At 69.1% G+C, this 210,661-nt stretch carries 203 protein-coding genes, 1 pseudogene and 1 riboswitch (1 of these 205 cut by a window edge); of the genes and pseudogenes, 84 read left to right on the forward strand and 120 right to left on the reverse strand.

All coding sequences use genetic code 11. From position 1 onward, the window contains the following. The 7 genes from ACODT0_RS09375 to ACODT0_RS09405 form a co-directional block, all read left to right on the forward strand. Positions 1 to 135: the 3' portion of a type IV pilin protein gene (locus ACODT0_RS09375; protein WP_479671116.1), read on the forward strand. It extends 345 nt beyond the left edge of the window; only the last 135 of its 480 coding nucleotides appear in the window; its start codon lies off the left edge, out of view; the stop codon is at positions 133 to 135. After that, the gene (locus ACODT0_RS09380) at positions 105 to 767 is read left to right on the forward strand and encodes a GspH/FimT family pseudopilin (RefSeq protein WP_479671117.1); all 663 of its coding nucleotides are present in this window, start codon (positions 105 to 107) and stop codon (positions 765 to 767) included. Before ACODT0_RS09375 ends, ACODT0_RS09380 begins: the two co-directional genes overlap by 31 nt. A gap of 83 nt (positions 768 to 850) precedes the next feature. Continuing rightward, positions 851 to 1,240, forward strand: a complete 390-nt coding sequence (locus tag ACODT0_RS09385) for a type IV pilus modification PilV family protein (RefSeq protein ID WP_479671118.1) — start codon at positions 851 to 853, stop codon at positions 1,238 to 1,240. 2 nt (positions 1,241 to 1,242) lie between these two features. Then, positions 1,243 to 2,433: a PilW family protein gene (locus ACODT0_RS09390; protein WP_479671119.1), complete on the forward strand. Its 1,191-nt coding sequence runs from the start codon at positions 1,243 to 1,245 to the stop codon at positions 2,431 to 2,433. Further along, entirely contained in the window at positions 2,430 to 3,116 is a 687-nt protein-coding gene (locus ACODT0_RS09395) for a pilus assembly PilX family protein (RefSeq protein ID WP_479671120.1), read from the forward strand. Before ACODT0_RS09390 ends, ACODT0_RS09395 begins: the two co-directional genes overlap by 4 nt. Positions 3,117 to 3,146: 30 nt before the next feature. Further along, positions 3,147 to 7,043 (forward strand): pilus assembly protein, encoded by a 3,897-nt coding sequence (locus tag ACODT0_RS09400; RefSeq protein WP_489041117.1) that lies wholly within the window; start codon positions 3,147 to 3,149, stop codon positions 7,041 to 7,043. Positions 7,044 to 7,439: 396 nt separating this feature from the next. Continuing rightward, positions 7,440 to 7,796 carry a hypothetical protein gene (locus ACODT0_RS09405; RefSeq protein ID WP_479671122.1) on the forward strand — a complete coding sequence of 119 codons (357 nt, stop codon included), beginning with the start codon at positions 7,440 to 7,442 and terminating at the stop codon, positions 7,794 to 7,796. 166 nt (positions 7,797 to 7,962) lie between these two features. On the opposite strand, the gene ACODT0_RS09410 is transcribed toward ACODT0_RS09405, so the two are convergent. The 13 genes from ACODT0_RS09410 to sucC all read right to left on the reverse strand — a co-directional run bounded on the left by ACODT0_RS09410 (position 7,963) and on the right by sucC (position 22,415). Further along, positions 7,963 to 9,489 (reverse strand): hypothetical protein, encoded by a 1,527-nt coding sequence (locus ACODT0_RS09410; protein WP_489041118.1) that lies wholly within the window; start codon positions 9,487 to 9,489, stop codon positions 7,963 to 7,965. Beyond that, complete coding sequence (locus tag ACODT0_RS09415) at positions 9,486 to 9,971, reverse strand: hypothetical protein (RefSeq protein WP_479671124.1); 486 nt, start codon at positions 9,969 to 9,971, stop codon at positions 9,486 to 9,488. The genes ACODT0_RS09410 and ACODT0_RS09415 overlap by 4 nt, the downstream gene beginning before the upstream one ends. Before the next feature lie 114 nt (positions 9,972 to 10,085). Continuing rightward, entirely contained in the window at positions 10,086 to 11,714 is a 1,629-nt protein-coding gene (locus ACODT0_RS09420; protein WP_489041119.1) for an NAD(P)/FAD-dependent oxidoreductase, read from the reverse strand. A 4-nt stretch (positions 11,715 to 11,718) separates the two neighbouring features. After that, positions 11,719 to 12,159 carry a GtrA family protein gene (locus ACODT0_RS09425; protein WP_489041120.1) on the reverse strand — a complete coding sequence of 147 codons (441 nt, stop codon included), beginning with the start codon at positions 12,157 to 12,159 and terminating at the stop codon, positions 11,719 to 11,721. Continuing rightward, entirely contained in the window at positions 12,149 to 13,954 is a 1,806-nt protein-coding gene (locus ACODT0_RS09430) for a hypothetical protein (protein WP_489041121.1), read from the reverse strand. Before ACODT0_RS09430 ends, ACODT0_RS09425 begins: the two co-directional genes overlap by 11 nt. Positions 13,955 to 14,129: 175 nt before the next feature. Continuing rightward, positions 14,130 to 14,588 (reverse strand): pilin, encoded by a 459-nt coding sequence (locus ACODT0_RS09435; RefSeq protein ID WP_489041122.1) that lies wholly within the window; start codon positions 14,586 to 14,588, stop codon positions 14,130 to 14,132. Between the two features lie 221 nt (positions 14,589 to 14,809). Further along, positions 14,810 to 15,613, reverse strand: a complete 804-nt coding sequence (locus ACODT0_RS09440; protein WP_057593694.1) for a 3',5'-cyclic-nucleotide phosphodiesterase — start codon at positions 15,611 to 15,613, stop codon at positions 14,810 to 14,812. A 26-nt stretch (positions 15,614 to 15,639) separates the two neighbouring features. Then, positions 15,640 to 17,901: a CHASE2 domain-containing protein gene (locus ACODT0_RS09445; RefSeq protein WP_489041123.1), complete on the reverse strand. Its 2,262-nt coding sequence runs from the start codon at positions 17,899 to 17,901 to the stop codon at positions 15,640 to 15,642. A 57-nt stretch (positions 17,902 to 17,958) separates the two neighbouring features. Continuing rightward, the gene (locus ACODT0_RS09450; RefSeq protein ID WP_057593696.1) at positions 17,959 to 18,609 is read right to left on the reverse strand and encodes an FHA domain-containing protein; all 651 of its coding nucleotides are present in this window, start codon (positions 18,607 to 18,609) and stop codon (positions 17,959 to 17,961) included. 75 nt (positions 18,610 to 18,684) lie between these two features. After that, entirely contained in the window at positions 18,685 to 19,488 is an 804-nt protein-coding gene (locus tag ACODT0_RS09455) for a Stp1/IreP family PP2C-type Ser/Thr phosphatase (RefSeq protein ID WP_057593697.1), read from the reverse strand. Between the two features lie 46 nt (positions 19,489 to 19,534). Next, positions 19,535 to 20,224, reverse strand: coding sequence for a TerC family protein (locus ACODT0_RS09460; RefSeq protein ID WP_057593698.1), 690 nt, complete (start codon positions 20,222 to 20,224; stop codon positions 19,535 to 19,537). A 119-nt stretch (positions 20,225 to 20,343) separates the two neighbouring features. Further along, positions 20,344 to 21,237 (reverse strand): succinate--CoA ligase subunit alpha, encoded by an 894-nt coding sequence (gene sucD, locus ACODT0_RS09465; protein WP_057593699.1) that lies wholly within the window; start codon positions 21,235 to 21,237, stop codon positions 20,344 to 20,346. Positions 21,238 to 21,248: 11 nt separating this feature from the next. Continuing rightward, the gene (sucC, locus tag ACODT0_RS09470; RefSeq protein WP_057593700.1) at positions 21,249 to 22,415 is read right to left on the reverse strand and encodes an ADP-forming succinate--CoA ligase subunit beta; all 1,167 of its coding nucleotides are present in this window, start codon (positions 22,413 to 22,415) and stop codon (positions 21,249 to 21,251) included. A gap of 208 nt (positions 22,416 to 22,623) precedes the next feature. Between sucC and argC the strand changes: the two genes are divergently transcribed. After that, a complete protein-coding gene (argC, locus tag ACODT0_RS09475; protein WP_057593701.1) occupies positions 22,624 to 23,547 on the forward strand; it encodes an N-acetyl-gamma-glutamyl-phosphate reductase in 924 nt (307 codons plus the stop codon). 52 nt (positions 23,548 to 23,599) lie between these two features. On the opposite strand, the gene ACODT0_RS09480 is transcribed toward argC, so the two are convergent. The 4 genes from ACODT0_RS09480 to recA all read right to left on the reverse strand — a co-directional run bounded on the left by ACODT0_RS09480 (position 23,600) and on the right by recA (position 26,420). Next, complete coding sequence (locus tag ACODT0_RS09480; RefSeq protein WP_489041124.1) at positions 23,600 to 24,352, reverse strand: hypothetical protein; 753 nt, start codon at positions 24,350 to 24,352, stop codon at positions 23,600 to 23,602. A gap of 74 nt (positions 24,353 to 24,426) precedes the next feature. Next, on the reverse strand, positions 24,427 to 24,849 hold the full coding sequence (locus ACODT0_RS09485) for an SRPBCC family protein (protein ID WP_489041125.1): 423 nt from the start codon (positions 24,847 to 24,849) through the stop codon (positions 24,427 to 24,429). Beyond that, a complete protein-coding gene (gene recX / locus ACODT0_RS09490; protein ID WP_057593704.1) occupies positions 24,836 to 25,291 on the reverse strand; it encodes a recombination regulator RecX in 456 nt (151 codons plus the stop codon). The genes ACODT0_RS09485 and recX overlap by 14 nt, the downstream gene beginning before the upstream one ends. 67 nt (positions 25,292 to 25,358) lie before the next feature. Beyond that, a complete protein-coding gene (recA, locus tag ACODT0_RS09495) occupies positions 25,359 to 26,420 on the reverse strand; it encodes a recombinase RecA (protein ID WP_057593705.1) in 1,062 nt (353 codons plus the stop codon). A 146-nt stretch (positions 26,421 to 26,566) separates the two neighbouring features. On the opposite strand from recA, the gene ACODT0_RS09500 reads away from it, so the two are divergent. The 3 genes from ACODT0_RS09500 (at position 26,567) to ACODT0_RS09510 (ending at position 29,274) form a co-directional block, all read left to right on the forward strand. Next, a complete protein-coding gene (locus ACODT0_RS09500; protein ID WP_057593706.1) occupies positions 26,567 to 27,052 on the forward strand; it encodes a MarR family winged helix-turn-helix transcriptional regulator in 486 nt (161 codons plus the stop codon). Positions 27,053 to 27,125: 73 nt separating this feature from the next. After that, the gene (locus ACODT0_RS09505; RefSeq protein ID WP_057593707.1) at positions 27,126 to 27,797 is read left to right on the forward strand and encodes a response regulator; all 672 of its coding nucleotides are present in this window, start codon (positions 27,126 to 27,128) and stop codon (positions 27,795 to 27,797) included. A 37-nt stretch (positions 27,798 to 27,834) separates the two neighbouring features. Further along, on the forward strand, positions 27,835 to 29,274 hold the full coding sequence (locus tag ACODT0_RS09510) for a sensor histidine kinase (RefSeq protein WP_489041126.1): 1,440 nt from the start codon (positions 27,835 to 27,837) through the stop codon (positions 29,272 to 29,274). A 9-nt stretch (positions 29,275 to 29,283) separates the two neighbouring features. On the opposite strand, the gene ACODT0_RS09515 is transcribed toward ACODT0_RS09510, so the two are convergent. From ACODT0_RS09515 to ACODT0_RS09525, 3 genes are read right to left on the reverse strand one after another with little or no spacing between them, the layout of a single operon-like run. After that, the gene (locus ACODT0_RS09515) at positions 29,284 to 29,493 is read right to left on the reverse strand and encodes a sporulation protein (protein WP_479671133.1); all 210 of its coding nucleotides are present in this window, start codon (positions 29,491 to 29,493) and stop codon (positions 29,284 to 29,286) included. Between the two features lie 14 nt (positions 29,494 to 29,507). After that, on the reverse strand, positions 29,508 to 30,335 hold the full coding sequence (locus ACODT0_RS09520; protein WP_489041127.1) for a biotin--[acetyl-CoA-carboxylase] ligase: 828 nt from the start codon (positions 30,333 to 30,335) through the stop codon (positions 29,508 to 29,510). A gap of 2 nt (positions 30,336 to 30,337) precedes the next feature. After that, positions 30,338 to 31,039 carry an SET domain-containing protein gene (locus ACODT0_RS09525; protein ID WP_489041128.1) on the reverse strand — a complete coding sequence of 234 codons (702 nt, stop codon included), beginning with the start codon at positions 31,037 to 31,039 and terminating at the stop codon, positions 30,338 to 30,340. Between the two features lie 140 nt (positions 31,040 to 31,179). Between ACODT0_RS09525 and ACODT0_RS09530 the strand changes: the two genes are divergently transcribed. The 3 genes from ACODT0_RS09530 (at position 31,180) to ACODT0_RS09540 (ending at position 35,396) form a co-directional block, all read left to right on the forward strand. Continuing rightward, positions 31,180 to 34,131, forward strand: a complete 2,952-nt coding sequence (locus ACODT0_RS09530; protein ID WP_057593712.1) for a DNA topoisomerase III — start codon at positions 31,180 to 31,182, stop codon at positions 34,129 to 34,131. Between the two features lie 3 nt (positions 34,132 to 34,134). After that, positions 34,135 to 35,121 carry a tripartite tricarboxylate transporter substrate binding protein gene (locus ACODT0_RS09535; protein WP_489041129.1) on the forward strand — a complete coding sequence of 329 codons (987 nt, stop codon included), beginning with the start codon at positions 34,135 to 34,137 and terminating at the stop codon, positions 35,119 to 35,121. Between the two features lie 95 nt (positions 35,122 to 35,216). Further along, positions 35,217 to 35,396, forward strand: a complete 180-nt coding sequence (locus tag ACODT0_RS09540) for a hypothetical protein (RefSeq protein ID WP_057593714.1) — start codon at positions 35,217 to 35,219, stop codon at positions 35,394 to 35,396. A 13-nt stretch (positions 35,397 to 35,409) separates the two neighbouring features. Here the strand turns inward: ACODT0_RS09540 and ACODT0_RS09545 are convergent, their stop codons facing one another. Further along, the gene (locus tag ACODT0_RS09545; protein ID WP_057593715.1) at positions 35,410 to 36,303 is read right to left on the reverse strand and encodes a gamma-glutamyl-gamma-aminobutyrate hydrolase family protein; all 894 of its coding nucleotides are present in this window, start codon (positions 36,301 to 36,303) and stop codon (positions 35,410 to 35,412) included. A gap of 106 nt (positions 36,304 to 36,409) precedes the next feature. Between ACODT0_RS09545 and ACODT0_RS09550 the strand changes: the two genes are divergently transcribed. Continuing rightward, positions 36,410 to 37,465 carry a sugar phosphate isomerase/epimerase family protein gene (locus ACODT0_RS09550; protein WP_489041130.1) on the forward strand — a complete coding sequence of 352 codons (1,056 nt, stop codon included), beginning with the start codon at positions 36,410 to 36,412 and terminating at the stop codon, positions 37,463 to 37,465. A gap of 9 nt (positions 37,466 to 37,474) precedes the next feature. Here the strand turns inward: ACODT0_RS09550 and ACODT0_RS09555 are convergent, their stop codons facing one another. Together ACODT0_RS09555 and pdxR are read right to left on the reverse strand one after the other, a co-directional pair. Further along, on the reverse strand, positions 37,475 to 38,560 hold the full coding sequence (locus tag ACODT0_RS09555; protein WP_489041131.1) for a catalase family protein: 1,086 nt from the start codon (positions 38,558 to 38,560) through the stop codon (positions 37,475 to 37,477). Positions 38,561 to 38,673: 113 nt separating this feature from the next. Then, a complete protein-coding gene (gene pdxR / locus ACODT0_RS09560; RefSeq protein WP_489041132.1) occupies positions 38,674 to 40,155 on the reverse strand; it encodes a MocR-like pyridoxine biosynthesis transcription factor PdxR in 1,482 nt (493 codons plus the stop codon). An 83-nt stretch (positions 40,156 to 40,238) separates the two neighbouring features. Between pdxR and ACODT0_RS09565 the strand changes: the two genes are divergently transcribed. The 3 genes from ACODT0_RS09565 to dbpA all read left to right on the forward strand — a co-directional run bounded on the left by ACODT0_RS09565 (position 40,239) and on the right by dbpA (position 43,727). After that, entirely contained in the window at positions 40,239 to 41,486 is a 1,248-nt protein-coding gene (locus ACODT0_RS09565) for an MFS transporter (RefSeq protein ID WP_082322004.1), read from the forward strand. 418 nt (positions 41,487 to 41,904) lie between these two features. Next, entirely contained in the window at positions 41,905 to 42,183 is a 279-nt protein-coding gene (gene infA / locus ACODT0_RS09570; RefSeq protein WP_057597684.1) for a translation initiation factor IF-1, read from the forward strand. 137 nt (positions 42,184 to 42,320) lie between these two features. Then, positions 42,321 to 43,727, forward strand: coding sequence for an ATP-dependent RNA helicase DbpA (gene dbpA / locus ACODT0_RS09575; protein ID WP_413761982.1), 1,407 nt, complete (start codon positions 42,321 to 42,323; stop codon positions 43,725 to 43,727). Here the strand turns inward: dbpA and ACODT0_RS09580 are convergent. Beyond that, positions 43,702 to 45,150: an MATE family efflux transporter gene (locus ACODT0_RS09580; protein ID WP_489041133.1), complete on the reverse strand. Its 1,449-nt coding sequence runs from the start codon at positions 45,148 to 45,150 to the stop codon at positions 43,702 to 43,704. The genes dbpA and ACODT0_RS09580 overlap by 26 nt on opposite strands. A gap of 86 nt (positions 45,151 to 45,236) precedes the next feature. On the opposite strand from ACODT0_RS09580, the gene ACODT0_RS09585 reads away from it, so the two are divergent. The 4 genes from ACODT0_RS09585 to ACODT0_RS09600 all read left to right on the forward strand — a co-directional run bounded on the left by ACODT0_RS09585 (position 45,237) and on the right by ACODT0_RS09600 (position 48,137). Then, positions 45,237 to 45,407 (forward strand): hypothetical protein, encoded by a 171-nt coding sequence (locus ACODT0_RS09585; protein ID WP_172705803.1) that lies wholly within the window; start codon positions 45,237 to 45,239, stop codon positions 45,405 to 45,407. A 111-nt stretch (positions 45,408 to 45,518) separates the two neighbouring features. Then, complete coding sequence (locus ACODT0_RS09590; protein ID WP_057597681.1) at positions 45,519 to 45,839, forward strand: hypothetical protein; 321 nt, start codon at positions 45,519 to 45,521, stop codon at positions 45,837 to 45,839. A 16-nt stretch (positions 45,840 to 45,855) separates the two neighbouring features. Next, positions 45,856 to 46,863: a MerR family transcriptional regulator gene (locus ACODT0_RS09595; protein WP_489041134.1), complete on the forward strand. Its 1,008-nt coding sequence runs from the start codon at positions 45,856 to 45,858 to the stop codon at positions 46,861 to 46,863. Positions 46,864 to 46,919: 56 nt separating this feature from the next. After that, entirely contained in the window at positions 46,920 to 48,137 is a 1,218-nt protein-coding gene (locus ACODT0_RS09600) for an acyltransferase family protein (protein WP_489041135.1), read from the forward strand. Here ACODT0_RS09600 and ACODT0_RS09605 read toward each other — a convergent pair. Continuing rightward, positions 48,074 to 48,961: a LysR family transcriptional regulator gene (locus ACODT0_RS09605; protein ID WP_261208871.1), complete on the reverse strand. Its 888-nt coding sequence runs from the start codon at positions 48,959 to 48,961 to the stop codon at positions 48,074 to 48,076. The two genes, ACODT0_RS09600 and ACODT0_RS09605, sit on opposite strands and share 64 nt — an antisense overlap. Positions 48,962 to 49,041: 80 nt before the next feature. Between ACODT0_RS09605 and ACODT0_RS09610 the strand changes: the two genes are divergently transcribed. After that, on the forward strand, positions 49,042 to 49,956 hold the full coding sequence (locus ACODT0_RS09610; protein WP_208513064.1) for an EamA family transporter: 915 nt from the start codon (positions 49,042 to 49,044) through the stop codon (positions 49,954 to 49,956). Between the two features lie 4 nt (positions 49,957 to 49,960). On the opposite strand, the gene ACODT0_RS09615 is transcribed toward ACODT0_RS09610, so the two are convergent. The 15 genes from ACODT0_RS09615 to ACODT0_RS09685 all read right to left on the reverse strand — a co-directional run bounded on the left by ACODT0_RS09615 (position 49,961) and on the right by ACODT0_RS09685 (position 64,069). Continuing rightward, complete coding sequence (locus ACODT0_RS09615) at positions 49,961 to 50,884, reverse strand: fatty acid desaturase family protein (protein WP_489041136.1); 924 nt, start codon at positions 50,882 to 50,884, stop codon at positions 49,961 to 49,963. 55 nt (positions 50,885 to 50,939) lie between these two features. Then, complete coding sequence (locus ACODT0_RS09620; protein ID WP_057598405.1) at positions 50,940 to 51,614, reverse strand: GntR family transcriptional regulator; 675 nt, start codon at positions 51,612 to 51,614, stop codon at positions 50,940 to 50,942. Between the two features lie 34 nt (positions 51,615 to 51,648). After that, positions 51,649 to 52,941, reverse strand: coding sequence for an FAD-dependent oxidoreductase (locus tag ACODT0_RS09625; RefSeq protein ID WP_489041137.1), 1,293 nt, complete (start codon positions 52,939 to 52,941; stop codon positions 51,649 to 51,651). Continuing rightward, positions 52,938 to 53,201: a 2Fe-2S iron-sulfur cluster-binding protein gene (locus ACODT0_RS09630; RefSeq protein ID WP_296799798.1), complete on the reverse strand. Its 264-nt coding sequence runs from the start codon at positions 53,199 to 53,201 to the stop codon at positions 52,938 to 52,940. The genes ACODT0_RS09625 and ACODT0_RS09630 overlap by 4 nt, the downstream gene beginning before the upstream one ends. Beyond that, positions 53,198 to 54,313: an NAD(P)/FAD-dependent oxidoreductase gene (locus ACODT0_RS09635; RefSeq protein WP_489041138.1), complete on the reverse strand. Its 1,116-nt coding sequence runs from the start codon at positions 54,311 to 54,313 to the stop codon at positions 53,198 to 53,200. Before ACODT0_RS09635 ends, ACODT0_RS09630 begins: the two co-directional genes overlap by 4 nt. Before the next feature lie 8 nt (positions 54,314 to 54,321). After that, positions 54,322 to 55,266: a 4-hydroxyproline epimerase gene (locus tag ACODT0_RS09640; RefSeq protein WP_489041139.1), complete on the reverse strand. Its 945-nt coding sequence runs from the start codon at positions 55,264 to 55,266 to the stop codon at positions 54,322 to 54,324. Between the two features lie 91 nt (positions 55,267 to 55,357). After that, on the reverse strand, positions 55,358 to 56,491 hold the full coding sequence (locus ACODT0_RS09645) for a branched-chain amino acid ABC transporter substrate-binding protein (protein ID WP_057593242.1): 1,134 nt from the start codon (positions 56,489 to 56,491) through the stop codon (positions 55,358 to 55,360). An 82-nt stretch (positions 56,492 to 56,573) separates the two neighbouring features. After that, the gene (locus ACODT0_RS09650) at positions 56,574 to 57,488 is read right to left on the reverse strand and encodes a dihydrodipicolinate synthase family protein (RefSeq protein ID WP_489041140.1); all 915 of its coding nucleotides are present in this window, start codon (positions 57,486 to 57,488) and stop codon (positions 56,574 to 56,576) included. A gap of 140 nt (positions 57,489 to 57,628) precedes the next feature. Beyond that, complete coding sequence (locus ACODT0_RS09655) at positions 57,629 to 58,318, reverse strand: outer membrane lipoprotein (protein ID WP_479671150.1); 690 nt, start codon at positions 58,316 to 58,318, stop codon at positions 57,629 to 57,631. A 137-nt stretch (positions 58,319 to 58,455) separates the two neighbouring features. After that, positions 58,456 to 59,769, reverse strand: coding sequence for a HipA domain-containing protein (locus tag ACODT0_RS09660; RefSeq protein ID WP_489041193.1), 1,314 nt, complete (start codon positions 59,767 to 59,769; stop codon positions 58,456 to 58,458). A gap of 20 nt (positions 59,770 to 59,789) precedes the next feature. Further along, a complete protein-coding gene (locus ACODT0_RS09665) occupies positions 59,790 to 60,242 on the reverse strand; it encodes a helix-turn-helix domain-containing protein (protein ID WP_489041141.1) in 453 nt (150 codons plus the stop codon). A gap of 92 nt (positions 60,243 to 60,334) precedes the next feature. Then, a complete protein-coding gene (locus ACODT0_RS09670) occupies positions 60,335 to 61,297 on the reverse strand; it encodes a tripartite tricarboxylate transporter substrate-binding protein (RefSeq protein WP_057593245.1) in 963 nt (320 codons plus the stop codon). A gap of 53 nt (positions 61,298 to 61,350) precedes the next feature. Next, the gene (locus ACODT0_RS09675) at positions 61,351 to 62,553 is read right to left on the reverse strand and encodes a M20 aminoacylase family protein (protein ID WP_479671152.1); all 1,203 of its coding nucleotides are present in this window, start codon (positions 62,551 to 62,553) and stop codon (positions 61,351 to 61,353) included. Positions 62,554 to 62,624: 71 nt separating this feature from the next. Next, positions 62,625 to 63,488, reverse strand: coding sequence for a pirin family protein (locus ACODT0_RS09680; protein ID WP_413761970.1), 864 nt, complete (start codon positions 63,486 to 63,488; stop codon positions 62,625 to 62,627). After that, positions 63,485 to 64,069: an NADPH-dependent FMN reductase gene (locus tag ACODT0_RS09685; RefSeq protein WP_261208844.1), complete on the reverse strand. Its 585-nt coding sequence runs from the start codon at positions 64,067 to 64,069 to the stop codon at positions 63,485 to 63,487. Before ACODT0_RS09685 ends, ACODT0_RS09680 begins: the two co-directional genes overlap by 4 nt. Before the next feature lie 141 nt (positions 64,070 to 64,210). Between ACODT0_RS09685 and ACODT0_RS09690 the strand changes: the two genes are divergently transcribed. Both ACODT0_RS09690 and ACODT0_RS09695 read left to right on the forward strand, forming a co-directional pair. Next, entirely contained in the window at positions 64,211 to 65,137 is a 927-nt protein-coding gene (locus ACODT0_RS09690) for a LysR family transcriptional regulator (protein ID WP_489041142.1), read from the forward strand. Positions 65,138 to 65,174: 37 nt separating this feature from the next. Beyond that, positions 65,175 to 65,651, forward strand: coding sequence for an FKBP-type peptidyl-prolyl cis-trans isomerase (locus ACODT0_RS09695; RefSeq protein WP_057593250.1), 477 nt, complete (start codon positions 65,175 to 65,177; stop codon positions 65,649 to 65,651). Positions 65,652 to 65,681: 30 nt separating this feature from the next. On the opposite strand, the gene ACODT0_RS09700 is transcribed toward ACODT0_RS09695, so the two are convergent. Beyond that, entirely contained in the window at positions 65,682 to 67,280 is a 1,599-nt protein-coding gene (locus ACODT0_RS09700; protein WP_489041143.1) for a CYTH and CHAD domain-containing protein, read from the reverse strand. Positions 67,281 to 67,503: 223 nt separating this feature from the next. On the opposite strand from ACODT0_RS09700, the gene ACODT0_RS09705 reads away from it, so the two are divergent. Next, positions 67,504 to 67,920, forward strand: a complete 417-nt coding sequence (locus tag ACODT0_RS09705) for a VOC family protein (protein ID WP_422099873.1) — start codon at positions 67,504 to 67,506, stop codon at positions 67,918 to 67,920. Between the two features lie 20 nt (positions 67,921 to 67,940). Further along, entirely contained in the window at positions 67,941 to 69,140 is a 1,200-nt protein-coding gene (locus ACODT0_RS09710; RefSeq protein ID WP_489041144.1) for a pirin family protein, read from the forward strand. Positions 69,141 to 69,144: 4 nt separating this feature from the next. On the opposite strand, the gene ACODT0_RS09715 is transcribed toward ACODT0_RS09710, so the two are convergent. Continuing rightward, entirely contained in the window at positions 69,145 to 69,435 is a 291-nt protein-coding gene (locus ACODT0_RS09715) for a YciI family protein (RefSeq protein ID WP_057593253.1), read from the reverse strand. A gap of 108 nt (positions 69,436 to 69,543) precedes the next feature. Beyond that, complete coding sequence (locus tag ACODT0_RS09720) at positions 69,544 to 70,872, reverse strand: Nramp family divalent metal transporter (protein ID WP_489041146.1); 1,329 nt, start codon at positions 70,870 to 70,872, stop codon at positions 69,544 to 69,546. 130 nt (positions 70,873 to 71,002) lie between these two features. On the opposite strand from ACODT0_RS09720, the gene ACODT0_RS09725 reads away from it, so the two are divergent. The 3 genes from ACODT0_RS09725 (at position 71,003) to ACODT0_RS09735 (ending at position 72,658) form a co-directional block, all read left to right on the forward strand. Next, positions 71,003 to 71,311: a putative quinol monooxygenase gene (locus ACODT0_RS09725; protein WP_057593255.1), complete on the forward strand. Its 309-nt coding sequence runs from the start codon at positions 71,003 to 71,005 to the stop codon at positions 71,309 to 71,311. A gap of 121 nt (positions 71,312 to 71,432) precedes the next feature. Then, positions 71,433 to 72,032: a hypothetical protein gene (locus ACODT0_RS09730; protein WP_057593256.1), complete on the forward strand. Its 600-nt coding sequence runs from the start codon at positions 71,433 to 71,435 to the stop codon at positions 72,030 to 72,032. Positions 72,033 to 72,055: 23 nt separating this feature from the next. Next, positions 72,056 to 72,658 carry a hypothetical protein gene (locus ACODT0_RS09735; RefSeq protein WP_082322056.1) on the forward strand — a complete coding sequence of 201 codons (603 nt, stop codon included), beginning with the start codon at positions 72,056 to 72,058 and terminating at the stop codon, positions 72,656 to 72,658. A 67-nt stretch (positions 72,659 to 72,725) separates the two neighbouring features. Here the strand turns inward: ACODT0_RS09735 and gap are convergent, their stop codons facing one another. Then, complete coding sequence (gene gap, locus ACODT0_RS09740; RefSeq protein WP_203203438.1) at positions 72,726 to 73,727, reverse strand: type I glyceraldehyde-3-phosphate dehydrogenase; 1,002 nt, start codon at positions 73,725 to 73,727, stop codon at positions 72,726 to 72,728. A gap of 61 nt (positions 73,728 to 73,788) precedes the next feature. Further along, positions 73,789 to 75,891, reverse strand: a complete 2,103-nt coding sequence (locus tag ACODT0_RS09745) for a transketolase family protein (protein ID WP_489041147.1) — start codon at positions 75,889 to 75,891, stop codon at positions 73,789 to 73,791. A 172-nt stretch (positions 75,892 to 76,063) separates the two neighbouring features. On the opposite strand from ACODT0_RS09745, the gene speD reads away from it, so the two are divergent. The 3 genes from speD to ACODT0_RS09760 are packed head-to-tail and all read left to right on the forward strand — an operon-like array spanning position 76,064 to position 78,621. After that, complete coding sequence (speD, locus tag ACODT0_RS09750; RefSeq protein ID WP_057593259.1) at positions 76,064 to 76,450, forward strand: adenosylmethionine decarboxylase; 387 nt, start codon at positions 76,064 to 76,066, stop codon at positions 76,448 to 76,450. A gap of 29 nt (positions 76,451 to 76,479) precedes the next feature. Then, the gene (locus ACODT0_RS09755) at positions 76,480 to 77,193 is read left to right on the forward strand and encodes a nucleotidyltransferase family protein (protein WP_489041194.1); all 714 of its coding nucleotides are present in this window, start codon (positions 76,480 to 76,482) and stop codon (positions 77,191 to 77,193) included. A gap of 30 nt (positions 77,194 to 77,223) precedes the next feature. Further along, positions 77,224 to 78,621, forward strand: coding sequence for an aminopeptidase P N-terminal domain-containing protein (locus tag ACODT0_RS09760; protein ID WP_057593260.1), 1,398 nt, complete (start codon positions 77,224 to 77,226; stop codon positions 78,619 to 78,621). Here the strand turns inward: ACODT0_RS09760 and ACODT0_RS09765 are convergent. Further along, a complete protein-coding gene (locus ACODT0_RS09765) occupies positions 78,563 to 79,528 on the reverse strand; it encodes a LysR family transcriptional regulator (protein ID WP_489041148.1) in 966 nt (321 codons plus the stop codon). The two genes, ACODT0_RS09760 and ACODT0_RS09765, sit on opposite strands and share 59 nt — an antisense overlap. A 130-nt stretch (positions 79,529 to 79,658) precedes the next feature. On the opposite strand from ACODT0_RS09765, the gene ACODT0_RS09770 reads away from it, so the two are divergent. Further along, positions 79,659 to 80,726: an aldo/keto reductase gene (locus ACODT0_RS09770; protein ID WP_261208823.1), complete on the forward strand. Its 1,068-nt coding sequence runs from the start codon at positions 79,659 to 79,661 to the stop codon at positions 80,724 to 80,726. Between the two features lie 7 nt (positions 80,727 to 80,733). On the opposite strand, the gene ACODT0_RS09775 is transcribed toward ACODT0_RS09770, so the two are convergent. From ACODT0_RS09775 to ACODT0_RS09830, 12 genes are all read right to left on the reverse strand, one after another. Then, the gene (locus ACODT0_RS09775) at positions 80,734 to 81,099 is read right to left on the reverse strand and encodes a DUF3325 domain-containing protein (RefSeq protein WP_057593263.1); all 366 of its coding nucleotides are present in this window, start codon (positions 81,097 to 81,099) and stop codon (positions 80,734 to 80,736) included. Continuing rightward, the gene (locus ACODT0_RS09780) at positions 81,099 to 82,772 is read right to left on the reverse strand and encodes a PepSY-associated TM helix domain-containing protein (protein ID WP_489041149.1); all 1,674 of its coding nucleotides are present in this window, start codon (positions 82,770 to 82,772) and stop codon (positions 81,099 to 81,101) included. Before ACODT0_RS09780 ends, ACODT0_RS09775 begins: the two co-directional genes overlap by 1 nt. Continuing rightward, entirely contained in the window at positions 82,769 to 83,074 is a 306-nt protein-coding gene (locus ACODT0_RS09785; RefSeq protein WP_057593265.1) for a DUF3649 domain-containing protein, read from the reverse strand. The genes ACODT0_RS09780 and ACODT0_RS09785 overlap by 4 nt, the downstream gene beginning before the upstream one ends. 162 nt (positions 83,075 to 83,236) lie before the next feature. Continuing rightward, complete coding sequence (locus ACODT0_RS09790) at positions 83,237 to 84,592, reverse strand: esterase-like activity of phytase family protein (RefSeq protein ID WP_422099473.1); 1,356 nt, start codon at positions 84,590 to 84,592, stop codon at positions 83,237 to 83,239. Positions 84,593 to 84,665: 73 nt separating this feature from the next. Further along, positions 84,666 to 86,999, reverse strand: coding sequence for a penicillin-binding protein 1C (gene pbpC / locus ACODT0_RS09795; protein ID WP_489041150.1), 2,334 nt, complete (start codon positions 86,997 to 86,999; stop codon positions 84,666 to 84,668). 19 nt (positions 87,000 to 87,018) lie between these two features. Further along, positions 87,019 to 93,042: an alpha-2-macroglobulin gene (locus ACODT0_RS09800; protein WP_489041151.1), complete on the reverse strand. Its 6,024-nt coding sequence runs from the start codon at positions 93,040 to 93,042 to the stop codon at positions 87,019 to 87,021. Between the two features lie 115 nt (positions 93,043 to 93,157). Next, the gene (locus ACODT0_RS09805) at positions 93,158 to 93,280 is read right to left on the reverse strand and encodes a hypothetical protein (RefSeq protein WP_296735040.1); all 123 of its coding nucleotides are present in this window, start codon (positions 93,278 to 93,280) and stop codon (positions 93,158 to 93,160) included. Next, entirely contained in the window at positions 93,277 to 94,908 is a 1,632-nt protein-coding gene (locus ACODT0_RS09810) for an FAD-dependent oxidoreductase (RefSeq protein ID WP_489041195.1), read from the reverse strand. Before ACODT0_RS09810 ends, ACODT0_RS09805 begins: the two co-directional genes overlap by 4 nt. A gap of 185 nt (positions 94,909 to 95,093) precedes the next feature. After that, positions 95,094 to 96,659 (reverse strand): polyamine aminopropyltransferase, encoded by a 1,566-nt coding sequence (locus tag ACODT0_RS09815; RefSeq protein ID WP_412179415.1) that lies wholly within the window; start codon positions 96,657 to 96,659, stop codon positions 95,094 to 95,096. Then, positions 96,656 to 96,874 (reverse strand): DUF350 domain-containing protein, encoded by a 219-nt coding sequence (locus ACODT0_RS09820; RefSeq protein ID WP_057593269.1) that lies wholly within the window; start codon positions 96,872 to 96,874, stop codon positions 96,656 to 96,658. The genes ACODT0_RS09815 and ACODT0_RS09820 overlap by 4 nt, the downstream gene beginning before the upstream one ends. A 57-nt stretch (positions 96,875 to 96,931) precedes the next feature. After that, positions 96,932 to 98,419: a DUF4178 domain-containing protein gene (locus tag ACODT0_RS09825; RefSeq protein ID WP_057593284.1), complete on the reverse strand. Its 1,488-nt coding sequence runs from the start codon at positions 98,417 to 98,419 to the stop codon at positions 96,932 to 96,934. A 103-nt stretch (positions 98,420 to 98,522) separates the two neighbouring features. After that, positions 98,523 to 99,572 carry an SPFH domain-containing protein gene (locus tag ACODT0_RS09830; RefSeq protein WP_057593270.1) on the reverse strand — a complete coding sequence of 350 codons (1,050 nt, stop codon included), beginning with the start codon at positions 99,570 to 99,572 and terminating at the stop codon, positions 98,523 to 98,525. Between the two features lie 180 nt (positions 99,573 to 99,752). On the opposite strand from ACODT0_RS09830, the gene ACODT0_RS09835 reads away from it, so the two are divergent. The 4 genes from ACODT0_RS09835 to ACODT0_RS09850 all read left to right on the forward strand — a co-directional run bounded on the left by ACODT0_RS09835 (position 99,753) and on the right by ACODT0_RS09850 (position 103,435). Next, on the forward strand, positions 99,753 to 102,101 hold the full coding sequence (locus ACODT0_RS09835) for an NADP-dependent malic enzyme (RefSeq protein ID WP_057593271.1): 2,349 nt from the start codon (positions 99,753 to 99,755) through the stop codon (positions 102,099 to 102,101). A 202-nt stretch (positions 102,102 to 102,303) separates the two neighbouring features. After that, the gene (locus tag ACODT0_RS09840) at positions 102,304 to 102,720 is read left to right on the forward strand and encodes a guanyl-specific ribonuclease (RefSeq protein ID WP_057593285.1); all 417 of its coding nucleotides are present in this window, start codon (positions 102,304 to 102,306) and stop codon (positions 102,718 to 102,720) included. A gap of 53 nt (positions 102,721 to 102,773) precedes the next feature. Then, complete coding sequence (locus ACODT0_RS09845; RefSeq protein WP_172705479.1) at positions 102,774 to 103,199, forward strand: barstar family protein; 426 nt, start codon at positions 102,774 to 102,776, stop codon at positions 103,197 to 103,199. Beyond that, entirely contained in the window at positions 103,178 to 103,435 is a 258-nt protein-coding gene (locus ACODT0_RS09850) for a hypothetical protein (protein WP_172705478.1), read from the forward strand. The genes ACODT0_RS09845 and ACODT0_RS09850 overlap by 22 nt, the downstream gene beginning before the upstream one ends. An 81-nt stretch (positions 103,436 to 103,516) precedes the next feature. On the opposite strand, the gene rsmA is transcribed toward ACODT0_RS09850, so the two are convergent. From rsmA to ACODT0_RS09865, 3 genes are read right to left on the reverse strand one after another with little or no spacing between them, the layout of a single operon-like run. Beyond that, the gene (gene rsmA, locus ACODT0_RS09855) at positions 103,517 to 104,284 is read right to left on the reverse strand and encodes a 16S rRNA (adenine(1518)-N(6)/adenine(1519)-N(6))-dimethyltransferase RsmA (RefSeq protein WP_057593272.1); all 768 of its coding nucleotides are present in this window, start codon (positions 104,282 to 104,284) and stop codon (positions 103,517 to 103,519) included. 10 nt (positions 104,285 to 104,294) lie between these two features. After that, positions 104,295 to 105,704: a peptidylprolyl isomerase gene (locus tag ACODT0_RS09860; RefSeq protein ID WP_489041152.1), complete on the reverse strand. Its 1,410-nt coding sequence runs from the start codon at positions 105,702 to 105,704 to the stop codon at positions 104,295 to 104,297. A gap of 21 nt (positions 105,705 to 105,725) precedes the next feature. Next, on the reverse strand, positions 105,726 to 108,338 hold the full coding sequence (locus ACODT0_RS09865; RefSeq protein ID WP_057593274.1) for an LPS-assembly protein LptD: 2,613 nt from the start codon (positions 108,336 to 108,338) through the stop codon (positions 105,726 to 105,728). A gap of 235 nt (positions 108,339 to 108,573) precedes the next feature. Between ACODT0_RS09865 and ACODT0_RS09870 the strand changes: the two genes are divergently transcribed. The 6 genes from ACODT0_RS09870 to ACODT0_RS09895 all read left to right on the forward strand — a co-directional run bounded on the left by ACODT0_RS09870 (position 108,574) and on the right by ACODT0_RS09895 (position 116,802). Beyond that, positions 108,574 to 109,692 (forward strand): aminoglycoside phosphotransferase family protein, encoded by a 1,119-nt coding sequence (locus ACODT0_RS09870; protein ID WP_261208800.1) that lies wholly within the window; start codon positions 108,574 to 108,576, stop codon positions 109,690 to 109,692. Between the two features lie 87 nt (positions 109,693 to 109,779). Beyond that, complete coding sequence (locus ACODT0_RS09875; protein ID WP_057593276.1) at positions 109,780 to 110,514, forward strand: 16S rRNA (uracil(1498)-N(3))-methyltransferase; 735 nt, start codon at positions 109,780 to 109,782, stop codon at positions 110,512 to 110,514. A 107-nt stretch (positions 110,515 to 110,621) separates the two neighbouring features. Next, positions 110,622 to 111,989, forward strand: coding sequence for a M20/M25/M40 family metallo-hydrolase (locus tag ACODT0_RS09880; protein WP_489041153.1), 1,368 nt, complete (start codon positions 110,622 to 110,624; stop codon positions 111,987 to 111,989). 99 nt (positions 111,990 to 112,088) lie between these two features. After that, positions 112,089 to 112,547 carry a YidB family protein gene (locus ACODT0_RS09885; protein WP_057597353.1) on the forward strand — a complete coding sequence of 153 codons (459 nt, stop codon included), beginning with the start codon at positions 112,089 to 112,091 and terminating at the stop codon, positions 112,545 to 112,547. Positions 112,548 to 112,676: 129 nt separating this feature from the next. Beyond that, positions 112,677 to 113,846 (forward strand): MFS transporter, encoded by a 1,170-nt coding sequence (locus tag ACODT0_RS09890; protein ID WP_489041154.1) that lies wholly within the window; start codon positions 112,677 to 112,679, stop codon positions 113,844 to 113,846. 19 nt (positions 113,847 to 113,865) lie between these two features. After that, positions 113,866 to 116,802 (forward strand): DUF4132 domain-containing protein, encoded by a 2,937-nt coding sequence (locus ACODT0_RS09895; protein ID WP_489041155.1) that lies wholly within the window; start codon positions 113,866 to 113,868, stop codon positions 116,800 to 116,802. A gap of 10 nt (positions 116,803 to 116,812) precedes the next feature. Here the strand turns inward: ACODT0_RS09895 and ACODT0_RS09900 are convergent, their stop codons facing one another. After that, positions 116,813 to 117,676 carry an alpha/beta hydrolase gene (locus ACODT0_RS09900; RefSeq protein WP_489041156.1) on the reverse strand — a complete coding sequence of 288 codons (864 nt, stop codon included), beginning with the start codon at positions 117,674 to 117,676 and terminating at the stop codon, positions 116,813 to 116,815. After that, on the reverse strand, positions 117,673 to 119,184 hold the full coding sequence (locus ACODT0_RS09905; protein WP_489041157.1) for a M20 family metallopeptidase: 1,512 nt from the start codon (positions 119,182 to 119,184) through the stop codon (positions 117,673 to 117,675). Before ACODT0_RS09905 ends, ACODT0_RS09900 begins: the two co-directional genes overlap by 4 nt. A 95-nt stretch (positions 119,185 to 119,279) precedes the next feature. On the opposite strand from ACODT0_RS09905, the gene ACODT0_RS09910 reads away from it, so the two are divergent. Further along, complete coding sequence (locus ACODT0_RS09910) at positions 119,280 to 120,182, forward strand: DUF72 domain-containing protein (RefSeq protein WP_057597365.1); 903 nt, start codon at positions 119,280 to 119,282, stop codon at positions 120,180 to 120,182. Here ACODT0_RS09910 and ACODT0_RS09915 read toward each other — a convergent pair whose 3' ends face one another. Next, on the reverse strand, positions 120,183 to 120,707 hold the full coding sequence (locus tag ACODT0_RS09915; RefSeq protein WP_261212084.1) for a bactofilin family protein: 525 nt from the start codon (positions 120,705 to 120,707) through the stop codon (positions 120,183 to 120,185). It abuts the gene before it with no gap. 156 nt (positions 120,708 to 120,863) lie between these two features. Here ACODT0_RS09915 and ACODT0_RS09920 point away from each other — a divergent pair, with 156 nt between their 5' ends. Further along, the gene (locus ACODT0_RS09920; protein ID WP_057597359.1) at positions 120,864 to 121,817 is read left to right on the forward strand and encodes an ion transporter; all 954 of its coding nucleotides are present in this window, start codon (positions 120,864 to 120,866) and stop codon (positions 121,815 to 121,817) included. Here ACODT0_RS09920 and ACODT0_RS09925 read toward each other — a convergent pair. From ACODT0_RS09925 to ACODT0_RS09940, 4 genes are all read right to left on the reverse strand, one after another. Beyond that, positions 121,762 to 122,349 (reverse strand): IMPACT family protein, encoded by a 588-nt coding sequence (locus tag ACODT0_RS09925; RefSeq protein WP_413761952.1) that lies wholly within the window; start codon positions 122,347 to 122,349, stop codon positions 121,762 to 121,764. The two genes, ACODT0_RS09920 and ACODT0_RS09925, sit on opposite strands and share 56 nt — an antisense overlap. Before the next feature lie 16 nt (positions 122,350 to 122,365). Continuing rightward, a complete protein-coding gene (gene metW, locus ACODT0_RS09930) occupies positions 122,366 to 122,953 on the reverse strand; it encodes a methionine biosynthesis protein MetW (RefSeq protein WP_057597361.1) in 588 nt (195 codons plus the stop codon). After that, positions 122,950 to 124,110, reverse strand: coding sequence for a homoserine O-succinyltransferase MetX (gene metX, locus ACODT0_RS09935; protein WP_422099484.1), 1,161 nt, complete (start codon positions 124,108 to 124,110; stop codon positions 122,950 to 122,952). The genes metW and metX overlap by 4 nt, the downstream gene beginning before the upstream one ends. Positions 124,111 to 124,266: 156 nt before the next feature. After that, a complete protein-coding gene (locus ACODT0_RS09940) occupies positions 124,267 to 124,830 on the reverse strand; it encodes a TMEM165/GDT1 family protein (protein WP_057597363.1) in 564 nt (187 codons plus the stop codon). A gap of 90 nt (positions 124,831 to 124,920) precedes the next feature. Continuing rightward, positions 124,921 to 125,028: riboswitch (yybP-ykoY riboswitch) on the reverse strand. A gap of 266 nt (positions 125,029 to 125,294) precedes the next feature. On the opposite strand from ACODT0_RS09940, the gene rbp reads away from it, so the two are divergent. Further along, complete coding sequence (gene rbp / locus ACODT0_RS09945) at positions 125,295 to 125,822, forward strand: RNA-binding regulator (RefSeq protein ID WP_489041158.1); 528 nt, start codon at positions 125,295 to 125,297, stop codon at positions 125,820 to 125,822. A gap of 70 nt (positions 125,823 to 125,892) precedes the next feature. Here rbp and ACODT0_RS09950 read toward each other — a convergent pair whose 3' ends face one another. From ACODT0_RS09950 to ACODT0_RS09965, 4 genes are read right to left on the reverse strand one after another with little or no spacing between them, the layout of a single operon-like run. Next, a complete protein-coding gene (locus tag ACODT0_RS09950; RefSeq protein ID WP_489041159.1) occupies positions 125,893 to 126,681 on the reverse strand; it encodes an SDR family oxidoreductase in 789 nt (262 codons plus the stop codon). Positions 126,682 to 126,691: 10 nt separating this feature from the next. Further along, entirely contained in the window at positions 126,692 to 127,339 is a 648-nt protein-coding gene (gene lptC / locus ACODT0_RS09955; RefSeq protein ID WP_057597890.1) for an LPS export ABC transporter periplasmic protein LptC, read from the reverse strand. Then, positions 127,336 to 127,884, reverse strand: coding sequence for a KdsC family phosphatase (locus tag ACODT0_RS09960; protein WP_093343582.1), 549 nt, complete (start codon positions 127,882 to 127,884; stop codon positions 127,336 to 127,338). The genes lptC and ACODT0_RS09960 overlap by 4 nt, the downstream gene beginning before the upstream one ends. Beyond that, positions 127,884 to 128,885 (reverse strand): KpsF/GutQ family sugar-phosphate isomerase, encoded by a 1,002-nt coding sequence (locus tag ACODT0_RS09965; RefSeq protein WP_489041160.1) that lies wholly within the window; start codon positions 128,883 to 128,885, stop codon positions 127,884 to 127,886. The genes ACODT0_RS09960 and ACODT0_RS09965 overlap by 1 nt, the downstream gene beginning before the upstream one ends. Before the next feature lie 123 nt (positions 128,886 to 129,008). Here ACODT0_RS09965 and ACODT0_RS09970 point away from each other — a divergent pair, with 123 nt between their 5' ends. Further along, complete coding sequence (locus ACODT0_RS09970; RefSeq protein ID WP_489041161.1) at positions 129,009 to 130,994, forward strand: monovalent cation:proton antiporter-2 (CPA2) family protein; 1,986 nt, start codon at positions 129,009 to 129,011, stop codon at positions 130,992 to 130,994. Positions 130,995 to 131,006: 12 nt separating this feature from the next. On the opposite strand, the gene ACODT0_RS09975 is transcribed toward ACODT0_RS09970, so the two are convergent. From ACODT0_RS09975 to rpmH, 7 genes are all read right to left on the reverse strand, one after another. Continuing rightward, a complete protein-coding gene (locus ACODT0_RS09975) occupies positions 131,007 to 131,948 on the reverse strand; it encodes a zinc-ribbon domain-containing protein (protein WP_489041162.1) in 942 nt (313 codons plus the stop codon). Positions 131,949 to 132,024: 76 nt separating this feature from the next. Beyond that, positions 132,025 to 132,486: a Crp/Fnr family transcriptional regulator gene (locus ACODT0_RS09980; RefSeq protein WP_296733178.1), complete on the reverse strand. Its 462-nt coding sequence runs from the start codon at positions 132,484 to 132,486 to the stop codon at positions 132,025 to 132,027. Positions 132,487 to 132,592: 106 nt separating this feature from the next. Then, entirely contained in the window at positions 132,593 to 134,002 is a 1,410-nt protein-coding gene (mnmE, locus tag ACODT0_RS09985) for a tRNA uridine-5-carboxymethylaminomethyl(34) synthesis GTPase MnmE (RefSeq protein ID WP_489041163.1), read from the reverse strand. 76 nt (positions 134,003 to 134,078) lie between these two features. Then, positions 134,079 to 135,770, reverse strand: a complete 1,692-nt coding sequence (gene yidC / locus ACODT0_RS09990; RefSeq protein WP_261212099.1) for a membrane protein insertase YidC — start codon at positions 135,768 to 135,770, stop codon at positions 134,079 to 134,081. Next, positions 135,767 to 136,054, reverse strand: coding sequence for a membrane protein insertion efficiency factor YidD (yidD, locus tag ACODT0_RS09995; RefSeq protein WP_057591857.1), 288 nt, complete (start codon positions 136,052 to 136,054; stop codon positions 135,767 to 135,769). The genes yidC and yidD overlap by 4 nt, the downstream gene beginning before the upstream one ends. Then, entirely contained in the window at positions 136,051 to 136,473 is a 423-nt protein-coding gene (locus ACODT0_RS10000; protein ID WP_057591856.1) for a ribonuclease P protein component, read from the reverse strand. The genes yidD and ACODT0_RS10000 overlap by 4 nt, the downstream gene beginning before the upstream one ends. Before the next feature lie 86 nt (positions 136,474 to 136,559). Beyond that, positions 136,560 to 136,694 (reverse strand): 50S ribosomal protein L34, encoded by a 135-nt coding sequence (gene rpmH / locus ACODT0_RS10005; protein WP_007834827.1) that lies wholly within the window; start codon positions 136,692 to 136,694, stop codon positions 136,560 to 136,562. A gap of 370 nt (positions 136,695 to 137,064) precedes the next feature. Here rpmH and dnaA point away from each other — a divergent pair, with 370 nt between their 5' ends. From dnaA to ACODT0_RS10035, 6 genes are all read left to right on the forward strand, one after another. After that, a complete protein-coding gene (gene dnaA, locus ACODT0_RS10010) occupies positions 137,065 to 138,444 on the forward strand; it encodes a chromosomal replication initiator protein DnaA (protein ID WP_057591855.1) in 1,380 nt (459 codons plus the stop codon). Between the two features lie 121 nt (positions 138,445 to 138,565). Then, positions 138,566 to 139,672, forward strand: coding sequence for a DNA polymerase III subunit beta (dnaN, locus tag ACODT0_RS10015; RefSeq protein ID WP_057591854.1), 1,107 nt, complete (start codon positions 138,566 to 138,568; stop codon positions 139,670 to 139,672). A gap of 140 nt (positions 139,673 to 139,812) precedes the next feature. After that, a complete protein-coding gene (gyrB, locus tag ACODT0_RS10020; RefSeq protein WP_057591853.1) occupies positions 139,813 to 142,434 on the forward strand; it encodes a DNA topoisomerase (ATP-hydrolyzing) subunit B in 2,622 nt (873 codons plus the stop codon). A 333-nt stretch (positions 142,435 to 142,767) separates the two neighbouring features. Next, positions 142,768 to 143,289 (forward strand): hypothetical protein, encoded by a 522-nt coding sequence (locus ACODT0_RS10025; protein WP_296733154.1) that lies wholly within the window; start codon positions 142,768 to 142,770, stop codon positions 143,287 to 143,289. Positions 143,290 to 143,420: 131 nt separating this feature from the next. Then, positions 143,421 to 143,909, forward strand: a complete 489-nt coding sequence (locus tag ACODT0_RS10030; RefSeq protein ID WP_057591851.1) for a hypothetical protein — start codon at positions 143,421 to 143,423, stop codon at positions 143,907 to 143,909. 119 nt (positions 143,910 to 144,028) lie between these two features. Further along, the gene (locus ACODT0_RS10035; protein WP_296733152.1) at positions 144,029 to 145,276 is read left to right on the forward strand and encodes a metallophosphoesterase; all 1,248 of its coding nucleotides are present in this window, start codon (positions 144,029 to 144,031) and stop codon (positions 145,274 to 145,276) included. A 9-nt stretch (positions 145,277 to 145,285) separates the two neighbouring features. On the opposite strand, the gene ACODT0_RS10040 is transcribed toward ACODT0_RS10035, so the two are convergent. Continuing rightward, positions 145,286 to 145,807 carry a polyhydroxyalkanoate granule-associated phasin gene (locus ACODT0_RS10040; protein WP_489041164.1) on the reverse strand — a complete coding sequence of 174 codons (522 nt, stop codon included), beginning with the start codon at positions 145,805 to 145,807 and terminating at the stop codon, positions 145,286 to 145,288. Between the two features lie 228 nt (positions 145,808 to 146,035). Between ACODT0_RS10040 and ACODT0_RS10045 the strand changes: the two genes are divergently transcribed. Beyond that, positions 146,036 to 146,611: an acyloxyacyl hydrolase gene (locus ACODT0_RS10045; protein WP_489041165.1), complete on the forward strand. Its 576-nt coding sequence runs from the start codon at positions 146,036 to 146,038 to the stop codon at positions 146,609 to 146,611. Here ACODT0_RS10045 and ACODT0_RS10050 read toward each other — a convergent pair. Genes ACODT0_RS10050 through ACODT0_RS10060 form a run of 3 tightly spaced genes read right to left on the reverse strand, consistent with a single transcriptional unit; the run spans position 146,602 to position 149,725 of the window. Then, positions 146,602 to 147,597, reverse strand: a complete 996-nt coding sequence (locus ACODT0_RS10050) for a lysylphosphatidylglycerol synthase domain-containing protein (protein ID WP_489041166.1) — start codon at positions 147,595 to 147,597, stop codon at positions 146,602 to 146,604. The two genes, ACODT0_RS10045 and ACODT0_RS10050, sit on opposite strands and share 10 nt — an antisense overlap. After that, the gene (gene clsB / locus ACODT0_RS10055) at positions 147,594 to 148,865 is read right to left on the reverse strand and encodes a cardiolipin synthase ClsB (RefSeq protein ID WP_489041167.1); all 1,272 of its coding nucleotides are present in this window, start codon (positions 148,863 to 148,865) and stop codon (positions 147,594 to 147,596) included. Before clsB ends, ACODT0_RS10050 begins: the two co-directional genes overlap by 4 nt. A gap of 14 nt (positions 148,866 to 148,879) precedes the next feature. Further along, the gene (locus ACODT0_RS10060; RefSeq protein WP_057591846.1) at positions 148,880 to 149,725 is read right to left on the reverse strand and encodes an endonuclease/exonuclease/phosphatase family protein; all 846 of its coding nucleotides are present in this window, start codon (positions 149,723 to 149,725) and stop codon (positions 148,880 to 148,882) included. Positions 149,726 to 149,974: 249 nt separating this feature from the next. Here ACODT0_RS10060 and ACODT0_RS10065 point away from each other — a divergent pair, with 249 nt between their 5' ends. Continuing rightward, a complete protein-coding gene (locus ACODT0_RS10065) occupies positions 149,975 to 150,412 on the forward strand; it encodes a hypothetical protein (protein ID WP_057591845.1) in 438 nt (145 codons plus the stop codon). A gap of 92 nt (positions 150,413 to 150,504) precedes the next feature. Here the strand turns inward: ACODT0_RS10065 and ACODT0_RS10070 are convergent, their stop codons facing one another. From ACODT0_RS10070 to ACODT0_RS10090, 5 genes are all read right to left on the reverse strand, one after another. Beyond that, a complete protein-coding gene (locus tag ACODT0_RS10070; RefSeq protein WP_479671190.1) occupies positions 150,505 to 151,071 on the reverse strand; it encodes a Spy/CpxP family protein refolding chaperone in 567 nt (188 codons plus the stop codon). 150 nt (positions 151,072 to 151,221) lie between these two features. Continuing rightward, positions 151,222 to 152,295: a flavodoxin family protein gene (locus ACODT0_RS10075; protein WP_479671191.1), complete on the reverse strand. Its 1,074-nt coding sequence runs from the start codon at positions 152,293 to 152,295 to the stop codon at positions 151,222 to 151,224. Between the two features lie 92 nt (positions 152,296 to 152,387). Beyond that, positions 152,388 to 153,287: a pirin family protein gene (locus ACODT0_RS10080; RefSeq protein WP_057591842.1), complete on the reverse strand. Its 900-nt coding sequence runs from the start codon at positions 153,285 to 153,287 to the stop codon at positions 152,388 to 152,390. A 52-nt stretch (positions 153,288 to 153,339) separates the two neighbouring features. Then, complete coding sequence (locus tag ACODT0_RS10085) at positions 153,340 to 153,903, reverse strand: hypothetical protein (protein ID WP_057591841.1); 564 nt, start codon at positions 153,901 to 153,903, stop codon at positions 153,340 to 153,342. Further along, a complete protein-coding gene (locus tag ACODT0_RS10090) occupies positions 153,900 to 155,369 on the reverse strand; it encodes a carotenoid oxygenase family protein (protein WP_489041168.1) in 1,470 nt (489 codons plus the stop codon). The genes ACODT0_RS10085 and ACODT0_RS10090 overlap by 4 nt, the downstream gene beginning before the upstream one ends. Before the next feature lie 131 nt (positions 155,370 to 155,500). Here ACODT0_RS10090 and ACODT0_RS10095 point away from each other — a divergent pair, with 131 nt between their 5' ends. Beyond that, positions 155,501 to 156,205 (forward strand): TetR/AcrR family transcriptional regulator, encoded by a 705-nt coding sequence (locus ACODT0_RS10095; protein ID WP_489041169.1) that lies wholly within the window; start codon positions 155,501 to 155,503, stop codon positions 156,203 to 156,205. A gap of 10 nt (positions 156,206 to 156,215) precedes the next feature. On the opposite strand, the gene ACODT0_RS10100 is transcribed toward ACODT0_RS10095, so the two are convergent. From ACODT0_RS10100 to ACODT0_RS10120, 5 genes are read right to left on the reverse strand one after another with little or no spacing between them, the layout of a single operon-like run. Further along, a complete protein-coding gene (locus ACODT0_RS10100) occupies positions 156,216 to 156,962 on the reverse strand; it encodes a GNAT family N-acetyltransferase (protein ID WP_489041170.1) in 747 nt (248 codons plus the stop codon). Next, a complete protein-coding gene (locus ACODT0_RS10105) occupies positions 156,959 to 158,239 on the reverse strand; it encodes a biosynthetic peptidoglycan transglycosylase (RefSeq protein ID WP_489041171.1) in 1,281 nt (426 codons plus the stop codon). The genes ACODT0_RS10100 and ACODT0_RS10105 overlap by 4 nt, the downstream gene beginning before the upstream one ends. A gap of 5 nt (positions 158,240 to 158,244) precedes the next feature. Further along, positions 158,245 to 158,811, reverse strand: coding sequence for a hypothetical protein (locus ACODT0_RS10110; protein WP_057591838.1), 567 nt, complete (start codon positions 158,809 to 158,811; stop codon positions 158,245 to 158,247). Between the two features lie 4 nt (positions 158,812 to 158,815). Then, positions 158,816 to 159,751: an exosortase Q gene (gene xrtQ / locus ACODT0_RS10115; protein ID WP_489041172.1), complete on the reverse strand. Its 936-nt coding sequence runs from the start codon at positions 159,749 to 159,751 to the stop codon at positions 158,816 to 158,818. Positions 159,752 to 159,767: 16 nt separating this feature from the next. Further along, positions 159,768 to 161,840 (reverse strand): VIT and vWA domain-containing protein, encoded by a 2,073-nt coding sequence (locus tag ACODT0_RS10120; RefSeq protein WP_489041173.1) that lies wholly within the window; start codon positions 161,838 to 161,840, stop codon positions 159,768 to 159,770. Between the two features lie 187 nt (positions 161,841 to 162,027). On the opposite strand from ACODT0_RS10120, the gene creD reads away from it, so the two are divergent. From creD to ACODT0_RS10140, 4 genes and pseudogenes are all read left to right on the forward strand, one after another. Then, entirely contained in the window at positions 162,028 to 163,476 is a 1,449-nt protein-coding gene (gene creD, locus ACODT0_RS10125; protein ID WP_489041174.1) for a cell envelope integrity protein CreD, read from the forward strand. A 341-nt stretch (positions 163,477 to 163,817) separates the two neighbouring features. After that, positions 163,818 to 164,789, forward strand: a pseudogene (locus tag ACODT0_RS10130) (glycoside hydrolase family 3 N-terminal domain-containing protein). 13 nt (positions 164,790 to 164,802) lie between these two features. Beyond that, complete coding sequence (locus tag ACODT0_RS10135; RefSeq protein WP_479671199.1) at positions 164,803 to 167,187, forward strand: penicillin-binding protein 1A; 2,385 nt, start codon at positions 164,803 to 164,805, stop codon at positions 167,185 to 167,187. Between the two features lie 80 nt (positions 167,188 to 167,267). Beyond that, entirely contained in the window at positions 167,268 to 167,879 is a 612-nt protein-coding gene (locus ACODT0_RS10140) for a hypothetical protein (protein ID WP_057591832.1), read from the forward strand. A 1-nt stretch (position 167,880) separates the two neighbouring features. On the opposite strand, the gene creC is transcribed toward ACODT0_RS10140, so the two are convergent. Both creC and ACODT0_RS10150 read right to left on the reverse strand, forming a co-directional pair. Beyond that, complete coding sequence (creC, locus tag ACODT0_RS10145; RefSeq protein WP_413761931.1) at positions 167,881 to 169,329, reverse strand: two-component system sensor histidine kinase CreC; 1,449 nt, start codon at positions 169,327 to 169,329, stop codon at positions 167,881 to 167,883. Next, on the reverse strand, positions 169,326 to 170,132 hold the full coding sequence (locus tag ACODT0_RS10150; protein ID WP_489041175.1) for a response regulator: 807 nt from the start codon (positions 170,130 to 170,132) through the stop codon (positions 169,326 to 169,328). Before ACODT0_RS10150 ends, creC begins: the two co-directional genes overlap by 4 nt. Before the next feature lie 560 nt (positions 170,133 to 170,692). On the opposite strand from ACODT0_RS10150, the gene ACODT0_RS10155 reads away from it, so the two are divergent. Continuing rightward, the gene (locus tag ACODT0_RS10155) at positions 170,693 to 171,667 is read left to right on the forward strand and encodes a YcjF family protein (protein ID WP_057591829.1); all 975 of its coding nucleotides are present in this window, start codon (positions 170,693 to 170,695) and stop codon (positions 171,665 to 171,667) included. A gap of 4 nt (positions 171,668 to 171,671) precedes the next feature. Here ACODT0_RS10155 and cueR read toward each other — a convergent pair whose 3' ends face one another. Beyond that, on the reverse strand, positions 171,672 to 172,019 hold the full coding sequence (gene cueR, locus ACODT0_RS10160) for a Cu(I)-responsive transcriptional regulator (protein WP_409976546.1): 348 nt from the start codon (positions 172,017 to 172,019) through the stop codon (positions 171,672 to 171,674). 68 nt (positions 172,020 to 172,087) lie between these two features. After that, entirely contained in the window at positions 172,088 to 172,282 is a 195-nt protein-coding gene (locus ACODT0_RS10165) for a heavy-metal-associated domain-containing protein (protein WP_057591827.1), read from the reverse strand. A gap of 147 nt (positions 172,283 to 172,429) precedes the next feature. On the opposite strand from ACODT0_RS10165, the gene ACODT0_RS10170 reads away from it, so the two are divergent. Beyond that, positions 172,430 to 174,688, forward strand: coding sequence for a heavy metal translocating P-type ATPase (locus ACODT0_RS10170; RefSeq protein WP_261212139.1), 2,259 nt, complete (start codon positions 172,430 to 172,432; stop codon positions 174,686 to 174,688). Positions 174,689 to 174,695: 7 nt separating this feature from the next. On the opposite strand, the gene ACODT0_RS10175 is transcribed toward ACODT0_RS10170, so the two are convergent. The 5 genes from ACODT0_RS10175 to ACODT0_RS10195 all read right to left on the reverse strand — a co-directional run bounded on the left by ACODT0_RS10175 (position 174,696) and on the right by ACODT0_RS10195 (position 179,045). Further along, the gene (locus ACODT0_RS10175; RefSeq protein WP_489041176.1) at positions 174,696 to 175,178 is read right to left on the reverse strand and encodes a GNAT family N-acetyltransferase; all 483 of its coding nucleotides are present in this window, start codon (positions 175,176 to 175,178) and stop codon (positions 174,696 to 174,698) included. A gap of 59 nt (positions 175,179 to 175,237) precedes the next feature. Next, positions 175,238 to 176,374: a sterol desaturase family protein gene (locus ACODT0_RS10180; RefSeq protein ID WP_489041177.1), complete on the reverse strand. Its 1,137-nt coding sequence runs from the start codon at positions 176,372 to 176,374 to the stop codon at positions 175,238 to 175,240. Positions 176,375 to 176,420: 46 nt separating this feature from the next. Next, positions 176,421 to 177,722 carry a beta-ketoacyl-[acyl-carrier-protein] synthase family protein gene (locus ACODT0_RS10185; protein ID WP_489041178.1) on the reverse strand — a complete coding sequence of 434 codons (1,302 nt, stop codon included), beginning with the start codon at positions 177,720 to 177,722 and terminating at the stop codon, positions 176,421 to 176,423. Next, positions 177,719 to 178,012, reverse strand: a complete 294-nt coding sequence (locus ACODT0_RS10190) for an acyl carrier protein (protein WP_057591822.1) — start codon at positions 178,010 to 178,012, stop codon at positions 177,719 to 177,721. Before ACODT0_RS10190 ends, ACODT0_RS10185 begins: the two co-directional genes overlap by 4 nt. Before the next feature lie 160 nt (positions 178,013 to 178,172). Beyond that, a complete protein-coding gene (locus ACODT0_RS10195; RefSeq protein ID WP_479671204.1) occupies positions 178,173 to 179,045 on the reverse strand; it encodes an alpha/beta hydrolase in 873 nt (290 codons plus the stop codon). A 137-nt stretch (positions 179,046 to 179,182) separates the two neighbouring features. Here ACODT0_RS10195 and ACODT0_RS10200 point away from each other — a divergent pair, with 137 nt between their 5' ends. Together ACODT0_RS10200 and ACODT0_RS10205 are read left to right on the forward strand one after the other, a co-directional pair. Next, a complete protein-coding gene (locus tag ACODT0_RS10200) occupies positions 179,183 to 179,872 on the forward strand; it encodes a response regulator transcription factor (protein WP_057591820.1) in 690 nt (229 codons plus the stop codon). A gap of 13 nt (positions 179,873 to 179,885) precedes the next feature. Then, positions 179,886 to 181,292, forward strand: a complete 1,407-nt coding sequence (locus tag ACODT0_RS10205; RefSeq protein ID WP_057591819.1) for a sensor histidine kinase — start codon at positions 179,886 to 179,888, stop codon at positions 181,290 to 181,292. On the opposite strand, the gene gloA2 is transcribed toward ACODT0_RS10205, so the two are convergent. The 5 genes from gloA2 to gstA form a co-directional block, all read right to left on the reverse strand. Then, on the reverse strand, positions 181,276 to 181,686 hold the full coding sequence (gloA2, locus tag ACODT0_RS10210; protein WP_489041179.1) for an SMU1112c/YaeR family gloxylase I-like metalloprotein: 411 nt from the start codon (positions 181,684 to 181,686) through the stop codon (positions 181,276 to 181,278). The two genes, ACODT0_RS10205 and gloA2, sit on opposite strands and share 17 nt — an antisense overlap. Beyond that, positions 181,683 to 182,147: a GNAT family N-acetyltransferase gene (locus ACODT0_RS10215; RefSeq protein ID WP_489041180.1), complete on the reverse strand. Its 465-nt coding sequence runs from the start codon at positions 182,145 to 182,147 to the stop codon at positions 181,683 to 181,685. Before ACODT0_RS10215 ends, gloA2 begins: the two co-directional genes overlap by 4 nt. Further along, the gene (locus ACODT0_RS10220) at positions 182,144 to 182,629 is read right to left on the reverse strand and encodes a RidA family protein (RefSeq protein WP_093343645.1); all 486 of its coding nucleotides are present in this window, start codon (positions 182,627 to 182,629) and stop codon (positions 182,144 to 182,146) included. Before ACODT0_RS10220 ends, ACODT0_RS10215 begins: the two co-directional genes overlap by 4 nt. A 45-nt stretch (positions 182,630 to 182,674) precedes the next feature. Next, on the reverse strand, positions 182,675 to 183,778 hold the full coding sequence (locus ACODT0_RS10225) for an alkene reductase (RefSeq protein WP_413761925.1): 1,104 nt from the start codon (positions 183,776 to 183,778) through the stop codon (positions 182,675 to 182,677). A 217-nt stretch (positions 183,779 to 183,995) separates the two neighbouring features. Further along, complete coding sequence (gene gstA / locus ACODT0_RS10230; RefSeq protein ID WP_057591814.1) at positions 183,996 to 184,604, reverse strand: glutathione transferase GstA; 609 nt, start codon at positions 184,602 to 184,604, stop codon at positions 183,996 to 183,998. Between the two features lie 177 nt (positions 184,605 to 184,781). On the opposite strand from gstA, the gene ACODT0_RS10235 reads away from it, so the two are divergent. From ACODT0_RS10235 to ACODT0_RS10280, 10 genes are all read left to right on the forward strand, one after another. Then, complete coding sequence (locus ACODT0_RS10235) at positions 184,782 to 184,967, forward strand: DUF1328 domain-containing protein (protein ID WP_057591813.1); 186 nt, start codon at positions 184,782 to 184,784, stop codon at positions 184,965 to 184,967. Continuing rightward, positions 184,967 to 185,116, forward strand: coding sequence for a hypothetical protein (locus tag ACODT0_RS10240; protein ID WP_172705369.1), 150 nt, complete (start codon positions 184,967 to 184,969; stop codon positions 185,114 to 185,116). Before ACODT0_RS10235 ends, ACODT0_RS10240 begins: the two co-directional genes overlap by 1 nt. Before the next feature lie 28 nt (positions 185,117 to 185,144). Beyond that, entirely contained in the window at positions 185,145 to 186,029 is an 885-nt protein-coding gene (locus tag ACODT0_RS10245; RefSeq protein ID WP_261212150.1) for a transglutaminase-like domain-containing protein, read from the forward strand. 172 nt (positions 186,030 to 186,201) lie between these two features. After that, on the forward strand, positions 186,202 to 188,154 hold the full coding sequence (gene mnmG / locus ACODT0_RS10250; RefSeq protein WP_093343651.1) for a tRNA uridine-5-carboxymethylaminomethyl(34) synthesis enzyme MnmG: 1,953 nt from the start codon (positions 186,202 to 186,204) through the stop codon (positions 188,152 to 188,154). Next, positions 188,151 to 188,789 (forward strand): 16S rRNA (guanine(527)-N(7))-methyltransferase RsmG, encoded by a 639-nt coding sequence (rsmG, locus tag ACODT0_RS10255; protein ID WP_489041181.1) that lies wholly within the window; start codon positions 188,151 to 188,153, stop codon positions 188,787 to 188,789. Before mnmG ends, rsmG begins: the two co-directional genes overlap by 4 nt. 147 nt (positions 188,790 to 188,936) lie before the next feature. Then, entirely contained in the window at positions 188,937 to 189,551 is a 615-nt protein-coding gene (locus tag ACODT0_RS10260; protein ID WP_057591809.1) for a LysE family transporter, read from the forward strand. A gap of 9 nt (positions 189,552 to 189,560) precedes the next feature. Then, entirely contained in the window at positions 189,561 to 190,478 is a 918-nt protein-coding gene (locus ACODT0_RS10265; protein ID WP_057591808.1) for a ParA family protein, read from the forward strand. Positions 190,479 to 190,520: 42 nt separating this feature from the next. Beyond that, the gene (locus tag ACODT0_RS10270; RefSeq protein WP_489041182.1) at positions 190,521 to 191,069 is read left to right on the forward strand and encodes an RBBP9/YdeN family alpha/beta hydrolase; all 549 of its coding nucleotides are present in this window, start codon (positions 190,521 to 190,523) and stop codon (positions 191,067 to 191,069) included. Next, entirely contained in the window at positions 191,069 to 192,031 is a 963-nt protein-coding gene (locus tag ACODT0_RS10275) for a ParB/RepB/Spo0J family partition protein (RefSeq protein ID WP_057591806.1), read from the forward strand. Before ACODT0_RS10270 ends, ACODT0_RS10275 begins: the two co-directional genes overlap by 1 nt. A gap of 109 nt (positions 192,032 to 192,140) precedes the next feature. After that, positions 192,141 to 193,046 carry a CsgG/HfaB family protein gene (locus ACODT0_RS10280; protein WP_057591805.1) on the forward strand — a complete coding sequence of 302 codons (906 nt, stop codon included), beginning with the start codon at positions 192,141 to 192,143 and terminating at the stop codon, positions 193,044 to 193,046. A gap of 91 nt (positions 193,047 to 193,137) precedes the next feature. On the opposite strand, the gene ACODT0_RS10285 is transcribed toward ACODT0_RS10280, so the two are convergent. Beyond that, positions 193,138 to 194,562 (reverse strand): FAD-binding oxidoreductase, encoded by a 1,425-nt coding sequence (locus ACODT0_RS10285; RefSeq protein WP_489041183.1) that lies wholly within the window; start codon positions 194,560 to 194,562, stop codon positions 193,138 to 193,140. Between the two features lie 211 nt (positions 194,563 to 194,773). On the opposite strand from ACODT0_RS10285, the gene ACODT0_RS10290 reads away from it, so the two are divergent. The 3 genes from ACODT0_RS10290 to ACODT0_RS10300 are packed head-to-tail and all read left to right on the forward strand — an operon-like array spanning position 194,774 to position 196,272. Further along, entirely contained in the window at positions 194,774 to 195,283 is a 510-nt protein-coding gene (locus ACODT0_RS10290) for a DinB family protein (RefSeq protein WP_489041196.1), read from the forward strand. A 13-nt stretch (positions 195,284 to 195,296) separates the two neighbouring features. Then, positions 195,297 to 195,878: a cob(I)yrinic acid a,c-diamide adenosyltransferase gene (locus ACODT0_RS10295; RefSeq protein ID WP_057591803.1), complete on the forward strand. Its 582-nt coding sequence runs from the start codon at positions 195,297 to 195,299 to the stop codon at positions 195,876 to 195,878. A 31-nt stretch (positions 195,879 to 195,909) separates the two neighbouring features. After that, positions 195,910 to 196,272, forward strand: a complete 363-nt coding sequence (locus ACODT0_RS10300; protein WP_261212155.1) for a hypothetical protein — start codon at positions 195,910 to 195,912, stop codon at positions 196,270 to 196,272. Between the two features lie 13 nt (positions 196,273 to 196,285). On the opposite strand, the gene ACODT0_RS10305 is transcribed toward ACODT0_RS10300, so the two are convergent. The 4 genes from ACODT0_RS10305 to ACODT0_RS10320 form a co-directional block, all read right to left on the reverse strand. Next, positions 196,286 to 196,924 carry a GDSL-type esterase/lipase family protein gene (locus tag ACODT0_RS10305; RefSeq protein WP_489041184.1) on the reverse strand — a complete coding sequence of 213 codons (639 nt, stop codon included), beginning with the start codon at positions 196,922 to 196,924 and terminating at the stop codon, positions 196,286 to 196,288. Positions 196,925 to 197,036: 112 nt separating this feature from the next. Then, entirely contained in the window at positions 197,037 to 197,384 is a 348-nt protein-coding gene (locus tag ACODT0_RS10310) for a DUF6176 family protein (protein WP_489041185.1), read from the reverse strand. Further along, the gene (locus ACODT0_RS10315) at positions 197,381 to 197,797 is read right to left on the reverse strand and encodes a VOC family protein (protein ID WP_057591800.1); all 417 of its coding nucleotides are present in this window, start codon (positions 197,795 to 197,797) and stop codon (positions 197,381 to 197,383) included. Before ACODT0_RS10315 ends, ACODT0_RS10310 begins: the two co-directional genes overlap by 4 nt. Positions 197,798 to 197,887: 90 nt before the next feature. After that, positions 197,888 to 198,316 carry a winged helix-turn-helix transcriptional regulator gene (locus ACODT0_RS10320; protein ID WP_057591799.1) on the reverse strand — a complete coding sequence of 143 codons (429 nt, stop codon included), beginning with the start codon at positions 198,314 to 198,316 and terminating at the stop codon, positions 197,888 to 197,890. 143 nt (positions 198,317 to 198,459) lie between these two features. On the opposite strand from ACODT0_RS10320, the gene ACODT0_RS10325 reads away from it, so the two are divergent. Together ACODT0_RS10325 and ACODT0_RS10330 are read left to right on the forward strand one after the other, a co-directional pair. Next, positions 198,460 to 199,056, forward strand: a complete 597-nt coding sequence (locus tag ACODT0_RS10325) for a dihydrofolate reductase family protein (protein WP_057591798.1) — start codon at positions 198,460 to 198,462, stop codon at positions 199,054 to 199,056. A gap of 153 nt (positions 199,057 to 199,209) precedes the next feature. Beyond that, positions 199,210 to 199,617, forward strand: a complete 408-nt coding sequence (locus tag ACODT0_RS10330) for an RcnB family protein (protein ID WP_489041186.1) — start codon at positions 199,210 to 199,212, stop codon at positions 199,615 to 199,617. Between the two features lie 85 nt (positions 199,618 to 199,702). Here the strand turns inward: ACODT0_RS10330 and ACODT0_RS10335 are convergent, their stop codons facing one another. Together ACODT0_RS10335 and ACODT0_RS10340 are read right to left on the reverse strand one after the other, a co-directional pair. Next, positions 199,703 to 199,939, reverse strand: coding sequence for a hypothetical protein (locus tag ACODT0_RS10335; protein ID WP_261212161.1), 237 nt, complete (start codon positions 199,937 to 199,939; stop codon positions 199,703 to 199,705). A gap of 206 nt (positions 199,940 to 200,145) precedes the next feature. After that, positions 200,146 to 201,090, reverse strand: a complete 945-nt coding sequence (locus ACODT0_RS10340; protein WP_489041187.1) for a CysB family HTH-type transcriptional regulator — start codon at positions 201,088 to 201,090, stop codon at positions 200,146 to 200,148. 175 nt (positions 201,091 to 201,265) lie between these two features. Here ACODT0_RS10340 and ACODT0_RS10345 point away from each other — a divergent pair, with 175 nt between their 5' ends. Together ACODT0_RS10345 and ACODT0_RS10350 are read left to right on the forward strand one after the other, a co-directional pair. Next, complete coding sequence (locus ACODT0_RS10345; protein ID WP_057591794.1) at positions 201,266 to 201,868, forward strand: TetR/AcrR family transcriptional regulator; 603 nt, start codon at positions 201,266 to 201,268, stop codon at positions 201,866 to 201,868. Positions 201,869 to 202,073: 205 nt separating this feature from the next. Then, positions 202,074 to 202,991, forward strand: a complete 918-nt coding sequence (locus ACODT0_RS10350) for an alpha/beta hydrolase (RefSeq protein WP_489041188.1) — start codon at positions 202,074 to 202,076, stop codon at positions 202,989 to 202,991. Between the two features lie 6 nt (positions 202,992 to 202,997). Here ACODT0_RS10350 and ACODT0_RS10355 read toward each other — a convergent pair whose 3' ends face one another. After that, positions 202,998 to 203,966 (reverse strand): fatty acid desaturase, encoded by a 969-nt coding sequence (locus ACODT0_RS10355; protein WP_489041189.1) that lies wholly within the window; start codon positions 203,964 to 203,966, stop codon positions 202,998 to 203,000. A 136-nt stretch (positions 203,967 to 204,102) separates the two neighbouring features. Here ACODT0_RS10355 and ACODT0_RS10360 point away from each other — a divergent pair, with 136 nt between their 5' ends. Both ACODT0_RS10360 and ACODT0_RS10365 read left to right on the forward strand, forming a co-directional pair. Next, on the forward strand, positions 204,103 to 205,083 hold the full coding sequence (locus ACODT0_RS10360; protein ID WP_489041190.1) for a Bug family tripartite tricarboxylate transporter substrate binding protein: 981 nt from the start codon (positions 204,103 to 204,105) through the stop codon (positions 205,081 to 205,083). A 2-nt stretch (positions 205,084 to 205,085) separates the two neighbouring features. Beyond that, positions 205,086 to 206,690, forward strand: coding sequence for a rhodanese-like domain-containing protein (locus ACODT0_RS10365; RefSeq protein ID WP_489041191.1), 1,605 nt, complete (start codon positions 205,086 to 205,088; stop codon positions 206,688 to 206,690). Between the two features lies 1 nt (position 206,691). Here ACODT0_RS10365 and minE read toward each other — a convergent pair whose 3' ends face one another. From minE to ACODT0_RS10390, 5 genes are all read right to left on the reverse strand, one after another. Next, positions 206,692 to 206,970 carry a cell division topological specificity factor MinE gene (gene minE / locus ACODT0_RS10370; protein ID WP_057591789.1) on the reverse strand — a complete coding sequence of 93 codons (279 nt, stop codon included), beginning with the start codon at positions 206,968 to 206,970 and terminating at the stop codon, positions 206,692 to 206,694. Between the two features lie 3 nt (positions 206,971 to 206,973). After that, positions 206,974 to 207,789, reverse strand: a complete 816-nt coding sequence (gene minD, locus ACODT0_RS10375) for a septum site-determining protein MinD (protein WP_057591862.1) — start codon at positions 207,787 to 207,789, stop codon at positions 206,974 to 206,976. A gap of 64 nt (positions 207,790 to 207,853) precedes the next feature. Continuing rightward, positions 207,854 to 208,612 (reverse strand): septum site-determining protein MinC, encoded by a 759-nt coding sequence (gene minC / locus ACODT0_RS10380; RefSeq protein ID WP_057591788.1) that lies wholly within the window; start codon positions 208,610 to 208,612, stop codon positions 207,854 to 207,856. Positions 208,613 to 208,767: 155 nt separating this feature from the next. Next, positions 208,768 to 210,051 (reverse strand): solute carrier family 23 protein, encoded by a 1,284-nt coding sequence (locus ACODT0_RS10385; RefSeq protein ID WP_489041192.1) that lies wholly within the window; start codon positions 210,049 to 210,051, stop codon positions 208,768 to 208,770. 49 nt (positions 210,052 to 210,100) lie between these two features. Continuing rightward, the gene (locus tag ACODT0_RS10390; RefSeq protein WP_057591786.1) at positions 210,101 to 210,526 is read right to left on the reverse strand and encodes a hotdog fold thioesterase; all 426 of its coding nucleotides are present in this window, start codon (positions 210,524 to 210,526) and stop codon (positions 210,101 to 210,103) included. Positions 210,527 to 210,661 lie beyond the last annotated feature (135 nt).

Raw genomic sequence — 210,661 nt, forward strand, 5'->3', positions numbered from 1 at the left:
ACCGCGAAGGGCAAGGGATCGCTTGACGGTTACTGGTACACGATCAATCAACAAGGCACGCCCGGAACCAGCAAGTTCAAGAATACGACCGTTTCGACGAGCACATGCTGGATGACGAAGAGCGCCTCATGTTGAGCCGCGGTCATCCACGAACCCGACAAGAGGGTTTCACCATCGTCGAATTGGTCGTCACGATCACGGTACTCGCGCTGATCCTCTTGGTGGCCATGCCCAGCATCGGCAACTGGCTGGCCAATACCCGCATCCGTAACATGGCGGAGTCTCTCCAGAACGGACTCCAGACCGCACGCAACGAAGCCGTGCGCCGTAACCAAAACATCGGCTTCTATCTGGTTTCGTTGACGGATCCAGCCAAGATGGACAACAGCTGCGCGCTGTCCGACACAGGTGCTTCATGGGTGATTGCGGCGACCTCGCCTGCGACCAAATGCGCCAGCGCCCCTTCCACCACGACGGCCCCCATGATCGTCTCGAAGCAGGCTGCCGGCAGCGGTGCAGTTGGCGTCAAGGCCAAGCATGACGACGACACGACGGCCCACACAGTGGAGTTCAACGGACTCGGCCGCGTGGTCAACGCAGACACTGCCATCAGGACGATCGAAATCCTCGGTCCTGACGCGGACGCCTCCAGCACGGCCTTCCGTCCTCTGCAACTGCACGTCACCGCAGCAGGCGCGGTCCGGTTGTGCGATCCCAGCACCGCGCTTCCATCCAACGATCCACGCCGATGCCCGGCCACGGAGTAACGGCAATGCCTCGACGCCTCGGAATGCCTTCCTTGAGCCACCCGCATCGACATTCACTCCGGTTCTCTTCGCGGGGATCACGCATGCACGGCATCGCGCTGATCGAGGTATTAGTAGCCATCCTCATTTTCATGCTGGGCGTACTGGGTCTGATCGGCTTGCAAAGCGGTATGACGCGAAGTGCAACCGAATCGAAGATACGCGCTGACGCCGTCTACCTTGCGAGCGAGGTCGTCGGTCGGATGTGGGCCGACGCCGACAACCTCACCGCGTACGCCGGCGACGACACGTGCTCGGCAACCAGTTGCACGGAATGGCGAACCAAGGTGGCTCAGGTACTGCCAAGCGGTGGCGCCGCCATCACCGTCAACTCCCTCAACGGTGACGTATCCGTCACCGTGACTTGGCAACTTGGCGACGGGATACCGCACCAGCACGTGACCACTACCACCATCGTGTCGAAATCGAGCTGAATATGCGACACCGCATCCAATCTTCTGCGCAACGTCCCGGCTTGCACCGTCGCGGTCGCCTGACCGGCTTCACCCTCATCGAATTGCTGGTCGGGCTGGTATTGGGCATGCTGACGGTGCTGGTGATCAGCACGGTGCTCGCGAACGCCGAAGGCAAGCGCCGCACCATCGCGATGGGCAGCGACGCGCAAGCCAACGGGACACTTTCCCTCTATACGCTGCAGCGAGACATGCAGATGGCCGGCTATGGCGCTGCGATCAACCCCGAAGCGCTGGGCTGCGCGATCAAGGGCGAATACAAGGATCCATCGGCGGATGCCTCGCTTCCTGCCATCCCCTTCTCCACCACGCTTGCACCTGTCGTCATCACCGACGGTGCGAGCGGCGCGCCGGACCAGATCACCGTTCTGCAGAGCCGCACCCGGCGCTTTTCCGCACCGATGTTGCTGTCGATCAACCATCCCAAGACGACGGAAGTCTTCACGGTCAAGTCGACCTTCGGCGCCACCGCGGGCGACCTGATGATCGCAGTGCCCGCAGGGGGTGGCGACGCCGACAACTGGTGCACCGTCTTCACGGTGACCGATTCCGGCTCGGGGGGCGCCGCGGGCACGGTACTCGACGGCACTCAGATTCCCCACAAGTCCGGCGGCACCAGCAAGTGGAACCGCAGCAGCGTATTTCCCGACGCCGGGTATGTGACTGGCAGCTATCTGCTGAACATGGGGCAGATGTCGTTCAACAGCTACTCGATCGACGCGAATCAGAATCTTGTCGTGACCGGGATCACCGCCGATGCGGCCACTGGAACGCCCGAGATCCTCTACCCCCAGATCGTCAACCTGCAAGCGATGTACGGGAAGGCGACAGCGGGCACGACCCAAGTCAGCTCCTACGACAACACGACGCCCACGACCGCCGCCGACTGGCAGCGGGTTCTGGCCATTCGCATTGCGCTCGTGGCACGCAGCAATCAATACGAAAAAGACATCGTGACCTCCAGTGCGCCACTGTGGGATGTTGGTGCGAGCAGCACGATCAGTGGAACCGTTGCCTGCGGCACGAGCAAGTGCATCCAACTCAAGATCAATCACGTGCCCGACTGGCAGCACTACCGATTCAAGGTTTACGACACGGTCGTTCCACTGCGCAATGTGCTTTGGAATTCCGCCAAAACCCCCGGCTCGTCATGATGAACCCTCTTTCACCCCGCCGTGGACAACGCGGCATTGCACTCATCTTTGCGCTGCTCGCACTGGTTGCGTTGTCGCTCGCGACCCTGGCCTTGGTCCGCTCCGTCGACACCAGCTCGATGCTCGTGGGCAATGTGGGGTTCAAGCAGGACGCAACGACGTCAGGCGACCAGGCAGCCCGCCAGGCCATTGCCTGGCTGAAAACCAACGTTACGAGCCTGGACACGGATGCCGCCGCGAGCGGCTATTACGCCAGCACTCAGGAGATTGTCAGCGGCGTGAACGCACCCGTTGACGTCACGGGCCAGCAACTTCCAGCCAACAGCAGCAGAAAGCTGATCGACTGGAGTACCGAACAGAACGGCAACTGCCCCTATGCAGCCTCGGGCAGCTATGCAAGCTGCTCGATCAAGTCGGCGACAGCAACGTTGACGAATACGACCAATACGGCCCGCTACGTCATCTTCCGACTCTGTGCGAATGCAGGCAGCGCAGACGACGCCATCGCAAACAGCTGCGCGAAACCGCTGGCAGACACGGGTGCGGCCCCTGGCCGAGGCGCGCTTTCGTACGGCAGCGGTCGTATCAGCACCAAGAGTGGTCCGTACTACAGGGTCGTCGTGCGCATCAGCGGGCCGCGCAACACCACCAGCTTCACAGAAACCATCGTCAATTTCCAATAGTGCGGCGTCGCGGCACGAGGAGCTTTCACCATGCTGATCCATACAGCGCCAAGGACCTGGCGAGCAGGCCTTCGTTTGAACATTGCGATTTCATCTCTTCTCATCCTGCTCGTGGGCCAGTTGGGATTTCCCACCCAGGCATTGGCCGCTCAGACGATCATCCAAGACGAGCCACTGACCACGCGTTCGGAAAACACCGCGCGGCCCAACCTGCTTTTCATTCTCGACGACTCGGGCAGCATGGCATTTGACTACATGCCCGATACGATGAGCAGCAGTAGCAAGTACGGCTTTCGCTCGGCGCAATGCAACGGCGTCGCTTATGACCCCGACACGGTGTATTCACCGCCTGTCACCGCCACCGGCACGAACATGGCGAACTCGTCGTTCGTTTCCGCCTGGTCCGATGGTTTTGCCCAATCGGGGGCGACCAATCTCGACTTCAGCACGTCCACAACCGTTGATTTTTCGACATCGAATATAGCGATGGGAACGGGGAGCAAGACCTTCGCGTTCACGGGTAGCGGCTACTCGAGCACCACATTCACGATCGGCGAGACACTGATTATTACCGCGGGCGGCAGCCGGTCCATGACCGGCACAGTGACTAATTGGAGTGCAACTTCCTGGAATAGCAGCGGCACCAAAACCCTCGTGGTCAACGTGACCTCATCCAATAGCAACGACACTCGAAACAGCTGGACCGCCACGCGCGGAACCGGAAGTTATTACTATAAATCGACGTCCACCCAACCCAAGATGGGTTGGGTTTATACGAGTTCTGGCCCCGTCCAGAACACGTTCTATCTGGAATGCATGAGCGATGTAGGCGGCGCTCCCGGAAGTGGCGTGTTCACGAAAGTGGTCGTTCGAAGCACCTCGGCAGAAGCCGGAAATTACGCCAACTGGTATTCGTATTACCGCACTCGTACGCTGATGATGCGGACATCCGTGGGCAGTGCATTCAAGACTCTTAACGACACGTATCGCGTAGGTTTTTCGACCATCAACAGCAGCACGGACGTCACGACCGGTCCAGGCTTCCACCCCATCGATTTCTTCACGGGAGCGCAGAAGACCAGTATCTATTCCAAACTCTATGGAGCGGCGGCCAGCGGCGGAACGCCATTGCGAGGGGCGCTCTCGAAGGCTGGCAGGTACTTCGCGAAGCGGTTCAGTGGTCAGACAGACCCGGTCCAGTACTCCTGCCAACGCAACTATGCCTTGCTTTCCACAGATGGATATTGGAATTCAGGTGGCGATGGTGTCGAGAACAACACGACCTATGGCGCGCTTGATTTGAATGGCAATATGGTCGGCAATCAGGATGGCCAGGAAAGCAGGCCCATGTTCGACGGTACCGTGACGTCGGAGGTAACGACCAAACAGAAGTACGTCGTTGGCTCTTTAGGGTCGTGTCGCGCCGGGTCCTCCAATCGATATCAGGTCACTTCCCAGACCCAGAAATTTACCAACGGAGATTGGATAGATTCAGGTGGAGCGACTACAAGCTGCCTTCGCGCCAACGACGTGGTTGTAGACGGGAAAACTGCATCCGACCTCAGGAATCAGACCTATTACACACAGCCGACAACCAACACGGTGGTCACCGGTGGATCCTCCAATACGCTGGCTGACGTGGCCGCGTACTACTACAACACCGACCTTCGTACCGAGGCGTTGAATAATTGCAGTTCGGACAGCAGCGGCACTGCGCAGTCCGTGTGCAGCAACGTGCTCAAGCCTGCCGGCCTTGATACCGCGGCGCACCAGCACATGACCACTTACACCATCGGTCTTGGGGTGAGCGGCACGTTGGCCTACGACCCCAATTACCTCAATCAGACGAGTGGCGATTATGTGAACCTCAAGTCCGGTGCTGTCGATTGGCCCGTGCCTACCACCAACATCAGCGGAAATTCGGGCGATGCTCGGAATATCGACGACCTCTGGCATGCAGCCGTGAATGGTCGGGGTCAATATTATTCTGCCTCCAATTCGAAGCAGCTTGGTGAAGCCATCAGTGGAGTGGTCAATGCAATCACACAGCAGACCGGGTCGGCATCTGCCGCGTCGACAAGCGCTCTGGAACTTATTGCGGGTGACAACAATCAGGTCTTCCAGGCAAGCTACACGACCAAGACTTGGACAGGCGACCTGAAAGCGTTCACGCTCAATGGCGACACTGCGGAGATCGGAGCGACCCCACTGTGGTCGGCTCAGACCCAGCTGACGCAGAGCACGGCAGCGTCCGAGCGCAAGATCTACTACAAGCAACCGGCCTCCGCGACTCGACGGGAGTTCAACTGGACGAACCTCAATGCGGACGGGCTGGGCGCCAACTTCAGCGGTCTTTGCGCCAAGAGCCAGAGGGCCACGCAGTGCGACAACCTGTCTGCCGCCGAAAAGACCATCGCGGAAACGGGCAGCAATCTGGTCGGCTATCTGCGCGGCACCCGCACTTACGAGACGGCCAGTTCGGCAAACAGCACGACGCGAGCCCTCTATAGGGCGCGCACGGGCGTACTCGGCGACATCATCAACGGTGCGCCTGTCTACGTGAGCAAGCCCCCCTTCAGCTACACCGACGCCGGGTACGCAGCTTTCGTCACCGCGAAGAGGAGTCGCAAGCCGATGGTGTATGTCGCGGCCAATGACGGGATGCTTCATGCGTTCTCGGCTGCCAGTGCCGACGGCGGTACGGAGATGTGGGCTTACATTCCGAACGCAGTGATGCCAGAGATGTACAGATTGGCTGACGCCGGGTACGAAGCAAGGCATCGTTATTTCGTCGACGGAGCACCAGTTGTCGCCGACATCCAGGTCGGCACGGAGTGGAAGACCATTCTGGTCGGTGGACTCAACAAAGGGGGGCGCAGCTACTACGCGCTGGACGTCACCGATCCCGCGAATCCTCTGCCGCTCTGGGAGTTCACGGATACCAACCTGGGTCTCACGTATGGCAATCCAGTCGTTGCCAAGCGGGGCAACGGCACCTGGGTCGTCGTGTTCGGCTCCGGCTACAACAACGATGTCGACGGAGGTGATGGCAAGGGGCGACTCTTCGTCCTGAATGCCAACACCGGAGAAAAGCTCCTCGGCATTGCCACCACCGTTGGCGCTGTCGATAGTCCCAGTGGATTGGCGAAGATAAACGCATGGGTCGACGACCCCGCCAACAACACATCGAAGCGCTATTACGGCGGAGACCTGCAAGGGAACCTCTGGCGCTTCGATGTGGACGATCTCGTCGAGCCCCGGCACAGCGCACTGCTGCTCGCCACCTTCCAAGTGGATGCCGCCACCCCGCAGGCGATCACGACGCGGCCGGAGACCGTCGAGATCGCGGGCAAACCGGTGATCGTCGTCGGAACGGGCCGGTATCTGAACACCGACGACATCAACAGCACTACGCAAGCGACGCAGACCATCTACGCCGTCAAGGACAATCTCACGTCGACGGGCCTTGGCAACGTGCGCGCGGACAGCAACATGGTTCGCCAGACTTTCACCGTCACTGGAGATTCGGCCAGCATCACGAACAACCCCGTCGACTGGAACTCGAAGAACGGCTGGTGGGTGGATTTTCCGCACTCTGGGGAGCGCGTGGTGACGGACATTGCGCTGCAATTCGGAACGCTGTCCGTTGCGACCGCCATCCCGAGTGGCGACGCTTGTAGTTCGGGCGGCAAATCTTGGCGCTACTACCTCAACGCAGCCAACGGTAACTCGCTCGAAGACCCTGCAGGCCAACTGTGGAGCGATACCGCGCTGATCGTAGGTCAGAGTTGGGTGAAGTTGGAAAACGGCGAAACGAGAATCTTGCGGCAAAGCAGCGACGGCTCGATCAAGATCGAGCGTCCGCCAGGCGGAGGCGGGGCAGCGGGTCTTCCGCACCGCACGTCGTGGCGAGAGTTGGCCGACTGAGGTCGATCGGGAATGAAGGCAAGAGTACGGACGGAGGAACGATATCCCGGCGTTTTCCTCCCTCCTCGTGCGGTTTGGTTCGCCGCAGGGTGCGTCGCGTTCTCGGTTGCGTTGCACGCCCTCTTGCTCTCGATACGCCTGCCTGCCCCCTCTCGATCGTCGGGCCCTGCGAATATGCAGCAGCTACACGCCCGTTTTCAAACGCGGCATGTCGTGCAGAGTAGCGCTCCACCATCCGTAGACAAGGCCGCGCCAGAGCAAGTCAACGCTCAACCCGCATCCGCAGTGTCAGTACGGCCTTTCAAGACACCTGATCGTTCGCTCGGAACGGGTACGCCGGCGGCGAGCGTTTCGTCGCCATCCTCCGAACTGTTGTCCTCCGAAATCGAAACAGACTTGGACAAGAAGGATCTTCCAGTCGGAACTCCCTATCCGCCCGTAGACCCCTTCAGCGAGTACGTGCCTCGCTCCTTGCTGTCGTCGGCGCCAACGCCCAGAGCGCCGATCATCTTGAAAGCACCGGAACAACAACACCCCCCCGATCGACGGGTGGGCGTCTTCTCCCTCTTCATCGACGAATATGGTGAGGTCCGGAGAATGTTGGCCGAGGAGCCACTGTTGCCGCCGGTGTATGAAACGATTGCCCGCGAGGCGTTCATGAATGCCGCCTTCATTCCGGGGGAATTGAGGGGCTCGGCAGTGAAGGCGCGCGTGCGCATCGAAGTGGTTTTCGACAATACCCCGCTGCCGTAGCAGCGGCATTCGGCAAGCGGCTCCCCCGCTACATCGCCATCGCCATCGCCATCGCCATCGCCATCGCCATCGCCATCGCCATCGCCGATTCGATCCTCCGTGGTTCGCAACCGGATGAGTCATCGCAGGCGCCTCCAGCTGCGGTGCGGAAAAGGTGCGATCGGCGCTACTCCTGGGGATCGCGCAGCAGACGGGGTTTTCCCTTCGAGAAGTACTGGGGCAAGAACTCCCAGCCGCATAGTTCGAAGAACTCCTGAGCGCTATAGGTCGTTTTCGTCGCCACCGTACGAATCCATTTTTGCCCCAGTGGGTCATTGGGGCCCAAGGCCAAGTGCGCTCGAGCCCCAGTGCGCACATACAGCGCCTCACTCACCGCCGCAGGTGTGCATAGCACCAGCGCCAGCGCGACGGGAACCACCGTCCGCACGGTAAGCCGCTCCTGCAAAACTGTCTGAATGGAGCGAATGCCCAGAACGAACAAGGGGCCCATCGATGCGCGCATGACCAGATCCGGAGTTTGTCCGTGGAACAGCGGCAGAAGACACAACGTGACGACGGAAATCAGACAACCAAGATCCTGCACGATGCGCTGGCGAAGAATCAACGCGAATACGGAAAGCTCGACCGCCAGGAAAAGAAGCACGTCCGGCACGAGATGAAGCCGGTCCGGGAGGCAGGAGAAACAGGCACCACCGGACGGCAGTTCCGTGGACAAGTAGTCCACCATGCAAAGTGCAATAGCGGCGCCGGCCAGCACCTGGATCGCAGTTTTCCAATGCAGCAACTCATGACGCCGTTCCCAAGCCAGCAACAGCATCAGCGGCAGCAGACCGATCATTCCGTAGGGCGACCACAAGGAAAGTAGGCCATAACCCAACACCGCAGCACCCAAACCACCTTTTCGATCATTGAAAAGTATCAGTCCGGCCACGAGAAAGGTGGCGATGCTTTGATGCGGGACCCAGATCAAGGCCGTCAAGAACGAAGAGAACTCGATCGGCAGCCTGAAAGCATTCGCCGCCCATGCCTCGTAGTGAATGCCGAGCCATGGTGCGACGGGCAGTTTCTGCACCCCCCGGGCGATGTGCTCCGCGAAGGCATCCGCACCGCCAAGAACGAGCAAGAGAATCGCCGCGGCGCCGGATTGCCATTTCGTGGCCCCCACTGCGCACACCGTGCGAAACACGAGCACGAATCCGCCGAAGAGCCACACGCCGAACGCGAACTGCAGATCCACGGTCGGCAGAAGTTTGTGCACGAAAGACGGAACCAGATAGGCACCCAGGTAAAAGCGAAGATGACGTGCAAGACCATCCAGTTCCAGGACAACGGGCCATGAGTCGGTCCCCAGCTCGTTGACAATGGCCCAATGCTTGACCCAGTCCCACACAAAGGGACCGTTGGGAAACCCCGCGAGGAGAATGACGATCGCCGCGGCACACACGGCCGTGGATGCCGCCCATCCGGAACCTGAGCGCTCAGGCCGCTCAGCGAAAACGAGGATGCAGCCTATCCCGAGGAGAATCGCAATGGCAATGCCTACCCACCACGCGAGGAAGCCGAGGGCGAATACGAACGCCGGCAGAGCGAGGTAAGCAATCTCGAGGTGACGCGTGGTCGACCGCTGTTCATAGAGGTGACGAATCTCGATGGCTTCAGAGGTCGACGTCGTCGTTTGCGGATGTGCAGTCACGTTGAAGAGCCACAGGCAAAAACAAGGGCAACCGCGCGAAATGCCGCAGCCATCCACCGTCCTTCGGATGAAGCCACATAGCCTTCGCCGTCTCGTCGCATGGTGCCTGTCGCGAGCTGCTCTTCCAGCCTGCGGTCAACCCCACCACCGTCACTGAAGTAACGCTGAAACATCGAGGAAATCTCGCTCTTCGAGACAACGCCTTGGGCTCCGGCGACGTGTTCGATCATCCTGACGGAATAGGACCGATCCACCGTCGTCGGAATCGTGAAAACGAAAGCGTAAACGAGCAGGAAGGTCACCATCGCGTCTTTCACGTAAGGCGACCGTGGCTTGCGCCTTGACTGGACGACGCACTGGATGCACGCGCCGATGACGGCAACGCACACGCCCTGATAAAAAATGAACCCGCCAGGGATCAGATGACGCCATAGCACCAGCAACACGATGGATGCAAGAAAACCAACGACTATCGATTTCATCCAAGTTTGTACCGGTAGAACGAGACAGACCCGCCTTTGATCTCAAGGCAAGTCCGCCTCTCGACATGACCTGAGCACCCATGCCCTGCGGAACGCGCGGCTGGCTTCGAACGCTCAGGACTGAGCCCCCAAGGCCGGCTCCGCTCCAATCATTCCAGGCTGCGCGGGAGCCGACTGCTCCGACACCGCCTTCTCTTCGTGGTACTCATCGTCCACGTTGATCGCCCACAAGCGACTCTTGTCGACCTCGCCCGTGATGATCTGATGCGCAGCTTCCTTCGCCGTCAGCATCGAGTGATCCTGATTGTTGTACCGATGCATTCCATTGCGACCAACCAGAAACAGGTTGGAAACTGCATCCAGCGCGGACTGGACTTGGTCGAATTGCTCATAGGCTTCTCCGAAATAGCCGGGGTAGGCTTTTGGGACGCGCAGCACCGTCGCGTCGATGGCCGTGGAGGTACTGACCAGCTTGATCTGCTTCATCTCCGACTGCGCGAGCTGCTTGAGCGAATCGTCGCTCAGCGACCATAGGTCGTCGTCTTCCTTGCAGAAGAATTCGAGGCCGAGCCATACCGTCTCGGGATCGCTGACCATGTACGGGCTCCAGTTGTTGAAGACTTGGACTCGCCCCACCTTCACACCCGGCTCTTGGATATAAATCCAGTTGTCACTGAGCGCGACTGGCAGGTCCTCGCGCCGATACAGCAGTCCAACCGTCATAAAGTCGCGGTACTCAAGGCGGCTCGCGATGCTCACGACTTCGGCCGGCCAAGCATCCTGGGATGCCGCAACGAGATCCTTGACCGGCATTGTCGACACGACGTGCGTGCACTCGAGCCGTTGACGTTGCCCATCGTGCGAGATCACGTCGACCGCGCGAACGGTTCCTTCTGAAATCTCGATACGTTGCGCACGGTGCTTCATCAGCAGCACGCCACCGCTGTTCACGAATCGCCTGGCAACCTCTTCCCACATCTGTCCCGGCCCAAGCTTGGGATAGACAAAGGACTCGATGAGCGACGTCTGTTCTGCCTGGCCGTTGTTCATGCCGAGCGCCGACTTGGCCGCGTGCCACAACGCCTTGCTGACGGAGAGGCTCTTGACGCGCTGAGCCCCCCAGGCTGCACTGATTTCGCTGCAAGGCACGCCCCATACCTTTTCGGTGTATTCCTTGAAGAATTGGCGATACAGCTTCTCACCAAATCGATTGATGAAGAAGTCTTGCAATGAGACTTCCTGCTTGATGGGACTCGCCTTGGCCTTGATATAGCTGAGCCCGAAAGTGACGGTCTTCGTCCACCCAAGCTTGCGGAGATTTCCAGCGTTGAGTTTCAAGGGGTAGTCGAAGAAGCGCTCGTTGAAGTAAATGCGCGAAAGACGGTTTCGCACCATCATCGCATTGTCGTGCGCCGAAGGACTTACCTCTGCCATGTTTTCGGGCAGTGCGTCTCTCTGCTGCCCTTGATACCGAAAGCTAAGCAATCCACGTTCCTCTGTTTTTTCCACTGGAAGAATGGATGCCCACCACTGCATGACCCAGTCGGACTTGGAGAAGAAGCGATGGCCTCCAATGTCGATCCTGTTTCCGCGGTATTCGACGGTTTTTGAAATTCCGCCGACCTGGGAGTCAGCCTCAATGACGGACACCCGATGTACTCCCGCACGTTGAAGTTCATAGGCGGCCGTCAATCCAGCGGGACCCGCACCAATCACGACGACATTGATTTCGTTCACGTTCATTCCCTCACCCCCTCGAAAAAAGCACCAGCTTGCGCAGTGCGAAATTGCAGACGAAGCTGCCGCCTGCGGCACCTACTTTCGTCCAGCGATAGTCCAGATGCAGCTGCTGCGTGCCGACGTGCATGATGAGCATCGTCAGGAAAAGTCCGGCGACCCCGAGCATTGCGAATGTGAAGAATTCGACGGCAGGTTGGGCAAGCCGTCGATTGGAAAAAACAAATTTCACGGAGCACAGGTACACCACCCCAAGTCCTGCCATAAACGCCGCCACGGAAGAGTGCAGCACTGGCAATCCGAACCCGGAAACCAAAATCAGAAGCACCATTGCATCCACCGCAAGCCCCACGAGAGACACGGCAAAGTAGCCGATGAACTCGCGCGCGATCGACAGAGCTGATGGTCTTGTCGCGGCTGGAGAAATACCGTAGGTGGAATCAACGTGCATCTAGTACCTTCTGGTCGGTGGTTTTCTTGGTGAGCTGGGCGCAGCTATATAGGTAGTAGCTTTTCATGCTGCTTTCGCCGGCTTGCTCGGATCGCTCACCCGGCGACCACGATGCGAGAACCCAGCCTTCCAACCTGGTGGGCATCACGATGTAGCCGAGCTGAGGATCCGCCTCGCACGTCAATTCGAGTCCCGAGATATCAGGCTCGCACGAGTTCTTGTCGTCTCGCAGCGCGTTCAGGAGGCTGCAGATTTCGCGTTGCACGTCGAAGGCTGAAGTCACGTCACGGCGCCGGTCCAGTTCGATCGCCGTACCGCGATTGAACACGAGACCTGCCGCCTGCACGCCGCTCGCATAGCTGCGCCGATGCATGAGCAGCCACGGTGCCAAGGCATCGCCTTGCCAGTACACTTCGGCGTCAGGCGGCACGATATCCGCGAAAACATGAGGCCCCTGGACGGGCGTGCTTTCAACGATCTTCGTGATTTCCGGACGACGATCCCAGTGCATGGCGGTGCCAGCGGTAAGCGCCACCAGGATCGCGGTCATGGCGATCTGCGAGCGCCGAAAGCACCAGATCAGCCCGATGGCGACCGATCCCAGAAGCAAAGGACCGACTGGTGCCTGCATCAGGTAAGCACTAATCTTGTTGGCAAGACCAATCGTTGACAGACCGCTCAGGTACTCACCCATGCGAATCGACAAGGCGACCGTCTTCCACCAGTTGTAGCCGATCGCCAGCGCCAAGCAGGCCACCGAAAAATGGAGGGTGAACCGAGACACCTGCCAGTTTCTAGCAGCGCCGACGTAGAGAAGGAAAAGGCCGAGGAGCATGGCTAGGCTCCCTGTCGCGATGTCCTGGAACAGGACCGCATAGATCAAGAGTGCTGCCGCCAGGCGCTCGAGTCGAGTGCCGCCCCAAGCGCGCACCAGTTCCGGCGCCAGGAATATCAAGCCAACAAGATGCAGCACCCACTGCACGCGCCAAAGCTGCAGCGAGGTCACAAGCACGTTGGACAGAAGATCGCCTCCCAGCAGGGCCACCGCCAGACACAGGCCTGCCACGACCAGCAGCACCCTGAGCATCAAGGCAAGCCGACCGGCGCGTTGCCTGAGCGAAAGCGCACCCACGAGCACAAGATCTGCGAGCAACGCCATCCAACTGGCGAGCGGCCAACTCGCCATGAAAACGAAGTTGTGCCTGTCAACGAGATCCCGCCATTCGGCGTCGTAGAAGAGGAACGCGCGATTGAAGGGCGAAACATCAAAGTGTCCCATTGCTAGCAACGGAACACCAAGAGCAAGCATCCATAACCAAGTGCGATTTCGCTGGACAGCCAGCGCCCAGCACAAGAAGATCGCTGGCAGCGCCATCAGGGGATGAAGCAGGGCCGCAACGACGCAGGCGACGGCGGCGATGGCCAATTGTCCGCGAGATATGAATGCCAGCCCGAGAATCACCAGGACTTCGGAATAGGTGCGAGCCGTCAGGAAAGGCTCTGCAAAATGAAAAATTGCCGAGCTGCCATAGGTGCCCGCAGTAATTGCCAGGAGGCACCCGGCCAGCACTCTCGAGTTCTCCGGAGCAACACGCCAGATCAGGAAACCGACTGCAGCGATGAAGAGAAATTGCCCGACAAGCACACCCGCAAAAGAAGACCAAGCAACGCCCACAATGGCGACTGCGTGTGCATAGGTTCTGCCAAAAATGCTAAAGGAATCTTGCGAGCCGAACTTGAAGAAAAGATCGCTATTAAATATTGCGGGATCGATGTGCTTCAGGGCTTGGGCCACGTAAAGCATTCCGTCATGGCGAACTCCGCTATAGGGATGCGTCCACGCAAAAAGCAACACCGCCACTGCGGCAATTGCCCATTGAAACCTTCTCCCTGCATGCATGCGCGACTCGCCTACATCGAAGTACAAAAAAGGGCCCGCAAACGGGCCCTGCGTAGAACTTCTACTGCCCTCAACTGTTGCGGCACTCGGTCGGCACGTACTTGAACTTCGCACTGTCCGTGGTGCACTTCCATTGAATCTGAGCGGCCGGCGTCTCTTCTGCCGCCAGTTCATTGCCATTCGAGGTAGGAGTGAGGACCAGCGTGACTTCGCCCGCCGCCTTCGTCGTGGTAACGGAAATTGCGCCCTTCTCACTGATGCTCATCGACGCAACATTCTTCGTGGAGTTCACGGACGTGGAATCGAAGCCGAGCCGAAGGTCCGAAGCCGCATTGGCAGCGTTCTCGCCAACCAGCGTCTTGGCGGCCGATGCGAGCACCATGGCTTCCGACACGCGCGCACGCACGGTGTAGTCCTGATAAGCCGGCAGCGCCACGGCCGCAAGAATGCCAATGATCGCCACAACGATCATCAATTCAATAAGGGTGAAACCCTTCTGCACATTGCGTGCGATGGAACGACGGTTCATTTCACTAACTCCAGGTTGGTTGGGTTGGTTGTCACTCCCGGGAGTCCTCCCCCCGGAGCGGAGAACCTTCCGCAGCATCCGTGCCACCCGGTTTCCCGCCCCGTCAGCGACCTAACGCGTCACCCCAGACCACATTGGTGTTACTGCACGTGACAGAAGATGTATCAAGATGCGACACATGGTGACAAATTTGTCATGCCATCCCCGTCGCGCGACCCGGCTCAGAAAGTCAGGATCCCATCCGCCTTCAGCCAGCGGATGTCCCGCTGCGCCAATCCCCGCACCTTCCGCCCCGCCAAGGTTTCGATCTGGCTCATGATCTCCTCGGTCTCGGCCGGCTTGGTGTGCGTGATGTAGATCGGATAGTCCTTGCCCGGATCGATGTGGGCCAGCTCGTCGGCCAGCATGGTCGGCGACAGATGCAGGCTGCGTTCCGCCAGCGCCTGCTCCCGGTTGCTGAAGGCCGTCTCGATCACGAGCATCGCGACCTCGAGGGCATTGACCCGGTCCCAGAACGGCGCGTTGCGCTCGGTATCGCCGCTGAAGACCCAATGCGCTCCCCCATCGGCGCGGCTCACGGCGAAGCCGCAGGCGGGCACGGTGTGCACGGCCGGCAGCACCTCGATGCGCTTGGGCGTGGCGCTGCCGAGCAGCAGCGTCTGGCCGACGGCGATGTCGTGGAAGGTGACGAAGGGGGTCTCGGGACTCGGGATGCTCTCGAAGTCGGGCCAGATGATGTTGTTGAAGACGTGGGCGCGCAGCGCCTCAATGGTGGCGCGCAGCGCATGCACGCGCAGCGGCCGGGTGCGGCGGCCGCCGACGGCGTCGAGCATCAGGGGCAGGGCGGCGATGTGATCGAGGTGGCAGTGCGTGAGCACCATGTCGTCGACGCCGGCCATTTCGTCGAGGGTGAGGTCGCCGACGCCGGTGCCGGCATCGACGAGCAGGTCGGTGTCGACCAGGAAAGAGGTGGTGCGGCAGTCTTTGGCGATAGCGCCCGAGCAACCCAGCACACGAACCTGCATTGTGAGAGACCCCTTGTCTGTGTCTGTCATTTGGTTTCGAACCGGGTTGCACCGTCCCACGACGGGTCGTGCGGGCGCAAGGCCATCGAGGCTAATCTCTGCGCGTAGAGCTGGTAAAGGACTTTTTTGGCATCGGCCACGAGGAGGGGGTCCAGCAAGTTTCGGCCCAAGGCCCAGTCCTGGCGCCGGTAGGCGGCCAGTACCTCGGCCCAGCGCTCGAGCCGGTGCGCCTCGCGCACGGCGATGACGGCCGCCTCGTCCCAGGCGACGGCCAGCGGCGTGAACACGGCGACGGCCTGGGCCCGGCCCTTGACGAAGACGCTGTCGAGCTCCTGCCAGACATAGGCCGGCGCGAGCTCCCGCGTGGCACCGCTGGCGACGATCTCGACGCCGTAGTGGCCGCTGAGCCCCTCGAGGCGCGAGGCCAGATTGACCGCGTCGCCGACCACGGTGTAGCTGCGCCGCGCGGCCGAACCCATGTCGCCCACGCTCATGACGCCGCTGTTGATGCCGATGCCGATGCTGATCTCGGGCCGGCCGGTGGCGCGGTGGATGCGGTTGATGTCGTGCACCGCCTCGGCCATGTCGAGCGCGGCATTCACGGCGAGGCTGGCGTGCTCGGGCGTCTCGAGCGGGGCGCCCCAGAAGGCCATGACGCAATCGCCCATGTACTTGTCGACGGTGCCGCGGTGCGCGGTGATGACGTCGGTGAGGCGGCTGAACACGGTGTTGAGGAAGGCCTGCAGTTCGGCCGGCGACATCTGCTCCGAGAAGCGCGTGAAGTCGCGCATGTCGCAGAACATGACGGTCATGGTCTTGCTCTCGGCACGCATGCTGTAGCGGCCCGGGCGCTCCAGCATCTCGTCGACGAGCTGCGGCGGCACGTAGGTGCCGAAGAGCTGCACCAGGCCGCGGCGCGCGCGCGATTCGACCAGGTAGCCCCAGCTCATGTTGAGCAGGAAGGCGAGCGCGACCATCGCGAGCGCCGAGGCCAGCGGCAGCACCAGGCCATGCGCGACGTAGAGCCAGGTGTTGAGTCCGACCAGCGCCGCGGCCACGGCCAGCATGAAGGCCACGGCGCGCAGCGCGGGCAGCAGCGACAGGCCAATGGCCAGCACGACGCCGGCGACGAACACGCTCAATACTTCGTAGCCGGGCGCGTAGTCGGGCACGGCGAGCAGGCGGTGATCGAGCAGCGCGGAGACGATGTTGGCATGCACCTCGACGCCGGCGAAGGACGAGGCCGCGGGCGTGGCGCGCAGATCCTGCAGGCCGGGCGCGGTGGCGCCGACGAGCACGATCTTGTCCTTGAGCTCCTCGGGCGCGAGCCGGCCCTCGAGCACGTCGGCGGCCGCCACGTAGCGGAACGACCCGCCGCGGCTGCCGCCCGGGCCGCGGAACGGCACCTGCACGCTGGCGTTGCGGTCGACCGGCACGCGCAGCTCGCCGATGCGCAGCGACTCGAGCTGCGCGACCGGACTGCCGGGCACCAGCGCGGGCAGCACCGGCGGCGAACCGTTGGCGAGCCGGTAGACGGCCAGCGCGAGCGACTCGTAGTAGCCGGGCTGGGCGCGGTCGCCGTCGTAGCGCGCGATCAGCGGCACGCTGCGGATCACGCCGTCGTCGCTCTCGCCGACCAGGGTGTTGAGGAAACCCCCGCGGGGCGCGGCCTGCGCGAGCACCGGCAGGCTGGCGCCGAAGCCGTTCCAGTGCGTGGTATAGCCCTCCTTCGCGGGCAGGGCACCGGCGGGCCACAGCGGCGTGGCGGGCAAGGCGCCGCGGGCGCGCGGCGTCTCGGCCTGCGTGAAGTAGTAGCCGAGCGCCACGGGCTGGCCCGCGAGCGTGCGCGCCAGCACGGCATCGTTGTCGAGCGAAGGCGCGAGCTTCTCGACTTCGGCGGCGAAGCCGGGGATGCCGCGCAGCGGACCGCTCGCCAGCTCGCGCAGGCGGTCCACGCTCGAGCTGCGGTCGGGCTCGACGAACATGACGTCGAAACCGACGACCCTGGCCTGCTGGTGCGACAGCAACTCGCTCGCGAGCCGCGCCACCTTGTCGCGCGGCCACGGCCATTGCCCCTGGCGCGCGAGGCTCGCGTCGTCGACGTCGACGATCACGATGCGCGGATCGAAGGTGCCCGGCATGGTGGCGCGCAGGCGCACGTCGTAGATCAGGTGGTCGAGGCGCTCGAGCATGCCGGCATGCCAGAGCCCGGTGGCGTGCGCCAGCGCCAGCAGCACGGGCAGCAGGGTGACGGCGATGCGCGCCCAATGGCGCCGCAGTGCACTCATGATCGACCGGAACCGGGACGGGAATCGAAGCCGGTTCGCCGACGGAAGCCCCGCGGCTCAGACCCGCTGGAACTGCAGGCGCAGGGTGCCGAGTTCGAGCAGGTCGTTCTCGTGCAGCGCCACGGCCTCGGCGCCCAGCGGCTCGCCGTTGAGCAGGACGGCGCCCATGACGCTCGCGGCCACGTAGCCCTGGCGCCGGCGCGTGACGACCGCCACCGCGACGCCGGGCTTGCCGACGGTGGTGACGACCTTCTGCAGCGGCAGGTCGCGCCCGGCGTTCTCGCCGGCCAGCACGCGCAGCACCGGCACGCCGAGTTCGACCAGCGCCCCCGATTCGGTGGGCGCGGCCGACAGGGGAATGGGTGCGGAAGATTCGCTGGCGACAGCGACGTGGACCGGCACGCCGGCCGCGGGCGCGACGCTGCGCGCGCGGTAGTGGATGCGGCAGCCGCCGACCTCGATGACGTCGTTGTCCTTGAGCGTGCGCTTCTGCACCGCCACTGCGTTGACGTAGGTGCCGTTGGTGCTGTTGAGGTCTTCGATCTGGACATCGCCACCGCGCAAGGTCAGGACGGCATGCTCGCCGCTCACCGCGAGATTGTCGACCACGATGTCGTTATAGGCGCGCCGCCCGAGGGTGGTACGGTCCTTCGCGAGCGTCACTTCCCGGATGACGACACCATCGATCGAGATACTCATTCTCGGCACTGCCGACTCCCTGATTGCAATTGTCGCGAGACCCAAAACGACATGGCGGATGGACTTGCCACCCCGCCGATTTCGTCAGGCTGCCGTGCGAGGCAGGCTGGCCCGGGCCAGGATGACAGAAATGTTATCCCGTCCGCCATTTTCGTTGGCGATGTTTGCCAAAAGTGATACCTTGGACTCAATACCACCGTCTTGTCTCGTCAGAAGCGTGAAAAGCTGGGCGTCCGGGACCATTTCGCTGAGCCCGTCCGAGCACAGCATATAGAGATCGTCGGGCCTGGCCGTGTGTTCATGCATTTCCAGCAAGACTTGGGCCTCGACGCCGACGGCGCGGGTCACGAGGTTGCGGTTGGGCGAGGACAGCGCTTCCTCGGCCGTGATGGCGCCCGCGTCGAGCTGCTGCTGGCGCAGCGAATGGTCGCGCGTGAGCTGCTCGAGCTTGTCGTTGCGCAGCCGGTAGCAGCGCGAGTCGCCGATGTGGCCCACCATCACGCGATGCGGCCCGAAGGCCGCCAGGACCAGCGTGGTCCCCATGCCCTGCAGGTGGGGATTGGTCAGGCTGCCGTCGAGGATGGCGGCATTGGCCTCGTCGGTCGCGGCCTGCAGCGCGCGCCGCACGACGCGGGCCGGTGCCTGCGGCCCGGCCTGCACGTACCAGCGCCGGAAGTTCGCGTGCACCAGCGACACCGCCATCGCGCTGGCGACCTCGCCGCCCTTGTAGCCGCCCATGCCGTCGGCCAGCACCGCCAGCCCGAGCGCGGGATCGACATGGACCGCGTCCTCGTTGTGGGCCCGCACGCGGCCGACGTCCGTCAGCGCCGCGAACTCCCACGAGAGCGGCGGACGGGTCGAGAAAAGAGAGGTGCCGACACCTACCATGGTCGCAAGTGTCGGCGAAGCGGCAGCCCGGTGGTGGCTTCCGGTTTCAGTGCTGCGCGGCGGCCGCGTGGGCGCGCCGCTGGAGCAGCTTGCCCACCGCCACCACGAACAGCGCGCCGGCCGCGGCGGCGGCGTAGTGCAGCCACGGGTTGGCCGCCAGCATCTCGCGCAGCGACACGTCGCTCACGATGGTCTCTCCGCCGACCCAGCCGATCAGCGCGGCACCCAGCATCACGATGATGGGGAAGCGCTCCATCAGCTTGATCATCAGCGTGCTGCCGAAGATCACCAGCGGAATGCTGATCGCCAAGCCCAGCACCAGCAGCACCATGCTGCCCTGCGCGGCGGCCGCCACGGCGATCACGTTGTCCAGGCTCATCACGAGATCGGCCAGCAGGATGGTGCGCACGGCCGCCATCATGCTGCCGTACTCCTTGGAGTCGCCCTCGCCCTCATCGTCCTCGCCGAGCAGCTGCAGGCCGATCCACAGCAGCAGCAGGCCGCCGATGATCTGCAAGTAAGGCAGCGCCAGCAGCTTGGCCGCCACCACCGTCAGCACGATGCGCAGCACGACGGCCGCGCCGGAGCCGAACAGCACCGCCTTTTTCTGCTGCTCGGGCGGCAGCGAACGCGCCGCCATGGCGATCACCACGGCGTTGTCGCCCGACAGGATGATGTTGATCCAGACGATCTTGATCAGGCCGATCCAGAAGTCCGTGCTTTGAAGAAGTTCCATGTCTCTGATCCCGCTTTGTTTTTGTGAAAAAAACGCCCGCAATCGGATTGCGGGCGTCTTGTTCTTTCTTGCGCGTGTGAGGTCTCTTTACGGACCTTGCTGGGCGCGAACGCCGTGGCTTACAGCTTGCCCTTGAGCAGCTTGGCCAGTTCCGAGAAGTTGCGCGTCACGGTGAAGCCGCACTCTTCCATGATGGAGAGCTTGGCCTCGGCCGTGTCGGCACCGCCCGAGATCAGCGCGCCGGCATGGCCCATGCGCTTGCCGGGAGGCGCCGTCACGCCGGCGATGAAGCCGACGACCGGCTTCTTCATGTTGTCCTTGCACCAGCGGGCGGCGTCGGCTTCGTCGGGACCGCCGATTTCGCCGATCATGATCACGGCGTCGGTGTCGGGGTCTTCGTTGAAGGCCTTCATCACGTCGATGTGCTTGAGGCCGTTGATCGGGTCGCCGCCGATGCCGACCGCCGACGATTGGCCCAGGCCGATCTCGGTCAGTTGCGCCACGGCTTCATAGGTCAGCGTGCCCGAGCGGCTCACGACGCCAATGCGGCCCTTGCGATGGATGTGGCCGGGCATGATGCCGATCTTGATCTCGTCGGGCGTGATCAGGCCGGGGCAGTTCGGGCCGAGCAGCAGCGTCTTCTTGCCGCCGGCGGCTTCCTTGGCCTTCATCTTGTTGCGCACTTCGAGCATGTCGCGAACCGGAATGCCTTCGGTGATGCAGATGGCCATGTCCAGGTCGGCCTCGACGGCCTCCCAGATCGCGGCCGCCGCGCCTGCCGGCGGCACGTAGATCACCGACACGGTGGCGCCGGTCTGCGTGGCGGCTTCCTTCACCGAACCGAAGATCGGGATGTTGAAGATCGACTCGCCGGCCTTCTTGGGGTTCACACCGGCCACGAAGGCGTTCTTGCCGTTCGCGTATTCCTGGCACTTCTCGGTGTGGAACTGGCCCGTCTTGCCGGTGATGCCTTGGGTGATGACTTTGGTGTCTTTGTTGATGTAGATCGACATGACTCTGTTCCTTAGGCCTTCTTGACTGCTGCCACGACCTTCTGGGCCGCTTCCGCCATGGTGTCGGCGCTGATGATCGGCAGACCCGAATCGGCCAGCAGCTTCTTGCCTTCGGCTTCGTTGGTGCCCTTCATGCGCACGACCAGCGGCACTTGCAGGTTCACGGCCTTGCAGGCCGCGATCACGCCGGTGGCGATGGTGTCGCACTTCATGATGCCGCCGAAGATGTTGACGAGGATGGCTTCCACGTTCTTGTTCTTCAGCATGATCTTGAAGGCCTCGGTGACCTTCTCGGGGGTGGCGCCGCCGCCCACGTCGAGGAAGTTGGCCGGCTCGCCGCCGAACAGCTTGATGGTGTCCATCGTGGCCATCGCGAGGCCGGCGCCGTTCACCAGGCAGCCGATGTTGCCGTCGAGCGAGATGTAGGCGAGATCGAACTTCGAGGCTTCGACTTCGGCCGGATCTTCCTCGTCGAGGTCGCGCAGCGCGACGATCTCGGGATGACGGAACAGCGCGTTGCTGTCGAAGTTGAACTTGGCGTCCAGCGCCATGACGTTGCCCTTGCTGTCACGGTTGAGCGGGTTGATCTCGACCAGCGAGGCGTCCGTCTCCATGTAGCAGGTGTAGAGCTTCTTGAGGATGTCGACCGTTTGCGCGGTCGAATCGGCCGGCATGCCGATGCCGTCGGCGATCTGCTTGGCCTGTTCGTCGGTCAGGCCCTTTTGCGGGTCTGCGAACACGGTGATGATCTTCTCGGGCGAGGAGTGGGCCACTTCCTCGATGTCCATGCCGCCTTCGCTCGAGGCGATGAAGGCCACCTTCTGGGTGGCGCGGTCGGTCACGGCCGAAACGTAGTATTCCTTCTGGATGTCGGCGCCGTCTTCGATGTAGAGGCGGCGGACCTTCTGGCCTTCGGGGCCGGTCTGGTGCGTCTTGAGCTGCATGCCGAGGATCTCGCCGGCCAGCTTCTTCACGTCCTCGATGGTCTTGGCGACCTTCACGCCGCCGCCCTTGCCGCGGCCACCCGCGTGGATCTGGGCCTTGACCACCCAGACCGGGCCGCCCAGCTTCTGGGCGGCTTCGACCGCCTCCTGGACCGTGTAGGCCGGAATGCCGCGCGGCACCGGCACGCCGAACTTGGCAAGGATTTCCTTGCCTTGGTACTCGTGAATCTTCATGAGGGATGTCTCTCGGAAGGAAGAGGTTGAAAAACGGGAGATCGAGGCAGGCTGGTGTTGGCTCTGTTGTCCACAGGCGACGGCAGCCTGACGGCTGGGGGCGGCGGACAATCGCGGACTGTATCATGGTGCGCCGCATCAATACTGACGGGCGTGTGCGGTCAATACGTACTTTCTTCTAGGCCCCTCTCTATCAGGCAACCCCACCATGGCCAAGGTCTTTATCGACGGCGAAGCCGGCACCACCGGCCTCCAGATTCGCGAGCGGCTGCAGAACATGCCGCAGATCGAGCTCGTGAGCATCGCGCCCGAGCTGCGCAAGGACGTGAACGCCAAGCGTGAACTCATGGCCGGCGTCGACCTCGTCGTGCTGTGCCTGCACGACGACGCGGCGCGCGAATCGGTCGCGCTGATCGACCAGCTGTCGGGCAGCAAGCCCAAGATCATCGATGCCTCGACCGCGCACCGCGTGGCGCCGGGCTGGGTGTTCGGCTTCCCCGAACTGGTCGAAGGACACTGGCAGGCCGTGGCCCGGGCCGACCGCGTGGGCAACCCCGGCTGCTACGCCACCGGCGCGATCGCCATGGTGCGCCCGCTGGTCGACGCGGGCCTGCTGCCGGCCGACTTCCCGATCGCGCTGCCCTCGGTCAGCGGCTACTCGGGAGGCGGCCGGACCATGATCGAGGCCTACGAGAAGGGCGAGGCGCCGCTGTTCGAAACCTACGCGCTGGGCCTCAAGCACAAGCACATCCCCGAGATCATGAAATACACCGGCCTCACGCAGCGCCCAGTGTTCATCCCCTCGGTCGGCAATTTCAAGCAAGGCATGCTGGTGCAGTTGCCGCTGCATCTCGACCTGCTGCCCGGCAAGCCGAAGGCCGGCGACCTGCACGAGGCGCTGGCCGCGCACTATGCGAAGAGCAACACGCCCGAGCAGTTCGTGAAGGTGCTGCCGCCCACCGAGGACGGCAAGCTCGACGCTTTGGCGCTCAACGACACCAACCAGCTCGAGATCCGCGTGTTCCCGAACGAGGACCACCGCCATGCCGTGGTGATCGCGCGCCTCGACAACCTCGGCAAGGGCGCGAGCGGCGCCGCGGTACAGAACCTCAAGCTGATGCTGTCGCTCTGAGGCGCGGCTTCCCCGCTCAAAAGGCGCCGACTCCCCGGCGCCTTTTTCGTTTTCAGCCCACCAGCCAGAGCCCCGTGCCGAGCAGCGCCGCATGCAGCGCGAGCACGATCCAGAACGGCATGCGCGAGGGCGTCGACATCTCCTGCAGCGTCTCGTGGATGCGTCGCGCGATCAGCGCGCGCAAGGCCGGATCCTGCGCGGGCGCCACACCGCCCGGCGCCACGGTCAACTGCGGCTCGCCCTGCGCGGCGCGGCCCTGCTGCCACTCGGCCAGCATCTCGTTGAGCGGCAGCCGGTCGAGCACGAAGGCGATCACCGCCCGCACCGCCTTGCCGTCGCCGAGCACCGGCGCGAGCTGCGCGCTCAGCGCATCGACCGAGAGCCAGTCGCTCGCGCGCCGCAGTGCCCCGTGGGTGCGCGGCATCGATTCGATGGGCCCGGCGATGGCATCGCCCAGGCGCTGCGCCACCGCTTCGCCGCGCGCGGCCACCAGGTGCTGCATCGCGCGCGTGCGGCCTTGCGACACGCCGAGGATCACGTACACGCCCATGAAGAGCGCCAGCAGCACGGCCACCAGCAGCGGCGGCGAGGTCAGCAGCGCGAGCGCCGCGCCGACGCCGCCCGCGCGTGCGCCGGGATAGCCGGGCCCGCTCAGCTGGCCCAGGTAGTAGAAGAAGGCGCCGCCGCCGAGCAGCGCGCCGAAGAAGATGCCCTTCGCGACCGAAGCGACGAAGGCCGCGCCGGCGCGGGCGCCGGTGCGTATCAACGAGGGAGGCTCGGATGGGTTGGCGGGGTTCGATGACATGGCGCGGCTCCTCCTCGTTGTTCGAAGCCGCGGATCATGCCAGCGGTCTGGCGCGGCCCCGGCCGCCCGGCCGCTCAGCGGGCCGGCGCCTCGAGCAGCGCCCGCAGCGCGCGCAGGTCGCGCGCGATCCATTCGGCGTCGTGCGCGAAGGCGGCGTCGTCCATGTGCGGCTGGCGCAGCAGCGTGAACTGCAGCTCGCAGGCGCCGGGCGCCACGCCGACGACACGAAACGGCACGTAGACCTCGGGCACGCCCTCGGGCGCCACCCAGTGGTCGAGCACGCCGAATTCGTTGGCCGGCGCGAAGCGCAGCACCGCGCGACCGCCGGGCGTGGTCGCGACCCAACGCTCGCCCTCGCCCTCGCGCGCCAGCGCGCCGTCGGCCAGGCCGCTGGCCCATTCGGGCAGGCGCGCGGGATCGGCCGCCAGCGCATAGGCCGCGCGCCAATCGCAGGCCACGCGCTGCGTGATCACGCGCGAGAGTTCATTCGAGTTCATCGATGTCGCTCCTCAGCACCTTGGCCGCCACCGCGGCCGAAAAGCCCCGCGCCATCAGGAAGCGGGCCTGCCGCGCGCGCTCCTTGGGATCGGCGGGCGGGGCGTCGAAGCGGCGGCGCCAGAGCGCGGCCGCGCGTTCGAGCTCGCTGCCCTGCAGCCCGGCCACCGCCTGCGAGATGGCCTCGGCGCCGATGCCCTTGGCCTGCAGTTCCTGCCGCACGCGCGCCGCGCCGAGCCGGCCCGCGCGCTGGTGCAGCACCGAGGCGACCACGCGCTCCTCGCTGATGAAGTCCTTGGCCGCGAGCTCATCGAGCGCGGCCTTGAGCGTGCCCGGCTCTTCCTCGTAGCGCGCCAGCTTGCGCTCGAGCTCGCCACGGGAATGCTCGCGCTGGCTCAGCAGACGCAGCGCGCGGCCTTTCAGGGAAGGAGCATCGAATGCCATCGGAAATGCAGGGGCGGAAAAGGAAAGCGGGGCGGCCGCAGGCGCCCCGCTCGCAGGCATCGGCCGGTTATTCGGCCGCGCCGGCCGCGTCCGCCGCCAGCAGCGGGATGCCCAGCGACTCGCGCACCTTGTTCTCGATCTCGCGCGACAGCTCGGGGTTCTCGCGCAGGAACTCGCGCGCGTTGTCGCGGCCCTGGCCGATCTTCTCGCCGTTGTAGGCGTACCAGGCGCCCGACTTGTCGATGATCTTGGCGGTCACGCCCATGTCGATGATCTCGCCCTCGCGGCTGATGCCCTCGCCGAACAGGATGTCGAACTCGGCCGTCTTGAACGGCGGCGAGACCTTGTTCTTCACCACCTTGACCTTGGTTTCGTTGCCGATGGCCTCGTCGCCCTTCTTGATGGTGCCGATGCGGCGGATGTCCAGGCGCACCGAGGCGTAGAACTTCAGCGCGTTGCCGCCGGTGGTGGTTTCGGGCGAACCGAACATCACGCCGATCTTCATGCGGATCTGGTTGATGAAGATGACCATGCAGTTTGTCTTCTTGATCGTGGCCGTGAGCTTGCGCAGCGCCTGGCTCATCAGGCGGGCCTGCAGGCCGGGCAGCGAGTCGCCCATCTCGCCTTCGATTTCGGCCTTGGGCGTGAGCGCGGCGACCGAGTCGACCACGATCAGGTCGACGGCGCCCGAGCGCACCAGCGAGTCGACGATCTCGAGCGCCTGCTCGCCGGTGTCGGGTTGGCTGATCAGCAGGTCGGACAGGTTCACGCCGAGCTTCTGGGCGTACTGCACGTCGAGCGCGTGCTCGGCGTCGACGAAGGCGCAGGTGCCGGCCTGCTTCTGCATGGCGGCGATGACCTGCAGCGTGAGCGTGGTCTTGCCCGAGGATTCAGGACCGTAGATCTCGACCACCCGGCCGCGCGGCAGGCCGCCGACGCCCAGGGCGATGTCGAGGCCCAGCGAGCCGGTGGAGACCACCTGGATGTCCTCGAGCGCCTCGCCTTCGCCGAGCCGCATGATCGTGCCCTTGCCGAACTGCTTCTCGATCTGGGCCAGCGCGGCCTGGAGGGCCTTGGCCTTTTCGCTGTTGGCGCCTGCGATGCTCGAGCCCTTGACGACTGCGTCCATGTGAAAAACTCCTTGAAGATCAACGGGTTGTGTACTGCCGGATCCATCTGCTTTTAACTACAGCCTGGATGCTTGAACAGTAGTGTAGGGGCGGATGGATTCGAGTAAACCCATTTTTTGGTCAGTTTGCTTTACCATTTGGCGCCGTGAGCGACACCCCCTTTCCCCTCGACCCCGATGCCTGGCGCCAGACCCACCTGGGCCGGCTGCTCGGCCACGCGATGCGGCGCTTCGACGAGCGCGTGCTCGCGCTGATGGCGCACGACGTCGACGTGCCGCTCGCGCTGTCGAACCTGGCGGCGCGCGCGCAGGTCAGCGCGGCCCACGTCCACATCACGCGCCACCTCGCGCGCGAGGGCTCGCGCCTGACCGAGCTCGCCGAGCGCGCCGGCATGACCAAGCAGGCCATGGGCGCGCTGGTCGACCAGTGCGAGGCCTGGGGGCTGGTCACGCGCGGGCCCGATCCGCTCGATGCGCGCGCGCGGCGCGTGCTGTTCACGGCCGACGGCCTGGCCTGGCTCGAGGCCTTCCGCCAGGCGGTGACGCAGGCCGAGCGCGAGTTCCGCGCCAGCGTGGGCGACGAGGTCGCCACCGTGGTAACCATCGGTCTGGAAGCCTATACGGCGGGCTAGACTCCCTGCCGAGCGGAGACAACGAACGTGCAACGGCGCCGCCCCGCGGCGCGAACCGGGCTGGAGGTGGGCTATGCGGATTCTGATTGCCGAGGACGACCAGGTGCTGGCCGACGCCCTGCTGCGCAGCCTGCGCACCTCGGGCGCCGCGGTCGACCACGTGGCCAACGGCTCCGAGGCCGACACCGCGCTCATGACCCACAGCGAGTTCGACCTGCTGATCCTCGACCTCGGCCTGCCGAGCCTGCACGGCATCGAGATCCTCAAGCGCCTGCGCGCGCGCGGCTCGCAGCTGCCGGTGCTGGTGCTGACGGCGGCCGACAGCGTGGAGGAGCGCGTCAAGGGCCTGGACAACGGCGCCGACGACTACATGGCCAAGCCCTTCAGCCTGCAGGAGCTCGAGGCGCGCGTGCGCGCCCTCACGCGCCGCGGCATGGGCACCACCAGCAACGCGATCAAGCACGGCCCGCTGGTCTACGACCAGGCCGGCCGCGTCGCCACGCTCGACGGCAAGATGGTCGAGCTGTCGGCGCGCGAGCTGGGCCTGCTCGAGGTGCTGCTGCAGCGCGCGGGCCGGCTGGTCAGCAAGGACCAGCTGGTGGAGCGGCTGTGCGAATGGGGCGAGGAGGTGAGCCTCAACGCGATCGAGGTCTACATCCACCGCCTGCGCAAGAAGATCGAGAAGGGCCCGGTGCGCATCGCCACGGTGCGCGGGCTCGGCTACTGCCTCGAAAAGATCCAGTGACGCCCGCGCGGCCGCCAGGCGCGGCGGGTCCGGCCCGATGAAACTCTTCCAGCGCGCGCAGCGCTCCCTGTTCGGCGAGATCCTCGACTGGATGCTCACGCCGCTGCTGCTGCTGGTGCCGGTCAGCATCGGCGTGACCTGGCTGGTGGCGCAGGGCATCGCCAACGCGCCCTTCGACCGCGCGCTCGAGCACAACGTCGAGACGCTGGCGCGCATGGTCACGACGCAGAAGGGCGGCCCGCGCTTCGAACTGCCGCAGTCGGCGCGCGAGATCCTGCGCGGCGACGATGCCGACCGCGTGTACTACCAGGTGCTCGACAGCCACGGCGCGCTGCTCAGCGGCGAGCGCGACGTGCCGCATCCCAGCCTCGACGAGCCGCCGGTGATCGGCCAGGTCTCGCTGCGCGACGGCGAGATGAACGGCAAGCCGGTGCGCGTGGCCTCGGTCTGGCTGGCCGGCGAGCATCCCGACGCGCCGCCCGCGCTGCTGCAGATGGCCGAGACGCGCCAGAAGCAGTCGCTGCTGGCGGCCGAGATCATCAAGGGCGTGCTGCTGCCGCAGTTCGCGATCCTGCCGCTCGCGGTGCTGCTGATCTGGCTGGCGCTGGTGCGCGGCATCAAGCCGCTGTCGGTGGTGGAGGCGCGCATCCGCGAGCGCCGCCCGGGCGACCTGAGCCCGCTCGACGAATCCTCGGTGCCGCTGGAAGTGGTGCCGCTGGTGTCCTCGGTCAACGAGCTGCTCGACAAGCTCAACGATTCCATCGACACGCAGAAGCGCTTCCTGGCCGACGCGGCGCACCAGCTCAAGACGCCGCTCGCGGGCCTGCGCATGCAGGCCGACCTGGCGCAGCGCGAGAACGCCAACGCCGACGAGCTCAAGCAGTCGCTCAAGCAGATCGGCCGCGCCAGCGTGCGCGCCACCCACACGGTGAACCAGCTGCTGTCGCTGGCACGCGCCGAGGGCAACAGCGCCGGCGCCCATCGCCAGCCCTGCGACCTGGCGCGGCTCACGATCGAGGTGGTGCGCGAGGCGGTGCCGCGCGCGATCGAGAAGCGCATCGACCTCGGCTACGACGGTGTCGATCCCGGCTCGCGCGGCGTGGTGCTCGAGGGCAACCCGACCCTGCTCAAGGAGCTGGTGCGCAACCTGGTCGACAACGCGATCAACTACACGCCCTCGCGGCCCGAACGCGCCGGCGTGATCACCGCGCGGGTGCTGGCCGATCCCTTCGGCCGGGTGCTGCTGCTGCAGGTGGAGGACAACGGCCCGGGCATTTCCGAAGCCGACCGCGAGCTCGTGTTCGAACCCTTCTACCGCGTGCTCGGCAACGAGGCCGACGGCTCGGGCCTGGGACTGCCGATCGTGCGCGAGATCGCGAACCAGCACCATGCGCAGGTGACGCTCGAGGACGCGCATCCCGAGCGGCAGCCGCCGGGCGCGCGCTTCACGGTGCGCTTCGAGAGCGCGCCGACCTGAACGGCTGGCCTATCGGGCGCTGGTGTCCGACGCGCCGGCCTTCGGCGGCTCGGCGCGGATCTGCAAATACTCGGGATGGATCTGCCGCGTGAGGCGCTGCGGATCGCGCTCGTCGAGCCCCGCCGGCGCGAGGCCGAAGCCCGCGAGGTCGCCGCGCGACCACAGCCAGTAGCCGCCGTTGAGGACCAGCAGGGCGATCACGAGCAGGCGCAGCGGCATCGCGGCGTCCGGTCTCAGAGGGCCATGCCGCGCGGCCGCACGCTGACTTCGTCGCTGACGATGGCCTGCAGGCCCTCGGCCGTGCGCACCTGCAGCTCGCCGGTCCACGAGACGCCTTCGCACAGGCCCGCGCGGCCGTCGCTGAGCACCACCTCGCGCCCGCGCAGCACGTCGCGCGTCGCGAAGCGCTCGGCGAACGGCGCGAAGCCGCGCGCGCCGAACGCGAGCACGTCGCGCACCAGCGGCGGGATCAGCTCGGCCAGCACTGCGGGAGACGTGGCGTCGGGGCGCCACTGGCGCATCCAGGCGGGCGGCGTGCGCATGCCCTCGGCCTCGCGCGCGCCGATGTTCACGCCGATGCCGATCACCACGTAGCGCGGCGCCGGTGCGGCACCGCCGGCATGCGGCAGCGCGGTCTCGATCAGGATGCCCACGAGCTTGCGCTCGTCGACCCAGAGGTCGTTGGGCCACTTGAGCCCGAGCCTGGCCGCGCCCGTGGGATCGAGGTTCTCGGCCAGGCTCACGCCGACCGCGAGCGAGAGGCCCGACCAGTCGGCCGGCGCGAGCGGCAGGCCCAGCGAGAAGGTCAGCGACGGCGCGACATCGTCGCCGGGCTGCTGCGCGCTCTGCCAGGGCCGGCCGAGCCGGCCGCGGCCCGCGGTCTGGCGCTCGGCGACCAGCAGCACGGGCTCGGTCCGCCCGGCGCGCGCGCGCCGCATGAGTTCGGTGTTGGTGGAATCGACCTCGGCGACCACCTCGGCCGCGAAGCCCGGCAGCAGCGGGGCGACCGCGGCGGCGATCCGCTCCTCGTGCCACCGCAGGGCGCTGCCGCCGGCGGCCATGCTCAGAGCCCGCCGTTGCCGGCCGCGACGGGGGCGGTCTCGGCGACCGCCTCGGCCTTCTTCGGCTTGGCCGGCTTGTCGGCCTTCGCTTCCTTGTCCTTCTTCTTGCCGTCCTTCTTCTTGTCGGCCTTCTTTTCGGCTTTCTTCTCCGCCTTCTTGTCGGCCTTCTTCTTTTCGGCCTTCTTCGCTTCCTTCTTCTTCGCCTTCTTCTTTTTCTTCTTGTCGTCCTCGTCGTCGTCCTTCGGCGTGAGCAGCGTGCCGCGGCATTGCTCGGAGCCGCAGTAGCACGGGAACTCGGACAGCAGCTTCTCGGTGTACGGCTCGTCGATGATCAGACCGTAGTCGTAGTTGAGTTCCTCGCCGGCCGCGATGTTGCGCAGCGCCTTGATATAAACGCGCCCATCGACCTCGTCGGCTTCGCAGTTGGGCTCGCACGAGTGGTTGATCCAGCGGGCCGCATTGCCGTCGACGTTGCCGTCGATCACGCGCCCGTCGTCGATGTGGAAGTAGAAAGTGTGATTCGGCTGGGCCGGATCGTGCGGATGGCGGCGCAGGGCCTCCTTCCACGTGATGATCTCGCCCTTGTATTCGATGATCCGCTCGCCTTCGGCCAGGTCCTGCACCGCGAACACGCCGTTCCCATGAACGGAGGAACGCCGCGTCTGGATTCGGCGGGCGTTGGAAAGTGGGGATTTGGAAGGCATCGCCGAAGTCTGTTAGTTTGAATATGCACACATGCGCGTGCGCGTGTGCGCACGCGAGAAGCCGCCGAGTATAGAGAGAGCCCATGGCGCTGCGCGCATGGCCCGCGAGCCGGCTTGGCGAAACAGTTGAGAGAGCACAGATGACGAAGACATTGGTTATTGCAGAAAAACCGTCGGTGGCGCAGGACATCGTGCGTGCGCTCACGCCGGTGGCCGGCAAGTTCGACAAGCACGACGAGCACTTCGAGAACGACCAGTACGTCGTGACCAGTGCCGTCGGCCACCTGGTGGAAATCCAGGCGCCCGAGGAGTTCGACGTCAAGCGCGGCAAGTGGAGCTTCGCCAACCTGCCGGTGATCCCGCCGCACTTCGACCTCAAGCCGGTCGACAAGACCAAGACCCGCCTCAACGCGGTGGTCAAGCAGGCCAAGCGCAAGGACGTGACCCAGCTCGTGAACGCCTGCGACGCGGGCCGCGAGGGCGAGCTGATCTTCCGCCTGATCGAACAGTACGCCGGCGGCAAGACGGGCCTGAACAAGCCGGTGCGCCGGCTGTGGCTGCAGTCGATGACGCCGCAGGCGATCCGCGACGGCTTCGACTCGCTGCGCACCGAGAAGCAGATGCAGGGCCTGGCCGACGCCGCGCGCTCGCGCTCCGAGGCCGACTGGCTGGTGGGCATCAACGGCACGCGCGCGATGACGGCCTTCAATTCGCGCGACGGCGGCTTCTTCCTGACCACCGTGGGCCGGGTGCAGACGCCCACGCTGTCGGTGGTGGTCGAGCGCGAGGAGCAGATCCGCAAGTTCGTCTCGCGCGACTACTGGGAAGTGCACGCCAGCTTCCTGGCCGAAGCCGGCCACTACCCGGGCAAGTGGTTCGACCCGGCCTGGAAGAAGGCCAACGCGCCGCTGCTGCCCAACGGCGAGCCCGACCCCGAGCAACGCGCCGACCGGGTCTGGAACGAGCGCGACGCGCTGGCCATCGCCGAGGCCGCGCGCGGCAAGCCCGCCAGCGTCACGGAGGAAAGCAAGCCCACCACCCAGGCCTCGCCGCTGCTGTTCGACCTGACCTCGCTGCAGCGCGAGGCCAACAGCCGCTTCGGCTACTCGGCCAAGACCACGCTGGCGCTGGCGCAGAGCCTGTACGAACGCCACAAGGCGCTGACCTATCCGCGGACCGACTCGCGCGCCCTGCCCGAGGACTACCTGCCGGTGGTCAAGCAGACCCTGGGCATGCTCGCCACCAGCGGCATGCGCCACCTCGCGCCGTTCGCGCAGCAGGCGATCGACAACAACTACGTCAAGCCGAGCAAGCGCATCTTCGACAACGCGAAGGTGTCGGACCACTTCGCGATCATCCCGACCCTGCAGGCGCCCAGCGGCCTGTCGGAAGCCGAGCAGCGCCTCTACGACTTCGTGGTGCGCCGCTTCCTGTCGGTGTTCTTCCCGAGCGCCGAATACCAGGTCACGACCCGCGTCAGCACGGTGGCGCAGGCCGGCAAGAACTACGCCTTCCGCTCCGACGGCAAGGTGCTGGTCAAGCCGGGCTGGCTCGCGATCTACGGCAAGGAAGCGGTCAGCGACGACGACGAGAAGGACGGCAAGAACCTGGTGCCGGTCAAGCCCGGCGAGATGGTGCTGGCCGAGAGCGTCGACACCAAGGGCCTGAAGACCCGCCCGCCGGCGCGCTACTCCGAAGCCACGCTGCTCGGCGCCATGGAAGGCGCGGGCAAGACCATCGACGACGAGGAACTGCGCGAGGCGATGCAGGAGAAGGGCCTGGGCACGCCAGCCACGCGCGCGGCCACCATCGAAGGCCTGATCGCCGAGAAGTACATGCTGCGCGAGGGCCGCGAGCTGATCCCGACCGCCAAGGCCTTCCAGCTCATGACGCTGCTGCGCGGCCTCGGCGTGGAGGAACTCTCCAAGGCCGAGCTCACCGGCGAATGGGAATACAAGCTCGCGCAGATGGAGAAGGGGTCGCTCAGCCGCGACGCCTTCATGCGCGAGATCGCGGCGATGACCGAGCACATCGTCAAGAAGGCCAAGGAGTACGACCGCGACACCGTGCCGGGCGACTACACGACGCTGGCCACGCCCTGCCCCAACTGCGGCGGCGTGGTGAAGGAGAACTACCGCCGCTACGGCTGCACCGGCAAGAGCGGCACGGGCGAGGACGCCTGCGGCTTCTCGTTCGGCAAGTCGCCGGCCGGGCGCACCTTCGAGGTCGCCGAGGCCGAGGCGCTGCTGCGCGACAAGCACATCGGCCCGCTCGAGGGCTTCCGCTCCAAGGCCGGCTGGCCCTTCACCTCCGAGATCGTGCTCAAGTACGACGAGGAGGCGAAGAACTGGAAGCTGGAGTTCGACTTCGGCGACGACAAGAACGAGGACAGCGGCGAGATCATCGATTTCAGCGAGCAGGACACGGTCGGCCCGTGCCCGATCTGCGGCGCGCCCGTGTTCGAGCACGGCAGCAACTACGTCTGCGAGAAGTCGGTACCGACCCAGGCCCAGCCCACGCCGAGCTGCACCTTCAAGACCGGCAAGATCATCCTGCAGCAGCCGGTGGAGCGCGCGCAGATGGAGAAGCTGCTGGCCACCGGCAAGACCGACCTGCTCGACAAGTTCGTCTCGATGCGCACGCGCCGCGCCTTCAAGGCCTTCCTGACCTGGAACGCCGAAGAAGGCAAGGTGACCTTCGAGTTCGCGCCACGCGAGGGCGGCAGCAAATTCCCGCCGCGCAAGACCTTCGGCAAGGCCGCGCCGGCCGGCAAGACCGCGGCCGCCAAGAAGGTGGCGGCGAAGAAGGCGCCCGCGGCCAAGAAGGCACCGGCCGAGAAGAAGGCGCCGCGCAAGACCGGCGCCGGCCTCAAGCCCAGCGACGCGCTCGCCGCGGTGATCGGCAACGAGCCGGTGGCGCGCACCGAGGTGGTCAAGAAGCTCTGGGACTACATCAAGGCCAACGGCCTGCAGGACGCGAAGGACAAGCGCTCGATCAATGCCGACGCCAAGCTCAAGCCGGTGTTCGGCAAGGACCAGGTGACGATGTTCGAGCTCGCGGGCATCGTGGGCAAGCACCTCACGGCGCCCTGAGCCATGCGGCGCAGACGCTTCGCGGGCACGGCCGGCGCCCTTGCATTGGCGCTGCTTTCCGCCTGGGCTCCGGCCCGGGCTGCCGACTGGCCCGACAAGCCCGTCAAGCTGGTGGTGCCCTTCCCGCCCGGGCAGGCCACCGACATCTTCGCGCGCGCGCTCGCCGAGCAGCTCGGCCGGCGGCTGGGCCAGCCGGTGATCGTCGACAACAAGGCCGGCGCCGGCAGCAACATCGGCACCGAGTTCGTGGTGCGCTCGCAGCCCGACGGCTACACGCTGGTGGTGGCCGGCAGCGCGATGGCGGTCAACCAGACGCTCTACGCCAAGCCCGGCTTCGACCCGCGCCGCGACCTCGTGGGCATTTCCCTGATCGCCAAGGTGCCGCTGGTGTTCCTCGCCACGCCCGAGAGCGGCATCCGCACGCTGGGCGAGCTCACCGCGCGCGCGAAGGCCGAGCCCGGCCGGCTCAGCTACGCGAGCGCCGGCATCGGCGGCACGCAGCATCTGTCAGGCGAGATGTACAAGTCGGCGGCGCATGTGTTCGTCACGCACATTCCGTACCGGGGCAGCGGGCCCGCGCAGGCCGACTTCCTCGGCAACCAGGTGCCGCTGATGATCGATTCGGTGACCGCCGCGCTGCCGCACATCAAGGCCGGCAAGGCGATCCCGCTGGCCGTGACCTCGGCCACGCGCTCCTCGCAGCTGCCCGAGGTGCCCACCGTGCGCGAGAGCGGCGTGGCCGGCACGCGCGACTTCGAGGCCGTGGGCTGGCTCGGCCTGATGGCGCCGCGCGGCACGCCGCCCGAGGTGCTGGCGCGCCTGAACCGCGAGGTGACCGAGATCCTCAAGAGCGAGCAGATGGCGCGCTTCATGCGCGAGCGCGGCTCGGAGCCGGCGCCCACCACCGGGCCCGAGTTCGACCGCTTCGTCGCGAGCGAGATCGGGCTCTGGGGCGCGGCCGTCAAGGCCTCGGGCGCGAAGCCCGAGTAGTCGCCACGGGAACCCGGCACGATCTCCAGGGTCTTGTTACAGGCCGCCGCGGCCCGCGGCCTATAGTCGTTCGATCCACCCTGGGAACAGATTCCATGAAGTCATTGATTGCCACCGCCTTCGCCCTCGCCATGGGCTTCTCGCTCGCGGGCTGTGCCTCGTCCTCGCGCACCGCCGATGCCGGCGGCACCGCCTCCTCGGGCAGCGGCGTGACGGTGTTCGGCACCATCGACGCCGGCGTCAGCGGCTACTCGACCAAGTCCGAGCGCCGCTGAACCGGCGCGGCGCTCAGCGGCGCCGCCGCAGCAGCGCCTGCTGCAGCACGCGCGCCGCGCGGTCGCGGATCTTGCCGGGCGCGCCGCGCAGCGTGGTCTTCGGCGCCACCTTGGCGGTGGCGCAGGCCCACAGGAAGTCGTGCAGGATCGGCGTGTCGTCCACGGTCTCGGTGCTGCCGTACTTGTGGAATTCGGGGTGCCACTGCGTGGCCGCGATGTAGCTGCGGCCACGGTCGGGCCGGCGGCGGATCGCCTCGGGCACCCGGTCGGGCAGGCTCCAGGCCTCGACCTCGAAACCCGGCGCGAGGTCCTTCACGCCCTGGTGATGGATGCTGTTGACGCGCGCGGTCTGCACCTCGGGATAGAGCTTCGCGAGCCGCGTGCCCGGCACGATCCCGATCTGGTGGAAGTTCTGGTCGTAGGTCACCGGGTCGCGGTGGCGCAGCGTCTCGGGATGGCCGTGCTGCTCCTCGATGTCCTGATAGAGCGTGCCGCCGAAGGCCACGTTGATGAGCTGCAGCCCGCGGCACACGCCGAAGATCGGCTTGCCGGCCTGCTCGAAGGCCTCGACCAGCGCGAGGTCGTAGAGGTCGCGGATGCGGTCGCCGATCCAGGCGTCCTTCAGCGGCACCTCGCCATAGCTGCCGGGCCAGACGTCGGCGCCGCCGTGCATCACCACGCCGTCGAGCCACTCGGCGTAGTGCGAGAGCTTGGTGTCGCCGCGCGCGGTCTCGCCCGTGGGGCAGGGCACCATCACCACCATCGCGCCGGCCGACATCAGCCAGTGGGCGATCGACTGCTCGACGTACTGCAGGGTCTTGTTGGTGAACAGCGAGCGCGCCGGATCGGCGTGCGAGAAGCAGGCGGACAAACCGATCTTGAGTCGGGCGGAGACGGGCTGGGGCATCTCGATGGGTTCCCTGTGAGCGAAATTCATTCTGCGCCCACCGAACTTCGGTCGTGTGTCAGCCGAACCCGCGAAGTATCCTGTCGGGCCCACAAGGAGACACCGCATGCAGACGATCAAGGGACCCGCCATCTTCCTGGCCCAGTTCGCGGGCGATACCGCGCCCTTCAACTCGCTCGACGCGATCGCGGGCTGGGCCGCGGGCCTGGGCTACAAGGGCGTGCAGATCCCGAGCTGGGACGCGCGGCTCATCGACCTGAAGCAGGCCGCCGAGAGCAGGACCTACTGCGAGGAGATCCAGGGCACGCTCGCCGCGCACGGCCTGTCGATCACCGAGCTCTCGACCCATCTGCAGGGCCAGCTGGTGGCGGTGCATCCGGCCTACGACGCCGGCTTCGACGGCTTCGCGGCGCCCGAGGTGCGCGGCAATCCGGCGGCACGCCAGCAGTGGGCGGTGCAGCAGCTGCACTACGCGGCCCAGGCCTCGGCGAACCTCGGCCTCACGGCGCACGCGACCTTCTCGGGCGCGCTGGCCTGGCCCTACCTGTACTCGTGGCCGCCGCGCCCGCCGGGACTGATCGAGGAAGCCTTCGACGAGCTCGCGCGGCGCTGGCGCCCGATCCTCGACGCCTTCGACGCCGCGGGCGTGGACGTGGGCTACGAGATCCATCCGGGCGAGGACCTGCACGACGGCGTGAGCTACGAGATGTTCCTCGAGCGCGTGAACAACCATCCGCGCGCCTGCCTGCTCTACGACCCGAGCCACTTCGTGCTGCAGCAGCTCGACTACCTGGCCTACATCGACCACTTCCACGAGCGCATCAAGATCTTTCACGTGAAGGACGCCGAGTTCAACCCGACCGGCAAGCAGGGCGTGTACGGCGGCTTCCAGAAGTGGATCGACCGCGCCGGGCGCTTCCGCTCGCTGGGCGACGGGCAGGTCGACTTCAAGGCCATCTTCTCGAAGATGGCGCAGTACGACTTCCCGGGCTGGGCTGTGCTCGAGTGGGAGTGCTGCATCAAGCACCCCGAGGACGGCGCGCGCGAGGGCGCGAAGTTCATCGCCGACCACATCATCCGCGTGGCCGACCGCGCCTTCGACGACTTCGCAGCCGGCGGTGTCGACGTGGCGGCCAACCGGCGCGTGCTCGGCCTCGACTGACGCCGCCGCTCAGCGGTGCAGCGGGCAGCCGTTGCGCTCGCCGCGAAATTCCGACGAGGCCGCATAGGCCGCCTTGCGCGCGCGCATCACGCCGCCCAGCGGCCGGTGCGCCGCGAGCGCCTGCCAGGGGCTGAAGGCCATGCCGTCGTCCATCTCGCGCGACAGCTCCTCGCTCCAGCCTGCTTGCGGCGGCGCCAGCACGCGCGCGACCGTCACGTAGGGACTGAGTTCCTGCGGCCATTCGACCGAGGCGTCCTCGACCGGCATGCGCTCGAGGTCGACGCAGAGTTGGGCCCGCAGCTCCCATTCGCCGCCGTGCGTGCGCAGGAAGTCCATCACCGCCTCGCGCGTGCCGTCGGGCTTGCCGTCCAGATGCAGTTCCGCCTTCTCGAGCGCCACGAGCGCATCGGACACCGGCGCGAGCTGCAGCTTGGCGATGTGATCGCCGAAGCGGATCGGCACCTGGGTGAAGAAGGTGGCGCCCAGCGGATGGGTCAGCGGATGCGCGCCCAGCGCGACCAGCTTCGCGCTCGAGCCGCCCGCGACCTCGATCAGCTTCTCGATGCTCTGCAGCACGCCCGACAGCAGCAGCTTGCCGGTCGGCGCGCGGTCGGTGGTGGCGGCGAGCAGCTTGAGGCTGCGCAGGAAGCCACGCGCGTCGGGCGCGACGAACACCGGGCCGTCGACGAACAGGAAGTCCTGCGTGGTGTGGCCCTCGGAGCCCTCGACGCGCTCGCCCTCAACATCGAACAACTTGAGCGCCATGCCGCGCGGCAGCGAGATGCGGTCGTCGAGCACCTCGGCCGGCGGCGTCGACAGCCGCATCGCCGCGCGATGGCGCCCCGGCCTGGCGAACAGGCCCTGTGCGTACTCGGGCGGCAGGCCTTCGGGCACGACGAGTTCGGCATGCAGCAGGCCGTGGCTCTTGGCGTGCACGGCGCGCATGGCATGGCCGGTGTGCTCGGCCATGGTCTGCGCCATCTCGCGCAAGGTGGCGACCAGCTCGATCTGGGTCTGGGCCTCGTCCTCGCGCTCGGTCTCGACGGAGGGATCGAAGCGCACCGGAGTGCGGGCATGCGTGGCGGTGTCGTTCATGGTCGAGGCTCCTTTGGCATCCTGGGTCGGACCATTGAGCGTGGCGCCACCGGCGCGCGGTGTAGGCCGTCGGCTCCCGTGGCTGCGCTCGACCGCCTGCACGGGAGGCTGCGTCAGCCGGCGCGGGCGAGCTGCGCCACGCGCCGGATCGCGTCGTCGATGCGCGCGGCCTCGATCAGCCCGTAGCCGAAGGCCAGGCCCTCGGGCACGTCGGCCGCATGCGGATCGAGCGCATAGCGCGACAGCGGCGCCAGCGCGATGCCGGCCTCGGCCGCGCGCCGGGCCAGCAGGTCGGCGCGCAGCGGCGCATGCAGCCGGGCCGACAGATGCAGGCCGGCCTGCGAGGGAATGGCCTCGAACAGGTCCGCGCCGTGGCGCACCAGCGCCTCGAGCAGCGCGCGGCGGCGCTCGCCGTAGACCTTGCGCATCTTGCGGATGTGGCGCGCCAGGTGGCCCTCGGCGATGAAGTCGGCCAGCGCGTCCTGGCCCAGCACCGGGCTGTGCCAGTCGGCCAGCTCGCGCATGCGCACCAGCGCCGCGCGCGCCCACGGCGGCGCCACCACGAAGCCCAGGCGCAGCGCGGGAAAGAGGCTCTTCGAGAAGGTGCCCACGTAGCAGACCGAGTCGGCGCGGTCCAGCGTCTGCAGCGCGTCGAGCGGGCGGCCGGCGAAGCGAAATTCGCTGTCGTAGTCGTCCTCGATCACCACCGCCTGGCGCTCGCGCGCGAAGGCCAGCAGCGCGGCGCGCCGCGGCGTCGACATGGCCACGCCGGTGGGGAACTGGTGCGAGGGCGTCACGCAGATCACGCGCGCCTCGGCCGGCAGCCGCTCGACGCACAGGCCCTCGGCGTCGGTGGGCACGGGCACCACCTTCGCGCCCGCGGCCGACAAGGCCTCGCGCAGCGAGGGATAGGACAGCTGCTCGACCGCCACCACCGTGCGCCCCGGCACGACGAGGATGCGCGCGAGCAGCCCGAAGGCCTGCTGCGCGCCGGCGGTGACGACGATGTCGTCGGCACCGCAGCCGACCGCGCGCGTGAAGGACACGTGGCGCGCGATCGCCTCGCGCAGCGCCGGCTGGCCGCGTGGATCGGCGTACTGCGCCGCTTCGCCGCCGCCGCGCGCGATGCGGCGCAGCGCGCGGTCGGACAACCGGCGCCAGATGTCGAAGGGCAGCGCGCTCGCATCGGGCAGGCCGATGCGGAAATCGTCGCGCGCCGGGCGCTGCTGCAGCGTGGGCGGCAAGTTGGCACCAGGCACGCGCGGCGGGGCCAGGCGCGGGTCGCGGCGCGGCGTGCCGGCCTCGACCCGTGGCGACCGGCCGCGGCGCGAGGCTGGCAGGGTGTCGGCCACGTAGGTGCCGGCCCCGGGGCGGGCGACCAGGTAGCCCTCGCTGAGCAGCAGGTCGTAGGCCGCCAGCATGGTGTTGCGCGACACGCCCAGGCGCTGCGCGAGCGCGCGCGTGGCGGGCAGGCGGGCACCGGGCCGCAGCCGGCCGTCGAGGATGGCGGCGTGCAGCTGCCGGTGCAGCTCGCGCAGCAGTTCGCGCGAGCCGGTCGCGGGCAGCTGCAGGGACAGCTCGAAAAGTGGCTCCATGGAATTGGCCAATTGTGGTTCTTTTGAGGAACCAATCGCAAGCCTACGCTGGAGTCCTTGGAATGCTCGATGGAGAACCCGCCATGCACCACGATCCCGCCCCCTCTTCCACCGCTCCCGCCACGCCGGAACGCCTGCCGCCGAGCCTCGCCTGGCTCGCGCTCGGCGCCTTCGCGATCGGCACCGAGAGCTTCATCGTCGCGGGCCTGCTGCCGGTGCTCGCGGCCGACCTGCGGATCAGCCCCACGCATGCGGGCCAGCTCGTGCTGCTGTTCGCGCTCAGCTATGCGATCGGCTCGCCGCTGATGGCCGCGGCCTGCGCGCGCTTCGGCCGCCGGCCGCTGCTGGTCGCGAGCCTCGCGGCCTTCAGCGGCCTGACGCTGCTGGCGTCGATGGCGCAGGGCTTCGGCCAGCTCGCGCTGGCGCGGCTGGCGCTGGGCCTGGTGGCGGGCGTGTTCGTGCCGACCGCGAGCGCGGTGGCGGCTTCGCTGGTGTCGCCCGCATTGCGCGGCCGTGCGCTGGCGATCGTCACCGGCGGCGGCACGCTGGCGGTGGCGCTCGGCGTGCCGCTGGGCGCCTGGATCGCGGGCTGGGGCGGCTGGCGCACGGCCTACCTGCTGATCGCCGCGCTGGGCCTGGTCGCGACCGTGGGACTGGCGGCCGGGCTGCCACGCCGGCTCGCGGTGGCGGCGCCCGCCGCATCGGGCGGCGCGGCCTTCGCCGTGCTGCGCGCGCCGGGCGTGCTGGCCGGACTCGGCGTCAGCGTGCTCTGGACCACGGGCGGCTTCAGCTTCTACACCTACATCGCCCTCTTCCTCTCGCGCACGGTGGGCATCGGCCCCGAAGGTATCGGCGCGGTGTTCGTCGCCATCGGCGTGGCGGCGGCGCTCGGCACCGCGGCCGGCGGCTGGGCCACCGACCGCTTCGGCGCCGACCGGGTGGCGCGCGGCTTCGCGCTGCTGCTGGTGGCGGTCCTCGGCGGGCTGTCGCTCGCGGCCCAGGCGCTGCCCGGCGGCCTGGCGCTGCCGGCCGTGGTGGGCCTGGCGGCGCTGTGGGGTTTCGCGGGCTGGGGCTTCGGGCCGGCGCAGGCGGTGCGGCTGATCCGGCTGGCGCCCGAGCGCGCGCCGATGACGCTGTCGCTCAACGCCTCGGCGATCTACCTCGGGATCGCGGCCGGCTCGCTGTTCGGTGGCGTGGCGATCGCGTGGTTCGGCGTGAGCGCCGTCGGCTGGGTGGGCGCGGCCTGCCAGCTGGCCGGCGTGCTGCTGCTGGCCCGGGGCCGCCAGCGCGGCGGTGCGCTCGCGCGGGTCGGGGAGCCTGCGACGGCCTGAGGGCTTTCAGCTCCTCTTTTAATAGCAATATCGGCCGATTTGTCGCGCGTTCGCGCCAGTCCCGACCGAAACCTGAGCAACAGTCATGCCAGTCCGGTTACAATGCCGGGTTCGTTTCGATACTACGACGAAGTCTTTTCTCGTCACCCCACCGGCTGGCCGATTGGCACCGAGGCCCCCTGAACCCGATTTGAAATCCCCGGGTTCCGCACCTCCCCCGCCAGGCACGCCGGTTCTTGCCGTGTGTTGGAGCGCCAGTTCCGGCGCCCATGATTGCCACCACGGTCTTCGTTCATGTTGAAGCGAGCAGAGCGCGTCCCCGCTGCGCCGTGTGTGTCGGCCGGCCGTCGCGCCTGAAACCAAACACGACGGATTTCATTCATATCCAACAGACAACGAAGATTTGAGGTAATAAAGCATGCCGAAGGAAGAACTGATCGAAATGAACGGCGCAGTGACCGAAGTCCTGCCCGATTCGCGCTACCGCGTCACGCTCGACAACGGTCACCAGCTGATCGCCTACAGCGGCGGCAAGATGCGCAAGCACCACATCCGCATCCTGGCGGGCGACAAGGTGTCGCTGGAGCTCTCGCCCTACGACCTGACCAAAGGCCGCATCACCTTCCGCCACCTGGAACGCCGCGGTCCTCCGCCGACGGGTCCCGGCGGCAACAACGGCGGCGCCCAGCGCCGCTGAACGACCGGCAAGCGCCGACCGTCGCAGCCCCCGAGGGCCTTGCAGCACTGTCGCCCTGGCGGCGGGCTGCAAGGCCCTGATTTTTTGCTCCTCCGACTCTTCTCCAAGCTTCCGCCGGGCCTGCTGGCGGCCACGCCATGACCACCACCTCCCCCGACGACTTCGCCACCCTGCCGCTCGCGCCGCAGATGCTGGCCAACCTCGCGCAGCTCGGCTATGCGCGCATGACGCCGATCCAGGCCGCGAGCCTGCCGGTCGCGCTGCTCGGCAAGGACCTGATCGCCCAGGCCAAGACCGGCAGCGGCAAGACCGCCGCCTTCGCGCTGGCGCTGCTGGCCAACCTCAATCCGCGCCGCTTCGCGGTGCAGGCGATGGTGCTGTGCCCCACGCGCGAACTGGCCGACCAGGTCACGACCGAGATCCGACGTCTGGCGCGCGCGGAAGAGAACATCAAGGTGGTCACGCTGTGCGGCGGCGTCGCGCTGCGCGGGCAGACCGCGAGCCTGGCGCATGGCGCCCACGTGGTGGTGGGCACGCCGGGGCGGATCATGGACCACCTCGAGCGCGAGAACCTCGCGCTCGACGCGCTCAACACGCTGGTGCTCGACGAGGCCGACCGCATGCTCGACATGGGCTTCTTCGACGACATCGTGACCGTGGCGCGCCAGTGCCCGAAGGAGCGCCAGACGCTGTTGTTCTCGGCCACCTATCCCGAAGGCATCGCCAAGCTCGCGCAGCAGTTCATGAAGGACCCGCAGCAGATCGCGGTGCAGGCCCAGCACACGGGCAGCGCGATCCGCCAGCGCTGGTATCAGGTCAAGGACAACGAGCGGCTGCACACCGTGAGCCGGCTGCTCGACCACTTCCGCCCGGCCAGCACGCTGGCCTTCTGCAACACCAAGCAGCAGTGCCGCGACCTGGTCGAGGTGCTCAAGGCGCAGGGCTTCAGCGCGCTCGCGCTGTTCGGCGAGCTCGAGCAGCGCGAGCGCGACCAGGTGCTGGTGCAGTTCGCCAACCGCAGCTGCTCGGTGCTGGTGGCCACCGACGTGGCGGCGCGCGGCCTGGACATCGCGCAGCTCGAAGCCGTGATCAACGTCGACGTGACGCCCGATGCCGAGGTGCACGTGCACCGCATCGGCCGCACCGGCCGCGTCGGCCAGCAGGGCGGCGCCGAGGGCCTGGCGCTGAACCTCGCGAGCATGGACGAGATGGGCTTCGTCGGAAAGATCGAGCAACTGCAGGGCCGCGAATCCGAATGGCACCCGCTCGCCGAGCTCACGCCCGGCCAGGGCGCGCCGCTCGCGCCGCCGATGGCCACGCTGCAGATCGTGGGCGGGCGCAAGGAGAAGATCCGCGCCGGCGACGTGCTGGGCGCGCTGACCGGCGACTGCGGCTATGCGAAGGAGCAGGTCGGCAAGATCAACGTCAACGAATACTCGACCTACGTCGCGGTCGAGCGCGGCATCGCCGCCGAGGCGGCGCGCCGGCTCAACGACGGCCGCATCAAGGGCAAGAGCGTCAAGGTCCGGCTGCTGGATCTCTGAGGTCGCCCGCGAGCGCGGCGGCGCCGCCGGCCGCCGAGGTCGGCGCGACCGGCGCGTCGAGCACCGGTACCACGTCTTCGGGCGGCGCCGGCGCGACATCCTCGCGCAGCGCCAGCCGGTTCGCGAGCCGGAACGCCACCGTCACCGCGAGCACGCCGAAGATCGAGGCGCCCACCGCCTGCCCGATCAGCACGCCGGCCGCGCCGTACTGCGCGCCCCACCAGACGAAAGGCACCGTGCCCACCGTCGCGCGGCCCCAGTTGAAGGCCGTCGACAGCAGCGGATGGCCGAGGTTGTTGAACGAGGCATTGGCCACGAACAGCCCGCCCGCGAAGAAGAAGCTGGCCGCCAGCCAGCTGCAGAACAGCGCGATCAGCTCGGCCGAGACGCCGTCGGCCGAGAAGGCGCGGATCAGCAGGTCCTGCCCCAGCGCCAGCACCGCCCAGGCCACCGCCACCGACACGCCCATGACCAGCAGGCTGTCGCGCAGCCCCTGGCGCACGCGCCGGTACTGCCCGGCGCCGAGGTTCTGCGCCAGGATCGGCCCGACCGCGCCGCTCAGCGCATAGACCAGCCCGAAGGCCACCGGGCTCACGCGGTCGATGGTGGCGGCGCCGGCCACGGCCGCCGGCCCGAACTGCGCGATGCTGTGGGTGACGAAGGCGGCGCTCACCGGCGTCGCGAGATTGGTCAGCACGGCCGGCCCGGCCACCGCGGCCATCGCGCGGGCGTCGGCGCCCAGCTGCTTCGGCTCGAAGCGGCCCAGCATGCGGTGCCGCACCGCCACGCCGTGCAGCCCGACCGCGGCCAGCGCCAGCCGCGAGAACACCGCGCTGACGGCGGCGCCGTCGAGCCCCATGCCGAAGCCGAAGATCAGGATCGGGTCGAGCACCGCGGTGACGAAGGCGCCGACCAGCGTGACCATCATGGCGCGCCGCGCATCGCCGACCGCGCGCAGCAGCGCCGAGCAGGCCATGCCCAGGCCGAGCAGCGGCATCGTGTGCACCGTGATCGCGAGGTAGCGCTGCGCGAAGCGCGCGGTCTCGCCCTCGGCGCCCAGCGCATGCACGGCCGGGCCGAGGAAGAAGGCGGTGCCGCTGCCGGCCACCAGCGAGATCGCCGCCATCAGCACCAGGCTCGCAGTGGCGATACGGCGCGCGTCGTGCGCGCGGCCCGCGCCCACGGTGCGCGAGACCACGGCGGCGATGCCGATCATCAGCCCGATGCACAGCGAGGTGTGGAAGAAGCCGACCACGCCCGCGAAACCCACGGCCGCGGCGATGGCTTTCTCGCCGAGCAGCGAGATGTAGAACAGGTTGATCAGGTCGACCGCGAACACCGCGATCAGGCCGATGGCGCCGGTGCCCGCCATCACGCAGACATGCCGCAGCAGCGAGCCCGTGACGAACCTCGGCCGGGCCATGTCTCCCCCCATTGCGCTTTCTGGCATGCAAAATCCTCGCTGTGGCCTAATTACGCCTTCGAACTTCACTTTTACCCGAGCTTTCCATGCCCAAGAAAATCCGTACCGAAGCCGACCGTCTCGCCAGCCCGAAGCCCGTGCCCCTGCCCGGCTTCACCCTGCCGCGCAACGGTGGCGGCCAGAAGGTCAGCCTCGAGCGCGGCACCGCGACGCGCAGCAAGAAGAACCCCGGCAAGCGCGCCAAGAAGGGCGGCTGATCCGGCCTTCGCCGCCACGGCCCGCCGGGCCGGTGGCGCGAAACCCCGACAAACGCGCCCGCGGGCGCGTTTCGTCGTTGAGGGGCCCCTGCCAGGGGCTATAACCCTTCGATGTCCGACGACAACCAGATCCTGATCCCGCCCTCGTTCTTCGCCGTCTACACCGACGCGCGGCAGCGGCTGCGCGAGCCCATCGGCGTGGTGCGCGCGCGCTACGAGATCTGCGAGGACCTGGCCAGCCACCTGGTGGGCCATGCGCAGATCCAGCACCACACCGAGGTGCCGGTCGAGAACGAGATCCTGGCGCGCATCCACGCCGGCCTGGCCGCGCCCGAGGCGGGCCTGCAGCCCGGCGAGGCCGACTGGGTGGTGCAGCGGCTGGCCGAGCTGCTGGGCTGGCCCGGGCCCGAACCGGTGCCGTCCGGGGACTGAACCCGGCGCCGCCGCCATGCTGCTCCAGGTCGGCGAACTCGCGCGGCGCACCGGGCTCACGGTGCGCACGCTCCATCACTACGACGCCATCGGCCTGCTCGCGCCCTCGGCGCGCTCGGAGGCCGGCTACCGGCTCTACGGCGCCGACGACATCGCGCGGCTGCACGCGATCCAGGCGCTGCGGCTGCTCGGGCTGCCGCTGGCCGAGATCGGCGGGCTGCTGGGCGCGGGCGGCGAATCGCTGCCCGCGATCGTCGAGCGCCAGATCGCCGCGCTCGACCGGCAGATCGCGCAGGCCACGGCGCTGCGCGAGCGGCTCGCGCTCCTCGAACAGCGGCTGGCCGAGGGCGGCCGCCCCGACACTGGCGACTGGCTCGCGACGCTCGAGCAGATGAGCACCTACGGCCGCTACTTCAGCCCGGAGGAGATCCGTGCGCTGATGGCGAACTGGAAGGCGGTGGCCGACCAGTGGCCGCCGCTGATCGCCGAGGTGAGCGAGCGCATGACGCGCGGCGTGCCGGCCGATGCGCTCGAGCTGCAGCCGCTGGCCGCGCGCTGGATGACGCTGATGGGCCAGTGGATGGACGGCAACTACGACCTGATCGAGCGCTGGGGCGAGATGTACCGCAGCGAGCCGGTGGCGCGGCGCGACGACGGCCCCTCGGCCGCGCTGATCGGCTACATCGAGCAGGCCATCGGCCTGCGCATGGCCGCGCTGCTGCGCCACCTCGACGCCGAGGACTTCGCGCGCCTGGGCACGCCGCCCGACGCGGCCTGGCGCCGGCTCTCGGGCGAACTCGAGGCCCTGCAGGCCCGGGGCGCGGCGCCCGGCGACCCGGCCGTGCAGGCGATCGCGCGCGAGTGGGCCGCGCTGTTCGATGCCTTCTGCGACCACGACCCGGGCATCGCGGCCCGGCTGATGCAGGCCATGGCCACCGAGCCCGTGCTGCAGGCCGCGGCGGTGACCGCGCCGCCGGTGCGCGAGCTGCTGCTGCGCGCCATGGCGACGCTGCGCGCGGCCTGAAAAACCCCTTCGCGCCCGCTTGACCCTGACGTTGCGTGAGGCCCAACAGTGGCCGCATGAACAACGCCAACACCCCTCCTTCCGCCCCGCAACGTCTGCACGCGCTCGACAACCTGCGCGCCCTCATGATGTGGCTGGGCATCGTGCTGCACGTGGCTCTCAACCACATCACCGTCGCCTCGCCGCTGCCCTGGCGCGACCCGCAAACTTCGCGCGTCGCCGACCTGCTGCTGCTGTTCATCCACGGCTTCCGCATGCCGGTGTTCTTCGTGCTCGCGGGCTTCTTCGTCGCGCTGCTGGTCGAGCGGCGCGGCGCCGGCGGCATGCTGCGCCACCGCGCGCTGCGGCTCGCCCTGCCCTTCGCGCTGTTCTGGCCGCCGCTGTTCGCGCTGACCACGCTGCTCGCGATGGTCTACATCCACCTCACGGTGCGTGGCGTGCCGGGACTCGACGCGGCGCTGGCGCCGCCGCGCCCGCCGGGCGGCTCGCCATTCAACACGCTGCACCTGTGGTTCATCTACCAGCTGTTCTGGCTCTGCGTGCTGGCCTGGGCCGGCGCGAAGCTGGGCCGCTTCGTGCCGGCGCGGCTGCGCGCGGGCTTTTCGCGCGGCTTCGAACTGCTGGCGCGCCAGCCCTGGGGCGTCCTGGTGCTGGCGCTGCCGCTGGCGGTGGCCGGGTCCTTCCATCCCACGGGCCTGGCGCCGCAGAGCGGCTCCTTCCTGCCGCCCTGGGGCGAATGGGTGCACAGCGGCCTGTTCTTCGTGTTCGGCCTGTGCCTGCACGGGCGGCAGGAACTGCTCGCCCGCTTCGCCGCGCGCTGCCAGCTCCTGGCGCTCGCGGGCCTGGGCTTCTTCGGCGCGACGCTCGCGCTGCTGGGCGCCGCGCGCGGCACGGCGCCCTTGCCGCATGCCGCGTTCTGGATCGCCTTCGCCTACGGCACCGCCGGCTGGCTCTGGAGCCTGGCGCTGATCGGCGCCTTCGTGCGCTGGCTGCCGCGGCGCAACGGCGTGCTCGACTACCTCTCGCGCAGCTCGTACTGGGTCTACCTGGTCCACATGCTCGGCACCGTCGGCTTCGGCGTGCTGCTGTTCCATGCGCCGCTGGGCGCGCTCGCGAAGATGGGCCTCAACATCGCCGCCACCTCGCTCACCGCGCTCGCGAGCTACGAGCTGCTGGCGCGCCGCACGCCCATCGGGCGGTTGCTCAACGGTCAGCGCGAGGCGAAGCGCTCGAGCAGGAAGTCGACGAAGGCGCGCGTCTTCGCGGCCAGGTGACGCGAGGGATAGACGGCATAGACCGGCGTGCGGTCGGCCTCCCAGTCATCCAGCACCGCCTCGAGCCGGCCCGCGGCCAGTTCGTGCGCGACGTAGATGCGCGGGATCAGGCTCAGGCCGAAGCCCGCGAGCAGCGCGTCGCGCACCGCGAGGCTGGAGCTGACCTTGTAGCGCCCGTCGACCGGCACCGCCACGCTGCGACCGGCGCGCCGGAAGGTCCACTTGTGGGCATGGCCCGAGAGCGTGAACTGCACGCAGTCGAAGGCCTTCAGGTCCTCGGGCCGCGCGGGCCGGCCACGGGCGGCGAAATAGGCCGGCGCGCCGCACAGCACGTGGGTCATGGTCGTGAGCTCGCGCGCCACCAGGCTCGAGTCCTCGAGCCGGTCGCTGCCGCGGATCGCGAGGTCGTATCCGCCGCCGATCAGGTCGGTGCGCGCGTCCTGCAGGTCGAGCTCGAGCCTGAGGTTCGGATGGCGCTCCATGAAGGCCGGGATGCCGGGCGAGATGCAGGTCAGCGCGAAGGTCAGCGGCGCGCTGACCCGCAGCACGCCCGACGGGCTGCTGCCCATCGGCGCGAGCGCGGCGTCGGCCTCGCTCAGATCGTCGAGGATGCGCGAGAGCCGCTGGTGGTAGGCCGCGCCGGCCTCGGTGAGGCTCATGCTGCGCGTGGTGCGGTTGATGAGCCGCACCTTCAAGTGCGCCTCGAGCTCGGCGATGTTCTTGCTGACCGCGGCGGCCGACAGCCCGAGCTGGCGCGCCGCGCCCGCGAAACTGCCGCTGGTGGCGGCGGTGCGGAAGACCTGGAGGGCGGTGAGATGGTCCATGATCCACAACCATTGGTAATGAATCAATTCATTATTCAGACATTCACAACCAGCGGTCAATTGAATAGATTCAAGCCTCCATGACCGATACCACCGACCGCAGCGCCCGCCCTCCCGCCCGGGGCGCCGACATCCTGCTGACCGCCGCCGCGCCCGCGATCTGGGGCAGCACCTACATCGTCACCACCGAGCTGCTGCCCGCGAACTACCCGCTCACGGTCGCGATGCTGCGCGCGCTGCCCGCGGGCCTGCTGCTGCTGGCCATCGTGCGGCAGTTGCCCGAACGCGCCTGGTGGGGCCGCATCCTGGTGCTGGGCGCGCTCAATTTCTCGCTGCTGTGGGCGATGCTGTTCATCGCGGCCTACCGGCTGCCGGGCGGGGTGGCGGCCACGATCACCTCGCTGCAGCCGCTGATGGTGGTGTTCCTCGCGAGCGCGCTGCTCGGCACGCGGGTGCGCGCGCTGTCGGTGGTGGCGGCCGCCGTGGGCTTCGGCGGCGTGGCGCTGCTGGTGCTCACGCCGCAGGCCAGGCTCGATGCGGTGGGCATCGCGGCGGCGCTCGCGGGCGCGGTGTCGATGGCCTTCGGCACCGTGCTGGCGCGGCGCTGGCAGCCGCCGGTCTCGGCGCTGACCTTCACCGCCTGGCAGCTCACCGCGGGCGGCCTGCTGCTGCTGCCGGTGGCGCTGTGGCTCGAACCGGCGCTGCCGCCGCTCACGGCCACCAACTGGCTGGGCTTCGGCTGGCTGGGCCTGGTGGGCGCCGCGCTGACCTACATCCTGTGGTTTCGCGGCGTGGCCCGGCTGGAGCCGGCCGCCATCGCCTCGCTGGCCTTCCTGAGCCCGGTGACGGCCGTGATCCTCGGCTGGGTGCTGCTGGGCCAGCGGCTGTCGCCGCTGCAGGTGGCGGGCATCGCCATCGTGATCGCGAGCATCTGGCTGAGCCAGCATGCGCAGCGCGGGGCGCTGCCCACGGCGGCGCGGCCCGCGACGCGCTGAAGTTTCAGGCCGCGGTGGCCTGCTTGAGCAGGCTCAGGTAGCCGGGCTGCACCTCCATGCGCGCGGTGGTGCCACCGCGCTGCAACAGCCGGTGCGCCCGCGGCAGGCTCCAGCACGGCAGGCTGGTGAACATGTGATGCTCGCAGTGGTAGTTGACCCAGTAGGGCGCGATGAAGATGCGCTCGGCCAGGTTGGCATGCGTGGTGCGCGCCTGGCGCAGCGGATCGGCCTCGTTCTGCGCCACCAGCGCATGCTCGGCGATGTTGCGCACCCGGCTCACGAGCGGCAGCCAGGTCGCCATGGGCAGCAGCCACATCAGGACCCAGGCCCACCAGTAGCCCGCCAGCGCGAAGGCCAGCAGCCCGAGGCCGTTGGCGAGAAAGAAGCGGCGGTCCTTCGCGAGTTCGCGGGCGAACGCCTTCAGCGCCGATTCGCCCGGTGCACGCTGGCGGATGCCTTCGGCGACATGGCCGAAGCGCTGCTTGTAGAAAGTCTGGCCGCTGAGATCGCGCACGACCTTGCGCCACATCGAGGCGCGCGAGATCGGGAACGGCGCCGACAGCACGAGGTCGGGGTCCTCGGTCTGCTGGACGAAGCGATGATGCTGCAGGTGGTAGGGCCGGTAGTCGCGCAGGGTGGACGAGCACAGCCAGTGGCCGACCCAGTCGTTGACGCGGCGGTTGCGGTGCAGCCCCGCATGGGCCGCGTCGTGCATCAGGATGAACAGGCCGAGCTGGCGCGCGCCGACGATCGGCACCATCAGCGGAAGGGTCCATGGCCAGACGATGCCCACCAGCATCGCGAGGCCGATGACGCCCCAGCAGTGCGCGACCAGCCACAACCCCTTCCACGACGAGCGCGCGGTCAGCGCCTGCCATTCGTCGGTGCTGAAGAAATCCTCGGGGCGGGCTCGGGGTGCGGCGGCCATCGGGCCAGTATGCGCCGCGGGTCCGGACGATGCACGCGGACTTCCCCGCAGACGCCTAGCGGTCGATGATCTTGCGCGCGAAGCGCTCGAGGTAGTCCATCAGCCGGTCGGCGCCCGCGATGGCGGCGGCCTCGTCGCCGGTGGCGATGCCCTGCGCCAGTTCGAGGTGGGCATTGGCGCCCTCGACGATCTCGCCCTGGTGCTGGTAGGCGTACCAGAAGCGGCGGCACTGCACGATCAGCGGCGTCACGGCCTTGACGGCCGAGTCGTTGTGGCTGGCCTGGTGGTTCACCAGGTCGAGCGCATGGTCGGCGCGCATGTAGCCGTCGAGGTCGCCGCGCGCGGCCGCCTCCACCATCTGCTCGGCGCAGCGCACGATCTCCTTGCGCTGCGGCGCGGTGGCGCGGCGCGCGGAGCAGGTGGCGATCAGCTGCTCGAGCACGCGGCGCGTCTGCACCACGTCGAGGTGGTCGGCGAGGTCGATGGTCGACACCAGCAGGCCGCGGCGCGCCTGCTGCACCACCAGGCCGATCGACACCATTCGCATCAGCGCCTCGCGCACCGGCGTGCGGCCCAGGCCGGTGCGCTCGGCCAGCTCGGCCTCGACGATCTGGCTGCCGGGCTCGAGCTGCAGCGTGGACAGCAGGGTCTCGATGGCGTCGTAGGCCATGTCGGCGGCGCGGCGCTTCGGGGCGGACGCGGGGGCAGGGGCGGGAATCGGAGCAGCCATGGAGGTTCGGGGACGCGGATCTGCGTAGTGTGGATCAGTCCGGGTCGCGCGCGCCCAGGCCGGCCAGCGTCGCGATGCGCACGGGCGACAGCGGCGGCCGCGGCGCGGGCGGCGTCCAGCCGAACAGGAACTGCGCGGCGTCTCCGCACACGCGCCCCTGGCACGGCCCCATGCCGCAGCGCTGGTGCAGCTTGGCGTCGGTCCAGCCGCCGCAGCCGGCGAGCGCCGCGAGGGGCACGTCCTCGCAGCGGCACACCAGCGTGTCGGGCCGGGCCAGCGCGCGGATCGCGGGGCCGGGCGCGAAGCCGCGGTGCAGGCGCGTGGCGAAGGCGTTCCAGCGCGCGCGTTCGGCGTATTGCAAGCGTGCGGCCTTTTCGTCGCCGACGGCCGCATGGCCCGCGATGGCGCCCTGCGCGAGCGCGCGTTCGCTGCCGCCGAAGCCCGTGCATTCGCCGGCCGCGTAGACGCCGTCCAGGCTGGTGGCCTGCCGCTCGTCGACGACCAGCGCGAGCGTGCCGCTGTCGCCGAAGGGCGCGAGCGCGCAGCCGAGCATCTGGCCGAGCTGGGTGTTGGGCACGAGGCCGAAGCCGCAGGCCAGGCGCTCGCAATCAATCTCTTGCATGCGGCCGCCCTGGTTCAGGCGCACCGATTCGAGTTGCGTCGTGCCCAGTGCCTCGACCACGTGCGAGCCGGTGCGGTAGGCCGCATCGACCAGCGTCAGCGCCTGCGCCGCCTTGCCGGGCCAGCGCGCGAGCCCCAGCGCGAAGCCCGCGACCGCGCCGAAGGCCGCCTGCTCGGCGATGCGCAGCACCTTCGCGCCCGCCTGGCGCGCGGTGGCCGCGGCTGCCAGCAGCAGCGGGCCGGTGCCGGCGACGACGATGCGCTCGCCCGCCACCGGCAGGCCGGCCTTGATCAGCGCCTGCAGGCCGCCCGCGCCGGTCACGCTCGGCAGGGTCCAGCCCGGGAAGGGCAGCAGGCGTTCGCGCGCGCCGGTGCACAGCACGAGCTTGCTCCAGCGCAGGCGCCAGGCGCGCTCTGCCTCCTCGAGCAGCAGCTCGCGCGGCGCGCTGGCGGCCACCACGCGCGTGCCGCTGTGCACGCGCACGTTGGCGCGGGCGGCCAGCGCCTCGCGCAACCGGCGCGCGGCCGGCGGCAGGGCGACGCCGGGGCCATCGCGCCAGATCTGGCCGCCGGGCACGGGGTTGTCGTCGATCACGACGATGGACGCGCCGCTGGGCGCGGCCGCCAGCGCGGCGGCCATGCCCGCGGGGCCGGCGCCGACGATCAGCAGGTCGCAATGCTCGAGGCCGATGGCGTCGGTGCTCATCGCAGGGTCTCCACGCGCATGCCTTCGCCGCAGACGGTCTGGCAGGCGAGGCGGCGACGGCCGTCGATGGCGACGCGGCATTCCTGGCAGATGCCCATGCCGCAGAAGGGCGCGCGCGGCTGGCCCGTGACGGAGACGCGCGCGACGCCCATGGCCGGGGTCGTGTCGGCGATGCGCAGCGCGGCGGCGACCGAGCTGCCGGCCGCGACGCGCACCTCACGGCCGTCGACCTGCAACAGAACCTGCGGCGCGGCGTTCATGCCACTGCCTCGAGCAGCCGCCCGGGCGCGAAAGGCCGCGCATCGAACGGCGGCGCAGTGCCCGTGCCCGTCATCAGCGCCACCAGCAGCTCGGCGCTGCCCGGCGCGGTGGTCACGCCCAAGCCTTCGTGGCCGAGCGCGAGCCACAGCTTCTCGCGCCATGGATGCGCGCCCAGCAGCGGCAGGCCGTCGGGCGTGGCGGCGCGCAGGCCGGTCCAGCTGCGGATGGCGTTGAGTTCGCCCAGGCCCGGCAGGTAGTCGATCGCGCGCCGCAGCATGCGCGCGAGCATCGCGGGCTCGACCGCGGGATCGGTGGTGTCGAACTGCCGCGAGGAGCCGACCAGCAGTTGCCCCGTGGGCCGCGGCTGCACGTTGAAGGCGACCGAGTCGCCCTCGGCATGGTGCGCACTGGTGACGTAGCCGAGCTCGACCAATTGGTGCCGCACGGTGCCCGGATAGCGGTCGGTGATCAGCAGGTGGCCCTTCTTGGGCCGCAGCGGCAGTTCGGGGCACAGCGCGGCCGCCTCGAGGCCGGCGGCCAGCACGACCTGCGCGGCGCGGCGCCGGCCGCCGTCGACCAGAAGCAGCGTGCCGTCGTCCTCGATGGCCGCGACCCGGGCCTGCTCGAATTCGATCGCATCGCCCGCATCCGCGAGCAGCCAGCGCGCCGCATTCGGCGCATAGAGGATGCCGTCGCCCGGCACCTCGAGCGCGCCCGCGAGGCCGGCGCGCAATGCCGGTTCGGCCATGGCCAATGCCTTCGCATCGAGCAGCCGGCTCGCGATGCCCAGCGCGGCGAGCCGTTCGCGCTTGCGTTCGGCCTCGGCCATCTCCGCGTCGTCGGCGGCGATCCAGAGCGTGCCGCAGGCGCTGTGCGCGCAATCGGCCGGCATGCGCGGCGCGAGCGTGCGCCACAGGTCGATCGAGCGGCTGCTGAGTTCGAGCTCGGCGCGGTTGTCGTCCATCGCCACGAGGTGGCCCATGCCGGCGCCGGTGGCACCGCCCCGGCGCGCATCGATCACGCGCACGCGGCGGCCGGCGCGCGCGAGCGCATGCGCGCAGGCGGCGCCGACGATGCCGGCGCCGATGACGATCGCATCCGCCTCGGCCATCTGCCGTGTCAGAGCCGGATGCCCCAGCCGAAGGGATCGGCCTCGTCGATCAGCAGGGTGGCTTCGGCGCTGATGTGGGCGCGGCCGCGCAGGGTGGGGATGACGCGGCCGTCGTCGGCGGGCTCGTAGCTGGCCTCGAAGCGGCTGCCGATCACGCTGGCCTGCGTCCACGCCTGGCCGGGCGCGAGCTTGCCGTCGGCCGCGAGGCAGGCGATCTTGGCGCTGGTGCCGGTGCCGCAGGGCGAGCGGTCGTAGGCATTGCCGGGGCACAGCACGAAGTTGCGGCTGTCGGCGCCGTCCGCGTCGTCGGCGAACAGTTCGATGTGGTCGATCTCCGCGCCCTCGGCGCCGGTGATGCCCTGCGCCGCGAGCGCGCGCCGCAGCGCGGCCGTGTAGTCGGTGAGCGCGGCGAGGTTGTCGCTCGCCACGCGCTGGCCGTGCGCGGCCTCGCTCACGAGGAAGAACCAGTTGCCGCCCCAGGCCACGTCGCCGCGCACGGTGCCATGGCCCGGCAGCTCGACGGCCACCTGGTGCAGGTGACGGTACGCCGGCACGTTGCGCACGCTGACCGCGCCATCCGCGTGCAGCGTGGTGGTGACGGTGCCCACGGGCGTCTCGATGCGGTGCTCGCCGGGGCCGATGCGGCCCATGTGCGCGAGGCTCGCGACCAGGCCGATGGTGCCGTGGCCGCACATGCCGAGGTAGCCCGCATTGTTGAAGAAGACCACGCCGGCCGCGGCATCGGGCGCGACCGGTTCGCACAGCAGCGCGCCGACCACGACGTCGCTGCCGCGCGGCTCGAGCACGGTGGCGGCGCGCCATTGGTCGTGATGCTCGGCCAGCAGCGCGCGGCGCTCGGCCATGCTGCCGCGGCCGAGGTCCGGGAAGCCGCCGGTCACAAGGCGGGTGGGCTCGCCGCCGGTGTGCGAGTCGATGATCTGGATGCGGTGCATGGAGATGGGCGCATCGCCTTCCTTGAAGACGGCGATGCGTTGAAGGAAAAGGAGGAGGAAGGGGCCGCGGCCCCTTCCGGGAAGGCGTGGCTCAGTAGCTCGCGAGCGCCGTCGGCGCGGCGTTCTTGAAGGTGAACACCGTGATCGGCGCCTGCTTCATGTTGCCCTTGTCGTCGTAGGCATAGGTCGCGGCCACGCCCTTGTAGGTGGTCTTGTAGAGCTCGGCGCCGACCTTGTCGGGATCGATCGAGTTGGCCTTGGCCATCGACTCGCCGATGAACATCACCTGGTCGTAGTACGAAGCCGCGTAGGCATCGGCATCGACGCCGAAGCGCTTCTTGAACTTCTCCTTGAAGGCCGGACCGCTGACCGCCTTCTCGAGGATCGAGCCGCCCTGGGCGCAGAACACCGCGTCGTTGACCGCGTCGCCGCCGAGCTTGCCCATCGCGGGGCTGCACAGCGTGTCGCCGCCGAGCAGCTTGGCGTTGATGCCGAGCTGCTTCATCTGGCGCGTCATCGGCGCGCCCTGCGGCGCATAGCCGCCGAAGAAGATCGCCTCGGGCTGCTTGGCCTTCATGTTGGTCAGGATGGCGGTGAAGTCGACCGCCTTGTCGGTGGTGAACTCCTGGCCGACCACGGTGAGGCCCTGCTTCTTCGCTTCCTTGGTGAACTCCTCGGCGAGCCCCTGGCCGAAGGCGGTGCGGTCGTCGATCACGCCGACCTTGGTGACCTTGAGCACCTTGGCCGCGTACACGGCCATGCTGCCGCCGATCTGGTTGTCGCTCGCGATGATGCGGTAGAGGTTCTTGTAGCCACCCTGCGTGACCTTCGGGTTGGTGCCCACGGTCGACAGCAGCACGCCGCCGTCGCTGTAGACGCGCGAGGCCGGGATGGCCACGCCCGAGCAGTACGGGCCCATGACGAACTTGACGTTGTCGTCGACGAACTTCTGCGCCACGGCCACGCCGCTCTTGGCGTCGCAGGCATCGTCCTCCGACTTGAGTTCGAACTTGAGCGTCTTGCCGCCGACCACGAGCTTCTTGGCGTTGAGCTCCTCGATCGCGAGGCGCACGCCGTTCTCGTTGTCCTTGCCCGCGAACGCATTGGGGCCGGAGAGCGGCCCGGTATGGCCGATCTTGACCACCTGCTCCTGCGCCTTCGCCTGGGTTGCGAGGGCCAGCGCCACGAGGCCGAGCAGCGGAATCATCTTCGATGGTGTCTTCATGCTTCTTCCTGGATAAGGGGACACGGAGGGTACGAGGGAAACGAGGGCGCCGCCCTCGGGGGAAACGCAGCAAACGAAGGGCTTAGGCGACCGATTGGTACTTGGCCGGACGGGTCGCGAGCGCCTTCTTCACGATGGCCTCGATGGCCTCGCGCTCGGCGCCCACCAGCGGCAGGCGCGGACGGCGCACGTGCTCGGTGCCCACGCCCACGAGGTGGTCGATGAGCTTGAGGTTCTGGACCAGCTTGGTCGAGACGTCGAGATGCAGCATCGGCGTCATCCACTGGTAGAGCTCGAGCGCCTCGGCGAACTGGCCGGCCTTCATCAGGTCGTACAGCGCCACGGTCTCGCGCGGGAACGCGCAGCCCACGCCGGCCAGCAGGCCGTCGCAGCCCAGCGCCAGGCCCTCGTAGGCGAGGTCGTCCACGCCGAGGAACAGCTGGTAGCGGTCGCCGACCGTGTTGCGCAGGTCGGTGATGCGGCGGATGTTGTCGGTGCTCTCCTTGATGGCCGCGATCCATTCGCAGTCGGCCAGCTCGACCATGTGCTCGGGCTTGAGGTCGACGCGGTAGGCCACCGGGTTGTTGTAGACCATCACCGGCTTCTGCGCCGCGTTGGCGATGGTGCGCACGTTGAGCATGGCTTCGCGCGCGTCGGCCACGTAGATCACCGAGGGCATGACCATGTAGCCGGCCACGCCGAGCTTGTTGCCGCCCTCGACGTAGCGCAGCGCCTCGCGGGTGCTGGTCTCGGACACGTTCGCCAGTACCGGGATGCGGCCGTCGGCGGCCTCGAGCGCGATCTGCGCGACCTGCAGCTTCTCCTCGAGCGACAGCGTGCTGGCCTCGCCGAGCGAGCCGCAGGTGACGAGGCCGTGGATGCCGTTGCGGATCTGGAAGTCGATGTGGCGCGCGGTGCCTTCGGCATCGATGCGCTCGTCGGCATGGAACTTGGTGGTGACGGCGGGAAAGATGCCTTGCCAGCGGGGGTTGCTCACGAATTCGCTCCTTGGATGGGCCCGGATGGGCGGGGCTGGGACGGAGCGGATTTAAATATATTAAGGATATACCGTCAATATTCTCGTAAACGCGCATACCCGGCCGGAAGGCCGGGCGTGTCTCGAAACACCGGTGGGGTCTACTTGTGGCCGTCGGCCGGGCTCAGCGTGTGGCCCTTGAGCCTGACGGCCTTGCCGATCGGCGGCGCGCTGCGCGTCTCGACGCTGCGCAGCGTGCCGTTGTCCATGCGCACGCCGACCTGGTAGACGGTGACCGTGTGGGTGCGCTTCTCGATCTCGTTGCCCGCATAGCCGCCGCCGACGGCGCCGAGCACGGTCGCGGCCGTGCGGCCGCCGCCATGGCCGATCTGGTTGCCCACCAGCCCGCCGACCACGCCGCCGGCCACCATGCCGACGCCGCTCGGGCGCTGGGTACGCTGCACGGCGCGCACCGTCTCGACATGGCCGCAGACCGCGCAAGGCGGAGCGGCGGCCGGTTCGGGCACGGCGGCCATCGGCGCAGGGCCCGTGGCTGGAACGGGCTGCGGCGTGGCGCTCATGGCCGGCGCAGGCGCCGCCGAGGTCGCGGTCCCAGTCGGGCCGGACGGCAAGGGCTGGAGCGCCGGCGGCGCGGCATCGGGCTTGAAGTCGTCGGGTGCCGGGCCGGATGCCAGGGCCACGGGCGGCGATGCCGCCGTGCCGCCCTGGTGCTTCTGCCACAGCGCGCCGCCGAGCGCGGCCACCGCCACCGCGAGCACGCCGATCACCACCCAGAGCTTCTGCGTTCCACCCTGGCGCGAGGGCATGGCTGTTGTCGTTGTCTGTTCCATGAAAGCCTTCCTTCCTGCGGTCCGGCCTACGAGCCGGAACCCGTTCCCAGCATCGCCCGCGGAAGGCCGAAGTCAATGCACGGGCGTCCTACACGCCGGCACGCGGCGAGCGCATCCGGCTGGAGGACGAGACCGGGTCAGCGCGTCGCGGCGGGCGCCACGCCCGAAAGGAAGCGCCGTGCCTCGGCGCGCATGCCGCGGGAAACGGCCTCCCAGGTCCGCGCGGGAAAGTCCGCGGGCAGCACGGCCTCGACCTCGGCCAGCGCCTCGTCGAGGGTCTCGACCATCGCGAGCATCGCGCGCCAGGTGTCGTCGCCGCCGTTGCGCATCGCGAGCCCCCACCAGTGGCGGGCCTGGATGGTGTGCAGCGCGTAGTGCGCGTTCTTCGAGCGCACGGCCATCGCCAGCTCGGCCCGGCGCGGCTGGAACTGGCTCGCGCCGTTGCCGAAGTAGGGCCACATCGAGAGCACGTCGTAGAGCGGCGTCATCTCGTAGGCATCGCCGCGCTGCAGGTGGATCGAGAAATTCTTGGCATGCCCGTCGGTGGCCGCCAGCAGGAAGAAGGCGAGCTGCGCGAGCAGGAACAGCGTGCCGTCGTCCCGGCTGCGGCTTCCCTGCAGCAGTTGCAGGCAGCGGGTCATGCCGGGGCCGCCGTGCTGCTCGTACTTGCGCTCGGGCGGCAGCGCCATTGCCTGGCAGAAATCTTCCTGCGGCAGGCGCGCGATCCAGCGCTCGCCGTTCGCGCCCGCCATCCATTCGCGGTCGAAGCGCTCGACCGCCAAGACCTTCTGGTCGACGAAGGTCTCGATGGCGGTCGGCGCGACCGGGAGGCCCAGCGCGCCGACGATCCGCGCGCAGAGCCATTCGTTCTGCACCGAGTCCGAGGCATCGACGCGCCGCGAGCCCCCGATCAGCCCCAGCGGCAGCTTGAGGATGTGGGTGGTCGGCGTGGCGCCATGCGGGCGGCACCAGCGGCCGTCGACGCGGGTCAGTGCGGTCTTTTCCTGCGCGCCCGCGAGCGAGATGCGAAACAGGTCGCGGTCGCGCAGCCGCTCGGGCGTCGATTCGGTCGGCACGGCGCGCAGCAGCTCGGCCACCTGCTCGTCGGCGAGCGGCTCGCAGTTCACGCGGTCCCAGCCTTCGGGCACCGCGCCGTCGGGCAGCAACTGCACCGCGCCCACGCAGTCGCGGCCGATGGCTTCGAGCAGGTCGAAGACCTTGGTGTTCCTGAGCCCGAAGCGCTGGCCCAGCCGCGCGCGGATCCGCTCGTTGTCGGGCAGCAGGTTGTCGAAGTAGTTGCGCACCGCCTCGCCCTGGACTTCGAGCGCCGTGGTGATCGGCAGCGAGAGCGACAGCGAACGGCGTCGCGGCGACGCGAGCCAGGCGGGCTCGTAGCGGAAGGTGTGGGATTCGCGATCGACCGACCAGGTGCCGACGAGCTCGCCGTTCATCCAGGCCTTGAGCGCGCGCCTCACCAGGAGCCTTTCCTCGGTGTGGCGGCGAAGCGCTCGCGGGCGGCGGGCGCGGGGCCAGCCGCGGCGGGGCGCGGCGCTTGCGGTTCGGGGAGCGACGGGGCGGCCGGCGGTTCCACGCCTTTTTCCTGGACGACCGGCGCGGCCGGCGACGGCACCCGGCCATAGGCGCGCGGCGCGTTGCGGTCGTTCGGGCGCGGGTCGCCATCGGGAAGTTCCGCATTCGCCGGTGCCTCGTCCTCGTCGTGCAGCGAGATCGACGCGCCCAGCGCCGCCAGCAATTTCATCAACTGCTCGAAGCCGACGGCCCCCGGATTCGCCTCGATCTCGGCGATCCGGGCCTGGCTGACGCCGACGAGGGCGCCGGCCTGCGCCTGCGTCAGGCCGCGCTTCTTCCGCAGCGCCTGGAGGTGCGCCCGGAGCTGGTCGGCAAAACGAAGGGGGTAGTCCATCCTGTCTTCAAGATATAGGTCTATCCTTGTTTTGTCAATTTACAGGCTTAAGGTTATATTTACCTTTTATCTGCCAAAGCTTGTATTCGACTTCAATCGACTTTCGCCCCCGAAGCCTTCACCACCGCCCCCATCGCATCCCAGTCGGCGCGCAGCAGCTTCTGGAATTCCTCGGCGCTCTGGCTGCGCGGCTCCACGCCCAGCCGCGTGAAGCGTTCCTGGATCGCCGGGTCGGCGATCACCTTGTTGACGGCCGCGTTGAGCCGCTCGACCTCGGCCTTGGGCGTGGCCGCCGGCGCGAGCAGGCCGATCCACGAGTCGAAGGCATAGCCGGGGAGGCCGCTCTCGGCCACGGTCGGCAGCTTCGGCAGGAAGGGGCTGCGCGACTGGCCGGTCGAGGCCAGCAGCTTCATGCGCGGATCGCTCTGGAAGCCCATCACGCCGATGCTCGACGAAATCACCGCCTGCACCCGGCCCGCGAGCACCTCGTTGACCGCCTCGCCGGTGGACTTGGTCGGGATGTGCGTCATCTGCAGCCCGGCCTTGGCGAGGAACGAGGCCATCGCGAGGTGCGTGGCGCTGCCGTTGCCGGCCGAGGCGTAGTTGTACTTGCCGGGATTGGCCTTGACCTCCTTGATGAAGTCGGCCGTGGTCGACACGTTCATGCCGCTGGCCACCGCGAGCACGTAGCCCGCGTTGCCGATGTTGGCCACGCCCACGAAGTCCTTGAGCGGGTCGTAGGGCAGCTTGCTGTAGAGGAAGCCTGCGATGTTGTGGCTCGCGGCCGCGAGCACCAGCGTGTTGCCGTCGGCCGGCGCCTTGGCCGCGATCGCCGCGCCCACGGTGCCGCCCGCACCCGCGCGGTTCTCGACGATGGCGCTCGCATTGAGCGCCGCGCCGAGCTCGTTGTTGAAGGCGCGCGCCACGGTGTCCTGCACCGCGCCGGTGCCGAAGGGCACGACGATGTGGATCACGCGCTGCTGCGCCGCCGCGGGCAGTACAGCTGCCGCGAAGGCCAGGGCGAGGAGCGAGCGTCGGGCGAACGGGGTGGTCATCGGTGGGGCCGCTTTCGTCGGGTTGGAGAAAGGAAGAAGTCCGCGTGGTCGCTTCAGCGCCCCGGCGCGAGCCAGCGCTGCGCCAGCCGCACGAAGTAGCTCGCGCCGATCGGGATGATCTCGTCGTTGAAGTCGAACGAACTGTTGTGGATGATGCAAGGCCCGGGCCCGTGGCCGTCGAGGCGGTGGTCGCCGTCGCCATTGCCGAGGAAGGCATAGCAGCCGGGCCGCGCCAGCAGCATGTGGGCGAAGTCCTCGGCGCCCATCACCGCCGGGAAGTCGGTGGTGACCATGTCGTCGCCCACCACCTCGCGCATCACGGCGGCCGCGAAGCGCGCCTCGGCCGGATGGTTCACCGTCGGCGGCGAGGAGCGGTTGAAGAACACCTCGGCCGTGCAGCCGTGCGCCGCCGCCACGCCCGCGGCCACCTCGCGCAGCCGCGCCTCGAGCAGGTCGATGGCCTCGATCGAGAAGGTGCGGATGGTGCCGCCGACCGTGGCCTCGTCGGGAATGATGTTGGGCGCGTCCGAGCCGCGCAGTTGCGTGACCGCGAGCAGCGCGCGCTCGGTGCTCGGGATGGTGCGCGCGACGATGGTCTGCAGCTGCTGCGCGAGGTTGACCACCGCCGCCACCGGGTCGATGCCGGTGTGCGGCATCGAGGCATGCGTGCCGCGCCCGTGCAGCGTGATGCGGTAGGTGTTGCTCGAGGCCATGAGCGCGCCCTCGTTGAGCGCGAAGCGGCCCACGTCGCCGACCGGGAAGTTGTGCAGGCCGAAGACCGCGTCGCACGGGAAGCGCTCGAACAGGCCCTCGTCGATCATCTTCTTGGCACCGGCCTTGCCCATCTCCTCCGCGGGCTGGAAGATGAAATGCACCGTGCCGTCGAAGTCGTCCGGGCCCTGTTGCGACAGGTGCCAGGCGGCGGCCAGCAGCATGGTGGTGTGGCCGTCGTGGCCGCAGGCGTGCATGCGGCCCGCGTGGCGCGACTTGTGGGCGAACTCGTTGGCCTCGTGCAGCGGCAGCGCGTCCATGTCGGCGCGCAGGCCGATGGTGCGCGCGCCCGTGCCCTTGCGCAGCACGCCGACCAGGCCGGTGCCCGCGATGCCGCGGTGCACCTCGATGCCCCATTCGGCGAGCAGGCCGGCCACTTTCTCGGAAGTGCGGTGTTCCTCGAAGCCGAGCTCGGGGTGGGCGTGGATGTCGCGCCGGATGTCGACGAAGCGCGCGACGTCGGCGAAGGAATCGACGATGTTCATGGGGGGTGGCTGGCTGAATCGTTCTGGAAGCGAACGATTCTGGCGCAGCCACCCGCCGCGCGCATGCTCGATTACGAGGCTCGGCCGAGCCGGCCCTCCTGCCGCAGCTTCGCGCCGATGCGACGGATCTCGGCCTCGCCCTGGTCCAGCGTCGCGCGGCTGGTGTGCACCGAGTAGTGGCCCATCACGAGCTCGTGCGGATGCTTGACCGCCGAGCCCAGCACGAAGGAGGTGTCGCCGTGCGCCACCAGCTCGATGGCCTCGCCCGACTCCTCGAACACCGCGAGCTCGCCGTCGCCGATGGTCCCGCCGGCCTCGTCGCCCGCGTCGAGCCCGCCGCTTTCGACCGCGAGCCAGCCCACCGTATGGCCGGCCGGCGGCGTGTAGCGCCAGTGCTCGCCGTCCTTCAGCTGCACCGCGAGGTAGTTGATCGGCGCGGGCGCCGGGATCGCGCTGCGCGCCGCGCCGTAGCTGCCGAGCAGCACGCGCGCCGGGCCCTCGCGCGGCACCTGCGAGGGCGCGAGGTAGATGCTCTGCGCGGGCGCGTTCTCTTCCGATGCGGGCAGCGCCACCCAGAGCTGGAAGCCGCGCACGCGCTTCACGCCCGGCGCCGGCGCGCCCGTGTGCCAGACGCCATTGCCCGCGCGCATCCACTCGACGCCGCCGCCGCGCAGCACGCCCTGTTCGCCGGTCGTGTCCTCGTAGAGCGTGTCGCCCTCGATCAGCCAGGTCAGCGTGGCGATGCCCGAGTGCGGATGCATGCCGAAGCCGCGGTGACCGCCCTCGGTGTCGAAGCCGAACAGGTCCAGGAAGACGAAGGGCTTGAGGAATTCGCCGAGGTCGCCCGGGCTCACGAGCCGCGCGATCGGCCCGTGCTTCATGCCGCGCGTGCGGTAGACGATGGCGCGGGTTCGTGTTGCGACTTCAGCGGTCATACGGCCTCCCTCGCGGTCTTCAGTGCCTTGGTCCACCACGCGAGGTCGTCGAGCATGCCGCCCGCAGACTGCGCGAGGTGCGGGAAGTCCTCGAAGTTCTTGCCCTGCTGCCAGATGCCGAGGAACTCGACCATGCCGATGTGGACCGCGTTGCGCACCGGTGCCATCTGCATCTCGACCGCGATCAGCCGCAGCTGCTCGATCGCGCGCGCCGCGCCCACGCCGCCGTAGCCCACGAAGCCGATCGGCTTGCGCACGAACTCCTTGTAGGCCCAGTCGATCGCGTTCTTCAGCACCGCGCTCGGGCCGTGGTTGTACTCGGGCGTGACCACGACGAGGCCGTCGAAGCTGGCCAGCTTCGCCTGCCAGCGCCGCGCGGCCTCGTTCTTCACCGGGCCCCAGGCCGGCGCGCCGGCTTCGTCGAAGAAGGGCAGCGGATGGTCGCGCAGGTCGACCAGCTCGAAGGCGAGGTCGGTGCGCTGCTTCGCGATCTCGTGGATCCAGTGCGCGGGCTTCTCGCCGAAGCGGCCTTCGCGGGTCGAGCCGATGACGATGCCGATGAGGGGTTGGGTGGTGGACATGAAAGCTCCTGGGATTCGGGGTCGAGGGATGGATGGACGGGCCTGCGGGCCCGATGGATCGAAGGTTAGGGCGCCACCCATTGATCGACTAGACGGTAGAGTCGGATTGCACTCGTCCATTCTTGGAAGGAATCGAATCCCATGCTCGACCTCAACGACATCGCCATGTTCGTGCAGGTGGTGCGCCACGGCAGCTTCGCCGAAGCCGCCCGGCGCCTCGGGCTGCCGCCCAACACCGTGAGCCGGCGCATCCAGCAGCTCGAGGCGCAGCTGGGCACGCGGCTGATGCAGCGCTCGACCCGCAAGCTGACGCTGACCAGCGCGGGCCAGGCTTTTCACGAGCGCTGCGCGGGCGCGGTCGATGGACTGGTCGAGGCCGGGCAGGAGCTGGTCACCGGCAGCCGCGAGCCCAGCGGCCTCGTGCGCGTGGCGGCGACCGCCGACTTCTTCGATTTCTTCCCGATGGAATGGGTGGCCGACTTCCTGGCCGCGAATCCGCTGGTGCGGGTCGACTTCGTGCTCAGCGACGCCAAGGCCGACCTGATCGCGGAGCAGATCGACGTCGCCTTCCGTGGCGGCGCGCAGCCCGATTCGGGCTACGTCGGCCGCAAGCTGCTGGGACCGCGCACCGACGGCCTGGTGGCGAGCTCCGCCTACATCGCCGCGCGCGGCGCCCCGGCCACGCTGCAGGACCTGGCGCAGCACGACTGCGTGACCGCGGCGCATCCCAGCGGCCGCGCGACCTGGCGGTTGGCCGGGCCGGACGGCGAGGAGGAAGTGCAGGTCACGGGCCGCTTCAGCGGCAACACCGCGCAGGCGCTGCGCCGGGCGGCCGTGGCCGGCCTGGGCATCGCGCTGCTGCCGCCCTCGATGGGCCGGCTCGACGTGGCGGCCGGCCGGCTGGTGCCGGTGCTGCCGCAGTACCAGCGCACGGGGCAGGGGCTGACCGTGCTGTACCCGAGCCGCAAGCACCTGCCGCTCGCGGTGTCGGCCTTCATCGCGATGGTGACGCAGAAGCTGAGCACGGAGGAAACGCTGCCCGAGGCCTTCCGCTCGTGGAAGACCTAGCCGTCACGGCCCATCGGTTTGCACGGAAAATGGCCCGATGAAAATCGCAAAAGACACCGTCGTCACCCTCAAGTACAAAGTCGCCGACGCCCAGGGCAAGCTGATCGAAGCCAGCCCCGAGCCCATGGCCTACCTGCACGGCGGCTACGAGAACACGCTGCCCAAGATCGAGGAAGCGCTCGACGGCCAGGAGAAGGGCTACCAGACCACCCTGAACCTCGCGCCCGAGGACGCCTTCGGCCAGCGCGACGAGACGCTGGTGCGCAGCATTCCCAAGACCGACTTCCCGCCGGGCGTGAAGGTGGGCGGCCAGCTGCAGGGTCGCCTCGACGACGGCCGCGAGCACGTGTTCACCGTGATGAAGATCAAGGGCCCGGTCGTCATGCTCGACGGCAACCATCCGTGGGCCGGCAAGGCGCTGCGCTTCAGCCTGACCGTGACGGACGTGCGCGAGGCGCTGCCGGTGGAGATCGAGCATCGCCATGTGCACGGGGCGCACGGCCACCACCACTGACATCGGACGCGCTCGCTCGCGCGCCCCGCGTCAGGACTTGCCGCGGCCCTTCTTCCAGAACCGCGGCGCGCCCTCGATCTTTTCCAGCGCCTCCCGGCAGGCCGCCGCGCCGGCCGCATGCCGTGCGCTGAACCAGCCCACCGCGAACCAGGCGCGCGCATCGTGCGCGGTGGCTTCGCGGTACAGGGCCATCGCGACGGCCTCGTCGTTGAACTCGCCCAATGCGTCCTGCGCGGGGCGCAGGCGCTTCAGGTAGCGCTCGGCGGCGCTCTTGTCGTCGCCCTTCCTCTCGTCCCGGGTCTCGAACAGCGGCGCCGCGAATTCGGCGAGGTAACGCAGGCGCTTGAGGCGCTTGCGCACGCGGTGCTGGCTGTCGGTGTCCAGCGATTCGAAGCGGCCGCCGTCGCGCAGGGCCTGCTCGTGCAGGCGTTGCAGGCGCTTGCGCAGGAAGCGACGGGCGTCGTCGGAGTCCAGCGGCGTGACGGGCGGCGCGCCCTCCGCGGCCGGTTCGGGCGCCGGGGCCTCGGTCGCGGTGAAGCCGATCAAGGCCACCAGCACCGCCTGGAACGCGGGCGCGCGAACAGCGTCGCCGGGTGAAGGCTGGGTGGGGCCTGCGTCGGCCGCCTCGCCGGCCAGCGGATCCACCTCGGGCGCTCCGGCCTCGCGCAGTTTCGGCTGCGCGATCTTCGCCACCTGCTCGCGGTCGCGCAGCGCGCCCAGTGCGCGGAAGCAGTCGACCAGCGCCGGCTCCCAGCCCGCGCGGTCGAAGGCGCCCGTGGGGTCGAGCCCCTCGAGTTCGCGCAGGGCCGTGCGCAGGCGCCGGATGCCGATGCGCAGTTGATGGACCTGTTCCTCGTCGTCGCTGCCCGCGGCCACTTCGGTGGCATTCGGCAGGATCTGCGCGAGGCAGTTCGCAACCACGGCGCGCTGGATCGCGCGGCCATCGGGCGCGCTCGCGAAGCGTGGCGGCTCGGCCTTGATGACGGGCACCACGTCGAGCCCCGCGAGCAGGCGCGCGCCGCGCTCGGCCTTCGAAATGGTGCTGAACCACAGCCCATGTTGCTGCGACCAGCGCTGCGCGAGCGCGACCAGGCCCGGCACGCTGCCGCGCTTGAGTTCGAGCTCGAGCTCGCAGACCGGCGATTCGCGCTGTTCGGGCGTGCCGGCATGCGCGACCACCTTGCCGACATCGAGCGCCAGTTCGGCAACGACGCCACCGGGCCCGGTGCTGCGCACGTCGCGCGTGAGCCGCACGATGTCGGTGGACTGGCGTTCGACCAGCGCCGCGGGCTGCCCATCCTCGCCCGCGAGCGCCTTCGCCAGCCGCTCGCCGACCGGCGTGCCCTGGTGGCGCTGCGGGTCGATGCCCGGCGAGGCGCCCGCGGTGCCGAGGTCGACGTTGTGCTCGAGCCGGTGCAGCGCGTTGTCGCCGGTGGCCTTCACCGTCTGCACCCAGCGCCGGCCCTCCTTGCGCAGCCGCAGCACGATGCCCTGCGCGGCCAGCCGCTCGTCGGCGGTGTCGAAATAGCGCGCCTGCAGCCGCGTGCGCACCACGGCACCGCGGCGCAGCGCGGCGTCGACGGCCTTCAGGCGGTCGGCGGGGATGTGGAACTTGAATTCGATTTCCATGAGCCAGCCATGATGCACGCTGCGCGACGCGGCGCCACCCATCGGCGCACGGTACGCGCGGGCATCGGGACGGGCCGTCGGGGGGCCGGAAGCGTCTTCTTGCAAATTGATGTGGACACCGTCCATTTTGTTTTGCATAATTTGTGGACGCTGTACACAACAACCAGTCCAGCGCCCCGAAGTCCCCTCTTTCGTTCCCATCTTTCGACGCACAGGAAACACCATGGCCACCAAGCAGATCTTCGTGAACCTCCCCGTCAAGGACCTCGACAAGTCCAAGGCCTTCTTCAACGCGCTGGGCTACAGCTTCAACCCGCAGTTCACCGACACCAACGCCGCCTGCATGGTGGTGCAGGAAGGCAGCATCCACGCGATGCTGCTGGTCGAGCCCTTCTTCAAGACCTTCACCGACAAGGCGATCGCCGACACCCGCACCAGCACCGAAGTGCTGCTGTGCCTCTCGTGCGAGAGCCGCGCCGAGGTCGACGAACTGGTGGCCAAGGCGGTCGCCGCCGGCGGCACCACGCCGCGCGCGCCGCAGGACCTCGGCTTCATGTACGGCCATGGCTTCCAGGACCTCGACGGCCACCTCTGGGAACTCGTGTTCATGGACCCGAACGCGCAGATGCCGCAGCAATAAGGGCGGCAGGCGGTCCGGCGATGCCCATCGTTCCATCCGCGAGCCGCACTGTCGCGCGCACGCGCCCTTACGATGGGCGCCGGCGCCCCGACATGGAAGGCAAGGACGCCGCGCCATCGACGGCGTCCGATCCCGAAAGGAAGGCCGACGTGCCCACCGCCACCGCCAGCAACAACCCCATCGTGCGGGTCAAGCCCCTGGGCTTCCCGTGGGAGACGGTCGACCCGTTCCTGTTCTGCGTCTACCACGACGACGCCTATCCGCGCGCCAACGCGCAGATGGGCCCCGAGGCCTCGCTCGCGGGCCGCGACATCGGCCAGGACTTCAGCCGCAAGGACGGCTGGAGCATGTACCACGGCGAGACCGTGCCGGGCTTTCCCTCGCACCCGCACCGCGGCTTCGAGACCGTGACCATCGTGCGCAAGGGCCTGATCGACCATTCCGACTCGCTGGGCGCCACCGCGCGCTTCGGCGGCGGCGACGTGCAGTGGCTCACGGCCGGCAAGGGCATCGTGCATTCCGAGATGTTCCCGCTGCTCGACGCCGGCGCGCCGAATCCGCTCGAGCTGTTCCAGATCTGGCTGAACCTGCCGGCCGCCAGCAAGATGGCCGAGCCGCATTTCACGATGTTCTGGTCGGAAGCGATCCCGCGCCTAGTGGTCGAGTCGCCGCGCGGCGGCCGCACCGAGATCGCGGTGATCGCGGGCCGGCTCGGCAACGCGGCCGAGGCCGGCGCGCCCGCGCCCATCGATCCGCTGGCGCCGCCGCCCGATTCCTGGGCCGCGCGCACCGAGGCCGACGTGGCGATCTGGACCCTGCGCATGACGCCCGGCGCCGACTGGACGCTGCCGGCCGCCAGCGGCGCAGGCACGCGGCGCATGCTGTACTTCTTCAAGGGTGCGCAGGCGCGCATCGCGGGCCGCGAGGTGCAGGGGCCGGCGGCCATCGAGTTGCATGCCGGCACCGCGGTCGAGATCGTCAACGGCGACGCCGACACGGCCGAGTTCCTGCTGCTGCAGGGCCGCCCGATCGCCGAGCCGGTGGTGCAGTACGGGCCCTTCGTGATGAACACGCAGGCCGAGATCAGCCAGACCCTGGCCGACTACCGCCGCACGCAGTTCGGCGGCTGGCCCTGGGAGGACGGGGCGCCGGTGCATGGCCGCGACCCGGCGCGCTTCGCGCGGCATCCGGGCGGGCGCGAGGACAAGCCGGCCCCCTGAAGACTCAGAAGGTCTTGAGCATCTCGGCGCCCAGCGCCGTCATGCTCGGCACGAACTCGATCACCTCGGCGCGCGCCACCTCGCCCTGCACGAAGGGGTCGCGCGCCAGCACCGCCTCGAGCGCGGCGCGGTCGCCCGAGCGCGCGATGATCACGCCGCCGCGGCGCGGCACCTGGCGGCCCGAGGCGATGAACAGCCCGCTCTCGTAGTGCTTCCGCAGCCACACCATGTGCGCGTCGATCAGCGCGTCGACCTCCTCGAGAGGGCGGATGTAGGTGAGGGTCACGATGAACATGCGCGGGGCTTCCTGGGTGATGCGACGGGCCCGATGCTAGGGCCTTCGCATGACCGCCCGAAGCCACGCCGGGTAACCGGATGCAAATCCGCGACCGACGGTCGGCGCTCAGCCGATGCCCAGCACCACCGACGCCACCAGCCACACGTTGGCCGCGCTGATCACCGCGAACAGCAGCCAGGCCAGCGACTTCAGCACCGGCCCGTTCGCGAAGCCGCCCATCAGCGCGCGGTCGCTCGTGAAGCGGATCAGCGGCCACATCGCGAACGGCAGCTGGAAGCTCAGCACCACCTGGCTCAGCACCAGCATCCTGCCCACGCCGCCGTCGCCGAACCACCACACGCCGACGAAGGCCGGCACCAGCGCCAGCGCGCGCGTGATCAGGCGCCGCTGCCAGCACGGGATCTTCAGGTCGAGAAAGCCTTCCATGACGATCTGGCCCGCGATGGTGCCGGTGAAGGTCGAGCTCTGCCCCGAGGCCAGCAGCGCCACGCCGAACAGCGTGGCCGCCAGCGCGCTGCCCACCACCGGTTCGATCAGCCGGTAGGCATCGTCGATCTCGGTCACCGTCGTGTGGCCGGTGCCATGGAAGGCACTGGCCGCGAGCACCATGATGGCCGCGTTGACCAGCAGCGCGAGCGACAGCGAGACCACCGCGTCGAGCGTGCAGAAGCGCACCGCCTCGCGCCGCGCGGGCTCGGTCGGCGCCACCAGCCGGGTCTGCACGATCGACGAATGCAGGTAGAGGTTGTGCGGCATCACGGTCGCGCCCACGATGCCGATCGCGAGGTAGAGCGCGCCCGGCTGGTGCAGCCGCTCGAGCATCGGCGCGAAGCCGACCGCCACGCCGAACCAGTCGGGCGGCGCCATCGCGAGCTCGACCACGAAGCAGGCCGCGATGGTGCCGACCAGGCCGAGCACGATCGCCTCCACGCGGCGGAAGCCGGCACCTTGCAGGCCCAACACCAGCAGTGTGTCGAAGGCGGTGATGAGGATGCCGACCGGGATCGAGACGCCGAACAGCAGATGCAGCGCGAGCGCGCTGCCGAGCACCTCGGCGAGGTCGCAGGCCACGATGGCCAGCTCGGCGCCGAGCCAGAGGAAGCGGTTGACGCGCGGCGAATAGCGCTCGCGGCAGGCGCGCGCCAGGTCCTTCTGCGCGATCAGCCCGAGCCGCACGCACAGGGTCTGCAGCAGCATCGCCGCGAGGCTCGCGAGCAGCACCACGAACAGCAGGCCGTAGCCGAAGCGCGAGCCGGCCTCGATGTCGGTGGCCCAGTTGCCCGGGTCCATGTAGCCCACCGACACCAGCAGCCCCGGGCCCGCGTAGCGCAGCAGCTTGCGGCCGAAGGACAGTTCCCGCGGCACCGCGACGCTGCCTTTCACCTCCGACGGACAGAAGGGCGCGGTGGCGGTGCGGGGCAGCGGAAAGAACATGCGCGCGATGATAGGGACAAGCCTCGGGCCTTGTCGCCCAGCGGACCGGCACGCCTGGACGGAATCTCTTAGATTCAGAGGCTCGCGGCCGCACCGGCCCGTTCTTCCCTTCCCCAGGAGACCCTCGCCCATGATCCACGTCGTCGCCGTCATCACCGCCAAGCCCGGCCAGCGCGCCGCACTGCTCGCCGCCTTCGCCGAGAACCGCGCCGCGGTGCTGGCCGAGAAGGGCTGCATCGAATACGGCGCCACCATCGACGCGCAGGGCATCCCGCCCTCGAAGGCCAGCTTCGGCGCCGACACCTTCGTCGTGATCGAGAAGTGGGAGACGCTGGCCGACCTGCAGGCCCATGCGGTCGCGCCGCACATGAAGGCCCACGGCGAGAAGACCAAGGCACTGGTCGAGAGCAAGCTGATCCACGTGCTCGAGCCGGTCTGAGGCCGCGCGCCCGACGGGCGCTTCTCCTTCGCCGCCTACCCCTTTCCGTTGTATTCGTGCGCACGGGATGCTGCTACCTTCGTCGGCAGCCGTTCAACGATACAGAGAGGGGACCACGGACATGGCGATCTTCCGTTCGCAAGGCCCGCGCCGATGCGCGCGTGCCGCCGCGGTGCCCGCCGCGCTGGCCGCGCTCGTGCTGCTGGCCAGCGGCTGCGCGCCGCTGATGGCACCGCCCTACGCGGCCGACTACGAGGCGCTCGACCGCCTCGAGGCCACGCGTCCCGGCATGGTGGCGGTGGCGCGCGCCCAGCCCACCGATCCCGAGGACAAGGTCAACAACGTGCGCATGCGCAGCACGCGCCTGGTCTCGCCCAACGGCAGCTTCGCGCTCTACCTCGAGGAGGCGATGCGGCGCGACCTGGCCGAGATCTCCATCCTCGACCCGAAGGCACCCACGCGCATCGCGGCGCGCATCCTCGTCAACGAGCTCGACCTCGGCGTGCTCAACGGCGGCGGCCGCATGGAGGTCGAGATCGTGGTCACGCGCGCCGACACGCAGCGGCTGCGCCGCACCTACCGCGCCGAGACCAAGTTCGAGTCGGGTTACGGCGGCGCGGTGGCCGTGCCGGCCGGCCAGGCCGAGTACCCGCGGCTGGTGCGCGCGCTGCTGCGCCAGGTCTATGCCGATGCGCAGTTCGTGGCGGCGATCCGGCCATGACGACAACCACAGGAGGCGCCGCCATGTCCCTGCTTTCCGCTTTCTCGCGCGCCACCGGCATCGCCGCCCTGGCCCTCGGCGCGCTGCTGCTCGCGGCCTGCACCCATCCGATCACCATGGTCACGGACCCGGCACCGCCGCGCTCGCTGCAGCACCTGGTGCAGAAGAAGGTGGCCTACGTGATGACCGACGCGCAGCGCGACACCCAGGTGGTCACGCCCGGCGGCAGCGGCAGCAAGGTCAGCTACTACCCGTACCGCGACCTCGAGAAGCCGGTGCGCGATGCGCTGCGCGCGGTGTACCGCGACGTGGTGGTGCTGCGCACCGCGAACGACGTGAAGGCCAACCAGGCGGCCGGCATCGCGCTGGTGTTCACGCCGAGGATCACGACCGACTCGAGCTCCAGTTCGCTGCTCGCCTGGCCACCGACCTCGTTCACCGCGGAGGTGCAGTGCACGGTCACCGATGCCGCGGGCGCCGAGGTCACGCGGGTGCGCGCGGTCGGCAACGGCACCGCCGAGTTCGACGAATACAAGAGCGATTTCGGCCTGGCCGCGCGCCGCGCCGCGGCACGCATGGCAGCGCAGCTCGCGAGCGAGATACGGCGCAACGAGAAGCTGCGCTGAACGTCGCGCGGCGCCCCAAAAAAAACGCGCTCCGGGGAGCGCGTTTTTTCCTGGTGGCGTCGAAGGCTTACTTCGAGACGACCTTCACCATCTCGAGGCACTTGTTCGAGTAGCCCCATTCGTTGTCGTACCAGCTCACGAGCTTCACGAAGGTGCCGTCGAGCGCGATGCCGGCTTCGGCGTCGAAGATCGAGGTGCGAGGGTCGCCGCGGAAGTCGGTGGCCACCACCTTGTCTTCGGTGTAGCCCAGCACGCCCTTGAGCGCGCCTTCGCTCTGTGCCTTCATCTCGGCGCAGATTTCCTTGTACGTGGCTTCCTTCACCAGCTCGACCGTCAGGTCGACCACCGACACGTCGGAGGTCGGCACGCGGAAGCTCATGCCGGTGAGCTTCTTGTTGAGCTCGGGGATCACCACGCCCACGGCCTTGGCCGCGCCCGTCGACGACGGGATGATGTTTTCCAGGATGCCGCGGCCGCCGCGCCAGTCCTTGTTGCTCGGGCCGTCCACGGTCTTCTGCGTGGCGGTGGCGGCGTGCACGGTGGTCATCAGGCCGCGCTTGATGCCCCACTTGTCGTTGAGCACCTTGGCCAGCGGGGCCAGGCAGTTGGTGGTGCAGCTGGCGTTGCTGACGATGGCTTCGCCGGCGTACTTCTTGTCGTTCACGCCGTAGACGAACATCGGCGTGTCGTCCTTCGACGGCGCCGACAGGATCACCTTCTTGGCGCCCGCGTCGATGTGCTTCTGCGCCGTTTCCTTGGTGAGGAACAGGCCGGTCGACTCGAGCACGACGTCGGCGCCGACCTCGTTCCACTTCAGGTTCGCGGGATCGCGCTCCTGCGTCAGGCGGATCTTCTTGCCGTTCACGATCAGCGTGTTGCCCTCGACCGTGACCTCGCCCTTGAAGCGGCCGTGCACCGAGTCGTACTGCAGCATGTAGGCCAGGTAGTCGGGCTCGAGCAGGTCGTTGATGGCGACGATTTCGATGTCGTTCTTGAAGTTCTGCACGGCCGCGCGCAGCACGTTGCGACCGATGCGGCCGAAGCCGTTGATACCGAGTTTGATAGCCATCTGACTTGCTCCTAAGGTTGAAAAACTTCTCTGATCTTGATCGGACGGAAGACGCTCTGCCTCAGTCGCGCAGCGCGGCCTCGACCGTGGCGGCGACGTTCTCGGCCGTGAAGCCGAAGTGCTTGAACAGCACCGGCGCGGGTGCCGATTCGCCATACGTGTCGATGCCGACGACGGCGGCGCAGCCGTACTTCCACCAGCCGCCGGTGCAGCCCATCTCGACCGCGATGCGCGGCAGCTTCTTCGGCAGCACGGCCTTCTTGTAGGCCAGGTCCTGGCGGTCGAAGGTGGTGGTCGAGGGCATCGACACCACGCGCACCGCGATCTTCTTCTCGGCCAGCAGCTTCTGCGCGGCCAGCGCGAGCTGCACTTCGGAGCCGGTGGCGATGATGACGGCAGCCGTCTTCTTGCTCTTCAGGCCGACCGCTTCCGGCTCGGCGAGCACGTAGGCGCCGCGGCTGATGTCGCCGAGTTCGCTCTTCGGTGCGTAGGCGATGTTCTGGCGGCTCAGCAGCAGCGCGGTCGGACGCGACTGGTTCTGCAGCGCCACGGCCCAGGCCACGGCGGTCTCGGCCGTGTCGCCCGGACGCCAGACGTCGAGGTTCGGGATCAGGCGCAGCGAGGCGGCATGCTCGATCGACTGGTGCGTCGGGCCGTCTTCGCCCAGGCCGATGGAGTCGTGCGTGAACACGTGGATCACGCGCCGCTTCATCAGCGCGGCCATGCGGATCGCGTTGCGGCTGTAGTCGCTGAAGGTCAGGAAGGTACCGCCGTAGGGGATGTAGCCGCCATGCAGCGCCACGCCGTTCATGATCGCGGCCATGCCGAACTCGCGCACGCCGTAGTTGATGTGGCGGCCGATGGTGCCGTGCGGGGCTTCGGCCGGCGCTGCCGGCTTGGCTTCGTCTTCGGCGGCGGGCTTGGCCTCGACCGCCGGCACGTTCAGCACCACGGCGCCGGTCTTCGGATCGAAGCGCAGCGCGGCCGTGCTCTTGGTGTTGGTGAGGTTCGAGCCGGTCAGGTCGGCGCTGCCGCCGAGCATTTCGGGCAGCGCGGCGGTGAACGCTTCCAGCGCGAGCTGGCTGGCCTTGCGGCTGGCCACGGTCTCGGCCTTGGTGTGCGCGGCCACCACGGTGTCGAACGCGACCTGGTGGAATTCCTTGGGCAGCTCGCCCTTCATGCGGCGCGTGAACTCGCCGGCCAGCTCGGGATAGGCGACGGCGTAGGCGGCGAAGCGCTCGTTCCAGTCGGTCTCGACGCGGTGGCCTTCGTCCTTGTGGTTCCAGTCGGCATAGACCTCGGTCGGGATCTCGAAGGCCGGCGCGGTCCAGCCCAGGGCTTCGCGCGTGAGCTTGATCTCTTCGGCGCCGAGCGCCTCGCCGTGCGCCTTGGCGGTGCCGGCGCGGTTCGGGCTGCCCTTGCCGATGGTGGTCTTGCAGGCGATCAGCGTCGGGCGCGAGGTTTCCTTCTTCGCCTCGGCGATGGCCTTCGACACGGCCTGGGCGTCGTTGCCGTCGATCGGGCCGATGACGTTCCAGCCGTAGGCCTTGAAGCGCTGTTCCGTGTTGTCGATGAACCAGGGCTTGACCTGGCCGTCGATGCTGATGCCGTTGTCGTCGTACAGCGCGATCAGCTTGTTGAGGTGCCAGGCGCCGGCCAGCGCGCAGGCTTCGTGGCTGATGCCTTCCATCATGCAACCGTCGCCCAGGAAGGCGTAGGTGTGGTGGTCGACGATGTCGTGGCCCTGGCGGTTGAACTCGGCGGCCAGCAGCTTCTCGGCCAGCGCGAAGCCCACGGCATTGGTGATGCCCTGGCCCAGCGGGCCGGTGGTGGTTTCCACGCCGGGGGTCACGTCGACCTCGGGGTGGCCCGCGGTCTTGCTGTGCAGCTGGCGGAAGTTCTTGAGCTCGTCGATCGGCAGGTCGTAGCCGGTCAGGTGCAGCACCGCGTACAGCAGCATCGAGGCATGGCCGTTCGACAGCACGAAGCGGTCGCGGTCGAACCAGTGCGGGTTGGCGGGGTTGTAGCGCAGGTGCTCGCCCCACAGCGCGACGGCCATGTCGGCCATCCCCATCGGTGCGCCCGGATGTCCGGAGTTGGCTTGTTGAACGGCATCCATCGCCAACGCGCGGATCGCGTTGGCCATCAGGGCTTGGTTGGCCATGGGCAGGGAACTTTCGGGGGAGTTGGGTGGGTGGGACTCGGGAGAACCCGCGATTTTACCGGGCGAGCCCGAACCGGCACCGACAGCCTCTTTACACCCCTCTGCGCTTATTTTGCGCAGCCGGCCGGACCCGCGTTTTCCCGCATGGGCGATGTACTAAAGTCGCGGACATATGCACGGGCTGCACCTCACCGCCGACCTTCACGACTGCCAATGCGGCGCGCAGTGGCTCACCGACGGCGAGGCGCTCGGCGCCGTCTGCCTCAAGGCCGTGTCGGCCGCGGGGCTGCAGCCGGTGGGCAAGCTGGTCCACGGCTTCCCGGCCACCGCGCACGGCCCGGGCGGCGTCACCGCCACCGTGCTGCTGGCCGAATCGCACCTGTGCCTGCACACCTGGCCCGAGCAGCGCGCCGTCACGCTCGACGTCTACGTCTGCAACTTCGGCGGCGACCACTCGGCCAAGGCCCATGCGCTGATGGACTGCCTGGTCTCGCTGTTCCGCCCGCGCCACAGCGAACGCAACGAGCTGCAACGCGGGCGCGTGGCGGCCGGCGCTTGAGCGGGAACGCGACGGTGGCGGCCAAGGCCATGGTGCTCGCGGCCGGTCGCGGCGAGCGCATGCGGCCGCTGACCGACACCACCCCCAAGCCCCTGCTCGAGGTTCGCGGCAAGCCGCTGATGCAATGGCCGATGGAGGCGCTGGCGGCCGGCGGCTTCACCGAGCTGGTGTTCAACACCGCCTGGCTCGGCGACCGGATCTCCAGCCACTTCGGCCCGAAACCGTTGCTGGGTGGCCAGGTGCCGCTATCGATTTCATACTCCGACGAGGCCCGCGACTTCGGCGGCGCGCTCGAGACCGCGGGCGGCATCGTGCGCGCGCTGCCGCTGTTGGGCGATCCGTTCTGGGTCGCGGCGGGCGACGTGTTCGCGCCCGGCTTCGTCTTCACCCAGGCCGCGGTCGAGCGCTTCGTGGCGGGCGGCAATCTCGCGCACCTGTGGCTGGTACCCAATCCCGCGCACAACCCGAAGGGCGACTTCGGCCTCTCGGCCGAGGGCCTCGCGCTCAACACGCAAGACGGCCCGCGCCACACCTTCTCGACCATCGGCCTGTACCGCGCCGCGCTGTTCGCGCCGCCGTACTGCGCCATCCCTGGCGGCAACCCCGGCGGCGTCAAAGCCCCGCTGGCGCCGATCCTGCGTGCCGCGATGGACAATGGCCTGGTGAGCGCCGAGCTCTACACCGGCCCCTGGACCGACGTGGGAACGCCCGAGCGCCTCGCCGAACTCAACCGGCCTTCGTAGCCAGCCCGTCTCACAGGAAGTCTCCACGCGATGACCACCACCGACACCAAGAAGATCTACGCCGAGCGCCGCGCTCGCCTCGCCTCGCAACTGGGCAAGGACGGCATCGCGATCATCCCGACCGCGCCCGAACGCCAGCGCAACCGCGACAGCGACTTCCTGTTCCGCCACGACAGCTACTTCTACTACCTGACCGGCTTCACCGAGCCCAATGCCTGGCTGGTGCTCGGCGGCGACGGCCGCGCCACGCTGTTCTGCGCGCCCAAGGACCTGGAGCGCGAGATCTGGGACGGCTACCGGCTCGGCCCCGACGCCGCGCCCGAGGCGCTCGGCCTCGACGAGGCCTTCTCGGTCACCGAGCTCGATGCGAAGCTGCCCAAGCTGCTCGAGAACCGCTCGGTCGTCTGGTATCCGTTCGCCACCCACAAGGGCCTCGAGACCCGCGTCGACGGCTGGCTGCAGTCGGTGCGCGCGCGCGTGCGCTACGGCGCGCTGTGCCCCGAGGAGCAGCGCGACCTCTGCGGCCCGCTCGACGAGATGCGCCTCGTGAAGGACGCGCACGAGCAGGACATCATGCGCCGCGCCGCCCAGATCAGCGCCCGCGCCCACATCCGCGCGATGCAGCTGTCGGCGCGCATGCTGCGCGAGGGCAAGGACGTGCGCGAGTACCACCTCGACGCCGAGCTGCTGCACGAGTTCCGCCTCGGCGGCTCGCAATACCCGGCCTACGGTTCCATCGTCGCGGCCGGCGCCAACGCCTGCGTGTTGCATTACCGCGCCGATGCGGCGCCCGTGCGCGACGGCGAGCTGGTGCTGATCGACGCCGGCTGCGAGCTCGACGGCTACGCCAGCGACATCACGCGCACCTTTCCGGCCAATGGCAGGTTCACCGGCCCGCAGCGCGCGCTGTACGACCTCGTGCTCGCGAGCCAGGACGCCTCGGCCGCCGCCACCAAGGCCGGCAACCGCTTCAACGACCCGCACGACGCCGCCGTGCGCGTGCTCGCGCAGGGCATGCTCGACCTGGGCCTGCTCGACGCCAACAAGGTCGGTGGCCTCGACGACGTGATCGACAGCCGCGCCTACTTCCAGTTCTACATGCACCGCACCGGCCACTGGCTCGGCATGGACGTGCACGACTGCGGCAGCTACGTCGAGCCCACGCAGGTCGGCGAGGTCAGCGAGCGCAAGGATCCGCTGTCGAACGAGCTCATCAAGAACCGCCCGAGCCGCATCCTGCAGCCCGGCATGGTGCTCACGCTCGAACCCGGCATCTACGTGCGCCCCGCCGACGGCGTGCCCGAGCAGTTCCACAACATCGGCATCCGCACCGAAGACGACGCCATCGTCACGGCCACCGGCTGCGAGCTCATTTCGCGCGGCGTGCCGGTGAAGGCGGACGAGATCGAGGCGCTGATGCGGGCCTGAGCGGCGCGCGCTGCGGCGCATGTCGCGCCTGCAGGAAGTCGATGAACACCCGCAGCTTGCGCGGCATCTGCGCGCGGCTCGGGTAGTAGAGATAGAAGCCCGGAAAGCTCGGCCACCACGGCTCGAGCAGCGGCACCAGCCGGCCGCTGTCGAAGTCCTCGCGCACCGTGCCCTCGAAGGCCACCGCAATGCCCGCGCCGGCGCGCGCGGCCGCCAGCAGCACCTCGCTGTCGTTGGCGATCACCGGCCCCGCCACCTCCACGTCGAGCTCGCGGCCGTCCTGCGCGTACTCCCAGCGGTAGAGACCACCGGTCGTGAGCCGGAAGTTGAGGCAGCGGTGCTCGCGCAGGTCCTCGGGCGTGCGCGGCGGCGTCCGTCCCTCCAGGTAACGCGGCGCGGCGAAGCTCACCATGCGCTGCGGCCCCGCGATCGGCAGCGCCACCACGTCCTGCGCCAGGCTCTCGCCGAGCCGGATGCCCGCATCGAAGCCGCCCTCGACCAGGTCGACCATGCGGTTGTCGCAGACCAGCTCGAGCACGATGTCTGGATAGGCTGCGGCGAAATCGCCGAAGTGCGGATAGAGCAGCAGCTCGGCCGAGACCCGCGCCACGTTCAGGCGCAGCAGCCCCGCCGGCTTGTCGCGTGCCTCGTCGATGCCTTCCACTGCCTGTGCCAGCGCCGCGAGCGCCGGCCGCACGCCCTCGAGGAACTGCCGGCCCAGCTCGGTCGCGCCGACGCTGCGCGTGCTGCGGTCGAGCAACCGCACGCCGAGCTTGGCCTCGAGCGTGCGCACGGTCTGCGACAGCGCCGAGGGCGAGACGCCGAGTTCCTCGGCCGCGCGCGTGAAGCTGGCGTGATGGGCCACGCGGGCGAAGGCGGCGATGGCGGGGAGAAGGTCGGGGGACATGTGGGCATTATGAAGAGAGGCTTCACAAAGCATCAAGCACAGCGGTATTTCTCCAATGCAATGGTGGAACGACATTCGAGTCCATGGCGCTCGCGCACCGCGGCGCCTTCCCCCTCGAAAGGACATCCCCATGCAACTCGACGACTACCTCACTCTCGGCCGCTCGGGCCTGCGCGTCAGCCCGATCTCGCTCGGCACCATGACCTTCGGCAGCGACTGGGGCTGGGGTGCCGACGCCGGCGAATCGCGCCGCATGTTCGACGCCTACCTCGAACGCGGCGGCAACTTCGTCGACACCGCCAACTTCTATACCAACGGCAGCTCGGAGCGGCTGCTGGGCCAGTTCCTCGCCGACCGGCGCGAGTCGGTGGTGCTGGCCACCAAGTACACGCTCAACATGCAGCCCGGCAATCCCAACGCGGGCGGCAACCACCGGCGCAACATGGTGCGCTCGGTCGAGGCCAGCCTGAAGCGCCTGGGCACCGACTACATCGACCTGCTGTACCTGCACATCTGGGACGGCCTGACGCCCTTCGACGAAGTGATGCGCGCCTTCGACGACCTCGTGCGCGCGGGCAAGGTGCTCTACGCGGGCATCTCCGATACGCCCGCCTGGCAGGTCGCGCGCATGCAGACCCTGGCCGAACTGCGCGGCTGGGCGCCGCTGGTGGCACTGCAGATCGAGTACAGCCTGATCGAGCGCACCGTGGAGCGCGAGCTGCTGCCGATGGCGCGCGAGCTCGGCCTCGGCGTGATGGCCTGGTCGCCGCTGGGCAGTGGCGTGCTGACCGGCAAGTACAGCCGCGCCGACCTCGACCACGCCAAGGGCCTCGACCCGCGCGTGACCGGCACGCGCAAGGACGTGGCCGTGGGCAACGGCGCGCTCTCGGAACGCGCCCTCGCCATCGCCGACGTGGTGGCACAGATCGCGAAGGAGCAGGACCGCTCGAGCGCGCAGATCGCGCTGGCCTGGCTGCTGCACCGGCGCGGGCCGACGGTGATGCCGATCATCGGCGCGCGCACCTTCGCGCAGTTCGAGGACAACCTCGGAGCGCTCGAGATCGAACTCGATGCACAGGCGCTGCGACGGCTTGATGCGGCGAGCGCGATCGCACTGGGGTTTCCGCACGACTTCATGGCGCTGCCGATGACGCAGGGGGTGCTGCATGGCGGCACCTCGACGCGCCGCGGGGAGTGAGAGAGGCTCAGTCGCCCAGCGCGGCCAACACCAGGCACCCGAGCCCCGCCAGCACCGCGATCGCCGCCGCCGCCGACGCCACCCAGTGGAAGCGGCGCGGCGCATAGCTCAACAGCCCCACCACCGTCTGCGCGGCCGCCGTGAGCGCGCCGAACCAGAGCACCCAGCCGATCGAATGGCCGGCGGCGCGCAGGCTGGCGACGAGCGACAGGCACAGCGCCACGCTGCCGCCGAGCTGCAGCCAGCGGCGCCACGGGCCGGGCGTGCTGCCGCGGCCGAAGACGTCCTCGCTGTGGCGGTCCATTGCGAGGCCCAGCGCGCAGAAGCCCGCGAGCGAAGCGGCGAACACCGTCGCGATCAGCAAGGCGTTCATCACGATCCCTGGCCCGAGGTGGCAAGCGAAGGCGATTCCACCGCGTCATCGGCCGGGCCGGCCTTCACGGCTTTCTTCGCCGAAGCGCTCAGGGCCTTGCGCCGCTTGCGTTCCACCATCCAGGCCGCGCCCGCGAGCCCCAGGCCCAGCGCGATCGACACCAGGTCGAAGCCGGCGACGGCGCTCGGGCCCGAACGCAGGCTGACCGTGAGCGGCGCCGGCCCGGTGAAGGCGTTGAGCACCGGCAGCAGCGCGAACAGCAGCGCGCCCGCGGCGAGCTGCGCCTGCCACATGCGCAGCGTGGGCCGCGCGAGACCCAGCAGCGCGGCCGCGCCCCAGACCGCGAAGAACCAGCCGATCTCGGCCGCGCCGCGGTCGGCCGTGTCGAACGGCACCAGCCGATTGGCCCAGAAGAAGGCGGCCATCGCGAGGGGCAGGCCCGCGATCGCGCCGAGGTTGAGCCCGTCGACCAGCCGCAGGCCGAAGCTCACGCGGCCGCCCTGCTTGAGCCGCTTCGCGAACTTCTGGCGCTCCTTCACGGCCCACAGCAGGAGGCCGGTGGCGACCATCAGGCAGCCCGCGAGGCCCGAGACGAAGAACAGCGCACGCAGCAGCGGATCGCCGAAGCGGCCGATGTGCAGGCCGTAGAGCACGCTGCGCGTCTCGACGGCGGGCCGCATGCTGTCGCCGTAGGCACCGACCAGGGCGCCGGTCACGCCGTTGAAGACCATCGACGGTTGCTCGGACCCCAGTTGCGGCCCTTCGGCGCGGCGCACGATGACCGTCGCGTTGGCATCGTTCGGCGAGTTGACTGTGAGGCGGCCGACCGGCGCGCCGCCCCAGTGCGCGGAAGCCTGCGCGAGCATCGGCGCGACCGGTGCCATCGGCGCCTTCTGGCCCGCGGCCTTGAACTGCTCGCGCACGCCGCCCGCGAAGGCCTCGGAGAAGAAGGTCTGCGTGCCGCCGCTGTCCTTGTAGGCCGCCTGCGGGCCCCAGGGCATGTACATGAACATCAGCGTGACCAGGCCCGTGTACGTGATCATCGCGTGATAGGGCAGTGCGAGCACCGCGGTCGCGTTGTGCGCGTCGAGCCACGAGCGCTGGCCCTTCTTCGGCCGGAAGGTGAAGAAGTCCTTGAAGATGCGCTTGTGCGTGACGATGCCGCTGAGGATCGCCACCAGCATGAACATCGCGCAGAAGCCGACGATCCAGCGGCCCCAGATCGCGGGCATGTAGTGCAGGTCGAAGTGCAGGCGGTAGAAGAACTCGCCGCCGCGCGTCTCGCGCACCGCCGCCGAGGGCTGGCCGCTGGCCGCGTCGAGCACCGCGCGGCCGAAGCGATCGCGCCGGTCGCGCGGCGGCGAGCCGGCCGGCGGCGCGGGCCGGGTCCAGAACAGGCTGGTCGAGGGCTCGCGCTCGGTCGGCAGCGTGATGAACCAGCGCGGCGAATCGGCCGCGTGTTGCTGCAGGTAGGCGTAGGCGCCCTCGGTGGCCTGCACCTGCGGCACCGGCGCGCGCGAGAGGCCGTGCAGCTCGGGCTTCATCCACAGCGTGATCTCGTCCTTGAAGTACGAGGCCGTGCCGGCCGCGAACACCATGAACAGCACCCAGCCGACCAACAGGCCCGACCAGGTGTGCAGCCAGGCCATCGACTGGCGGAAGCCTTCCTTCATGCGCCCGCTCCCGGCGTCGGCAACACGAGCAGCAGCGCGCCCAGCGGCGCCGCGGCGATGACCAGGCCGATCCAGGCGCGCCATGCGCTGCGCGCCGCGAACACCCACATCACCGCGATCGCGAACACGAGGAAGGAGGCCAGCGTGCCGGTCATCGCGGCTTCGCTGCGCGCCATGCCGAAGGCGGCGGGCAGGCACAGCGCGAGCGCGGCGGCGGAGAGCGCGGCCACGCCGTAGCCGCCGGCGATGGCGGCGACGGCGCGCGAGGCCACACCGAGGCGGTAGCGCAGGCCGGCGCTCACGCCGCGCGCCGGACGGCGGGCGAAGTCGTTCGGGAAGTCATGGAAAAAGGGGAAAGGCCAAGGCCGGGAGAATGAGAATAATACTCATCTGGCACGATTTCCCCAAGGAAACACCCTGCTATCTCGACCCGGGCGCAGGGCGATAGCGGGCGTTCCCGCCGCTCACTTCGCCTGTAGCAGCGCCCCCGCCTCCAGCAACACCAGCTCGTTGTCGTCGGCCTTGTTCGGCTCGCGGCTGCTCGAGAAGGGCAGGTTGTTGTCGTTGCCGACGACGATGTGGGTGGCATCCACCACGTCGACGTTCTCGATGGTGAAGAACGGGAACTTGAGCACGCCGTCGTTGAGCGGCTTGCGCGCGAGCTTGTCGGGGTCGGCGATGTTCAGCAGGTCGATGTAGCCGATCTTGCGCACCGGGCCGCCGACGTTGGCGTCGCCGAGCTCGACCTTGTAGACGCGCTTGAACTTCGCGATGTCGTGGAAGCAGTCGGTGCGCTTCTGGCCTTCGGGGCAGGCCTTGTCGCTGGTGCCTTCGCCGTTGTCGCGCTCGATGATCAGGCCGGTGGTGCCGTCGATCATGTTGAAGTCGCCGATGGCGTTGCCGTTGGCCTCGAGCACGTACTTCCAGTGGCGGCCGGTCCACTTCTCGCCCGCCACGTCGAACTCGAGCACGCGCAGCGCTTCCTTGCCCTCGACCTTCTCGAAGTCCTTGGCCTCGGCGTTCCACACCGGGCCTTCGAGCAGCGCGTAGAGCTTGCTGCCGTCCTTCGAGGCGGCCATGCCCTCGAAGCCCTTGGAGCGCTTGATCTGGAAGTCGACCGCGCCGCCGGGCACGCCGGGCGTGGTCACGGCGGGGTTGTCGGGCGAGCGCACGACCTTGCCGTCGACCTGGGTGTCGAACACGGCGAGCACCTTGCCCTTGAGGTCGGCCTTGATCAGGTAGGGCCCGAACTCCTCGCCGATCCACAGCGCGCCGCCGGCGAACTGGAAGCTCTCGGGATCGAAGTCGGAGCCGGTCAGGTAGCGCTGCTTGCTGCCCTCGTGGACGATGCGGAACGGCACCTTCTTGTCGGGGTCGTGCAGGAACACGGTGGCCAGGCGCTGGAACTTGCCGCTCTTGAAGTCGACCTTGTAGTGGTTGAGGTAGAGCATGAAGTCGGGCGAGTTGGCCTTCGCGCCGGCACCGTTGTCGGTGAGGATCCAAAAGCTGCCGTCGTCCATCTTCTTGATGCCCGAGTGGCCCTGCAGCGGCTGGCCCTTGAAGGGCAGCGACACGCCGGTGCCGCGGCCGCCCGAGAGGCCCTCGACGCTGCCGATGGCTTCCACGCGCTTCGGCGTGGTGAACTTGCCGCTGACCTGCAGGTCGGCCGGTGCGTCCTTGGGCGCGGCGACGAAGCTCTGCGCGGGCAGCACGGCATGGCCGGCGAGGGTGGCGGGGAAGGCGGTCTGGGCCGAGGCACCGGTGGCGGCGAACGCAGCGGCGGCGGCCAGGGCGAGGAGGGAAAGGCGCGTCTTCTTCATGGAGGTCGGGAGTCCGAGTCGAAAACGCGAGACCTTGCCGACCACGCGTGACGCCGCGGTGACATGACTGCCACTAAGGTGCGATATCGACGATCACTTCACGCGACTCGGCCCGCCCCTGGTCGTCGACCACGCGCAGCACGTAGCGCCGCCCCGACTCGGCCAGGTCCGGCATCCAGGCGATGCCCTCGCCGGGCGCGGCACGGCCGACCAACGCGTCGTCGGCGAACCAGTAGAGGGTCTGCGTGCCGGCCGCGGCCTCGGCGCGCAGCACCAGCGGCTCGGGCTTGGCCACGCGCAGCGTGTGGCGCACGCCGCGCAGCGGCGAGCTGATGAGCGGGGCGGCCTCGGGCGCGCCCGCGTCCTTCTGCTCGCAGCCGTCGGCGGGCACGCTGGCGCGCGGCAGGCCAGCCTGGCGGAACAGGCGGCGCATGTCGCTGCCCCATTGCTCGACCACCTGCTGGCGCGCGTTCGGCTGCGGACCGCAGACCACCTTGCCCGTGGTCTCGTCGACCCACACGGCGCGATGCAGGTTGCTGACCTGGATCGGCGACTTGCCGGCGATGAACCAGGTGCGCGTGCGCACCGGGCACAGCGCATCGGGCAGGCCGCCGGTGGCGGCGCAAACCTCGACCTGACGCAGGTTGGCCGGCTGCGTGACGGCAACCTCGCCGGGATCGAGCCGCTCGGCGCGCAGCGCGTCGACCATGCGCAGGAACAGCGGCGCGGCCGCGTCGACGCCCACCAGCGCGGGGTTGCTGCTGCCATCGAAGTTGCCGACCCACACCACCAGCACGTGGCGACCGAACACGCCCGCGGTCCAGGCGTCGCGAAAGCCCCAGGAGGTGCCGGTCTTCCAGGCGATGGCGGGCCGCGCGGGCAGGGTGGTGTCGGGGCGCGGCGTCTGGCGCAGCATGTCGAGCGTGATGAACGAGGCCTCCTCGCTCAGCAGTCGCAGCGGCTGCGCGGGCCGCTCGTCGGGCGCGGGTTCGGTGTAGCGCAGCCGCTGCGCGATACCGCCGTTGGCCAGGGTGCCGTAGAGGCCCGCGAGCTCCTCGGGCGTGACCTCGCCGCCGCCGAGCACCAGCGCGAGGCCGTAGTGCGATTCGCTCTGCAGCTTCTGCACGCCGGCCAGCCGCATGAAGTCGTAGAGGCCCGGCTTCGAGAGCTTCGCGGCCACCGCGACCGCGGGCACGTTGCGGCTGCGGATCAGCGCCTCCTGCGCCGACAGCGGCCCCGCGAAGCGATGGTCGAAGTTCTCGGGCGTGTAGGGACCGAAGGCGGTCGGCGCGTCCTTCAGCATGGTCTTCGGATGCAGCAGCCCCTGGTCGAGCGCGAGCGCGTAGATGAAGGGCTTGAGCGTGGAGCCCGGCGAGCGCTTGGCCTGGGTGCCGTTGACCTGGCCCGCGATGGCATCGTCGTGCCAGTCGGCCGAGCCGATCAGCGCGCGCACCTGCATGGTCGAGGCATCGAGCAGCAGCGCGCTCGCGTTGTTCATGCCGACGTCGGCATGCGTGCGCAGGTACTGGGCCATCACGCGCTCGAGCGTGGACTGCATGCGCAGGTCGAGGGTGGCGCGGATCTCGACCGGCGCCGCGACGCCGGCATCGCTTCGCGGCTGCGCGAGCAGCATGTCGGTGAGGTGCGGCGCCAGGAAGGGCAGGCTGCCGCGCGACTGCGCCGAGAGCACGAGCTGCGCGTCGGGCGCATGCTGACGCGCGGCGGGATCGCGCTCGGCCCACAGCGCCCAGAGGCGTTCGCGCGCGGCCTGCAGCTCGGTGTTGCGGCCGCGCTCGGCGATGCGCTTGACCGGGTTCTGCGGAATCACCGCGAGCGTGAGCGCCTCGGGCAGGCTGAGCCTGGCGGCATCCTTGCGGAAATAGATCAGGCTCGCGGCCTGCACGCCCTCGATGTTGCCGCCGTAGGGCGCGGTGTTGAGGTAGGCCTCGAGGATCTCGCGCTTGCCGTGGCGCGCCTCGATCCACAGCGCGGCGGCGATCTGCGCGACCTTGCCGCCGGCCGTGCGACTGTCGATGCCGTAGAGCCGGCGCGCGAGCTGCATCGTGAGGGTGGAGCCGCCCTGGCGACGCTCGCCGCTCGCGATGCGCCAGGCGCTGCGCACCAGCGCCGCGGGATTGACGCCCGGGTGGGCGTAGAAGCGCCGGTCCTCGTAGAGCAGCACCGCGTCGATCAGGGTGGGCGAGATGCGCTCGAGCGGCACCCAAAGCCGGTACTGCTCGTCGGCCGCGAGCGTGAGCCGCAGCAGCTCGCCGCCGCGCGCGTAGACGGCGCGCGAGCTGCCCACGGTCTCGCTGAGCGGGGCATGAGGCCACAGCCGCAGCAGCGCGAGCAGCAGGGCCAGCAGCACGCCCGCGATCAGGGCTCGACGCGCGAGGGTCCGGGTCATGCCGCGCTCCGCTGTGGCCTCAGTTCGCGACCACCTGGAAGCGCGCACCGGCCGAGCGCGCGTAGATGCGCCGGTCGTACATCGCCTCGCCATAGGCCGCGGGCACCACGAAGTCGCCGACGTTGGTGGCGCGCGCCTTGTAGGTCACTTCGAGCAGGTTCTTGTCGACGCTGCCGTAGAACACCACGCGGTCCTCGCGGATGTCGGCGTACTGCACCTTCCACGAGCCGTTGCCGCCCAGGCGCTTCTTCCAGACCGGTGCGTCGGCGTTCTCGCCCTCGGCATCGTCGCCCACGGCCTGCAGCACGGGCTCGAGGCCGCCGGGCAGCAGGTCGACCAGCGCGACGTCGGCGATCTGCGGCCGCTCGAGGCTGCGCACGCGCACCCGCACGGTGACCTCTTCGCCGAGCTTCACCTTGGTGACGGGATTGCCCTTGGCGTCGAGCACCTCGTGGAACACCTCGAGTCCCTGGTTCACCGCGGTGTCGGGCAGCTTGCGTTCGAAGCCCTGTTCGGTCCAGCTGTAGTAGAGGTTGAAGTCGCTGTCGTTCGCGAGGCCCAGCTTCGCGGTGCCGGCGGGCACCGCGGCGCGCGCCACCGGGTTGACGGCGCCGAGCGCGAGCGCCGCGGCCTTGCCCTGCGCATCGATGGCCGAGGCCGTGAGCTTGCCCTCGGCGTTCTGCGCCACGGCGCCGAAGTAGGCATCGACCGCCATCAGCATCGCGGCCGACGACAGGCTGTTGTACCAGCCGTCGCGTACCATGCCGGCCATGCCTTCCCAGACGGCGGGCTTCAGCGTCTTGAGCCGCGCCGGGAAATGCCGGCCCACCAGGTGCAGCATCATGCTGTCGTGCACCAGCGGGTCGTAGTAGCGGCCCCAGACGTTGCGGCGCTGGTTCTTCTCGCTGCGCGCGAGCAGGTCGGCCCACACGGGGTTGAGCAGCTCGTTGGCCACCTGCTCCTGCTTCACGAGCTGGTAGCTCGCCGCGAGGTAGACGGCGCCGAGGTCGTCGCTCCAGCCCGCGGTCTGCTTGGCCTGCTGGTTGCGCCAGGTCTCGCGCAGGTTGGCCAGCGCGGCCGGCACCACGATGCCCTGGCGCGTCAGCAGGTAGGCGGCCTGCGTGCGCTGGCGCCAGCCGTCGAGCGACGAGTCGCCGCTGCCGAGCCAGCCCTGCAGGTAGGTGTTGGCGCGCTGCAGCAGGTCCTGCGGCACCGGCAGCTTGTGGTCGCGCGCTTCCACCAGCAGATGCACCGCATAGAGCGTCGCGAACGGATCGGCACCTGCCCCGGGCCACAGCGAGAAACCGCCGTCGGCCGTCTGCCGCGCGCGCAGTTGCACGAGGTAGCGCTCGAGCGTCTTGCGCGCCTCGGGCAGCGGGCCCTGGTCGGCCGTGCGGCCCCGCGCCATTTCCTTCAGCAGCTCGGGCCGGCCCGAGAGCAGCACGGCCGGGAAGGTCTGGCTCGTGATCTGCTCGGTGCAGCCATGCGGATAGGCCTCGAGGTACTGCATGAGGCCGGTGGCGAAGGCCCAGGGCGCGGCCGACACCGCGAGGTCGCTGCGGCGGAAGTTCGGATAGAAGTCGCCCTTGCTCGCGATCTCGCCCGAGCGCTGGAAGCTGCCGGCCTGCACCAGCGAGACGAAGGGCGAGGCGGGCCGCACGCTCACCTCGGTGGCGAGCCGCGCGCTGAAGTTCTTGTGCGTGGAGGTGAACACCAGCGCCGACGAACCCAGCACAGCCTGCTCGCCAGGCTTGGCGCGCACGTTGAACTTCGTGCTGGCCTCGCCGCGCTCGTTGACCTTGAGCGTCTGCGTCGCATCGCCGACCACCTCGAGCCCGCCCGAGGCGGTGAGCGTGAGCGCGATGGGCGCTTCCTTGCCCGAGCCCGCGATGTTGTTGGCCAGGCCGACGCCGACCTCGACCGTGTCGCCGGGCGCCATGGCAAGCGGCGCGTTCGGCAGGATCACCATGTCGCCGCGCACCGTGGTGCGGGTGCTCTTCGCGGCCGTGGTCTCGTCGTTCACGGCCACCGCCATCACGCGCAGGCTGCCGTTGAAGCTCTCGGGCACGGTGTAGCTGAACTCGCGGCTGCCGTTCACGTCGACCAGGCCCGACCAGTAGGCCACCGGCTTGTCGCGCTTGCGCTTGAACGGGTTCAGGTGCTTGCCGAGCTCGCCTTCGCCATCGCCGCCGGGCGCGGCGCCCTGCATCAGCTTCTTGAACTCGGGCAGGATCAGGTCGAGCGTCTGCAGCGTGCCGACCTCGAGCGCACGCTTCTGGAAGAAGTGCTTGAGCGGGTCGGGCGTCTTGTAGCGCGCCACCTGCAGGATGCCCTCGTCGATCGCGAACACCACGGCGCGCGTGGGCTGGTCGCTGGTGAGCTTCATCTTCACCGTCTGGCCGGGCTTCACGAGCTCGGTGCTCGTGAGCTGCAGGTTGGCCGTGCGCTTCGACAGGCTGGTGGCGAAGGGCGCGATGCCGTAGGACAGCGGGCTCATGTAGACCTCGTCCGAGGCCGGGTCGCGCACGAAGTGCACGTTGATGTAGCCGGTGCCCTCGAAGTCCTTGGGCAGCACGATCTTCTGCACCGAGGCGGTCTTGTCGGTCTTGAACCAGGCATGCGCATAGACCTTGTCGCGCTCGATGGTGATGAGGCCCGCGCCGACGTAGGGCGCGCGGATGCTGACCTCGATCTCCTGCCCGGGTTCGTAGTCCTTGCGGTCGAGCGTGAGCTGCAGCTCGGCATTGCGGTCGAGCGAGCGGCTGACGTTGGCATTGCCCGCCACGCTGTACTCGACGCGGTTGAGCTCGAGCCCGCCGGCATTGCGCACCACGTAGGCGAAGTTGCCGGGCGTGCCGGTGTCGAGCGCTACGTTGTTGCCGGCCGCGGCGATGGCCAGCGGCTTCTCGTCGAGCACGATCTCCTTGCGGCGCGATTCGTAGCGGTACAGGCCGTTGTCCTGCTTGATCAGCACCGACAGCACCTTGCGCTCCACGCGCTGCAGCACGAGATCGGCCACCGCGGTCTTCTTCGCCTGCGGGTCGATCGCGATCACGTGTGCATTGCGCGCAGCGCCCTTGCTCACGTAGCCGGTGTCACCGTCGACCTTGACGCCCACCAGGTAGGGCAGGTCGCTCACCAGCGTGCGCGCCTCGGCCGACACGCTGCGCCCGCCCTCGGGCTCGAAGGCCTTGGCCAGCACGTGCACCTGGTAGGTGGCGGCCTCGAAGCGCGACAGCCGCAGGTCGAACTCGGCCTTGCCCTCGGCGCTGGTCTGCACGCTGCCGAGGTCGTCCACCTGCTTCTCGGCCGCGCGCTGCGGATCGAAGAAGGCGTAGTCGGCGAAGGCGCGGAACACCGGGAAGGCCGGGCTCAGCGTGAGCGTGCCCTCGACCTTGCGGTCGGGCGCGGGCGTGCCGAAGAGGTTCTGCACGTCGATCAGCGCCTTCATGTCCTTGGGCTTCACCCAGCCTTCGGCGATCTCGCTGCTGAGTTTGGCCGTGACCTTGGTGCGGTCGGGCAGGAACTCCTGCACCTTCACCGTGGTGCTGCCCAGCAGCAACCCCTGCACCTCGGGCGCGCCGGGCGAGGACTCGCGCGGCAGGTAGAGGTTGACGGTGTAGTTGCCGGTGGGCGAGGTGTCCTGCGTGGCGTGCGCGATCTCGGCCGCGCCGCCGGGGCCGAGGCGCAGCTTCTCGCGCCGCACGCTCAGGCCGCGCGCATCGATGATCTCGGCTTCGAGCGGCAGGTCGCGCAGCGAGGTGCCCCAGTTGCCGGCCTTCACCATCATCGCGATGTGCATGGTGTCGCCCGGACGGTAGATGCCGCGGTCGCTGAAGACATAGGCCGTCATCTGGTTCGGCACGCCGGCCGCGCGCAGGCCGCCGACGTCGAAGCGCGAGATGTCGAGCGTGCGGTCGGTCTTGTTGAAGGGCAGGAAGCTCAGGTCGCCGTCCTTGCGCACCACCAGCACCACCGGCTGCTTCTCGCGCTGGAAGCCCGCGAGGTTGGGCAGCTTCGCGCGGCCCGTGGCGTCGGTGGCCTGCGACGCCACGATCATGCCGTTGCGGCCCCACACCTCGACCAGCGCGCCGCCCACGGGCTGGCCGTTGGCGATGCTCTGCACGAACACGTCGCGCGTGCCGTCGAGCGACTTCTTGGCGACGATGCCCAGGTCGGTGACCAGCACCAGCCGCTCGTCCTTCTGGTCCTCGGGGTTGCCGCTCTCGGGGTTGCCCTCGTCCTCGCCGGACGACTGCTGCTCCTCGTCCTCGGACGACGCCTCGGTGGCGTCCGCTTCGCCCTCGGGCTTCTTCTTCGCCTTGGGATCGAAACCCTGCACCTTGAGCAGGAACACGCCGCGCCGGTCGCTGATGTCGCTGCGCAGGTACTCGGCGAAATCGACCGTCTCGTAGTGCGCCTTGCCGGGCGGAATGGCCAGCGGGATCTGCTTCTCGAAGCGGTCGACCAGGTTGTCGGAGCCGAGGCCGCCGTAGAACTTGGGATGCGAGAAATCGCCGTTGCTCTGCGTCACCAGGTGCTGCAGCTGCTGCGGCAGCAGGCGCCCGATCTCGACGCGCACGCCCGGCAGGTCGCGCACCAGGATCGGCAGCTTGCGTTCGCCCGACAGCGCGAGCAGCGAGCCCTGGCTCATGATCGTGAGCTCGGGCGCGAAGGTCTTGAGCAGCTGCACGCTCTGGAAGGCCGTGCCGAGCTGGTAGCCGCCGGGCGTCTTCAGGCCCTTGGCCACGCGCACCAGCAGGTAGCGCCCGCCCTCGGCCTGCGGCAGGCGGAAGCTGACCGTCTCGGTCACCTCGCGCTCGCTGGCGATCGGCTGCAGGCCGATCTTCTTCGCGCGGCGCAGCACCGCGTCGGTGATCTTCGCGGGATCGGCGGACCAGTCGAACTTGTCTTCCGGGTCGCCCTTGGGATCTTCGGTGGCCGGCAGCAGCCAGGCCTGCACCAGGCGCGCCATCTCGCGCTCGTGCACCGGCATCGAGGCGCTGACGTGCATCACGTGCTCGGGCTCGCCGTTCTCGCCGGTGACGATGGTGGGTTCGACGCTCGCGATATCGAGGCTGAAGAGGCCGGGGATGTCGACCGCGCGCGAGACGTCGTTGCGCTGGCCCGGGCCACCCTTCTGCGCCACCGCGCCGGCAGTGAGGCTCAGCAGCACGGGGCGGGTCTTCTCGGGAATGGGCAGGGGCTCGGACTGGACCGTGGCCGTGAGGCGCGGCTTGTCGTAGCTGACCGTGAACTTCTCGCTCGCGCATTTGCCGACGCTGAAGAACGAGCTGCTGCAGGCCTGGTCATAGGTCAGCACCAGCCGCTTCTCGAACTCGGCGGTGTTCACGGGATGCGAGAAGCGCACCTGGAACAGCGCGCGCCGCACGTTGGCCTGCACCGGGTCCTGATAGAACTCGGCGCCGGCGATGCGGGCGCTGAACTCGGCCGAGCTGAAGTCGTACTTGCGCTGCTCGATCTCGATGTGCGGCGCGAGCGCCTCCTTCGAGAGCTGCACCTTGTAGGCCTGGCCCACCGGCCAATCCTGCGCGGGCAGGAACTCCAGCTTCTTGGCATCGGTCCAGGTCCAGCGGCCCGCGATGGCCGGCTCGATGCCGACGCCCGTCGCCTCCTGGCCGACACGCGCGATCGGCGCGACCGAGGCCGAGAAGTTGATGACGACCGGATTGGGCCCCTTGTCGAGCTCGATCTGCGTGCGCGGCGGCGGCACGATCTGCGCGGTCGCCACGATGGGCTCGACGCGATCGGGCGTGAGGCCATGCCACCACTTCAGGAGCTGCGGGCTGGCCATCCATCCCGCGAACGCCAGCAGCACCAGCAGCAGCACCCAGGCGAGCCGTTGCTGCAGCCATTGCAGTCCGAGCAGCAGCAGGGCACCGGCGATGCGCAGCCAGCCCGGGGGTCGCCAGGAACCGATGAGCCCGCGCGCGAGCGGGCGCAGGAAGCCGAGCGCGCGGCCCAGCCCGGTGAAGAGCACGTCGCTGAGCGACGCGAGTTTTCGATTGGCAACTTGAAGCATGGAAGCTCCCCCGGTGTTTTTGTTGGCGCCTGGCAGTCTCCAGGCTGTCTGTGAAGCAATCGCGGCGTGTGTGAAGTCTGCGTGAAAACCGCACGGGCGCGCATCCCGGGACGGTTCAGGCCTGGCGACCCTGCCTGTTCACCGGGACGAGGCTCAGACGCAGCAGGCGCTCGTCATCGGCCGGGCGGCCGACGCGCGCGCCGAAGTTGCCGAAGCCTTCGAGCACCAGCGTCCTCATCCCAGGCTCGCTCCCGCCACATGCCCGCGCGTGAAGGCCTCCTCGAAGATCGAATAGCCCGACCAGTCGGCATGTGCGAACGACAGCCGGCCCGCGATCACGCTGCCGCGGTGCGCGTCGTCGGGCGCGGTGCGCTGCGAACCGATCTGCGCCAGCAGGCCGGGCCGTGGAATGGCCATGGCGTGCCCGTAGCGCGTGATCTCGATGCGCGTGGCCAGCGCGGGCAGGTCGGGGTGCGGCACCGAGAGCTCGGCCAGCAGGTCGTCGCGCCAGCCGGTCCAGGGCCGCTCGAGCAGCAGGCGGCGGCCGTCGCCCTCGTCGTAGCGGCTTGGGCCCAGCGGCCGGTACCAGCTCAGCACGGTGCCGCGCGGCGTGGGGTCGAGCGTCTGGTGGCGCGCATCGACATAGCCGAGGCCGCGCGTGCCGTAGACCACGTTGTCCCAGCTCGGCGCGGCACCGGGGCGATCAAGCAGCGGGCCGCGCAGGTGCACGTTGGCCACCAGCCAGGGCGCATGGCGCACGTGCGCGGCGGCATGCGCGAGCACCGCGGGCGCGTTCTCGACCACGCGCGCGGCGACGAACACCGGCAGCGCGACGATGCAATGCGCGGCCTGCCAGCGCACCAGCGATTGCGAGGCCGCATCCCAGGCATCGACCTCGACGCCGCCGCGCACCTCGGCGATGCGCACGACCACCTGGCCCGTGCGCAGCCGTTCGCCCAGTGGCTTGGCCAGCTGCTTCGTGAGCCAGCCGTTGCCTTCGGGCCAGGTCAGCACGCCGTCGCGCTCGGGGTTGGTGTCGTTGGCGCTGCCCGACGGATCGCCGGGCGCGTGGAAACCGTGCCGGCTCGCGAAGTAGTGGATGCCGGCCCAGGCCGAGACCTGCTCGATGCCCGCTCCGTAGTCGTCGCGACAGCAGTAGTCGAGGTACCAGCGCAGGTGCGGATCGCTCAGGCCCTCGCGGTCGAGCCAGGCCGAGAAGGCCTGCGCATCGAGCGCCAGCAGCTCGGGCGTGACCGCGACCTTGAGCGTGGGAATGGCGAAGTGGGCCGCATGCTGGAGCGCGTCGATGCGCTGCGCGAAGCGGCGGTACTGCGCCTGCGTGCCGGCGTCCACGCCATGCACCGGCAGCAGGCCGTCCTGCCACTCGCCGTGGAAGAACAGCCGCTCCTGCGGGCTGTGGCACAGCGTGCGCTCGTCGTATTCCCAGCGGCCGGCCACGCGCTGGCGCAGGCCCAGTTCCTCGAGCAGGTCCTGCACCTCGCGCGCATCGTCGCCGGGCACCGGCAGGTAGTGCGCGCCGAGCGGGCAGGCGATGCCGTTGACCATGCCGCCGCGCGCATTGCCGCCCGCGCTGTCCTCGAGCTCGAGCAACGCGAAGTCGTCGATGCCCGCGAGGCGCAGCGCGCGCGCCGCCGCGAGCCCGGCGACGCCACCGCCGGCGATCAGCACGCGGGTCTTGCGGGTGCTCGCGGGCGCGCGCGACTTCAGCGTGCCGTCGCGCATCGCGTGGCCGCGCGCCATGTCGATCCCGGTGAAGCCGCCTTCGATGGGTGGCGGCGCATCGCAGCCGGCGAGCGCGAGCGCACCGGCGGCGCCGACCGTGCCGAGGAAGCCGCGCCGCCTCATGCCCATGTCGCCATCACCTCGCCGAGCCAACAACCTGCACCCGGCCTGCGGTCTGCCAAGGGCCCGCGTAGCGCGGCCTGTTCGGGAGACACCGTGGAACCGGCTTTGCCGGGCCACTGGTGTCGCCCCCGGCGAGGGGATTGGCGAAGCGGCACGCAGTGCCGCGCAGCCTGGGGGAGGACCATTTAATGTGCCATGACCTTGCCCCACTCCTGTTCGTAGGTGGTGACGAGGACCTGGTTGGAGAGCCGGTTGACCTCGGCCGGCACGCGCGCCATGTCGAGCGGGAAGTCGAACATCAGCGGCAGCGTAGGCGCGGACAGGAAGCGCAGGCCCGCGGGCAGCGCATCGGGCTTCCGGTAGGGCCGGTGGCTCGCGATGATGAAGCCCCATTCGCCGAAGCTCGGCACGTGCACGTGGTAGGGCGTCGCGGTCAGGCCCACCGACTCCACCGTCTGCGCCACGGTCCAGAAGCTCTTGCGCGCCACCAGCGGCGAGGTGGTCTGGATCACCGCGTAGCCGCTGGCCGCGAGGCGCTTGTCGAGCAGCGCGTAGAAGCTGTTGGTGTAGAGCTTGCCGATCGCGAAGTTGGTGGGATCGGGAAAGTCGACCACGATCACGTCGAACAGGTCGTCGTCACCGCGCTGCTGCAGCCACTGGAAGGCATCGGTGTTGACGATCTTGAGCTTCGGCGACGACAGCGAATGGCCGTTGAGCGCGGCCAGCGTCTCGTGGTCGGTGAACAGCTTCGTCATGTTCGGATCGAGCTCGACCAGCGTGACCGATTCCACCGAGGGGTACTTGAGCACCTCGCGCACCGCCATGCCGTCGCCGCCGCCGAGCACCGCCACTTTCTTGGGCGCGCCGTGCGCGGCCATCACGGGGTGCACCAGCGCCTCGTGGTAGCGGTACTCGTCGCGCTCGGCGAACTGCAGGTTGCCGTTGAGGAACAGCCGGTGCCCGAGCAGCCCGCGCGTGACCACGATGCGCTGGTAGGGCGAGGTGGCGCTGAAGACGATGCGGTCCTGGTAGAACTTGTCCTCGGCCAGCGTGGTGATGTGGTCGGCACCGATGAAGCCGCCCAAGAGCGCCGCCAGCGACAGGAAGCAGGCGAGCGCATGCGCGCCCACGCGCCGCAGTTCGTGGCGGAACAGCCAAAGCGCCCACACCGCCACCGCCGCGTTCATGAAGCCGAACAGCAGGCCGGTGCGGATCATGCCGAGCTGCGGCACCAGGATCAGCGGGAAGGCCACCGACACGGCGAGCGCGCCGAGGTAGTCGAAGGTCAGCACCTGCGACACCAGGTTCTTGAGCGCCACATTGCGCCGCAGGATGCGCATCACCAGCGGGATCTCGAGCCCGACCAGCGTGCCCACCACGATCACCAGCCCGTACAGCAGCAGCCGGAACGCACCCGGCGCGTAGGCGTTGGCGAGGAACAGCACCGCCGGCAGCGCGCCGCCGATCAGCGCCACCATCAGCTCGATACGCAGGAAGTGGGCCGGCAGCTGGCGGTCGAAGTAGCGCGACAGCCACGAGCCCACGCCCATCGCGAACAGGTAGGTGCCGATGATGGTGCTGAACTGCAGCACCGAGTCGCCCAGCAGGTAGGAGCTGAGCGCCGCCGCGCTGAGTTCGTAGACCAGGCCGCAGGCGGCGACCACGAAGACGCTGGCGAGCAGCGCGATCTCGACGGGCTGCGGCCCGCGCGCATCGGCCGGGCGCGCGGACAGGGCCTGCTCTTCGCTCAATGGATGGCGGCGGCGACGATGATGCTGATGCCCAGGCTCATGGCGGCGACCACCAGGCCCAGCGCCACGTTCTGCTTCTCGACGATCTCGCCCCACAGGTCATAGGGCGTGATCTTGTCGATGATCAGGAAGCAGACCCAGAAGATCACCACGCCGATCAGCGCGTACACGAGCGATCCGAGGACCACGCCAGGTTTCAGCCATTCAAATCCCATGGGGACCTCCAGTCGTATCTATCAGTCGATGAATCGGTAGCGGCCATGCGATCTTCGTCATTTGTGGCCGCCGCCGCTCGACGAGCCGCCGTAGGAGCCGCCCGAGCTGCGGTAGCCGCCGCTCGAACCGCTGCTGCTGCAGGTGCTCAGGATGATGAGCAGCACGATGATCACGATCGCGATCACCACGATGGTGCCGCAACCCAGCCCCGAGGCCGCGCTGACCGGCGACGCGTCGGAGCGCTCGAACAGGTCCTTCTTGGCGTCGAGCTTGAAGGCCGTGGCGACCGCGCCGCTGTCGATCTTGCTGCCCGAGGACCAGGTGAGCTCGTTGACCGAGCGCTCCATCGACAGCAGGGCGCCGCCGACCGCGAAGTCGCGGTTGAAGGTCTTCTGCCCGCGCTCGACCTGCCAGTAGAACTCGCCGGCCACGTAGGTGGTCTCGGCGTTGTAGGCGTACTGCTGCTGGTAGCGCTTGCCGAGGTAGGTGGCGGTGCTGCCGTTCTCGGCCATCACCGGCGCGCCGGTGGTGGGACGCACCATGCTCCAGCCGTCCTCGGCATCGACCAGGAAGCTGAAGCCGCGCTTCTTGTTGTAGAGCAGGTACTCGTCCCAGCCGAACTGCTCGTCGTCGCCTGGCTCGCTGCCCATGCGGTGCTGGAAGCCCACCACCTGCCACTGGGCACCCTGCAGCTGGCCGATGCTGCCCAGCGCGATCAGCGGGCGCACCGGCTCGTTCTGCGCCGCGTGCTTGAGCTCGCCGCCGATGCCCTGCGTGAGGTCGATGATGCTGTTGCACGAGCGGCAGGTGACGCTCTTGCTGTCGGCCAGGTTGAGCGTGACCGGCGAGCCGCAGTTGGGGCAGTTGAAGCTGCGGCCCTTCTCGTCCTTGGCCGAATCCTCGCGCAGGCCCGTGAGCTGCAGCGACTCCAGATCGACCGAGCGGCCCAGCGAGGCCGTGGGCGGCTGCGAACCGTAGTCCAGGCTCAGCACCAGGCCCTTGTCGTTGCGCAGCTCGACCACCTGGAACGGCCGGCCGAGCTCGGGCAGGTGCGGCAGTTCGCCCTGCGCCGAGACCAGCGTCACCTCTTCGTTCGAGGCGACAGTGTAGCTCTGGCCGTTGAAGGCGCTGGTGGCGCCCACGCGCAGGTCGGCCGCGGCCGGCGCCGTGCGCTGCAGTTCGAACGGCAGCGAGAAGACGTAGGCGCCGTTGTCCTCGCTGAGCACGCCGGTGCGGTCGCCGTCGAGGGCCGCGATCCACTCGGTCCAGCGGCCGCCGGCGTACTTGTACTGGAGCCGGCCGACGATGGTGAAGGGCTTGTCCTGGATCCGGCCCGCGGCGAACAGCTGCAGCGGGCTGAAGTCGTCGAACAGCTCGGCCATCTTGCCGGTGCGCGCGAGCGTGTCGCCCTGGCGCACGACCGTGCTCTGGCAGTAGGGGCAGACCGCATGGGTCGACTGGGCCGATCGGAACTCGACCGGCGCACCGCAGCCGGGGCAGGGCGCGCGGTAGTAGCGCTGGGTGCCGCCGGCTTCCTCAGCCATGGCGCGCACGCGCGGGCTCGAGGCCCGCAGCATTCTTCCAGCCGATCATGCCTCTCACGCCCGTCGAGCGGGCGTCAGGCGCTATACAGAACATGGCGCCGGGTCAGACCAGCTTCTTGAGCAGTTCGGCCTTCTTGGCGTCGAACTCTTCCTGGGTCAGGATGCCCTTGGTCTTGAGTTCGCCGAGCTTCTCGAGCGTGGTCATCACGTCGTTGGGATTCACCACCGCCACCGCCGGCTGCTGCTGGGTCGCGGCCGCCTGCGCCGCCGCGTTCGGGCTCAGGCCCTGCGCGAGGTTCTGCGCCAGCACCTGGCCGAGCGCCACGCCGGCGCCCAGGCCCATCGCGTCGCCCGCGATGCCGCCGCCGTTCGCGGCACCTTCGGCGAACTTGGGGATCGCCTGCGCCGTCTGGTACTGCATGAACTTGCCCATGTCGTTGCCGACCATGCCCATGCCGATTTTCTGGTCGAGGATCTTCTGCAGTTCCTCGGGCAGCGAGACGTTCTGGACCGTGATGTTCTCGAGCTTGATGCCGATCTTGGCGAACTCGGGCACCAGCTGGGCCGCCAACGCCTGCGCGAACTGGATCTGGTTGGCGGCGAGGTCGAGGAAGGGCACGCCGCTCGAGGCGATGGCGTTGCTGATGTTCTGCAGCACCAGGCCGCGCAGCTGGCCGTCGAGGTCGGCCACGGTGTAGGTGTCGCGCGTGCCCGAGATCTCGGTGTGGAACAGCTTGGCGTCGCCGATGCGGAACGAGTAGTTGCCGAAGGCGCGCAGGCGCACGGCGCCGAAGTCCTTGTCGCGGATGGTGATCGGCTGCGGCGTGCCCCACTTCTGGTCGACCTGCTGGCGCGTGCTGAAGAAATAGACGTCGCTCTTGAAGGGGGACTCGAAGAGCTTGTCCCAGTTCTTCAGGTACGTCAGCACCGGCAGCGTCTGCGTGGTGAGCTTGTACATGCCGGGACCGAACACGTCGGCCACCTGGCCTTCGTTGACGAACACCGCGACCTGCGACTCGCGCACGGTCAGCGAGGCACCGTTCTGGATTTCCATCTCCGCCATCGGGAAGCGCCAGGCCAGCGTGCCATCGCCGGACTCGGTCCACTGGATGATGTCGATGAACTGTTTCTTGATGAAATCCATCAGGGCCATGGCTGCGCTCCTCTAGAGGGTTTTTGTGCGGACTTGGCATATTGCCACAGCGACTTGACCGCAGACCCGTGCTTTTGGTCATTTTGGTCATGGCTGCACCCTGGCCAGGCGTCATAGTCCGTCACCGTCCGAGGTCTACAATCGGCGCCCCCAGAAGAAGCGCCTCAGGAGCTACGGCACATGTCCGACACGACCCCTTCGTCATCCTCGACTCCCTCGCCCGAAGACAAACGCGCCGAACTTCGACGTGCCGCCCTCGAGTACCACGAGCTTCCGGTCCCCGGGAAGATCTCGATCGCCGCGACCAAGCAGATGGTCAACCAGCGCGACCTGTCGCTGGCCTATTCGCCCGGCGTGGCAGCGCCCTGCGAGGAGATCGTCAAGGACCCGGCCAACGCCTTCAAGTACACCGCGCGCGGCAACCTGGTGGCGGTCATCAGCAACGGCACCGCGGTGCTGGGCCTGGGCGACATCGGCCCGCTGGCTTCCAAGCCGGTGATGGAAGGCAAGGGCGTCCTGTTCAAGAAGTTCGCCGGCGTCGACGTGTTCGACATCGAGATCGACGAGAAGGACCCGGCGAAGCTGGTGGACGTGATCGCCGCGCTCGAGCCCACCTTCGGCGCGATCAACCTCGAGGACATCAAGGCGCCCGACTGCTTCTACGTCGAGCGCGAGCTGCGCAAGCGCATGAAGATCCCGGTCTTCCACGACGACCAGCACGGCACGGCGATCACCGTGGCCGCGGCCATGCTCAACGGCCTGAAGGTGGCCGGCAAGAACATCGCCGACGTGAAGCTCGTGACCTCGGGCGCGGGCGCCGCGGCGCTGGCCTGCCTGAACCTGCTGCTCAAGGTCGGCCTCAAGCGCGAGAACGTGTTCGTGACCGACCTGGCCGGCGTGGTCTACGAAGGCCGCACCGAGCTGATGGACGACGACAAGCGCCAATACATGCAGAACACCACGGCGCGCTCGCTGGCCGAGGTGATCGAGGGCGCCGACGTGTTCCTGGGCCTCTCGGCCGGCGGCGTGCTCAAGCCCGCGATGGTCGCCAAGATGGCGACGCGCCCGGTGATCTTCGCGCTGGCCAATCCGAATCCGGAAATCACGCCCGAAGACGCGCGCACGGTGCGCGACGACATCATCATGGCCACCGGCCGCACCGATTACCCGAACCAGGTCAACAACGTCCTGTGCTTCCCGTACATCTTCCGCGGCGCGCTCGACTCGGGCGCGACCACGATCACCGACGAGATGGAGATCGCCGCGGTGCATGCCATCGCCGAGCTGGCCCAGGCCGAACAGAGCGAGCGCGTGGCGGCCGCCTACGTCGGCGAGAAGCTGTCGTTCGGCCCCGAATACCTGATCCCGAAGCCCTTCGACCCGCGCCTGATGATGAAGATCGCGCCGGCCGTGGCCAAGGCGGCCGAGGAAAGTGGCGTGGCGCTGCGTCCGATCAAGGACATGGACGCCTACCGCGACAAGCTGCAGAGCTTCGTCTATGCCTCTGGCACCACCATGAAGCCGATCTTCGACGCCGCCAAGCGCGCGCCGAAGAAGCGCGTGGCCTACTGCGAGGGCGAGGAAGAACGCGTGCTGCGCGCCGCCCAGATCGTGGTCGACGAGGGCATCGCGCGCCCGACGCTGATCGGCCGCCCGGCCATCATCGCCCAGCGCATCGAGAAGTTCGGCCTGCGCCTGAAGGAAGAGCTCGACTACGACGTGGTCAACGTCGAGCAGGACCACCGCTATCGCGACTTCTGGCAGACCTACCACCGCATGACCGAGCGCAAGGGCATCACGGTGCAGGTCGCCAAGATCGAGATGCGCCGCCGCCTCACGCTGATCGGCGCGATGCTGCTGCACAAGGGCGAGGTCGACGGCATGATCTGCGGCACCTGGGGCACCACGCTGATCCACCTGCACTACATCGACCAGGTGATCGGCAAACGGCCCGGCGGCTGCGCCAGCACCCCGCAGGACGTGCCGGTGTACGCCTGCATGAACGGCCTGCTGCTGCCCGAGCGCCAGGTGTTCCTGGTCGACACCCACGTCAACTACGACCCGACGCCCGAGGAACTCGCCGAGATCACGACCATGGCGGCCGAGGAGATGATGCGCTTCGGCCTCAAGCCCAAGGCGGCGCTGCTGTCGCACTCGAATTTCGGCACCAGCAACGAGCCCAGCGCGCTGAAGATGCGCCGCACGCTCGACCTGCTGCGCGTGCAGGCGCCCTGGCTCGAGGTCGACGGCGAAATGCACGGCGACGTGGCGCTCGACAGCAAGCAGCGCGCGGTGGTCATGCCGCACAGCGCGCTGGCCGGCGACGCCAACCTGCTGGTTTTCCCGAACATCGACGCCGCCAACATTTCCTACAACCTGCTCAAGACGGCGGCCGGCGGCAACATCGCGATCGGCCCGGTGCTGCTCGGAGCGGCCAAACCTGTGCACATTCTCACGGCGAGCGCCACGGTGCGGCGCATTGTGAACATGACGGCACTCACAGTGGCCGACGCCAACGCAGAACGTTAAGCTTTAGCAAGCATTTCTTCGAGAGTGGACGCCAACTTATGGCGTCCCTGTCAAGCCCTCGATACTGCTCAAACTTTGGGCAGTCGCTTGCTATTTTCGCCAGCGTGGTGCACACTCGCGGGCTTGGATTTGCGGGTTAACCCCAAGGTTGATCGCTGATCCGAACCCCCCCGCTCTTTTCTTGTGGTGCCTCTTTATGGCGATGGCGTCTTGCGCCTCGATCACGTCCTCTGTCGCTAAGTTTGCGCTCACCGGCTTCATGCTGGCGGCGCTGGCGACGACGGGGGCCGAGGCCCGCGGATGGTTCGGCGCCGGTAATTCCACCGCCCAGGAAACGATTGCGCTGGCCGAACTGCCGGCGCAAGGCCAGCGTACCTACGAAGCCATCCTGAACGGCGGTCCCTTCCGGTACGACAAGGACGGCTCGGTGTTCGGCAATCGCGAACGGCTCCTGCCCCCGGCCCGGCGCGGCCACTATCGCGAGTACACGGTGACCACGCCCGGATCGCGCGATCGCGGCGCCCGGCGCATCGTCTGCGGCGGCGAGCAGCGCACGGCACCCGAGGCCTGCTGGTACACGGCGGACCATTACGCGAGTTTCAGACGGATCAAGCCATGAGCGGCGACGACAACGATTTGAGCGGTGCACCGAAGCGCCCCGAAGAAATGATGATGACTATGGAAAGACCAGCGGAGATGACTTTATCCCTTCGTGGCGTACGCCCGAACATCGTGCAATCGATCCGCGCGTTCCGCGTGAGCGACCTGCAGGACGCCGCCAACGCAGCAGGCCAGCACTTCCTGTATGCCAACCTGGGCAACGCGCAGACGAAGCAGGACGTGCTCGACCTGATCGCCCAGCAGTTCACCTTTCCGGCGCACTTCGGCAAGAACTTCGACGCGCTGTACGACTGCATGACCGACCCGTTGCATAAATCGGGCCCGCAGCCCGGTTTCGTGATCGTGCTCGAGCAGATCCCGGCCAACGGCAAGTTCGACAAGGAAGCGCGCGAGCAGCTGCTCGACATCTTCCGCGACGCGTCGGACTACTGGGGCGACCGCAAGGTGCCCTTCCGGTGCTTCTATTCTTTTCTGTAGCCCGTTCTGCACAAACCAGCCAAGCAGAACGGGCGAACGAGGCCCAGCCGACCGGTGCGGCAACCCTCGATGGCATCCAGATCGACCCGGCCACCGTCACCCCCGCGGTGACCGCCACCGCGACCGACGAGCCGACCGGCGAAAAAATGCCGACCGACAAGCTCGTCGACGTCTCGCCGCTCGCCTTGCGCATGAGCAGCCCGTTCAACGCGGGTTACTGGCTCGCCGCGGCTTAAAGAAAGAGTTCGCCGGACGCGTTCCGGCAGCGCATGAAAAAACCCGTCATCGACGGGTTTTTTCGTTTCCATGCCGCCTGCTCAACCGAGCCCCGGCGTCTGCGCCAGCGCCACGTATGCCTCGACCGGCACTTCCTCGGCCCGCCGCTGCGTGTCGAATTCGCCGGCGAAACCGTGCTCGTCGAGCCACCGGCCCAGCGTATGGCGCAGCAGCTTGCGGCGCTGGCTGAACGCGACCTGCACGATCTCCTCGAGCCGCTTCGCATCGACCGCCGGCGGCGCGGCCAGCGGCACCATGCGCACCACGGCGCTGTCGACGCGCGGCGGCGGATCGAAGCTCTCGGGCGGCACGAACAGCACGTTCTCCATCGCGTAGCGCCACTGCAGCATCACGCTCAGCCGGCCGTAGTCCGAGGTGGCGGGCCGCGCCACCATGCGGTCGATCACTTCCTTTTGCAGCATGAAGTGCTGGTCGGCCACCAGGTGGGCATAGCCCAGCAGGTGGAAGAGGATCGGCGTGGAGATGTTGTAGGGCAGGTTGCCGACCACGCGCAGCGCGGTGGTGGGCACCTTCGCCGCGAGCGCCGCGAAGTCGACCTTGAGCACGTCGGACTCGACCACCTCGAGCTGCGGATGGCTGCGCAGCCGCTTGGCGAGGTCGCGGTCGAGCTCGATGACGGTGAGCCGGCCGAGCCGCTCGACCAGTGGCTGCGTGAGCGCCGCGAGGCCGGGGCCGATCTCGACCATGGGGTCGCCGGGCTGCGGCGCGATCTCGCGCACGATCGCGTCGATGATGCCGCCGTCGGACAGGAAGTGCTGGCCGAAGCGCTTCCTGGGAATGTGCGCCATCGTGTGTCGATCAGGACTGCGGCGGGTCGCGGAACTCGACGTAGGCGCGCGCGCGCACTTCCTGCGCCCAGGTGTTGAAGGCTTCCTCGGTGCGCTGGTCGCGCAGCACGGCACGCGCGGCTTCGCGCTGCTCGTCCTGGCTCGGCTTGACGTTGCGGCGCTCGAGCACCTGGATCAGGTGGACGCCGAAGCGCGACACCACCGGATCGCTGATCTGGCCCGGCGCGAGGCGATTCATGGCCTCCTCGAACTCGGGCACGAACATGCCCGGGCGCGCCCAGCCGAGGTCGCCGCCGTCCTTGGCGCTGCCGTCCTGCGAGTTGTCGCGCGCCAGGCTGGCGAAATCGGCGCCGTTGCCGGCCTGGATGCGCCGCTTGAATTCGGCCAGCTGCGCCACCGCCTGCTCGGTGGTGCGCTTGGGGTCGTTCTGCAGCAGGATGTGGCGCGCATGGGTCTGCGTGACCACGGCGTCGGCCGAGCCGATCTGCTCCTTGGCGATCACCTTGACGACGTGGAAGCCCGCGCCCGAGCGCACCGGGCCGACGATGCCGCCCACGGCCGTGGACTGGACGGCCTCGACGAACAGCGGCGGATAGCGGTCGGCGGTGCGCATCCCGAGCGCGCCGCCATTGGCGCGATCGGGCGCGTCCGAGTTGTCCTGCACCAGCTTGGCGAAGTCCTCGCCGGCGCGCGCGCGCTGCGCGAGGCCCTGGGCCTTCTGCTGCGCCTGCGCCACCTGCGCCTCGGTGGCGTTCTCGGGCACGGCCACCAGCAGTTGCGCGAGGTTGAGGTTCAGCATGGACGGATCGCCCTTGCCGCCGCTGTTGCGCTGGTCCTGCAGGAACTGGTCGGCTTCCGCGTCGCTGACCTTGACCTTCGAATCGACTTCGCGGCCGCGCAGGCGCGTGAGCATGAGCTGGTCGCGCAGGTCGTTGCGGAAGGCCTGCTGGCTGATGCCCTCGGCGGCCACGCGCTGGCGCAGCTCGGGCAGGGTCAGCTGGTTCTGGCGCGCGACGGTCTGCTCGGCCTGGTCGACCGCGATCTCGTCGACCTTGATGCCGGTTTCCTTGGCGAGCTGCAGCTGCGCGCGCTCGGAGATCAGCCGCTCGAGCACCAGGCGCGCGAGTTCGGGACGCGGCACGCGCTCGGCGTCGGGGTTCTCCTGGATCAGCCGCTGCACGCGGGTCAGGACCTCGGTGTTGGTGATCGGCTCGGAATTGACCAGCGCGACGATGAACTCGGCCGCGCGCTGCACCGGCGCGGCCGGCGCGGCGGGCCGGGCGGCCGGCGCTGCCAGGCGCGGGCCGGTGCGCATGATGTCGGTGATGCCGCCGCCGGAACGGAAACCCTGCTGGGCGCCGGCAGTTGCGGCCAGCGCGGCGAGGCAGGCCAGGCTGAGGATGGAACGGATGTGTTTCATGGCGTAGCTCGGTCTCTGGTCTCAGTCGTAATTGGTGAAGCGGCTCGGCCCTTCGACCGGCGTGCGCAGGGGCTGGTAGCGCTGGATGTTGGTGCGCAGGGCCTGCATCGGGCTCGAGCCGATGGCCGCGAAGCCGACGAATTCGAGCTGGAACATGATGCGGGTGTTGGCCGTCACCTGGCCGGTGGTGATGCGCTGCAGCACCACGCGCCCGATCCAGCAGCAGCCGTCGTACTCGACGCCGAGAACGCCGTCGGTGAGCTTGCGGTCCTGCAGGTCGTAGTTGAGCCGGCCCACGGCGTACCAGCGTCCGCCGCCCTGGCCCTTGCCGGGGCCGAGGTCCTTGCCCTTGTCGCCCCAGAAGTCGTTGAGCGGCCACTGCCAGCCGACGTCGATCGACTTGCTGCCGTCGTTGACGGCGGTGGTGTTCGGGTTGAGTGCCTTGGCCGCGAGGTAGGCATCGCTGGGCGCCTGGTAGCGCAGCGCGATGTTCACGTTGTGATAGGGCGCGGGGTTGTAGCGCGCGCTGATGGCGCTGCGCGTGGACTTGCGGGTGTCGGGGTTGTACTGGATGACCGTGTCCAGGCTCCACTTTGGCGTCCAGTTGATCTGGCCGCCCAGCAGCAGGTCGCTCGCGCGGTCCGTGACCGGATTCGCGCCCGGCAGCGTGACACGCTGGTCCGAGAAGCGCAGGCGCTGCGCGACGCCGAAGCGCGCGGCCTCGGCACCGGTGTCGGGATCGATCAGCCGCGAGGTCACGCCCATGGTGAGCGTGTTGGTGTCCGAGATGCGGTCGTTGCCCGAGAACGCGTTCTCGGTGTAGATGGTCGCGAAGCTGAAGTCGTTGGCCGCCGTGTCGTAGTTGGGCAGCTTGCTCTGGTCGCGGTAGGGCGTGTAGACGTAGTAGGCGCGCGGCTCCAGCGTCTGGCGGAAGGCACGGCCGAAGAAGCTGGCGTCGCGCTCGAAGATCAGGCCGCTGTCGAGGCTGAAGGTCGGCACCGTGCGGTTGGCCGAGGTAGACCAGAACACCGGCGAGCTCGGGTCGTACGGAATGCCGTTCACGTACTGCACGCCGTTGACCGTGAGCTTCGGAATGTCGGCCTGCGGCACGTAGTAGCTGTAGCTGGTGGCGTGCAGCTGCACCTTCGGAATGACGAAGGTGCTCGGCGTGATGAAGGGCCGGCTCAGCGCCGCCACGGCGTACAGGCGGTCGCCGTCGGGCTGCGACTGCTGGATCGCGTCGTAGCCGGGCTGTCCGGCGGCGATGCGGTTCACGCGAAAGCGCGTGTAGTCCGTGGTGAACGAGAAGTCGAAGCCGCCCCAGTCGTACTTGTTGTAGTTGGCCGTGATCTGCGGCATGCGATCGTACGAGGGCACGACCGGCGCCAGGCTGTACTGCAGCGTCTGGTAGCGCAGCGCGCGCACCACGCCGTTCCAGTCGCCCTTGCTCCAGTTGAGCGTGGCGTCGTTGGGCAGCAGGCGCTGCGACAGCGTGGGCGTGCGCGTGAAGTCGCGCCAGTAGTCGTCGTCGCTGACGCGGTTGATGTTGATGCTGCCCGAGAGCGAATCGAGGCCGAGCGCCTTGGCGTCGAAATCCTGGCGGTGGTTGGCCCAGATGCCCCAGCGCCGGGAATTGGGCTGCCGCAGGTCGAGGTCCTTGGCCTGGATCTGGCCGCTGGCCAGCTGCTGCAGCTGCGTGGCGCGCGACTCGTTGAAGCGCTGGCCCACCAGGCGGTCGCTGCCCATCAGGTCGAGCCGGATGGTGCCGTTGTAGCCCTTCTCGAGATAGCGGAACTCCGAACCCAGGTTGATGCCGCGCTTGGACATCAGCGTTGGCGTGAAAGTGGCATCGCGGTTCGGCGCGATGTTCCAGTAGTACGGCTGCGCGTACTCGATGCCGTTGGTGTTGTCGATGCCGATGGTGGGCGGCAGCAGGCCGCTCTTGCGCTCGTTCGACAGCGGGAAGCTCATGCTGGGCAGCGCCGGCGTGGTGATGCCCATGAAGCTCAGCCGCGCGTCCTTGGCGACGCCCACGTTCTCCTCGGTGTCGGTGGTGATCGACGCCGCGCTCAGGATCCAGGCGGGCATCCAGCCCGGGAAGTCCTCGCGCCGGCAGGTGGTGTAGGTGGCCTCGCGCGCGACCGACACGTTGGCGTCGACGAAGTCGATGCGCTGCGCGTCGCCGTGCCCGCCGTTGGCGAGGAAGGTGTAGCGCACGTTGTTGAAGAAGCCCTCGAAGGTCTCGAGCTTGAGCTCGAGCTCGGGGCCCTCGTAGACGTTGCCGGCCTGGTTGACGCGCACGTTGCCCGTGGCGCGCGCGCGGTCGTCGGGCTGGTAGTACTCGAGGCGGTCGGCGGTGATGGCGGTCTCGCCGCGCCGCAGGCTGGCATTGCCTTCCACCACGGTCTCGAGGTCGGGCCGGCCCGAGATGCGGTCGCCGGTGACGAGGCTGGGCAGCTGGCTGCGCAGCAGCGGCGGAATGGTCTCCGCGAGCTGGGGCGTGCGCTTGAGCGTGAGCGGGCCGTCGAGGCCCGTTCCCTGGGCCGATGCGCCATGCGCGTGCAGCAGCGCCAGCGTGAGGATGGCCAGCGGCAGCGGCGGGCCGGAACGGCGCACGTCGACTCGTCGGCTCATCAGACCTCCCGCCGATCCGTTCCGAGGAGAGCCCGGCGTCCTCCCGAGGAAGGCAGCGAGCGCACAAGGTGCCAGGCGTCGGGGCATGGATTCGTAGGCATCGGTTCGGACAAAGGAAACGTCGGGGGAGGCGGCGCGGCAGGCCGGCCGGTTGCGGGAGCCGACGGCGAACCGGTCCGATCGGGCTTCGATCGCAGAGGTTGCCGCGCCGGGCGGTTTGTAGAATCGATTATCCATGACAGCACCCCTGCCCCCGGCCCCGACGGCCCCGGCCCTCCCTGGGGCCATTTCCTGGACTGATCCTCAACGGGCCGAAGCGTTCCGGACCTGGCTTGCCGGCATCGCCGACGCACACGCGCTGCGCCCGGACACCGTGCGGCTCGCCTCGGCCGATGCGAGCTTCCGCCGCTACTTCCGCCTCGACAGCAGCGGCCCCGAGGGCACGCGCATCGTGATGGACGCGCCACCCGACAAGGAGAACAGCGCCCCCTTCGTCCAGGTGGCACGGCTCATGGCCGAGGCCGGCGTGCATGCGCCGCGGGTGCTCGAATGGGACCAGGCCCACGGCTTCCTGCTGCTCGACGACCTCGGCCGCCAGACCATGCTCGAGGTGCTCGACCCCGCGCGCCCCGACACCAGCCGCCCGCTCTACGACCAGGCGATCGACGCGCTGATCCGCTGGCAGCTCTCGTCGAAGCCCGGCGTGCTGCCGCCCTACGACCGGGCGCTGCTCGAGCGCGAGCTGTCGCTGTTTCCCGAGTGGTACCTGGGCCGCCACCGCGGCGTCGCCATCGAGGGCAAGCTCAAGGAACGGCTGGAGCGCAGCTTCAAGCTGATCGTCGACAGCAACCTCGCCGCGCCCAGCGTCTACGTGCACCGCGACTTCATGCCGCGCAACCTCATGGTGGCGCCGGGCGACACGCTCGCCGAACGCGCCAAGACGCCGCTGGGCGTGCTCGACTTCCAGGACGCCGTGCACGGTCCGATCACCTACGACATCGCCTGCCTGATGCGCGATGCCTTCCTGAGCTGGGACGAGGAGTTCGTGCTCGACATCACCGTGCGCTACTGGCAGAAAGCCCGCAAGGCCGGCCTGCCGGTCGACGAGGACTTTGGCGCCTTCTACCGCGCGGTCGAGTGGATGGGCCTGCAGCGCCACCTCAAGGTCGCGGGCATCTTCGCGCGGCTCACGCTGCGCGACGGCAAGCCGCGCTACCTCGCCGACACGCCGCGCTTCATCGCCTACATCCGCGCCACCGCCAGCCGCTACAGCGAACTCACGCCGCTGCTGCGGGTGATCGACGAGGTCGAGGGCACGACCGCGGTCACGGGCTTCGCCTATGGCCGGGTCTGAGCGCTGAAGAAGCACTGAACGGAATCTGAAGAAAACAATGCCGTATCGCCCATGTCCCATGGGGATGCAGCTACGAATCTCATAGCAATGCCGCGTTTTCACTGCGCCGTCCCGCTGCACGCCGGCACCACGCTGGCGCTGCCCGCGGGTGCCGCGCGCCACGTCCAGGTGCTGCGGCTGCAGCCCGGCGACACCATCACGCTGTTCGACGGCAGCGGCGGCGAGTACGCGGCCACGGTCGAGCGCATGGGCCGCAGCGAGGTCAGCGTGACGGTCGGCGCGCACACGGCGCGCGAGAGCGAGGCCGCGCGCGCCGTGCACCTGGCGGTCGGCATGCCGGCCAACGAGCGCATGGACTGGCTGGTCGAGAAGGCCACCGAGCTCGGCGTGGCGAGCATCCAGCCGCTGGTCACGGCGCACGGCGTGCTGCGGCTGGCCGGCGAGCGCGCCGAGAAGAAGCGCGCGCACTGGGAGGCCATCGCGATCGCCGCCTGCGAACAGTGCGGGCGCAACCGGGTGCCGGCGATCCATCCGGTGCGGCCGTTCGCGGGCTGGCTCGAGGCGGCGCCGGAGGCCGATGGGCCCGGCCCGGTGCTGCGCCTCGTGCTGAGCCTGGCCGAGGGCACGCGCGCGCTCGGCGAGGCGCTCGCGCAGGCCGGCGGCGACCCGGCCGCGGTGCGGGTGCTCAGCGGCCCCGAGGGCGGCCTGAGCGGCACCGAGGAGGCCGAGGCCCTCGCGCGCGGCTTCGCCCCCGTGACCCTGGGCCCGCGCGTGCTGCGCGCCGAGACGGCCGCGCTCGCGGCGCTCGTGCGCCTCGCCTGAACCGACCCCGCATCCTCCTGGGTGTTTTCCGCGACGCACGTCCGCGGGCCTTTCGGAACAATGGGGCTTCACGTTCCATTGCATCGTTTCCAAAGGATCTCCCGCCCATGCATCGACCGCTTCGCGTGCCCCGGCTCGCCCCGCTGACCGTCGCCCTGGCCCTGGCGGCCTTCGCCGCCGTCCCCCTCGCCCATGCGCAGAGCGCGCCGGTGGCGCCCACGCCGGCGCAGGTGAGCCCCGACGTCGACAAGGTCTACGCGCAGCTGATGGCCGCGCCCGCGATCCAGAAGCTGCTCGAGGCAGTGAAGGCCGATCACGAGCGCACGGTGGAGGAGCTCCGGACGCTGACCGAGATCGAGGCGCCGCCTTTCAAGGAACAGAAGCGCGCCGAGGCCTTCCTCGCGCGCATGAAGGCGCTGGGCCTGACAGATGCGCGCATCGACGCCGAAGGCAACGTGGTCGGCCTGCGCAAGGGCACGGGCCACGGCCCGAAGCTGCTGGTCTCGGCGCATCTCGACACCGTGTTCCCGGCCGGCACCGACGTGAAGGTCAAGGAGCGCGACGGCAAGCTGTTCGCACCGGGCATCGCCGACGACACGCGCGGCCTGTCGGTGCTGCTGTCCTGGCTCAAGGTGCTCAACGACAACAAGGTGCAGACGCAGGGCGACCTGCTGTTCGTCGGCAATGTCGGCGAGGAGGAACTCGGCAACCTGCGCGGCATGAAAGCGATCTTCCGCGACCACCTCGACATCGACGGCATGGTCGGCCTCGAGCCTTCGCCCGAGGGCCACGTGCTGGTGCTGGGCACCGCGAGCCACCGCTACGAGGTGAACTTCAAGGGCCCGGGCGGCCACAGCTTCGGCGCCTTCGGCCAGGTGCCGAGCGCGATCCACGGCATGGGCCGCGCGATCGCGAAGATCGCCGAGGTGCGCACGCCGAGCTTCCCCAAGACCACCTTCACGGTCGGCACGGTCGGCGGCGGCACCTCGGTCAACACCATCGCGCCCGATGCGCGCATGGCGATCGACATCCGCTCGGACGACATGGGCTCGCTGCTCGAGACCGAGAAGAAGATCCTCGCCACGCTCGACGAAGCGGTGGCCGAGGAGAACAAGCGCTGGAACGTGAACACGCTGAGCGTGAGCACCAGGCTGATCGGCGACCGGCCCGGCGGCCGCACGCCGACCGACTCGGTGATCGTGGAGGCCGCGGTGCGCTCGAACAGCGCCTTCGGCCACAAGACGCTGCTGCGCGGCGGCAGCACCGACGCCAACGTGCCGATCTCGCTGGGCATCCCGGCGATCATCATCGGCGGCGGCGGCAAGTCGGGCGGATCCCATTCGCTCAACGAGTGGATCGACGTGACAGACGGCTGGAAAGGCGCGCAGAATTCGCTGGTCACCGTGCTGGGGCTGGTGGGCGTTCAGGGCCTGAGCCCGGCCTTGCTGCCCAAACGCGCGGCGCGTACCAAGTAATTTGTCACGTCGTAAGCCGAAAGTCAGCAAGCAAGATTTCGGCAACATTCCACCGCCTGGGAAAATCCCGCGGTTCTGTCACACACCAAGGAAAAAGCCATGGGATTGCTCGACTCGGTACTCGGTCAGGTGCTCGGAGGCGCTGCGCAACAGCAGCCCCAGGGCGGGGGGCTCGGCGGCTTGGGCGACCTGGGAGGCCTGGCCGGCGCGCTGGGCGGCCTGCTCGCCAACAACGGAAGCACGGGCGGCCTCGGCGGCCTGGTTTCGAAGTTCGAGCAGGCGGGCCTGGGCGAGGTGATCGGCTCGTGGGTCGGCAAGGGGGAGAACCTGCCGGTCTCGGGCGGTCAGCTGCAGGATGCGCTGGGCAGCGACACGATCGCCAGCATCGCCTCGAAGCTCGGCATCAATGCGCAAACCCTGCTGCCGATGCTCGCCACCATGCTGCCGGCCCTGATCGACCAGCTCACGCCGCACGGCAAGGTGCCCGAGCAGGGGCTCGGCAACCACGAGGATCTGCTGGGCTCGCTCAGCGGCCTGCTGCAAGGCCGCCAGTCCTGAGCCGCGAAGAACAACGCAATGATTCGGCGCCCGCGAGGGCGCTTTTTTTTGCTCCGCTGGCGCGGCACGGCGAGTTCGCGTAGAACCGCGGGCTCGCCCATCGTCCGCAACCCCCGTGCCGCTTCCTCCATGAATCGCAACCTCTGGCTGCTCGCCATCTGCCAGGGCCTGTTCCTGACCAACAACGTCACCTTCATCGCGATCAACGGGCTGGTCGGCCTCGCCATCGCGCCGCGCGGCTGGATGGCGACGCTGCCCGTGATGGGCTACGTGGTCGGCAGCGCGCTCGCCACCGGGCTGGTGGTGCGCAGCCAGCGCCGTTTCGGCCGCCGCGGCGCGTTCCAGATCGGCCTGGCCGTGGCGCTGGGCTCGGCGCTGCTGTGCGCCTACGCGGCCTTCTCGAAGAACTTCTGGCTGCTGTGCTTCGCGACCGTGGTCGCGGGTTACTACAACGCCAACGCGGGGCTCTACCGCTTCGCGGCGGCCGAGCTCGCGGCGCCCGACTGGCGCGAGAAGGCGGTCTCGCTGGTGATGGCCGGCGGGCTGATCGGCGCGGTGGCCGGCCCGAACCTCGCGGCCGCCACGCGCCAGATGTTCGCCGTGCCCTTCGCGGGCGCCTACCTCGCGCTCGCGCTGGTGGCGCTGCTGTCGATGGCGCTCATGCGCTTCATCGACTTCCCGGCGCCGCCCGCGCGCGCGCAGGGCGGCGGACGGCCGCTGGCCGAGATCGCGCGGCAGCCGGTGTTCATCGTGGCCGCCGCCGCGGGCGCGCTCGGCTACGGCGTGATGAACCTGCTGATGGCCGCGACGCCGATCGCGATGCAGATCTGCAGCCTGCCGTTCGAGGACGCAGCGCTGGTACTCGAATGGCATGTGATCGGCATGTTCGCGCCGGGCTTCTTCACCGGCCACCTGATCCGCCGCTTCGGCGCGCTGCCGGTGATGGGCGCGGGGCTGCTGCTGAATCTGGCCTGCATCGCGGTCGCGCTGTCGGGCGTGGAGCTGCGGCACTTCGCGATCGCTCTGTGCCTGCTCGGCGTGGGCTGGAATTTCCTCTTCACCGGCAGCACCACGCTGTCGCTGACCGCCTACACGGCCGAGGAGCGCGACCGGGCCCAGGGCGCGCTCAACGTCTGCGTGTTCGCGACGCTGGCACTGACCTCCTTCGCCTCGGGCGTGCTGGTGACGACCCAGGGCTGGCAGCTGCTGAACCTCGGCTCGCTGGTGCCGGTGGCGCTGACCGGCGCCGCGCTGCTGTGGCTCGCGCACACGCGCCGCCGCGCGCGCGGCATGGCCTGAGCCACGACGGGGACCGACGATGGCGACCGGCCGCGCGAAGAAGCAGCGCGACGATCCAGGCGGCTTGCCCGATGGCACGGTCCGCTGGACGGCGGCGATGCGCGGCGCGCTCGCCGAATTCCGCAACGCGCCCTGCCGCCAGTGCGGCGCCACGCTGTCCGACAACCAGCCGCTGCACGAGCAGCTCGACCACCTCGGCCGTCATCCGCAGCCCGCCTGGCAGCAGCGGCCGGCGCGGCTGCGCGTGCTCGAGCTGCATGGCGCCGACGCGTTGCCGCTGTTCCTCGAGCCCGCGCCGCGCAAGGAGGCGCTGGCCGACCTGCTCGCGATCCATCACGTCGACGCGGTGCGCTTCCTCGCGGGCCAGGTTCGGCATCCCGAATGCAAGACGGCGCTCGCGAAGCAGGCCGAGCGCTGGCCGCTGCTGGTACTGCGCGAACTGCTGGCCGCCAACCCGTCGCGCCACCAGGCCGGCGCCGCGCTGGTGCTCGAGCTGCTGGCCGCGCATCCCGAATGGCAGGCGCCGCTCGAAGCCGCCTGCGACGAGCCCCGGCGCAAGGCGCTCGCGCGGCTGCAGGCCGACGACGGCGGCGGACTGGCCGATGCCGAAGCCGCGCAGTGGCCGGCCTTCCTGCGCGCACCGCCCTGGAAGGACAGGCAGGCGCTGCCCGAGATCCCGGTGCTGGCGCTCGATGCCGTCGAACAGACCGCGCGGCTGCACTGGCAGCACGCGGTGCCGCGGCGCCATCCCCCGGTCAGCGGCGAACCCGCGCAGTGGCTGGCCGATGAAGTGCGCGAGGCTCGGCAGCGCGGCGAACGCCAGTTGGCCGAGTACCCACGTCCGCACCACACGACGCAGCCGCCGCCCGAGGCCCGGGCCTGGGACCGCCCGCGCAAGGCGCTGTGGATGCTGGGCCTGAAGGCCGAGCGCATCGAGGACGCGATCCGCGACCACGGCACCAGCCTGTCGGCGGACGACTTCGGCAAGCCGCCCGGCGACTCGTGGAGCTGCGGCGACCAGCTCTGGCAATTGCCCGAGCCGCTGGCGATGGCGGTGTTCGCGCGGCTGCCACCCGCCAGCCACTCCATGGGCGACGCGGGCTATCTGCGGCCGCTGCTGCATCGCTTCGGCACCGCCGCGCTGCCGGGCCTGCCGCCCTATCTGAAGCAGGGCTCGCGCGCCATGTTCGAGCTGGCCGCGGTGATCGAATGGGACCGGCTCGCGCCCTTGATCGCCAAGGGCTTCCACGGCAACCGCTGGGTGCGGCAGGAAGCCTGCGCCTGGCTCGGCCGCTATCCCGCGACCGCCGCGCGCGGCCTCGTGCCCGACGCGCTCGGCGCACCGGGCATCGCACGCGATGCGGCGCAGGCCGCGCTGCGCTGGCTGCACGAAGCCGGCCATGCCGATGCGGTCCATGCGCAAGCCATGGCCTACGGCCCGGCCGCGGCCGAGGCCGTGTCGCAACTGCTCGCCATCGCACCCGAACACCTGCTGCCCGAGACGCTGCCGGTGCTGCCGAAGTCACTGCCGCTGTCGACCCTGCCGCGCCTGGTGCTCGCCGAGGACGCCACGCGGGCGCTGCCCCTGTCGCTGCTGCCCGACGTGCTGATGACGATGGCGCTCGGCCAGCCCGAGACGCCGTACCCCGGCCTCGCGGCGCTGCAGGCCGCGGTCGCGCCCGAGGCGCTGGCGCGTTTCGCACGCGCGCTGCTGGCCTGGTGGATCGGCAATGGCCGGCCAAGCAAGGAGCGCTGGATGTTCGCGCTGCAGGGCCGCCTCGGCGACGACGAGACCGCGCGCCAGCTCGCGAGCCTGCTGCGCCAGTGGCGCGCGGCGCTCGACCGCGTGCGCGCCTACGACGCGCTCGCGATGCTCGGCGAGATCGGCAGCGACGCCGCGCTGATGCACCTGGGAGAACTCGCGCGCCAGACGCGCTACGCCGACCTCAACGCGCGGGCCTTGGCGCTGCTCGACGAGGTGGCGGCGCAGCGCGGCCTGAGCCTGGCGCAGCTGGCCGACCGCACGGTGCCCGAGCTCGGGCTCGATGCGCGCGCGGGCCTGGCGCTGGACTTCGGCCCGCGGCGCTTTGCGCTGCGGATGGACGACCGCCTGCAGCCGCTGCTGCGCGACGCCGCGGGCAAGCCGCTGAAGGCGCTGCCCAAGCCCAATGCCGCCGACGATGCGGCGCTGGCCGCCGCCGCGACCGAGCAGCTCAAGGAACTGCGCAAGCTGGCGAAGACCGTCGCGGCCACGCAGTTGCGCCGGCTCGAGACCGCGATGTGCGAGCAGCGGCGCTGGACGCACGGCGAGTTCATGGCCTTCCTGGTGCGGCATCCGGTGATGCGCGTGTTCGTCCGGCAGCTGGTGTGGGGGCTGTTCGATGAGAGCGGTGAACTCGCAGCGAGCTTCCGCGTGAGCGCCGAGGGCGAGCTGGTCGATCCGCACGACGATCCCTTCGCGCTGCCCGACGACGAGGGCGCGCGCATCGGCATCGCGCACCCGCTCGAGTTCGCGGCGCGCGACCCCGCGCTGGCCACCGCCTGGGCCTCGGTGCTGGCCGACTACGAGATCGTGCAGCCCTTCGAGCAGCTCGCGCGGGCGCACTTCGCGCTCGACCCGGCGCTGCGCGCGCAACGCGCGCTGCCGCAGTGGACCGGCCGCACGGTGACGAATGCCGGCCTGCTCGGCCTGGAAGCGCGTGGCTGGCAGCGCGCGGTCGGCGACGGCGGAATGGTCCATCGCTTCGGCAAGCCGGTGGGCGAGGGCCTGGCGATCTGGCTGCAGGTCGAGGAGGGCTGGTACGTGCAGGGCGCGGTCGATCCGAAAACGCAGCAGACGGTGGCGAGCGTCGCGCTCGAGGGCGCCGAGGGCCGCTGCCTCGGCGACGTGGCGCCGATCGCGTGGAGCGAGGTCGAGCGCGACCTGCAGCGCGCGGTGTGGGCGCCGGCGCCCTGAACGCCCGCGCTCAGGCCGCGGCGGGAAAGCGCCGCTCCAGCCAGCGCTCGAGCGCATCGAACACCGGCTGCGCCTCGAGTTCGTTGAAGAGCTCGTGATAGAGCGTCTCGAAGCCATGCGCCTCGACCTGCCCGCTGGCCGCGGCGGCCTGCGCGAAGGCCCGGCTCGCGGCCGGCTTCACGAGCCGGTCGTCGCCCGCGTACAGCAGCAGCGTGGGCACCGGCCAGCGCGGCGCCACGCGCAGCACGGTCTCGCCTTCGTAGGCCAGGAAGCGCGCGAGCCGGCTGCCGATACGGTCGTGGGTCAGCGGATCGTCGCGGTAGGCCTGGACCACGGCGCGGTCGTGTGAGAGGAAGTTGTCGTCGAGCCCGTTGCCCACGCGCAGGTTGGGCGCGATGCGCGGCAGCACCGCGAGCAGCAGCTTCTGGACGCCGCTCAAGCCCGGGTCGAACCCCGGCGACGAGAGCACCAGCCCATCGACCGGCCGCACGCCGCGCGCCACCAGGCTCGCCGCGACCAGTCCGCCCAGGCTATGCCCGAGCAGCACCAGCGGCAGGCCCGGGTTGGCGGCGCGCGCATCGTCGATCACCAGCGCGAGGTCGTCGACCAGCCGCAGCTCGCTCGGCAGGCCGCCGCGCGCGCCGCTCGAGGCGCCGTGGCCATGGTGGTCGTGAGCCCAGACGGCGAAGCCCCAGCCATGCAACCGCTCGGCCAGCGCGTGGTAGCGGCCGGCATGCTCGCCGAGACCGTGCACCAGCACCACCACGGCGCGTGCCGGGCCCGGCGCGGGCAGGCGGCGCAGCACCAGCGTTTCGCCGCCGGGCGCGGCGAGCGACACGCGCTGCGGCTCGGGCAACGCGGCCCGCGGGCTCACGCGGCCGCCGGTGCTTCCTGCGCGGCGCGGTGCGCGGCCGGCAGCGCCGCGATCACCTCGGCCACGGCGGCCGTGAGCTTCTTGGCGTAGGGCACGTGCAGGAACTCGTTCGGGCCGTGGGCATTGCTCTTCGGGCCGAGCACGCCGCAGACCATCATCTGCGCGGTCGGGAAACCGGCGCTCAGCATGTTCATCAGCGGGATCGTGCCGCCCTGGCCGATGTAGCCGCAGGAGGCGCCGAAGTGCGCGCGCGAGGCCTTGTTGAGCGCGTCTTCGAACCAGGGCGTGATGGTGGGCGCGTTCCAGCCGGTGGCGCCGCCGTGGCTTTCGAAGGTGACGCGCGCCTGGTAGGGCGCGTTGTCCTCGAGCAGCGTCTTGAGGCTGGCGACCGCCTCGGTCGCGTCGACCAGCGGCGGCAGCCGCAGCGAGAGCTTGAAGGCGGTGTAGGGACGCAGCACGTTACCGGCATCCTTCAGCGCCGGGAAACCCTCGGCGCCGGTCACCGACAGCGTGGGCTTCCAGGTGCGGTTGAGCAGCGCCTCGACCGGGTCGGTGGTGGTCGGCAGCGCGAACATGGTGGAGCCGCCACAGTCGTAGTGCGCCCACGGGAAGCGCTTGTAGACCTCCTCGCCGAGGATCGCGGCCGTGGCCTTGGCCTGCGCCAGCCGGTCGGGCGGCACCTCGCAATGGAAGCTCGCGGGCAGCAGGCGGCCGGTGGCGCTGTCCTCGAGGCGGTCGAGCACCTGGCGCATGATGCGGAAGCTCGAGGGCACGAGCCCCGAGGCATCGCCCGAGTGGATGCCCTCGGTCAGCACCTCGACCTTGAGCGTGCCGCTGGCCATGCCGCGCAGCGAGGTGGTGAGCCACAGCTGGTCGTAGTTGCCGGCGCCCGAATCAAGGCAGATCACCAGTTCGACCTCGCCCAGGCGCGGACGCAGCGCGTCGACGTAGGGCAGCAGGTCGTAGGAGCCGCTCTCCTCGCAGGTCTCGATCAGGCCGACGATGCGCGGATGGGCCGTGCCCTGGCGCTTGATGGCCTGCAGCGCCGCGATGCTGGCGTAGACCGCGTAGCCGTCGTCGGCGCCGCCGCGGCCGTAGAGCAGGCCGTTCTCGTACTTGGGCGTCCAGGGGCCGAGGTCGTTGCGCCAGCCGGTGAACTCGGGCTGCTTGTCGAGGTGGCCGTACATCAGCACGGTCTCGCGCATGTCGGTGCCGGTGGCGGGCACCTCGAAGAACAGCACCGGCGTGCGGCCCTCGAGGCGCACGATCTCCAGCTTCAGGCCCTCGACCTTCTGCGCCTCGACCCAGGCGGCGGCATTGCGCAGCACGGTCTCGAGGTGGCCGTGGGCCGACCAGTCCTTGTCGAAGCCCGGCGACTTGGCCGGAATGGCGATGTAGTCGGTGAGCTGGCGCACGATGTCGCCGTCCCACTGGGCGGTGACGTCGGACAGGGCCCGCTCGGCGTCGAGCAGGCCGGCGGGAATTTCGCGGTGCAGGGGAGCGTTCATCGGGGTTCTCCGCGGTGGGGTGGCGAGACAAAAGCCGCATTTTGCGCCCATGGCCGCGGGCGCGTAGAGTGCGGTCGATCAACCTGGAGGGCGACGTGAGCAAGGCATCGACGACTCGGATCAAGGTGGGCATCGGCGGCTGGACCTACGAGCCCTGGCGCGACAACTTCTACCCCAAGGGGCTCGCGCACGCGAAGGAACTGAACTACGCGAGCCGCCACGTCAGCGCGATCGAGATCAACGGCACCTACTACAGCACGTTCAAACCCGACAACTTCCGCAAGTGGCGCGACGACACGCCCGAGGGCTTCGTGTTCTCGATGAAGGCCTCGCGCTTCGCGACCAACCGCAAGCTGCTTTCCACCGCGGGCGAATCGATCCGGCGCTTCATCGACAGCGGCGTGACCGAGCTCGGCCCCAAGCTCGGGCCGATCGTCTGGCAGTTCATGCCGACCAAGCAGTTCGATGCCGAGGATTTCGAGGCCTTCCTCGAGCTGCTGCCGAAGAAGGAGGGCAGCACGCCGCTGCGCCACGTGATGGACGTGCGCCACGAGAGCTTCATCGTGCCGGCCTACAAGGCGCTCGCGAAGAAGCACAAGGTGTCGACCGTCTTCACCGACGCGGACAAGTTCCCGTCCTTCGAGGAGCCCGAGGGCGAGTTCGCCTATGCGCGGCTCATGATGGCCGACGCGAAGCAGAAGACCGGCTATGCGCCGAAGGCGCTCGACGACTGGGCCGAGCGCGCGCAGGGCTGGGCCGGAACGGCCGCGAAGCCGCGCGAGGTGTTCGTCTACTTCATCAACGGCGCGAAGGAGCGCGCACCGGCGGCGGCGGCGGAATTGCTCAAGCGCCTGGGCTGGGAACCGCCGGCGCCGGCGGAAGAACCGGCAGCGGCACCGAAGACGCCCAGAACGCCGAAGCCGCCGGCTGCCGCGAAGAAGGCGGCTGGCACGGCGGCCAGGAAAGCGAAGACCGGAGCGGCTTCGAAGAAAGCCTGATCAGGCCGCGGCTTGCCCCGCCGGCTTCGCGCCGAAGCTGATCTCGCCCGAGATCTGGCCGCCTTCCTCGATCACGATCTTGCCGTAGCGGATCTTGCCCGTGACCTTGCCGGTCGAATGGATCACGAGCTTCTCGCGCACCGTGAGGTTGCCGTCGAACACGCCGCGGATTTCGGCGATGTCGATCTCGGCCGAGCCCTTGAACTCGCCCTGCTCGGCGATCTGCATCAGGCGCGAATCCATCGTGGCCTCGACCAGGCCTTCGACCACGAGCGTGTCGCAGTCGGTGATCTCGACGCCCTTGAGCTTGATGTTGGGACCGACGGTGAGCTTGCTGCCGCCTTCCTTGGCTGCGGGTGCGGCGGCCGAGGCGGCATTGAGGCCGGCCTGGGCGGTCAACGAGGAGGGATTGACGGGGGAGCCCGAGAGGTTGGTGCCCGAGCCCACGAGCGGCGCGGGCCTGGAGGTCAATGCATCGTTTTCGCGGTCGCGCTTGCCGAAGAAAGGGGAGGAAGAAGTGGCCAAAAGAGAGCTCCTCATGAAAACGACTATCGTAAGAATGCACCCGGTACCTCTTGCACTTCATTGCGCAAGAGGCGTAACCGAATAAATCGATCGCCCGCCATCATCGCCCGATTCGGCGACGGTGCCAACCATGGGCGCGTCGGACAATCCGCCACCATGACGACCTTCCTCTCGAGAGACACCATCGCTTCCCTCACGGCCGAGGCCGCGGCCGGCGACGCGCGCTTCGGCAAGCCCGAGCATGGCTGGCGCCGCTCGCTGTTCTCGGTGATCTTCGAATCCGAGTCGCGCGCGGGCCGGCTGTTCGACCTGGTGCTGATCGCGGTGATCGTGACCAGCGTGGCGGTGGTGATCCTCGACAGCGTGCAGGCCATCCACCTGCGCTGGGGCTCGGTCTTCGGCGTGCTCGAATGGTGCTTCACCGCGCTCTTCACGCTCGAGTACCTGGGCCGCCTGGCCTGCGTGAAGCGGCCGCTGCGCTATGCGCTGAGCTTCTACGGCGTGATCGACCTGCTGGCGCTGCTGCCGACCTTCCTGGCCGTGCTCACGCCCGAACTCGCCTACCTGATCGACGTGCGCATCCTGCGGCTTTTGCGCGTGTTCCGCATCTTCAAGCTCTCGCGCTATTCGGCCGAGTACCGCGCGCTGGTCTCGGCGGTGGCGGCCAGCCGCCGCAAGATCATCGTGTTCGTCGGCTTCGTGATGCTGGTGGTGCTGGTGATGGGCACACTGATGTACGTGGTCGAGGGCCCGCAGCACGGCTTCACCAGCATCCCGGTGGCGGTGTACTGGGCGATCTCGACCATGGCCACGGTGGGCTTCGGCGACCTGGTGCCCAAGACCGACCTGGGCCGCGCGATCGCCTCGGTGATGATGCTGCTGGGCTGGGGCGTGCTCGCGGTGCCCACCGGCATCGTGACGGCCGAGATGGCGCGCCGCCCCTACGACGACGAAGGCACTGCGGCGGCCTTGCCGCTGGCGCCGCGCGGCGTGCTCGCGATGACGGCGCTGGCGCCCGACGAAGCAGCCGCGCCCGCCGTGCCGCGCAAGCGGCTCACGCCCGCGGCCAGGCGACGCGCCCTTGGGCAGCATCGTCGAGGCGCGCGATGAAGGCCTCGGCCGCGGTCTCGGGCAGCGCGAAGACGAAGGCCACCGTGCTGGCGTGCGCCACCGACTCGAGCACCGCGCCGGCCGCGGCCAGTTCGCGCCGCACCAGGCCCTCTAGCGCATAGGGCACCTCGCAGCGCAGGGTGCGCTGGCGCACCAGCGGCACCAGGGTCGCGCCGGCCAGCGCCTGCGCGATGCTGTCGGTGTAGGCGCGCACCAGGCCGCCCGCGCCCAGCTTCACGCCGCCGAAATAGCGCACCACGGTCGCGAGCGCGCCCTCGATCTGCTGGTGGCGCAGCACCTCGAGCATCGGCCGGCCCGCGGTGCCGCCCGGCTCGCCGTCGTCGTTGGCCGCCGACTGCCCGCCGGCCATCAGCGCCCAGCACACGTGGGCCGCGCCCGGGTGCGCGGCGCGCAGCGCGGCGACCACGGCCAGCGCCGCCTCGCGGTCGGGCACGGACTGCACGCAGCCGATGAAGCGGCTCTTCTTGATCAGCAGTTCGCTGTGGACCGGCTGGGCGAGCGTGAACGCCATGGGCGGCGGGGCGCCTTCAGCCCCCGTGCTCGAACTTGAACACGGCGGTGCTGGCGCGCGCATTGGGCAGCCAGCGCACGTCGCGGCCGTCCTGCAGGCCGAAGGCATCGAGCACGCGCAGGTTGTTCTTGCGCGCGAGCACCTCGAAGTCCTTGAAGGTGCCCACGCGGATGTTGGGCGTGTCGTACCACTGGTAGGGCAGCCGCCGCGTGACCGGCATGCGGCCGCGCGCCACGCTGATGCGGTTGGGCCAGTGCGCGAAGTTGGGGAAGGCCACGATGCCGAAGCGGCCCACGCGCGCGGTCTCGCGCAGCATCACCTCGGCATTGCGCAGGTGCTGCAGGGTGTCGATCTGCAGCACCACGTCGAAGGTGGCGTCGTCGAACATCGCCAGGCCCTCGTCGAGGTTGAGCTGGATCACGTCGACGCCGCGGCGGATGCACTGCAGCACGTTGCCGTCGGCGATCTCGACGCCGTAGCCGGTGCAGCCGCGCTCGCGCTGCAGCAGCGCGAGCAGGGCGCCGTCGCCGCAGCCGAGGTCGAGCACGCGCGAGCCCTCGGGCACGAGCGCGGCGATGTGGCGCTGGATGTCGTTGTCGCTCACGATGCTGTCTCCTGGGCCACGCGCTCGAAATAGGAACGCACCACGCCCATGTAGCGCACGTCGTCGAGCAGGAAGGCGTCGTGGCCGTGCGGGGCGTCGATCTCGGCGTAGCTCACGTTGCGGCGGTTGTCGAGCAGCGCCTTCACCAGCTCGCGGCTGCGCGCGGGCGAGAAGCGCCAGTCGGTCTTGAAGCTCACGAGCAGGAACTTGGCGCTGGCGCGCGCGAACGCGGCCGTGAGGTTGCCGCCGTGTTCGCGCGCGGGGTCGAAGTAGTCGAGCGCGCGCGTGATCAGCAGGTAGGTGTTGGCGTCGAAGTACTCGCTGAACTTGTCGCCCTGGTAGCGCAGGTAGCTCTCGATCTGGAACTCGATCTCCTGCGTGGAGTAGCGATAGGCCGCGTCGTCGCGAGCCGCCTCGCCCTCGACCGCGTTGCGCAGCAGGCGCCCGAACTTCGCGTTCATGACGTCGTCGCTGAGGTAGGTGATGTGGCCGATCATGCGGGCGATGCGCAGGCCGCGCTTGGGGATCACGCCGTGCTCGTAGAAGTGGCCGCCGTGGAAATCGGGGTCGGTCACGATGGCGCGGCGCGCCACCTCGTTGAAGGCGATGTTCTCGGCCGTGAGGTTGGGCGCGCTCGCAACCACCACCGCGTGGCGCACGCGCTCGGGGTACTGCAGCGTCCACGACAGCGCCTGCATGCCGCCGAGGCTGCCGCCCATCACCGCCGCGAGCGTGCGGATGCCGAGCGCGTCGAGCAGCGCGGCCTGGGCGTCGACCCAGTCCTCGACCGTGACCACCGGGAAGTCGGCGCCATAGACGCGGCCGGTCGCGGGGTTCACGTGCATCGGCCCGGTGGAGCCGAAGCAGGAGCCGAGGTTGTTGACGCCGATGACGAAGAAGCGGTCGGTGTCCAGCGGCTTGCCGGGCCCGACCATGTTGTCCCACCAGCCCGCGGAGCGGGCCTGGCCCTCGTAGACGCCCGCGACGTGGTGCGAGGCATTGAGGGCGTGGCACACGAGCACCGCATTGCTGCGCTCGGCATTGAGCGTGCCGTAGGTCTCGTAGGCGAGCGTGTAGCTGCCGATGGTCGCGCCGCTGCGCAGGGCCAGCGGGCCCGCGAACTGCATCGACTGGGGAGTGACGACCAACGAGGACATGAAATGAAAAACCCGGCCTCGCCAAAAACGAGCCGGGTCACGGCATCCGTCTTTAGCTGTATTTATCAAGCGCCCGCAAGCTGGAGCAAATCGGCGCGAGCGGCAGTATATCGCCGCGGGCCCGGGACGGCAGGCCCCGGGCTTTGGACGGCGGCGCTACCAGCCGATCAGCGCGACCACGCCCAGCACCAGGAAGATGACGGCCGAGATCGAGTGCACGAGCTTGATCGGCACGCGCTTGACGATGCGGTCGCCGAGCCAGACCACGGGCGCGTTGGCCAGCATCATCCCGAAGGTGGTGCCGACCACGACCCAGAAATAGGCCTCGGTGAAGCGCGCCGCGAGCATCACGGTGGCGATCTGCGTCTTGTCGCCCATCTCGGCGAGGAAGAAGGCGACCACCGTGGTGCCGAAGACGCCGAAGTGCGAGGAGCGCGGGGCATCGTCGTCGTCGAGCTTGTCGGGGATCAGCATCCAGATCGCCATCGCGATGAAGGAGCCGCCGAGGATCCAGCGCAGGATGTCGGGGCCGAGCCAGTGGGTGATCCAGTTGCCGACCGCGCCCGCGAGCGCATGGTTGATGACGGTGGCGGCGAAGATGCCCGCCACGATCGGCCAGGGTTTTCTGAAACGGGCTGCCAGCAGGAGGGCGAGCAACTGGGTCTTGTCGCCCATTTCGGCGAGCGCGACGACACCGGTCGCGACGAGAAAAGCTTCCATGAAAAAACGGTTCCTTGGCCGAAGGGACGCAATTGACCGTGCAACACCTTCGGCCAAATTTCCCGAAGTTGCACGGTCAATGGTCTCGCCAGGTGTTGTTCTTCACTGCCCGCGCCATGTCCTGTGTGGGGCAGGACAAGTCTGTTGACGCGGGCCCTTCTCGTAGACGGAAGGCGGCTACTCCCCAATGACGGACGAATTCTAACCCTTAAGTGTCAAAGGCCCGGTGCGGGGCTTGGTTAGTAAGCGTGCGCTAACTCCAATAGGCAAAATCCGTGCTACCGCAAGAAGCAAATTCCTGCTTGCATTTCTTGTATTTCACCCATAATGCACGAGCCTCCCTTTTCATTTCGGGCTGGAGGCACTGGGTGATCGGACAGTTTCGCGCGACTCGGCGGCTCTCGTTTGAGTGATGCTAATCGGGACTCCATCGCTTTTCTTGATGTGTTTATAGGAGTCCCTTGATGGGCAACAAACTGTACGTCGGCAACCTGCCTTACTCGGTGCGCGACGGTGATCTGGAGCAGGCATTCGGTCAGTTCGGTGCTGTGACCAGCGCCAAGGTCATGATGGAACGCGATACCGGCCGCTCGAAGGGCTTCGGCTTCGTCGAGATGGGCAGTGAAGCGGAAGCACAGGCCGCCATCAACGGCATGAACGGCCAACCCCTGGGCGGCCGCAGCGTGGTCGTCAACGAAGCCCGTCCGATGGAAGCACGTCCCCCGCGCAGCGGTGGCGGCGGCTACGGCGGCGGCGGCGGTGGTTATGGCGGCGGTGGTGGCGGTGGCTACGGTGGCGGCGGTGGTGGCGGCTACGGCGGTGGTGGCGGCGGTCGCAGCGGCGGCGGTGGTGGCTACGGCGGCGGTGGCCGCAGTGGTGGCGGCGGCGGTGGTGGCGATGGCGGTTTCCGCAGCCCCTACGGCGCCGGCCCGCGTGGCGGCGGCGGCGGTGGTCGCGGCGGCTACGGTGGCGGCGGCAACAGCGGCTACTGATCGCTTTCCAACAAAGACAAAAGGCTCCTTCGGGAGCCTTTTTCGTTGCCGCGGCCGACGCGGCCCGGGTTCAGCCTTCGCCGCGCCGCTTCTTCCGTCCGCGTCCCTGCACCGCGCGGTCGAGCAGCGCATTGGGCAGCATGCGCATGATCTTGGCGATCACGCCCATCTGCCAGGGAATCACGCGATAGCTGGCGCCGCTCTCGATCGCGCCCAGCGCCCGGTCGGCGAAGGCCTCGGGCTTCATCAGGAACGGCATGCCGTAGCGGTTGCCCTGCGTGAGCGGGGTGTCGATGTAGCCGGGCAGCAGGGTCACGACCTTGACGCCGCTGCCGTGCAGCTCGCCGCGCAGGCTCTCGCAGTAGGCGACCACGCCGGCCTTGCTCGCGCAGTAGGCGCCGTGCCCCGGCAGTCCGCGGATGGCCGCGACGCTCGCGATGCCGACCAGCCGCCCGCTGCCGCGCTGTCTCATCGCGCGCACGAACGGGTGAAAGGTGGCGGCCAGCCCGACGTTGTTGGTGGCGAAGGTCTGCGTCAGCACGTCGAGGTCCTCGCGCTCCGCGGTGTCGATGCCCACGCTGATGCCTGCATTGGCGATCACCACGTCGGGCAGGCCCTGGCGCTCGATGCAGGCGACGCCGGCCGCCACGATGCTGTCGGTGCGCGCCACGTCGGCGCTGTAGATCAGGTAGCGGCCGCGGTCGAGGCCGCGCGCGGTGGCCCAGGCTTCGATCTCGCCGGTGCGGCGCGCGACCAGCGCCAGCCGGTAGCCCGCGTCGTAGAAGCGCGCGGCCAGCGCCTGGCCGATGCCGCTGGAGGCGCCGGTGATGAAGACGAGGGGCGACGGCGCGGCGGTCATGGCGCGGCGCTCAGCGCTTGCCCGCGGTGCCGGCCGCCTTGGCCGAGGGCACCATCGTGCCGCGCACGCGGCCGTTGAGGTTGGCGATACCGGTCAGGTTGTCGTAGTCCATCGTGTCGGCGGTGAACTGGTCGGTGCCGCGGATCAGCGTGACGGGCTTGTTCGACTGCACGCGCTCGGTGTCGAGGAAGGCATGCAGGAAGTCGCCACGGAACTCCAGGCGCGGCGAGGTCTTGCCGTTGGCGCCGACGGCGGCGTCGCGGATGACGACCGCGTTGCCGAACAGCTGGATCTCGCTGCCGTCGGAGTTCGACAGCCCGCGGTTGGCGGTGGCGTGGGTGGTGAAGCCCTGCGGCGACACCGAGCGCATGCGCACCTCGTCGACCTCGATGGTGTCGGTGTCGGGGTAGTGCCGGCCTTCCTTGCCGAACAGCTCGCTGCGCAGGTCGCCGCTGGGCAGGAAGTTCTTGATGACGAAGCCGCGCATGAAGTAGTCGGGCTCGTGGGTGGGCGCGACCTTGGCGGTCGGCTCGAGCAGCTTGGGCGCATTGCGCACCAGCCAGTAGGTGCCGAGCGCGACCGCGGCCGTCAGGATGATCGGCAGGTAGATGGTGACGCGATCGAGGACGTCGCGCAGGAGGTTCCAGGCCTGCTTCATAGGGCGGTGTTCCGTGCGACGTCGAGCAGGCGCCGGTACTGTCCGCTGGCCGTGACCAGCAGATCGCAGAATTCGCGCGCCGCGCCTTCGCCGCCGCGCGCGCGGGTCACGTAGCGCACGGCGTCGCGCACCTCGACGTGCGCATTGGCCGGCGCCGCCGCGAAGCCCACGCGCCCCAGCACCGGCAGGTCGGGCCAGTCGTCGCCGATGGCCGCGGCCTGCGGCCAGCCGAAGCCCAGCGACTGCAGCATGGCCTCGGCGGCCGGCAGCTTGTCCTCGGTACCGTAGCGCACGTGCTCGATGCCGAGCGCCTCGAGCCGCACGCGCAGCGGCTTGGAATCGCGCCCGGTGATCACCGCGGGCAGGATGCCGGCCTTGCGCAGCAGCTTCAGGCCGTAGCCGTCGAGGATGCTGAAGCGCTTGAGGGTCTCGCCGTGCTCGGTGAAGTAGACGCCGCCGTCGGTCAGCACGCCATCGATGTCGAAGAAGGCGATGCGGATGTCCTGCGCGGCGAGCAATGTCTCTGGCTGGAATTCGAAGGGCATCAGATGACCTTCGCGCGCATCAGGTCGTTGATGCTGAGGGCGCCGATCAGCAGGCCCCCGGCATCGACCACCAGCACGCTGGTGATGCGGTGCTGTTCCATCAGTTCGGCCGCCTCGACGCCCAGCGCGTCGGCGCGCAGCGTGCGCGGGCCACGGTGCATGACCTCGGCCGCGGTGAGGCCGCGCAGGTCCCCGCCGGTCTCGACCCTCCGGCGCAGGTCGCCGTCGGTGAAGATGCCGATGGCGCGGCCCTCGGCATCGACCACCGCGGTGGCACCGAGACCCTTGGAACTCATCTCGCGCATCAGCTCGCTGAAGCTGGCCTCGGGCGCCACGCGCGGCACGTCGGCGCCGGTACGCATGAGGTCGCTCACATGCGTGAGCAGCTTGCGCCCCAGGGCCCCGCCCGGATGCGAGCGTGCGAAATCCTCCGAGCCGAAGCCGCGCGCATCGAGCAGCGCCACGGCCAGTGCGTCGCCCATCGCCATCTGGGCGGTGGTGCTCGCGGTGGGGGCGAGGTTCAACGGGCAGGCTTCCTTGGCGACGCCCGCGTCGAGCACGATGTCGGCGTGCCGGGCGAGCGTGGAATCGGCGCGGCCCGTGATCGCGATCAGCGGCACGCCCTGGCGCTTGACCACCGGCAGGATCACCGTGAGCTCCTCGACCTCGCCGCTGTTGGAGATGGCGAGCACGAGGTCGACCGCCTTGATCATGCCGAGGTCGCCATGGCTGGCCTCGGCCGGGTGCACGAACATCGCGGGCGTGCCGGTCGATGCCAGGGTGGCGGCGATCTTGCGGCCGACGTGGCCGCTCTTGCCCATGCCCATCACGACCACGCGGCCGCGCACCTCGAGGATCTTGCGCACGGCATCGACGAAGCTGTCGCCCACGCGCGCCTTGAGGCCGAGCACGGCTTCGGCTTCGATGTCGAAGGTGGCGCGCGCCCGCGCGAGCATCGCGGCGGGGTCGACCACGGGGGGCGTGGGGGGGCTGGAGGGCATCGGCGGATTTTACGGGCCGCGCCCCGCCGCCCCGCGGTTCCCGGCGAGCCCCTACGCCATGACCCGGAATGGCCCCGGAAGCCGCGCCACGCGCGCACGGCTCTTGCTCTAGCATCGCCCACCATGTCTTCGTTCGATCTCACGCTCTTGTATCTGGTGGCCGCGGTGATCGGCGTGGTGGCATGCCGCTTCCTCAAGCTGCCGCCGATGCTCGGCTACCTGACGGCCGGCGTGCTGATCGGCCCGCATGCGCTGGCGCTGGCGCAGAACTCCGAAGGCATCCGGCACCTGGGCGAATTCGGCGTGGTGTTCCTGATGTTCGTGATCGGGCTCGAATTCAGCCTGCCCAAGCTGCGCGCGATGCGCAAGCACGTGTTCGGGCTCGGGCTGCTGCAGGTGCTGCTGACGATGGCGATCGCCACCGTGGGCGCGCTGCTGATCGCCTCCTTCCTGCCGCCCGACTGGCGCCTGGGCTGGCAGACCGCGCTCGCGCTCTCGGGCGCGCTCACCATGAGCAGCACCGCCATCGTGGTCAAGCTGATGGCCGAGCGGCTCGAGCTCGAGAGCGAGCACGGCAAGCGCGTGATGGGCGTGCTGCTGTTCCAGGATCTGGCGGTGGTGCCGCTGCTGGTGCTGATCCCCGCGCTGGGCGCGCCGCCCGAGGCGCTGGCCAAGGCGCTGGGCTTCGCGCTGCTCAAGGCCTGCCTGCTGATCGGCGTGCTGCTGTATGGCGGGCCGCGCGTGATGCGCTGGTGGCTCACGCTGGTGGCGCGGCGGCGCAGCGAGGAGCTGTTCATCCTCAACGTGCTGCTGGTCACGCTGGGCCTGGCCTGGCTCACCGAACTCGCGGGCCTGAGCCTGGCGCTGGGCGCCTTCATCGCGGGCATGCTGGTGTCGGAGACCGAATACAAGCACCAGGTCGAGACCGACATCCGCCCCTTCCACGACGTGCTGCTGGGCCTGTTCTTCATCACCGTGGGCATGTCGCTCGACTGGCACATCGTGGTCGAGCGCTGGCTGCTGGTGGCGGTGCTGCTGCTGGTGCCGCTGCTGTTCAAGCTGGGCCTCGTGACCTTGCTCGCGCGCGGGTTGGGCGCGACCTCGGGCGTGTCGCTGCGCACCGGCCTCTACCTCGCGCAGGCCGGCGAGTTCGGCTTCGTGCTGCTGACGCTGGCCCAGGAACGCAGCCTGCTGCCGCCCTGGCTGGCCAACCCGGTGCTGGCCTCGATGGTGCTGTCGATGCTGGCGACGCCCTTCATCGTGATGTACAGCAACGCGATCGTGCGCAAGCTGGTGGCCAGCGACTGGCTGCAGCAGTCGCTGCAGATGACGACCATCGCGCGCAAGACCATCAACACGGCGCGCCACGTGATCATCTGCGGCTATGGCCGCTGCGGCCAGAACCTCGCGCGCATCCTCGAGCGCGAAGGCATTCCCTACATGGCGCTCGACCTCGACCCCGACCGCGTGCGGCAGGCCGCCGCGGCCGGCGACTCGGTGGTGTTCGGCGACGCTGCGCGGCTGCAGGCGCTGATGGCCGCGGGCCTGGCGCGCGCCAGCGCGGTGGTCGTGACCTACCTCGACGTGCCCGGCGCGATGAAGGTGCTGGCCAACACCCGCGCCCATGCGCCGCAGGTGCCGGTGATCGTGCGCACCCAGGACGACCATGACCTCGAGAAGCTGCAGGCGGCCGGTGCGACCGAGGTGGTGCCCGAGGCGATCGAGGGCTCGCTGATGCTCGCCAGCCATGCGCTGGCGCTGGTCGGCGTGCCGATGCGGCGCGTGATCCGCGTGGTGCAGGACCAGCGCGACGCGCGCTACAACCTGCTGCGCGGCTACTTCCACGGCGCCGACGACGACAACGCCGACGAACTCGACCATGAACGCCTGAACACCTTCACGCTCACGGAAGGCGCGCGCGCCATCGGCCAGACGCTGGAACGGCTGTCGCTGCAGGGCCTGGGCGTGCGGGTGGCGAGCCTGCGGCGCCAGGACGGCCAGGCGCGCGTGCCGGCCGATGACACGGTGCTCTCGGACGGCGACACGCTGGTGCTGTCGGGCAAGCCGGCCGCGCTGGCGATGGCGATCGACCGGCTGCAGAAAGGCTGAGCCCGGCCAGGCTCAGTTCGCCAGCGTCGGGTTGCGCTTCTCTTCCTCGAGCTGCTGCTGGCGCCGCACCGCCTCGCACTGCGCGTGGCCGCGGAACTCGGGCTTGGCACATTGCGCGGCCATGCACTGGGCCCTGGCGATGAAGTTGCGGTCGCCGCACTGCGATTGCGGATCGGCCGGCGCGGCCGCCGGTGCCGGCGCGGGGGCCGCGGGGGGTGGGGCTGCCGCGGGTGCCTCGGCCACGGCCGGCGCTGCGGCGGGAGTCGCCGCCTTGCGCGCGGCCTTCGGCGGAGCGGCCGCGACGGGCCTGGCCGCGGGTGCGGGGGGTTCCTCCACGGCCGGCGCGGCGGGCTCCACTGGGGCCGGGGGCGCTTCCGCCGCCGGAGCCGGCTCGACGGGCGCGGGCGGCGGTGCCGGCACCGGTTGCGGCGCGGGCGCCACGACAGCCGGCGTGGGTGCCGCAGGCGCGGCACCGCGGCTGCCGAAGCCATACCAGCCCGCCGCGATCATCGCCACGCCCAGCACCAGCAGGCCAACCCAGAGCCACATGCCGCGCCGGCCGACCGCCGGTTGCGCCGCCTGGGCCTGCGCGCGCTCGCGGCGGCGGGCCCGCCGGGCCTCGGCGGATTCGTCGGACGAGGACTCCGGCTTCGGCGCGCGGGTCGGCTTGCCCGCGCCGAGCAGCACGGTCCGCTCGGCATCGCCATCGCCCGGCTGCTCCTTACTGCGCGGCCCGAGGGCGGCCGCGTCGTGGAGCTCGCCGGGAATGGTCGGAGCGCGCAGCTGCGCGGGCGCGGTCGCGGCCCATTCGCGCTCGAAGCGCGTGCTCGGGTTGGGCGTGGGCGCGGCCGGGATCGGCGGCGCGGAAGCGGGCGTCAGCCGCTCGCCGCAGCGCATGCAGAAATTCGCGCCCTCGCGGTTCTCCGCGCTGCAGACGGGACAGGTCAGGGCCATGGCGAAGTGGAGCAATCCAGGAAATGCACGCCGGCTGGCAGGGGCCGCATGGGGCTCGTCGTCTGGTGGTGCCGCCTCAGGTCACCGCCACGCGCTTCGAGCGGTGCGCCATGCGCTTGGCGATGACGGCACCGAGCGCCATCGTGAGCTCGAGCGCGAGGTTGGGCTGCCGGTTCGACATCTCGGAAAAGCGCGTGGTGGTGAGCCGCCAGACCCGGCCGGCACCGGTGACCACCACGTTGGCCGCATGCGGCTGGCGCGAGAAGAACGAACCTTCGCCGACCACCGCACCCGCGGTGAGCACCGCGAGGCGCATCTGCTCCTTGCTGCTCACGCGGTGCACGCTGAGCGCGCCGCTCTCGAGGAAGAAGACCGAACGGTCCTGCGCGCCCTGGGCGATCAGCACGTCGCCGACGTTGACGTCCTGCGGCTGCAGATACCCGGCCAGCGTGTCCCACTGCTGGACGTTGAGGATCAGCGCAAAGGCATCGTTGCTGGTGTTGTCCGCGATCGCGCGGCTCAGGTTCTGGATGGACATGCTGCTCTCACTCGCCCCCGGGCAGTTCAGCCGGAGTATCCGCGAACGGCCCACATTTCGGCTACAAATGTTTACGCGATGACGGCGCCGGCCGCGTGGAGTGTCGCTATTTGCCGATACAGAAACGCGAAAAGATCACACCCAGCAGGTCGTCGGCGCCGAATTCGCCGGTGATCTCGTTGAGCGCGTTCTGCGCCAGCCGCAGTTCCTCCGCCAGCAGGTCGAGCGACTGGGCATGGGCCGCCAGGTGCTCGGCCGCCAGCGCCAGGTGCATCTCGACCTGCCCCAGCGCCTGCACATGGCGCGCGCGCGCCAGGTACACGCCCTCGGGCACGGCCTGCCAGCCGGCCATGGCCAGCAGCTGCTCGCGCAACGCCTCGATGCCGGCGCCGGTCTTGGCCGACAGCGCGATGCCTTCGGCCGGCGCGGACGCCGAGCCGGCCGCGTCGAGCTTGTTCCACACGTCGAGCACCGGCACGCCCGCGGGCAGCTTCTCGCGCAGGCCGCGCAGGATTTCGGCGTCGGCCGCGGCATAGTCGGGCGCGGCGGCGCGCGTCAGGTCGTGCAGGAACAGCACCGCGTCGGCGCTCTCGATCTGGCCCCAGGCGCGCGCCACGCCGATCTGCTCCACCTCGTCGCTGCTCTCGCGCAGGCCCGCGGTATCGGCCACGTGCAGCGGCACGCCGTGGATCTGGATGGTCTGCGACACCACGTCGCGCGTGGTGCCGGCCACCGCGCTCACGATCGCGAGCTCGGCACCGGCCAGCGCGTTGAGCAGCGAGCTCTTGCCGGCATTGGGCTGGCCCGCGATCACCACCTTGATGCCCTCGCGCAGCAGGGCGCCCTGGCGCGCGCGCTGCTGCACCGCCGCGAGCTGGCCCTGCAGCCGCGCCAGCTGGCCCGTGGCATCGGCCTTCTGCAGAAAATCGATCTCCTCCTCGGGAAAGTCGAGCGTGGCCTCGACCAGCATGCGCAGGTGGATCAGCGCGTCGCGCAGCGTGTGGATCTCGCGCGAGAAGGCGCCCGACAGCGAGCGCCCCGCGCTGCGCGCGGCGGCCTCGGTGCTGGCATCGATCAGGTCGGCGATCGCCTCGGCCTGGGCCAGGTCGATCTTGCCGTTGAGGAAGGCGCGCTGGCTGAACTCGCCGGGCTCGGCCACGCGCAGGCCCGGCAGCCGGGGACGGCCGGTGACGGCATCGAGCTCGCCCGCGGCCTCGAGGCAGCGCGCCAGCAGCAGTTGCAGCACGACCGCGCCGCCATGGGCCTGGAGCTCGAGCACGTCCTCGCCCGTGAACGAATGGGGCGCGGGGAAATGGATCGCCAGCCCGTGGTCGACCGCCTCGCCCGCCGCATCGCGAAAGGGCAGGTAGGTGGCCTCGCGCGGCTTGAGCGGCCGCGCGCACAGCGCCTCGATCAGCGGCGCGAGCCGAACGCCCGACACCCGCACGATGCCGACCGCGCCGCGGCCGGAAGCGGTGGCGATGGCGACGATGGGATCGGAGGCGCGGGCGAGCATGGGCGGATTCTTTCAGCAAAAACGACAAAGGGCCGCTCGCGCGGCCCCTCGGGGAAAACGGTGACGTCGCGCCGGCCTACTTGCCGAGCACGCCGAGCCGCTTGTTGATCACCCACTGCTGGGCGATCGACAGGATGTTGTTCGTGATCCAGTACAGCACCAGGCCGGCCGGGAAGAAGATGAACATCACGCTGAAGGCCAGCGGCATGATCCACATCAGCTTGGCCTGCATCGGATCGGGCGGCGTCGGGTTCAGCCAGGTCTGCAGCAGCGAGGTGGCCGTCATCACGATCGGCAGGATGTACCAGGGATCGGGTGCCGACAGGTCGGTGATCCAGCCGATCCAGGGCGCGTGGCGCATCTCGACCGACGACAGCAGCACCCAGTACAGCGCGATGAACACCGGGATCTGGATCAGGATCGGGAAGCAGCCGCCCATCGGATTGACCTTCTCGGTCTTGTAGATCCGCATCATCTCCTGCTGCATTTCCTGCGGCTTGTCCTTGAGCCGCTCGCGCATCTCCATGATCTTCGGGTTGATGGCCTTCATCTTGGCCATGCTCGCGTAGGCCTTGGCGTTGAGCCAGTAGAAGGCGGCCTTGAGCAGCACCACCAGCGCCACGATCGACCAGCCCCAGTTGCCGATCAGGCCGTGCAGCTGGTTGAGCAGCCAGTACAGCGGCTTCGAGATGATCGCGAAGATGCCGTAGTCCTTGACCAGGTCGAGGCCCGGCGCGATGGCTTCGAGCTTCTTCTCTTCCTCGGGACCGGCGAACAGCGTGCTGTTGACCGTCTGCGTCGCGCCCGGGGCGATCTTCGGCAGCGTGGCCACCATGGCGATGGTGTAGAGGTTGTCGCCCAGGTCCTTCACGCGGAATTCGCGCTTCAGGCCTTCGCTCGCCGGGTCGCCGCGCAGCAGCCAGGCCGACACGAAGTAGTGCTGGACCATGGCGATCCAGCCGTCGTTGGCGGCCGGCGGGGGCTCGACCTTGCCCTTGGTGATGTCCGTGAACGCGAGCTTGTGGAACTTCTTTTCGTTCGTGTACGCGGCCGGGCCGGTGAAGGTGTTGGTGCCGAACATGGTGCTCGAGGCCACGGTGCCGTGGCGCAGCAGCTGCATGTAGAGCTGCGCGTCGCGCGGCTGGTCGCTCACGTTGACGACTTCATGGCGCACGCCGATGGCGTAGTCGCCGCGGTGGAACACATAGGTCTTGACGTACTTGAGGCCGCCGACGGGGGCGCTCTCGAAGCCGACCTCGAGGGTGTTCTGGCCGGCGGCCATTTCGCGCGGACCGGCCTTGGGCGCCATCGGCGTCAGGTGGTTCGGGAAGCGCTCGCCGGTATCGACCTGGTTCAGCAGGCCGGTCTGCGCGAGGTAGCGCGTGGCGGGCGAGCCGTTCTCGAACAGCACCACGTGCTTGGTGCGGTCGTTCTCGTCGTACTTCAGCAGCTCGAGGTAGTTGACCGTGCCGCCTTCGCTGTCGATCGTCGCCTTGAACAGGTCGGTGGTGACCGTGACCTGTTCCTTCGGCGCGGCGGCCGCGGCCTGGGTGGGCACGGCACCGGCGCTGGCGCCCGGTGCGGCACTGGCGCTGGGCACGCTGCTGCCGGCGGCGGCGCCGGTGGTGGGCGCGGGCGCCGTGGCGGCGGGCTTGGTCGAGGGCAGGAAGGTCGGCTTGTTGCCGTTGAAGACCTGCCATTGGTCCCACAGCAGCACCAGCGAGAACCCAAAAATCACCCACAGGATCGTGCGGCGTATATCGTTCATGACGAAGACTTCTTGTCGGAGGAGAGAAGAGACGAAAACAGCGAGCCTGACCGGTCCGTGCGACGCTGTGATTTCGGTGGGACCGGATCGTGCCCGCCCTGGCACCAGGGCTGGCAGCGCGCGATGCGGTGCAGCGTGAGGTAGCTGCCCTTGAGGGCGCCGTGCACCTCGAGCGCCTCGATCGAATAGACCGAGCAGGTCGGCTCGAAACGGCACGACTGGCCGAGCCAGGGGCTCAGCAGCAGGCGGTAGCCTTTGACGAGGCCGATCAGCAGGCGTTTCATGGCGAAGACCGTGCGGGTGGCGCGGCGGGCGCGCGCGCCGGTGCCGGGCGCGCGGCGCGCTCCAGCAACAGTTCGAGCTCGGCCCGCACGGCTCGCTTGAGCCGCTCGGACGAGGCGCTCACGAATTCCTTGCGGTCGAAGGCCGACTTCAGGCGAACCACGTGCGCCGCGCGCGGCAGACCCGCGTGGGGCAGGGCGCTCACGCTGTAGATCTGGCGCTTGATCGCATTGCGCGTGACCGCGCGGCGCGCCCAGCGCTTGGGCACCATCGCGCCCAGCCAGACATCGTCGGACGCAAAAAGCTGCGCGCTCGATTCGGAATCGAGCGCGCAGCGATGCAATGCGAAATGGGCAGTGCGGGCCACGGTGGCACCTGCGAGAACGGCCTGGAATTGCGCGCGGGTCTTGAGCCGCTGCATGGGAGCCGGACTGGACACGCCGCTGGCGCGAGCCGTCGAAGCTGGCCCGGGCGTTCCTGCTGCTGGCAACTGCCGTGGGTCGGGCGTCAGACGGCCAGGCGCTTGCGGCCCTTGGCGCGGCGTGCGTTGATGACGGCACGGCCGCCACGGGTCTTCATGCGGACCAGGAAGCCGTGGGTACGGGCGCGGCGGACTTTGGATGCTTGGTAGGTGCGTTTCATGATGAGATTTCCTGATTCCCCTGTTTCTTCGGCAGTTCCGCGGTCGTCGGACCATGGGGAATCCATGGGCTCGACAGGCGAGGAATGCGCGAAAGGCGCTGGGTGCGGTTGGTTCCGGCCTCGCTGGGCTCAGCCGGTGGTTTCGGTCGGACCCCGAAAGACGCAAAGAGGTTTTCAGGGAAACCCGCAATTATCGCAAACATTCGGCCCCACAACAATCTTCGAGCGACTTTGCGGGCCTTTCCCCAGCCGTCCAGGGTATGTGGATAAGGTTTTGACAAGTTAGAATGCGCGGCGCCTTCCAGCAGAGAATATCCACAATACAAATAGCAAAAAATGGCAGAGGGAACCATCCAAAATCCGAGCGCCCATGTCGACTGACGGCATCGGCGAAAGCCTCTGGCAGGCCTGCGTCGACCAGCTCGCGCAGGAGCTGTCCGAGCAACAGTTCAACACCTGGATCAAGCCCCTCACCGCCGAGGTCGCCGACGACCTCTCGCGCATGACGGTGTTCGTCGCCAACCGTTTCAAGCTCGACTGGATCCGGGCCCAGTACGCCGGCAAGATCGCCGGCATGGCCGAGAAGATCTACGGCCAGCCCGTCGCCATCGAGTTAGCGCTTGCTCCTCGGGAAATCCCCGTGCGCGCTGCACCCGTGGCGGTCATGACCGAAACCGACGTGCCGCGCGACGTGGCCGGCCCGGGCGAGGAACCGCCGGCAGCCGGCTTCAAGAACCGCCTCAATTCGGGCCTCACCTTCGACACCCTCGTCGAGGGCACGGCCAACCGCATGGCGCGCGCCGCGGCGATGCACGTGGCGGGCATGCCCGGACACCTGTACAACCCGCTTTTCATCTACGGCGGCGTGGGCCTGGGCAAGACCCACCTCATGCACGCCGTGGGCAACCGGCTGCTGGCCGACCGGGTCGACTCCAAAGTTCTCTACATCCACGCCGAACAGTTCGTCTCGGATGTGGTCAAGGCCTATCAGCGCAAGACCTTCGACGAATTCAAGGAGCGTTACCACTCGCTCGATCTGCTCCTGATCGACGACGTGCAGTTCTTCGCCAACAAGGACCGCACGCAGGAAGAATTCTTCAACGCCTTCGAAGCCCTGCTGGCCAAGAAGTCGCACATCGTGATGACCAGCGACACCTATCCCAAGGGCCTCGCGGACATTCACGAGCGGCTGGTCTCGCGCTTCGACTCGGGCCTCACGGTGGCGATCGAGCCGCCCGAGCTCGAGATGCGCGTGGCGATCCTGATCAACAAGGCCCGCGTCGAGGGCGCCGAGATGCCCGAGGAAGTCGCCTTCTTCGTGGCCAAGAACGTGCGCTCCAACGTGCGCGAGCTCGAGGGCGCGCTGCGCAAGATCCTGGCCTATTCGCGCTTCAACCAGAAGGAGATCTCGATCGCCCTGGCGCGCGAGGCGCTGCGCGACCTGCTGTCGATCCAGAACCGGCAGATCTCGGTGGAAAACATCCAGAAGACGGTGGCCGACTACTACAAGATCAAGGTCGCCGACATGTACAGCAAGAAGCGCCCGGCCTCGATCGCGCGGCCGCGGCAGATCGCGATGTACCTGGCCAAGGAGCTGACGCAGAAGAGCCTGCCCGAGATCGGCGAGCTGTTCGGCGGCCGCGACCACACGACCGTGCTGCACGCGGTGCGCAAGATTTCGGGCGAGCGCCAGCAGCTCACCGAGCTCAACCAGCAGCTTCACGTGCTCGAGCAGACGCTCAAGGGTTGAAACTGAAAACCAAAGTCAACCAGGCCGGACGCCGCGACAGCGGAGAATGGCGGTCTGCGCGGGGCGGTGGGGCCCTGATCGACCAAGCTGATTCAAAGAGATAAGAGAAGAGGTAGAAGACATGATCGTCCTGAAGGCAACACAAGACAAAGTCCTCGCCGCGCTGCAGTCGGTGGCGGGCATCGTGGAGCGGCGCCACACCCTGCCGATCCTCGCCAACGTGCTGATCCGCAAGACCGGTGGCCAGATCCAGCTGACCACCAGCGACCTCGAGATCCAGATCCGCACCACCGCCGAGCTCGGCGGCGACGAAGGCAACTTCACCACCACCATCGGCGCGCGCAAGCTGATCGACATCCTGCGCACCATGCCGGCCGACCAGACCGTGAGCCTCGAATCGAGCGCGAGCAAGCTGGTGCTCAAGGGCGGCAAGAGCCGCTTCACGCTGCAATCGCTGCCCGCGGAAGACTTCCCGCTGGTGCAGGAAGCCGCCAACTTCGGCCCGGTGTTCAGCGTGCCGCAGAAGACGCTGAAGGACCTGCTCTCGCAGGTCTCGTTCGCGATGGCCGTGCACGACATCCGCTACTACCTCAACGGCATCCTGTTCGTCGCCGAGGGCAAGCAGCTGAGCCTGGTGGCCACCGACGGCCACCGCCTGGCCTTCTCCTCGGCCACGCTCGACGTGGAAGTGCCGCGCCAGGAAGTGATCCTGCCGCGCAAGACCGTGCTCGAGATGCAGCGCCTCCTGTCCGACGCCGAGGGCGCGATCGAGATGCAGTTCGCCAACAACCAGGCCAAGTTCAGCTTCGGCGGCATGGAGTTCGTCACCAAGCTGGTCGAGGGCAAGTTCCCCGACTACAACCGCGTGATCCCGAAGAACCACAAGAACTCGGTCACGCTGGGCCGCGCGCCGCTCCTGGCCAGCCTGCAGCGCACCGCGATCCTGACCAGCGAGAAGTTCAAGGGCGTGCGCCTGAACATCGAGCCCGGCACCTTGCGCATCGCCTCGAACAACGCCGAGCAGGAAGAAGCCCAGGACGAGCTCGACATCGACTACGGCGGCGACACCATCGAGATCGGCTTCAACGTCACCTACCTGATCGACGCGCTGGCCAACATGGGCCAGGACATGGTGAAGCTGGACCTGGCCGATTCCAACAGCTCCGCGCTGTTGACCATCCCCGACAACGCTTCCTTCAAGTACGTCGTGATGCCGATGCGGATCTAGTCACCCCGCATCACCACAGCGCCTTGCGCAGACAGCCCGCGGCAGCCCCGCGGGTTTGCTCTTTCAAGAGGCCTGAAAAACCGGGTGCCCCAGAGCCGGTGCGACCCCGTGAATCCCGTGAGAGATAGAGGAATATCCGAATGAGCGCAGAAGAGAACAAGCCGGAAGTGCCGCACACCGAACCGGTCTACACACCCGAGATCGACAACGCGGTGCCGATCGAGATCACGCCCGACAACTCCTACGGCGAAGGTTCGATCACGATCCTCGAAGGCCTCGAGGCCGTGCGCAAGCGCCCCGGCATGTACATCGGCGACACCTCCGACGGCACCGGTCTGCACCACCTGGTGTTCGAGGTGGTCGACAACTCCATCGACGAAGCGCTCGCCGGCCACTGCGACGACATCGTCGTGACCATCCATTCCGACAACTCGATCTCGGTGACCGACAACGGCCGCGGCATCCCGACCGGCGTGAAGATGGACGACAAGCACGAGCCCAAGCGCTCGGCCGCCGAGATCGCGCTGACCGAGCTGCACGCGGGCGGCAAGTTCAACCAGAACAGCTACAAGGTCTCGGGCGGCCTGCACGGCGTGGGCGTTTCCTGCGTGAACGCGCTGAGCGTGATGCTGCGCCTGGTGGTGCGGCGCGAAGGCAAGATCCACGAGCTCGAGTTCAGCCGCGGCTTCGTGCAGGACCGCCTGCTCGAGACGGTCAACGGCGTCGAGGTCTCGCCGATGAAGATCATCGGCGACACCGACAAGCGTGGCACCGAGGTGCACTTCCTGCCCGACACCGAGATCTTCAAGGAGAACAACGATTTCCACTACGAGATCCTCTCCAAGCGCCTGCGCGAGCTGAGCTTCCTCAACAACGGCGTGCGCATCCGCCTGAAGGACGAGCGCAGCGGCAAGGAAGACGACTTCTCGGGCGCCGGCGGCGTGCGCGGCTTCGTCGAGTTCATCAACAAGGGCAAGACCGTCCTGCATCCGAACTCGTTCTATGCCGAGGGCGAGAAGCCGGCCGACACCTACGGCGGCATCCCCGGCACGCACATCGGCGTCGAAGTGGCGATGCAGTGGAACAGCGGCTACAACGAGCAGGTGCTGTGCTTCACCAACAACATCCCGCAGCGCGACGGCGGCACCCACCTCACGGGCTTGCGCGCCGCGATGACGCGCGTGATCAACAAGTACATCGAGGAGAACGAGCTCGCCAAGAAGGCGAAGGTCGAGGTCTCGGGCGACGACATGCGCGAGGGCCTGTGCTGCGTGCTCAGCGTGAAGGTGCCCGAGCCCAAGTTCTCGAGCCAGACCAAGGACAAGCTGGTCTCCAGCGAAGTGCGCGCGCCGGTGGAGGACATCGTCGGCCGCCTGCTGACCGACTACCTGCAGGAGCGTCCGAACGACGCCAAGATCATCTGCGGCAAGATCATCGAAGCCGCGCGTGCCCGTGAAGCGGCGCGCAAGGCGCGCGAGATGACCCGGCGCAAGGGCGTGCTCGACGGCATGGGCCTGCCGGGCAAGCTGGCCGACTGCCAGGAGAAGGACCCGGCGCTGTGCGAGGTCTACCTGGTGGAGGGCGACTCCGCCGGCGGCTCCGCCAAGCAGGGCCGCGACCGGAAGTTCCAGGCCATCCTGCCGCTGCGCGGCAAGATCCTCAACGTCGAGAAGGCGCGCTACGAGAAGCTGCTGACCAGCAACGAAATCCTCACGATGATCACCGCGCTGGGTACCGGCATCGGCCGCGCGGGCGCGAGCACGCCGGGCGGCGGCGCGGACGACTTCAACGTCGCCAAGCTGCGCTACCACCGCATCATCATCATGACCGACGCCGACGTGGACGGCGCGCACATCCGCACGCTGCTGCTGACCTTCTTCTACCGCCAGATGCCCGAGCTGGTCGAGCGCGGCCACATCTACATCGCGCAGCCGCCGCTGTACAAGGTCAAGGTCGGCAAGGAAGAGCAGTACCTGAAGGACGGCAATGCGCTCGACGCCTTCCTGCTCAAGGTCGCGCTGAAGGACGCCAGCATCCAGACCGGCGGCGCCAACTCCACCACGCTCGGCGGCGACACGCTGGCCGAACTGGCGCGCAAGCACCAGGTGGCCGAGGCCGTGATCCACCGGCTGCGCAACTTCATGGACGCCGAGGCCCTGCGCGCCATCGCCGACGGCGTGGCGCTCGACCTCGACACCACGCCCGCGGCCGAGGCCTCGGCCGTGGCGCTGCAGGCCAAGCTGCGCGAGCTCAACACCACCGGCGTGCCGGCCGAGGTCAGCAACGAGTTCGACGCGCGCACCGACAAGCCGCTGTTGCGCATCAGCCGCCGCCACCACGGCAACATCAAGAGCAGCGTGATCACGCAGGACTTCGTGCACGGCGCCGACTACGCCGCGCTGGCCGGCGCCGCCGACACCTTCCGCAACCTGCTGAGCCCCGAGGGCGCGGTGGTGCGCCGCGGCGAGGGCGAGCGCGCCAAGGAAGAAAAGGTGCTCGATTTCCGCCAGGCCATGCTGTGGCTGATCGGCGAAGCCGAGCGCGCCACCGCGCGCCAGCGCTACAAGGGCCTGGGCGAGATGAACCCCGAGCAGCTGTGGGAAACCACCATGGACCCGAACGTGCGCCGCCTGCTCAAGGTGCAGATCGACGACGCGATCGAGGCCGACCGCGTGTTCACGATGCTGATGGGCGACGAGGTGGAGCCGCGCCGCGAGTTCATCGAGCAGAACGCGCTGCGGGCGGCGAACATCGACGTCTGAGTCGATTCCGCCCTCGCCGTCACGCCGCCGTGGTTCGCACCCGGCGGCGTTTTTCATGGGCGCCCGAAGTCCGCGCACCATTCCCATGCCGCTTCCAGGCGGAGTGCGCACACGCAACGCGGGCGGTTCGCGCGGGCGACCAAGGGTTTGTCTGAGGGTGAATGACCACAGACTCTGTAAACGCTTGTCACAAGCCCGTCACCAGCTATTAAAACAATAGCGTTCAAAGCCTCGGCGAGGATCGTTCCTCGTAAACGCTATATCTAGCCCGAGTCTTGCTAAGCAAAATCCTCGACGAATTCCGCGTCACCCCTGATCGAGGACACCGAAGCAATGAAATCCATGCGTCTCAGCCGGTCCCTGGCCGCCCTCGCAACGTGCGGCACGGCCGCCTTCCTCGGCGCGACCCTTCCGGCCCACGCTGCCCCGAATCCGCCCATCCAGACCGCTCAGGGCGTCGAATACATGTGCGGCGGCAGCAACAAGGACGAAGCCGCGTTCATGCAGATGGTGTCGCCGCGCTGGGCCGCCACCATTGAACTGGGCATCAACGGCAGCCCCGCGCAGCGCGCGAGCTTCCCGGCCCGCGCCAAGGTCGAGGTGCGCGAGCGCTACACCGGCCGAGCGATCATGGAAGCGCTGTCGCAGGGCCCGTACATGCTCGCGCGACTCGATCCGGGCGCCTACGAGGTCAACGTCACGCTCGGCGGCCTCACGCTGACGCAGCCGCTGGTGGTGTTCGCGGGCATCCCGTCGAAGGCGACCTTCATGTGGCCGTCGAATTTCGACATGGCCTCGGTGCTGCCGCCGCAGCCCGAAACCCAGGCGATGGCGCAGACCAGCGCCGCGCGCTGAGTCGCCACCGAGCCGCGTCCACGGCCGGCGGCCACCCGCCGCGCCGTTCCCGTTAAGTCCTGTCTAAGCCGTGCGCCGCACAGTGGCGCCGTGGTTTTTCGCCACGAGAGCAAGGAAAGAAAGGACTCACCATGACCCCCCTGATTTCACCGCGCGCGCGGCCCCTGGCCGCCGCCCTGCTGTGCGGCGCCCTCGCGTTCGGCGCGCTCGCTTCCTCGGCCCAGGCTGCGTTCAACCCGCCGATCCGCATGTCGCATGGCATCGAGTACATGAGCGGCGGCATCGGCAGCGACGAGGCGAAGCTGATGGAAACTGTCCTGCCGCGCTGGCCGGCGAGCTTCGAATTCGCGATCAAGGATCACCAGGGCGCGGACTTCGCGGCCGACGTCCACGTCACGGTGCGCGATGGCCGTGGCGTGGCCCTGCTCGACAACGTGGTGGCCGGCGGACCGTTCATGGTGGCGCGCCTCGAGCCCGGCAGCTACCAGGTCGAGGCCACGCTGCGCGGCCAGACGCTCAAGCAGCCGTTGCACGTGGTCTTCGGCGAACCCACCAAGGCCACTTTCCTCTGGCCGGCGGGCACCGACATGGCCGCGGCCGGCACGCGCGCGGTGCAGTAAGCGCACGCAGCCACGGCGGCTCGGGCACCGCATGCATGCGCTCACCTCGCCGCGGGCGGCACGGCACCCGCTATCCGGGCATGCTGCGCTATTGAAAAAATAGCGTTACGTCGACTTGAATGCACGGCATGCGCCTTGCAGATGGCGTGTCCCGGGCAGTGCCCGAACCCATTGCCCCGATGCCGATCCGTCCCCTGAGCGTGCTGACCGCGCTCCTGCATGCCTATATCGCCCTGCGTCTGCTGCCCGCGGCCGCGGGGCTCACGCCGGCCTGGCCGATCGGCCTGCTGGCGCTGGCGGTGTCGGCGCTGACCATCCCGCTGCCCTTCCTGTCGCGGCACGCGCCGCGCAAGAAGCCGCTGCACGCCGCGCTGCAATGGACCGGCCTGCTGAGCATGGGCTGGTTCTCCTCGCTGTTCGTTCTGACGCTGGCGCGCGACGCCGGCCTGCTGCTGGCCTGGATCGCGCAGCGCGTGGCCGGCCTCGCGGTGCCGTGGGACACGCTGCGGCCCTGGAGCGCGCTGGCCGTGTTCGGGCTGGCCACGCTGGTCTCGCTGATCGGCTTCGTCAATGCGCGCCGCACCGCGGACGTGAAGCACGTCGACGTGCCGATCCGCGGGCTGCCGGCCGCGCTCAAGGGCTTCACGATCGTGCAGCTCAGCGACATCCACGTCGGCCCGACCATCCGCAACAGCTACATCCAGCGCATCGTCGACGCGGTGAACCGGCTCGGCGCCGACGCGATCGCGATCACCGGCGATCTCGTCGACGGCACCGTGCCCGAGTTGCGCGAGCACATCGCGCCGCTGGCGGGGCTGCGCGCGCGCCACGGCACCTTCGTGGTGACCGGCAACCACGAGTACTACGCGGGCGCCCATGCCTGGATCGACGAGCTGCGCCGCCTCGGGCTGCAGGTGCTGCTCAACGAGCACGTGGTGCTGCAGACGCGCAACGTGCGCGGCGCGCAGAACGACGAGGAAACCTTCGAGAGCCAGCTGGTGCTGGCCGGCGTGACCGACTACACGGCGGGCCACTTCGACGCCTCGCACGAGAGCGATCCGCAGCGCGCGCTCGACGACGCGCCGCCGCTGGTGCACACGCGCGTGCTGCTCGCGCACCAGCCGCGCAGCGCGCCGAAGGCGGCCGCGGCCGGCTTCCAGCTGCAGCTCTCGGGCCACACGCACGGCGGCCAGTTCTTCCCGTGGAACCTGTTCGTGCCGATGCAGCAGCCCTTCACGGCGGGCCTGCACCGGCTGCAGGACATGTGGATCTACGTGAGCCGCGGCACCGGCTACTGGGGCCCGCCCAAGCGCTTCGGCGCGCCGTCCGAGATCACGCTGCTGACGCTGATGCCCGCGCGCGGCTGAGCGGAGCGCTCAGCCCTCGGCCTGCTGCGCGCCGAGCCGCCGCGCGTTGGCGGTGGCCACCGCGTGGATCGGCTTCAATCCCTCGCTCGCGATGCGCGCCGTGCTGTTCGGCCAGCGCTGGGCCGCGTGCGCGGCGCGCGAGGCGGCGCGGATCAGCGCATCGCCATGCTCGGCCGCCTGCGCCGGCGTCACGCTGCCGGCCAGCGAAAGAAAGGCCGCGGCGCCATGCAGGCACTGCTGGCAGATGCGGCTCGCGAGGCCGATCTGGCTGCTGTGCCATTGCCGCGCCATCGCGAAACCCGAGGCATGCGCCGCCTCGAGCTTCTCGTCGCCCATGCGCCGGAATTCGGCCAGGTCGTCGGCACTCGGCGCGAGCCCCGCCTGCGCGATGCGCTCGGTGCGCAGGCGGATCACGGTGCCCGACGACAGCAGCATCTCCTGCGTCTTGAGCGCGAGCTCGGTCCATTCGCGCAGCGGCCACAGCGGCCACGACGAAACGCTGAAGGAGGGAAGGGAAGAAGTGGACGACATCGTGGAGAGCGGCGTAATGCCTGCGAGGGAGATCGGCCCACTATAGGCTTGGCGCGTTGCGAATGCTGCAGTGCAACAAGAACCTGAGCGCATTCCGTGGCGTTTCGCACGTGTTGTTGGCGAAGTCCTACTCCTCGAGGTGGAAATCGCGCATCGGCACGACACAAAACTGAACGCAAAGTGAATATGGCCTCTCGGTTTTCATCATTCGCTTTTGCGATCCGGATCATGAGATTCAACACACCCGCCCCGCTCCGTGCCGCCGCGCTGGCCGGACTGCTGGGCTTGCTGGGCGCCAGCGCCCACGCCTTCGAGGACAGCCAGCGCGGCTTCTACGTGGAAGGCGGACGCGCCCCCCACAGCCAGATGGGCAGCACCAATTCCTTCACCGTCGGGATGACGCTGCCGTGGTCACCGCGACAGCCGGTGCAGGAAGGCGCGCTCACCACCTACTGGGACGTCTTCCTCAGCGATTGGCACGCGCCCGCACTCGACGACGGCCGGCGCGACTACGTGCAGATCGGCGCCATCTACACCTGGCGTTGGCGCTTCGCCCAGGGCACTTCGCCCTGGTACGTCGAAGGCGGCGTGGGCGGCAGCGTGATGGACCATGTCTACCGGACGCCCGACCGCAGCTTCAGCACCGCCTTCCAGTTCACCGAAGTGCTCGGCGTGGGCCGCAGCTTCGGTGAGCATGGGGAACACGACCTGTCGCTGCGCGTGCAGCACTTCTCCAACGGCGGCATCAAGAAGCCCAACCCCGGCGAGAACTTCGTGCGGGTGCGCTACACCTATCACTTCTGATGCGCGATGCGGGCCCGGCGCCCGCGCCGCGCGCGCCACTCGGTCGCGAAATAGGCCAGCGTTGCCACCACCAGCGGCAGCAGGTAGTAGAGGCCGCGGTAGGCGAGCAGGGCGGCCAGCAGCTGCGCCTCGGCCACCTGGTGCGCGAGCAGCGCGACGAACACCGCCTCCAGCACGCCGAGCCCCGCCGGCACGTGGGTGATCACGCCGGCCACGGCGGCCACCAACAGCACGGCCAGCACCTGCGGATAAGCCACCTGGCCCTGCAGCAGCAGCCAGATCACGCCACCGATCAGCGACCAGTTGGCGCACGACAGCAGGAACTGCAGCAGCGCCATGCGCAGGGTCGGCGTGCGCAGCACGTGCCCGCGCACATGCCAGCGCTTCTCGTGCGCGAAGGCGCACACCAGCAGATAGACCGCGGCCAGCACCAGCAGCGCCGCGCCCAGCAGCCGCAACTCCTCGCCATCCACCTTCCATGCCGGCGGCAGGCCCAGCGGCCAGAAGAAGAAGGCGGCACCGGCCATCACGAGGTAGCCGATCCAGTTGGTGAGCATGCTGAAGCCCAGCACGCGCGTGATGGTGTCGTTGCGCAAGCCCAGCCGCGAATAGAGCCGGTAGCGGAAGGCCACGCCGCCCACCAGCGAACCGAGGTTGAGGTTGAAGGCGTAGCTGATGAAGGTCACGCCCATCACGGTGCCGGCACGCAAGGGGTGGCCCGTGAGGTGGCGCCCCAACAGGTCGTAGGTGCTGTAGAGCGCGAAGCTGCAGGCCGCGAGCAGACCGGCGCCGAGCAGCGTCGGCAAAGGCAGCGCGGCGATCGCGTCGCCGACCTCGTGCCAGTCGATGGAACGCGCCTGGTTCACCAGCAGCCAGGCCACGAGCCCGAAGAAGCCCCACACCAGCGTTCGCTTGGCCCAGGGCCAGGCGCGGCGCCAGCCGCTGGCGGGCAACGCATGCAGGCGGCCGCCAGCCGCCGCCGTCATGCGGCCTCCGTCGACGCGGGCGCGCCCTCGACCCCGTCGCCGTGGTCACGGCGCCGCCGGTCGCCCATGTCGGTGACTTCCACCGGCTTGAGCCGCGGCACGTGGCGCGGCAGCCAGCCGAGCAGCGAGGGATACCAGCGCATCAGGTGGAAGATGAAGAAGCTGCGCACCAGCCGCCAGCCGCTCCATTCGCTCGCGAGGTCGGCCGTGTCGATCTGCTTGCAACTGTGCTGCATCAGGTGGTCGAGCCGTTCGTGCAGCAGCGCGTTGAAGGCCGTGTCGCGCACCACCACGTTGGCTTCGAGGTTGAGCGACAGGCTCAGCGGGTCGAGGTTGCTCGAGCCCACGGTGCTCCAGCGGTCGTCCATCAGCGCGACCTTGCCGTGCAGCGGCCGCTCGCAGTATTCGTAGATGCGCACGCCCGCGTGCAGCAGGTGGTGGTAGAGCATGCTCGCGGCCGTCTTCACGATCGGCATGTCGGGCTCGCCCTGCAGGATCAGCCGCACGTCGACGCCGCGCCGCGCGGCGCGCCGCAACTCCTTGATCAGGCGATAGCCCGGGAAGAAGTAGGCGTTGGCGATCACGATGCGCTCGCGCGCGCTGCGGATCGCGGCGCGGTAGTGGCGCTCGATGTCGTTGGTGTGGTGACGGTTGTCGCGCGTGACGAACATCGCTTCGACATCGCCGGCCACCGTGTCGCCCACGGGCGGTGCCTGCCTGAGCCGGCGCCGGAACCAGCCCGGTCCCTTGCCGCCGACCGCGATCGCGCGCAGCGCGAAATGGTGGATCTGCGCCACGATCGGTCCGGTGAGCTCGACCGCGTAGTCCTGCTTGGCCTTGGGGCCGAAGTCCATCAAGTGGTCGGCCGAGTAGTTGATGCCGCCGACGAAGGCGCGCTCGCCGTCGATCACCACGATCTTGCGGTGCATGCGGCGGAACACGTTCAGGCGCTGGCCGAGGAAGCGATGACCCGGATCGAACACGCGCACCTTCACGCCGGCCTGGCTCAGTTCCTCGAGGAACTCGCGCGAGAGATCGGGCGAGCCGAAGCCGTCGATCATCAGGTCGACCTTCACGCCGCGCCGTGCCGCCTCGCGCATCGCGGCGTGCAGGTCCAGACCCACCTTGTCCTCGAACAGGATGAAGGTCTCGATGACCACCTCGCGTTGCGCGGCGCGGATCGCCTCGAACACGCGCGGAAAGAACTGCTCGCCGTTCTCCAGCAGCTCGATGCGGTTGCCCGCGACCCAGGGATTGCCGTTGCTCATGGATGGATGCGCCTTCAGAGATCGATCTCGGCCACCAGCGGCGCGTGGTCGGACAGGTGCGACCAGGGCCGGCGCGGCAGCACCACCGGCGCGTGCACGCCGGCATTGCGCACGTAGATGCGGTCCAGCGGCAGCACCGGGAAGCGCGAGGGGAAGGTCTTGGCCGCATGGCCGTGCGCATGCACGAACACCTCGCGCAACGACGCGCCCTCGGCCAGCGTCGCATGCGCGCGGCCGCGCCAGTCGTTGAAATCGCCCGCCACGATCAGCGGCGCATCGGCCGGCACCTCGTCGCGCACGATATGGCACAGCAACTCGAGCTGCTGCTGCCTATGCGCCTCGGCCAGGCCGAGGTGGGCGCAGATCGCATGCACGTCGACCGTCCGGCCCGGCAGGCGCAGCACGCAGTGCAGCAGCCCGCGCTTCTCGGGCCCGGCCACCGACACGTCGTGGTTGCGGTGATGCACGATCGGAAACTTCGACAGCAGCGCATTGCCGTGGTGGCCCTTGGGATAGACCGCGTTGCGCCCGTAGGCGAACTGCGGCCACATGGTGTCGGCCAGGAATTCGTAGTGCGGCGCCTCGGGCCAGTTGCTCACGCGGCGCGAATGGCGCGAGTGGGTGCCCAGCACCTCCTGCAGGAACACCACGTCGGCGCCCACGGTGCGTACCGCGTCGCGCAGCTCGGGCAGGATGAACTTGCGGTTGAGCGCGGTGAAGCCCTTGTGCGTGTTCACCGTCATCACCTTCAGCGACACCGGCGCGGCGGCATTGCCGGCGGCCGCCACGGGGGCAGGCGGGTTCGCCGCCGCGGCCGCGGGGTCGGTTTCGGTCGAAAAGATCGTCGGTGGAGAGGACATCGATGATGTTTGTACGTGGCCGCATCCACCCCGCCTGTAGGAACGCGCCACCTTCTCTTGGCGCCGTCCGGCCATCCGACGCGCAGGGCCCGCGACACCTGCGCACCCCGACGGCCGGTTCCTACAGGCAGGCCTGCCCCATCCCCACACGGGCCGCGCGGGGCCACTCCTACGGTGACCTCAGGGCGTCGCGAAAGACGCCCGGGATTTCTCACCTACTCACTACCAGAGACAGAAAAGGACCCGACCATGAAACACGCACAGCAACGACTTCTTCGAGCGACCCTGCTGGCCGGCCTGATGGGCGCGGGCGGCTTCGCGATGGCGCAGACCTCCTCGATGCCCGCAGCGCCCGATCCGGCGGTGGGCGGCCAGGCCAGCACGCAGTCCGCCACGGGCGTGGCCAACCCCACCCAGCGCCCCGACGGCTTCGAGCCGGTGTCGCGCGAGGCCGTGAAGGCCGAGGCGCGCGCCCACAACCGCAACAACACCAACACGCTGGTGCCCAAGGGCGAGGCCAGCACCACGATGAACGGCCAGCCGAACATGGTGATGGCACCGACCGGCGAGCAGTCGCGCTGGGAAGTGAGCCAGCAGACGCGCAAGGTGAAGCCGCACTTCGGCCAGCCGGGCGAACGCCCGGCGGTGCCGACCAACCCGACCGAGAAGACCGGCACGCCCAAGTAAACGGGGTCGCCAACGACAAAGGCCCGCGAAGCGTTGCGGGCCTTTTTCGTTCACGACCGGCCGCCAGGACCGGTCATGACGGCGGGAGCGGCTCAACCCTTGGCGGGTTGCGCGTCGTGGCCGCCGCGATGGAAACGGTGGCCGTGGCCGCCGAAGTGCATCGTCTCGGCGTCGAAGGTCTTCTGCTGCTCGGGCGTCAGCGCGGCGTAGAAGGACTTCGTGGCGTCGGCGCGCTTGGCGAACATCGCGCTGCGTTCGGCCTGCCGGGCCTGCATGCGTTCGATGCGCTGCGGCGTGGTCAGCTTGGCGAAGTCGGCGCGGGTCATGCGCTGGCCATCGGGACGCGGGCCGGCCGGCTGGGTCGCGCTGGTGTAGCTGGACCAGGCGCTTTCCTGCGAGGCATTGAGCTTCAGCTTGTCCTTGAGGGCCGCGAGGCGCTTGGCACGGTGCTCCTGCATGCGCTCGAAGCGCTTGGCCGGGTCCATGCGCTTGTGCTCGGCGCGGGCCTTGCCTTGCGGTGCCGCGCCGTCCGCCTGCGCCACGGCGGCGGTGGGAGCCGCGGCCGTGGGCGCCGGCGTCTGGGCGAAGGCGCCCGACGATGCGAGGGCGGCCGAGCCCAGCAGGCCGGCCCAGAGGATGCGTTGGCGAAGAGAAATCATGAGAGTGCTTCCTTTCGAAGAACCGCCGCCGATGGGCAGCTGGTGAGACGAAGTGTGGAAGCCTTCTGTAACCCGTCGGTGAGCCCTGCGTGAGCCTGCGTAAAGAATGGTGAATGGGCGGCCGCGGGGCTCGCCGATTTCTTCCGCCGGCTACTTCGGGCGCGGCTTCTTCAGGCCCCGGTCAGGCGACTTGAGCTTGCCGGTACGCAGCTGCCGCACCGCCTGCGCCACCGCGCGCGCGACGTTGCGCACCTCCTCCTGCACGTCGGCATCGGCATCGAGCGTGTCGTGGCTGGTGGCATAGGGCTCGTAGTAGCCGATGTAGCGGTCGAGCTGCGCTGCGTTGCCCGCATCGATCAATCCCATCCAGTCGAGCCAGTCGCAGAGGTTGCGCCGCACGCTCTCGATGCCGGCCACGTCGCCGTGCACCACCACGCCGTAGGCCCGGCCATCGAGGTGCTTGGGATAGCCCCAGCCCTCGAGCTCGAGCGCCTTGGCCTCCTCGGGCTTCTTGCCGTGCGTGCTGGTGGGGTCGGGGTTGCCGCCGTCGGCGCACACCAGCCGGTCGATCATCAGCTTGAGCGGGCTCGTGGCCTGGTACCAGTGGGCCGGCGTGAGCACGATCACGCCATGCGCGGCGGTCCAGCGCTCGTAGATCTCGTTCATCCAGTCGCCGGTCTGGCGCAGCGAATGGTTGGGATAGCAGCTGCAGGGCCAGTGGCACAGCGGCATCGCGGTCGAGACGCAACCCTTGCACGGATGGATCTCGCGGCCGTAGTCGGAGGTCAGGAGGCTCAGGTCGAGCAGGTCGGTCTTCACGCCGCTGCCCTCGAGCACCTCGCGCGCGATCTGCGTCAGCCGCCAGGTCTTGGAGATCTCGCCGGGGCAGGTGCCGTCGTTGCGCGGCGAGCCGTTGACCAGCAGCACGCGCGAATGACTCTGCGGATCGGCCCATTTCGCGTGCGCCGCGTCGATGCGCGCCTTGGCCTCGAGCCAGTCGACCGAGAGCTCGTAGTCGGGGTCGGCATAGCCGGGCCCGGCCTTGCGCGTGACGGGCGCCTTGCGGCCCTCTTGATAGGCCTCCCAGGCGATCAGCTCGATGCGCCGCAGCGATTCGGACTCGGCCTGGAAGGCCGGGTCCTGGAAGTCCTGCATGAAGCGTTCGTGGAACTCGGCGCGCTGCAGCGTGGCGGGCGCCTGTCCTTTTCGGATCGTGGGGGGCATGCGGGCAAGGTAGAAGCCCCAACCGGCCCCGCGCGCCGCCTTCCATGCCGACACGCGGTAGGCGCAGGCCGCACCGCCGCGTCGGCGCCGGCTCAGCCGAAGCGGCCCTGGCGGAAGTCGTCGACCGCCTGCTTGATCTGCTCGGGCGTGTTCATCACGAACGGGCCGTACTGCACGATGGGTTCGTTCAACGGGTGGCCCGCGATCAGCAGCGCGCGCGCCGGGCTGTGGTTGGTCGAGCCGGCGCGCAGCAGCACGCCGTCGCTGCCGGCCTCGTTCGCGAGGATGGCCATGCGCCGCGTCGGCACCTCGCTGCCCGCGATCCACAGCGATTCGCGGAACACGTAGACCAGCGCGTTGTGCGACGGCGGCAGCGGCTGGGCGAACTCGGCGCCCGGCGGCAGCGTGATGTCGAGGTACAGCGGCTCGGTGCGCTCGCGCCGCACGGCGCCCTCGATGCCGTGGCTCGCGCCGGCGATCACGCGCACGTGCACGCCCTCGGCGGTGGTGAACTCGGGAATCTCGGCACTCTGGATGTCGCGGTACCAGGGCTCGCGCAGCTTCTCGTCGGCCGGCAGGTTGAGCCAGAGCTGGAAGCCTTCCATCAGGCCCTCCTGCTGCTCGGGCAGCTCGCTGTGCACCAGGCCACGGCCCGCGGTCATCCATTGCACGCCGCCGTTCTCGAGCAGGCCCTCGTGGCCCGCGCTGTCGCGGTGCCGCATGCGGCCGGCGATCATGTAGGTGACCGTCTCGAAGCCGCGGTGCGGATGGTTCGGAAAGCCGCCGACGTAGTCGCCGGGGTTGTCGCTGCCGAAGGCATCGAGCATGAGGTAGGGATCGAGCCGCTTCTGCAGCGGCTGCCCGAGCACGCGCGTGAGCTTCACGCCGTCGCCATCGCTGGCCGACACACCGGCCACGATGTGGTCGATGCCGCGCGGCGCGGCCACGGGCTCGGTGGGATGGTGGAGATGATGGTGGTTCGTGTGGGTCATCCGGCCATGGTGGCACCAATGGCCCGACCGCGCCACCCGTGGGGGCGGGCGCTCAGCCTCCGGCCGCGGCCTCGAAGCGCGCGCGCATGTGCTCGGGGTACCACTGCGTGAAGCGGATCGCGCCGACGATGGCCGCGACCGTGACCGCGATGCCCACCCACAGCGGCAGCGAGGGCACGTAGACCATCGCCACGTCGGCCAGCACCATCAGCGCGAAGGCCACGGCCCAGGCGGCGGTGATGACCATGTTGATCAGCTTGAAACCCGGCAGCACCCAGATCTCGGGGGGCGTCTGCTCCTTCGCGTACTGCAGGGTGAAGGGCTGGCCGATGGCCATCGAGGCCAGCACCACCAGCAGCAGTCCCGCGTCGACGCGCAGCCGCACGCCGAGCAGCGACCATTCGGTGTGGGTGGCGAGCGCGAACACGGCCAGGCCGCCGAACAGCAGCACGGTGCCGATCTCGAGCACCTTGACCGTGCGCTTGGGCGTGAGCCAGTCGCGCAGCAGCAGCACCGCCGACAGCGCCGCCGCGGCCGAGAGCGCTGGCACCACGCCGAGCAGGCGGTCGCACAGCGCGAAGACGATGAAGGGCGCGAAGGCCAGCAGCATGCTCATGACGACGCTCCGAAGCGGACGGTGGGTTGGGCGTCGGCCAGCGCGCCGGCGCCGGGCACGCTGCCCGCGGCATCGAACCAGTTGCCATGGAAGCCCGCGGGCACGCGGTGCGGCAGCGCGGCGGTGCACAGCGGGCCGTTGGCCACGGCGCGCGCATCGAAGACGGCGAGCTCGCTGGTGTTGGTGGCGCCGCGCCAGATCGTGGCGAGCAGCCAGCCATCGCCTTCCTCGGCCTGCGCCGAGCGCGGCACGAACACGGCCTCCGACATCGTGTCGGGAACGGGCAGCTTGTAGATGCCGCGCTCGCCGTTGGCATGGTCGACGTGCGCGAGGCCCGCGAAGTTGCGCCGCGCCTCGGCCGGTCCCTCGTCCTCGCGCAGCACGTACCAGCCGTGGCGGTAGGGCAGGCCGGCGAAGCGCTCGTCGATGCGCGGGAATTCGCCGGGGCGCGGATCGAGCACGGTGCGCGTGAACTCGCGCGCCGGGTTCGCGAGCTCGAACTGCCAGCGCACCAGGCGCGCGGGCGGATCGCCCGCGCCGATCGGCGAGCCGTCGGGCCGCGGGAACAGCGGCGGGGTGTCGAACTGCATCACGTCGGCGTACAGGCTGCCGTCGGCCTCCCAGGCATTCATCACATGGAACACGTAGCAGGCCGGGCCGCGCCACCAGACGATGTCGGCGCTGCCGCCACCGCGCGGCATCAGGCCGACGCGGGTGCCGAACTCGGGCTCCCAGGCATAGGGCGGGCGGCCCTGCTGCGCGCGCTCGAGGCTGGCGGTGATCGGCATGATCGGGAACATCACGTGGCCCTCGGTCACCATGAAGTCGTGGACCATGCTGGCATAGGGCGCCTCGAAGCTCTCGAAGCGCGTGACGCGGCCGTCGGCCGCGATGCTGCCGAAGCTCATGCCCGCCGACAGCGGCGCGGGCGTGCCGTAGCCGAAGAACAGCAGCTCGCCGGTGCGCGGATCGGTCTTGGGATGGGCCGTGAAGCTGCCGTGCAGGCGGCCGTCGAGGTCGGTGGCGCCGAGCGTGTCGAGCCCGGGCAGCGTCATCGCGATCGGCAGGTGCGCTTCCTCGAGCGCGAGCATGCGGCCGGCATGGCCGATCACGTTGGTGTTGCCGGTCCCGTCGTCCTCGCGCTTGGGTGCCTCGCCCTCGGTGCTCTGGAAGCCGACGCGGCGCCGTTCCTGCCCTTCAACCGTGGCCTGCCAGCGCTGGGTGCGCACCCAGCGGTTGCGGTAATGCACCGCGCCGTCGGCGACGTGGAAGGCATGCAGCATGCCGTCGCCGGCGAACCAGTGGGCGCGCGGGTCGGGCGCCACCGGGTTCGGGCCGTTGCGCACCAGCGTGCCGCGCAGGCCGGCGGGCAGCGTGCCCTGGAGCGGCAGCGGGCCGACGTCGGTCTCGAAGTCGATCGGGCCCAGGTTGGAAGGCGGGGCGCTGCGGGTGACGGCATCGTTCATCGGGGTTCCTTCGGATCGTCGGCCGGGGCCGGTGTAGGGGTGGAAAAGCTGGGAGGGCTTATCTTTCCAGTGGAAATATCGTCGAGCCATCCGGTGAAGTCAAGACATTTTTCCAGTGGTAAGATTTTTGGATGCCTGCTGCTTCCCGTTCGCGCCGTTCCCGTTCCACGGAATCGGCCACCGCCGAATCTTCGCCAGCCGCGCCGGCCCGTCGCTACCACCACGGCGCCCTGCCCGATGCCTTGCTGGCCGCGGCCGAGACCGTGCTGCGGCGCGACGGCATCGCCGGGCTCGGCCTGCGCGCGATCGCGCGCGAAGCGGGCGTGTCGCACACAGCGCCCAAGCACCACTTCGGCGACACCACCGGCCTGTTGAGTTCGCTCGCCGCCGTGGGGTTCCATCGCCTGGCCGACGCGATGCGCACCTCGGCGCCCGAGGGTGCCGACGCCAGCGCGCGGCGCAACGCGATCGGCCGCGCCTACGTGCATTTCGCGCACGGGAACCCGGCGCTGTTCGGGCTGATGTTCCGCACCGAGAAGATCGACATGCTGCATCCCGTGCTGGGCGCCGCGGCCGCCGAGGCGATGCGCGTGATGGCCTCGATCATCGGCGGCGCGCCGCGGCTGCCCGACAGCCCGCCCACCTCGCTGAGCAATGCCGAAGCCATGCAGATGACCTCGGCCTGGGGCTATGTGCACGGGCTCGCGGTGCTGCTGATCGATCACCGGCTGCGCGGCATCCTCAAGCTCGCGCCGGGCTTCGACGATCCGCTGGCGCTGGTCGACGCGGCGCTGGACGAGGTGCGTTTCGGGCTGGAGCTCGAGCCGCGCGACTGAGCCTGCCGCTTCAGGTCGAAGGCTGCCAGTAGCGGTACTGCCAGCGTGTCTCGAAACCGGCGCGCCGGTACAACGCCAGCGCGGGATCGTTCTGCGCCTCGACCTGCAGGAACACTTTGTCGAACCCTCGCTCGAGCGCCACCCGCGCCAGCCCCGCGAGCACGCGCCCGGCCAGGCCGCGGCCGCGCTGGGCGGCGTCGGTGCGCATGCCGTGCACGCTGGCCCAGCCATGGCCGAAGGCCATCGCGCCCGCGGCCACGGTGCGGCCGCCCTCGCGCACGCTCGCATAGAGCGAACCCTGGGCACGCGCCAGCACGCGCACGCGGTGGGCGCCGTCCACGGGATCGAAACCCTCGCCGAGGAACAGCGCCGCCCAGGCCTCGTCGGGCGCGGTGTCGACCTCGGCCGGCAGCGCGCCGGCCGGTGCCACGGCCTGCATCCGGCGCAAGGTGGTGGTCTGCACCAGCGTGGGCCTGGCGCCGCGATAGCGCCGGGCTTCGAGCTCGGCGCGCAGGCCGTCGAAGCAGGCGAGATCGGCCAGCCGCAACATGGGCGGAAGCCCCTGCGCGGCATAGCGCTGCTCGATCCGCTCGAGCGTGCCTTCGGCCGCCGGCGCATGGCGCAGCGGCACGGCCGAGCGGGCACGCGAGACCGTGCCGTGGTCGAAGGGCAGCAGCCAGCCCTCGATGTCGCCGAGCGCATCGGGCGACACGGCCGCGACCGTGGCACGCTCGATCGCTTCGACCTCGGCGCTCATGGATTGGGCTCCGGCGGCGCGAACTTCGCACTGGCCACGCTCTTGAGCAATGCCTCGCGCTGGTTGCGGCTGATGCCGCGCACGCCTTCGGCCACCCACTTCACGCGGTCGGGATCGATGGCGCCGTCGCGTCGCCACTGCTCGAGCACCGCCTGTGGCTTGTGCAGCATGGCCGCGAGCCAGACCGCCTGTGCGGGCTCAAGGCTGCGCGCGCTGCGCTTGAAATAGCGCTTGGCCGCGGCTTCCGCGCCGCAGAGGTTGCCGCCCCAGGGCGCGTTGTCGAGGTAGAGCTGCAGAATGCGCGCCTTGCCCAGCGTCTGCTCCATCTCGACCGCGTAGAGCAGCTCGCGCAGCTTGCGTTCGGCCGTGCGTTCGCTGCCGGTCGCCAGCAGCTTCGCGAGCTGCTGCGTGAGCGTGCTGCCGCCGCGCTTCTGCGCGCCTTCCTTCTGGTTGTTGTCGATCGAGGCCAGGATCTCGGTCAGGTCGTAGCCGGCGTGGGTGAAGAAGCGCTGGTCCTCCGCGGCGATGACCGCGCGCGCGAGCCAGCTGTCGTTGGTCAGCCTGGCCGAGGGGCCGCAGCTGGTGCGCGCGCCCAGCATGGCCTCGGTGCCCAGGCCTTCGACCGTGAACTGGCTGATGGTGGGCAGCACCGAGAAGGTGGCTTCGGGCAGCACGACGTGGCCGCGCAGCGCCAGCGTGCCGCCGATGCGCGCGCGCTGCAGCTCGGGCAGGCCGGGCACCAGCACCGCGTACCAGCGCGCGATCGGCGCGTCCTGGATGTCGACGCTGAGCTGCAGGTTCTTCGGCGCCAGGCGGCCTTCCCACTTGCCGTGCAGCGTGGCGGCGGGATCGCCCGCGGGCGATCCCTGCGGCGTGGCGCCGAGCGTGCCGTTGAGCGTGTTGCCGTCGCGGCGCACCGTGGCCACCAGCTGCTGCACGCGGATCGGCTGCGCGCCCAGCGCCGGCAGCTCGACGCTGCATGGCGCGCAATGCAGCTCGAGCAGTTCGTCGGCCGCCTTCCAGGCGAAGCGCACGGTGCCGTGGCCGGTGTCGAGCGAGCGGCCGTCGAGCCAGGGCGCGAACCAGGGCGAGGTGGCGATGCGCACCGCGGTCGGCACGCCAGTCTCGAAGGCGAACGGGCCGGCCTTCACCGTGGTGCGCCATTCGCCGGGCGCGGGGGCCAGCGCCAGCTTGACGATCAGGAAGATCGCCACGCCGGCCGTGATCACCAGGGCCAGCAGGCCGAAGAGGAAGAATCGAAGGGTCTTTTTCAGCAACGGGTTCACATCGGTCTCGCCACGGTGACGGCTTGCCACGGTCCGTTCGACCGGCCGCTGGCTGCCGCCCAGTACCAGGCTGAAGTGTCGGTGAAAGCGGCGCCATCGGCGTCGACGATGCGCTCGCAGACGCGTAACTTTTGCCCACCGTGCCGTTGCGCAACAAAACAGCGCCACAAATTCGGCTCGCCGGCCTGCACCTGGTGCTCCAGCCGCTCCTGCGCGATGCGGTAGCCGAGCGCGCGGTAGCAGTCGGCCGCCGGATGCAGCATGCGCGTGGGCTGGCGCACCTCGCGCATCACCAGGGTCTGGCGGCCGTCGGTCATGCGGCCGATGGCGCCCGGAAAGCGGTCGGCGAAGCGCTGCTCCACCTCGCTGAGCGCGAGCGGACGCAGCGCGGCGCCCTCCCATTCGCGCGGCCATTCGATCGTGGCCGCCACCGGCTCGGCTTCCCTCGGCGTGCGCAGCGCGGCGGCGGTCGACCACAGGATGCACAGCAGCATGGCGGCGGCGAACAGCGTCTTGTGGCCCATGCGGTTGATGAAATGGTTCGCGAACAAGCGCTCGAACATGCGCTCAATGGGCAGTGTCGACACGGCGGCCTCCCTGGGTGGTGATCAGGCCCGGAACGGGCCGCATGACGAAGTCGAGGCCCGCGCGGCTTCGCTCGCGCGCCATCAGCCGCGCGATGGCACTGCACACCAGCGCCAGCACCGCCAGGCCCAGCGCGTTGTGCGCCCACGGCGCCAGCGGATGGCCGGCGCCCTCGCAGGCGATCAGCACGCTGTTGCGCACGATGTTGCCGGCCAGCACCGCGAGGCCGACCAGCGGCAGCCGGGCCAGGAAGCCACGGTCGGCGCGCCGCGCCCACAGCGCGACGGCGCAGGCCGTGAAGTAGCCGAGCCAGACCATCTGCACGCCCGAGCACGGCGCGTCGACGATCACCATCCGGCCATCGATCAGCAGGGTGCTGCCTTCGCGCACCACCTCGAAGCCCGGAGCCAGCAGCCAGCGGCTGGCCTCGGCCGTCACCACGCGCAGCGGATAGCCGGCGTAGAACTGCAGCGAGGACAGCAGCGGCAGCGCCAGCACCGCGAGACCCGCGACCGGCACGGCCGCCACGCGGCGCGGCAGGAAGGCCATGAGGCCCGCCGCCAGCGACAGCACCGCCAGCAAACCGGCCGCGAGCGGCGGCAGCGCGGGCAGACCACCGAGGCCGGTGCGCAGCACGGTCGCCGCGAGCGTGCCGGTGCCGGCCAATGCGAGCCAGCCCAGCCGCGGCGCGGCACGCAACTCGCCGCGGCATTGCCAGGCCAATGCCGCGAGCGCGACCAGCGCCAGCAGCCCGAGCGGATCGTCCGACCCGTCGACCATGCGCCGCAGCATCCAGGCCCAGGTGGGCGCGAGCGCGGCGAACTGCAGGGCCAGCCAGCCGGCGGCCGGAAAACGGTCGATGCGGATGCCCCAATCCACGACGCGTGGATGGCGATGGGCCAGCGTAGCCAGTGACATGGTGTCGTGCCCCCGCTCAAGCCGTGAAGCGGCGCGCATCGTGGCGGCGCGCGCGGCGGCGCAGCATCGCCAGCACCGAGAGCACGACCGCGATCGCGCCCAGCGTCTCGGGCTCGGGGGTGCTCGGCACCTCGGCGCCGAGCGCGCCGCCGTCCACCGCGCTGTCGCTCACGCCCTGTGGCATCGGCAGCGGCTGGTTCACGCTGGCGCTGTCCTGCGGCGCGGCATTGCGCACCACCTTGTCGACCGCGATGAAGCTGGTGTACTGGGTCAGCAGGCTGTACTTGAGGCCGAGCTCGGTGATGCGGTCCTTGAAGGCGGCGCTGCCTTCGAGCGCTTCCTGGTCGCTGAGGCTCTGGATGCGATGGCGCGCCCACAGCGTGCGCAGCGCAGCCGTGTCCTGGCGCGTGCGCGCATCGATGCGCACTTCCTGGCGGTATGGGCCCTCGGCACCCTGGCCCTCGACGATCACGCGTCCCCGCGCTTCACCGCGCCACTTGCCGAACACGATCACCGGACGTTCGCCCAGCACATCAGGCAGCGCCTGCGGCTCCACGTCGTACACGTCGAGCCCGCCGAAGGTGGCCTTCACGCTGGTCAGCACCGGCGACTCGACCATGCGGCGAAAGCGCGCGGCCTGCTCGGGCGCCTGCACCGGGTCGGTGATGATGAAGGGCTCGCCCATGCCGGCGCGCGCGATGCCTTCCATCAGGCTGCGGTTGACCGAGGAGCCGATGCCGAAGGCGAACACGTTGGCCTTCGAGAGGTTGTTGCGCACCAGTTCGAAGGCCTCGCGCTCCACCGTCACGTAGCCATCGGTCACTACCACCACGGTGCGCGAGACCTTCTCGTCCTTCGGTTCCGCATACACGCGCTTCAGTGCCGGGATCAACTCGGTGCTGCCGCTGCCGTTGAAGTTCTTGATGGTGGCCAGCGCCTGTTCGATGTTGGCGCGGGTCGCGGGCACCGAGGCCGGCGACAGCATCCTGTTGCTGCCCGAGAACAGCAGCACGTTGAAGGTGTCGCTGGGACGCAGGCCGCCGATCAGGCGCTCGAGCACCACCTTCGCGGTGTCGAGCGGGAAGCCATGCATCGAGCCCGAGATGTCGACCACGAAGATGTAGTCGCGCGGCGAGATGGCGCTGGCGGCCACGGCCTTGGGCGGCTCGACCATCGCGAGGAAGAAGTTCTCGGCGTTCTCGCCCTGGCCCTTGTAGAGCATCAGCCCCGATTCGATCTTCTCGCCCGCGAGCCGGTAGTCGAGCACGAAGTCGCGGTTGTCCGCCGGGCGGCCGTCGGCCGCCAGCACGATCTCGGCATGGCGGTCCTCGTCGCTCTTCTTCACCTCGATGGCATGCGTCGCCGAGCGGATCTCCTTCAGGCCCATCGGCGTGTCGATGCTGGCCTTGAGCTGGAAGGCGGTGCCGGCCGCCACGCCCGCGCGCAGCGTGGGCTGGCCGACCCAGGGCGCCTGCGCATTCGAGGACTGTGGGCTGTTGTAGCGCGGGCCCACCACGGTGGGGAACACGAAGGCGTAGTTGCCTGACTGCGGCACCAGCAGCTCGCTGTAGCGCAGTTCCACCTTCACGTCGTCGCCCGGCAGGATGTTGGCGACGTTCATCTGGAACACGTTCGGCAGGTGCTGCTCGAGCAGCGCGGCGGTCTTGCCCTCGCGCTTGGCGGTGTCGTATTCGATCTTCGCCTGCTGCTTCTCGCGGATCTGCGCGGTGATCAGGCGGTCGGCCAGGCGCACGTTGAGGCCGCTCACGGCCGCCTGGGTCGAGCCCGGAAACACGTACCTGGCCTCGATGGGGCGCTGGCCCTCGTTGCGGTAGGTCTGGGTCACCGTCACGTCGGCGATCACGCCCGAAATCTTGACCGAGACCTCGGTGCCCTTGAGCGGCAGCCGGTCGATCGAGGGGTCGTCGCTCTTCACGAAGAAATAGGGGCTCTCGGTCTTCAGGCGCGGCGCGGCAGCTTCCTGCGCATGCACGGGATTCAGGCTCAGCGCGACGAAGCCCGCCATCGCGAGGCTCAGTGTCGCCAGCCAGAGCCAGCGGCCGGGTCGATGGGCTAGGGGGGTGTGCATGTCGGGTCCTCTTGTCGGTTGTCGGATGGCCCGCACTGTCGCCAGCCCGCGAGAAGGCAATGGGAAGGCTTCTTGAAGTCCGCCGCGTTGTGTGAAGTCTGCGTGAAGTCGCCGCGCCGCCCCGCTTCACACGGGCTTCGGATCGCGCGGCGAGCATCCGGTCCGTCGTCAACGAGGAGAGAAAAACATGCTGCAACTTCTGAAGGATTCGATGCTGGCCAAGGTGGGAGGGCTGCTGCTCCTGGTGCTGCTGCTGTGCATTCCGCTGGCCGAGATCGACCGCATCAACAACGAGCGCGGCGACAGCCAGCGCGAGGCCGCCGCCGAGCTGGCCGCCACCTACGCGGGCCCGCAGACCGTGGTCGGTCCGCTGCTGCTGGTGCCCTATGTCGAGCGCTGGATGGAGCCGCTGCGCGACGCGCAGGGCAAGGTGATCGGCCAGGAGGCGCGCAGCAAGGAGATGGCGCACGTGGTCTTCCCCGACAAGCTGCACATCGAGGGCTCGATGACGCCGCAGCAGCGCTACCGCGGCATCTTCAAGATCCCGTTCTACACGCTCGACGCCACCCTGTCGGGCGGCTTCGCGGCCTTCGACCCCGAGGCGGTCGCGCACAGCGAGCCCGATTCGAAGATCGAATTCAAGACGCCGCTCGTGGCCTTCAACGTGAGCGATCTGCGCGGCCTCGACGGATCGCCCGCGCTGACGGTGAACGGCGCCGAACTGCGGCTGCGCCAGCGCGTGCCCGGCCTGCCCGACGATTCCTGGTTCGCCAACGGCATCCACGCACCGCTCGGTGCCGCGGCGCTGGCCGCCTGGCAGACGCGCGCACCCTTGCCCTTCGAGATGAAGCTGTCGCTGGTCGGCCAGGACACCCTGTCGATGGTGCCGATCGCCGAGGAAACCAGCGCGCACCTGAAGTCGCCCTGGGCCCATCCGAGCTTCGGCGGCCGCTTCCTCGCGGCCCAGCGCGAGGTCACGCCGCAGGGCTTCGATGCGCACTGGCGCGTGTCCTCGCTCGTGAGCTCGGCGCGCGAACAGGTGCGCGCCGACCTCGCGGGCCGCGGCGAGGTGGCGGCGGCCTCGGCCAACGGCAACGTGCGCGCCGGCCCGCAGCCCTTCCATCCGCAGAGCTTCGACGTCTCGCTCGCGCAGCCGATCAATGTCTATTCGATGAGCACCCGCGCGGGCAAGTACGGCGCGCTCTTCATCGGCCTGGTGCTGATGGCGGCCTTCATGTTCGAGCTGTTCCGCAAGCTGCGGCTGCATCCGGTGCAGTACGGCCTGGTGGGCCTGTCGATCGCGATCTTCTTCCTGCTGCTGCTCGCGCTCTCGGAGAAGCTGGCCTTCTGGCTCGCCTATGCGGGCGCGGCCGGCGCGAGCGTGCTGCTGCTGGGCATCTACTTCTCCGCCGTGCTCGGCAGCTGGAAGCGCGGCGCCGGTTTCGCGGCCTTCGTCGCGGTGCTGTACGGTGCGCTCTATGGACTGCTGGCCTCCGAGAGCAATGCGCTGCTGCTCGGTGCGCTGCTGATCTTCGGCATGCTCTCGGCGCTGATGCTGATGACGCGCAAGGTCGACTGGTATGCGCTGTCGCGCCGGCCCGAGGCCGCGCCGGCGGCCCTCGTCGATCCCACATGAAAGCGCTGCGCGTCGCGCTCGGTGCCCTGGGCTGGCTGGCACTCGCCTTCCTCTGCTTCTGGGCCTGGCACCTGAAGGATCCGCACCTGCGCTTCATGCGCTCCTGGGAAGTACCGCTGCTGCTCGCGCTCGCGGGCAGCGGCGTGGCGATCGTCTGGCGCTTCGCGCGCCGTTCGCTGCGCCCGATGCTGCTCGGGCTGCTGTGCGCGGTGATGCTCTGCAGCGGAGCCGACGAGCTCTCGAGCCGCCAGCGCCGCGCGGAAGTGCTCGCCGCATCGGACGCGCAGGCACGCAGGCTCGGCGCGCACTTCATCGTCGGCTACGAGAACGCCGAGATGCCGATGCTGCGCGAGCTCGCGCGCCACGGCACGATCGGCGGCATCTTCGTGACCGGCCGCAACGTCAAGGGCCGCGGCGCGACGCAGCTGCGCGAGGAGATCTCGAGCCTTCAAGACTTGCGCACGGAAGCCGGCCTGCCGCCGCTGATCGTCGCGACCGACCAGGAAGGCGGCGCCGTGTCGCGGCTCTCGCCGCTGATCGAACGCCAGCCTTCGCTCGCCACCCTGATCGATGCCGACGTGCCCGAGAACGAACTCGCGCAACGCGCCCGTGCCTATGGCGAGCAGCAGGGCAGGGCGCTCGCCGCGCTGGGCATCACGCTCAACTTCAGCCCCGTGGTCGACCTGCGCACCGGCCGCGCGCCGGGCCGCTGGGACCTGCACACCCGCATCGACGAACGCGCGATCTCGGCCGACCCGGCCCTCGTCGCCGAGGTGGCGCGGGCCTACGAGCAGGGCCTCGAAGCGGCCGGCGTGCAAGGCACGCTCAAGCACTTTCCGGGACTGGCCGGCGTGGCCGAGGACACGCACCACGAAGCCGGCTTCCTGCGCACACCCACGGCCCGACTTGCAACACATGACTGGAAACCGTTTCAAGAGGTGTCGGCTTCGACACAAGCGGCTGTCATGCTCGCCCATGTGACCGTTCCATAACTCCACCCCGACCATCCGGCATCGTTCTCGCGCAAAATCGTGCAGTCCGTGATTCGCGGCGCGTGGGGGCACGACGGCCTGCTCGTCACCGACGATCTCACGATGGGTGCAGCCTACGACCGGGGCCTGTGCAACGCCACGGTGCGTGCGCTGAACGCCGGCGTGGACCTGCTGCTGGTCGCCTACGACCACGACAAGTACTTCGACGCGATGCACTGCGCGCGGCAGGCCGAACGCCGCGGCGCCATCGACGCCGCCATGCTGGCCGCGAGCGCATCGCGGCTGGCCCGGAACCCGCGCCTGCGCGGACTCTCTCAATAGCAGGACCTCCCTCATGTTCAATCCCTTCAAGCCCCGCTCACCCGACGCCCCCGAACCACCGCGCTGGCAGCGCATCGCCGTCTGGAGCGCCATCGTCGCCGGCTCGGGCGTGCTGGTGCTCGCGGTCGCGGGCGCCGTCGCCATCGCCCTGATCTCGCCGCGCCTGCCCGACAGCTCCGAACTCGCCGACTACCGGCCCAAGCAACCGCTGCGCGTGTTCTCGTCCGACGGCGAGCTGCTCGGCGAATTCGGCGAGGAGCGCCGCAACCTCACGCCCTTCGCGGCGATCCCCAAGGTCATGAAGGACGCGGTGCTCGCCGTCGAGGACGCGCGCTTCTACGACCACGGCGGCGTCGATTACAAGGGCTTCCTGCGCGCGGCGGTGGCCAGCCTCAAGGGCGGACGCAAGCAGGGCGCCTCCACCATCACGATGCAGGTGGCGCGCAACGTCTACCTGAGCTCCGAGCGCACGCTGAGCCGCAAGGCCTACGAGATCCTGCTGTCGCTGCGGCTCGAGCAGCAGTTGAGCAAGGACCAGATCCTCGAGATCTACATGAACCAGATCTACCTCGGCAACCGTGCCTACGGTTTCGCCGCGGCATCGGATGCCTACTTCGGCAAGCCGCTGGCCAACATCACGATCGCCGAGGCCGCGATGCTCGCGGGCCTGCCGAAGGCACCGGGCACCAACAACCCGGTGGCCAATCCGCGCCGCGCCCGCGCGCGCCAGCTCTACGTGATCGACCGCATGCAGGAGACCGGCTTCATCACCGCCGAGCAGGCGGCCGAGGCCAAGAAGGAAGAACTGCACCTGCGCGATGCCGCCGACCCGAACCGGCTGCATGCCGAATTCGTGGCCGAGACGGTGCGCCAGATGATGCATTCGCAGTACGGCGACAGCATCTACACCAGCGGCATGAAGGTCTACACCTCGCTGGTGGCGGCCGACCAGTCGGCGGCCTACCGCTCGCTGCGCCGCGGCATCATGGACTACGAGCGCCGCCAGCCCTACCGCGGTCCCGAGAAGTTCGTCGACCTGCCCGACGATCCGAAGGAAGTCGACGAGGCGGTCGACGACGCGCTGGCCGAGCATCCCGACAACGGCGACGTGATCGCGGCCGTGGTGCTCGATGCCTCGTCCAAGCAGGTCAGCGCGGTGCGCGCGAACGGCGAGGCGATCGAGATCAGCGGCGAAGGCCTGCGCCCCGCGCAGTCGGGCCTGGCGGCCAAGGCGCAGCCCAACATCAAGATCCGCCGCGGCGCGGTGATCCGCGTGGCGCGCACGGCCAAGAACAGCTGGGAGATCACGCAGCTGCCCGAGGTCGAGGGCGCCTTCATCGGCATGGACCCGCGCACCGGCGCGATCAAGGCGCTGGTCGGCGGCTTCGACTACAGCAAGAACAAGTTCAACCACGTGACGCAGGCCTGGCGCCAGCCCGGTTCGAGCTTCAAGCCCTTCATCTACTCGGCCGCGCTCGAGAAGGGCTTCACGCCCGCCACCGTGGTGAACGACGCGCCGCTGTACTTCGAGCCCGGCGCCAACGGCGGCCAGCCCTGGGAACCGAAGAACTTCGACGGCGGCTTCGAAGGCCCGATGCCGCTGCGCACCGCGCTGATGAAATCGAAGAACCTGGTGACGATCCGCGTGCTGCAGTCGATCGGCACCGACTACGCACAGGACTGGATCACGCGCTTCGGCTTCGACAAGGACAAGCATCCGGCCAACCTGCCGATGGCGCTCGGCGCGGGCTCGGTCACGCCGCTGCAGATGGCCGCGGGCTATTCGGTGTTCGCCAACGGCGGTTACCGCGTCAATCCCTACCTCGTGACGCGCGTGACCGATGCCAAGGACAAGGTCCTGATGGAAACCGAGCCGCCGGCGCTCGACGAAAGCAACCGCGCGATCCCCGCGCGCAACGCCTACCTGATGGACTCGCTGCTGCAGAGCGTGGTGCGCAACGGCACCGGCTTCAAGGCCTACCAGGCGCTCAAGCGCGACGACCTGTTCGGCAAGACCGGCACCACCAACGATTCCTTCGACACCTGGTTCGCGGGCTTCCAGCCCACCATGGTCGGCGTGACCTGGATCGGCTACGACACGCCGCGCCAGCTCGGCGTGCGCGGCGAGACCGGTGGCAGCCTGAGCCTGCCGATCTGGACCGGCTACATGCAGACCGCGCTGCGCGGCGTGCCGGTGGCGCAGTTGCCCGAGCCGCCCGGCCTGGTGCACGTGGACGGCGAACTCTACTTCGACGACTACGCGCCGGGCCGCGGCGTCGCGAGCCTGGGCCTCGAGCCCGAGGTGGCGCCGCAGCCGGTCGAGGTGCTGACCGGCGTGCCGATCGGCGCGCCGCCGCAGCCCGAGGAGCGCAACCGCATCCTGGACTTCTTCCGCTAGGACGGCGGGCGACAGGGGCCGCGCCGGGGTCTCTACACTCGGCGCACTCCCTTCCTTCCCGTTCGCCCGTTCCCAAGTCCATGGAAATCCTCACCCTGGTGGCACTGATCGCCATCGGCGCCTACTTCCTCAAGTCCCACGACCAGCGCCGGCGCATCGCGCTGCTGGCGCGCCACCTGGGCAACTACCAGATCGAGAAGCTGATGGAGAACCTCACCGAGGGCTACCTGCGCTGCCTCGGCGAGGACGATCCCGAGCGGCGCCAGCAGATCTGGGGCGTGCTCGACGCGACCGAGGCACGGCTCGCGGCCCAGTTCTCCAATTTCGCGGCCGAGTTCGCGCGCGTCGATGCCGCGCAGGCGCGCGTGAGCACCTCGCCGCTGGCGACCCTGCCCTATGCGCACCTGCTGTTTCCGCGCGAGACCTTCGACCTGCGCGCGGCCTTCGCGATCCATGCGCGCGGCATCAACGAGGTGATGCACAACCGCGCCGGCCGCAGTCCCAAGGACAAGGCCTACATGCTCTCGGCCGAACTGTTCCTGATGCAGCACACCTGCCACTGGTTCTGCAAGTCGAAGATGGTGGCCTCGGCGCGCATGCTGGCGCGCCACAAGACCCCGTACGAACAGCTGATCGCCTCGGTCAGCGAAGGCACGCGCCGCGACTACCTCGCGCTGATCGGGCGCCAGTAGCTCAGGCCGGCAGCAGCGGCAGCGTGAGCGTGGCCACCGCGCCGCCGCGCGTCGCGTTGCCGAGCTCGATGCGGCCGTGGTGCAGCGCGGCTATCTCCTTGACGAAGGCCAGGCCCAGCCCGGTGCTCTTCTTCTGGCTATGCGGCCGCGCCAGCGAATAGAACTTCTGGAAGACCTTCTCCTGCGCGTAGTCGGGAATGCCCGGCCCGCGGTCGCGCACGCTCACGCGCGCGAGCCGCGAGGTGGTTTCCAGGTTGATCAGCACCTCGCTGCCGGTGGGCGAGAAATCGATGGCGTTGTCCAGCAGGTTGCTGATCGCGCGGCGCAGCAGGAAAGGATCGCCCTCGACCGAAGCGTTCGCGCCCGTGCCTTCGCGCACGTTCACCTGCACCCGGATGTTGCGCTGGGCCGCCGCGCTCTGCGCGCCGGTCGCGATGTCCTCGATCAGCGGCGCCAGCGCCACCGGCTGGGTGCGCTCGAGCGCGCGCCGGGTCTCGAGCGCGGTCAGCTCCATCATGCGGTCGACGATCTCCTGGATGCGCTGGGTCTCGCGCGCGATGTTGGCGAGGAAGCGCTCGCGCTCCTCGTGCGGCATCGAGGGTTCCTGCAGCAGCTCGGCCGCGCCGCGGATCGCCGACAGCGGGCTCTTCACCTCGTGGGTGAAGGTCTGCACGTAGTCGGCGACGTAGTTGCGGCCGGTCAGCGTGTCGCGCATCTCGCTGAAGCCGCTGCGCACCGCGTCGACCGCGCGCCGCGCCATGCGCCGCAGGCTCAGGCTGCGTTGCGCGCGCACCCAGCCCCAGTAGTCGCGGATCAGCCCGAAGGGCCGCACCAGCCAGACCGAGACGATCACCGCGAGCAGCAGCAGCGCCAGCGCCGAACCCACGCCGACCCAGATCGTGCGCGCCCGCGCATCCTCCACGAACTGGCCGAAGCTCTGCACCGGCTTGCCCACGCTGACCATGCCGACGATCTCGTTGTTCCAGCGGATCGGCGCCCCCACGTACATCACCGAAGTGCGCGGATCCACGTCGACGTCGCGCGAGGTGCGCGCGCCGTAGAGCCCGGCCAGCGTACGGCTCACGTCGCTCCATTTCGAATAGTCGGCGCCCAGGTGCCGGCCGAGCGAATCGAACATCACGCGCCCGCCCCGGTCGGTCACGTAGACGCGCAACTCGACCCGGTTCTTGTGCAGGTTGTAGATCTGAGCCGAGAACTCGCGCGCATAGAGCGTGCGGAACAGCGGCTCGAGCCGCGCCGTGTTGATGGCGCCCGCGATCACGTCCTGCTCGACCAGGCTGGCCACCAGCTGCGAGGTCTCGACCAGCGATTCCTCGGCCGACTCGCGGTAGCGCGGATCGATGTCGGAGACGACGCGGTACAGCAGGAAGGCGATGCCGGCCGTGTAGATCAGCAGGATGCCGATGAAGATGCGCGTGCGCCGGGTCACGAGATCCTGGCGGGCAGTTCTTCGTTGAGGGCGTAGCCGGTGCCGCGCAGGGTGCGGATCGGCTCGACCTCGGGCGCGATCGCCTTGAGCTTGGCGCGCAGGGTCTTGATGTGGGCATCGACGGTGCGGTCGAAGCTCTCGCTGGCATCGTCCCAGACCCGCTCGAGCAGCTCGTCGCGCGTGAACACGCGTCCCGGGCGCTGCACCAGCAGGCGCAGCAGGCCGTATTCGTAGCGCGAGAGTTCGAGCAGGCGGCCGTAGTAGCGGATCTGCATGCGCTCCTGGTCGAGCACGAAGGGCAATGGTGGCGCTGCGGGCGGTTGAGCGGGCGCAGGCGACGTCTGGGAGGTGAGCGCATGGGGGACCCCCTGCCCGCCGCCCGCGGGCGCTCCTATGCCTCCTGGCGAGCCTCCACGCGCACTGCGCCGCAGGATGGTTCGCACGCGCGCCACCAGTTCGCGTGGCGAGAAGGGCTTGGCGACGTAGTCGTCGGCGCCGAGCTCAAGCCCCACCACGCGGTCGATCTCGTCGCTGCGCGCCGTGAGGAACAGCATCGGCACCTCCGGTCCGCCCATGGCCTGGTTCAGCGCGCGCAGCCGCTTGAACAGCTCGAAGCCGTTCATGTCGGGCAATCCCACATCCAGTATCGCGAGCGCCGGCGCTTCCTGCGCGAACCGGGCCAGCGCGTCTTCCGCGGTGGCGCACCAGACCGGCGTGAAGCCGTCGCTCTTGAGCACGTACTGGAGGGTGTCGGCGATGCCCGATTCGTCCTCGGCGATCAGGATCCGCGGTTTGAAGCTCATCCGGCGATGGTAGCGAGCGCCACGGGGCGGACGCCAGCCACGTCGACGGCGTTGCAACGAGGCGCGGCCTTCGGACTTTTTTTCGGGCGCGACCTTTGGTCTCTCTCTATTTCTTATTCTTCTTATTCAAATTAGTAGTAGTAGATAAGGGTCCGCCCCTTCTGTGGACAGGCCGATTTTTTCGTTATGTGACAAGCACTTGTCATACAGCGGTCACTGTGCGCAGCCGTGCTTTTGTGCTGTCGCGGCCAAAGGGACAACCTGGCGCATCCGTCCGGCGCTGTGGATAACCACCTGCTTGTGCCAGAACTCTCCCCAGAGTTGTCCTTTGACAGCCCTCCGGAAATCTGCGAAAGGCGTTTTTCGGGTGAGGAAATTCATTGCCCAATTTTTAAGCGGTCTGTAGATTCCCCATAAAAATCAATAACTTGCCGCGCCCCTACAAAGTAGTTCTGTGGTTATCCACAGAGTTGCACCCGCTTTGTGGGGAGAACGCGCGGCGGAACCTTCCCCCGGTCATCCGACCGAACTTCGTCCTTCACCTTGTGGAAATTCCAGCCGTGACACCTTCCGAAACCCAGGCCATCGTGACCCTCAGCCTGCTGGCCGCCTTCGTCGACGGCGAAAAGCACGAACGCGAGCGCGCGGAAATCAAGCGCATCGCCGAAGGGCTGTCGCAAACCGACGGCCTGAACCTGCCGACGCTCTACCAGGACGTGCTGATGAAGCGCGTCTCGCTGCCGTCGGTGGCGGCGCAGCTGCAGAGCACCGAGGCGAAGCAGCTCGCCTACGAGATGGCGGTATGCGTGTGCGATGCCGACGGCGCGCAGTCGCAGGCCGAGCGGATGTTCCTGGCCGACGTGCGCACCTCGCTCGGGCTCGATGCCTCGGCGGCGCAGTTCTCGAACCAGGCCGAGGAGATCGCGGCGGCCGGGGCGGTGGCCGGTGCCTCCGCGGGCGCCGTGGTGGCCGCGGCGCCGGTACCGGCCGTCGCGGCGGGCGCGTCGCCGCTCACGCCCGACAGCGCCGAGCTCGACAAGTCGATCCTCAATGCCGCCATCCTCAACGGCGCGCTCGAGCTGCTGCCCGAAACGCTGTCGACCATGGCGATCATTCCGCTGCAGATGAAGCTGGTCTACCGCATCGGCAAGGCGCACGGCTACGAGCTCGACAGCGGCCACGTCAAGGATTTCATCGCCACCGTGGGCGTGGGCCTGACCTCGCAGTACCTCGAGCAGGCCGGGCGCAAGCTGCTGGGCGGGCTGCTCGGCAAGGTGGGCGGCGGCCTGCTGCGCGGCGTCGGCAAGCAGGCCGTGAGTTCGGGCATGAGCTTCGCGACCACCTATGCGCTGGGCCATGTCGCCAAGCGCTACTACGCGGGCGGCCGCACGCTGTCGACGCAGATGCTCAAGGACGCCTTCTCGGGCGTGGTGCAGGAAGGCCAGGGCCTGCAGTCGCGCTACCTGCCGGCGATCCAGGAGAAGGCCCGCACGCTCGATGCGGGCAAGGTGCTGTCGCTGGTCCGGGGCGCCTGAGCCGTCAGGCGGTCTTCGACAGGTCGTCGAGGATCGGGCACTCGGGCCGCGCATCCCCGTGGCAGCAGTGCACCAGGTGGGCCAGGGTGCTGCGCATCGATTGCATGTCGGCGATGCGCTGCTCCAGTTCCTCGAGGTGCTTCTGCGCGATGCGCTTCACGCTCGAACTCGTGCGCCGGCGGTCGTGCCACAGGCCCACGAGCTCGGCGATCTCCTCCATCGAGAAGCCGAGGTCGCGCGAGCGCTTGATGAAGCGCAGCGTGTGGATGTCGGCATCGCCGTACTGGCGGTAGCCGCTGTCGGTGCGCGCCACCGCGCTCAGCAGGCCCAGGCCCTCGTAGTGGCGCACCATGCGCGCGGACACGCCCGACAGCCGGGCGGCCTCGCCGATCGCCACGGGGCCATGCGTGACCGGCACCTTCACTGCACCCGGTAGCCGGCGTTCTCGATCGCCGCCACCAGGTCCTGGCGCGGCTGCTGGCTCAGCACGTCCACATGGCCGGTCTCGAGGTCGACCGTGACCTGGGCCTCGGGGTCGACCGTCTGCACCGCGTTCTGCACGGCGTTCACGCAATGTCCGCAGCTCATGCCCGCGACCTGGAATTTCTGGCTCATCGTTTCTGCTCCTTCGTGGATGACAAGGTGGGCGTTGGCCCGTTCGGAAACCGAAGTCTGAACCTTGCCACGATGTCAATGTCCAGTCCAGGGACTCTTCCTGCCGCGCTTGACCTTGCCATGGTGTGAAGCTTTAGCCTTCGCAGCATGGAAAACGTACAAGCACGGCCTCTGCCGAATCTCACGCTGGACCTCTCGGTCGGCGGCATGACCTGCGCGTCCTGCGTGATGCGCGTGGAGCGCGCGCTCAAGGGCGTGCCCGGCGTCCAGGACGTCAGCGTGAACCTCGCGACCGAATCGGCGCGCGTGGTGGCGCAGGCGCAGGGCGGCGAGGACATCGATGCGAGGCTGCGCCGCGCGGTGCGTTCCGCCGGCTACGAGCCGCGCGCCGCGGCCGATGCGCAGGAGGAAGCCGCGGCGCTGTCGCCCTGGCACGGCTTCGGCCCGGTGGCGGTCGGCCTCGCGCTGTCGGCGCCGCTGATGCTGCCGATGGTCGGCGAGTTCTTCGGCCGCGACTGGATGCTCGATCCCTGGCTGCAACTGCTGCTCGCGACGCCGGTGCAGTTCTGGCTCGGCGCGCGCTTCTACCGCGCGGGCTGGCATGCGGCGCGTGCGCTCACCGGCAACATGGACCTGTTGGTCGCGCTCGGCACCAGCGCGGCCTACGGACTCTCGCTGTGGCTCTGGTGGCGTTCGGCCACCGGCGAGCACGCGGGCCATGGGATGGTGCCGCACCTGTACTTCGAGGCCTCGTCGGTGGTCATCACGCTGGTGCTGCTGGGCAAGTGGCTCGAGGCGCGCGCCAAGCGCCAGGCGACCTCGGCGATCCGCGCGCTGCAGCAGTTGCGGCCCGAGGTGGCGCACCTGGTCGGCCCGCGCGGCGAGAGCGACGTGCCGCTGGCCGAGGTGATGGTGGGCGACCGCCTCGCGGTGCGTCCCGGCGAACGCGTGCCGGCCGATGCGCGCGTGGTCGAGGGCGAATCGGAGGTCAACGAGTCGATGCTGACCGGCGAGCCGCTGCCCGTGCCCAAGGGACCGGGCGACCCGCTGACCGGCGGTGCCGTCAACGGCGACGGCCGGCTGGTGGTCGAGGTGCGCGCGGTCGGTGCCGAGAGCGTGCTCGCGCGCATCATCCGGCTGGTCGAGGATGCGCAGGCCGCGAAGGCACCCATCCAGCGGCTGGTCGACAAGGTGGCGGCCATCTTCGTGCCGGTGGTGCTGGTGATCGCGCTGCTCACCTTCGGCGGCTGGATGCTGCTCGGCGGCGCCGACATCGAGACCGCGCTGATCCACGCGGTGGCCGTGCTGGTCATCGCCTGCCCCTGCGCGCTGGGCCTGGCCACGCCGGTGGCGGTGATGGCGGGCACGGGCGTGGCGGCACGGCGCGGCATCCTCATCAAGGACGCGCGTTCGCTCGAACTCGCGCACCGCGTCGACACGGTGGCCTTCGACAAGACCGGCACGCTGACGCTGGGCCGGCCGGTGCTGACCGCGCTCGTGCCGCTGGCCGATGGCGGCGAGGCCGACCGGTTGCTGGCCGTGGCCGCGAGCCTGCAGAGCGGCAGCGAACATCCGCTGGCGCGCGCCGTGCTCGTGGCCGCCGCCGACAAGAAACTGGCGGTGCCGGCGCTGCGTTCGATGCAGGCCATGCCCGGCCGCGGCGTGCGCGGAGAGGTCGAGGGCGAATTCGCCGGTGCCTGGGCCCTCGCGAGCCTGCGCTGGTGCCGCGAGCTCGATGCCGAGGTCGACGCGGCCGAGGTCGACCGGCTGCAGGCGCAGGGCGCCACGGTGTCGGCGCTGCTGCGCTTCGATGCCGCCGGCGCGGCCGAGGCACTGGCCCTGCTGGCCTTTGCCGACGAGCCCAAGCCGCAGGCGGCCGAGACCGTCGCCGCGCTGCGCGCGCGCGGCCTGCGCGTGGTGATGATCTCGGGCGACAACCTGCGGGCCGCGCGCGCCATGGCGGCGCGGCTGGGCATCGCGGCCGAGGACGTGCGCGCCGAGGTGCTGCCGGCCGACAAGGCGCAGCAGGTGAGCGCGCTGCGCCGCGACGGCCACGTGGTCGCGATGGTGGGCGACGGCGCCAACGATGCGCCCGCGCTCGCGGCCGCCGACGTGGGCATCGCGATGGCACCGGCCGATGGCGGCACCGACGTGGCGATGGAGGCCGCGGGCATCACGCTGATGCGCGGCGATCTCGCGCTGGTGGCGCAGGCGCTCGACCTCTCGGGGCGCACCGTGGCGAAGATCAGGCAGAACCTGTTCTGGGCCTTCGCCTACAACGTGGCGGGGATTCCGTTGGCGGCCTTCGGGCTGCTGAGCCCGGTGGTGGCCGGGGCGGCGATGGCGTTGTCGAGCGTGAGCGTGATGGCCAATGCCTTGCTGCTGCGGCGCTGGAAGGGTTCCTGAGACCCTGTCAGTCGAGCAGCAGCGCCATCAGGTGATCGTCGATGTAGTCGGCCTCGCCGGCGCGCTTGTAGAACTTGCGCAGCGTGCCCTCGCGCACGAAGCCCAGCTTCTCGTAGAAGCGCAGCGCGGGCGCGTTGTCACTCTCGGCATAGAGCTCGATGCGCTTGACGCCGGCCGTGCGCAGCCGTTCGATGGCATCGTTCACCATGGCCAGCGCCACGCCGCGGCCATGGAAGGCCGGGTCCACCGCGAGCGTGCCGAGACAGGCGACGTGCGCCACGCGGCCCGGATAGCGCGTAGCGCGGTAGAAGCCGGCCATGCGGCCCTCGACCTCCCAGATGTGGAAGCAGCCGCTGCGCACCAGCTCCTCGTGGATCGGCCGGAAGTCCGCGAGCGGCATCGGGTCGTAGCCGAGGAAGCGCACCACCTTCTCGTGCATGTACAGCGCATGGACGGCGGCGAGGTCGTGGGAAGTGGCAAGTCGGCGCACGGCGGCTCCATGGTCGGGGTCGGTCTGGGGCCCGCAGGATAGCAATCCCGCGTGGCCGCTCAACCCGCCGCGAACAGGAGGGCGCCGGCCAGCGCCAGCAGCAGCACCTGCGCGGGCCAGGCCCAGCGCAATCGCAGCCGCGCATCGAGCACCGCGCCCACGGCCCAGAAACCCGCGATCGTCAGCGCCAGCAGTTCGAGCCCGGTGCGAAAAGCCATGTCGTCCGCGCGCCAGAGAAAGGCCAGCGTCATGCCGACCCAGCCCGCGAAATGCAGCGTGGCCGCGATCGCGCGTGCGCGGCCGACCGGCGGATCGTCGAGGACGGCGGCCGCCTCGAGCGAGAAGTCGGGCTCGGGAAAGCGCGCCGCCACGTCGGCCGGCCGCCAGCCCGGCGATCGCCAGAACACGCCGAGCTTGTCGCGCCAGCGCCGCGTGTGCCAGGCATCGCGCGCGAGCGGTGCATAGGGGCCGAGCACCGCGCGCAGCGGATCGAAGCCCGCGAGCGGCTTGCGCGTGCCGTAGACGCAGCGCTCGCTCTCCTCGGCGAAGGTGCCGAACAGACGGTCCCACACCACCAGCATGCCGCCGTAGTTGCGGTCGAGGTAGCCGTCGTTGACGGCGTGGTGCACGCGATGGTTCGAGGGAGAGGAGAACACGCGGTCGAACCAGCCGAGCTTGCCGATGTGCTCGGTGTGGATCCAGAACTGGTAGACCAGCACGATCAGCCCCGCGAGCCCGAACTGCTCGGGCGGCACGCCCACCACGGCCATCGGCAGGTAGAAGGCCCAGCCGAGGAAGGCGACCATGCTCTCCTGCCGCAGCGCGGTCGAGAAATTGAAGCGCCGGCTCTGGTGGTGCACCGCGTGCGCGGCCCAGAACAGCGCCGACTCGTGGCCCGCGCGATGCAGCCAGTAGTCGCAGAAGTCGAACAGCAGCACCGCGGCGATCCAGCCGAGCGCGCTGTTCCAGAAGCCCGCGTCGGTGCACAGCGCGACATGCGGATAGACGAGCGCGTAGAGGCCGATCTGGAACAGCTGCGTGCAGACCGCGAGCGCCTGGCTCAAGAGACCCTGGCTCAGGCTCGCGACGGTGTCGGCGAAGCGGTAGGTGTTGCGCTGTTTGAGCCAGCCCCAGGCGAATTCGCAGGCCATCAGCAGCACGAACACCGGCACGACGAGAACCACCAGCCGATGCACTGCCTGCCTTGAGCCTTCCTGCGCGCGAAAAAACTTCAGCGAAGTCTCAGCGGGATGGGGCGTCGATGCGTCCAGCGACCAGCACGGCGTTGGTGCCGCCGAAGGCGAAGGAATTCGACATCGCCCAGCGCATGCCGGGCACGGCGCGCGCCTCGCCGCGCACGAAGTCCAGCTCGAAGGCCGCGTCGGGCTCGCGCAGGTTGGCGATCGGCGGCACGGCCTCGTGCGCCAGCGCGCGCAAGGTCGCGACCAGTTCGATCGCGCCGCCGCCACCGAGCACATGGCCGTGGATCGCCTTGGTGGCGCACACCGGCATCGCGCTGCCGAACACCTCGCGCACCGAGGCTGCCTCGGCCGCGTCGCCGGCCATGGTGGCGGTGCCGTGGGCGTTCACATGGCCGATCTGCGCGGCATCGATGCCCGCGTTGCGCAGGGCCGCGCGCATCGCGCGCACCTGGCCCGCGCTGTCGGGGTTCGTGATGTGCGTGCCATCGCAGTTGGTGGCATAGCCGGCCAGCACATAGGACGCACCATCGCCCGCGTCGAGTGCGCCGCGCGAACGCGCATGCGCTTCCGATTCGAGCACCAGCGCCGCGGCGCCTTCGCCGAGCGCGAAGCCCGCGCGGTCGCCCGAGAAGGGACGGCATGCGGTCTCGGGCGCGCCGGCCGGCGGCGCGGCCATCACGCGCATCGCCTGCCAGCTCGCCATCACCCCGGGCGTGAGCATGGCGTCGTGGCCGCCGACGATGGCGACGTCGATCCAGCCGCCGCGAATGGCGCGCATCGCCTCGCCGATCGCCACCGCCGAGGAGGCGCAGGCGCAGGCATAGGCGATGGCCGCGCCGTGCGCGCCGAAGTGCAGCGCGAGCTCGGCCACTGCCGCATTGGGCATCACGGTGAGCACGGTGGTCGGCCGCATGCGGCGCTGCTCGGCATAGAGCGCCTGCGTGGTGTTGTCGAAGCTGCCCGCGCCCGCGAGGCCGCTGCCCCAGAAGATGCCCAGCCGTTCGGGGTCGACGCTGTCGCGCGCCAGTCCGGCCTGCGCCGCGGCATCCTGCGCGGCCGCGAGGGCCATCGCGGTGCCGCGGTCCAGCGGCAGGCGCGAGATGCTGCGCACGCCGTTCGAATCGAAGTCGCAGGCAGCCACGGGAATCTCGACGCTGTCCATGCCGGGGATCGCGAGCGTGTGCGAGCGCACGGCCGAGCGGCCATGGAACAGCGCATCGTCGAAGGCCTCGAGCGTGCGGCCGATCGGCGTGACGAAACCGACGCCGCTGACGCGCACCGGCGGCGCCGCGATGCGCTGCGCCGAAGCAGCGATCACCGCGTGTTCGACACCGCTGCTCATGCGTGCGCCGCCTCAGGCGCGTTCGCGGTGTTCGCCATCGCGGCAGCGCTCTCCGCATCGATCACTTCGCACAGGCGCTGCAGCGTGATGCCCGCTTCGCGCGGATCGAGACGGTCCTCGGGAATGCGCAGGTGGAAGGCATCCTCGACCGCGAAGACGAACTCCATCAGCGCGAGCGAGTCGAGGCCCAGGTCGGCGAGCGCGGTCTGCGGCGAGACCAGGCTGGCCTCGACGCGGAAGTCGTTCTCGAGGATGCGCGCGATGCTGTTGAAGGTGGGCGAGGTGGACATGGGGCTGGTTCCTTTCAGGCGAAGCGTGGTGCACGATCGTCGTGCGGGAGTGCCATCGGTCGGCGCGGCAGTTGCGGGGAAGGCGAGCGTCGCGACACCGCCTTGCACGGTTCATTGTGGGGTGGGATCGAGGGCATCGCGATGGCGAACGCGTTCCTTTTCAGGAAGCCTTCAGAGAGAAGGACGGGGCATCGGCGCCCGTGCCGTGCGCGACCTCGTCGGCGAAGGCGACGGTCTCGCGCACCACCTGCTGGCGGTCGTTGTCGATGGTGATCATGTGGTAGCTGTTGCTCACCACCACGCTGCGGAAAGACCGGCAGCGCAGGCCGCGCGCGAGGATCTCGAGGTTGGCGACGCTGGCCACCTCGTCCTGCTGCGCATGCAGCGCGAGCACGCGGTCGCATTGCACGCGATGCAGGTTGGCGCGCACGTGGCGGATCAGCCGATGGTGCTCGCGCAGGTGGCCCACGCCGATCACCGAACTGCCCGCGCGCGAGACCTTGCGGTGGCGCAGCTCGCGCTCGATCCAGGCACGCACGCGTTCGTTCTTCACGCCGTAGGGCGGGCGTTCGCGGTACTGCCAGAGGCGGCCCAGCGGCGTGTAGTAGGCCAGCGGCAGCAGCATCTGCGTGCGCGGGATGGCCCAGCCGTCGAAGCGCAGCGTGGTCGACATCAGCACCAGCGCATCGACCGCGTCGCCGCAGCGGATGGCGGCGCCGAGCGCGAGCGAGGAGCCGGCCGAGATGCCCACGAGCAGCACGCGATCGTGCGTCTCGCGCAGGGCCGTGACCTGGGCCTCGATGCTGTCGAGCCACTGCTGGAAGGGCGCGGCCTGCTGCATCGGCGCATTGGCGTCGAAGGAGTAGCCGGGGATCGACATCGGGTGCACCGCGTAGCCGCCGTCGCGCAGCGCGGACTGCACGGTCAGCAGTTCGTCAGGTGTGCTGCACAAACCATGCAGCAGCACGACCGCGGTGCGTTGCACGGCGGGGTGCACGAAGCTCAGCAGGCTGGAAGGTTCGCGTGCGCTCATGACGATGCGGCCCCGATGAAAAGGGCCCGTGCGGCGATGGGCTGTCGTATGCTCATGCCGTGTTTATCGCGTGTCGTACTGACCGCCTGCTGACCCTCCCGCGAGCAAGAATAGGCACTTCAACCCACTCGAAAATCATGCGAATCCTGCTAGTCGAAGACGATGCCGTGCTGCGCGACGTGATGCTTCGCAGCCTCGCGGACGCTGGTCACCGCGTCGATGTCTCCACCAACGTCGAGGACGCCGACCACCTGTGGCGCGTGCAGCCCTTCGATGCGGTGCTGCTCGATCTCAACCTGCCCGCCACCGCGAGCGCGACCAGCGGTCTCGCGAGCGGACTCACCGCGCTGCGACAGGCACGCGCGCGGGGCGACCGCACGCCGGTGCTCGTGCTCACCGCGCGCGGCCGCACCGAGGAACGCATCGCGGGCCTCGACGCGGGTGCCGACGACTACCTCGGCAAGCCCTTCGACCTGGCCGAGGTCGAGGCGCGCCTGCGCGCGCTGGTGCGCCGCGCGAAGGGCACGGAAGACATCGTGCTGCTGGGCCAGCTGAAGCTCGATCGCAAGGCGCGGCGCTTCTCCACCGCGAGCGGCCCGCTCGACCTGCCGGCGCGCGAGTTCGAGGTGCTGTGGGAACTGATGAGCCCGCCGGGCCGCACGGTGAGCAAGCGTGCGCTGTCCGACAAGCTCTCGAGCTTCGACGAATCGCTGGGCGACAACGCGCTGGAGGCCTTCATCTCGCGCCTGCGCAAGAAGCTGGTCGGCTCGGGCGCGGGCATCCGCACCCTGCGCGGCATCGGCTACCTGCTCGAAGCCGAAGTCTGAGCGCGCCGCGACCGTGAGCGACAGCGAAGCAGCGCCAGCGCGGATCACGCCCAGCCCGCCGCGCGCGGTGTCCACGCTCACGCGGCGCGTGCTGCGCAACGTGCTGGTGCCGCTCGCGCTGAGCTGGATGGTGGGCGCGGTGATCGCGCTGGTGATCGCGAACTACTTCTCCGAGCAGGCCTTCGATCGCGGCATGCTCGACGACGCCTATGCGCTGTCGGCCAACGTGCAGGCGGGCGAGCGCGGCATCGAGCTGCTGCTCACGCCGCGCGAGGTGGCCACGGTGCTGTTCGACCAGATCGACAAGGTCAACTTCTCGGTGCAGCGGCTCGACGGCACCCTGATCTCGGGCGCCGACGATCTGCAGGCGCCGCTGCCCGTGGGCGGCGCGCGCTACCGCTTCTCGGACGTCACCTACCAGGGCAAGCCGATGCGCGCGGTGGTGCTCGAGCACGATGCCGAGCCCGGCGTCTCGATGCCCTACCGCGTGGTGATCGCGCAGACCACGCTGAGCCGCACGGCGCTCGTACGGCAGCTGCTGGGCTATGCGCTGGCGCCACAGGTGCTGCTGCTGATGCTGCTCGCCGTGTGGCTCTGGCATGGCATCCGCCGCGATCTGCGGCCGCTTGGCGACCTGCAGCAGGCGCTCGACCGGCGCGACGTGCGCGACCTCTCGCCGGTGACGGTGGTGCGGACCTCGCGCGAGCTGCAGCACCTGGGCGAGGCGGTCAACGCGCTGTTCGAGCGGCTGGGCCACAGCGTGCGCGGGCAGCGCGAGTTCGTGGGCAACGTGGCGCACGAGCTGCGCACGCCGCTCGCGGGCATCCGCGCGCTGGCCGACTACGGGCTCGCGCAGCAGAAGCCCTCGGTATGGCGCGAGCAGCTCGAACAGGTGGCCAAGAGCCAGGAGCGCGCGAGCCACCTGATCGACCAGCTGCTCGCGCTCGCGCTGGCCGACGAGGCCAGCACCAGCCTCGAGACCGCGCCCGTGCGGCTCGATGCACTGGCCGAGCAGACGGTGCTGCGGCACCTCGCGCGCGCCGATGCGCGTGGCGTGGACCTGGGCGCGCGCGGCCTCGACGACAGCGTGACGGTGCAGGCCAACGAGGCGCTGGTGGAAGGCATCCTCGACAACCTGATCGACAACGCGTTGCGTTATGGCGGCCGCACCATCACGGTCGAGGTCAGCGGCGAGGTGCTCAGCGTGATCGACGACGGACCCGGCATTCCGCTCGATGCGCAGCGCCTGCTGATGCAGCGCTGGGCGCAGGGGCCCGCGGGGCAGAAGCTGGGGCAGGGCTCGGGCCTGGGCCTGTCGATCGTGGCGCGCTATGCGGAGCTGCTCGGGGCCGAGCTTCGGCTCGCGGCGGCCGAGCCGACGGGCCTGAAGGTCAGCGTGGACTTCACGCGCAAGGGCTAGCTTCGTAGAGCTCGAGCGGCAGTCCGTCGGGATCGGCGAAGAAGGTGAAGCGCCGGCCCGTGTACTCGTCGACGCAGATCGGCTCGACGGCAACGCCGTGCGCCTCGAGCGCCTCGGCCGCGGCACGCACGTCGGGCACCTCGAACGCCAGGTGGCGCAGCCCGCGCGCCTCGGGGCGCGAGACGCGCGCTGGCGGATCGGGAAAGGAGAACAGCTCGAGCTGCGAGCCGTCGGGCAGCGCGAGATCGAGCTTGTACGAGTTGCGCTCGGCGCGCAGGTGCTCGGCGACGATGCGCAGGCCCAGCACCTCGCTGTAGAAGCGCTTCGACACCGCGTAGTCGGAACAGATGATCGCGGCATGGTGGATGCGCGCGAGCCTGGGCGTGGCGTTCATCGCAGCGCCTTGCGCAGGAAGACGCGCGTGCGGTTCTCGAGCACCAGGCGCCGGTATTCGACATAGCCGATGCGCGCGTAGAGCGCGCGGTTCTCGCTCATCTTCTCGTTGGTGAACAGGTAGATCGAATCGAAGCCCTGGCGCAGCGCCTCGCGCTCGGCGAGCTCGAGCAGCGCGCGGCCCGCGCCGCTGCCCTGGTGCCTGGGCTGCACCGCGATCACGTCGACCAGGAAGCCTTCGTCGGTGATGTCGAGCACGAGCGCGGCCGCGATCTCCGCGGCATCCGCGGCGACCCACACCTGTTGCAACTCGATGGCGCTTGCGTAGTCCTTGCTCATCGGCAGCGGCACGATCGGCAGGCGCGGCAGATAGACGCTGAAGGCGGCGATCGCGCAGTCGCGGATCGCTTCGGCATCGGCCGCTTCGGCACGACGCAGGGTCCAGCGCGGTGCTTCGCTCATTCGGCGATCTCCACCTCGGCCTCGATCTCCACCGGGATGTTGAACGGCAGCTCGGCCATGCCGACCGCGCTGCGCGCATGCGCGCCGACCTCGGGCCCGAAGAGCTCGAGCACGAGGTCGGAGAAGCCGTTGATGACCGAGGGCTGGCGGTCGAAGCCCGGGGCCGAGGCGACCATGCCGAACACGCGCGTCCAGGCCGTGATGCGGTCGAGATCGCCGAGCGCGCGCTGCAGGCTGCCGAGCATCGCGAGCGCGGTGAGGCGCGCGGCCGCGTAGCCCTGTTCCACGTCGAGCTCGCGCCCGAGCTTGCCCAGCGGCGCGGCGATGCTGCCGTCGGCATTGAGCGGGCCGTGGCCCGAGACGAAGGCGCGCCGCCCGACGATGCGCACGAAGCGAAAGGGCAGCACCACGCCCGGTGGCGGCTGGACGGCGGGCGGAAGGACGAGGCCGCGCGCGGCCAGCTGGTTCTCGATCTGCGACATGGCGCAACGGTACCCGAAAGCACCGTGCGCCGGTCGCCGGCAGCCTCAGGCCAGCGCGGGATAGTCGGTGTAGCCCTTGGCGCCGCCGCCGTACAGGGTGGCCTTGTCGAGCTCGTTGAGCGGCGCGTGCTCGCGCAGGCGGCGCACCAGGTCGGGGTTGGAGATGAAGGGCTTGCCGAAGGCCACGAGGTCGTCGCCTTCCTTCACGGCCTCTTCCGCGAGCGGGCGGTCGTAGCCGTTGTTGACCATCCAGGCGGCCTTGCCGCCGGCCTCGCGGTAGGCGGCCTTGAGCGCCTCGTAGTCGAAGGGCCGGTCGGCGATCTCGCGCGGGCCGCCGGTGGCGCCTTCGATGATGTGGATGTAGGCCAGGTCGAGCTTCGCCAGTTCCTTCACCACGTAGGTGAACAGCGGCTGCGGGTTGCTGTCGTGCACGTCGTTGGCGGGCGTGACCGGCGACAGGCGGATGCCGGTGCGGCGCGCGCCGACGGCGTCGGCCACGGCGCGCGTGATCTCGAGCAGGAAGCGCGCACGGTTCTCGATGCTGCCGCCGTAGTCGTCGCTGCGCTGGTTGCTGCCGTCCTTGAGGAACTGGTCGAGCAGGTAGCCATTGGCGCCATGGATCTCGACGCCGTCGAAGCCCGCGGTCTCGACCGCGTTGCGCGCGGCGGTGGCGAAGCCGTGGACGATGCCGGGGATCTCGCCGGCATCGAGCGCGCGCGGTTCGGAGGTCTCGGTGAAGGTCGGCACGCCGTCATGGATCAGCACGGTCTTGGTCTTGGCGGTGATGGCCGAGGGCGCCACCGGCTGGCCGTTGCCGGGCTGCAGGCTGGTGTGCGAGACGCGGCCCACGTGCCACAGCTGCACCACGATCTTGCCGCCCTGGGCGTGCACGGCGTCGGTCACCTTCTTCCAGCCGTCGAGCTGCTCGGTGCCGTAGAGGCCGGGCACGTCGGCGTAGCCCTGGCCCTGCTGGCTGATGGCGGTGGCCTCGGTGATCAGCAGGCCGGCGCTCGCGCGCTGCGCGTAGTAGGTGGGCGCGAGCGCGGTCGGGATGGCATTGGGCGAGCGGTTGCGCGTGAGCGGCGCCATCACGATGCGGTTGGCGAGCTTCAGGTCGCCGGCTTGGACGGGGTCGAAAAGGGTGGACATGGTGGGAGAAGGAAGGTGTGAACAGCGGAAGGAAGCGCAAGGGTAGGGGCGGGGCCTCAACCCTGCTGCCACGGGGTTGTAGTCTTGGTGCTAGGCGTTGCGGCGCTGCAAATGCAATCGGGTGGCATTGCACGGGCGGCCCGTCAAAAAGCGAACGGCCGGCGAGTTGCCGGCCGTTGAAGGGCGAAGCGCGGTGTTGCGCTCCGGCGGTGCGGAGTTACTTCAGCAGGCCCTCTGCCTTCATCGCTTCCTGCACGGCGGGACGCTCGCTCACGCGCGCGCGCCAGGCCTGGAGGTTCGCGAAGCCCGCGAGGTCCACGCCGGTGGGCTTGGCCCAGTTGGTCACGGTGAACAGGTAGCCGTCGGCCACGCTGAACTGGTCGCCCATCAGGTACTGCTTGTTCGCGAGTTCGCCGTCGAGCCAGGTGAAGCGCGAAGTGAGCTTGTCGCGCGCGATGGTCTTGGCTTCCTCGGGCATGGCCGGGTTGAACAGCGGGCTGAAGCCCTTGTGGATCTCGGTGCCGATGAAGGTCAACCACTCCTGCAGGCGGTAGCGCTGCATGGTGCCGGCCGCGGGCGCGAGGTTCTTGGTCGGCACCAGGTCGGCGATGTACTGCAGGATCGCGGGGCCTTCGCGCAGGCGCGTGCCGTCGTCGAGCTCGAGCATGGGCACGTAACCCAGCGGGTTGATGCCGTAGTAGTCGGTGCCGTCCTGCAGCTTGTGGCTCTTGGTGCTGGCGAGCACCGGTTCGAAGGCGAGGCCGGCTTCGTGCATCGCGATGTGCGGCGAGAGCGAGCAGGCGCCCGGCGAGTAGTACAGCTTCATGCGAAAAACTCCAATCGATCGTTGAAATGGTTCTTTGGAACGCACCGGATGCTAGCGGGTTTGGGCTGCGCGGGTTTGTCCTACGGGTGCTTGGGCTCGCTGACTATCGGGGCGGCGAGCACCGCTTTCTATTCTTCGGGCACCGAGGGCTGCGACCCGCGGCAAAGGAGTCACTCGATGTTGAAGTACGCCATCATTTTCGCGGTCATCTCCCTGGTGGCCGGCCTGCTGGGTTTCGGCGGCATCGCGGCCGGTGCCGCGGGCATTGCCAAGGTGCTGTTCGGCCTGTTCCTGATCCTGGCCGTGATCTTCATCGTGCTCGCCGCGCTGGGCGTGGGCGCGGTGAAGAAGGCGCTCGACTGATGCACCGGCACCGGTCGGTGCGCTGGCCGCGCACGCGCTCGCTGGGCCAGCTGCTGCAGAGCCCCGCGCATTGCGTGCTGCGGGTGCTGCTGGTGACGCAGGCGCACTGGCAGCTGCCCGAGCACCGTTCGCGCCGAAGGCGCGCCTGAGCCAGGCGAAGAAGGGAAGGGGAGCCACATGCACATCTCGCACATCGAGGCGCAGCTGGACTACGAAGTCGGCGCGCCGGCCCATCTGCTGCTGAACATCGAGGCGGCCCGCGCAGGCGCGCAGGCGGTGATCCGCGAGACCCTCACGATCGAGCCGGCGGCCGAGGTGCAGGTGTTCTGCGACGAGGCCAGCGGCAACCGCTTCCTGCGCTTCGACGCGGCGCCGGGGCCGCTGAAGATCGCCTACACCGCGACCGTGCAGCGCACCCAGGTCGACGTGCCGCACGACCTGCCCGAAGTGCCGGTCAACGAAGTGCCCGACGAGGTGCTGCACTACATGATGCCGACGCGCTACTGCGAGTCGGATCTGATGGCGCGCTGCGCCTTCCAGCTCTTCGGCGACCTGCCGCCCGGCATCGGCCGCGTGCAGGCGATCGTGGACTGGATCCACGACAGCATCACCTACGAGTCGGGCAGCACCGACTCGACCACCACGGCGCGCGAGGTCTTCGTGCAGCGCGCCGGCGTGTGCCGCGACTTCGCGCACCTGGGCATCACCTTCTGCCGCGCGCTCAACATCCCGGCACGGCTGGTGGTGGGCTACGTGGCCTTCGAGGAACCGCCGCAGGATTTCCATGCCGTGTTCGAGGCCTGGCTCGGCGGGCGCTGGGTGCTGTTCGACGCCACGCGCATGGCGCCGGTCGACCGCCTCGTGCGCGTGGGCACGGGGCGCGACGCGAAGGACGTGGCTTTCTGCACCATCTTCGGCAGCGTGAGCATGCGGGACAAGCAGATCGTGGTGACCGAGCTGCAGGACCAGAGCGTGGCACCGCCCGTGGAACCGCCAGCCAGCGGGGCACTCGTGGGCATCGAGAAGCCGGTGCCGGTGGTGGAGCTGGCCACCTCCGCTTGATTCCGCGAATGGTTTGCTATTAAAAACATAGCAAACTATCGAGTCCCATAGAGGCTTGGCGGACTTTTAGAGTTGCACGACCAGCTTGTCCCCACAGTGGGCGCGAGCAGGGAGGGCCGATTAAAATCATGGCCCTCCTTTGCGCCGCGCACGCGTCAGTGCGCCCCCTCTCATGCTTTATCCCGAAGAATTCGACGTGATCGTCGTCGGTGGCGGCCATGCCGGCACCGAAGCAGCGCTCGCTGCCGCCCGCATGGGCGCGAAGACGCTGCTGCTGTCCCACAACATCGAGACCTTGGGCCAGATGAGCTGCAACCCCTCGATCGGCGGCATCGGCAAGGGTCACCTGGTGAAGGAGGTCGACGCGCTCGGTGGCGCGATGGCGATCGCCACCGACGAGGCCGGCATCCAGTTCCGCATCCTCAACTCGAGCAAGGGCCCGGCCGTGCGCGCCACGCGCGCCCAGGCCGACCGCGTGCTCTACAAGGCGGCGATCCGCCGCCGGCTCGAGAACCAGCCGAACCTGAGCCTGTTCCAGCAGGCGGTCGACGACCTGATGGTCGAGGGCGACCGCGTGGTGGGCGCGGTCACGCAGGTTGGCATCGCCTTCCGCGCGCGCACCGTGGTGCTGACCGCGGGCACCTTCCTCGACGGCCGCATCCATGTCGGCCTCGACAACTACCAGGCCGGCCGCGCGGGCGATCCGCCGGCCGTGAGCCTGTCGGCGCGCCTCAAGGAACTCAAGCTGCCGCAGGGCCGGCTCAAGACCGGCACGCCGCCGCGGCTCGACGGCCGCAGCATCGACTTCTCGAAGTGCACCGAGCAGCCCGGCGACGGCATGCCCGGCGGGGCAGGGCCGATGCCGGTGTTCAGCTTCCTCGGCAAGGTCGAGATGCACCCGCAACAGATGCCGTGCTGGATCACGCACACCAACGCGCGCACGCACGAGATCATCCGCTCGGGCTTCGACCGCAGCCCGATGTTCACCGGCAAGATCGACGGCGTCGGTCCGCGCTACTGCCCGAGCGTCGAGGACAAGATCAACCGCTTCGCCGACAAGGACAGCCACCAGATCTTCCTCGAGCCCGAGGGCCTGACCACCAACGAGTACTACCCGAACGGCATCTCGACCAGCCTGCCTTTCGACATCCAGTACCAGCTGGTGCGCTCGATGCCCGGGCTGGAGAACGCCCACATCCTGCGTCCCGGCTACGCGATCGAGTACGACTACTTCGATCCGCGCGAACTCAAGAGCAGCTTCGAATCCCGCGCGATCCAGGGCCTGTTCTTCGCCGGGCAGATCAACGGCACCACGGGCTACGAAGAGGCGGCGGCCCAGGGCCTGTTCGCCGGCATCAACGCCGCGCTGCAATGCCGGGGCGAAGACGCCTGGCTGCCGCGCCGCGACGAGGCCTACCTCGGCGTGCTGGTCGACGACCTGATCACCAAGGGCGTGACCGAGCCCTACCGCATGTTCACGAGTCGCGCCGAGTTCCGGCTGCAGCTGCGCGAGGACAACGCCGACATGCGCCTGACCGAAGCAGGGCGCAAGCTGGGCCTGGTCGACGACGTGCGCTGGGATGCTTTCAGCCGCAAGCGCGACGCTGTTTCACGTGAAACAGAGCGGCTCAAGTCGATCTGGGTGAACCCGCGCAACCTGCCGGCGACCGAGTCGGTGCGAGTGCTCGGCAAGGCGATCGAACATGAGTACAACCTGGCCGACCTGCTGCGCCGGCCCGATGTGAACTACCAGACCCTGATGTCGCTCGACGGCGGCAAGTACGGCGCCGAGGCCCAACTCAGCGAGACCGAGATCGAGCAGATCGAAATCTCGGCCAAGTATTCGGGCTACATCGAGCGCCAGAACGACGAGGTGGAGCGCGCCGCCCACTTCGAGAGCCTCAAGATGCCGGCCGATTTCGACTATGGCCAGGTCAAGGCCCTGAGTTTCGAGGTGCGCCAGAAGCTCGCGAAGCACAAGCCCGAGACCTTGGGCCTGGCTTCGCGCATCTCGGGCGTGACGCCGGCGGCCATCTCGCTGCTGTTGATCCACCTGCGCAAGGGCGGCCACAAGGCCTTTTCCGCGACCAAGGAAGCAGCCACCGAGCCGCAGTCGGCCGAATGACGGCGACGATCGAACGGCTGCGCGCTGGCGCGGAGGCGCTGGGCGTGGCCTTGTCCGAGCGCCAGGCCGAGCAGCTCACGGCCTATGGCGCGCTGATGCTCAAGTGGAACAAGGTCTACAACCTCACGGCGCTGCGCGACCCCGACAGCGTGCTGACCCACCACCTGCTCGACAGCCTCGCCGTGATTCCGCCGCTGCAGCGCGAGTGGGCAGGGCAGGGTACGCTGCTCGACGTGGGATCGGGGGCCGGATTGCCGGGGGTGGTCATTGCGATCCTGCGGCCCGATCTCGACGTCACCTGTCTCGATGCGGTCGCGAAGAAGATGGCTTTCGTGCAGCAGGTGGCCGGCGAACTGGTGCTGCCCAACCTGCGCGGGCTTCACGCCCGGGTCGAAAGGCTCGAGAGCCGTTTCGACCTGATCAGCTCGCGCGCCTTCGCGTCGCTGCCCGATTTCTTCTCGGGCTCCTCGCACCTGCTGGCCGACGGCGGCAAATGGCTCGCGATGAAGGGCAGGAATCCGGCCGATGAGCTCGCCGGACTGCCGGCCGAAGTCGCGGTGTTTCACGTGGAACAACTGACGGTGCCCGGCCTCGACGCCGAGCGGTGCATCGTCTGGGCACGAAAACAGGCCTGATCCGTGTCCGGCAAGACGGCAGCACCCGTCGTCTTGCCAAAAGAAACGCGCGGGCCGCGCAAAACCGGCCGTTCGGCCAATCGCCGCGCCACCTGCCTCGCTTAGACTCGACGGCTCCCCTTTCCCTCTTTCCACGAGGCAATTCCCATGTTCGGCATCGCTGACTACGGCGCGTTCGTCGCCGCCATCATCCTGTTCCTCCTGATTCCCGGCCCGGGCAACCTGGCACTGATCACGTCGACCAGCAAAGGCGGAATTCGCGGCGGCCTGGCGGCGACCCTCGGCGTGATTGCCGGCGACCAGGTGCTGATGTGGGCCGCGGTGGCCGGCGTGTCGGCCGTGCTGGCCGCTTACCCGGCCGCCTTCAAGGCGGTGCAGTGGCTCGGCGCCGGCTACCTGGCCTGGCTGGGCTTCAAGATGCTGCGCGCCAAGCCCGGCTCGGCGCCTATCCTCAACATCCGCCCGAGCCACTTCATGCGGCAGGCGCTGATGATCACCTTGCTGAACCCCAAGGCGATCGTGTTCTACATGGCTTTCTTCCCGCTGTTCGTCGACCCGGCCCGCCATCAGGGCCTGGTCACCTTCGGCGCGATGGCGGTCACGATCGCTGCGCTGACCTTCCTCTACGGCCTGACCTCCACCTTGCTGACCCACTTCCTGGCCGAGCGCATCCGCGCCAATCCGCGGATCTCGGCCGTGCTCGAGAAACTGGCCGGTGTCTTCCTGATCGCCTTCGGCGTGAAGCTCGCCGCCTCGAACTGATCCTCCCCCATGGCCAAGATTTTCTGCATCGCCAACCAGAAGGGCGGCGTCGGCAAGACCACCACCACCGTCAACCTCGCCGCCGGCCTGGCCAAGGTGGGCCAGCGGGTGCTGATGATCGACCTCGACCCGCAGGGCAATGCCACCATGGGTTCGGGCATCGACAAGCGTCAGCTCGAGACCACGGTGTACGACGTGCTGCTCGAATCGGCTTCGGTGGCCGAGGCGCGGGTCAGGGCCGACAAGCTGGCGGAGGGCGGCTACGCCTACGATGTGTTGGGCGCCAACCGCGAGCTGGCCGGTGCCGAAGTCGAGATGGTTGCGCTCGACCGCCGCGAGAAACGCCTGCGCACCGCGCTGGCCGCGGTCGGTGCCGAGTACGACTTCGTGCTGATCGATTGCCCGCCGAGCCTGAGCCTGCTGACGCTCAACGGCCTGTGCGCGGCGCATGGCGTGATCGTGCCGATGCAGTGCGAGTACTTCGCGCTCGAGGGCCTGACCGACCTGGTCAACACCATCAAGCAGGTGCACGCCAATCTCAACAAGAACCTGCAGATCATCGGCCTGCTGCGCGTGATGTTCGATCCGCGCATCACGCTGCAGCAGCAGGTCAGCGAGCAGCTCAAGGCCCACTTCGGCGACAAGGTGTTCGACACCGTGATCCCGCGCAATGTGCGCCTGGCCGAGGCGCCGAGCTACGGACTGCCGGGCGTGGTCTTCGATCCGGCGGCGCGCGGCAGCCAGGCCTTCATCGCCTTCGCCGAGGAGCTGATCGCGAAGATGCCACCCGCGAGCGCTTTCGCCTCGGGCGCGGTGGCGCCCAGCACGCCGCCGGCACCGGGCCGCACTTCGCCCGACCTGCCGATTCCCGAGGACGTGCTGGCACCGGTGGGCGAGCCCAAGTCCAGCAGCGAAAACAACGCCTGAGCCTGATACTGCATATATAGTTAGCTATAAAAATAATAGCAAATGAGCGCTGAACCTCGTGTCCTTTTGCTGCCAGGCTGGCAGAACAGCGGCCCCGGCCACTGGCAGACCCTCTGGGAAGAAAAGCACCACGACCACCGCGTGGAACAGCATGAATGGATGCGGCCTCTGCGCGGCGACTGGTCGGCGCGGCTGGAGGAGGAAGTGCTGGCTTCGCCCGGCGACGTGGTCTTCGCCGCCCACAGCCTGGGCTGCATCCTGGTGGCCGCCTGGGCTGCCCATTCGCGCCACACCGCGCGGGTACGCGGCGCGCTGCTGGTCGCGCCCGGCGACCTCGAGCGCGAGGACGTGCGCCAGATGATCCCGGGCTGGGCGCCGATCGTGCGCCGGCCGCTGCCTTTTCCCGCCGTGCTGATCGCCGCCAACGACGACCCGTACTGCGAGGCCGCCCGCTCGCGCCAGATGGCGAGCGACTGGGGGGCGCGCTTCGTCGACGCGGGCGCGCGTGGCCACCTGAATGCCGAATCCGGCCTGGGCGACTGGCCCGAGGGCCGGCAACTCCTGAACGACGTGTCGAAAGAAAAGAACTGATGGCGACCAAGAAACCCAAGGGCCTGGGCCGCGGCCTCGAAGCGCTGCTCGGCCCCACGGCCGCCCCTTCCAGCGACAACGCCGGCGACGGCGGCTCCGGCGAGAACGGAGCGCCGCAGAACCCGAGCAGCCTGCGGCTCGACCAGATGGTGGCCGGCGTCTACCAGCCGCGCACCCGCATGGACGAGGGCGCGCTCTACGAGCTGGCCGAGAGCATCAAGGCGCAGGGGATCATGCAGCCGATCCTGGTGCGCCGGCTCGACGAGGAGTCCGCCGCCGCCAAGAACGCCGAGTTCGAGATCATCGCGGGCGAACGCCGCTTCCGTGCCGCCAGGCTGGCCGGTCTCGAGAGCGTGCCGGTGCTGGTGCGCGACGTGCCCAACGAGGCCGCCGCGGCGATGTCGCTGATCGAGAACATCCAGCGCGAGGACCTGAACCCGCTCGAAGAGGCCCAGGGCCTGCAGCGCCTGGTCAGCGAGTTCGGCCTCACGCACGAGGCCGCCGCCCAGGCCGTGGGCCGCTCGCGCAGCGCCGCCAGCAACCTGCTGCGCCTGCTCAACCTGGCCGAGCCCGCGCAGGCCATGCTGATGGCCGGCGACATCGACATGGGCCATGCGCGCGCGCTGCTGGCGCTGGACCGCGGCACCCAGATCACGGCGGCCAACCAGATCGCCGCCAAGAAGATGTCGGTGCGCGAGGCCGAGGCGCTGGTGAAGAAGCTCGCGGCCGAATTCAGCCTCACGGCCGCGCCGCGGCGCAGCGGCCAGAACGGCGAGAAATCGCGCGACCTCGAGCGGGTCGAGGAGGAACTGGCCGACCTGCTGACCGCCGAGGTCGAGGTGCGGATCAAGAAGCGCAGCAAGCGCGGCGGCAAGATCGAGGAGAGCGGCGAGCTCGCGATCCATTTCGGCTCGATCGACGCGCTCAACGGCCTCATCGAGCGCATCCGCCGAACGGCCTAAGCCGTGTCGCGGCGTCCTCCGACGTCCGCTTGATTGTTCCGGTCATCCATTGCGCGTATCCTCGCCGCAGCTTTTTTCCACCCGACGATCTCGAGAGAGGGAGCCCGCCATGAAGTTCTTCACCACCCGTTTCCCGCTCGCGGCCGTGGCCGTGGGCGCGCTGCTGCTCACGGGCTGCGCCACCACCGACATGCAGATGGGCAGCCAGTCGGCCAAGACCATGGCCACCGGCAGCGCCGCCGGCGGTGCCACCTCGGGCGAGAGCAGCCAGCTCGAGCGCTGCGAATCGCCGCTGGGCACCGTCTCGCTGATCGAGAACGTCAACGCGGGCTGGTACACCATCCTCACGGGCGAATACCGCCTGCCGCCTACTGCAAACCTGTTGCGTTTGCTGGTGCAGCAGTCGAACTGCTTCGTGGTGGTCGAGCGCGGCGCGGCCGGCATGAACGCGATGACGCGCGAGCGCGCGCTGCAGCAGTCGGGCGAGATGCGCGGCGGCAGCAACTTCGGCCGCGGCCAGATGGTCGCGTCGGACTACGGCCTGTCGCCCGAGATCGTGTTCAGCAACAGCGACGCGGGCGGCCTCGGCGGTTCGCTCGGCGGCCTGGTGGGCGGCAACCGCGGCCGCGCGCTGGCCGCGATCGGCGGCAGCATGCAGACCAAGGAAGCCTCGGCGCTGCTGACGCTGATCGACAACCGTTCGGGCGTGCAGGTCGCGGCCTCCGAAGGCAGCGCCTCCAAGACCGACTTCGGCGCCTTCGGCTCCATCGTCGGCCGCAGCGCCGGCGGCGGCCTCGGCGGCTACACCAACACCGCGCAGGGCAAGGTGATCGCGGCGGCCTTCATGGACGCCTTCAACCAGATGGTCCGTTCGCTGCGCAACTACAAGGCGCAGACCGTGCGCGGCCAGGGCCTGGGCGGCGGTGGCCGGCTCGGCGTGGATGGCGGCGCGGCGCCGTCGCAGACCTACGTGCCGGCCGAGCAGCCGCAGCAGCCGGCGCGCCGCCGCAAGTAATCGGACGCAGGGCCTTCGGGGCCCGCCCAGCAAAAAAGCCCGGGGCTTCCTTCGAAGCCGCCGGGCTTTTTGCCGGATGCGCGGCGTGCGCTCAGAGCTGGAAGATCTTGCCCGGGTTCATGATGTTCTTCGGATCGAGCGCGCGCTTGATCGTGCGCATCATGTCGATCGCGCCGGCACCGGCCTCGGTCACCAGGAAGTCCATCTTGTGCAGGCCCACGCCGTGCTCGCCGGTGCAGGTGCCCTCGAGCGCGAGCGCGCGGCTCACCAGCGCGTGGTTGAGCGCCTCGGCCTTCACGCGCTCCTCGGGCACGTTGGGATCGAGCAGGTAGCCGAAGTGGAAGTTGCCGTCGCCCACGTGGCCGACGAGGAAGTAGGGGATGCCGCTGGCATCGGCTTCGGCCACCGAGTCGAGCAGGCAGTCGGCCAGGCGCGAGATCGGCACGCAGGTGTCGGTCGAGATCACGCGGCAGCCCGGGCGCGACTGCACCGCGGCGAAGTAGCTGTTGTGCCGCGCGGTCCACAGGCGCGTGCGTTCTTCCGGCGTGCTGGCCCATTCGAAGGCATTGCCGCCATGGCCGCTCGCGATCTCCTGCACCGTCTCGGCCTGTTCCTTCACGCCCGCGGGCGAGCCGTGGAACTCCATCAGCAGCATCGGTTCCTCGCGCAGGTTCAGCTTGGCGTAGGCATTCACCATGCGCACCGTGTTCACGTCGATCAGTTCCACGCGCGCGATCGGCACGCCGAGCTGGATGGTCTCGATGGTGGTGCGCACGGCCGCCTCGATGCTCGGGAACGAGCAGATCGCGGCCGACACCGCCTCGGGCAGCGGATAGATGCGCAGCGTGATCTCGGTGACCACGCCCAGCGTGCCTTCGCTGCCCACCATCAGGCGCGTGAGGTCGTAGCCGGCCGAGGACTTCTTCGCGCGCGTGCCGGTGCGGATCGTGTCGCCCGCGGCCGTCACCACCTCGAGCGCCAGCACGTTCTCGCGCATCGTGCCGTAGCGCACCGCGTTCGTGCCGCTGGCGCGCGTGGCCGTCATGCCGCCGATGGAGGCATCGGCGCCCGGGTCGATCGGGAAGAACAGGCCGGTGCTCTTGATCTCCTCGTTGAGCTGCTTGCGCGTGACGCCCGGCTGCACCGTGACCGTGAGGTCGTCGGCATTGACCGACAGCACCCGGTTCATGCGCGACACGTCGATGCTGATGCCGCCCTGCACCGCGAGCAGGTGGCCTTCGAGCGAGGAGCCCACGCCGAAGGGGATGACGGGTACGCTGTGCTCGCTCGCGAGCTTCACGGCCTCGGCCACGTCCTGCGTGCTCTCGGCGAACACCACGGCCGAGGGCGGCGGCGCATCGAACGAGGATTCGTCGCGACCGTGCTGCGTGCGCACCGCGAGCGCCGTGGAACAGCGTTCGCCGAAGCGGGCCTTGAGCGCATCGATCAGCACTGCCGGCACCTCGCGCAGATGAAGCTCCGGCAGCAGGTGCGAGGTCGAGGTCGGGGCGTTCATCGGGGGTCTCCTGGCTGTGGAAGAGGGGAAAAGAGGGGCGGGGGCGAACGGACCATTCTACGAAGCGGGGCGCGAACCGGCATCGGGCCGATCCCCGTACGGCAGTCGGGCGAGGGGGTTAAGCGGCCCTGACCTGGATGCCGATGCCGCAAAATCCTGCTCCCGCCTTTCTCCGCGGCCCGCGACGCACGGGCCGCGTGCCGCGATGACCATCGATCCCACGACCCTGCAGGCACTGGCCGCCTTTCCGGCCCTGCTCGACGCCCACTATGCCGCGATCCCCGCCGCCGCGCGCGACTTCGCGCCGGCCTCGTGGGAGGGCGTGCCGAGCGAGCCCTTCACACCGCTGCAGCAGGTCTGCCATGTGCGCGACATCGAGGTCGAGGGCTACCACCTGCGCTTTCGCCGCACGCTCGACGAGGAGCAACCGCTGCTGGCCTCGATCGACAGCGAGGCCGTGAATGCGCAGCGCCCCTACGGCGCGGCCGATGCCGAGCGCGCGCTGGCCGAGTTCCGCGCCGCGCGCGCCCACACGCTGGCGCTGCTGGGCACGCTCGATGCCGCGCAGCTCGCGCGCACCGCGGTGTTCGAAGGCTATGGTCCGCTCACGCTGCGCAGCCTGGTGCACTATCTGTGCAGCCACGACCAGCAGCACCTCGCGGGCCTGCAATGGCTGCGCGGCAAGATCGAGGCGCAGGCCGCCTCCACCCCCTCGGCATAGGAACGAACACACCATGGGCAACCGACTCTCGCAGATCGCCACGCGCACCGGCGACGACGGCACCACCGGCCTCGGCGACAACACGCGCGTGCCCAAGGACCACCTGCGCGTGCACGCCATGGGCGACGTCGACGAGCTCAACTCGCACATCGGCCTGCTGCTGTGCGAGCCGCTGCCCGAGGCGGTGCGCGAGCTGCTGGTCGACGTGCAGCACCAGCTGTTCAACCTCGGCGGCGAGCTCTCGATGCCCGGCTATGCGCTGCTCAAGCCCGAAGCCCTGCTGCAGCTCGACAACGCGCTGGCCGACCACAACGCCACGCTGCCGCGGCTGGCCGAATTCATCCTGCCGGCCGGCACCCGCGGCGCTTCGCAGGCCCATGTGTGCCGCACCATCGCGCGCCGCGCGGAACGGGCCGTGGTCGCGCTCGGCGCCACGGCCACGCTCAACGACACGCTGCGCCAGTACCTCAACCGCCTGAGCGACCTGCTGTTCGTGCTCGCGCGCGTGCTCAACCGTGTCGATGGCGGCGACGACGTCTACTGGAAGAGCGAGCGCATGGCGCGCGCCGCGGCCGCGGGCGACGAGCCCGCTTGATGACGAACCCGATGCTTCGAGGAGATCTCCGATGACCCTTCGTCCCCGACTCCGTCTCGCGGCCGCCGCGTCGTTGGCCGCGCTGATGCTGCTGCCGGCCGCTTCGGTGCAGGCGCAGAGCGCCGACAACCCGCCGCGCGCGCAGCGCGCCCACACGCTCAAGCCGCCGCCGCGCGACAGCAAGGTGATCGGCGGCGTGCAGCGCGGCACCAACGCCGCGGGCCGTGGCATCGATCGCGCGGACGATGCCACGCGGCGCGGTGTCGACAAGGTGTCGCAGCGCGCGAGCCGTCCGGTGCGCAACGTGGGCGAGGCCTTCGGCCGCAAGCTCGCGCCGGGCTCCAGCGGCCGCGCCGCGCCGCCGCCGGTCGGCCCGCAGGGCAACGCACCCTGATCGGCCGCGGCGCTCAGCGCCAGCCGGCTTTCTGCAACTGGTCGGCGATCTGCTGCGCGATCTTCTCGTAGCCCTGCGCATTCGCATGGATGCGGTCGGAGCGCAGCGCCGGATCGGACAGCACGCCCGCATACACCGCCGGAATCAGCAGCGCCTGCTCGGCGGTCGCGACTTCTTCGTAGAGCGGCGCGTCGCCGAGCGCGCCGATGGTCGCGCGCAGCAGTTCGGGCGCGGGCGTGGCGATCAGCGCCACGCGCGGCGTGTGCGTGCGCGCCTGCCGCACGATCGCCGCGATGTTGTCGCGCGTGGTCTGCAGCGGCACGCCGCGCAGCATGTCGTTGCCGCCGATGCCCACCAGCACCGCGTCGTAGCTGTCGGCCGCGAGCAGCGCATCGAGCCGCTTCAGGGCACCGGCCGAAGTGTCGCCGTTGACGCCCTCGTTGACCACCTGCCAGCCCGTGAGCCCCGCGAGCCTCGCGGGCCAATCCTCGCCGGGCGGGGCACCGTACCCGAAGGTCAGGCTGTCGCCCAGCGCGAGCAGCCTGGCATCGGCCTTGAGCGCCGGCTCCGAGGCCTTGCGCCGGCCGCAGGCCGCGAGCGTGGAGGCGGCGATGCCGCCGGCGAGGAGCTGCAGCAGGTGGCGTCGGTTCATGGGTGCGTGGGGGTGGGAGTGAAGGCGGGCGCCAGCATAGCGGCGCATTTCGCGCGCGCCCGAAAGACCGTACCGGGCCTGGCGGCAAGCGGGCAGGGCGGGAAGAGGGCGGTCAGCGGCGCAGGTCCACCAGCGCCTCGAGCCGCTTCACTTCGGCCCAGGTCTCGCGCTTGAAGGCCTGGTGATAACGGTCGATGGCCTCGGCCGATTGCAGCGCGACCTGCTGCGCTTTCTCGTGCGAGGCGGCGCGCATGTAGTAGACGAGGAAGTCGCCCTCGGCACCGCTGTCGAGAAACACCGATTCGATCGTGACGCCTTCCGCGGCCAGCGTTTGCAGCGCCTCCTCGCGGTGTTCCTCGATGTAGCGGGCCCATGCGCGCACGCGCTCGAGCGATCCCGGATGCAGGCGCACGCGCGCGCAGACGGCGCTGTCCGCAGGCTGCCGTGTGGCGTCGCTCAATCGTTTGCCTCGCCACCCGTGGCCACCGTGCGCTCGCGCAGCTGGAACACATTGCCCTCGGTGTCGTGCCCGTCGCAATAGCGATGGCCGCCGAAGGCCCATTCGGCCTCGGCTGGCTTCAAGGCCCCGCCGCGCTCGGCCGCCGCGCGCCGCGCATCGTGCAGGCTCGGGACCGGAAAGACGAACTTCAGCGCCGTGTTCTCGCGCCGTGCCGGCGGCTGCGTCACATGGACCCGGGCCGCGATGTCGCCATGCATCGCGACCACGAACAGCTGCAGCGCGGGCGACTCGAGCGTGTGGAAGCCGCCTTCGGCGTGGGCGAGCGAGAGCCCCGCGACATGGGTGTAGAAGCTGCTCAGCCGTGTCACGTCCTTGGCGTAGACGACGGCTGCCGCGACGGTGTGTTCGCTCATCCGGATCCCCTCGGTGCTGGTTGCTGCGTTGGGGCGGCATTCTGCCAGCGACCCTGCGCACCGCCGGTGACCGGAGGTGACGGCCGTGCTTCAGGCCGCACGGCCCTCGGCATGCGCGCGGCGCAGTTCCGCCTGCAGCTTCTTCCAGAGCGTGGGGCCGCCTTTCTCGAGCGCGGCGGCGTCGGCCGCGCTGTCCTTCGTGACCGGCGTGTGCTTGCGGCCCCAGATGCCGATCTGCGCCACCACCGGCAGCAGGTCGATGCCCATGGGCGTGAGGCTGTAGAGCGCCTTCTGCCGGTGCGTGGGATCGTCGCTCTTGCGCAGCACGCCCTGCTCGACGAGCTTGCCGAGCCGCTCGGTGAGGATGTTGGTGGAGATGCCTTCGTCGGACTGCAGGAACTCGCGGAAGTGGCGCTTGCCCGCGAACATCATGTCGCGCACGATCAGCAGGCTCCAGCGGTCGCCGAAGACTTCCAGCGCGAGGTTGATCGGGCAGAGGGATTTTTCCTGGGATGCCATGGCGCGCTCTCCTACGCTTCTCTTTCGAAACCGCTTGCATTCTTGCACCGGTCGAAAGACACTGCAACCGCGCGCCGAAACCGATTGCGATTCACAAGCAGTCTGGCGCCTCGATTCCTTCACGACCCACCCGGAGAACGCGCATGAGAAAGCTGATCCTTCAGATGCAGATGTCCGTCGACGGCTACGTGGCGGCGGCCCACGCCGACCTGCGCTGGCAGCTCTGGGGCTGGGGCGATCCCTGGCCCTGGGACGAGCGGCTCAAGCAGGACTTCAACACCGTGTTCGACAGCGTGGGCACCATCCTCTTGAGCCGCAAGATCGCGGAGGAGGGCTATATCGACCACTGGGGCCGCGCCGCGATGCGCTTTCCCGCCGACCGCCACTACGCCTTCGCGCAGAAGATCGTCAACGCCGACAAGGTGGTGCTGTCGAACAAGCTCGAGGCTTCGCGCTGGGAGCGCACGGCGGTGGTCCATGGCGACCTCGCCGAGGCGGTCGAGACGCTCAAGCGCGAGGAGGGCGGCGACATCCTCTCGATCGGCGGCGTGGGCTTCGCCTCGGCGCTGGTCGAGGCCGGCGTGGTCGACGAGTTCCAGTTCTTCGTCAATCCGGCCGCGGTGGGCGGCGGGCTCTCGGTGTTCAACGATCGCAGCAAGGGCCACCGGCTCGCGCTGCTGCGCTCCGACGCCTACGAATGCGGCATCGTCGTCAACCGCTACGTGCCGGGCCTGCCCTGAAACGGCACCATGGCGCCGCGCGGCTGTAGGAGCACAGGAGACGCGGATACCACCGCTTACCTTGTTTCACTTCGCGCCTACCTGAGCACCGGCTGACCGACACACGGGCCGCACACAATGGACTCGTCATCACAACAAACGAAGGAGTTCCAGATGTTCATCAACAAGACGAAGGGCATGGCCGTGGCCGCCGCGGCGCTCGCGATGTGCATGGCGGCAGGCAGCGCCTTCGCGCAGGGCCGTGGTCATGACGATCATCGCGGCGGCCCCCCCGGCCATCGGATGGACCATCGCGGCCCGCCGCCCGGCCACTGGGGCAACCAGGACTTCCGCGACGGACGCCAGTTCGATCGCCGCGGCTTCCCGCAGCCGCACGCCGAATGGCGCCGCGGTGGCCGCGTGCCGAGCGAGTACCGCACGCGCAACTACGTGGTCAACGACTACCGCGCCTACCGCCTGCAGCCGCCGCCGCGTGGCTACCAGTGGATGGGCGTGGGCGGCGACTTCGTGCTGGCCGCGATCGCCACGGGCGTGATCGCGCAGATCATCGCTGGCCATTAAGTGCCCACTGCCAGTGGGTTGCGCGAGCAGCCCGCGCAAAAGCCGCCGCAGGCTCAGGCCGCGGCGGCTTTTTCGTTGAGGGGCTTCAGACGAGCGCGGTGGGCGCGAGCTGCGCGCAGACGTTGCGGCCCGTGATCGTGAGCCGCAGGCCGCCGCCGTGCCATTCGAGCCAGTTGAGGTTCACGTAGGCGTCGATGTCGCTGTCGTCGATGCGGTCGGCATGGCGTTGCTGCAGCAGTTCCACCGTGGCGGGCAGCGCGCGTCGCAGGCGTTCGCGTTGTTCGCTGGCTTCGGCGGCCCTGAGGGCCTTGGCTTTCGCCATGGAATTCTGCTGCTGCGAAATCGATGCCATTGCTGATCCGTTCCGGAAAGCTGGGATGAATGCGAATGTACGCTCCTTGTGTGAAGCAACTGGCAGCTTTTTCATGCTTTCGTACGGAAGTCTTGCTGCTTTGGTCGACATCGTGACCAAAGCCTCGCATCCGCCGTGCGAAGTCCATGCGCCAAGCCCTTGTCGGGCCACGCTTTTCAGATTTCGTAGTGCGAAGCCCGGGTTTCGTCGGTCAGTGCCTTTTCCACCACAGCGCGCGTGAGGGTCGGCGCGAAGGACTCGATGAAGGCGTAGACGTACTTGCGCAGGTAGTTGCCGCGCCGCACCGCGAGCTTCGTGAGGTTGATGCCGAAGTGGCGCCCCGCGTCGATCGCGCGCAGCTGCGTGTCGCGCTCGGCCTCGTAGGCCACGCCGGCCACGATGCCCACGCCCATGCCCAGCTGCACGTAGGTCTTGATCACGTCGGCATCCATCGCGGCCAGCACGATGTTGGGCGTGAGCCCGCGCTGCGCGAAGGCCTCGTCGATGCGCGAGCGGCCCGTGAAGCCGGTGTCGTAGGTGATCAGCGGATAGCGCGTGAGCGCATCGAGCGTGAGCGGCGCGTCGAGCAGCGGATGGTCCGGCGGCACGATCACCGAATGGGTCCAGCGGTAGCAGGGCAGCGCGACCAGCTGCGGATAGTCGCCCAGCGCCTCGGTGGCGATGCCCACGTCGGCCTCGCCGTCGATCAGCATCTGCGCGATCTGCTTGGGCGAGCCCTGGTGCAGGTGCAGCTTCACGTTGGGAAACTGGGCGCGGAATTCCTGCACCGCCACCGGCATCGCATAGCGCGCCTGCGAGTGCGTGGCCGTCACCGACAGCAGGCCGCTCTGCTGCGCGACGAATTCCTGGCCGGCATGGCGCAGGTTGCTGCTCTCGAGCAGCATGCGCTCGATGATCGGCAGCACGTGGCCGCCGGGCTCGGTGAGGCCGGTGAGCCGCTTGCCGGCCCGCACGAAGAGCTCGATGCCGAGCTCCTCCTCGAGTTCGCGGATCTGCCGGCTCACGCCGGGCTGCGAGGTGTGGAGGGTATGGGCGACCTCGGTCAGGTTGAAGCCGCAACGAACGGCCTCGCGTACCGAGCGCAGTTGTTGGAAGTTCATCTGGCGCGGAAGGGTCATGTCCCGGAGCGGGACGGACCGCGAATTCTCTGCACAACGGCTTATGCGGGGAACGATGCGTTTGTTGGTTTCACATGAGCAAATCATCTTTGGAGCCTCCGACAAGGCCGTTCCCGCGTGGATTGTCATTTCGCACGACTGTGCTAAAGTGCGCCGCATGGACGCCAAGACCCAGAAGAGCGAACTGACCCGCGCCGCCATCGTCGGCGCGGCGATGGACCTCGCGCTGGCCGAGGGCCTGGAGGCGATCACGCTGCAGGCGATCGCGAGCCGGCTGGCCCTGTCCAAGAGCGGCGTGTTCTCGCGCGTGGGATCGCGCGAGGCGCTGCAGAAGGCCGTCATCGAGGAGTACGGCCGCCGCTTCCTGGCCGACGTGTTCGTGCCCGCGATGCAGAAGCCCAAGGGCCTGGCACGGCTGACCGATATCGTCGAGCGCTGGATCGCGCGCACGCGCGACGTCGAGAGCCAGACCGGCTGCCTCTACATGGCCGGTGCCTTCGAGTACGACGACCGCGAGGGCGAGCTGCGCGAGCTGCTGCTCGCCGAGATCACGCGCTGGCGCGCCGCCTTGCGCCGCACCGTGCTGCAGGCGGTGGACAGCGGCGAGCTCAAGGCAGGCACCGATGCCGCGCTGCTGGTGAGCGAGCTCAACGGCCTCGTGATGACCCTGCTGCACGACGCGCGCTTCCTGCGCGATCCGCTGGCCGGCGAGCATGCCGCGCGCAGCTGGCGGCGCATCCTTTCCGACTACCGCGCCTGAGGCAGGTCCCGGGCGCACGCCTTTCGTCTTTGCTTATCTGAATTTCGCACAATCGTGCGATAAAAAAGGAGAAACACCATGCTGATCCTCGTCCTCTGCCTGGCCGTCTACGCGCTGGCCCTCGGCATCGAAACCCTGCGCGAAGCCCTGCGTGCGCTGCCCGGCAGCAACCAGGACTGGGTCTGGTACTGAAGGAGCGCAGCGCATGACGAGCAGCGCCACGCCTTCGGCCTCCACCCATGCCGCGCGTTCCGGCTACTACGGCGCCAGCCTCCGGCTGCGTGCCGTGCGCTGGACGCTCGGCGCCATCGAGCGCCTCTGGCCCGCGCTCGGCGTGCGCGCGGCCAGCCGCGTGTTCCGCACGCCGCTGCCGCCCAAGTGGCTCTACCGCGGCCAGGGGCCGGGCGCCGAGTGGCGGCGCGAGACCTGGGCCTTCGAGCAGGGCAGCCTCGGCCTCTACCACCTCGCCTCGCAGGCCTCGGCCGTCGACGAGACGCCCGTGGTGCTGCTGATGCACGGCTGGGGCGGCCATGCGGGCCAGATGCTGCCGCTGGCCCAGGCCATCGCCGCGGCGGGCCTGCGGCCGGTGCTGCTCGAGCTGCCGGCGCACGGTCGCAGCGCGGGCTGGGCCAGCAACCTGCCGCAGTTCGCGCGCGCGCTCGAGTACGTCGCGGCGCGGCTCGCGGCCGAGGGCCATGGGCTGCGCGCGGCCATCGCGCACTCGATGGGCGGCAACGCGCTGGCCTACGCGGCGGCGCGCGGACTGCCGGCCGACCGGCTGGTGCTGCTGGCGCCGCCCGCCTCGCCGCGCGAATACACGCGCTACTTCGCCCACGTGTTCGGCCTGCGCGAGCGCACGCGCGCCGCGATGCAGCGGCGCATCGAGTCGCGCGAGGGCATCCTGATGCCGCAATTCGAGCCGCCCGCCGTCGGTCCGCGCATCGCACGGCCGACCCTGATCGTGCACGACCGCGACGACCGCGTGAACCGCTTCGCCGACAGCGAGGCCTACCGCGATGCGATCCCGGGTGCGCGGCTCGTCGCCACGCAGGGGCTGGGGCACCGCCGCATCCTCAAGGAGGCCGAGGTGATCGAGCGCGTGCTGGGCTTCGTCGCAGGCTAGGGCCCGTTACCAAGCCGGATGCACCGGCACGAACACCGGCCGGAACAGGTGCCGCCGCACGATCTGCCCATAGCCGCGGTAGTAGAAGTGGCCGTTGGCCGCCAGCACCGCCGCGCGGTGGCGCCGGAAGTACACCGGGATCTCGTACCAGGGCATGGTCGGCGCGCGGTGGTGCACGTGGTGCAGGTTGTTGAAGAGGTAGAGCAGGCCGAACACCGCGTTCGATTCGACGATCGCCACGCGCTCGTGCGGCGTGTCGGCCCAGCGGTGCTCGGTGAAGGTGCGCAGCGAGCCCAGCATCATCCCCGGGTAGACGAAGCACAGCAGGTACTCGCCCAGGCTCATGCCGGCCACGTCGATCACGAAGTACAGCACCGGCGCCACGCTCAGCGCATGCCAGCCCCAGGTCGGCAAGCGCGAGAAGTCGCCGGCCGCGACCCGGCCGGTCTCGAAGCGTACCAGCTTCCACAGCCGCAGGAAGGGCCCCAGCACGACGCGGAAGGCCACCGTCTGGTTCGCCAGATAGATCCAGCGCCAGAAGCGTCCGTAGCCGGCCCAGGCCGGTGCCGAGTGGTAGGCGCTCTCGGTGTCGCGCTCGGGATGCGTGAGGTGGAAGTTGACGTGGTGCGCGCTGTGGCCGCGGTTGTAGAACGGGTACGGCAGCCACAGGTTGAGCGGCGGCCACACCACGGCCCAGCGCAGCCACTGCGGCAGCTGGCGCATCGCGTGGATGCTCTCGTGCTGCAGCGAGAAGTGCAGCTGCGCGAGGTAGCCGCCCGCGACGAACAGCGCCCAGCCCGGCAGCGCCGCATGCCACCAGACCAGCGCGGCCCAGGCCAGGTAGAGCGCGCCCGCGAGCAGCAGGGTGGGCACCTCGTAGTGCCACCACCAGTGGCGGCGGCCCCGCGCGGGGGCCACCGCAACGGCGGGCGGGGGTTGCAGCGGCTGGGTGGAGGTGCGGGCGGCGGTGTTCATGAGGAGGCGGTCCGGCCTGCGATGCTAGGAAGCCCCGGCCGCATCGCATGCGCCCATTCCGCATAAGCAAGGGTGCGAAACTTCGTTCGCGCCGCCGCCCTCGCGACCTAGGCTCGCTGGCTTTTTGCGTCGTCCCATGAACACCCTCCCCTCGCGCGGCCTCGCCGCCTTGCTGCTCGCCCTGTCGACCGTGCTGCCGGCCCGGGCCGCAGCGCCCGACGACTATCCGCAGCGCACGGTCCGCGTGGTCGTGCCCTACCCCGCGGGCGGCATCGCCGACAAGATCGGCCGCGAGGTTGCCGAGCAGCTGCAGCAGCGCCTGAAACAGCCCGTGGTGGTCGAGAACCGCAGCGGCGCGGCCGGCAACATCGGCTTCGACTACGTGGCGCGCCAGCCGGCCGACGGCTACACGCTGCTGCTCGCGCCGGCCTCCAACCTCACGGTGCAGCCCGCGCTGTTCAAACAGCTGAGCTACGACCTCGCGCGCGACTTCACGCCGGTGTCGCTGCTGGTGCAGACGCCGCAGCTGCTGCTGGTCAATCCCAAGGTGCCGGTCAACAGCCCGCGCGAGCTCATCGACTACTCGAAGAAGAACCCCGGCAAGGTCAACTACGGCATCAGCGTGGGTGCCTATTCGCACTTGGCGGGCGAGCTGCTCAAGTCCCGGACCGGCGCCGACTTCACGCCCATCCCCTACCAGGGCAGCGCGCCCGCCCTCAACGACCTGCTCGCGGGCCAGACCCAGTTCATCTTCAACGAGGTCGTGACCGCGATCCCCTTCGTCAAGGCCGGCACGCTCAAGCCGCTGGCCGTGGCCTACCGCAGCCGCGCGCCCTGGCTGCCCGAGGTGCCCACCGCCGCCGAGGCCGGCCTCGGCGACTTCGAGGTCACCTCGTGGTACGGCGTGGTGGTGCGCAGCGGCACGCCCGCGCCGCTGGTGCAGCGCCTCTCGCGCGAGCTGCGCGAGATCGTGCAGTCGGCCGACTTCCGCAAGCGCTACGACGACATCGGCGCCTTCACCGTCGGCAGCTCGCCCGAGGAGTTCGCGCGCTTCATCCAGGCCGAGACCGTCAAGTGGACCGCGGTGGTGAAGCAGGCCGGCATCCAGCCGAACTGACGATGAGCGCGCACGACCGCCCCACCCTCGACGCCGCGGCGCTGCATGCGCTGCTGCTGGCCGCCGACGGCCCCGAGCTCGCGCTGCTCGACGTGCGCGAGACCCGCCACTACGTCGCGCGGCATCCGAACCTCGCGCGCAATGCGCCGCTGAGCGGCCTCGAGCCGCAGGTCGTCACGCTGGTGCCGCGCCGTTCCACGGCGATCGTGCTCTACGACGACCGCGCCGCGCCCGGTGGCCCCGCGCACGAGGCCGCGGCCGTGCTCGAACGGCTGGGCTACACCGATGTGCGCCTGCTGGCCGGCGGCATCGAGGCCTGGGCCGCGCAGGGGCTGCCCGTCATCGACGGCTACGGCACGCTGGTCAAGGCCTTCGGCGACCGCGCGCGGCTGCATTTCGGCACGCCCTCGGTCGGCGTCGAGGCGCTGCGCGAGCGGCTGCGCGACGGCCGGCCCACCACGCTGGTCGATGCGCGGCCGCGCGCCGAATTCGAATTCCTCTCGCTGCCGGGCGCGCGCAATCACCCCGGCACCGAGCTCGCATTGCGGCGCTTCGATGCGCCCGCCGCTGCCGACCATCTCTGGGCCATCAACTGCTTCAGCCGCACGCGCGGCATCGTCGGCGCCACCACCCTGCGGCTGCTGGGCCGCGCGCGCGACGCGGTGTTCGTCGAGGACGGCGTGATGGACTGGGGCCTGCACGGCGGCCCCGTGGTGCAGAACGCCGCGCCGGCCGACCTGCTGCCGGCCGAGTCGCCCGAGCGGCTGCGCGAACTGGCCGACGGCCTGATCGCGCGCCACCGCCTGCCGCTGGCCGATGCCGCGCAGCTCGCGCGCTGGCAGGCCGACCCGCGGCGCAGCCTCTACCTGTTCGACGTGCGCCCGCAGCCCGACCCGGCCTTCGCGGGCACGGCCGTGCAGCAGGTGCCGGGCGGTCAACTGCTGATGCATTTCGAGAACCTCGTGGGCACGCGCGGCGCGCGCATCGTGCTCATCGACGATCCGGCGCACCGGCTGCGCGCCGCCATCACGAGCTTCTGGCTCACGCAGCTCGGCCAGGCCGAGGTGCATGTGTTCGATGGCCCGCTGCCCTCCCAGGGCCTGCCGCCGGCCCCTTCCACCGCGATCGCCGATGCCCCGCCCGCCATCGAGGCCGAGGCGCTCGGAGGCGCCACGGTGGTCGACGTCGGCCCGAGCCTCGACTACGAGCGCGGCCACCTGCAGTGCGCGCTCTACCTGCTGCCGGCCTCGCTGGCGCCGCTCTCTCCATGGATCGTGCCGGGCCGCACGCTGGTCTTCACCTCGCCCGACGGCATCGCGGCGAGCCGCGTGGCGCGCGATGCGCAACGCCGCTGGCCCGGGGCCGGCGCGCGCTTCGGCTGGCTCGCGGGCGGCACCCAGGCCTGGAAGGCCTCGGGGCGGCCGCTGTCGACCACGCTCGATCCGGCGCGCCTGCTGACCCCGTTCGACGACGACTGGGGCTCGGTGATGCGCGTGTTCGGGCCGCGGCGAGACCCGGCCTGGGCCGACTACCTGGCGTGGGAGCGCGCCCTGTCGGCGCGCGTGGTCGCGGACCCGACGGTCCGCTTCCGCTTCTTCGAGCGCTGACTCAGCGCGCCGGCGTGGGTGCCGGGTCGGGCAGCTCGATCTTGATGTCGAGCACTTCGAGGTTGTCCTGGGTTTCCAGGTGGACCTTGATGTCGTCGGGATTGATGGCCACGTACTTCGAGATCACCGCCACCAGCTCGCGCTGGAGCTCGGGCAGGTAGTCGGGCCGCTTCTTGCCGCTGAGGCTGGAACGCTCGTGGGCGAGGATGATCTGCAGGCGCTCCTTGGCAACGCTTGCAGTCTTCTTCTTCTCGCCAAGGAGGAACGAGAGGAACGACATGCCTTATCTGCCTCCGAAAATCCGCTTGAAGAAGCCCGGCTTCTCGGCCTCGACGAAACGCATCGGCTTGTCCTCGCCGAGGAAGCGCGCCACCACGTCGCTGTAGGCCTGGGCCACGTCCGTGTCCTTGTCGTGGATCGCGGGCACGCCCTGGTTGGAGGCATGCAGCACGCTCTCCGACTCGGGGATCACGCCGATCAGCGGAATGCGCAGGATGTCCTGGATGTCCTCCAGCGAGAGCATCTGGCCGCCCGCCACCCGGTTCGGGTTGTAGCGCGTGATCAGCAGGTGTTCCTTGACCGGGTCGCCGCCGTCCTTGGCGCGCTTGGTCTTGCTGCTGAGCATGCCCAGGATGCGGTCCGAGTCGCGCACCGACGAGACCTCGGGATTGGTCACCACCAGCGCCTCGTCGGCGAAGTGCATGGCCATCATCGCGCCGGTCTCGATGCCCGCGGGCGAGTCGCAGACGATGTAGTCGAAGTCCATCGCGGCCAGGTCGGCCAGCACCTTCTCCACGCCTTCCTGCGTCAGCGCTTCCTTGTCGCGCGTCTGCGAGGCGGCGAGAACGAACAGGTTCTCGCACTGCTTGTCCTTGATCAGGGCCTGGCTCAGGTTGGCCTCGCCCTGGATCACGTTGATCAGGTCGTACACCACGCGGCGTTCGCAGCCCATGATCAGGTCGAGGTTGCGCAGGCCCACGTCGAAGTCGATCACGGCCGTCTTCTTGCCCGCGAGCGCGAGGCCCGAGGAGAAACTGGCGCTCGTGGTCGTCTTGCCGACGCCGCCCTTGCCCGAGGTCACCACCACTATCTTGGCCATGGCCATTCCTTCTTGTTTCGATTCGGTTGTTGCTGGATCGCTGCCGCGTTGTCCCGGCTTGCCGTCAGGCAATGGGCTCGATCACGATTTTCTTGCCATCGAGCCGGATCTGGGCCGCCTTCGCGAGCACCGTGTCGGGCAGCGGCACTTCCGAGGTCCGGTAGATGCCGGCCACCGCCACCAGCTGGGCTTCGAGGCAGGTCGAGAAGATCCGCGCCTCGGTGTTGCCGCGCGCGCCGGCGATCGCCTTGCCGCGCAGCGGCGCGTACACGTGCACGTTGCCGTCGGCGATGACCTCGGCGCCATGGCTCACCACGGCCGTCACGATCACGTCGCCGCCACGCGCGTAGACCTGCTGGCCCGAGCGCAGCGGCCGGTCGATCAGGAGCGTGCCGTTGGCCGGCACCGGCACCTCGCGCACGATCTGCGGCGCGGGCGACGGGGCCGCCGGCGGCGGCTCGGCCGGGCGCGGGGCCGGGGCGGCGGGCATGTCGGTCACCACCAGGCCGGCGGCGCGGGCCGCGGCGTGCTGGGTCTCGCTGCCGCCGCGCACCGCGATCGGCTGGGTCTGGTGGCGCGCCAGCAGGCCGCGCAGCGCCTCGAAATCGAGCGCCCCGGCCTCGGCGGAGGCTTCCGGCAGTTGCGAGAGATCGATGACCACCGGTTCCTGCTCGAAGAAATCGGGGGAATCCGCCAGCTGGGCGTCGAGCGCCTCGGCCAGCACGCCCAGATCGGTCGTCTTGAGGATGACCGCGATCAGCGGCAGCGTGGCGCTCTTGAATTCGAATACCGCCTTGGTGCGCGCGGCGGAGACATCGGCCATTGGGGAAACGTCTGGAAAACGTCGGTGCGAAAAGCCTGGGAGTCTAACGGGCGCGGGCCGCGCGGCGGTGGTGCGCCGCGGCCCGGGCCGCCCTGGAAGCACATTTATTGCACGAGGTTTCACTTTGGGGGCTTGCACGGGCCCCCGGAAGCGGCTCAGTTCTTCGTGCGGCCCAGCAGTGCGTAAAGAATGATGGCGCCGAAGGTGGCGGTGCCGATGCCGCCGAGCGCGAAGTCGCCGAACTTCAGCGTGAAGTCGCCGGTGCCGATGATCAGCGTGATCGCCGCCACGATCAGGTTCTTGTTCTGCGAGAAGTCGACCTTGTTGTCGACCCAGATCTTGGCGCCCGCCACCGCGATCAGGCCGAACACCACGATGCTCACGCCGCCCATCACCGGCAGCGGGATGGCCTGGATCAGCGCGCCGAACTTGGGGCTGAAGCCCAGCACCAGCGCGATCACCGCCGCCACCACGAACACCGCCGTCGAGTAGATGCGGGTGGCGGCCATCACGCCGATGTTCTCGGCATAGGTGGTCACGCCGGTGCCGCCGGCCGCGCCGCTGACCACCGTGGCGATGCCGTCGCCGATGAAGGCGCGGCCCATGTAGCCGTCGAGGTTGCGCCCGGTCATGGCCGTCACCGCCTTCAGGTGGCCCAGGTTCTCGGCCACCAGGATGATCGCCACCGGGGCGATCAGCAGCATCGCGTTGGCCGTGAACACCGGCGCGGTGAAGGCCGGTGCGCCGAACCAGGCCGCGGCGGCGATGCCGCCGAGGTCCACCGGCTTGCCCAGGCCCATGCCGTTGGTCAGCACGGCATAGACGATGGTGGCCAGGATCAGCCCCACCAGGATCAGCAGCCGCTGCACCATGCCGCGCGTGAACACCGCCACCAGGCCCACGCAGAGGAAGGTCAGCGCCTGCATCCAGGCGTCGAAGTTGCCGGCCGCCATGTTCTTGATCGGCACGTTCGCGAGGTTGAGCCCGATCACCGCCACCACCGCGCCGGTCACCACCGGCGGCATGAAGCGCTCGATCCAGCCCGTGCCCACGGCCTGCACGATCGCGCCGATCAGGATGTAGACCACGCCGCAGGCCACGATGCCGCCCAGCGCCACCGCGATGTTGGCGTTGGGCCCCTTGCCGGCGTAGCCGCTGGCCGCGATCACCACGCCGATGAAGGCGAAGCTCGAGCCCAGGTAGCTGGGCACCTTGCCGCCGGTGATCAGGAAGAAGATCAGCGTGCCGATCCCGCTCATCAGGATCGCGATGTTGGGGCTGAAGCCCATCAGGATCGGTGCCAGCACGGTGGCGCCGAACATCGCGATCACGTGCTGCACGCCCATGAATCCGGTCTGGACCCAGGGCAGGCGTTCGTCGGGCGCGACCACGCGCCCCTCGGTGGCGGCGACTTCGCGCCAGGTGAATGGATTGCTCATGGCTTGTCTCCTCGTGTCGTGGTCCAGGCTTGTAGGCTGCCGGTCGTGCTCAGCCCTTGGGCTGGAGCACCGCCATTGTGATGCGCGAAACGCAGGTCAGCTCGCCCGTCTCGTTGGTCAGGTCGATCTGCCAGACCTGGGTGCTGCGCCCGCGGTGCACCGGGCGGGCCGTGCCGATCACCCAGCCGCTCGAGGCCGAGCGGATGTGGTTGGCGTTGATGTCCAGGCCCACGGCGCGGTCGCCCTCGGGCGCCGAATAGTGGGCGCCGCACGAGCCCAGCGTCTCGGCCAGCACCACCGACACGCCGCCGTGCAGGATGCCGTAGGGCTGGCGCGTGCGGTTGTCGACCGGGCAACGTGCGCGGATGAAGTCGTCGCCGACCTCGAGGAATTCGATGCCCAGGTGTTCCACGGTGGTGCCGACGTGGCTTTGGGTCAGGGCTTCGACCGAGATGTCTTTCTTCCAGATGCGCATGGCGTGCTCGTCTTTCGTCTTGGTGTGCTTCGAAAAGGGTGGCGGAAACTAGGGCCTGTTAACTCTATAGAAGGGGTCGCGAAGCTTGCCATAGCCCGCCCATCAAGGCGCGCGACGACGCGTGTGCGTCCGCAC

The organism is Variovorax sp. FG153, from assembly GCF_057809595.1.

Bases quoted from the DNA above. Each gene is read 5' to 3' on its own strand.
- ACODT0_RS09380 (WP_479671117.1), top strand. From the start codon at position 105: ATGCTGGATGACGAAGAGCGCCTCATGTTGAGCCGCGGTCATCCACGA.
- ACODT0_RS09385 (WP_479671118.1), top strand. From the start codon at position 851: ATGCACGGCATCGCGCTGATCGAGGTATTAGTAGCCATCCTCATTTTC.
- ACODT0_RS09390 (WP_479671119.1), top strand. From the start codon at position 1,243: ATGCGACACCGCATCCAATCTTCTGCGCAACGTCCCGGCTTGCACCGT.
- ACODT0_RS09395 (WP_479671120.1), top strand. From the start codon at position 2,430: ATGATGAACCCTCTTTCACCCCGCCGTGGACAACGCGGCATTGCACTC.
- ACODT0_RS09400 (WP_489041117.1), top strand. From the start codon at position 3,147: ATGCTGATCCATACAGCGCCAAGGACCTGGCGAGCAGGCCTTCGTTTG.
- ACODT0_RS09415 (WP_479671124.1), bottom strand. From the start codon at position 9,971: ATGAAATCGATAGTCGTTGGTTTTCTTGCATCCATCGTGTTGCTGGTG.
- ACODT0_RS09420 (WP_489041119.1), bottom strand. From the start codon at position 11,714: ATGAACGTGAACGAAATCAATGTCGTCGTGATTGGTGCGGGTCCCGCT.
- ACODT0_RS09425 (WP_489041120.1), bottom strand. From the start codon at position 12,159: ATGCACGTTGATTCCACCTACGGTATTTCTCCAGCCGCGACAAGACCA.
- ACODT0_RS09435 (WP_489041122.1), bottom strand. From the start codon at position 14,588: ATGAACCGTCGTTCCATCGCACGCAATGTGCAGAAGGGTTTCACCCTT.
- ACODT0_RS09440 (WP_057593694.1), bottom strand. From the start codon at position 15,613: ATGCAGGTTCGTGTGCTGGGTTGCTCGGGCGCTATCGCCAAAGACTGC.
- ACODT0_RS09445 (WP_489041123.1), bottom strand. From the start codon at position 17,901: ATGAGTGCACTGCGGCGCCATTGGGCGCGCATCGCCGTCACCCTGCTG.
- ACODT0_RS09455 (WP_057593697.1), bottom strand. From the start codon at position 19,488: ATGGTAGGTGTCGGCACCTCTCTTTTCTCGACCCGTCCGCCGCTCTCG.
- ACODT0_RS09460 (WP_057593698.1), bottom strand. From the start codon at position 20,224: ATGGAACTTCTTCAAAGCACGGACTTCTGGATCGGCCTGATCAAGATC.
- sucD (WP_057593699.1), bottom strand. From the start codon at position 21,237: ATGTCGATCTACATCAACAAAGACACCAAAGTCATCACCCAAGGCATC.
- sucC (WP_057593700.1), bottom strand. From the start codon at position 22,415: ATGAAGATTCACGAGTACCAAGGCAAGGAAATCCTTGCCAAGTTCGGC.
- argC (WP_057593701.1), top strand. From the start codon at position 22,624: ATGGCCAAGGTCTTTATCGACGGCGAAGCCGGCACCACCGGCCTCCAG.
- ACODT0_RS09480 (WP_489041124.1), bottom strand. From the start codon at position 24,352: ATGTCATCGAACCCCGCCAACCCATCCGAGCCTCCCTCGTTGATACGC.
- ACODT0_RS09485 (WP_489041125.1), bottom strand. From the start codon at position 24,849: ATGAACTCGAATGAACTCTCGCGCGTGATCACGCAGCGCGTGGCCTGC.
- recX (WP_057593704.1), bottom strand. From the start codon at position 25,291: ATGGCATTCGATGCTCCTTCCCTGAAAGGCCGCGCGCTGCGTCTGCTG.
- recA (WP_057593705.1), bottom strand. From the start codon at position 26,420: ATGGACGCAGTCGTCAAGGGCTCGAGCATCGCAGGCGCCAACAGCGAA.
- ACODT0_RS09505 (WP_057593707.1), top strand. From the start codon at position 27,126: ATGCGGATTCTGATTGCCGAGGACGACCAGGTGCTGGCCGACGCCCTG.
- ACODT0_RS09510 (WP_489041126.1), top strand. From the start codon at position 27,835: ATGAAACTCTTCCAGCGCGCGCAGCGCTCCCTGTTCGGCGAGATCCTC.
- ACODT0_RS09515 (WP_479671133.1), bottom strand. From the start codon at position 29,493: ATGCCGCTGCGCCTGCTCGTGATCGCCCTGCTGGTCCTCAACGGCGGC.
- ACODT0_RS09520 (WP_489041127.1), bottom strand. From the start codon at position 30,335: ATGGCCGCCGGCGGCAGCGCCCTGCGGTGGCACGAGGAGCGGATCGCC.
- ACODT0_RS09525 (WP_489041128.1), bottom strand. From the start codon at position 31,039: ATGCCTTCCAAATCCCCACTTTCCAACGCCCGCCGAATCCAGACGCGG.
- ACODT0_RS09530 (WP_057593712.1), top strand. From the start codon at position 31,180: ATGACGAAGACATTGGTTATTGCAGAAAAACCGTCGGTGGCGCAGGAC.
- ACODT0_RS09535 (WP_489041129.1), top strand. From the start codon at position 34,135: ATGCGGCGCAGACGCTTCGCGGGCACGGCCGGCGCCCTTGCATTGGCG.
- ACODT0_RS09540 (WP_057593714.1), top strand. From the start codon at position 35,217: ATGAAGTCATTGATTGCCACCGCCTTCGCCCTCGCCATGGGCTTCTCG.
- ACODT0_RS09545 (WP_057593715.1), bottom strand. From the start codon at position 36,303: ATGCCCCAGCCCGTCTCCGCCCGACTCAAGATCGGTTTGTCCGCCTGC.
- ACODT0_RS09550 (WP_489041130.1), top strand. From the start codon at position 36,410: ATGCAGACGATCAAGGGACCCGCCATCTTCCTGGCCCAGTTCGCGGGC.
- ACODT0_RS09555 (WP_489041131.1), bottom strand. From the start codon at position 38,560: ATGAACGACACCGCCACGCATGCCCGCACTCCGGTGCGCTTCGATCCC.
- pdxR (WP_489041132.1), bottom strand. From the start codon at position 40,155: ATGGAGCCACTTTTCGAGCTGTCCCTGCAGCTGCCCGCGACCGGCTCG.
- ACODT0_RS09565 (WP_082322004.1), top strand. From the start codon at position 40,239: ATGCACCACGATCCCGCCCCCTCTTCCACCGCTCCCGCCACGCCGGAA.
- infA (WP_057597684.1), top strand. From the start codon at position 41,905: ATGCCGAAGGAAGAACTGATCGAAATGAACGGCGCAGTGACCGAAGTC.
- dbpA (WP_413761982.1), top strand. From the start codon at position 42,321: ATGACCACCACCTCCCCCGACGACTTCGCCACCCTGCCGCTCGCGCCG.
- ACODT0_RS09580 (WP_489041133.1), bottom strand. From the start codon at position 45,150: ATGGCCCGGCCGAGGTTCGTCACGGGCTCGCTGCTGCGGCATGTCTGC.
- ACODT0_RS09585 (WP_172705803.1), top strand. From the start codon at position 45,237: ATGCCCAAGAAAATCCGTACCGAAGCCGACCGTCTCGCCAGCCCGAAG.
- ACODT0_RS09590 (WP_057597681.1), top strand. From the start codon at position 45,519: ATGTCCGACGACAACCAGATCCTGATCCCGCCCTCGTTCTTCGCCGTC.
- ACODT0_RS09595 (WP_489041134.1), top strand. From the start codon at position 45,856: ATGCTGCTCCAGGTCGGCGAACTCGCGCGGCGCACCGGGCTCACGGTG.
- ACODT0_RS09600 (WP_489041135.1), top strand. From the start codon at position 46,920: ATGAACAACGCCAACACCCCTCCTTCCGCCCCGCAACGTCTGCACGCG.
- ACODT0_RS09605 (WP_261208871.1), bottom strand. From the start codon at position 48,961: ATGGACCATCTCACCGCCCTCCAGGTCTTCCGCACCGCCGCCACCAGC.
- ACODT0_RS09610 (WP_208513064.1), top strand. From the start codon at position 49,042: ATGACCGATACCACCGACCGCAGCGCCCGCCCTCCCGCCCGGGGCGCC.
- ACODT0_RS09615 (WP_489041136.1), bottom strand. From the start codon at position 50,884: ATGGCCGCCGCACCCCGAGCCCGCCCCGAGGATTTCTTCAGCACCGAC.
- ACODT0_RS09620 (WP_057598405.1), bottom strand. From the start codon at position 51,614: ATGGCTGCTCCGATTCCCGCCCCTGCCCCCGCGTCCGCCCCGAAGCGC.
- ACODT0_RS09625 (WP_489041137.1), bottom strand. From the start codon at position 52,941: ATGAGCACCGACGCCATCGGCCTCGAGCATTGCGACCTGCTGATCGTC.
- ACODT0_RS09630 (WP_296799798.1), bottom strand. From the start codon at position 53,201: ATGAACGCCGCGCCGCAGGTTCTGTTGCAGGTCGACGGCCGTGAGGTG.
- ACODT0_RS09635 (WP_489041138.1), bottom strand. From the start codon at position 54,313: ATGGCCGAGGCGGATGCGATCGTCATCGGCGCCGGCATCGTCGGCGCC.
- ACODT0_RS09640 (WP_489041139.1), bottom strand. From the start codon at position 55,266: ATGCACCGCATCCAGATCATCGACTCGCACACCGGCGGCGAGCCCACC.
- ACODT0_RS09645 (WP_057593242.1), bottom strand. From the start codon at position 56,491: ATGAAGACACCATCGAAGATGATTCCGCTGCTCGGCCTCGTGGCGCTG.
- ACODT0_RS09655 (WP_479671150.1), bottom strand. From the start codon at position 58,318: ATGGAACAGACAACGACAACAGCCATGCCCTCGCGCCAGGGTGGAACG.
- ACODT0_RS09660 (WP_489041193.1), bottom strand. From the start codon at position 59,769: ATGAACGGCGAGCTCGTCGGCACCTGGTCGGTCGATCGCGAATCCCAC.
- ACODT0_RS09665 (WP_489041141.1), bottom strand. From the start codon at position 60,242: ATGGACTACCCCCTTCGTTTTGCCGACCAGCTCCGGGCGCACCTCCAG.
- ACODT0_RS09670 (WP_057593245.1), bottom strand. From the start codon at position 61,297: ATGACCACCCCGTTCGCCCGACGCTCGCTCCTCGCCCTGGCCTTCGCG.
- ACODT0_RS09675 (WP_479671152.1), bottom strand. From the start codon at position 62,553: ATGAACATCGTCGATTCCTTCGCCGACGTCGCGCGCTTCGTCGACATC.
- ACODT0_RS09680 (WP_413761970.1), bottom strand. From the start codon at position 63,488: ATGACCGCTGAAGTCGCAACACGAACCCGCGCCATCGTCTACCGCACG.
- ACODT0_RS09685 (WP_261208844.1), bottom strand. From the start codon at position 64,069: ATGTCCACCACCCAACCCCTCATCGGCATCGTCATCGGCTCGACCCGC.
- ACODT0_RS09690 (WP_489041142.1), top strand. From the start codon at position 64,211: ATGCTCGACCTCAACGACATCGCCATGTTCGTGCAGGTGGTGCGCCAC.
- ACODT0_RS09695 (WP_057593250.1), top strand. From the start codon at position 65,175: ATGAAAATCGCAAAAGACACCGTCGTCACCCTCAAGTACAAAGTCGCC.
- ACODT0_RS09700 (WP_489041143.1), bottom strand. From the start codon at position 67,280: ATGGAAATCGAATTCAAGTTCCACATCCCCGCCGACCGCCTGAAGGCC.
- ACODT0_RS09705 (WP_422099873.1), top strand. From the start codon at position 67,504: ATGGCCACCAAGCAGATCTTCGTGAACCTCCCCGTCAAGGACCTCGAC.
- ACODT0_RS09710 (WP_489041144.1), top strand. From the start codon at position 67,941: ATGCCCATCGTTCCATCCGCGAGCCGCACTGTCGCGCGCACGCGCCCT.
- ACODT0_RS09715 (WP_057593253.1), bottom strand. From the start codon at position 69,435: ATGTTCATCGTGACCCTCACCTACATCCGCCCTCTCGAGGAGGTCGAC.
- ACODT0_RS09720 (WP_489041146.1), bottom strand. From the start codon at position 70,872: ATGTTCTTTCCGCTGCCCCGCACCGCCACCGCGCCCTTCTGTCCGTCG.
- ACODT0_RS09725 (WP_057593255.1), top strand. From the start codon at position 71,003: ATGATCCACGTCGTCGCCGTCATCACCGCCAAGCCCGGCCAGCGCGCC.
- ACODT0_RS09730 (WP_057593256.1), top strand. From the start codon at position 71,433: ATGGCGATCTTCCGTTCGCAAGGCCCGCGCCGATGCGCGCGTGCCGCC.
- ACODT0_RS09735 (WP_082322056.1), top strand. From the start codon at position 72,056: ATGTCCCTGCTTTCCGCTTTCTCGCGCGCCACCGGCATCGCCGCCCTG.
- gap (WP_203203438.1), bottom strand. From the start codon at position 73,727: ATGGCTATCAAACTCGGTATCAACGGCTTCGGCCGCATCGGTCGCAAC.
- ACODT0_RS09745 (WP_489041147.1), bottom strand. From the start codon at position 75,891: ATGGCCAACCAAGCCCTGATGGCCAACGCGATCCGCGCGTTGGCGATG.
- speD (WP_057593259.1), top strand. From the start codon at position 76,064: ATGCACGGGCTGCACCTCACCGCCGACCTTCACGACTGCCAATGCGGC.
- ACODT0_RS09755 (WP_489041194.1), top strand. From the start codon at position 76,480: ATGGTGCTCGCGGCCGGTCGCGGCGAGCGCATGCGGCCGCTGACCGAC.
- ACODT0_RS09760 (WP_057593260.1), top strand. From the start codon at position 77,224: ATGACCACCACCGACACCAAGAAGATCTACGCCGAGCGCCGCGCTCGC.
- ACODT0_RS09765 (WP_489041148.1), bottom strand. From the start codon at position 79,528: ATGTCCCCCGACCTTCTCCCCGCCATCGCCGCCTTCGCCCGCGTGGCC.
- ACODT0_RS09770 (WP_261208823.1), top strand. From the start codon at position 79,659: ATGCAACTCGACGACTACCTCACTCTCGGCCGCTCGGGCCTGCGCGTC.
- ACODT0_RS09775 (WP_057593263.1), bottom strand. From the start codon at position 81,099: ATGAACGCCTTGCTGATCGCGACGGTGTTCGCCGCTTCGCTCGCGGGC.
- ACODT0_RS09780 (WP_489041149.1), bottom strand. From the start codon at position 82,772: ATGAAGGAAGGCTTCCGCCAGTCGATGGCCTGGCTGCACACCTGGTCG.
- ACODT0_RS09790 (WP_422099473.1), bottom strand. From the start codon at position 84,592: ATGAAGAAGACGCGCCTTTCCCTCCTCGCCCTGGCCGCCGCCGCTGCG.
- pbpC (WP_489041150.1), bottom strand. From the start codon at position 86,999: ATGACCCGGACCCTCGCGCGTCGAGCCCTGATCGCGGGCGTGCTGCTG.
- ACODT0_RS09800 (WP_489041151.1), bottom strand. From the start codon at position 93,042: ATGCTTCAAGTTGCCAATCGAAAACTCGCGTCGCTCAGCGACGTGCTC.
- ACODT0_RS09805 (WP_296735040.1), bottom strand. From the start codon at position 93,280: ATGAGGACGCTGGTGCTCGAAGGCTTCGGCAACTTCGGCGCGCGCGTC.
- ACODT0_RS09810 (WP_489041195.1), bottom strand. From the start codon at position 94,908: ATGAGGCGGCGCGGCTTCCTCGGCACGGTCGGCGCCGCCGGTGCGCTC.
- ACODT0_RS09820 (WP_057593269.1), bottom strand. From the start codon at position 96,874: ATGGGATTTGAATGGCTGAAACCTGGCGTGGTCCTCGGATCGCTCGTG.
- ACODT0_RS09825 (WP_057593284.1), bottom strand. From the start codon at position 98,419: ATGGCTGAGGAAGCCGGCGGCACCCAGCGCTACTACCGCGCGCCCTGC.
- ACODT0_RS09830 (WP_057593270.1), bottom strand. From the start codon at position 99,572: ATGGCCCTGATGGATTTCATCAAGAAACAGTTCATCGACATCATCCAG.
- ACODT0_RS09835 (WP_057593271.1), top strand. From the start codon at position 99,753: ATGTCCGACACGACCCCTTCGTCATCCTCGACTCCCTCGCCCGAAGAC.
- ACODT0_RS09840 (WP_057593285.1), top strand. From the start codon at position 102,304: ATGGCGTCTTGCGCCTCGATCACGTCCTCTGTCGCTAAGTTTGCGCTC.
- ACODT0_RS09845 (WP_172705479.1), top strand. From the start codon at position 102,774: ATGACTATGGAAAGACCAGCGGAGATGACTTTATCCCTTCGTGGCGTA.
- rsmA (WP_057593272.1), bottom strand. From the start codon at position 104,284: ATGGCGCACATTCCCAGGAAGCGCTTCGGCCAGCACTTCCTGTCCGAC.
- ACODT0_RS09860 (WP_489041152.1), bottom strand. From the start codon at position 105,704: ATGAAACACATCCGTTCCATCCTCAGCCTGGCCTGCCTCGCCGCGCTG.
- ACODT0_RS09865 (WP_057593274.1), bottom strand. From the start codon at position 108,338: ATGAGCCGACGAGTCGACGTGCGCCGTTCCGGCCCGCCGCTGCCGCTG.
- ACODT0_RS09870 (WP_261208800.1), top strand. From the start codon at position 108,574: ATGACAGCACCCCTGCCCCCGGCCCCGACGGCCCCGGCCCTCCCTGGG.
- ACODT0_RS09875 (WP_057593276.1), top strand. From the start codon at position 109,780: ATGCCGCGTTTTCACTGCGCCGTCCCGCTGCACGCCGGCACCACGCTG.
- ACODT0_RS09880 (WP_489041153.1), top strand. From the start codon at position 110,622: ATGCATCGACCGCTTCGCGTGCCCCGGCTCGCCCCGCTGACCGTCGCC.
- ACODT0_RS09885 (WP_057597353.1), top strand. From the start codon at position 112,089: ATGGGATTGCTCGACTCGGTACTCGGTCAGGTGCTCGGAGGCGCTGCG.
- ACODT0_RS09890 (WP_489041154.1), top strand. From the start codon at position 112,677: ATGAATCGCAACCTCTGGCTGCTCGCCATCTGCCAGGGCCTGTTCCTG.
- ACODT0_RS09895 (WP_489041155.1), top strand. From the start codon at position 113,866: ATGGCGACCGGCCGCGCGAAGAAGCAGCGCGACGATCCAGGCGGCTTG.
- ACODT0_RS09905 (WP_489041157.1), bottom strand. From the start codon at position 119,184: ATGAACGCTCCCCTGCACCGCGAAATTCCCGCCGGCCTGCTCGACGCC.
- ACODT0_RS09920 (WP_057597359.1), top strand. From the start codon at position 120,864: ATGACGACCTTCCTCTCGAGAGACACCATCGCTTCCCTCACGGCCGAG.
- ACODT0_RS09925 (WP_413761952.1), bottom strand. From the start codon at position 122,349: ATGGCGTTCACGCTCGCCCAGCCGGTCCACAGCGAACTGCTGATCAAG.
- metX (WP_422099484.1), bottom strand. From the start codon at position 124,110: ATGTCCTCGTTGGTCGTCACTCCCCAGTCGATGCAGTTCGCGGGCCCG.
- ACODT0_RS09940 (WP_057597363.1), bottom strand. From the start codon at position 124,830: ATGGAAGCTTTTCTCGTCGCGACCGGTGTCGTCGCGCTCGCCGAAATG.
- rbp (WP_489041158.1), top strand. From the start codon at position 125,295: ATGGGCAACAAACTGTACGTCGGCAACCTGCCTTACTCGGTGCGCGAC.
- ACODT0_RS09950 (WP_489041159.1), bottom strand. From the start codon at position 126,681: ATGACCGCCGCGCCGTCGCCCCTCGTCTTCATCACCGGCGCCTCCAGC.
- lptC (WP_057597890.1), bottom strand. From the start codon at position 127,339: ATGAAGCAGGCCTGGAACCTCCTGCGCGACGTCCTCGATCGCGTCACC.
- ACODT0_RS09960 (WP_093343582.1), bottom strand. From the start codon at position 127,884: ATGCCCTTCGAATTCCAGCCAGAGACATTGCTCGCCGCGCAGGACATC.
- ACODT0_RS09965 (WP_489041160.1), bottom strand. From the start codon at position 128,885: ATGCCCTCCAGCCCCCCCACGCCCCCCGTGGTCGACCCCGCCGCGATG.
- ACODT0_RS09970 (WP_489041161.1), top strand. From the start codon at position 129,009: ATGTCTTCGTTCGATCTCACGCTCTTGTATCTGGTGGCCGCGGTGATC.
- ACODT0_RS09975 (WP_489041162.1), bottom strand. From the start codon at position 131,948: ATGGCCCTGACCTGTCCCGTCTGCAGCGCGGAGAACCGCGAGGGCGCG.
- ACODT0_RS09980 (WP_296733178.1), bottom strand. From the start codon at position 132,486: ATGTCCATCCAGAACCTGAGCCGCGCGATCGCGGACAACACCAGCAAC.
- mnmE (WP_489041163.1), bottom strand. From the start codon at position 134,002: ATGCTCGCCCGCGCCTCCGATCCCATCGTCGCCATCGCCACCGCTTCC.
- yidC (WP_261212099.1), bottom strand. From the start codon at position 135,770: ATGAACGATATACGCCGCACGATCCTGTGGGTGATTTTTGGGTTCTCG.
- yidD (WP_057591857.1), bottom strand. From the start codon at position 136,054: ATGAAACGCCTGCTGATCGGCCTCGTCAAAGGCTACCGCCTGCTGCTG.
- ACODT0_RS10000 (WP_057591856.1), bottom strand. From the start codon at position 136,473: ATGCAGCGGCTCAAGACCCGCGCGCAATTCCAGGCCGTTCTCGCAGGT.
- rpmH (WP_007834827.1), bottom strand. From the start codon at position 136,694: ATGAAACGCACCTACCAAGCATCCAAAGTCCGCCGCGCCCGTACCCAC.
- dnaA (WP_057591855.1), top strand. From the start codon at position 137,065: ATGTCGACTGACGGCATCGGCGAAAGCCTCTGGCAGGCCTGCGTCGAC.
- dnaN (WP_057591854.1), top strand. From the start codon at position 138,566: ATGATCGTCCTGAAGGCAACACAAGACAAAGTCCTCGCCGCGCTGCAG.
- gyrB (WP_057591853.1), top strand. From the start codon at position 139,813: ATGAGCGCAGAAGAGAACAAGCCGGAAGTGCCGCACACCGAACCGGTC.
- ACODT0_RS10025 (WP_296733154.1), top strand. From the start codon at position 142,768: ATGAAATCCATGCGTCTCAGCCGGTCCCTGGCCGCCCTCGCAACGTGC.
- ACODT0_RS10030 (WP_057591851.1), top strand. From the start codon at position 143,421: ATGACCCCCCTGATTTCACCGCGCGCGCGGCCCCTGGCCGCCGCCCTG.
- ACODT0_RS10035 (WP_296733152.1), top strand. From the start codon at position 144,029: ATGCACGGCATGCGCCTTGCAGATGGCGTGTCCCGGGCAGTGCCCGAA.
- ACODT0_RS10040 (WP_489041164.1), bottom strand. From the start codon at position 145,807: ATGTCGTCCACTTCTTCCCTTCCCTCCTTCAGCGTTTCGTCGTGGCCG.
- ACODT0_RS10045 (WP_489041165.1), top strand. From the start codon at position 146,036: ATGAGATTCAACACACCCGCCCCGCTCCGTGCCGCCGCGCTGGCCGGA.
- ACODT0_RS10050 (WP_489041166.1), bottom strand. From the start codon at position 147,597: ATGACGGCGGCGGCTGGCGGCCGCCTGCATGCGTTGCCCGCCAGCGGC.
- clsB (WP_489041167.1), bottom strand. From the start codon at position 148,865: ATGAGCAACGGCAATCCCTGGGTCGCGGGCAACCGCATCGAGCTGCTG.
- ACODT0_RS10060 (WP_057591846.1), bottom strand. From the start codon at position 149,725: ATGTCCTCTCCACCGACGATCTTTTCGACCGAAACCGACCCCGCGGCC.
- ACODT0_RS10065 (WP_057591845.1), top strand. From the start codon at position 149,975: ATGAAACACGCACAGCAACGACTTCTTCGAGCGACCCTGCTGGCCGGC.
- ACODT0_RS10070 (WP_479671190.1), bottom strand. From the start codon at position 151,071: ATGATTTCTCTTCGCCAACGCATCCTCTGGGCCGGCCTGCTGGGCTCG.
- ACODT0_RS10075 (WP_479671191.1), bottom strand. From the start codon at position 152,295: ATGCCCCCCACGATCCGAAAAGGACAGGCGCCCGCCACGCTGCAGCGC.
- ACODT0_RS10080 (WP_057591842.1), bottom strand. From the start codon at position 153,287: ATGACCCACACGAACCACCATCATCTCCACCATCCCACCGAGCCCGTG.
- ACODT0_RS10085 (WP_057591841.1), bottom strand. From the start codon at position 153,903: ATGAGCATGCTGCTGGCCTTCGCGCCCTTCATCGTCTTCGCGCTGTGC.
- ACODT0_RS10090 (WP_489041168.1), bottom strand. From the start codon at position 155,369: ATGAACGATGCCGTCACCCGCAGCGCCCCGCCTTCCAACCTGGGCCCG.
- ACODT0_RS10095 (WP_489041169.1), top strand. From the start codon at position 155,501: ATGCCTGCTGCTTCCCGTTCGCGCCGTTCCCGTTCCACGGAATCGGCC.
- ACODT0_RS10100 (WP_489041170.1), bottom strand. From the start codon at position 156,962: ATGAGCGCCGAGGTCGAAGCGATCGAGCGTGCCACGGTCGCGGCCGTG.
- ACODT0_RS10110 (WP_057591838.1), bottom strand. From the start codon at position 158,811: ATGTTCGAGCGCTTGTTCGCGAACCATTTCATCAACCGCATGGGCCAC.
- xrtQ (WP_489041172.1), bottom strand. From the start codon at position 159,751: ATGTCACTGGCTACGCTGGCCCATCGCCATCCACGCGTCGTGGATTGG.
- ACODT0_RS10120 (WP_489041173.1), bottom strand. From the start codon at position 161,840: ATGCACACCCCCCTAGCCCATCGACCCGGCCGCTGGCTCTGGCTGGCG.
- creD (WP_489041174.1), top strand. From the start codon at position 162,028: ATGCTGCAACTTCTGAAGGATTCGATGCTGGCCAAGGTGGGAGGGCTG.
- ACODT0_RS10135 (WP_479671199.1), top strand. From the start codon at position 164,803: ATGTTCAATCCCTTCAAGCCCCGCTCACCCGACGCCCCCGAACCACCG.
- ACODT0_RS10140 (WP_057591832.1), top strand. From the start codon at position 167,268: ATGGAAATCCTCACCCTGGTGGCACTGATCGCCATCGGCGCCTACTTC.
- ACODT0_RS10150 (WP_489041175.1), bottom strand. From the start codon at position 170,132: ATGAGCTTCAAACCGCGGATCCTGATCGCCGAGGACGAATCGGGCATC.
- cueR (WP_409976546.1), bottom strand. From the start codon at position 172,019: ATGGTGCGCCACTACGAGGGCCTGGGCCTGCTGAGCGCGGTGGCGCGC.
- ACODT0_RS10165 (WP_057591827.1), bottom strand. From the start codon at position 172,282: ATGAGCCAGAAATTCCAGGTCGCGGGCATGAGCTGCGGACATTGCGTG.
- ACODT0_RS10170 (WP_261212139.1), top strand. From the start codon at position 172,430: ATGGAAAACGTACAAGCACGGCCTCTGCCGAATCTCACGCTGGACCTC.
- ACODT0_RS10185 (WP_489041178.1), bottom strand. From the start codon at position 177,722: ATGAGCAGCGGTGTCGAACACGCGGTGATCGCTGCTTCGGCGCAGCGC.
- ACODT0_RS10190 (WP_057591822.1), bottom strand. From the start codon at position 178,012: ATGTCCACCTCGCCCACCTTCAACAGCATCGCGCGCATCCTCGAGAAC.
- ACODT0_RS10195 (WP_479671204.1), bottom strand. From the start codon at position 179,045: ATGAGCGCACGCGAACCTTCCAGCCTGCTGAGCTTCGTGCACCCCGCC.
- ACODT0_RS10200 (WP_057591820.1), top strand. From the start codon at position 179,183: ATGCGAATCCTGCTAGTCGAAGACGATGCCGTGCTGCGCGACGTGATG.
- gloA2 (WP_489041179.1), bottom strand. From the start codon at position 181,686: ATGAACGCCACGCCCAGGCTCGCGCGCATCCACCATGCCGCGATCATC.
- ACODT0_RS10215 (WP_489041180.1), bottom strand. From the start codon at position 182,147: ATGAGCGAAGCACCGCGCTGGACCCTGCGTCGTGCCGAAGCGGCCGAT.
- ACODT0_RS10220 (WP_093343645.1), bottom strand. From the start codon at position 182,629: ATGTCGCAGATCGAGAACCAGCTGGCCGCGCGCGGCCTCGTCCTTCCG.
- ACODT0_RS10225 (WP_413761925.1), bottom strand. From the start codon at position 183,778: ATGTCCACCCTTTTCGACCCCGTCCAAGCCGGCGACCTGAAGCTCGCC.
- gstA (WP_057591814.1), bottom strand. From the start codon at position 184,604: ATGAAGCTGTACTACTCGCCGGGCGCCTGCTCGCTCTCGCCGCACATC.
- ACODT0_RS10235 (WP_057591813.1), top strand. From the start codon at position 184,782: ATGTTGAAGTACGCCATCATTTTCGCGGTCATCTCCCTGGTGGCCGGC.
- ACODT0_RS10240 (WP_172705369.1), top strand. From the start codon at position 184,967: ATGCACCGGCACCGGTCGGTGCGCTGGCCGCGCACGCGCTCGCTGGGC.
- ACODT0_RS10245 (WP_261212150.1), top strand. From the start codon at position 185,145: ATGCACATCTCGCACATCGAGGCGCAGCTGGACTACGAAGTCGGCGCG.
- mnmG (WP_093343651.1), top strand. From the start codon at position 186,202: ATGCTTTATCCCGAAGAATTCGACGTGATCGTCGTCGGTGGCGGCCAT.
- rsmG (WP_489041181.1), top strand. From the start codon at position 188,151: ATGACGGCGACGATCGAACGGCTGCGCGCTGGCGCGGAGGCGCTGGGC.
- ACODT0_RS10260 (WP_057591809.1), top strand. From the start codon at position 188,937: ATGTTCGGCATCGCTGACTACGGCGCGTTCGTCGCCGCCATCATCCTG.
- ACODT0_RS10265 (WP_057591808.1), top strand. From the start codon at position 189,561: ATGGCCAAGATTTTCTGCATCGCCAACCAGAAGGGCGGCGTCGGCAAG.
- ACODT0_RS10270 (WP_489041182.1), top strand. From the start codon at position 190,521: ATGAGCGCTGAACCTCGTGTCCTTTTGCTGCCAGGCTGGCAGAACAGC.
- ACODT0_RS10275 (WP_057591806.1), top strand. From the start codon at position 191,069: ATGGCGACCAAGAAACCCAAGGGCCTGGGCCGCGGCCTCGAAGCGCTG.
- ACODT0_RS10280 (WP_057591805.1), top strand. From the start codon at position 192,141: ATGAAGTTCTTCACCACCCGTTTCCCGCTCGCGGCCGTGGCCGTGGGC.
- ACODT0_RS10285 (WP_489041183.1), bottom strand. From the start codon at position 194,562: ATGAACGCCCCGACCTCGACCTCGCACCTGCTGCCGGAGCTTCATCTG.
- ACODT0_RS10295 (WP_057591803.1), top strand. From the start codon at position 195,297: ATGGGCAACCGACTCTCGCAGATCGCCACGCGCACCGGCGACGACGGC.
- ACODT0_RS10300 (WP_261212155.1), top strand. From the start codon at position 195,910: ATGACCCTTCGTCCCCGACTCCGTCTCGCGGCCGCCGCGTCGTTGGCC.
- ACODT0_RS10305 (WP_489041184.1), bottom strand. From the start codon at position 196,924: ATGAACCGACGCCACCTGCTGCAGCTCCTCGCCGGCGGCATCGCCGCC.
- ACODT0_RS10315 (WP_057591800.1), bottom strand. From the start codon at position 197,797: ATGAGCGAACACACCGTCGCGGCAGCCGTCGTCTACGCCAAGGACGTG.
- ACODT0_RS10320 (WP_057591799.1), bottom strand. From the start codon at position 198,316: ATGGCATCCCAGGAAAAATCCCTCTGCCCGATCAACCTCGCGCTGGAA.
- ACODT0_RS10325 (WP_057591798.1), top strand. From the start codon at position 198,460: ATGAGAAAGCTGATCCTTCAGATGCAGATGTCCGTCGACGGCTACGTG.
- ACODT0_RS10330 (WP_489041186.1), top strand. From the start codon at position 199,210: ATGTTCATCAACAAGACGAAGGGCATGGCCGTGGCCGCCGCGGCGCTC.
- ACODT0_RS10335 (WP_261212161.1), bottom strand. From the start codon at position 199,939: ATGGCGAAAGCCAAGGCCCTCAGGGCCGCCGAAGCCAGCGAACAACGC.
- ACODT0_RS10340 (WP_489041187.1), bottom strand. From the start codon at position 201,090: ATGAACTTCCAACAACTGCGCTCGGTACGCGAGGCCGTTCGTTGCGGC.
- ACODT0_RS10345 (WP_057591794.1), top strand. From the start codon at position 201,266: ATGGACGCCAAGACCCAGAAGAGCGAACTGACCCGCGCCGCCATCGTC.
- ACODT0_RS10350 (WP_489041188.1), top strand. From the start codon at position 202,074: ATGACGAGCAGCGCCACGCCTTCGGCCTCCACCCATGCCGCGCGTTCC.
- ACODT0_RS10355 (WP_489041189.1), bottom strand. From the start codon at position 203,966: ATGAACACCGCCGCCCGCACCTCCACCCAGCCGCTGCAACCCCCGCCC.
- ACODT0_RS10360 (WP_489041190.1), top strand. From the start codon at position 204,103: ATGAACACCCTCCCCTCGCGCGGCCTCGCCGCCTTGCTGCTCGCCCTG.
- ACODT0_RS10365 (WP_489041191.1), top strand. From the start codon at position 205,086: ATGAGCGCGCACGACCGCCCCACCCTCGACGCCGCGGCGCTGCATGCG.
- minE (WP_057591789.1), bottom strand. From the start codon at position 206,970: ATGTCGTTCCTCTCGTTCCTCCTTGGCGAGAAGAAGAAGACTGCAAGC.
- minD (WP_057591862.1), bottom strand. From the start codon at position 207,789: ATGGCCAAGATAGTGGTGGTGACCTCGGGCAAGGGCGGCGTCGGCAAG.
- minC (WP_057591788.1), bottom strand. From the start codon at position 208,612: ATGGCCGATGTCTCCGCCGCGCGCACCAAGGCGGTATTCGAATTCAAG.
- ACODT0_RS10385 (WP_489041192.1), bottom strand. From the start codon at position 210,051: ATGAGCAATCCATTCACCTGGCGCGAAGTCGCCGCCACCGAGGGGCGC.
- ACODT0_RS10390 (WP_057591786.1), bottom strand. From the start codon at position 210,526: ATGCGCATCTGGAAGAAAGACATCTCGGTCGAAGCCCTGACCCAAAGC.